The following is a 191,048-nucleotide window of genomic DNA, read 5'->3' on the forward strand; positions in this document are numbered from 1 at the left end:
CGTATGCAGATTGAAGAGGGCTTTAGAGACATGAAAAGCACGAAGTTCGGATTAGGTTACGAACAAAACAAGAGTGTCAAAAAGCAGCGTCTTACGCTATTAGTGCTGCTGACTACACTGGCTTCTCTACTTGCTATACTTCTTGGTATGGTGCTCGTCTCTTCGAATAAACATCGCCGATACCAAGCCAATACCGAGACCAGGAATGTATTATCGTTCCACTACCTTGGGCTCAGAGCCATCGCTTGCCGAATACGGTTTACCATGCGACAGTGGAAAGCTGCACTGGAGTGGTACAGCTCCTTGATAGACAAGGCCTGGGCTGGAAGCGTATGAAATCAAATTCGTGGGGATCCCTCAGACTCTGACCCCTTTTTAAGATAATTAAACTCTGAATTGCGCGATGGTATGCCCTAATCCATGAATTTGCTGTTTAAGGGATTCACTTTCTTTCGCGTTTTGGTCGGCTTTTGCGTTTACTTGCGCAGAAATGTCTCTTATTTTCAGCACGTTTTTATTCACATCTGCGGTAACCTGAGTCTGCTGGCTTATCGCTTCGGCCACCTGCACTGTCATATCTACAATCATCGCAATATCATCGGTCATGGTGGTGAGTGCACCGCTCGCTTCCGCCACTTTCTGTGCACTGCGCGTTCCTTGTTCTTGGCACGTCTTCATCTCAGTGACGATAGTTTTAGTGCGATCTTGCAGCGTAGAAATGATTGACTCTATTTCCTGTGTCGATTCTTGCGTTCGCATTGCTAAGTTCCGAACTTCATCAGCGACCACCGCAAACCCACGTCCCTGTTCGCCTGCTCTGGCGGCCTCTATGGCTGCATTTAAGGCGAGTAAATTTGTCTGCTCAGCGATGCCGCGAATAACATCTAATACAGATCCGATTGTGTGGCTATCGTCCTCTAATTGACCCACTACTTTTCCAACTTCGTCTAGTCGCTCAGACAAGGTAGTGATTTCGCGCGCACTATTATCGATATCTTCTTTGCGCGAGATGGTATCGGCACGCGTAGCTTCCGCTCTTTCAGCCATCATATTAGTATTATTAGACACATCGGAAATGCTGGCTTCCATTTCATTAGCGGCCGTAGCCACCATATCACTCTGCACTTCTTGTTCGTGCATACCTTCGCTCGTGCTGATGACATTATCAGCCAGGTTGCCAATTGTTTTCTCAATCGATTTAATTGTCTTGCTTACTTCTTGCAAAATTGTTTGAAACTGTGAAAGCAGCGCGTCCATAAATGAACTTAGCCCTGCCAATTCAGACCGTCCCTGAACCTCTGTCCGTAAGGTTAAATCGTTGGTGCGACGTATTTGTTGTACCCGGTCGTTAATTTGCGTAAGGGGCTTAATAATGGCCCGCATAATATACCAGTTAGAAGCCAGAATAACCCCGATAATTACAACAACCGCAACAATGGTTAACATGACCGCTTGTTGTTCACTGTCGGCTAAACTGGCTTGAGCGGACGCTTCCAACTTGTCCAAAGAGACTTCAGTTTGGTGTACTGCTTCTCGCATTTCACCCAGCTTACCTTGGTCTGCAGACAATCCCAGCTCCTGCTGTTTATCTACCAAAGTTCGAAACTGAGCCTGATAGTTATTAATGGTTGCAATAAGGTTGGCTTCAACCTGAGGAGTGTAATTGGCGTTGCGCACTTGATTAATAAACTTATCAACATTCTGACTAAACCTATCCAGATACTTCATATCGAGCCGTAGCATAAAGTCTTTTTCGTTACGTCTAAGCTGTAACATGCTAGCGAGAAGCGCATCTTCATTGTTATTTTCCAGAATTTCCTCAACCGCGTGGACGGAAGCGCGCAACCCTCCGTATAATCCGTCTTTCGGGTTTAATCCTATCTGCTGTTGTAATACAACGAGTTCATTAAATGCGGTATGGTAATTTTGCAGATGTTGTTGCAAATTATTAACTGGACCAACGTCTATCTCCTTCTCAGCCAAACGCGTTTTTAAGTTTACTATCTCTTGTTGCAGTTGGTTGTAATTCTGATTGAGCTTCTGTTGATATTTTAAATCTACTCTGGCCAGAAAATCCTTTTCGTTTCGTCTTAAAAGCAAAATCCCTGCTTCAACCGCCTTTAGCTCAGTAAGCGCCTGCGCCGTATCGGCCTGGGATCGCGTATCACGCATAAGCGCTGCCACGAGAATAATCAGGCCTATTGCGGTGATGACCGCATTTAACGTTAGCTTTTGGCGGATGGTAAGATCCCACGAAAACATTTTCACAATACGTATACCTCTGGAAAATAACATTGCGGTTAACTTATATTAGTAAAAGCCTCAATATTTGCCATAATATTCAGGTTTTTGCTTTAGTCAGGGTATGGTAAACCAAGAAACTGATAAACCGGATTAGCTTATCAATAAAGATAATCAGGTATGATAATTTATATCAGAAATTCACTTTCGGTTGCGATACAAAGCATGTCCATGATTTTTAACTGACGAATTGGTGACAAATATTATGACTTGTCACAAAACTGTCACATAGATGTCATATCGTACGCGCCATGTTGAGGCCTTTTTTAGGAAATTTGTATTATGCGTTTTATTAAACCTCTTTCATTCGCTGTATTATCAGCGCTAGGTATGTCTTCTGTTTATGCCGATTCCCTTAGTGTTTACGGTAAAGTAAATGTGAGTGGCCAAATGTCTGATGAAGGCGAAGGCAGCTACACTGAGTTGAAAAGTAATGCCTCACGCTTTGGCGTTAAAGGTGACTATAAACTAACCGAAAACCTAGAAGCCGTTTATTTACTGGAATGGCAGGTTGATGTTGCAGATGCATCTGGCTCGGATAACCTTAAGTCACGTAACCAGTATGTGGGTCTGAAGGGCGACTTCGGAACAGTTTTGGTTGGACGTAGAGACACCGTGCTTAAGGATTTAAGTAAACCGGCTGACATGTTCAACGATTATGAAGGTGACCTTAAGGCGTTGTGGAAGGGTGAAAACCGTATGAGTAACTCTGTTACTTATATCAGCCCGACTTTTTCAGGATTCACAGGCTCTGTGACTTATATTGCCGAAGATGAAGTAGAAGGCTCAGACGGTGTGTCAGCGGCCTTGTCTTTTGGTGATAAAAAGCTCAAAAAATCTAACCTTTACGCTGCCGTAGCAATTGACAGCGAAGTAAAAGGATATGATGCGCAGCGTGCGATTGTGCACGCTAAATTCGACGACTGGACGGTGGGTGGTATCTTACACAACCAGGAAGCGGTAGTTGATGGAAAAAGCGAAAACGGTTTCACCTTAAGTACATCTTACAGCTTCAATGACTGGAAATTTAAAGCTCAACATCAAACTCTTGAAGATGATTCTAGCACGTCGATTGGCGCAGACTACAAACTAGCTAAAAACACGAAAGCTTATGTCTGGTATACCGATGCTGCTCTCGAAAACAGCGAAGATAAAAACTGGTTAGGTGTAGGTTTAGAACATAAGTTCTAATGACCCATTCCCCAATAATAAACAGGCGCTAGAGCGCCTGTTTATTATTTCACTCGCCCGATATACATTCTTTGCAGACTAATTCAGCGCACCTTTCCGATACTGGCTTGGCGTACATCCTTCCAGTGCTTTAAAGGCGCGATTAACGCGAAACCGCTTTCTAAACTGGTTGCTTCGATTGCATGTCTACTAGCACGACTAGTTTTATATTTTGACACCTTCAACTTATTCGCTACATCCCCCATTTTAAAATCGGCCTTTAAAAACAGATCTGCCAGTTGCATGTCATTGTCATTATTATTAACGACTAATGGTGAAGCAGGTTCTGGTTTTACGTCGTGTGACCTAAGTTGGTATTGCCAAAGTATGACAGCAAAGGTTGCCATCAGTATTAGGGTGGCGACACCCACCACATTCAAGAGATAGGCCTGCGAATACATAGCTGGGGGCCGCATACCTTTTCCTATAATTTTACGTGTAAATAGGCTGCCAACAAACGAGGAGGCAGTGATAATGCGTTGGCCACGCTGAGCACCTGAACGGACTGAATAGCGACGCAGCACTTGTCACATCGTTAGCGCCAATGCAGTAGATGACATTAATTGAGTAACTTCACTAAAGCTACCGTCCAACCAAGTTATAGATTGTGCACCAATCGATTTGCATTAAGATAAAAAAATCAAAACTCCGGTCGACAATAACCAATTCAGCAATACACGCCGTGAATACGCAGTGATCGATAGACAAGCTTTCACCACCTTGAAATAACGTTCTGGAAAGTAACCAGATAACATTTCAGGTGGCACAGGTGCTGATTGCGAGAATATACTGATAGGGTCCGCGCATTTTCTGCATAATTACCATATTGAAAACGGCCATACGATGGTTCGGCTCTACCGTCCAATTCAACAACGCGCGCCGTCTAGAAATTGGGCACTAAACGCAACGTCTTTAGCTATACATTCTTGACCACTTAAGGCCTGTGTGGATTCGTCTTACGCTTTAAGCAGTTTCATTTATACGTTTGTTTGTATTTATAATTTTGGTCAGCGTTAGTCCAATAAGGTAAACGCTAATTCAGTTTTTTCTACAAACCTATCGAAGATATATTTTTTATGTTTACTCTCAGGTACAAAAACATAGCAGGGCGGCCGCGGAGCCGTTTCTTGCAATTCATACCATAACGCATCAAGCGCTTCAAAGCCCTCTACAATATACGTTTCGCCCCAAGTAGTGGAATAGGCGACCAACACTTCTTCCACCGTAACTTTTGCGCGCGAAGTAGTAAAATTTAATATCACCATGCACTTTTTAATGTGTTGCGGAGCAAGCAAGTCTTCCCGGGGAAGTGCATTAATTTTGACAGGGGGAAATAAATCCAATGTGTGTTTGATCAGGTTTTGCGCATCAAATTCGGTGATGGGGTCGGTATCATAGTCGAGAAAAATCTGGGTGTCGTTATTTACAATTCGGTTACTCACACCCCACATAAAAAGACGAACAGGACATGAAAATTGAATCATCTTTGTTTCATCTAGCACCTCGCCATGTTGGCCTAACAGGTCGCCAGAATATGCGCTCCACACCTTTTTATTATTTCGTTTTTTAGCCAGCTTAAGGGTTACTTTCGGACAATAAACCCGATTATCAAAGCCACTTCGCAAAAACGCGACTTTGTGTTCCTTTTTTGAATAAAAAGTATCAAGTCTCCTGCCTATAACCGTCATGTCTTCTTTACTTACCAGTTGGTGTTCTTTTGCAAGTTTGCCTGACATCCTGCGATAGCATTGAATAAGAAAACGATGAATTCGTCGTGATAACTGCACCAGTTCTTGAAAAGACCACTCATCCAGATTATCTAAATGCCGTATTTCTGACTTTATCCAGCCCCATTGTTTAGCGTATCCAGCCAGAATCCGTCGCTTAAAGGTGGCCTGTCCCTCTCTTACCGGATAACTAAGCCGGGGGGCACATTTAATATATAAGCACTCTCTTAAGAGTGTAACTACTTCGTACTGCTCTTTCGACTCGTAATGCTGAATAAGTTGATCGAACATGAGGGCATAAGGATCGATGACCGCTACGGATCCTGGAGCATCATCTCCGTTATGCACACGTTTTTTCAATAAATTACATAAAGGCTGCTCGTGCTCGAGGTTTTCTAAAAATACCTCCAGCTTGGCCATCTTTAGCACTGACTTGAAGGGTGAATCCATCGCCTTTCCTAGCTGCCAGATGGCGGCCCCAAATAGTTCGTTAGGGTCTAATTTTTCCAAATGGCCAAGATCCATAAACCAATTAGGATCGGGGGAGCCGCCCTCATTAAGTTGATCCATCAGCGAATAGTATTGCTGCTCGGAAAATGTTTCGGGCACCAGCCACCAAAAAGGAGCCTTTCCCGCCACCACTATGTTGGTAGTATAAAACTCGGCCTTAAGCAAAACAGCTTGCGCAGAACCAGCGCTTTCCCCCTCCGCTACACCAAAATCACACGCTTTGACCCGGTTAATATCAGACAAGAAGAAGTGTATTTCAATTCCATACTCGGCTTCGGCCCATTGCTCTATGGCAGTCAACTTAGTCTGCAATAGCACTTGTGCTTCTGACGACAGCGAATTACCACTAATGCACACCCAATAGTCAAAATCGGAATCGGTAGATTGGGCGATAGTGCCAATACTGCCCATTAACACTAACGCATCTATCGCACGCTTTCGCGGCCATAGCTGCCTAATATCGTCAAACCGTCCATGCAACGTGGGAAAAACTTCACATAATGCGTTTTTTATCTGGTCACGATACGAATAGTTATTGAGACCGAAAGGTGTATTTTCGTTTTCAATATAGCCGGGTAAATCGGGGTGATTAACATGCAACAAGAAAGGTAAAACATGAAAAAGTGGGCGATGTTCTTCGGACAGCAATGATAAAGACCGTTCAATGCGAGCTTTGTTATAACGTAGTACTCTCAGCAGACGTATTGTCAGGTTTTGATTGACAGTGAGAGTTTGTTGCGATGCCATTGCGCTCTGTTTCTAAAAAATTTCCAAAATAAAGAGTAACACGAACACTTCGCTACGCAACTTTTGAATCAATCCATTAGGAAAGAAATTTAATGGCGATCTTTCAAAATGCTCACTATTTATTCACACCTTAGACCTTTGACTGACCTTACGATATTGCGTATGTCGGCTAAGCCGCGCAAGCCTGCTGTTTAAGTAGACGAAGAAAGTTGTCGCTGGGAACGGGGGGTGACCAAAAATAGCCCTGTCCGTAGACACACCCTTGGGCTATCAGTTCTCGGGCTGTTTGCTCATCTTCTACGCCTTCAGCCACATTTTCTAAGTCCATTACGCGACTCATTTTAATGATAGCGTTAACGATGTGTTGTTGTTGGGTGTTTTGCAGCATATTTCGAACGAAAGACATATCTATTTTAAGGGTGGAGGCGTTAAAGTGGCTCAGATAATTCAAATTCGAATACCCCGTGCCAAAGTCATCAATGGCAAAATTAATTCCTTTTTCAGCCATTACATGAATTTGCTGTTTAACATGCTCTGCATTGTCGATAAATAATGATTCCGTTATTTCCAGTTCAAGCATATTAGGATCAAGATTATATTTTTGTAGTGCTCGAAAAACCTGGCTTGGTAAGTTTCCACGCTTAAACTGGACCGGTGATAAATTAACGGCGACGGTGATGCCTTTCATACCAATTTTTTGCCACTTCGCACATTCTTTACACGCACTTTCTATTACCCATTTTCCAATTTCGTTAATTAAACCAGACTCTTCGGCCACAGGGATAAATTCATTTGGGGGGACGATAGTTCCATTTTTATGCCATCTTATAAGCGCCTCTGCGCCCACAATGGTGTTTGTTGCCAAATGGACTTTAGGTTGATAATAGAGCGAAAACTCATTATGTTCGATAGCGTGTTTTAATTCGCGTATCATATCTAATCGCCGGACAATAGAGCTTTCCATTTCACTATCGTAAAAATAATACGAATTGGGCTCATCTTCCTTAGCCTTGTACACTGCAAAACTAGCTTTGCGATGCAAATCGGTATACGTGGTGCCGTCAAAAGGTGCTGCCGCTACGCCTATTGAACAGTTTATTTCATATCCATAATCGGGCATAGATACTGGCATTATCGTCATGCGGATAATTTGGTTACAAAAATCATTAAGACTTTCGTAGTCGGGAACGCGCTTGGTAAACGAAAACTCAATATTAGAAGTGTGATAAACCCTTGTCTTATCATCAACAAGATTTTCAAACCGTTTTGCTAGCAATTCCAATAATTGATTTCCAAAAGAATGCCCTAGCGTAGAATTAATCCAGTTAAAGTTATTTAGGTGCAGGCTAATAAAACCTAACAGGCTCCCATTCTTAGGATTTTTCTGAAAGTACACTTGAATGTCATGTTTGCAACTCACTGCATTCGGTAGCCCCGTCAATTCACTATATAAAATACGTTTCTTTGACTCTTCGTTAGCAAGGCGGTTTTGCTCTTTTTGTTGCGATAATTTCGTAATGAGTGCGCGTATAAATTTACCGATAACGGCAATGCCTAGACCGTAGGTAACCAGTAAAATAGCCATATCATTGGCTTTGGCCCAGGCTGAATAAGCGGTAAGTACGTTATTGTCAATCATCCTGCTTGACACTGCATAAGCAATAAAATAATAACTGGATAGCATAAATCCAACGAGCGGTATTACCATTATGCGACTGCCTAAAAATACGGCAAATATCACGACAAAGGGATACAGTAATAACGCCGTGTCATACAGGCCATCAAAGTAAAAAGCTTTGGATACGGTGAAGATAGTAACCGTCCAGAGCATCATGCCGGCCACTATATTGGTTGTGTCTGTAGTTAAGAACCAATTCAGTCCTATTAGGATAGCCACAATTGCAAGACTTTCGACTATCCATTCGCCTTTTAAATGGATTGCACTACTGAAACTCATCAAAATGAACAGAATGATGAATACAACACTAACTGCCTTAACCTGGGTAACCCGAGACTTGATATCTTCAAGTGTAAGCAACGCACCGAATGCTCGCCACAGACTTGCCGACTCAGACATGCTCCTCCTCCGTTATCAGCGGTTGCGCAAAGCGTAAAAAGTCGTCGGGACAAGTCTCTTTCACTTCTTTGGCTTGGTACATAGCCTGGTCTGCCAAATGCAATAAAGCTTGCAGGTCACTTGAATCTGTGGGGAACGACGCGGCCCCCGCACTGGCACCAATAGTTACATTTTTATCAAACTTACGTAGATAATATGGCTTTGAAATTAAGCGAACTAACCGCTCGACCACTTGTGTTGTGAGTGTCTGATTTGCATTATTTAGAATTAAAACAAATTCATCTCCTCCCCAGCGACCTGCTAGATCGGTAGGGCGAATCGCTTTTTTGATCTTATCTGCCACAAAAATCAAGATTTCATCACCGGATTTATGGCCATAAATATCATTGACCTGTTTAAACCAGTTCAAATCCATCAGCACAAGTGTAAAAGGCTTTTCCTCTTTAATCAGTTGGTGCAAGTGCTTTTCTAACCCTTGCCTGTTATTGAGCTTCGTCAGCTTATCAAAATCCGCCTGATAGGCTAGCACGTCGAGTTCACGCTTCCGCTTTGAGATATCGTGAAGCGTTATTTGGTAATATTCGCGCAAGTCTTCACTGATGATAGACGTGACAATGACTTGTACCCACATCGATTCAGAAGCATCAGTAGTCCGTAAACGAAATTCACCGGTAGCAATCTCATCATTAGCGAATGCTCTTTCTACTGACTCCGACAGTGCTTCGGGTTCCACGAACAACTCTTCCAACAATGGCCCAAAACTCTTGCGAAAAGATAGCCCTAACTTAGATAGGGTTTGGTCAAATGCACTATTATAAAGTAAAATATTTCCGCGCGGTTCAATAAGAATGATGGGAGAAATAGACTTTTCAAATAGCATTCGAAACCGTTTTTCCAGTACTTCTATTTCCTCGCGTAACTTACGTTCCTGGGAGAACTGACTTTCTGTTTTATCCAATAATTTATTCACATCGCGTACTAAAATACCTAATTCACTATTACCGTGAAAATCGGGTACGCTTAAGCGGCTTCTCCCTCCCGGGTTTGTTTTGTGTAAGGCACGTGCAATGGAAATCATGGGGCGGGTAATCAAATAAAATGCAACAAAAATCGCTACAACCGTAACAACCACTGCTTGCATTATCATTGCTTTAGAGTTTTCGCTAGCCAGCTGCTGCGCCCGCGTTTCTATATAGTCAATATTAGGCGCAATCTGTAATTGGCCTATCGCTCGATCTGGCTCAAATAATGAAACAATAGGAAAGGTGACTGCATCGAGTAGTGGTTTATCGTTAGCTTTTACCGAGTTACCTTCAAAAGACATCACTACATTATCGACCACTTCATTGGTGGTCAAGCCGTCCACCACCTCTTGTGCGAGGTCCTGTTCAGCTAAATACGCGGCGGTCGCGGCGGTCGCTTCCACAGTTTTAAACAGACTTTCGATACTCTGTGTTGCTATATCGACTTCCTGATTAAAAGTGAGACGATAGAAAAGCTGGGTCGATAAAAACCCTATCGCCACCGATGCAAATCCGATCACAACAGCTAACCTAACGAGAAGTCCACTCTTATTCATCGAACCGATAAACCACTTTGACGTTATCTGTTAAATTGGATTCGTGGATATACGCGATCGCTCCATTTGAAGACGCTACGTATGCTAACGCGGCGCCCTGATCCTGCTGAGCTATGGGAGGTCTGGCCCGCCCAGAAAACTTCACCCGCGACCAATACGCATTTACCCGACTAAGCGGCATACCAACCAATGCTTCATAGAACTGTTTTTTGGTGGCCTCTTCGCTTTCAATATCTAAAGGCTGTGCTTTGTTTCCATCAGGAAACGCCACGTATTTTCCCATATACAAGTCTATAAGCTGGGATCGGCTAAGCATTGTCGTTGGATTATCTTTATGCACGACCACAACTAAATTCGAGCTGTTTGCCACGCTGGATACGCTGATACTTCCAACCAGTATCATGGTTCTTAAAAGTGATATTCCTACCATTAGAAAGTGATACTCACATTTGAAAAGAACGTATTGACATGTCCTTGCGGAGCCAGAGAGTGATTACTGACAACGGGGGAATGCCTTAAGGCACTCCCCCCATCGACTATTTTAGTATGATCCCATTGGGTTTTTAATGATATATTTTCAGCAAAGTCCCAGCGCCAACCCAGACTGAAGGTGGTCTGGTTAACACTATAGAAATTAAGGAAAAAACGTGAAGTGAGCAACGCTTCAGTCGCCCCGGGAATTTGAAAAAGAGCAGCTTCGTTAATATCGCCAACGGAGAACTTTTCTGCACGGCTTGATGCTACTGTAGCAAACCAGTTATGTTCGCCTGCATGATATATCGCGCTCACATAGCCACTTTTAATATTGTTTACGATCAAACTTTCAGAATCCGTGTACGCTAACTCTGATATTACCGTCATGGCATCCAAACGATATTGACCGCTTAAAGAAGTATATTGCCCTGCCCGATTATTGATATCCAGATTATTAGCAACCGTAGATATCGAAGGCCACAAAGTCGAAAGCATGGGTACATGCTTATTTAACAGGGATAGACCTGTTACCCAAGGGGTGACAAAAGTTGAATCAAATTTTACCCGAGTATGATTGAACGCAATATCCCAATTCATGGTTTGTGCGTCTAACGCCAAACCGACGATATTGTCTAAATTGAGAGAGACAACATCATCCGCATCGTATGCCGACACATCATATTCACTTTCTCCAAAGAATAGCTTGCCTGATAGTGTCATTGAGCCCCACCGTCTACTATGGGTGATATCGCCCCCATCTAAAAAACGGTGAGGAATGACCCCGTAGATTTCGCTAGGTACGTGGGCCCAAGGTAAGGCAAAATCTATATCACGGTATTCAGTCAGCAAGAACAGGTCGAAAGCCGTCCGCCCGACTCGAAACGCCCATTCAGCGTTAGGAGAGTAACGCACAAAGGCTAAGTTAACTAAGTCGCCTACAGTGGGATCGTTCTGGTCTCGATAAATTACTTGAACCACTGCATCCAGGGTTGGAGAAGCAATAACATCTAACTGTGCGCCAATTTTACTGGTTTGTTGAAAATTAATTTCGTCTGATGTTACAACATCAGGTTTGGAAAAATCGCTGCGATAACCGAACTGATCTGAATCGTTAAGGACCAAACCAAGTGAGCCAAAGCCAGAAAAGTTTACTGATGGCTTTGCGTCACTGGCCAGCGAGATGCACACAAATAGAAAACAAAAAACTTTATAAATACGCATTATTATTAGTGATTTACCTAGTAACTATTGTGTGAAAACAATAAGTAATACGCCCGAATCGGCCCTTTTACATCTCAAGGTATCATATTTGGATCAACACTCAAGTCTATTTTTTCACACGAAGGTATGCGTTCTAGATCAAAGGAGGAAATAGTTATAGAAATCGGGGTAAATCTCTTTGCGAAATGCATTCTTTGTTCTATTTATTCGTGAATGGTGCACCTTTTATCTGTAGGCGGTATTAACTAATCATTAAAAAAAAGTCTTTAGCCTTTCAGTCGGTGTACAAGTGTACGCTGAAAAGATAATATTGCTAAAAATATGACTGGAGGACATTTTTGTGAGTAGCATTCAAGTACAAGCTTATTCAGTTGTGGAAGAGCGGTTAAATAGTTTTACCCATGGTGTGGGTTTTATTGCTGCAATAGTAGGCTTAGTATTTATGATGTTTCGCGCTGAGCATCCACTTGCTATTACTGCAGCCGCCATTTATGGTGCCACCCTCATTCTAATGTTCTTAAGCTCGACGCTTTACCATGGAATTTCTCATCACAGAACCAAAGGTTGGCTGAAATTATTCGATCATAGCGCTATCTATCTTTTGATCGCTGGCACTTACACACCTTTGTTACTAGTTGCTATTGGAGGCTGGCTAGGTATTACTATGACCGCAGTGGTATGGACCCTAGCGATGGGCGGCATTGCATTTAAACTGATAGCACAACATCGTTTTCCAAAAGTTTCTCTTATGACTTACCTGCTGATGGGGTGGATAGCGTTAGGTCTAATCTATCCGTTATACATGGCCTTACCTGGTGCGGGTTTATGGCTAATTGTGGCCGGTGGGTTATGTTATAGCTTCGGTGTATTATTTTACGTCGCCAAAAAAACTAAATATACCCATGCAATTTGGCACCTTTTTGTACTTGGAGGTTGCAGTTGTCACTATTTTTCTATTTACTTTTACGTAGTTTAATTTTGCCTAGCAGGATATATGTCTGAAGCGAATGATGGTGTCCAAACCTCCTTTCAAAATTCGGTAGTTTCTATTTTAAATGGTAAAGTTTGTTTAGGCCCCTTGCCCGCTTTAAATGAACTGTCTTTATTAGCTTCCCACGGCATTACTCATTTGGTTACCTTGCAAACTCAACAAGAAATGGAACCGACATTAAAGTCGGCTATGCAACACGCGGAGCTGAAATGGTTATGGATGCCTTTTCACGTTCGTACACCACTAGTTGAAGCAGAACAGGCATATTTACAACAATACCTTATATCATTTAAAAAAGTGCTCAATCAGGCGGGCGCCCTTTATTTACATTGCGATAGTGAGTGCAAACGATCATTGTTGTTTGTGCTGGCATTTAGTCACTATTTAGGTTTATCAGCAGGGGATGGATATCGTCTAATACACCAGCTCGACAACCTGCGTTGTCGCCACCTTTCCCCTTCAGAACGATATTGGGCGCAGCAATTAGGCGAATCTGTCAAATTATCACGTCAACTTTGAATATCTTTCCTATTGATTGCAATCTGCAACACTGTGTATTCACCGCTGAGAGAAATTATTCGGTTCATCAGAACAACATTACGCACGTCGAGCGTGACCTAATTGAACATTTAATTGAACCCTTAATGGAACAGCATAAGCGCAGTTTAAATCCGACAGAATAGTTCTTCCTTTATCTGAACTCACGTAATCGCACAGGGCAAGTGCGTCTTCTTTTGCAATAGAAAGCACAATACTTATCTCTCACTTTTTTATCTTATGCTACTTCAGGTGGTATGGCACTAATGTTGCCTTAAATTTGACTAAGATGTTAATTAAGCAAACCGACAACCAATTTTGCTTTTACATTATCCTAGGTAACCCGATTTGAAAATAAATAGAGTTATGACGTTTCAGCAGCGTTTCGCCGAAATTATGCTATTGGTGATCTGGTTGAGTATACATGGCTGCACTAAAGTGGAATCGGATAAGCCACCCGCCACTTTGCCTATTGCCGGTCAACCTGGTGCCGCGGCTTTAACCAAAATTGAAGAACAAAACCTTGTTTCGGTAGAGGAAATTACAGCTCTGGTAGAGCGGATGGCCGCTACGAAAAAGTATCGCCAGCAGCTAAAGCCGTTACCAGAAAGTGCGTATCAGCCTGCGGCCGAATTGCTTAATGAGTTGCGCCAGCGCACGGCGTTAAGTTATTCTGTTGAAACACTAATCGCCCGTTCGCCTGAGAAAACCAAAGGTTATGTAAAGGCAGGATTAGTCTTATTCCCGGTGGAGCGATACGCGTTATACCGACACTTAAAAACGCTTGCTGACATTAATTTAAGTTCTCTGGATAGTTGGGCCAGTCAAACGGATTTATACATACCTCAAGCAACCACTGCCCCTTCGGCCAGTCATCCCGAGAAAGACATCGCAGTCGTTCCGTTAATTGAGTCGGCCAATATTACCGTATTTAATCAGAATGAGAACGTCAAGGCAGCTGTGGAATATCGTGAAACAAAGGATGACCCGTGTTGGCACTCCGCTCGCCACCTAAGCTGGGAGCCTGTTCAGGGGGTGCTCACCGGGCCCATTGTGTTTCTAAACGCCAATACAGCTTATGATCTAAAAATTACCTTAACGGATGCGAATCAAGCCACCCAGGTCATAGAAAGTCGTTTTACTACTCGTCCCGATAAGCCTCCTATTGATCCGAATAAAATTTATCAGCTAAGTGAGATCTACGCAGGGGGTACCTTAAATCTAGAAGAGCTAAATATTGAAGGAAATGAAGATGGCTGGGCTAAGATTGTAGGCGACCCAACTATTGTCATCGAAGCTGAGGAAGGCAGCAAAAATGCAATTTATATTGGCGACAACAGTTATGTGTATTTTGAAAATATCACTGTGCGGGGGGGGCGTACGCACGCTATTTACGCCGAACATGCCCATCACATCTGGATCAATCAATGTGATATCGCCAAATGGGGCAGACACCCCAATATTATCAAGAATGGAAAGGCTTACGAATTGCCCGATGCTCAGCCTATCAATTATGATTCGGCCCTGTACTTTAAACGTTCAGGGGTGATTACTATAGAAAACTGCCACGTCCACGATCCGAACCCTTTCGCCAACGACTGGTCTGATGGTCACCCAAACGGCGCTAACGCGTTTTTGGCTTATGCTAACCATCCTGATCCCGCTTTCAAAGGTCAAATCATATTACGCAACAATGTATTTACCGGCACTGCAGAACATCGTTTCAATGATGTCATTGAAGGCCGTAAAAATGCCGAATCATTGGGGGGCTTTGTTAGAGATTCCGCCATATATAACAACACCCTCGCCTATGCTAACGATGACGCGATTGAGATTGATGGGGGTCAACATAATGTTCTGGTGTATAACAATGATATTTCTCATACGTATTCGGGCATCAGTGCAGCTCCAGCCCGGATAGGACCCAGCTTTATATTTAATAATTACATTCATGATTTAGGCGATCAGCGAGGTAAACAGTGGGCAGCCATCAAGGTTGGGGGCCTTATCACCAAACCGCTAGGGCAGGTAAACCTCTTTCACAACCTTATTACCATTGCGCGTAACGGTATTACTGCTTCGCGCTTTCAGGAGGACGATACTTTTTGGATACATTCACAAAATAACGTCATTGTGACTGAAAAAAATGCTAATAAAGTGGGTTTTAATGTATACGACCCTAAACAGTTCTCAGGTAATCAGTATATAAACGACTACCTGTATAATCTAAAAATGGGTGGGCCAAAAGTGGAAGGAGATATTACCCTGCCTTATCGTTTTGGGAACAAGCTCAATCAGAATGACGCTATGCAAATATTTGAGAGCAAAAACGCATCTGTCACATTGCCTAAATGTAATAAGTACGAAGTAGATAATTTTACCCAGCTTAGCGATGACAAGGCAGAATTTGTGTATGGCATAATCCCAGTTACCGATAATACCCGCTCGCAATAATGTAAGGCAGTATAATTAAACCCTTATCGATAGTAATCGTAATCATTCTATGGCAGGCTTTTTGCCTGCCCTCGCTTATTGAAGTCTACAAGGAACGTCCGTTTTAATGTCCTTAAAAGCAAAATCTGTCACTGGAGCCTTTTTTAATCTATCGGCCAATGGCTTTGCACAGCTCATAAATTTTGCGGTTTATGCCATTATGGCAAGGTTGCTTGGTGTGGAAGAATTCGGCCTTGTGGCTATTTGTCTAATGGTAGTCGACTTTTGTAATCTGTTTGTTACCGTCGGTATCAGCCAGAACCTTATTCAGCGGGATAAATGGGACGATGACTTTGCCAGCTTATCTTTCTGGATACTAATAGGTGTATCAGCCGCAATAGCCGTTTTAATATTTTTACTCGCGGTCCCTATTGCTTATTACAGTTACTCTGAATTAGCCGCACAACTTATCGCAGCACTGGCTATCATCCCGGTATCTAACGGTTTCCGCTTAGTTCACAAAGCTAAATTAGAGCGGGAATTTGAGAACAAAAAACTGGCGGCCTATGACATGGCCGGTGTCTTGGTAGGTGGTGTTGTTTCAATTGTTACCGCTTTGGTGGGCTTTGGAGCCTGGGCCATTATATTTGGTAAAGTCATACAAAGCGTGGTTTCAACCGCTCTAACTTGTTACAAATCGTCCTTTTCGCCAAGCAAAGTGCACGATAAACGCCACTTGCCGGAAATCATCCGGTTTGCTAAACCGCTTATCGCCATGTCGTTCGTTAATTTTTTCTCCACTCGCACCTCAAATATCATCATTGCTTCCTTTTTAGGGGCTGCGACCTTTGCTTACGCATCTGTCGCTAAACAAGGTTTTTCGGTTATCAACAACTTAACCTTTCAGCCGTTAAATCGCATTGCGCTGGCCAGTCTTGCTCGTGTACAAGAAAATCGACTCCATCTGGCCTTTAAGCGCATTGTCAGCTTGACTGCTTTATTTGTAGTACCGGTTTATTTTGGTATCGGTGCGGTAGCACACCCGTTTATTGACATTGTGTTTGGTGACAAATGGGTGCAAAGTGCTTATCTACTCTCCATACTTGCCCTCATCGCACCGACACAGGTTATGGCATACTATCTACCCAATCTGCTCATTTCCCGCGGATACCCACAACAGGCGTTTACGCTAAATCTCATTAATCTGGTGGTTAATCTGATAGTGCCGCTGATAATGGTTCCATGGGGGCTGGTTGCGGTCATTATTGGTTGGGTTATCGCCAATTATATTACTGTAGTGCTAAAATTCGCGGTGGTAAAAAAGCATATGGGGATCGGTATTATGTCAGGCTTAAAGCCGACGTGGCCATTCTCATTAGTCGGCTTAATAATGTTTGCAAGCGTACTTTCCGTGGAGCGCTTCCGCCTGCTGGGATTAGAGAATGTCTTTATTGAGCTGGCCGCCTTAGTCGCCATCGGTGCAGGGATTTACTCAGGCTTGTTATTGCTGTTTTATAGGAAGCCGACTCTTTCTGCATTAAGCGAACTTAAAGGGGCGCAACTTAAAAGTGCGAAAGTCCCATCCCCTCCCGAAGCCCCTTCACAGCCATAAATCAAATGGAAAGGTAGAATAAAGTTTTTTAGCTATCGGCGTAAAATCGGGAGGTGACATAACGGGCAAGCTTAACCCTTCTGCGATTGTACTCACTTTCGGTACGGTGGTTCTGCCAGTTCCCTGATAGTAATCCTGATACTTAAACATCGACTCACCGCTGTCAGAATCGTAATAAACAGCTGGAATTCCATACGCTTCCGCGATAATAACGCCATGGAGGCTACTCGAGATGACCCGCTCAGCATTAACAATTTGTTCGATAAATGAACCGGGATATTGCATAGGAGAGACAAGATGAGTTTCGTAGCCTTGGTACTTCTTCATATCATCGTTCATATGATTCACCACCACAAAATCGCGTTTAAGTTTGCGGTTGCGCAGCAAAGATTTAGGGTAGAACAAAGGCAATAGAATAGCCGGGTCACCGAAAACTTCAGGTACATTGATCCCCCGCGTCAGCAGGTAATCTCGTGTGAGAGGGCCACGGACAGCACGAACATCCAGATTGTCAAAACGATTGCGGTCGTCTGCCATTTTCTTGTTAAGCCCCGTACCCCACACTGTATCGCCAGTATCGGCAAAGTGCAGCACTGAACCCACCGTCAAAAGTTTATGCTTATTGTCTTTCTTATTTTTGATGAATTGTCCTTTCATCGACAAAATACGCGAAACTAAATCGTATGCGACATAGTCGCCAATATTAGGTCGATGATCTTTAGGCTCCCACCAGAACACACGCGTTTTATTGTGCTTGCGAATGATGTGTTCTGCCCATTGATAAAACATAATTATTCCTTGTAAATAATACGACGCGGCAATTACGCCAGGTAGTTTACGAGAATTTCCGGGAAAGCTTATGAAAAAAACTCTCATTATTCAGGCTAATAAGCTGTGTCCTGCCATCGAATTGTTTTTGAAATTTCTCAATCCATAACTGATTGATGTGTTTACTTTGTTTTTTGGTCACGGGTTTATGGGGTAAGTTGCTGGTGTCTATGTCCACCTGCATAAAATCAGCAATATTACGAATGATGCTTGCCGTATTGTTCTTCACATCAGTAAAGTTCACGTGTAAAAAGTGACTCGCCGATGCATTCAGTGCATATTGCCAGGAGGCATTTTCAAAAATAATTCGGCGTACCCCCTCATCAATTTGTTTCGCATCATAAGTCACATCTTCGTTTTCCACATTTTGTTGTGAAATCCATGCGCCCGTTTGCTTAGCAATAGACAAAGAAACTGCCTGGGCGATTATGTCTTCACGGGTCAACCAAATAAACGATGGGTTAACAAAAAGCTTTTTCAGCCCGTCAAATCCACCCAACTGACGTAAGTGAGAATAGTGTATTTTGATCCCAAAAACACCGTTAGGCGAGGTGCGGTGTTTTTGAATTTGCGCTAACGTATCGTCTAATGCGCGGGTATTAAAAATGCTCTTCCAGCGTTCAAGATTTTTCTCATTGACATATTCCAAAGGGAAACCGAAAGCACCCGTCTGATGTAAAGCATGGCCCAGCATGTGGCTGCCTGACCGTACCGTAGATGCGATGATGAGGGTTTTAGTGACGTTTGTTTCTATCGGGTAGTGAAATTTTTCCTGAAACTGTTCTTCGTAGTAATTCATTCAAATCCTCGGTGTGGTCTTCAGGAAGAAGCCCGCTGACGTATTTTTTTAGTGGTTACCCTTAACAAATGAGAAAGGGTCACTTTGAGCCCGGCCAGATGTACCGACTTAATCACCCACTTTAACTTTTGTTTCTTCAACGGCAGATAAACAAGTAACTGTGCGGCGACTCGTCGACGATAATGTTCGTCCCCCAAAAACTGACGATGTTTGTCGGCAGAACGCAAACGGACTACTGCTTCATCGGGTGTCATCCTGGCCACTTTTGCACCGATGCCATCCATATTCTGAAAGCGATAATAAAAGATGGCTTTGGGAATATTCATCAGCTTATAACCCGCTTGGTGTAACCTCACGTACATGTCCCAATCCTGTCCGTTTGGCAACGCTTCGTCAAAGCGCTCTCTAAGGGCCAATTCGCGCTTCATGCTAAAGCCGCTCATCCCACAATATTGATTACCGGTGCGGAGTACTTGTTCATCGACAATTTCAGTGGGCTGAACATACACCTCATGCTTAGAACCTAAGTTTTGATAACCACTGACTACCGCATCGGCACCCTTTTCATACGCATTAATATGTTCAAGTAAATAATCGGGCATCCAAATATCGTCATCGTCCAAAAATGCAATAATGTCACCTGTTGCTGTGTCGACGCCAAGGTTACGCGCCTTATTCGCGCCTGATGATGAAGGCAGAAATTTATAAACAAATTCAGGTCTGCCTTCGTATTCGCTGATGATATCTTCGTATGGCAAGGAAGATGCATCATTTACAACTATCACCTCTTTAGGTTGTTCAATTTGCGCAAAAACACCATCCAATGCTTCTTTCAATTCAGCCGGACGGTTAAAGGTAGTTATAACAACGCTAACGGTAAAACCCATAGAATCCCTAATTGTTAGCTTAAGATTGCAGTCGACATCGACGCATCATATTGGAAATTATGAAAAAAATGGAGCAAGAATCATGCAAGAATTGTTGAAACGCCAGTCGAAAAATTTTTTGGCTCGATATCCAAGGATTTTCTTTTGCCATGTGCCTAAATGTGCAGGTGTTTCCCTTTCTAAAGCGATTTATAGTTCGACTTATCCCTTGTGGCTTAAAGCTACCCGCTATACTGGTTTCATTGACCTAAAAAGCAGCCAGGTCGCAGCAGATTTACTTAATATTGATATGATGACTGCGCGCGAGACGCAACTTGTTTTTCAACTCAACGATCCGCAAATGCGTTACACCAACGGGCATTGTGTAGCCAATCCGCAGGTGGTCAGTAAATATTGCAATGACTGGCACTTTATCACGATATTACGGGATCCGGCTAAACGCTTTATTTCAGAGTTTGTTTACAACCGATTTAAATCTTCTGAGTGGCAAAAACATAATGATACGCTTGATAGCTACCTTGAGTCTGAAAAAGCAGTATCCTCTGCGCTAACTTATGCCAGATATTTTTCAGGCACAAAAGAGGTGGATGCCATCCTCGCTAATCCCAAACTAGTAGTTGATGCGGCACTTACCAATTTAGGTCAGTTTTCGGTTTGCGGCACCCTGGAAAACATGTCTCAATGGCAGCAAAAATTTAACGAGGTATTTAACACGAAAATTGAGGTTGCCAGTAAAAACGAGAGCCCGAATCAGCAAGCCTACCGCGAAATCACATCGAATAAAGGCGTGATGGAGAAAATCAAAAATTTGTGTGAGATCGATTACGAAATTTTTAATACCATTAACACAAAATAGCTTGGCCCGCTTTACTATGTGCCTTCTTAGGTAAAGCGGGTGTGGGATAGCACAGGCCGCCACGACTCGGCGACCGCTTTTTCATTATAGAGATGATACGCTCTGCTCAATACCTCATTAGATCCTACGTAAGTAACGGCATCTAACTGTGAGGCAAGCTGCTGCCGGTCCACAATTTTCACAAAAGGAAATTCTCGTGCCTTACCTCTGGCAAAGGCAGAATCAAAACAGATAATATTCGCTCCCAGTCCCAGCGCATAATAAAATGTTCCGGAAGAAATCATGGCATTGTCATCATGGGGTAGAATGACAAAACGGCTACAAGCTACTGTATTTTCCAGTTCTTCATCACTTAAAAACGCATTTTCCCAGGTCACTTTCAGGTGGCGCGCGCGAATGAGCTGTCTTAGTTCTGCCGCGTGGTTATGATCGGAGCAATAGCCCGCAATAACCAACGCTTTATCTTCCGGCCAAACTGCCAATAGTGCGTCAAGACGTTTGTAAGGTTTTATTGACCCAAAATATAAGTAGTCTATGGACTTATCGTGTTGCTGAGATGCATGCATGGTAGAAAGTAATTGTGCATCGTCTTTATAGAGTGGATGTTTTACCACCAGTGCTTTAATTTCAGGAGTAGGTTCTAACGTTACTACCTTGTTCGCTATGATTTGAAGCATGCCAGTAACACATTTATATAATATGGATGCTTTAACCACGTTATGCGGTTTGAAGTTATGTCGCACCCACACCACATTATTACTAAATAAACGCATGCCGATTAAAGTGAGAACAAAACTTATTATGAACAAAGGCCGGGTAACGATATTCAGCCCTTTACGGAACGGTTGATCTTCATACCAATTCAATACTACGGCATTGTGGTTTCGGTTAAAGAGGTTACGTAGCGCAAATAGCTTTTTGAACGACTGTGGGTGATAACCCAGTTCGTAAAACGCTTCCTTCGTACGTCTGATAAACGCATTGCTGTGCTCAAAAGGATACAAATACAAACGCTGCTTATGACTCATTCTTTCACCGTTTGTCTTTGAACTTTCTGGCTCGGCAAAGTTTTTTCCATCAGTTGCCTGGTATCAAGTGCGATTTCATCCCAATTAAAACGGGCGAGAAATACGTCTTTGTCTAATTTCAGGTTTTGTCTATCCAAGTGAGATAACTTATCTGCGAGCGCAGCCACGTCACCTACGGGAAAATAACAGTCAGAAGGCAGACCGATATCCGTGTTTGGGTCAATATCGGAAGCCAATACGTCGGTTCCCGCGCTGATTGCTTCTAAAGCAACAATAGGCAAGCCTTCATGATAAGAAGGTAAAACGAAAACTCGGGCGAATTTATACAGCGCCTGAAGCTCATCCCCCTGGCGTCTATCCGCAAAAATCACGTTCGCTGAGCGCTGCGAGATCAAACGCATTGAATACTCATCTTCATGATCAGCATTGCCGACGATAACCAGCTTGTAGCGACTATCGCATTTCCGATACGCATCGATTAAATCATGGAACCCCTTTTCTGGCACGAGTCTTCCGACGGTCAGAATATAGTTTCCCTCTTTTAGTCCCAGCTCTTTGGGGAGCTTGCTTATACCTAACGACGCATCGACACCAGTAAGGGCACCATTGGGAATAAAAAAGATACGCGAAGCATGTTTGCTAAATCGACGTTTTAATTTGTAGGTGAGTGAGCGACCCACCACCAGCGTTTTGTCTGCAAAGCGCACTGCCATTGATTCTCCCAGCTTTAGCATGCCTTTCGCGAAGCTGTTCCATTTTTGACGATCATAGTCTGCACCGTGGTGAGTAACAATGACGGTAAAGCCCAACAGTTTGGCTAAGGGAGTATACAAAGCTGGCCCAATGCCATGAATGTGCAAAATATCAGGCTTAACCACGAAACGCGCATAAAGGATGGCGAGAAAAGTGTGAAGTATTGTTTCTAGAAATTTGTTCTTAATTGCCCATACAGAACGTATTTTCACACCGTGGTACGTACTTTCCCGTTTCGACAAATAGGGCGAACGACCTATTACTGTTATAGCCACGCCTTCGCTAACCATTCTGGGATAAAGTTGCTGGCAATGCGATTCGATTCCGCCCATCACATCCGGAATACCGCGAAGACCGACCGCACACACTTTCATAAAAACTCCACTCGGTATGACCTATGCCTTAAGGGCTTAAATTATTCAAACAATATGTACATCTCTAGCTAATATCACTAGCTAATTCCGGGCCAAGTTTGACGGTTCTCGCGAATTTTTCGCTTGGACTTTCGTGACGTTCCTGACCGGTGAAATGATTACACCAATTAGTAATGCATAAAGTAGTAGCCCTTCAATATTCCAAAGAGGCATTGTGGCTAGGTTCATGATTAAAAAGCCAATCAGCGAGGAAAAGAGTAGCCAGGCATATCTACGATCATTTGTTTTAAAAGTTTGCAGAAGAAAGCTTCCCACAGCGATTAGGAAAGTCACTACTCCTACAATTCCGTATTCGTATAAGTAAGACACGTACGTGTTGTGTGCGTACTTTTTGAAAACCCCATTCCAGGATTCCGGCCCCATACCAAATATCTGATTGATCGGATCAGCTAAAAAATAAGCGTGGATATACAAACTCCAGATATAGACTCTGGCGGAGAAAATATCTTTTTCCGCTTCTGAATAATACTCAGGCGCTTTTAATAGATCGTGCCAGCTACTTAAGAAAATGAAAATATCACCGAATCGATCTTGCATAGTGTAAGACAATGTCAAAAAACCTAAAGCGATACTAAATAGCGACAATACGTAGAATACTGGCTTATGCTTTACCGCCACCTTTGTTTCAAAAAGTGTGAATGCAAACATCGCAGCCATAGGCAATATAGCCAGAATAGAGGTGCGGTAGTTAGCCAATATCACCAGTACACAGCCCACAACAAAGAATAGTGCACGATAACGAAAAGCTTTGGGTGAGGTAAGCCCCACGACCAGGGTAAAGCTGGCGATAATCATCGAAAAAGCGGCTTCGTGATTGTAACCACCGATATAACTGGCAGATCCATCAGCTTCTGTGGCTTTCACTTCACCAAGTAATACCGACATAATTTGTAATGACACCGGCAAGAAAAACGCCACGAGTACGTTACGGAGCGCGATATCCTTACCGGTCCTGCGAATCGCCATGAAAAGCGCGCCAGCAATAGCCAGGAACACGCCCCATTTAACCAAAACGTTAATCAGACCCATTACGCGCATGTTGAGCAACCCACTGATTACGATGCTCGCTAAAAATACATAGAGCCAGAATAGGGAACGAAGTGCTATTATTTTTCTGGGAAGTAAAAGTAAACCAGCGAAGGCAATACCGATAGAGGCTAATGCATTCATGGAAAAACCCGCAAAAACAGGTTCATATGTTACGTTATGAAAAGCAGACAGCGTAAAGCGTAGCCATAATGCAACGACGACAAATGCCAGATATTTGTTGCATTGCTTTGAAATCGTTTTGTATACCAGAAACGCGCTGATAAGCGCAAAAACCACTTTAACCAGCGCGAACATAAGGGCTTGTCTCTTTGGGGTTATGGCCTTCAATAAGATCTATCATCTTACGTTCAAAAATCTCATTACTGAAATCATCTGCGCGGATCCGACTTAACGCACCGAACCGAGCTTGCTGATTTTTGTCGCTTAAAAAATTAATCCCCTGGGTAAAACTGGCTTCATCATTTACCGGACTTAAACAGCCAAATTTTGATGGACTGAAGCCGCTTAAATCTAATGGGTACTGATCCGCAATAATTTCTGCCGGTCCAGACTCGCAATTGGTCGCCAATATTGCTTTGCTAAGGCACATAGCCTCTACAATTGCATTGGGAAAGCCTTCAGCGTTAGAAGTTGATACAAAAAATTGCGCCTGTTTTACGTAAGGATACGGGTTCTTTTTAAACCCTAGAAAATGAACTCGCTTCTCTACACCTAAATCCTTAGCTTGGGTTTTAAGTTTTTCTTCTAATTCACCCTGCCCAAGAATAACCAAATCAAATGGCGTTGATGAACGAGCGAAGGATGTGATTAACATCGAAAAGTTTTTAATTGTAGCGAGTCTCCCGGTGGCAACAATATAAGGATTGGTCGGTAAGTCTGCTACGGGCTCGGCCGCTTTCGTTACTATAGCTTCCATTTCATAGGGATTGTACAAAATCGCGGTCTTGCTCTTTGGCACACCAAAGTTCTTGATTAAATCCGCCTCAACGCCCGCGGAGCAGGCGACAATTCTATCTGCCTTGGGGTAAGTAAATCGAACCAATGCTTTACTGATCATGCTTTTAAGGCCATGGGCAAAATGGCTACTGGTGGCTACGCGTTCAGAGATAAACGCCGCATAACCTATGCGTTTAGAAAGTACGACATTAAGCACGTTAGCGCGGGTTAAAAAGCTAAAACAGAGCGCGGGTTGTATTTTTTTCAAAGTTGACTGTAAAAGCGAAAATCCTTTCAGCAAACTGCCGTTAGAGTTCAATACTACTTTCTCAACATATTCAGGGGCGCCGTATGCTTGCGCAACATCATCCAGCAATACCAAAAACACTTTCGCATGCTGTTCGGTAAAGTATGATTGCATGATGCCAAGAAGTCGACACATAACCCCTTCGGCACCACCGCCTTCCAGCGAATTGATGATGAATACGACGTGCCTGGAAGTGTAAGGCATGAGGACTTTCCCTATCAAACTAGCTACTTCAAGATTGAATACGCCAAGAGTGGCGTGTGTTGACGTGAAGCTGCACTAAAGTGCTATTTCAACAGCTGGCCCCGCAGCGTTATCAATTGTACAACGTTAACTTTTATTCATGTTCTATGCCAACAGAACTGTAACAAAATGGGTCTTCGCGAATAACCGGAGCATATCGATGTCGGAAGATGTTTTGCTATATTATCCTACCTTTCTAATGTGGCCTATTATTGTTGTTAATAGGCGACGAATTTTCAGTCATCAACTTAGTATGGTCATAAGTAAACAAGGTTGAGCGGACCAACGAGATTAACCGATATGGCATTCTTACCGCACAAACAAGACGCCTTGTGGGTTCATTTTTTAAATGAACCTGTTTTGTTTATCTACATGCGCCCCAAGGTTGACGCTATATTTGTATAAGTTTACTCAGCGCACGGGATAGACTGCACCACTTTATTGTTGAAGTATTTAGCGACCTAATTTTTATCTTTTGAATTATATGCACTATGCCTTTGGGTCATGCACCCTTCGGCAGGTATGCTTTGCTGGCTGCTATGTTGATTGAGTCCCTCCCGGCAATAGCATTCTACGGGTTAACGTTCATCTTGGTCCGATCCCGATTGGAACGCTTTAATATCAGCTGTATAAAACAATTTTGGCGGGTGTATCGTTAAACAATCGCTGGGCAATATCCTCACCAATATGCTGACTGACAAGATGTCTCGCTTCTCCCATTTCGTTCGGGCGGCGTTTGGTGTCATGCGTATCGGAAGCCACCAGATCAATTTGATTATTATCTAACATGACAAAAGCCAAATCTTCCACCCTGGTTCCGAAGGTACCCGTAAACGCTCCGGCGGTTACTTGCAACAAGCATCCCAAATTGCGCAACCATTGCACTTTTTCGGGTGATTTTAATATATCGCGGTTCCGTTCAGGATGGGGGATTAATGGTTGGATATCTTCGTTAAGCAGCCATCGAACTAATTGATCTAACCCACTGGGTATGTGGCTGTGGGGCATTTCCAATAATAAAACGTCGCGATCTTTCCATTTACCCATAAACGGTAATTTTTTTTCCTTAGCCCAAATCGGGACCATTTCGTTTACCCTGACTTCTCCCGCATACGAAAGAGTAAGTTCAATACCAGCAGCATTAACTTCCTGTTGCAACTGTTTAAACCCGGATTGGATAATTTCTGTGGTGTTGTCGAAATGTCCCCAGTGGATGTGAGGAGTACAAACTAGATGGTTTACCCCGGCCTGGAGTGTCTGGCGCGCCATCGCGAGTGACGTTTCGATGTTTCTTGCACCATCGTCAATTCCGGGAATGATGTGGCTGTGAACATCTATCACATCCCCTCCCTAAGACTGTCCGTTGTTGTATCCGTATTGATCATAAAATCCACCGTAGCGTTCAGATACATCTGACTTTCGCAAATCCACTTGATTAAGCACGACACCATCTACCCGATGCCCAACTTGCAGAAAACGACCTAATCCGTTGATTATCATCTTTTCACTGGTGCTATCGGCTCGCACCACATAAATAACTGAGTCGCATGCTTTGGACACCACCATAGCATCACTTACCGCTTGTGTTGGCGCGGTATCCACTACTACATATTTATAGTGCTTTTTAAGATAGTTGATCAAGGCGCGGAAGCCATCACCGGCTAGCAGCTCCTGCGGATTAGAAGGGATAGTGCCCGCACATATCAAATCTAGCCCAGATGGTTCATCATGTACCAGACATTCTTTGAACGAATGTGTTTTCATAATCAAATTAGATAATCCAGGTTGATAGTTAGGCACGCCAAATCGTTTGCCTATAGCTGGACGGCGTAAGTCAGCATCTATCAAAATAGCTCTATCAAGCTGCCCTAAGGCAAAAGAGAGATTTACGGAAACCGTCGTTTTGCCCTCCTTGGGTACGCTAGAGGTCACCAATATAGCTTGATTTTGTTTTTCAATATTCATCAGGGATAGACTAGTACGTAACGTTCTGACCGCCTCAGAAAACTGATGGAATTTGTTATCGAAGTATGCACGTAACGGTATGTCCTGCTTGCGTCGACGACTGAGAAGCGGAATAAGCCCAAGCATGCGTTGTCCTAGCTTTTTCTCCACATCTTCCACCGAACGCACACCGCTATTGAGTGCCTCAATTATAAACGCTAAAAGAATCCCAAAACCAAAGCTAATAATAAATGCAGAACTTATCATAAGTTTTTTGTTTGGTTTGGTAGGGTTGGTCGGTGGCACAGCGGGGTCAAGAATACGCGCATTAACCGATTTAAAACCACTTAGTTCGCTGGTTTCTTTTAAGCGTTGAAACATGGAATCATAAAGTTGTTGATTGATATCTACGTCCCGTTGTAAAGCACGACGCCGATTTTCTAAATTTGACAAGCGACGGTACTCAGCCTTAGCTTTAGCCACCTCTTCCTGAAGGTTAGCTACTCTGTCTTGAGAAGCCTGATATTGAGTGGTAATACTAGAAATCAAATCGTGTATTTGCCTTTGCAACGTATCGCGTACCGATTTCAATTCCGCATTGGCAGCCTCCATTTTCGGGTGTTTGGGACCATACACATTATTTAGTTCGGACACCCTTCGCAATGCCTCGGCTTCCTGCTTGCGGACATTTTGAATATTAGCGTGATTTAATACCTCAGGCAGCCTTGCAAGAGCATTATAGTCGGTTCCGTTGCGTTGCGTCTGGTTGTAAATTGTTCGGTTCTTTTTGAGCGTATCCTGTGCACTTATTAACTGACTGCTTAACTCTTCCAATTCCGTAGCTGCCAGTCCCACCACGCCATTTGACAAATTAACCAACTGATTTTTTTCGTAAAAATCTGCCAGTTTTTTCTCAGCAAAGCTTAGCTTGTCGCGTAACCCTTCCATACTTTCATTGAGAAATGATGTGGCTTTGGCTGTCATATCTACTTTAGCCTGAAGATAATTTTCGACGTATACATCACCCATCGTGTTGGCGATTTGTGCGGCTAATCCTGGTGATGAACTTACCGCCCTAATTTCAATCACTTGCGTATTTTCTACTAACGATAAAGAAACTGACTTCATAAGCTTATTTACCGCAGCTTTCTTACGTTTTAGCGCGCGTTCATCATCAGAGAGTTGTGGCTTTTCACGCTGAGAAATAAAGGGAACGTTTTTCTTAACCCATTCTTTTACTTTGTCCACCACGACAAACTTGTCTTTCGTTATAGGCAAAAAATGTGGGTTATTTGCCAGGTCTAATTCTTCAACTGCCCGCTCCGCTACCTGGCGTGATTGGAGAATTTCATATTGCGTCTGCATATACTCTTTACGCGTGGTATCAGTGCGGTAGACTTCTTCAATAGAAGTGACATTAGCCTGTTGTGATTCAATCAAAAGCGACGCCGTGGCGGTGTATTGTGGCGTCATTCTCATTACTATTAAGCCGATCAGAACAGTAAACAAAATTGCCAGCAAAATGATACGCCCAGCATAGCGTTTAAACACTTGCCAATAATGCGCAAAATCGATGGTCTCATCATCAAGGATGGTACCTTGAATCTGATCCCTCATTTTTATTGACATAGCTAGTACATCCTCGTTATTGGGCGAATATATTCGCGGATTCTTTGATTTCGAGTGGGGCTAGAAAAAGCGTTGTTGCACGGTAATGACATCGCCGGGCTGAATAAGCTCACTCACACTTACTTCAAGCGTGATCTGCTGACCATTTTGATGGCGCACAATCTGGATATCTGAACGGGATGCCCGTTCGGTATAGCCACCCGCCAGAGCAGCAGCTTTATTTACGGATAACCCGGGTTGGTATGGATAACCGCCAGGCTGCTTGACTTCCCCGTCAATAAAAAAAGGGCGATATTCAATTATCGTAACTGCCACGGAAGGGTTAATCAGATAGTCTCCTTTTAGCCCTTGGTAAATCAACTTTTCTACTTCAGAAAGTGTGAGCCCCACCAGTTCAAGCTCACCTAAAAATGGATAATTGATTTTCCCAATATCGGGCAGACGCGTTTCTAACGATAAATCTTGCTGCCCAAAAACACTTATTGAGATTTTATCTCCCACACCAAGTCGGTATTGACTCATGTTTAAATTGCCTTGCTGAGCGCAAGCCGTAAATGCGCAAAACATTACGATGCTGAGGAGCAGGCTATTTATTGGTTTTTGCATTAAAGCGTGACCCTTGCACTTATACCATAGACATTTCTATCGAAGGTGACATCTTCACGATCACTATCTCGATTACTAAACTGGTAAAAAATACCGAATAACAACCATCGTCTAAATTGGTAATCCGCTGACAAGTCCACCCGTGTCACGTCGTCGGTTCGTTCAGCGGTTGGGGGACCTACGTATTCATCTTGAAAATAAACGAAGGCAGTCTTGGTTGAAAATCGCTCGACCCATTCATGATTCCAAGTTGCTCGGTAATCTCGGGTTTCAATAAAATCTGCATCAGACGTGGTTTCGCGAGTATCGGTGCTGGTCGCTAATTCGAAGTGAGAGTAGGTTAACGGGCTCCACTTTACACCCACCTCCCATTCGGCGCCGGAAAAGTCTTCACGAAGGGCCGAATCAAAATCTTTTTCTTTATAACCCGCTTTCGCAAATCCTTTAGTTGTAGCGCTCGCCCGCCAGGTCACGCCCGCCATTACACTCTGCTCGACACTGTCTAGCGGGTTAGATGGATCGGCTGCGTTATCGTAAGAAATATCGGTCGTCCCAATTTCGATCACAGCCCGCGCGTGACCACCGATTTTATATGCGAACGCCGCCCCTATGTCGGTATAATCTCTGTCTCTAAACAGATACGTTCCAATGCCTTTGTCGTAATCTAAGGAAGAGTACCCAGCCTTTAAGTCAAGCCTTCCCCGCGCGGACAAAGCGCCGAATGAGTAAACGCCATCGATACCGGAGTTGTTCCAGGTATCAACCTCGGTTAATGAACGGGCATTGCCATTAGAATATCTGCGCCCCCGTTCATCGTGTCCGTCTTCATATGTTGCTATAGCATCAAAGCGATGACGGCTACCAAACTCAAAGTCACCATATAGACGAATAAGATGATCGGTGTAGTTATCAGCATCGCTATCAAAATAATCACCCCGCTCAATGCGATAAGCTAACCCTAATTCATGCGTACTAAAGCGCGTTATAGCATTTAATTCTGGCGCTACAATACTTCTCCAGCTCGATATACTTTCCTCACCGTCGCTGGCATAGGTGACATTGTCTATATATGAAAGCTGGGAATTAAGCTCAGGAATCAGATCAAAATTACCAAGCTGGATACGCCCGTCTTCTTGTGTAAAAACGGGAGGTGAAATTGCAATCGTAAGGGCGATGACGCCGTAAGTCCGTTTTATCATGTTATCTCGCATTATTGGGGTTTTAATCGAAAAACGTTCTAGATCCATAGCCAAAGCGCGTTATTGGTTAGCTGGATAGCACATTTCTCAAATATAGAACATTTATCTAGAAAGATGCATGCGAATAGTATGCCAGTTAACGAATTTACAAATCCGCGTAATTTTCGTACAGCCTTACTACTAAAAATTACCTTCAATTTGATACCAAATCTCAGGCAATGATTATTAAACTTTTGCAATGTGCCGCTAACGCTCGAAAATTAGGAAAAAAATTTAATTGCACTTCGTCACGTTTTAGCGTTTGATCTACGCCTTCTAAAAACTGGAACATTTGTTGCTTTCGTATTGGGTAAGCATGAAATTGGAAGTCTTCGGAAATGATGCTTTTTTCCACCCAGACCTCGTATTATCTGGTTTATCACGCGGAGCACTTGAAAAATGAAATTTAATTTACTTGACAGTCAGACGCTAATTAGCAACACCATGACGAAAAAAGTCGATGATAAGGGTGTTAAGGGTTACTACCAAAGTAGTTTCTCTACTTTGTATCGTTTGATTGACTTATCCCTCATTACGTTCTGCTTTTATCTAGCAATGTTTTATTATGACCTAGGGGTGAGTACCACGGCGCTTATTCTACTATTCGTGAACGTGGTTACCTTTCAACTTACCGCTGAGGGATTTGACTTGTACCGTTCCTGGCGCAGTAGCCACACGACCTCGATGCTTCGCTGTAGCGCAATGACCTGGCTGGTAAGCTGTGTAGCAACGTTAACCATTGGGTATTTTTTGGCCTACAGTTTAACACTTTCACCTGAAATGGTATCTGTGTGGTTCGGAACATCGTTGATTCTTCTACTTACGTGGAGAATCGGTATGCGCCAGATTTTGTTTAAAATTCGCAAAAGTGGCATGAATACACGTACCGCTATTATTATTGGCGCCAACCAAGTGGGTTACAATATGGCGTTGCAAATGGTCGAAAATGACCAGTTAGGTATCAATTTTAAAGGCGTGTTTGATGACCGTATCGAAGATCGCGACGCACAGAACTTTCAAGATCAGATAAAAGGGAATATTGAACAGGCAATTGAGATGGCAAAAAATCACCAGGTTGATTACATCTATATTGCACTACCTACTTCCGCAGAAGACAGAATTAAAGCTATTCTTGAAAAGTGTAGTGATACTACGGCGAACGTGTATCTTATTCCTAATTTCTTTATGTACTCTTTATTGAATTCGCGCTGGCAGACGGTTGGCAATGTTCAGGCGTTAAGTGTTTACGATACGCCTTTCCAAGGTGCTAACGATGTATTTAAGCGGATTGAAGACGTTGTAGTAAGCACAGCCATTCTTGCAGTTCTCGCGATTCCGATGTTACTTATCGCGGCGGCCGTTAAATTGACCTCACCGGGTCCCGCTATCTTTAAGCAAAAACGATACGGATTGGACGGTAAGGAAATTACTGTGTATAAATTTCGTTCCATGTGTACACAGGATAATGGGGCTGTGGTTAAGCAAGCAACGAAGAATGATCCCCGCGTAACGAAGTTAGGTGCCTTTTTACGCCGTACCTCGTTAGATGAACTTCCCCAATTTATAAACGTTTTGCAGGGACGTATGTCCATTGTAGGGCCACGTCCTCATGCCGTCGCGCACAACGAACAATACCGAAAATTAATTACCGGTTATATGCTACGACATAAAGTTCGTCCGGGTATCACTGGCTGGGCTCAGATTAACGGACTTCGTGGCGAAACCGAAACCGTTAACAAAATGGCTAAACGTGTTGAATACGACTTAGATTACATGCACAGATGGTCAGTGTGGTTTGATTTAAAAATCATTCTTAAAACCATTGTGGGCGGCTTTTCTGGCAAGCACGTCTATTAAATTATTTCTATTTGCTCCGTCAAGGCCTCATTCGAGGCCTTTTTTAATGCTATAAGTTCGCTACACTACCCAATAAATAAAGGAAGGAGCAACGTAAATGACGCAGGGCTCATGTAATTGCGGAAGGGTGAAGTTTCATTGCTCAACAAACATACGAGACGTGTATATTTGTCACTGCTCAATTTGTCGCAAGTCAACAGGAAGCGCTGGAATAGCGGTTTCAATTATCCTTAACGACGATTTTAAATGGATACAAGGTAAAGAACTGATAACAACATGGGAAAAACCAGGCCACGATTGGCAAACCAGTTTTTGTAGCCGATGCGGATCTCCACTCCCCGGACAAAATGATGATATACGAACTTATATTCCGGTTAGTTTGCTTGATACAGGCGCTGTAAAATTAAAAATTAAACATTAAACATTAAAAATTAAACAACATCTTTTCACCGAATCAAAAGCGTCGTGGGAAGAGATATAGACAATCTATATCTGTCTATATTCGCACATTATTGACTCAAAGATGGCGAGGCTCATTCCGCCAGCGCAATCGCTATTTAATTTATGTAGTTGCGCTCCCCTTCCCTGCACGTTCACTCGCTCGAACAACGTTGTGCCAATAGACTTAGATTACCTTTGCGCGAGCCGATTGGTGAGAAAGCAGACAAACACGTAGCAATGAATTAACAGGCGATTTGAGGAAAGCATCCTACGCAGGCGAGCGCAAACGAACTATCTTGTGCGATCGTTTCTTTCCCTGGTAACGTTAATCTTTCAGATTTGCAAAGAACTCGCATGCTCGTATAGCTGGTCAATTAAGGCACTGAATTGCGCTTGCTCTTCCTTAGTAAAACATTTTAGCAATGCACGTTCATATTCATAAGAAAGAGGAACAATTTCGTCATAAACTGACTTCCCCGTGGTAGACAAGCGGATGACCGAGCGGCGCTTATCATCTTCTGCCATATCCCTTTCTATAAGCTTTCGCTTAAGCAATTTACTTACTGAACGGCTTAAAATAGACTTTTCGATTTGTGTTTTGGCGCTGATTTCATCGGCAGAAATATCCGGATATTCCCCCAACACCGCCATAATGCGCCATTCCGTGATAGAGATAGCGAATTTATCTTTATATATATCAGCAACCAAGCTACTGACTTTGTTTGACAATATGGACAAACGGTAGGGCAAAAAGCGCTCAAGTTTCAAAATCGAATCGTTGTTCTCACTCGACATACAGTGTCCTATATAGTTTCCACCACTTTAACCCCTGGCACTGAGCATATTTGACAATAGTTGTTGTTGCAACTAAATTGGTTGCCATTGCAACTATTAGCTTTCATCCGCACTTTCTTTTTTTCTGTGGCTGGGGACTATGGTTAATACTTATAACGAGATAGAGGGGAGTAGTATGGCTGATTTATTTGAAAACCCAATGGGATTGGATGGATTTGAGTTTGTTGAATTTTCCGCGCCAGAAAAAGGCATTCTGGAACCCGTATTTGAGTCAATGGGGTTCACTAAGGTTGCTGTACATAAATCTAAGCAAGTAGAATTATGGCGTCAAGGCGACATCAACTTTGTTACCAATTACGAACCTAAAAGTCACGCAGCCTACTATGCTGAAGAGCATGGTGCGGGTGCTTGTGGCATGGCTTTCCGAGTTAAGAACGCGCAATACGCTTATAAAGAAGTACTTAAAAAAGGTGCACAACCTGTTGAGGTACATACTGGCCCCATGGAACTTCGCTTACCTGCAATAAAAGGTATCGGTGGCGCCACCCTTTATCTGATTGACCGTTATAAAGAAGGTGAAAGCATCTACGATATCGATTTTGAATGGATTGAAGGTGTTGACCGTAGGCCTGAAGGTTGTGGATTCCATACCTTAGATCACCTTACACATAACGTATACCGTGGTCGAATGGAGTACTGGGCAAACTATTATACTAAGTTGTTCAATTTCCGTGAAATTCGCTATTTCGATATTAAGGGTGAATATACCGGTTTGCTTTCAAAAGCGATGACAGCGCCAGATGGCAAAATTCGTATTCCTTTAAACGAAGAAGCAGCTGGCGGTGGCGGTCAGATCGAAGAATACTTGATGAAGTATAACGGCGAAGGCATTCAGCACATCGCTTTTTCTTGCGACAATTTGCTTGAATGTTGGGATCGCTTGAAGAAGCAAGGTATGAAGTTCATGACAGCGCCCCCTGAAACCTATTACCAAATGCTGGAAGAACGTTTACCTGGACATGGTGAACCTACCGAAGAGTTAAAATCTCGTGGTATTTTACTTGATGGAACAACCGAAGGTGAGAAGCCTCGTTTATTGCTGCAAATTTTCTCTGAAAACATGCTTGGACCAGTATTTTTTGAGTTTATTCAGCGTAAAGAAGATGAAGGTTTTGGTGAAGGTAACTTTAAAGCCTTATTTGAGTCTATCGAACGTGATCAGTTAAATCGGGGTGTGATTAAGAAAAAAGACGAGGTTGCCTAATGACGATTAAACGTATTCATCACGTTGCATATCGCTGTAAGGATGCCAAAGAGACAGTTACTTTTTATCGTGACTTGTTAGGCATGGATTTTCAGCTTGCTATTGCTGAAAACGAAGTACCTTCAACCAAAGAACCCGATCCCTATATGCACGTTTTCCTTGACGCTGGGATGGGCAATGTCTTGGCGTTTTTTGAAATACCTAACTCCCCAGAGATGGGGCGCGATACCAATACCCCAGCCTGGGTACAACACATTGCGTTTGAAGTAGACAGCATGGATGAACTTTTGGCTGCGAAAGAAAAGTTAGAAAGTAATGGCGTTAGCGTATTGGGTCCGACAGACCACACTATCTTTAAGTCAATTTACTTTTTCGATCCTAACGGCCATCGTATCGAACTGGCGGCCAATACGGCCAAGCCTGGTATGCTGGAAGAATTAAAACGTGTTGCACCCGATATGCTGGAAGAATGGTCTAAAACCAAACAAGCGCCCAAACATGCAGATTGGTTGCATAGCGGCGGCGATATTTCTGGTGCAAAAAGCTAATCATCAGCGCCATAGATAAATCTTAAAGCCACATTTGTGTAAACATATGTGGCTTTTTTTTGCCCCTACATTTAGTTTTAATGAGCTCATCTTCCGATATCTAACATTTTATTATTGGCTCGTACGTAATGAAGGTCTCCGAGTATGAGGATCGCCATTTTCGCGGCGATGACGAAGCTTTATTCCTCGTCACTCCCTTGGCGGTGGCGGAAGTTTTTTCTACCGTCACTCTCCTAGCGATAGCGGAAGTCTTATTTCCCGTCACTCCCGCGAAAGCGGGAGCCTCCCTATTATTCGCTGGTATTCGAAAAAAAGCGCTTTTTTACACGCTCGCCTCGCGCGACGGAGGTCGCCACTTTCGCGGCGATGACGAAGTTTTATTCCTCGTCACTCCCGCGAAAGCGGGAGCCTCCCAATTATTCGTTGGTATTCAAAAAAAGCGCTTTTTTACACGCTCCCCTCGCGCGATGGAGATCGCCACTTTTGTGGCGATGACGAGGTTTTACTCCTCGTCACTCCCCTGGCGGTGGCGGAAGTTTTTTCTACCGTCACTCTCTTAGCTGTGGCGGAAGTCTTATTTCCCGTCACTCCCGCGAAAGCGGGAGCCTCCCAATTATTCGTTGGTATTCAAAAAAAGCGCTTTTTTGCACGCTCCCCTCGCGCGACGGAGGTCGCCACTTTCGTGGCGATGACGACGTTTTACTCCTCGTCACTCCCGCGAAAGCGGGAGCCTCCCAATTATTCGTTGGTATTCAAAAAAAGTGCTTTTAAGCACGCTCCCCTCGCGCGACGGAGGTCGCCACTTTCGTGGCGATGACGAGGTTTTACTCCTCGTCACTCCCTTAGCTGTGGCGGAAGTCTTATTTCCCGTCACTCCCGCGAAAGCGGGAGCCTCCCAATTATTCGTTGGTATTCAAAAAAGCGCTTTTTTGCACGCTCCCCTCGCGCGACGGAGGTCGCCACTTTCGCGGCGATGACGAAGTTTTACTCCTCGTCACTCCCTTATTGATGTCGCACGTTTTGTCGTAGGTAAATTTTGAAGCTCAAAAGTAGCCATGTATCGGAATGGCCAGAATCCACTACAAGGTAATCGAATACTGACCAAATTTATTTCAGAACTCATACACTGCAGCAGATGATAACAACTGCGATGAGTTTATTTTTTCTTTAACGCAGCTTTTAATTTTTTCCTGTGAAAAAACATACACGCGATCCATAGCCTGATCAGCCTCATTGCGGCTGAAATCTTTCAAAACAAAACTCACACTTTCATTCTCAGGCAGCCCGCGCAAGCCACTACCGAAACGACAAAGTGCATCACCAATGCTAGACTCAAAGTTTACTAAGAACTGCTTATAAGCTTTTCGTTGCGCTTCTCTCCGTTGATTAAGTTTATCTTTTTGTTTGCGTTCAATTTCACGTGCATGTTTTAACAATTTCTGCTTACGCGCATCGAACTCAGTCAACTTCTGTTCCACTTCCTTCAGCTCACGTTGCACTTCTTTTTTTCGTGCACCATCAGCCTGCCTTAGTTCAAAAAGTAAATCTCGCTTTCCTCGTTCTAGCTCACGCCGCTCCCAGGCAAGTTCTCTCTCTTCACTGCGTAGCTCACGCATCTCTTCGCGTTGTTCACGAAAAGCTTCTTCAAACCGTTGCACCGTTTCTTCTGCAAAATGCTCCCAGTCCCCATCCATATCAATTTCAATACCATTATCGCCGGCGATAATAACATTAGGTGGCATAGACGCATCCGGAATGCTCACTAACAACTCTTTTAATCCATTTATTATTCCCACGCCTGAGCTACGCGTTGAAACATTGTAAATTACCCCCTGATTAACCAAATATGTGGCTTCTATGGAACGATAGCGAATGCTTTTCTCTCCACGGCTTTGTTTAAGGGCAGTATCTAATACACCTGTCATAATCTGAATTTCTTTCTTCAATTCAGGGTAATTTTTCGCTGCAACTGCTACCGAGCTGGTAAAACCAAAACTGGCAGTAAGCATCAATGCGGCAATTGAATTTAGTTTACGTTTATTCATGGGAAGTCTCCAAAGGTCTGCTCAGGCCAGAATAGGTACTGCCTATTGCCTCAATTTCTTGTTCAAGATCGTTAATTTGACGGGCATAAAAGCGTTGGTCGTCCGTACGTTGCTGGTTTATAAACTTAACCAGCTCTGCGAAGTCTTCCCGTCTTTCTTGTCTACTGGAAGACAGTAGATATTGAGTGAGTTGTGCACCATTTTCCTGCTGCTGTTTCGCCATTGCATCCATATACTGAGTAAGCAATAATTGATTAGATTCCTTGTATTCGTCCAAACGCTTGGCTACCAATTGATTTATTTCCTTCTCATCTGGCCCCCGATCAAATCCTAAGGTCATTTTGCCGTCTGTCATTTGTACCTGAAACCCTGACAATACCATCACCATAGCTACTACAGACATAGCCATTGAGGCCATCGGCATCCATTGGCGTTGCCACCATCGCGGTTGAGCGTTTGTCTCGAAGAATGTCGCTTCTTTATTCCATTCTGGCAAAGGTAACTGTTCAAATTGGTCAGCAGCCAACGTAAATCTACTTGCGTTCGCTACCCGCTGAGCAAATATCTCGTCCTCTAAACAAAGTTGGTCGAAACGTAGGCTTTCCTCAGTCGTTAACTTATTCTCCAGCCACTTACTAATTAAAGATTCGTACTCCGGATTACGCATTTTCCACCTCCAAATCCAGTTTTAATCTACTCAGAGCACTATACAGTCTCGATTTTACGGTATTGGAAGAAAGTCCTAACTGCTGCGCGATCTCTTCGAATGTGAAATGATGAAAAAACTTAAGCTCAACAACCGCTTTTTGCGCTATAGGTAATTTTTGCATCGCACTTAACACCTGTTTACTTGATTCATTGGATAATATTCCGGTCTCTGGAGCTTCCTCCTCAGACTCTTGCTCTGGGCATTCATCTAATGACTGCTGAGGTCGTTTACGCCGATAAAATTCCATGCAACGATAGTGAGCAATTTTAAACAACCAACCTTTAAAGGCCCCTTCATGCCTATAGTTAGCCAGACTTTTAAACACCGATACAAAAATATCCTGCATTAAATCCGCAGCGTCATGCGTATTGCCCGTCATCCTAATCCCGTACTGGTAAATAGGTTGCTCGTAGCGCTTGATTAAAGCGAACCAAGCCTTTCTATCGCCTTTTAATGCTTTACTTACCAGCTGTTCATCCCGCCTCTCGAACACTGCGTGCCCTCTTAATTATTGTTACGCTGATGCTACTTCTTGTTATTTAATGTCGAGCCACTCTACTAAAAAGTTTGGTTTTAATTTAAAAATTTATCGGAGGGTGGGAAGAGGGAGTAAGGGTGCCACAATTTCACCAATGCGCCTGAATAGTTGCATACGCGTGGTCCCTGCACGCCACACCAAGCCAATTTCTCGCCACGCTCCTTGTTCAGCCGGCAATGCCACTAGTTCAGTGTTAGTTATTATTTGTTGGTTTAGTGCCAATTCGGGCAAGAATGTGTAGCCTAACTTACTGTTGGCAAGTTGCACCAATGTATATAGGCTGCTGGCGGCTAAGTTACTAACTTGGTCCTGGTGCTGTAACCCGCAGGCGCTGACCGCGTGGCCGGTCATACAATGCTCTTGTTGAAGTAAGAATATGCTGCGTTTTGGTAGGAGCCGGATATCCAGTGGATCTGGTAACGACCCAGCCAAATCCTTGTGTGCAATAAGATGGAACGGATCGTGTCCTAACACCATTTGTTTACATCCGGGTGTATCGATAGGCAACGCTAAAATAAGTAAATCTAGCTCTCCGTCGGTAAGTTGTAGTAACAGGTTGTCGGTGGTATCTTCCTGCAATTCTACCGTTAACTTGGGCAGAAAAGACTTAAACCCGCCTATCATTCCTTCAAAAAGAAAGGGGGCGATGGTTGGTATTACACCGAGTTTAACCGTACCGCTATCCCAATGCCCGGCATTTTGAGCAAATTCAACTAACTCGCTGGCATCTTGTAGCAATACTTTGCATTTTTCAACCACGTCCAGACCTAAAGAGGTGAACACAAAGGTTTTATGTTCACGCTCCAGAAGCTGTGAGCCGAAATGATCTTCAAGATTTTGGATGGCGGTGCTCAGTGTAGATTGACTGACACTACACCGCTGGGCTGCTTTATGAAAATTTTGTTCCTGATGTAATGTTACCAGATAATGCAGATGCTTAAGGTTCGGCCATTTCATAGTTTGTTCTTATGATTGAAAAAGACCTTTTCAATCTAGCATACCGATTATAATCATCAATAGCATGGGTAAATTTGCTCACCATTTTGTCAATATTGCTTCCAATGTCTCTTTGGTAAGGGGCTTCACATAGTGAGCGGAAAAGCCTGCGGCTTTTGATTCTTCTATATATTTATCCGCTCCCCAACCACTTTGCGAATAAAATTCGACGTCTTTTGCTTCAGGAAGTACTTTTAATAATTTACAAAGTTCATAGCCATCTATCTCAGGCATACCAATGTCGAGGAAAACACAGTCCGGCCGGAAAGATTTAAATGCACGAACAGCATCTTTAGGATCCGCTATACCGATAGTTTCAAAGCCTAATGCTTCACACAGTAAACAATAGGTATCTACCAAATCGGCATTATCATCTACAAACATTACTTTTTTTCTTGCCGTTATTTTTGGCTCTGCCACCGTATAAGTTGTTTGGTCATATGCTGACTGAGATACGGGAAGTCTTATTTCAAACGTACTACCTTTGCCCTCGCCTTCACTTTCGACGGCTATAGTGCCATGGTGTAATGCGACTAGTTTACTGACTAAAGTCAGCCCTATTCCCAGGCCGCCTTTAGTATGCGTTGAATGCGCTTCAATCTGTGTAAACATATTGAATACATCGGGCAAACGTTCTTGCGGGATACCCAATCCGTTATCGGTAATTCGCACGACAACTAAGCTAGCTTCCTGTTCAACACTAATTGATATTTGGCCGTTGCGATCAGTATATTTAGCAGCATTGTGAATAATATTAGAAAAAATTTGGCTTAAACGCGCGCGATCGCCAAATACGGGAACGTCTTCTTTCAGGTACTCCACAGCCACATTATGACTTTTCTCCCGGATATGCTGGTCGACCATTTCTAACGAGTCTGAAATAATATCTTGAATATTTAGCCGTTCAAATTCGAGTTTAACTTTACCCTGAGTAATACGCGAAACATCCATTAGGTCATTTACCAATTTCGACATGTATTCAGCCTGCCGGCTAATAATGGCACCCACCCGCTTTTTAGTCGCCTCGTCATCGGTAGACTCTAAAATACTCGCCCCCGACATAATGGGTCCCAACGGATTTCGCAGCTCGTGAGCCAGTGTCGCCAGGAACTCATTTCGATATTGATCCTGCTTTTCCAGTTCCTGAATACTGATATGCATGCGCTCTTGTACATCCAGCGCGTACACTAAAAACATACGGTTCAAGCGATTCGCTGTATCGATATCGGCACTATCAAAGGGTATGGAACGGTCATTGATCGCTCTTTCATGAATGGAAAATGACGCGCGGGGTTTTAATCGTTGTTCTTTAGGCGCTTCTTCTGATTTTTCATTTTCTGCACCCATCCATTTTTGTATGCGTTTTTCTTCCTTGCGGAACCAAGCCGTGAAATAGCGCTTCTTCTCAAAAAGCGGGATAATCATGACTCCCGCGATACCATACTTTTTCGCTTCAGGCCAAGCGGCTGAAAGATTGTCATTAGTATAGGGAAAGGCTTCGGCTCGACTCGCTTCCGTGAAAATATCTTTAACCATTTCCATCGGAAGCGTGTTACCTAATGTGATAGTTTCATACTGAGAAAAATAGATGAATCCATTACAATTCATCGCATCTAGAAAGGCTTTCTCACCACTTTTGACAACTCGTCCAATAGGGTTTGAGGGGCCTATTTTATCCAGCATTTTATCAACTGAGCGTTCCGTATCGGTCTTTTTGGCGTTTGCAATTTCCTGTTCTTTTGCCAGTAAATGCCATGAAAATAACTGACTCAAATTCTCACACTGTAGGCGAACATCTTGAGGAATATAACAGGGCTGCCGGTGATGACAGGAAATTAAGCCATAAAGCTCACCATCAGTGACCAAAGACACGCTAAACGACGCACGAAGACCTTGGTTTCTAATATATTGTAAATGTATAGGAGAAAAACGACGCAACAGCGAACGTGAGAGATCCAGCGGTTCACGCCCCGACTCTTCAATGGTTGGAATGAGCTTCGAGGCTTCTAGTTCGGTATCTGGGGTTAAACGAACCCAATTGGTTTTATATAATTCCCGTGCCTGCTTTGGAATATCAGTAGCGGGGAAATAAAGGTCCTGATAAGAGTCAATATCATCCGCTTTGGCTTCGGCAATGACTAGACCAGAATGATCTTCATTGAATTTATAAAGTACCACCCTATCCATGTTAGTCAGGTAACGTATGGTGCTTACCATCTCCTGAGCCATATCTCGGAGTGATGTTAATTGCTTAAATCGTGGCGCAATGCTCATCGCATAGAGTTTGATAAACTGCTCGGCGCTATAGGTATTTCTAAACTCAGTTGAAGGTTCGAGTTCTACAACGTAGTAATCGCCACTACTATAAACGACTGCCAGATATTCAACGTCAACATCAGGCTCTAATAAATCCTCGTTAAGCGTTAAGCGAATAGGTAAACGAATTTTGTTTTGTTCAGCGCGTTTAAGGGTGTCTTCTAAAAACGATTTTTCTTCAGTCTCTGGCCGAAGTAAGTCGAGAAAATCCTTCCCTATTACTTCTTTGTCTTTGAAAAGCAATTTAACGTTTTCACTTATTATCGCTATTTGTTTATCACTACTTTTAAATGCGATCAAAAAACCGTAGCTTTGAATGCTCTCTGGGATGTGAATGGGTTCATCTTCACACTGATCAAAAGAGAACGTCGGTTGTTTTTTTTGCATTCAATATATCCTGTTGGATGGGGATGGAATAAGTTAATCGGCTCCCACAAGGGGGAAACTATTCTTTAACGATGAAAAGCGCGAAAAAGACTAACATATCTGACGGATAATACTCATTTTCACGCTAAATATGTTTTGCTATTCCGAGGGAGCATTCCGAGCTAACACCACTTATACCTTACTACTTGAATGCGACATCAGTACTGGAAAAGAGGAAACCATTTTTGAAAGCTGAGCGATGAAGCAATGCTACAGCCTTTGAAAATACTAAAATTAAAAAGAATGTTGAATAGATGTATTTATTAGCTACGTGGTTTGAGCACTCATTATTGCGACCTATTACGGCATTTTCTCGTGGCGATATTATCCCCCTCTCTTTTCATTTCAGTCATCTCAAACTATCTTTGATTAATCACTTATGTTTCTTATTAACAAGGGAAAATTATGCAGTCACTCATTATTACCGTTATTGGCAAAGACAAACCAGGAATAGTGGATTCTATTGCTAAAAACGTCTATCAGCGAAACGGAAATTGGTTATCCAGCAGTTTTGCGCATATGGCAGGCATGTTTACGGGTTTTGTAGAAGTTCAGGTTAGTGAAGACAACGTTGATGAATTGGTTTCTTCGGTGAGCAAAATTCCTGACCTTGATGTGCACTCTATTTCCGTTGCTAGTGAACAAGTAGAGTTAAGTAACACGCTCACCGTAGATGTGATGGGCAATGATAAGCCAGGCATAGTTCAGGAGTTAACCAGCATTTTTAATCAATTCAATTTAAATATCGTTTCTTTTGATTCGCGTTGCGAAAGCGCACCTGCCTGGGGAAGCATGATGTTTAAAGCCCGTGCTGTCATTACCGTACCTGATAGTTTTGACGAAAGTGCACTGCAACGCGCCCTAGAAAACCGCTCTGCCGATTTAGTCGTAGATATTTCCATTGGTAAGTAAAAAAAGCGTTGTCAGTGTTACCTGTATGTCAAACAAACATATCAGTCACGGGCTCGTTAACCTATTGAAACCCGTACCTTTAAGAATACATGGACAACATCGAATTATACTACCCTAAAGAGTTGAGCTGGCTTTCTTTTAACGAGCGTGTGCTACAAGAAGCGGCAGACAGAAACACCCCAGCGGTGGAACGTTTGCGGTTTTTAGGTATCTATTCAAACAATTTGGACGAATTTTTTAGGGTTCGAGCAGCCGATGTAAAACGGCAAATCACTATCGCTCAAAATGATGGGAACGATGAAGAAGCTGAGAAAAAAATTCAGCTAATGGAGCAAATTCAATCCAAGGTGGTTGAACTTTCAGCTAAATTTAATGACATTCACAAAGATGTTTTAAAGTCACTCGCTCGATACCATATCCTTATTTTACGTAAGGACGCGCTTAACGACTATCAGAAAACGTGGGCGCGAAACTTTTTTATTAATAAGGTGTTAAGGCACATTGCTCCCATTTTGATAGATAAAAAAACGGATCTATTAAGTCGTCTTAACGGCACCGCCGTATATCTGTATGTCGCCATCAGACGAAAAGGTAAAAATCCGCGTTTCGCGGCTGTTCAGGTGCCAACCTCTGAAATGTCACGCTTTGTGGTGATACCACCGGAAAAAAGCCGCAAGAAAAAACACATTATTCTACTGGATGACATTATTCAGCTATGCCTTGCCGAAATATTCAGGGGTTTTGTCAAGTTCGACACCCTTGAAGCATTCTCGTTTAAGATGACCCGCGATGCCGAATACTCTATCAATGATGAAATTGATGAAAGCTACGTTGAAAAAATGTCTGAGAGTATGAAGCAACGTTTAATTGCCGAACCCGTGCGCGTGATACATGATCAATCTATGCCTAAAGATATGGTCTCTGACTTGCGCAAGCGGCTTAAAATCACCTCTTTAGATACTATGCATGCCGCCGGGCACTACCGCAATTTTAAAGATTTTATAGGCTTCCCTAACGTGGGGAGAAATTACCTTGAGTATACCCCCATTCGAGCCATAAATAGCCGCAGCTTCTCACGGTTTAATACCGTATTTGATGCGATAACTGCCCATGATGTATTGTTGTATTACCCCTATCATCGTTTCTTACATTTCACCGAATTCGTGCGACAGGCCGCGTTCGATCCCAATGTCAAAATGATCCGCATTAATATTTACCGGGTGGCAACAAATTCCCGTATTATCAACTCACTGATTGATGCCGTCGACAACGGCAAAAAGGTCACTGTTGTGGTAGAACTTCGCGCCCGTTTCGATGAAGAGGCTAACATTGAATGGTCCAAAAGAATGACCGATGCGGGCATCCGCGTTATTTTAGGTGTGCCCACCTTAAAGATTCACAGCAAACTATGTGTGGTTACCCGCGAAGAGCGCAACTCCATGGTTCATTATGCCCATTTTGGTACAGGTAACTTTAATGAAAAGACCGCCAAAATTTACACTGATTTCAGCTTATTTACGCGCAATCAGGATCTCGCACAAGAAGCCGTAGGGGTGTTTGACTTAATTCAATATCCGTATCGACGATACAAATTTCAGCATTTACAAATTTCTCCACTCAATGCTCGAACCAAAATCCAGTCTTTAATTCGGCAAGAAATTCAGTATCTTAAAGAAGGGTCCCAAGCGGGTATTACGATAAAAATTAATAATCTGGTAGATAAAGAACTTATCGACGACTTATACCGAGCCAGCCAGGCAGGGGTAAAAATTCGTGCGTTAATTCGCGGCATGTGTTCGCTGGTGCCAGGTATTGAGGGTATAAGTGAGAATATTGAAATTATTTCTATAGTCGATAGATTTCTAGAGCACCCGAGGGTAATGATTTTCGAAGGGGGCGGCTATAGAAAAGTGTTTATCTCATCCGCCGACTGGATGACACGTAATATGGATAATCGTATTGAAGTAGGCTGTCCTATCTATGATACGCGATTGCAAAAGCAGATTGTTGATGTCATTGAATTACAATTCGAGGATACTTTAAAGGCGCGGATAATTGACAAAAATCAGGTCAATCGTTACGTTGATAGAGGTAACCGTAAAAAAATTCGTTCGCAGGAAGCCATATATGATTACCTGAGAACGCTTGAAGAAGAACTCCCGGATTGAACAAAAAAAGCGTTTCACAACCCCCGGCCTTTAAACATGATGAATTAAAGGACGTCAAAAAGGCGGCTGCGCTCGACATCGGTTCAAATAGCTTTCATTTAGTGGTGGTCCGAATTGTGGCAGGTTCGGTGCAGATTTTACATACCGTAAAAGAGAAAGTGCGTTTAGCCCAAGACCTCGACGAAAACAATGTATTATCACAAGAAGCAATTGACCGAGGTTTAGGTATACTTCGTATCGTTGCAGAAACGCTAAAAGGCTTTGAACCTGATAACGTAAGAATTGTGGCCACGCATACGCTTAGAAAGGCGATTAATGCAAAGCAGTTTATTAAAGCTGCGAAAGCAATCATTCCCTACCCCATCGAGGTCATCCCCGGAACGGAAGAAGCTCGGCTTATATATTCCGGTGTTGCCCACACCACTCATCATGAAGGTAAAAGATTAGTTATTGATATTGGTGGTGGTTCCACAGAATTTGTTATCGGTGAAGAGTTTGAACCCAAGCTCTGCAGAAGTATTCAAATGGGTTGTGTTAGCTATACACAATATTTTTTTATAGATGGAGAGTTAAACGCCTGCGCTTTTAATAAGGCCATAACCAGTGTGGAACAAGCGTTAGAGTTGATCGAAGGTAAATTTATGAAGACGGGCTGGGACATATGTCTAGGTACGTCTGGCACAATAAAGGCGCTTTTCAAGCTTGTTCAGATTGATCGCCCGAATGGACATGATATCCCGATTACCCTTAAAAGTCTTAACACGCTAATGCAGCAGTTCATCGAAGTTGGTCACGTAAACAAGTTATCTTTTCCTGATTTAAGCGATGATAGAAAGCCGGTTATCGCTGCGGGACTGGCGATATTAATAGGTATATTTAAAACACTAAAAATTGACGAGCTTATTTATTCTTCCGCCGCGCTTCGTGAGGGTGTCATCTATGAAATGGAAGCGACCCTTAAACAACAGGATATCCGCGGCAGAACAGCTACCAGCCTGGCCTCTCGCTATGATGTGGATACGGCTCAAGCTAACTTGGTACTAAAAACCACCATGACCCTTTACGACGCCTGCGCTAAGCGTTGGAAGATTAAACAGGCAGAGCATAAAAGTATGCTTGGTTGGGCTGCATTGTTACATGAAGTCGGTTTGCAAGTTAATTCAAGAGGGGTTCAAAGACACTCTGCGTATATTCTTTCCAATTCAGATATGCCAGGTTTTTCTCAGGAACAACAAGAATTATTATCGACCCTTGTGCGTTACCACCGTAAGAAAGTATCCGTTCAGGAAATTGTAGAATTTAATCAATATGACAGTGAAGTAGTTTACAAACTCATTGCACTATTGCGCCTTGCCGTAGTATTGAATATTAAACGGCAAGAAAACTATCTTCCAGATTTCAAAATCGTATCTGATAAAGCCGGTTGTACGATACTGTTCCCTCCCGGATGGCTGGACCAGCGAAGGATAATTGCCGCCGATTTAGCGCGGGAAATGCAATATTGGGAAGCGTTAAATCTCAAATTGTTTATTCAACCTGACCCCATCCTTTAAAATCTTTGTATCAGCCACTAGCACGAAAAAGATATCGTTACATATTAGTGGTTTAACCGTTTTACGAACCTGTTATAGTTTACTCCCCTCACCGATGATAAAACGGAGCTGTAGAATGAAAGTTAGTATCGTGCTTTTTTCATTACTATATTCGTCATTCGCCTTCGCAGATCAAGCTGCTTTTGACAAGATGGTTACCCAAACAAAAGATTTATTTGATCTTCCGTTTGCCACAGCTGTTGCTGTCGTAAGAGATGATGAAGTGATATATGAGGGCTACTTTGGTTTTGAAGATATAGAGAAACAAAAGCCTGTCGATCAAAACACGTCTTTCTATATCGCATCGGTAACGAAACCTTTCTTTGCTTTAACGGTTTTACAAAGCGAATATAACCAACAAATAGATACTTCCAGCTCACTTCTTTCCTTATTTCCGGATATTGATTTTCAGATGGAAGGCGTTAATAAAATAACCATTAAACACCTCCTCTCGCACACCTCCGGAATTAGTGAAGACCCATTTATTTGGCCGTTCGCCTATACTGGTCTTCATAACCCTCAAATTAGAAGAAAACTATTAACCAATATCAAACCAAATAAAAATACCTTTCCCGGTGAGTTTGAATACGCAAACATTGGCTATAATATTTTAGGTATGTGGTATGAAGAATCTCTAAACACCACGTGGCAGCAAGCGATTAGCCATCATACTATCCGCCCGCTGAAACTCATAAATACCTCCACAACCCTCCCCACAAGCGATAAAGGTGTTGCTCCTTACGCATTACCCTACTCGGCCAGTTCAGATACTCCTAACAAACCGCTGTACTTATTTAAACAGCCCCAGACAATGCACTCTGCGGGAGGAATGACGTCAACGGTGAATGACCTGGCAAGCTTTATCAAGGTACAACTCAACGATGGCAAACTAAACGGCGAACAAGTTATACCTTCACAAGTCATTCAAAAGTCACATCAATCCATATCTACGATCCCTAACCCAAACGGTAAAACGAGAACATTTAGCAAAAATGAGTATGGGTGGGGTTGGTTTATCGGCCAATATCACGGTGAAAAAGTGTTTCATCACGGTGGGGGTTATCCAGGCTCGTCAGCGCATGTTTCCTTTATACCGAAGCATAAGCTGGGAGTCGCTATTGTAAATAACGAAGGCAGACTGGGGAACGCAATAAATACGTTACTAGCAGATGCTATTTACCAACATCTGCTAGGTAATAAAATGGCAGAAAAGCATTTACTAGATGAGCTGCACGCGCTTAAAAAAGCGGTAGATGGGTTTATAGAGAGAAACAAACAACGCCGTTCTGACGAGCCAGAAAACTCAAGTTTGACGCTTCCCACTTCAAAATACGTCGGTCTTTATCAGCACAATCTATTGGGCACCGTAGAAGTGGCGTCGCATAGTGGACATTTGCAAATCACCTGGGGGGCCTTAAACGCAACGTCTCGACACGCTAAGGCAACTGATAGCGTTTTAGCTGAGTTGGTTCCTGAACGAATGCAAGAAATATCATTTAACCGTGACCAGCAAGGAAATGTGACAAGTCTCGTTATTGATACAAATCGTTTCCAAAAGACGAATGCAATGTGAAGGGCAACAAAACGGTCAACTATTACGCGTTGACCGTAATGACCTGATTCCGTCCTGCAGACTTCGCCTTATACATAGCCGAATCAGCTGCCTTCAGCCCATGATAAATATCACTATTTGAATGGACTTCGACTACCCCAAACGAAGCGGTTAATGAAATATTCGTATCTGCTACCGTGAGAGGTTTGGCCTCAATTTTAGAGCGCAGACGTTCCGCGAATGCTTCAGCCTGTTTAACGTCGCTTTTTGGCGAAAGAATTAAAAACTCTTCTCCGCCCATGCGGATTAAAGAATCTTCATCCCGCAGTTCTGCAGATACCGTTTTCGCAAATTGCTGTAATGCGCGATCCCCATTCATATGGCCATATTTATCATTAATAGATTTGAAATGGTCAATGTCGCAAATTACTACCGATAGTCGCTCATCGTTGCGTTTAGCATGGGCTAATAGTTTGGGCACGATTTCGTAAAAGAAATGGCGATTTTTGCATCCTGTGAGGGGATCTTGATAAATTTTGTATTTGAGCCGATTAACTAACGAATGCAAAATACTTACAGCAAAACCCAGCATGAAAGTAAGCATCATTACCATATGCAAACCGAAACTAACTAAGCTCTGTTGGAGTCCGTTTTGTTCAAAAAGCATCCAATACAATGGAGCTCCCGCCACAATAACAGATAACGCTGCAAGCACCACCGCCATCAACACCCGGTCACCCGGATTTCGTTCGCCACCCTGCAATTTTATATATCGAAATGCTAATAGCAGTGGGATAGCAACACTGGCCAACAACATCACGTCACATACTAACGAATTTATATCATAGGCGCTGGTGAAACTACTGAGCAAAACGATGATAAGAAGGTGTATTACTATTTTTAATCTGGTTTTACGAAGCAATGCGTGACCATAGCGTTTAACTACTGTTATAAAAAGCAAATAACCACTCAGCGTAATAAAAAACGCGTGTCCTACGGTGCCTGCTATATGGTGGTCGAAGTAAGGGAGTGTGAGGCTAGCTTGACCGGCCCACATTGTAAGTAAAAATAATCTGGCAAAAAAAGCTGAACGAGCTTTATGCTTTTGCGACGGCATAGGAAGCATAAAGGTAAATAGCATCCCAACCATGGTCATTATCCCTAACAGGGAGACCTGAAAGATATGTAAGTGAAAACTGCTCACCGAGTGTACCCCGACCACTACTGCAAATTGCCTGCATGGCCATTCGACTGTAACTACATGTGGCGTGAAGTAAGTAAATAGACCTTTATCCTATAAGATCCGCATGTGTATTATTGGAATTGTGGTGGCAGATTATAATGGAAACTAGCGTACCTAGCAACAGACTGGTCAGACATGTTTAATACCAATAATAAATCATATATGCTTTAGCATTGCTAGTATTTCTCAGTTCGTAATCATCCAGTTTGGTAAACCGTTGGTGGGTCCGAATTACACTAAATAATTGCGACTGTAATGCTGAAAAGCCAGGCAGAAGAACGATGTGCCCAGCTAGTTATTACTTACTGCTTGCATATCAGGGGGGAAGGGTAAAAGGTCGACCTCAACGTGTCGACCTTCTGATGCTTAAATAAATTATGCGATAGAGGCCTGGTAGATGTTTTCGATAGAAGTATCTAACGTGGACTCGAACTCTTCTCGAGATTGCTGAGCAGAAATACCCTCTGTCAATGCACGCGAGAAACTTGCAATCATATCTTTGTTTTGCGCAAGTTTTTCATTAGCCTCGTCGCGACTGTAGCCTCCAGAGAGGGCCACAACCTTAATGACGCGTGGATGATCGATGAGTTCTTTGTAAAAGTTTGCTTGATTCGGCAGGGTTAGCTTAAGCATGACTTCCTGCCCTTCATTTAGCAAATTAAGTTGTGTAAGAATTTCTACTTTCAACAAGGCTTCTGCTTCTGCTTTTTCGGGGCTATTGATATCCACTTCCGGCTCAATGATTGGAACTAACCCTGCAGCTATTATCTGTTTACCTACTTCAAACTGTTGTTCGACAACCGCTTTAATCCCTTCGTGATTAGCCATCTTAACCACCGAACGCATTTTTGTACCAAACACATCCTGGGCATTTGCTTTAACTAGTAAGTCGGCTAACTCTGGCATTGGCTTCATTAATTGAACACCGTTAGCTTCATCCGCCAAGCCTTTATCTACTTTTAAGAAGGGTATTACACGTTTTTTCTGCCATAGGTAATGGGCAGTAGACATGCCTTCGATCTCACGATCCAGCGTATTTTCAAACAAAATAGCACCTAACACTCGCTCGCCACTGAACGCATCGCTGGTAATAATTCTCGTGCGCATTTGATGAACCACATTAAACATTTCTTCATCGCCGCTGTACGCAGATTCGTCAATACCGTACAAACGAAGCGCTTTTGGCGTACTGCCACCACTTTGGTCAAGTGCGGCAATAAAGCCCTTTTGCGTTTTAATCTTATCCAGCATTGCTTGTTGAGCTTGTGAAGCCATTTGCATCACTCCTTTCGATTTTACTATTACTGCTTAATTAGCAGATGTAGGGTTTTAAAATGACGCCAACCCAATTTACTTATTGAGTCGGACGATATTTTTTCGCAGTAACCTTATTTATTTTTTTCTTCTAGTATGGCTACTGCCGGTAAGGTTTTACCTTCCAAAAATTCTAAAAATGCACCACCGCCTGTTGAGATATACGACACTTTATCTGCAATATTATACTTGTCCACCGCAGCTAATGTATCACCGCCACCAGCGATAGAAAAAGCTGAACTTTCGGCGATAGCCTGAGCAACCGCTTTAGTCCCCTTGGCGAATTGATCGAATTCAAATACGCCAACTGGTCCGTTCCAGACAATTGTGCCGGCATTTTTTAATATTTCTACCAATGCCTCTGCAGAGTCTGGTCCAATATCAAATACCATATCATCATTGCCAATATCGTTAACGGGTTTTAACGAAGCTTCTGCATCTTCCGCAAATTTCTGACCTACAACGACGTCAGTGGGCACAGGGATATCTGCGTTATTCGCTGTCGCCTCATCCATAAGCCGTTTCGCTTCGGCTATCAAATCCATTTCTACCAACGATTTGCCAACATTATGCCCCTTGGCGGCGATGAAAGTATTAGCAATACCGCCACCTACAATTAATTGATCAACTTTTGTCGCCAATGATTTCAAAACAGTTAGCTTTGTTGACACTTTCGAACCGCCTACAATGGCAACCATGGGGCGAGCGGGGTTATCTAACGCTTTTGACAGCGCATCAAGCTCGGCGGCCAAAAGCGGCCCAGCACACGCTTTTGGCGCAAACTTCGCCACACCATGCGTGGAAGCTTGGGCACGATGAGCAGTACCGAACGCATCCATTACAAAGATATCGCACAGGGACGCATACTGCTTAGCAAGCGCTTCATCGTCCTTTTTCTCGCCTTTGTTAAAGCGCACGTTTTCAAGTATTACCAATTCACCCGGCGATACAGATACTCCGTTTAAATAATCTTTCACTAATTTAACTGGCACATCCAATGCGTCAGTTAAATAATCTACCACTGGCTGGAGTGAAAATTCATGTTCAGGCTGTCCTTCAGCCGGACGTCCCAGATGTGACATAACCATAACCGCCGCTTTGGCATCTAGGGCGGCTTTAATAGTGGGAATAGACGCTTTGATACGCGCATCTGACGTAACTTTTCCGTTTTTGACAGGCACGTTGAGATCCTGACGGATTAGAACGCGTTGTCCTTCAAGTGAAAGATCATGCATGCTGGGTATTGCCATGAGAATTCCTTATATTTTAAAACTATTTAAGTTGCCTTGTGCATTGCTACGGCAGTGTCAAGCATTCGATTAGCAAAGCCCCATTCATTGTCACACCATACTAATGTCTTCACCAACTGGCGGTGACTAACTCGGGTTTGCGTGCCATCAACGATGCAAGAATGAGGGTTATGATTAAAGTCTACGGATACCAAAGGCTCTTCGGTATAGTCTAAAATGCCAGATAAACTGCCTTTGCATGCCGCTTTTAAAGCGCCGTTTATATCACTTATGGTTACGTCGGTATCCAATGTCACACTCAAATCCATTGCCGTTACATTGATGGTGGGAACACGTACTGCAATTGCTTCAAATTTCCCCGCAAACTTAGGTAAAATGCGCTCTATACCTCTCGCTAAGCGGGTATCAACAGGAATAATAGACTGGCTGGCTGCACGGGTGAGACGTAAATCATCATGATAAGCGTCTATGACCTGCTGATCATGCATTGAGGCGTGAATAGTAGTAATGGTGCCACTTAACACGCCAAATGCATTATCTAACGCCTGAATAACCGGAACAATGCAATTCGTTGTGCAGGAACCGTTAGACACTAACTTTTGTTCAGCCGTTAACGTGTCTTCGTTGCTTCCATAAATAATTGTATTGTCTAAATCGTTGCTGCCGGGTTGGGCATACAGTACTTTTTTCGCCCCCGCAGCTAGATGGGCAAGCCCTGACTGACGATCTTGATAGACGCCCGTACATTCTAATACGATATCTACTGCCAGTTCGCTCCAAGGTAATAAGTCGATATCGGGTTGAGCCAGCAACCTTATAGGCTTGCCGTCAACCAATAAATCCCCATTCGCCAGACAAACGTCAAAACCGAAACGACCATGAGCGGTATCGTATTTCAATAAGTGTGCGATACCTTCTGGTTTAGCAATATCATTGATCGCTACAATTTGAATTTCATGGTTGCGGCCGCTTTCAAATAGCGCCCGCAACACATTCCGCCCAATTCGACCAAAGCCATTAATGGCGATTCTTACCATGAACTGCCTACTATTGAATAATTACAAGCTAAGCGCAGCGTCTACCACCGCTTCAGCCGTAATATTAAAGTGCTTAAATAAGTCGCCAGCCGGAGCTGATTCACCGAAAGTGTCCATGCCAATAATAGCACCGTTCAGCCCTACGTATTTGTACCAACTGTCTTTAGCCAATGCTTCAACAGCTACACGCTTGGTTACAGACGAAGGTAATACAGACTCTTTATACTCTGCATCCTGACGGTCAAATACATCTGTTGAGGGCATCGACACAACACGAACGTTTTTGCCTTTTTCACTTAGCGTGTCAGCCGCCTCGACGGCCAGTGACACTTCAGAACCGGTGGCGAGTAATATGATATCAGGTGTGTTTTCACTGTCTTTAAGAATGTACCCACCACGTTCAATAAGTTTAAGTTGCTGTGCTGTACGCGCTTGCTGTGGTACACCTTGGCGCGTGAAGATTAAAGTGGAAGGGCCATCTTTGCGCTCTAGTGACGCTTTCCAGGCAACTGCTGACTCAACCTGATCGCATGGACGCCAGTTATCCAAATTCGGCGTTGAACGCAATGCTACCAACTGCTCTACGGCTTGGTGCGTTGGGCCATCTTCGCCCAGACCGATTGAATCATGGGTATAGACAAATAATACTGGAATGCGCATGAGTGAAGCCATACGAACTGCATTACGTGCATACTCCATAAACATCAGAAACGTGGCCCCATATGGTCTGAATCCACCGTGCAGCATAATGCCGTTCATGATGGCCGACATCCCAAATTCACGGACACCGTAATAAACATAGTTGCCTGCTGCATTCGTAGCTTCGACACCTTTGCTGTCAGACCAGATGGTCAGGTTAGAGCCAGCCAAATCTGCCGAGCCTCCCAGTAGTTCTGGTAATAGTGGACCAAAGGCATTTAGCGCATTCTGTGAAGCTTTACGGGTAGCAATTTTCTCAGGGTTGTCTTGCAATTTAGCAATAAACGCATCAGCTTTTTCGGTGAAATCTACAGGTAAATCGCCGTTTAAACGACGTTTCAGTTCTTTAGCTAATTCAGGGTGAGCTTTTTCATACGCTGAAAAAGCATTATCCCAATTCTGCTCAACTTGCTGACCTTTTTCTCTAGCACTCCATTCTGCGTAAACATCCTCAGGTACTTCAAACTTACCGTAAGTCCATCCCAGTTCTTCACGCGCAGCTTTAATTTCATCATCACCTAATGGAGCACCATGGCAAGATTCTGTCCCCTGTTTATTGGGCGCACCAAAACCAATGATGGTTTTAGTACAAATTAGAGTAGGCTGCGTGGTGTTCGCGCGCGCTTCTTCGATTGCATTGCGAATTTGTTCTGGATCATGGCCGTCGACATGGCGAATAACCTGCCAGCCATAAGATTCAAAACGTTTAGGTGTATCATCGGTAAACCAGCCTTCTACTTCACCGTCTATAGAAATACCATTATCGTCCCAGAAGGCGACTAACTTGCCCAAACCAAGGGTCCCTGCTAAAGAACAGCTTTCGTGTGAAATACCTTCCATTAAGCAGCCGTCCCCCATAAATGCATAGGTATAATGGTCAATGATGTCATGGCCATCGCGGTTAAATTGTGCTGCTAGCACTTTCTCCGCCAGCGCCATGCCTACTGCATTACTGATACCCTGACCTAGCGGTCCAGTAGTAGTCTCGATACCGGGTGCATAGCCGTATTCAGGATGGCCTGGGGTCTTTGAGTGTAACTGACGAAAGTTTTTCAGTTCTTCAAGCGCCAAGTCGTAACCTGTAAGATGAAGAAGGGAATAAATCAGCATGGAGCCATGGCCATTGGATAATACAAAGCGGTCACGGTTAGCCCATTCAGGATTAGCTGGGTTGTGAGACATATAGTCGCACCATAAAACCTGTGCAATATCTGCCATGCCCATAGGAGCACCGGGATGACCCGAATTAGCTTGTTGGACTGCATCCATACTTAATGCGCGTATAGCGTTGGCAAGTTCACGACGAGTGGGCATGTTTTCTCCTGCGTTTTGTTTAGCGTCAGAGCATCCACTTTGCATATCAAGAAGTAAGCACCTAAGCTTGCTTTGATTGCGGACTCTGGGTGGCATAAAAATTGTGACGGGTATTCTCCCCCATGCGATATATCAGTTCAACGTGTTTTGTGTATTTTAAAAGCGAAAAGAACCCCGAAGACGTTTGTCAATAAATCGAGACAGCCAGACTATAGACGTCCAGACGTAAAGCTGGCTTTTTCTTTTGGATAAAGTACAATGCCGCGTTATTAGCGACAGAATAAAGATTAGTTGGAGAAACTATGGCTACGCATTTATTTACTTCTGAGTCTGTGTCTGAAGGACATCCAGACAAAATAGCCGATCAAATCTCAGATGCGGTGCTTGACGCCATCCTTGAGCAGGATCCTCAAGCGCGCGTTGCGTGCGAAAGCTATGTGAAGACGGGTATGGTTTTAGTAGGCGGTGAAATTACGACTAAAGCCTGGGTTGATATTGAAGAACTCACCCGTCAAACAATCAAAGAAATTGGCTATGTGCACTCCGATATGGGTTTTGATGCAAACTCTTGTGCTGTACTTAATGCTATTGGTAAACAATCGCCCGATATTAACCAAGGTGTGGATCGCGCCATTCCGGAAGAACAGGGTGCGGGCGATCAGGGCCTTATGTTCGGTTATGCCAGCGACGAAACAGATGTCCTTATGCCCGCGCCTGTGACTTATGCCCACCGTTTGGTTCATCGCCAAGCTGAAGTGCGCAAGTCAGGTCAGCTTGCATGGTTGCGTCCAGACGCCAAAAGTCAGGTTACGTTTATATATGAAAATGATAAGCCTGTTGGCATTGACGCTGTGGTTTTGTCCACTCAACATTGCGATAGCGTAAGCACTGATACCGTACGCGAAGCGGTTATGGAAGAAATCATTAAACCCGTTTTACCTGCGGAGTGGATCACCAAGCGCACCCGTATGCACATCAACCCGACAGGCAGATTTGTTATCGGCGGACCTATGGGTGACTGTGGTCTTACTGGGCGTAAAATTATTGTAGATACTTACGGTGGTATGGCTCGTCACGGTGGTGGAGCTTTCTCTGGTAAAGATCCGTCAAAAGTGGATCGTTCTGCCGCTTATGCTGGTCGCTATGTTGCTAAAAACATCGTCGCCGCGGGACTGGCAAAGCGGTGTGAAATTCAAATTTCCTATGCTATTGGTGTAGCAGAACCCACCTCAATTAGTATTGAAACATTCGGCACAGGTACCGTAAAAGAAAGCACGTTAGTTGAGTTAGTTCGTGAGCATTTTGATTTACGTCCTTATGGCCTGATTAAGATGCTCGATCTTGAACGCCCTATTTATAGAGCGACAGCTGCTTATGGGCACTTTGGGCGCGACCACTTCCCATGGGAAAAAACCGATAAAGCAGACGCTTTAAGAAGTGCGCTTTAAATTGCTAAATAGCCAATTTCTCTTCTGAAATTGGCTATTTCTCTTTAGCTCATTATGCCGTCCCCTCGATGTATCCTCACGTCCTCACAATATAAAAAGATTAAAATAAATTCTGAAAAAATTTTTCAACTCTAAAAGTCACGTCTACACTTAAACTTAAACAAAGATATTTATATAAAAAATAGCAGCATAACACTCTCACTCTTGTTTTTTTGGAATGCACCGATGAAGTATTTAATTGCTATAAGCGTCATGATCGGGGTGTCGGTTTATTCCTATACCGTAACCGCCGCAGAGTTTATTAACGTCAACCCACCTATTATCACTGACGATAATCAGTTCAAGTCTGCTTTTTCTTATCAAACAGTGCTGCTGCCAAAGTGGTCATTCAATTTAAAATTTCATCGCCAGTTACTCGGCAATGGCATCTGGCTGGATACTGTAAGTCAAAATACACCTATCGAGTCTGTTCGTGTATCGGCCAGCCGGCTTATCTCGTCAAATTCTTCGCAACGATTATTCGCTGCATTGCAAGGCAGTAACCATTCCGTCATTGAAGAAGCACTATTATATCTTCCTACCAACGCAGGTAACGCAGCGAGTTTTGGCTGGCAGTTAGGCGATCAAAACTCATTAAATATGGCTTTAGAATATGAATACCGAGAAGTGGGAGAAGTGGATATCAATACATTGATGATGGGAGTTAAATACGCGTTTTAGTGAGCCGTTATCGAATTTTCTCTAAAGTACACTTCGCACAGATAATGCGTAGGTAGTTTGAATCATCTGTGCATCGGCACTGGCACGATGTCGAGGTACTTTCATTTTGGTCAAAACGCTTTGCTTAATGAGTGGCCAATCTTCCACTTGTCTTTCATTTAATATCATCTCAATCGGCGAAAGTGAGAACCCCATCGCCAGTCCTGAGGCAGCAAATAACTTTCGCAGCCAGGAATAATCTACTGCCCACCCATCAGAATAAACGGTTTGCCCCATTAGCAAGCGGTTAAGCATCAGGCACACCTCTCTTCCCTGCTGTCCATGGAGTAACAGTTCATCTCTGGATATTCCGTGAACCTCTTCAGCGGCTTCATCCCAATGGTGCCATTCGCTAAAGGGTTTAATAAGACTGCAATATTTTTCACCTTCCCCTGTCACCACCCCTATTTCAATAGGGTAGCTATGCGCACCAAAACCGCTTGCTTCGATATCTAAAATAGTAGGGACCATGATTAATTCATATTCAGCTTACTGAGTATGAGTAAGCTTAGTTGCATAATTGACAAAAATCAGGCAGTAATATAAGTCGAACCATCTTCTTTGCATTTTGCTCCATAAAAATAGGTAAGTATATTCGTGGCCAACTATTTGCTTAATTTGCTTAATACATATTACTCCCTTGCACGTAGATTACGTGTCGACAAGGTTATGCCATTGCGGGTATCGGTCAGGACAAAACGACTACTCTTCATGGTATTATGAACAGTCGATTCTCTCGCCTATATACCCACGTAGGACTGTTCGCTACGCTTCGAGCATTCATCATTTTTTTAGCGGCTTTCCTACTTCTACAGTCTTTTCACTATGGTACCGCCTACTTAGCCAGCCAGCAGTCAGTCCAAAACGTCAACATGTGGTTTACAGAAGGGCAGATTTCCTCTCAAGCGGAGGTGGTAGAAACGTTAGCGGCTTTGCAACAAGCGGATGAGCAGCTGCCTTTTGATGCTCAAATAAAAATTGCCCTCGCAAAACTGTATATACTGCTTTCAGAATCACACAATACGAGTAAATACTTGAGTCTCGCCAGGATCAGAGCGCAGCAGGCAAAGGTTTTGCAACCCACTCATTTCGAAGCCGATAGTTTAATGGTGTTATTAGATGATAAACACCATGCCCCAACTGACCGTTTTATTGCTCATTTGCGTATCGCGTTAAAATCGGGTGGATTAGAGCAAACAGGACAACTTATTCTTGGCCCTGCAGTCGTAGCCCGGTGGGAGCAGTTACCTGAAGACATACGCCAACTGGCTGGTCCCATGATTAAGAGCATGCTGTCGGAGGAAGGTGTGAGAGAAGTATTATTTGCCGCAATGCATGACGCTAAACTCTATCGTCCCTTTGCCAAATTCTCCCCTAACCGTAAAACCTCTGCTCTTTTAAGGAAATTAGATAAGGAAAAGGGATGACAAACGCCATTATTCTTCCTGCTAGCCGATATAGTAAATCTATAAATAATATTGCTTTGGGAGCCTTGATAACGTGTCTATGTATTTTTCCCTGGTTACATGGTATTGAATTGGTATGGCAGCAACTTTTTTTCTGCGGGTCAGTCTTCACGATTTTACTTATCTGCATAGTAAATTGGCAGCCTGTTTTTAAAACCCCTCCCCCGCTCAAGTTCACTTCAATATGTTTTTTCTTGTGGTTAATTTTAATGGCCATGTATCTCGTCCCCCTCCCTGCTGAGTGGGTGAGTAAGTTAGCCCCAGCGACATATCAATGGTATCAAAATTCCACGCCAAGTAAGCTTCAGCCCTTATCACTCTATCCTCAGGTTTCGTTTATCGAAGTTATTAAATATGCGTCTCTGGGCGCACTATTTCTCGCTGTTTATAAAACCTGCGATTCGCTTAGAAAAATCCGTATTCTCTTTTACGGATTGGTATTAGGCGCTACGGTAACGGCACTCTATTCTTTACTGAATTTTGCAACTAATGGCGCATTCGAGCTGGTTCAGGCTATCCCCCCCTGGGATTTAAAATGGAGCGAAGGAGTACGAGGTACGTTTAGCTATAAAAATCAATACGCTATGTATCTAGTAATGAGCTTATCCATTTCATTCGGCCTACTTATCGAATATTGGTTCACCGCCAAGAAACAGCAACCCAACCGGTTTCCCTTTAAAACACCCCCGCTGTTAGTACTCGTGGGATGTACTATGATTTTATTGTTCACGCTTCTCAATACTAGTTCCCGTGGAGCCCTGATTTCGTTGGCGTTGGCGACCGGCTGTGTGATCGGAATGGTTACGCTTGCTAATCCGGGCTTTCGAGCTGTGGTGTTCAAACCCAAATTTGTTGGCTTTGGCGCAATAGTATTTTCATTAATATTGATTATTTTTAGCCAGACGTCCGTCTTTAAACGGTTTACCGAAAGTCAATTTGAAGACAACGGCCGCGTTATGCTGCACCAAACCGCCATAAGCGTAATCGCTGAATTCGCACCAGCGGGGACGGGACCTGGAACCTACCCCTATATACAGCATTATTTCAAAAACGAAAAACTTGGCAACAGCGCCATGTCCAAACGAGCTCACAATGATTATTTAGAAACCATTGCTACGCAGGGTTTTATAGGGGCAGGATTATTACTTTCTATGCTGATGTCGCTAATGTATGGAACGATAAGAAAAACAAAATTCAAGGTAAGCCAATTACGTCATGGCATTTATATAGGGCTGCTCGCCTACATCATTCAGTCTAGCTTTGACGTAAACGTTTCGACCTTTTACTTACCGGCCTTTTTTGTAGTACTGCTGGCTATTGGAAATCGGCTTAGATCTGGTTCTCTGAACAAATTATCTAAACTAAGTTAAAGAGTGGAGTTGGCCGATAAGCCGGGTTCTGTCTGGGGCAATCATTCCTCTAGCCTATTCATCGCTGAATAGTTCAAGCAACCTACCCGATCCCAACGCGGGCCACATATAGCGGGATCCTATTTGGTCTTGCTCCGAGTGGAGTTTACCGTGCCACAAACTGTTACCAGTTGCGCGGTGCGCTCTTACCGCACCCTTTCACCCTTACCGGCATATAAATATGCTTAGGCGGTTTGCTCTCTGCTGCACTTGTCGTCGGCTCACGCCGCCCAGATGTTATCTGGCACTCTGCCCTATGGAGCCCGGACTTTCCTCCCCTCTCTTACGAGAGCAGCGATTGCCTGGCCAACTCCGCGAGGGATTTTACAGCAAACGGCTCATACTGGCGATAAAATAAAAGAAATTTTTATATCACTGTTTCGCAGCTATAACAACTTCCCGCTATAAACTAGCGTTAAAACCGCCTGAATTGGTCTTTGCAGGGTTTCTTAAACCTGGGGATAGTGAACAAACGAAGATTTGTCCCACGGTATGGATGAATGGTGTAGTACCCATAACAGCCTACTCCTTTTGGATAGGAAACCAGATGCAGATGCCAGCATGACCCTGATCGAGAGGTATTCCTCCGGCTAATTAAGACCTAGGCTGGCGAACGTCTCGCAACGCATTTCTCTGCACTCTAGCTTGGTAAAATCGGGCTCAACCTTTTGACTCAAGTAGTTTCACCCAATGGGGTAATACATCAAGATGTTCAAGAATGATCTTAACGCATACGAGAATGGGCACGGCAAGTAATATGCCCATTACGCCCCATAACCAGCCCATTACAGCGAGCCAGAGTATGATAATAAGTGGATTAAGTCTGAAACTTTGACCCAATATAGCCGGCGTAATGAATTGAGATTCCAGGATATTGATACATAAAAACACCGCTGGCGGTAGAAAAGCAGTCGATACCAACCCATATTGTACCACCCCGACCATCAATAGGATTGTGCAACTTATCAGACCTCCTAAATAGGGCACAAAATTGAGCATTCCCACTAACACCCCCCAGAGAATTGCATCTTCGACACCGAGCAAGTAAAAGGCAATCGCCGTACATAGACCCAACAAGCCATTTATTAAGCTAATGGTGATAATATAATTAGAGAGACGTTTTTGGATTTGCCCTACAAGCACTACAGTGCGTCGCTTGTTTACCACTACTGGGAAATCCTTTATAAACACGTTAAATAAGGCGGGGCCGAATATAAGTAGGAAGAGTATCAGTATGATACTACCGAACACCTGTGCAATTAGAAAAGGCGCGGTAGCTAAAACAGACAGTAATACCTCAACACTACCTTGCTTGATTTGGCCAGTGACAACATTTTCCTCCACGGGCTCTTCCTTGACCTCGGGTTCGTCTTCTTTAAACCAATTACCGAAAAAAGAGTCTTCGTTATCCTCTTTGCGTTTTAAATCAGCTTCCGCCTGAGCTTTATTTTGTTCTTTTTCAAACTTATCGCTTATTTCCTGAATGTGATCTGTAAGCTGCGCCGATATTTTGGGTAATGTTTCCATCCAGCGCTCAGCCGGTTTTACCAACTCTACGCCTAAAAATGAGAAAGGCGCTATCAGTAGTCCAATCAGCACAAAAGCAGAAATAGTACGGGGAATATAGAGCTTCCTGCCTACTGTCACTAAAGGGCTAAGCAATAATGCGATAAATGCGGAAAACACGAGAGGTATGAACAGCGTTTTCGCTAAATAAAGCGTATAAATGACGGACAGCACTAAAAACACTTTCAATAGCTTTGTCTGCCTCGCTTCACGAAATGAAATGCCGCTTTGCGCCTCCCATTTATCGTGATGCCCGGCGTCAGCACCGTCTTTATTGTTGTTGTGCGTCAATTGCTTGTCTATCCCTTTTGGTTACATAATATGGCTGGCCGCCACTTTAAATCTATTTACAGTCATTGCTTTTACAAATCTACATGCCTGTATGAGATATTGATTGTACGTTGCGCTATTTGATGTGGACTTGCGGTCGACTAAATTAAGGCCGTTTCCCTCAATGTTACTCGAAGCCACTGTTACCTAAGCAAAAGTAGACTCATCCATTATCCATTGATATTCCCGAGCAGGTAGCAAGCCTGCCAAAACAGCAACGTAAATGATAGCAATGAAGGGTGCGATGAAGGAATGTCCCTGGTGTACGTGGTTGAGTACAGCAAAGTCGAAACACGTATTGAAAGATGGGTAATCACCAGCGTCAAGCTACCGATTACACAATGCGGGAAGAAGGCCTGGCGCAGCACCTGAAAAGTTTATAAGGGGCATCTACCTATGAAAACTTATCGCCCAGTTGACTATCCAGCTTCGTCGAAATCTTGCGGCGAGCCTAACAACTATTCGGACATAGTAATGTTTAAAACGGTAGAAGCATGACAAGAAGGAATGGGGTTCCCATTACTATAATAATGGGGGTGCAAAAACCCTCCGTAATGAGGGCTTTCACTGTCTACTAACTTTTAGCGATCACCCTGGCAAATTCGCATTATGATAAACATCCTGTACGTCATCACAGTCGTTTAACATTTCCATGAACTTTTCAAACATAGGTAAATCGTCTTCACTGATGTCGGTTTCAGTCTGTGGGATCCAACTGATCTCTTCTGCGTCAAAGTTGATATCCGGGTACGCATCCGTCAATGCGGTTTTTACTTTATAAAATTCTGTATTTGGCGCGTAGACAGTAATTTTACCGTCTTCTTGCTCAACTTCCGTTACATCAACGTCAGCTTCCATCAGCACTTCTAATATAGCGTCCTCGTCTTCGCCTTCAAATACGAAAACGGCCTGATGATCAAACATGTGAGAAACTGCACCTGGTGCACCTATTTTTGCCCCTGTTTTAGTGAAACAGTTACGCACATCGGTGATGGTACGATTGTTATTGTCGGTCAAACAGTCAACAATTACCATGCAGTTGCCCGGCCCAAAACCTTCATACCGTGCTGGCACGAAGTCTTCACCGGCGCCACCTGCGGCTTTATCAATAGCTTTGTCAATAACATGACCTGGAACCTGGTCTTTCTTAGCCTTCTCCATAAGACGCTTCAATGACAGATTAGTATCAGGATCGGTCCCGCCGTTTTTGGCACACACGTAAATTTCTTTACCGTATTTCGAATAAACTTTCGTTTTTGCGCCAGCAGTTTTCGCCATTGCCGCTTTTCTTACTTCAAATGCTCTTCCCATCTTAACTTTCTCGCATCATTAACTGTAACTGTTCACACGCTATCCCTGTAAGAGGGATAAAAAATTAGCCCGATTCTACCCGATTATCTGTTAGATAACAGCCCCTAGGGTAAATGCTGTAATGCCAGATACTCATGTGACTGCATTTCTTTTAAACGACTTAAGCAACGTTTAAATTCAAAGGTAAGTTTTCCTTCACTATAGAGCAATTCCAGAGGAACAGCCGCAGACATAATTAACTTTACATTGCGTTCGTAAAATTCATCTACCATAGCAATGAAGCGCCTGGCCGTATCATCGTTGTGTTGTCCCATTGCTTTCACGTTAGCTAACAGAACAGAATGGTAAATCCGACTGATTTCAATGTAATCGCTTTGGCTGCGAGGCCCTTCACAAAGTCCTTTGAAGTCAATCATCATTACACCATCTGCATTACGAGTCGTTTTTATTGGCCGATGATTAATTTCAATGGTTTCATCTTCTGTTCCTACTTCCGGTGCTAATTGTAAAAAGTACTCATGCAGATTTTTTGTGGCCACTTCGTCCAAGGGATAATGATAAATCTCTGCCTGCTCCAATGTACGCAATCGATAATCTATTCCGCTGTCGACATTGATTACCCGAGTATGCTCATTGATTAAACGTATTGCCGGAAGAAAACGGGCGCGCTGTAAACCGTTTTTATATAAGTCATCTGGAATAATGTTCGATGTAGCCACCAACACTATACGATGGGTAAAAAGTGCCTCCATCAAGGTGCCTAAAATCATGGCATCAGTAATGTCAGAAACGAAAAACTCATCAAAACAAATGACGCGCGTTTCTTTTGCAATTTTTGCTGCGATAGCTTGTAGCGGATCAGACACATCTTTCAACTGCTTGAGTTCATCATGAATTCGATACATAAAACGGTGAAAATGCACGCGCATTTTATTATGAAATGGCAGGCACTCATAAAAAGTATCGACTAAATAGGTTTTCCCTCTACCCACTCCCCCATAAAAATAAATACCCTCAACTGCGGCGGGTAAATCCGATTTTCCGAACAATGACTTAAATTTGCTTGACCACGTTTTTTCCACCTGAGCTTCGGTAAGATCGTCATATAATCGTTGTAATTCTTTTACCGCATTTTCCTGTGCTGAGTCATAATGAAAGTCAGGAAGTGCAAGATCTTGCTGATATTTTTGCCAGGGAGTCAAAGGTGACGTTACTGCTGAACTCATGGTAATAAACCGAACATCTTTTAAAGCGCTTGAAAAATGTCATTATGGCCCTAATTTAAGGGGAAATCACGGTGAATAATAAATTTAGCGGAATTCCAATGCACCGGTTGCGGTATATTTACCAACAATTTTCTCGCGCATTGGTAGTGGTTACTTGCTATAGTCAAAATAACAACCGCTCTTAATTTCACAATGAAGCGTATTTATAATTACCAACCCTAATTACCCAAGAAACTGATTGGAGATGTCGATGGATGTATTAATTCCTCTAGCATTACTGGCTACAGGTCTGATTATTGGATTTTTTGTTGCTCGTCATATGTATACTGGGTCGGATAACAGCTATGCCGAAAAACGTGCTGAACAGTCTATTAAAGATATGATGGCGCAGCAGGCTGAACATCATATCCATCAAACACGTCAAACGATTGAAGACATTGAGAATCAATGTTACGCACTCAAGCAGCAAGTGGAAGAATATGAAACCTTGTTGAAACAAGGTGATAATGATGATACGTCGCGTGTTCCATTTTACGGCGAACAGGCGACTACTTATTTAAGAAATAATCTAAAAGGCAAAGAAAAGAGTAAATCATCTAAGGTCGCTGGTGCGCAACCACTTGACTTTGCAAACACGGGTTCTGGGTTATTCGTCGGTTCAGCTGAGCAGTCTACCGAAGAAAAACCCCGCTAAGGGAACTTTTTACCTTCCCTTCAGTCTCTGAGTTAACCACATATGTCGCATAGTATAGTAAGGAGTGTGAGCGAGTATGAATAAGCGTTTTCGCCAGATGTTGATGGTGTCCAGTATTGTTGTTGGCGCCTTTGGTCTTCACATGCAAGCTTCGGCAGCGTTACCCTTTTTCGGCAATGATAAGGATAAAGAGGTACCCACGCTGGCACCGATGCTTGAAAAAGCCACCCCCGCTGTTGTGAGTATTGCGGTAGAAGGGACCCAGACGGCCCGCCAGCAAGTACCGGAAATGTTCCGCTACTTCTTTGGGGCCCCTCAAGAGCAACTTCAAGAGCGACCATTCAGAGGTTTAGGCTCAGGCGTTATCATAGATGCTGAAAAAGGTTATGTTGTTACTAACGCGCACGTAGTACAACACGCAGACGAAATTACAGTTAAGCTTAGAGGTGGCCGAGTTTTTAAAGCTAAAAAGCTTGGCGAAGACGAACAAAGCGATATCGCTTTGCTTAAAATAGACGCAGACGACTTAACAGCCCTCCCCATTGCCAATTCAGACAAAATGCGTGTCGGTGACTTTGTAGTTGCGGTGGGTAACCCCTTTGGTCTTTCCCAAACAGTTACATCCGGCATCGTTAGTGCATTGGGACGTTCTGGACTTAACATTGGCGGTTACGAAGACTATATCCAAACCGATGCGGCTATTAACCGCGGAAATTCTGGTGGCGCGCTAGTTAACCTAAAGGGTGAATTGGTAGGTATAAACACCGCTATCTTTGGTCCAAACGGGGGTAACGTTGGAATTGGCTTCGCTATCCCAAGCAATATGATGAAAAGTCTGGTAGACCAGATTGCTGAGTTTGGTGAAGTACGCCGGGGTTTGCTTGGTATATTAGGTAGTGATGTCGATGCTGGTCTTGCTGAAGCAATGAATGCTAAGGTGAATATTGGAGCATTTGTGAGTGAGGTACAACCAGAATCCGCAGCAGAAAAAGCCGGATTGAAGGCGGGTGATATTATCACCGCGATTAATGGGAGAAACTTAAACAGCTTTGCCGAACTACGGGCTAAAATCGCCAGTATGGGCGCGGGGGCCAAAGTTGAACTCACCATTCTTCGCAAAGGCGATAAAATGAAAGTGGATGTTGTGTTAGACGATGCCACCCAAACGGAAGTGACTGCTGCACAAATTCACCCAGCGCTCGAAGGGGCAACATTAATTAACGGTGACGACGGGGCGGGCAATGCCGGTGTACAGGTTACCGAATTACAGCGCAATAGCCCTGCTGCACGTATCGGTTTACAATCTGATGATGTTATTATCGGCGTGAACCGTAAGCGGATCACTACAGTAGGTGAGTTCCGAGACGCATTGGACTCAGCCTCAGGTGTTATTGCCTTAAATGTCAGACGTGGTAATTCTACCCTGTATTTAGTAATTCGTTAGAATCCTCATTTGGGCAGCGTAACGCTCGCTGCCCTTATTCCACTTTCCATTGGCGATCACTTTCAACAGTGGTATTCTTTGTTTTGATTTAATTTTTCAAGTATTAGAATGATTTTCGAATCAGGCTAAATTTTTAACTGCAGAGAATGTCTAATTGTGTCTGGTACTCGGTTTATCACCTATCTTTTTAAAGCTGCTTTTCTTGGACTGATTGTTGCTGTCCTAATATTGCTTTTGGTACCTGATTTGCGTAAAGGGAGTGGGTTTTCGGAAAATTTATTCGCCGAATCGCCCTTAGCCCCCGTTCGCGATTCTCATTTTAGTTCGTTAAGTCAAGCAGCCCCAGCAGTTGTCAATATTTATAGCGTGAGCATCGAGAACGATACAGGCTTATTTCGCAATCAACCTAGAGAGCGCACCAGTCTCGGCTCTGGTGTAATCATGACTGAGAATGGATACTTGTTAACCTGTCACCATGTGGTAAAGAATGCCGATAGTATCTTCGTCGCAGTTCAAGATGGACGGGTGTTGGAAGCACAGATTATCGGTAATGACCCGTTAACTGACCTTGCGGTATTAAAAGTGAATGCAGATAACTTACACGTTATTCCACAGCTAAAAGAGCCGAATCTTCGTGTTGGTGATGTGGTAATGGCCATCGGTAACCCTTACGACCTAGGCCAAACTATTACTCATGGTATTGTGAGTCGCGCAGGCAGAAATGGCCTATCTAATTACGTAGATTTCATTCAAACTGATGCCGTTTTGAATCAGGGTAATTCAGGTGGCGCCCTCGTTGACAGTAATGGATACCTGGTGGGGATAACGAATGCAAACTTTCAGGTGCGTGATTCCTCTCGGCGAATTAGAAACGTAGACGGTATTAACTTTGCTGTTCCTTACGAACTTGCAAAACGCGTGATGGATGAAATTATCACCGAGGGCAAAGTAACCCGTGGGCAACTTGGTTTTATAGGGCAAGAATATCGAGGCGGGCCGGGTATTGTCGTAACAGCTGTATCTAATAACAGCCCAGTTGGGAAAGCGGGATTAAAAGCGGGCGATATGATTCTCGCTATTGACGGCGTTCGCCTGGAGAGTGCCTCGAAAACGCTAGACATGATTGCAGAGACGTCACCAGGAACGGAATTGGAGCTGGAAATAAGTCGCGGTGACGAGTTAATTACCTTTAAGGTAGTCGTTGCGGAATTAGGCGCTTAGGTTTTTCACCTGTTTACATTCAAGATTATCGACTCTTATTCAGGGCGAAATTCTTCTACCTTTGATAAACCTATGTGTGTAGGTTGAATGAAATGCAATGGCGTCAGATTGGTCCGCTCACCCCGTACAAACGCCCGAAGAGCGAAACAATATCCATGTTTTTTACACTCATTCTACAATCCTACGCTATGTAATTTGCCGAAAAAAACGCCAGACCTACCCTTTGAATGAATAGTGAAAAGTGAAAAATAAAAAGTAAAAAGTAAAAAGTAAAAAGGGGAGCTTAGCTCCCCTTTTTAATCGCGACGCTCGCTAATAATGACATACAGACTTATTGTAATAGGTCATTTTTTCGCGCTTGTACCGTAAGTTCCGTCTGGCCTGCATTCTTATCAATCATAAGTTTCTGGCCGGGATAGATTAAATTAGGATCTTCAATTTTATTGCGATTTTCATCGTGGATAGCGGGCCACTGCCAAGGGTTGCCGTATATTTGTGAACTTGCCGCGATTTCCCACAACGTATCACCATCTTTCACGACATACTCTTCAACGCGATTTTTGAGTTCTTCGTTCAAACTGTGCAATATATTGTAAGATTTGCGTCCCTTGTCCTGATTAAGCGCAGTTTTTCCTTCATTTTTTAACTCTTGCTGATTTTCGCTCAAGTTATCGTACGTTTTAACTTGCTCCCATTCTTTCTCTGCCATTTCAAGATAGCGCTGGTTTTCCTTCTTAGCACGTTCTTGCGCTAAACGCTTCTTCTCTTCCTCTGCTTCTCGTTGCTTGATAGTTGTTACTTCTTTCTCCGCACGAGCGATAAGTGTCGCTGAGGTGTTTGGATCGCAATTGTTAATAGCTTCCTGAAGTTCGGCTTGTAAAGCCTTCGCGCCAGCAGGCGTCCATCTTACTTTTTTCTTATAAATGGCGTCGTTTAATGACGCATTTAATTCTTTCATTTCATTAATTGTTTCAGCATTACAAGTACTCACAAATTTATCATCTGTGTCGCCGTTGCTTGCGCACCCTACAATAGCTGTTAACCCCATCGCTGCTAAAGCCGAAGTTTTCAGAATACCTTTCTTAGCAATAGTCATTAGTGCCTCCATAAAAAATTTATAACTTCAGGAGGTAGCAAGCAATGTACGCGCCATATGAACTGAGAGGGTATGCTAAAGAAATATATTAGTTTTATAATGAACAATGTAATCTATTGCCTATCAACCACTTAAATGAATGGTTATACACAATAACGAGTGATTATTAAAATCATGTAATGATGTAAATCACGTTTTTAAGCGCATAAAAATACGGTAGCAGGGGAATACTATTGTAAAAAGTTTAGGCGGATTGTTACTCTTTCTCGCAATGTTGATCGTTAATGAATGAGCTAAAACAATCTCTATAGCGAATACGGGTGTAGCGTAATAGGGAGGTAATTTAATTCGTGCAGACTAAATACTTGGAGGCATTTCGCCCGCCTACGACATGTTTATCATGTTTACTGTCGTACGTGAGGGCATACAGTTACGTAGCGCTAAACGCGTCGGGAGAGTAAGGCTTGTGCGTTCACAAAGCAACATAAAAAAATGCCGCATAATAGGACGGCATTTTTTATTCAAATAATTACGTATTAACTCGCCTGATATGTGCGCCGAGATTATTTAATTTCTTTTCGATGCTTTCGTACCCTCTATCTAAGTGATAGATACGATTCACATGCGTTTCTCCCTCTGCGATCAAACCAGCAATAACTAAACTGGCAGAGGCACGCAAATCTGTCGCCATTACCGGCGCACCTTTTAGTGTCGAACTTCCTTTAGTAACGGCACTATTAGCCTCTAGCGCTATGTTAGCGCCCATTCTTTGCAGTTCCGGCACATGCATAAAGCGGTTTTCAAAAATGGTTTCGGTTACCACCCCGGTGCCTGTTGCAGCACAGTTTAGCGTAACAAACTGGGCTTGCATGTCTGTAGGGAATGCTGGGTGAGGAGCTGTTTTTACGTTTACTGCTTTGAGCTCACGGTTCTGCATATCCAGCTCTATCCAATCGTCGCCAATGGAAACGTTAGCACCAGCCTGCTCTAGCTTATCCAATACGGCATCCAGCGTGTGTGGTGCGGCATCCAGGCATTTTATCTTGCCGCCTGTTATCGCTGCCGCAACCAAAAACGTACCCGTTTCTATTCGGTCGGGTAAAACAGCGTAATTACACCCATCGAGTGAGTCTACACCTTCAATAGTTATATTATCCGTTCCCGCGCCAGTAATGTTCGCACCCATACTAGTCAAACAAGCGGCCAAATCCACAATTTCGGGCTCTCGAGCAGCGTTCTCCAGTACGGTAGTACCTTGCGCTAATGCTGCTGCCATCATTAAGTTTTCGGTGGCACCGACACTAACCATATCCATAAAAATTCTGGCACCTTTAAGCCTGCCGTTAACTTCAGCTCGAATATAGCCTTCATCAACTTCGATCTTCGCACCCATTTTTTCTAAACCAGCTAAATGCAGATTTACCGGGCGCGCTCCTATAGCACAGCCTCCTGGCAGCGAAACGTTGGCTTTGCCTTGCTTCGCCAATAGTGGCCCTAATACCAAAATAGAAGCTCGCATTGTACGAACCAGATCATAGGAGGCGGTCACGCTGGATAACGAATCCGCACACAAATGTACCTGATTGTCTGCGTATTTATCAACACGCACCCCTAATTCCTTTAGTAATGCTACCGTAGTATTGATGTCACGCAGTACAGGTACATTAGAATAGCGACAAGGTTTTTCGGTTAACAGCGCCGTCATTAGCAACGGTAATGCAGCGTTCTTCGCTCCTGAAATGGTAACCTCACCTCTTAATGGTGGGCTTTTAGTTATTATTAGTTTTTCCACGAAAATTACCTGTTATCTATGAAGGTATATGGAATTGACGTTCACGCTGCCAATCTTTTTCAGAGAAAGTTTTGATAGATATGGCATGCATGGTGCCATCGGCTATTTTATCGGAAAGCGGTGCATAAATTGCCTGTTGACGCTTCACTCTGCTTAACTGGCTGATTTCATCGCTTACCGCGACGATAGTATAGTGTGAGCCATCTTGCTTAACGTGCACTTCGGCAAGGTTAAGCGCTGACAACAACACTGCTTCAATTTCTTTTGCTTCCATTAATAACCTTTAAACTATCGCGTTTTAAATTGTTTGCGTTTCGGACATTGGCAAAAGCTTATCCATCTCACTGATTTTAGCAAGCTTAATTAATTTTGCCGGGGCATCAGTTAACGTAAGGTCAATTGCCTGTTTACGGGCATCTCTTATTGCGTTTATCAGCCACGCCAGTCCTGCGCTATCAACCCGTTCTACACTGCTTAAATCAAATTCGCACTGTCTATTGGAAATGAGCTGTTCACGCTGTGTAGCGCTAAGCATTTCCCACCAATTCTTTTGCAGCACATCGCGATCAAGGTTACCTTTAACCGCGACTTTTCCATCGCTATTTACCTGAAAAATGGGATTCACTTTTTATTCTGCACTTTCTTCGCGTTCTTTAAGTTGAACAGGTCGAGAAATTTTATCATTCATCAATGCTATCACCTGATCAATTCCCTGCTGGCGTAATATAGATTCAAATTCGCTACGCTTGCTATTAAGCATACTGATCCCTTCAGCAACCATATCATACGCTTTCCATTCGTTTGTTCGGCTATCCTTTCTAACTTTAAAAGCGATATTGATTTCGGGCCTTTGGGGATCCTTCACGATAGCGCGAACAGTAACGCTTTTTTTATCTTCAAACGAAGCTTCCGGCTCAAACTCTACAGTTTGATTATCATAGTATCCCATCGCCACCGCATAGGTAGTAATTAAATACTGCCTAAAAACACTAACATATTCAGATAATTTAGCCTTAGGAACGGATTTGAAATGTTTACCTAATACCATAAAGGCAGCAAACTGATAATCAATATGAGGTAGAAGCTCTTCTTCCATAATGGTGCGCAGCACTTCAGGATTTTTTTCAATTTGAGTTTGGTTTGCCTTCATTCGATCAAAGGTTCTCATAGCGACATCCTCGACCAGCTCATAAGGATTCTGCTCATTAATTGCAGAGTCTGCGTTTGCACCAAAAACTGCACATACCCACAGACCAATGACCACCGATAACTTTTTCACGCTTACGCTCCTACCAAAAAAAAATTTCTTTAGTGAGTACTTACTACTCATCTTTGCCTCTATTAAACAAGAACTGACCAATCAAATCTTCGAGCACTAGTGCTGATTTCGTATCCTGTAAATAATCGCCATCTTTCAAATTCTCAATTCCATCGATGGTAAAGCCCGGTTGGAAACCAACGTACTGCTCACCAAGTAGACCTGAAGTCAGGATTGATACCGAACTGGTTTCAGGAAACTCATTGTATTCCTGCAATATGCTCAGCTCAACAACGGGTGTAAAGTCTTCCCTATCAAGTTTGATTGACGCCACTCTACCAATAATCACGCCCCCCACCTTTACCGCCGAGCGCTCTTTTAAGCCCCCGATGTTATCGAACTTGGCAAACAGCGTATAAGTATCCCCCTGATTAGTAATGGTCTGATTAGCCACCTTTAGAGAAAGCAATAAAATCGCACCAATTGTTAACAGGACAAATACGCCCACCATCAGTTCCACTCTGTACTTGTTCATTGTTACTCCTTATTCAATTCCGAACATCAGTGCGGTTAAAACAAAATCTAAGCCCAATACGGCTAATGACGAAAACACTACCGTTTCTGTTGTGGCTTTACTGATCCCTTCAGACGTTGGGATACAATCATAACCTTTAAATATGGCAATCCAGGTTACAACTGTGGCGAAAACAAAACTTTTGATAATGCCATTAAGAACGTCTTTATCAAAATCAACAGTCGATTGCATTATTGACCAGTAGCTACCACTGTCAACACCTAGCCAGTCTACGCCAACCAAATGCCCTCCCAAAATACCAATAGCGCTGAACAACAACGCAAGCATTGGCATCGAAATAAGCCCTGCCCAAAATCTTGGCGCCACCACTCGTCTGAGTGGGTCAACTGCCATCATTTCTAAACTACTTAATTGCTCCGTCGCCTTCATTAAGCCGATTTCTGCAGTCAGCGCGGAGCCAGCTCTACCGGCGAACAATAGTGCCGTTACCACAGGCCCTAACTCTCGTAGCAGCGATAGCGCAACCATTGGCCCAAGGCTAGCCTCAGCCCCATAATCTACCAAAATAGTATAGCCTTGAAGTGCCATCACCATGCCGATGAACAATCCTGACACCAGGATGATTAACAGCGACTGAACACCAACCACATAAACCTGTTTAATTGTCAGTGGAATATTTTTCACTCTGGGCACTGCGAACAGCGCACCAAACAGCATCAACGCAGCCCTTCCTGCTGCGGCAAAACGCGAAATCGTTTTAACGCCTAAGGCGTGGATGGCGTTCATGGGTTAGCTCCAAACATTGCCTCTTCAATATTTTGGGCAGGGTAATGAAAAGGTACGGGTCCATCTGCCTGTCCTTTCAAAAACTGTTGCACTAATTCGGAATCGCTCTCGCGAATTTGCTGAGCAGTGCCCTGCCCTATCACCCGCTTATCGGCCAATATATAAATGTAATCGGCAATAGTCAGTACTTCGGTCACATCGTGCGTTACTACCACACTGGTTAAATTAAGCGCGTCGTTAAGCTCACGAATTAGCTTAACTAACACACCCATCGATATTGGGTCTTGTCCAGCAAAGGGCTCATCGAACATGATTAAATCGGGGTCCAATGCAATCGCGCGAGCAAGTGCGGCCCGTCTTGCCATACCGCCTGATAACTCAGAGGGCATTAGCGATGCGGCACCACGTAAGCCCACTGCTTGAAGCTTTAAAGCAACAATAGTCGCAATAATGTCTTCAGATAGCTTCGTGTGCTCGCGTAATGGAAAAGCGACATTGTCAAATACGGTCATATCTGTAAATAGCGCACCGCTTTGAAAAAGCATACTCATCCGCCTGCGCGTTTCGTACAGTTCTCCACGACTCATTTTAACAATTGAAGCATTGTCGAAGCGAATATCACCATTGTCTGGAAGCAACTGCCCGCCGATTAACCTTAACAGCGTGGTCTTGCCAATTCCGCTTGGGCCCATTACTGCTGTGATTTTACCTTTTGGAACGCCTATGGTGATACCGTCATAAATAAGGCGATCTCCTCGGCTAAAGGTTATGTCATCAATTTCAACCAGGTTATCCATTTGTTCGAATACGATCCTTGATGTCTACAAAAAATAAAAAAATATGCCACGCAGTAAAGTAAATGCTCTACAGCGAGTAGATTTAAAACAACCGCATGGTAAGCAAATGGCAAGCCGAAATTGTGCTACCCTTCAACTGCAAAGGAATGCGATTTGATCAATATGGCTATTGTACGCTTTTTCAAGGGGCCGTGGCAAAAGCAAAAAGTTACAAGTTATGTTCTAATTTTACGAATGTAAAATTCCTGTAAAATTGATGTATTGCGCAATTTGATTAGGCAAAAGCCTTTGTTTTTGCGACAATCTTAACCAGGTCACAGGTTGTATTACGTGAGAAGTGAAATAGAGTGCTTTTACAAATAACTATCTTTGTTTTGGGATTGATTGTTTTAGGCTGGAGCGCAGACCGCTTTGTCTATGGTGCATCTGCCTTAGCCAGAAATATTGGCGTATCTCCGATGATGATTGGTTTAACTATCGTAGCCATGGGTTCATCTGCGCCTGAAATTGTCGTTTCTGCTATTGCCTCTGCTAATGGAAACATGAATACCGCAGTAGGTAACGCGTTGGGTTCAAATATCACCAACATAGCACTCGTCTTGGGTATTACTGCTTTAGTAAAGCCGTTGGTAGTGTCATCAATTACGCTAAAAAGAGAAATGCCCGTTCTTATCCTTATAACATTAATTGCAATGTTTTTTATGTTTGATGGGCAACTGGCTCGACATGAGGGCATGATACTTATTGGTTTATTTGTGTTTGTTTTGGCAGGAATGGCGTGGTTATCTTTACATGTAGATAAAAGCGACCCTCTGATGGCCGAAACGGCTGAGGAAATCCCCAAAGATGTCAACACCGGGGTAGCGGTGCTATGGATTGGCGTGGGCTTAATTCTATTGCCTTTAAGTGCTCAGTTTCTGGTTGATTCAGCCGTTTTCATTGCTAGCCATTTCGGCATTAGTGATCTTGTAATTGGTCTTACTATTATTGCCTTAGGCACCAGCTTACCGGAATTGGCTACGTGCATCGCCGGTGTCAGAAAGGGGGAGGATGATCTTGCATTGGGCAATATAATAGGTTCGAATATTTTTAATTTGTTGGCAGTGCTCGGGATGCCGGGCTTGATTGCACCAGGATTACTAGAGGAAGGTGCATACCAGCGCGATATGTACGTGATGCTTGGTTTGACTCTGATGTTGTTTTTATTCAGCTTTGATCTAAAAGGCCGCCGGCAAATTAATCGTGTAGAAGGTTTTATTTTAGTGTTGAGTTTCCTGTTATATCAGTACTGGTTGTTTGGATAAGTAATGAAAGACTATTCGTTTATTGCATCCGCAAAAAAAGTTATTCAAATTGAGCAAGAAGCAATCAACCAATTGTCTTCACGGTTGGGAGATGAATTCGAAAGTGCGTGTAAATTACTGTTAAACTGCAAAGGTAAAGTGGTTGTATGCGGCATGGGGAAATCTGGACATATCGGCAATAAGATTGCCGCCACGCTCGCCAGTACAGGAACACCGTCTTTTTTTATGCATCCAGGCGAAGCTAATCATGGCGATTTAGGCATGCTTGGCGATGACGATGTGCTATTAGCCATATCAAATAGTGGTGAGACGGGCGAGTTACTAAGTATATTACCGGTAGTTAAACGTCTTGGTGTACCCGTTGTAGCAATGACGAACAACCTGGCAAGCTCGTTGGGAAGTTATGCAGATGTGGTTCTGGATATCTCAGTAAAAAAAGAAGCCTGCTCGCTCGGACTGGCGCCGACGTCCAGCACTACGGTTACCCTCGTTCTTGGCGATGCATTGGCAATCGCCCTGCTTGATGCTAAAGGGTTTACTTCGGACGATTTTGCACTTTCACACCCTGGCGGAAGCCTTGGCCGCAAATTATTGTTAAAAGTGAACGACATAATGTTGCGAGGAGAAGATTTACCTCTTGTCTCGCCTGACGATAAGATCACAGATGCTTTACTGGAAATCTCGAAAAAAGGCTTGGGGATGACCGGAGTCATTGACCAGCAAAATCGACTTATTGGTATCTTCACTGACGGAGATTTGCGACGGATATTGGATGCGCAGGTAGATATTCATCACACCCCAGTGGAAAAAGTGATGACTTCAGGAGGTAGAACAGTCTTCGCGGAGGATTTAGCAGTGGAAGCTCTGAATGTAATGGAAGCCCATAAGATAAGCGCGCTCATGGTAGTGAATGAGTCTCAACAGCCCGTGGGCGCATTTAATATGCATATGCTGCTCCGCGCAGGAGTGCTTTAGTGCCTACTATTAACACACTGTATACCACCATCGAATCTTCCCTATTTGATCAGCTCAAAAACGTTAAATTATTACTGTGTGATGTTGATGGCGTATTTTCAGATGGAAGGATTTACCTAGGCAATCAAGGAGAGGAGCTTAAAGCGTTTCACACACGTGACGGCTATGGAATCAAAGCGCTGGGGAAAATTGGCATAACGGTTGCTGTGATTACGGGGCGTCAGTCGGTCATTGTCCAACAACGAATGCAGGCACTAAAGGTTCCACACATTATTCAGGGGTGTGAAGAAAAAACATCTGCGGCGAAAAATCTTATTTCTCAATTAAATCTTTCACCAAACGAAGTCGCTGCTATGGGTGACGATATGCCAGATTTGGGTATGTTTTCCCACGCAGCTATACAGATAGCCGTATCCGATGCACATCCGATAGTTAAGCAACAAGCTAATTGGGTAACCACTAATCGCGGCGGTTTTGGTGCAGTACGTGAGGTATGTGACACCTTGTTACAAGCCAACGATGAATTAGATGCAATTCATGGTGCAAGCGTATGAGCAGGTTAACCTTAAGCATTTTAGCACTTTTTATATTGGCGGTACTTGTTTATCTTCCTACGTGGATGAGTGAAAAACCACACAGTAGAAATTATAAGGAAGTCAATGCACATAAACCTGCATACCGTGCGAAAAATATTACTACAACGCTTTATGATGATAATGGCAATATTCACCATCGGGTATTTGCTACTACCATGGAGCATTATGATTTACTGGGTTTTGTTTCATTTGGCCAACCGCAATACTCTATCTATGGTGAACAAAACCAGACCCCATGGCAACTTAGAGCCAAGGAAGGTACTCTATACAACGGTAATGTAATCCAACTGGAAAAAGACGTTGTGCTAACAAGCAGCGGTTCAATGGAATTTGTAAAGTCGGTTATAACCGATTTTATTGAGCTGAACTTAGATACAAGACAACTGGTTTCCGACCAACCTGTTACTATTCACGGTGTTGATTATACTATCGAAAGTAATGGTTTGAATGCTAATTTACGTACTAAACAATATGAGTTAATAGATCATGTTCAAACGACTTTTGCTCCAAAAGCTACTGCTATTGATTAGTCTTAGTGTGCTTCCCTGGGTAAGCCTGGCTGGTACGAAAGATTTCAAACAACCTATAAAAGTAGACGCGGCATCACAATTTGTTGATGGCAAAAATAAGATATCTTTATTTAAGGATGATGTCAGCATTACCCAAGGCTCGCTGAAAATTGATGCCAGTGAAGTGGAAGTTAATGCATCAAAAGGTGAAGGGAAAGAAGTCTTTATCGCACGAGGGAATCCCGCCAATTACCAACAAAAAATGGAAGACGGCACCTTAGTAAAAGCTCAAGCAAACGAAATTCGTTACGAAGTCAACAAACGCCTTATTTCATTAAAGGGGAACGCCGAATTGCAGCAGGACTCCAGCTCTGTAAAAGGTGATACGATCAGCTACGATATGAATAAGGAACAACTGCTCGCCACCAGCAGTGATAAGAACTCTAAGGGACGGGTAACTACCGTATTTCGACCCGAAACGGTAAAAAAAATAAATGAACAAAATGAAGTAGAAGCGTCTAAGCAAGATAAGGAAAAACCATAATCTATGGCCACATTAAGAGCGGAACATTTAGCAAAGGCGTATAAATCCAGAAAAGTCGTGTTGGATGTGAGTCTAAGTGTTTCAACCGGGCAGATTGTCGGCTTACTTGGCCCAAATGGCGCAGGAAAAACAACTACTTTTTACATGATTGTCGGACTAGTATCTTCCAATAAAGGAAAAATACTTATCGATGATATGGAACTTACGCATCTGCCCATGCATGAGCGAGCAAGAAGAGGGATAGGGTATCTTCCCCAAGAAGCTTCCATCTTTCGCAAGCTAACGGTGCATGAAAATATTATGGCGATATTGCAGACACGTAAAGATTTATCTACTACACAACAAGAAGAAGAAGCAGATTCACTACTTGATGAATTTAATATTAACCATATACGTAATAGTAATGGAATGAGCCTTTCAGGAGGAGAAAGGCGCAGAGTTGAAATTGCAAGGGCATTGGCGGCTAATCCACAGTTTATTTTGTTAGACGAGCCATTTGCTGGGGTTGATCCAATTTCAGTAAACGATATAAAAAAGATTATTCAACATTTACGAGACCGTGGTATAGGGATTCTTATTACTGACCACAATGTCCGGGAAACGCTTGATGTGTGTGAAAAGGCGTATATCGTCAGCCACGGTGAACTTATAGCTCAGGGCGATGCACAACAAGTATTAAGTAATCAAAAAGTACGCGATGTATACCTAGGTGAACAATTCAGGCTATAGTTAAAGCATGATTATTTTTTCACTAACGCTTCATCTTTGGGTTGCATTGGTACGAGAGCATTTAAAAGACGTAGATGAAACCATCTTTACAACTAAAATTTAGTCAACAGCTAACCATGACGCCACAATTGCAGCAAGCAATTAAATTGCTGCAATTGTCCACGCTTGATCTTCAACAGGAGATACAGGAGGCATTGGACTCTAATCCATTATTGGAAGTAGATGAAGGCGCTGAGCACGACAATGTTGAAAAAAGTAATCTCGACAATGACGATGCTAATCAATCTGCCGCGACAGGAGACAATTTAGACTCCGGTGAAGCCCTAGAAAGCAATGACCTTCCGGACGAGTTACCCATTGATAGTACCTGGGATGAATATTATTCGGCCTCTTCAGCGCCCGCACCAATGTCTTCAACTAATGATGACGAACAAATATTTCAGGGAGAAACAACCGAAAACATTCAGGATCATCTGTTGTGGCAGATGCGATTAACGCCGTTTTCAGACACCGACCGCATGATCGCTACCGCAATTATTGACTCTATCGATGAGTCGGGTTATCTCACTGTTACTGTGGAAGATATACTGCAGTCGGTTAATGATGAGGACATGGAAGAACCCATCGAGGAAGACGAAGTTGAATGCGTACTTAAACGAATTCAACTATTTGATCCTATTGGTTCTGGCTCACGTTCACCGCAAGAATGTTTGATGGTGCAATTAAAGCAGTTTAATCCCGAGACCCCGTATCTCGAAGAAGCCAAAGTAATTATTCAGGAATACGCTGACCTGTTGGGCAGTAAAGACTACCGCACGCTAATGCGTAAATCTCGCTTAAAAGAAGATCAGTTGCGCGAAGCAATGAGGTTATTGCAAACGCTAAATCCTAGACCCGGTAGTGCGTTAATCACTAAAGAGCCGGAATATGTGATTCCTGATGTATCGGTGGCGAAGAAAAATGGGCGCTGGGTAGTAGAACTAAATCCAGATAGTTTGCCAAAATTAAGCCTCAATCAGCAATACGCAGCAATGAGTCGTCGGGCTAAAAATAGCAGCGATTCTCAATTTATTCGTTCTCATATGCAAGAAGCGAAGTGGTTTATTAAAAGCTTAGAGTCACGAAACGATACGTTACTTAAGGTGGCGAATTGTATCGTGCAACAACAAATGGGCTTTTTCGAGCACGGCCCGGAGATGATGAAGCCCATGGTGCTCAACGACGTGGCTGAAATGGTAGATATGCATGAATCAACTATTTCCCGCGTAACCACTCAAAAGTATATGCATACTCCACGCGGTATTTTCGAGTTGAAATACTTCTTTTCCAGCCATGTTGCAACAGATTCGGGTGGCGAGTGCTCATCAACAGCTATTAGAGCCTTAATCAAAAAATTAATCGCTGCAGAAACGCCAGCTAAACCTCTCAGTGATAGCAAAATTGCACAGTTGTTGGCCGAGCAAGGCATACAAGTCGCTCGGCGGACAATAGCAAAATACCGGGAGTCTCTATCGATCCCTCCGTCGAACCAACGCAAAAGCCTTATTTAAGACAAATTACTAAGGCGAAAAACATAAGGAAGACGAAATATGCAAATCAACCTTACTGGTCATCACGTCGAAATTACTGAATCGTTGCGTAATTATGTCGATACTAAGTTTAGTAAATTGGAACGACATTTCGATCATATTTCGAACGTTCACGTAATTCTGAATGTTGAAAAGTTGACTCAAAAGGCAGAGGCGACCGTTCATCTTAGTGGCGCAGATGTTTTTGCCTCCTCTGAAGACACGGATATGTATGCAGCTATCGATAGCATGGTAGATAAATTAGACAGGCAGGTGTTGAAACACAAGGAAAAACTCAAGAGACATTAGTGCCCGTAATGGATATTCAAACCATAATCAGTCTGGACCGCACTAAATGTGCGGTTCAGTGTAATAGTAAAAAGCGAATTCTGGAAATCATCAGTAAAACCGCTGCCGAACAAAACGCAAACATTGAAGTCGATACGGTTCTTACTAGTTTGCTCGCGCGGGAGAAGATGGGTAGTACAGGTATAGGCAATGGCATTGCCTTGCCACATGGCAGGTTACCCGGCCTGGAAAAAGTTATCGCAATTGTCGTAACCAGTGAACCGCCAATAGATTTCGACGCCATAGACAACAAACCCGTTGATATTTTTTTCGCTTTACTCGTCCCAGAAGAACAAACCGACGGTCATCTGCAAACCTTGGCCATGGTTGCCAGCAAGCTTAATGACAAAGAAACTGTAAAAGCCATTCGCAATGCCACCACCAGTGATGATATCTTAACTGCGTTAGCTTAAAATCATTAACGTATTCGCGTATTTGGGAGAAACGCAGTGAAGCTTATTATCATCAGCGGTCGGTCTGGCTCAGGTAAATCGATTGCTTTACGTGCGCTTGAAGATTTGGGATATTATTGTGTCGATAATATCCCCGTTAATCTCCTCCCGACCCTGACCCACACTGTAGTCGACGAATACGACCATGTAGCGGTTAGTATTGATGTTCGGAATCTACCGCGTGATCCATCGGAATTGGTGGAGATATTAGATTATCTGCCATCTTCATGGTCTATGACCATTGTTTATATAGATGCCAGCGACGATATGTTGGTAAAGCGGTTTAGCGAAACGCGGCGCTTACATCCCCTGACAAAACTCAATAAATCACTTTCTGAAGCAATCCGAGCAGAATCAGATTTATTAGCGCCAATTGCTGAACGAGCGGACTTATATATTGATACAGATTCTTTATCGGTTCATCAACTTGCAGAACTTATACGCGAAAGAATTCTTGGCAAGAAAAGCTCTCGATTGGTATTGGTGTTTGAGTCGTTTGGCTTCAAACATGGTATTCCCAAAGACGCTGATTATGTATTCGACGCCCGCTTTCTTCCTAACCCCCACTGGGAACCTGATTTAAAACATCTAACCGGTTTGGATACACCAGTTGAGATTTTTTTGGGCTCGCAACCTATTGTGACCAAATTTATCTGGCAGATTCAAAATTTAATCACCACTTGGTTACCCCACCTTGAACGTAATAATCGCAGCTATGTTACCATCGCGATTGGCTGTACTGGCGGCCAACATCGCTCCGTTTATGTTTCCGAAGCGCTGGCCAAAGTATTCAGTGACACCCATCCTGACGTACAAATACGCCATCGGGAGTTGAACCAGTGAGCAATCGCGCAGTAAAAACAGTGACTATTGAAAATAAGCTGGGGCTTCACGCACGTGCAGCAACACAGCTAGTGCAATTGGCTAATAATTTCAATGCTACTATCACTTTACATAAAAGCGATAAAGAAGCTAACGCTAACAGCGTACTGGGATTAATGATGTTAGAGAGCCACAAAGGTGAACAAGTAGAGGTAGTAGGTGAAGGTGAGGATGCACAGCAAGCCGTAGAAGCCATCGCCGCGCTTATCGCTGAACGGTTTAATGAAGCTGAATAGCGTGGAGAACTACAATTGCTAACCAACATTAACTATTGATCTTCATAGAAATGTTATTAGCTCTTACTAGTATCAATATGCGATAATTAACGGTATATACCCATACTAAAAAATAAGATAACTCCTCCGTGGCCGAAGCACTCGAAAGCAAATACGCTCAAAGTCAGTTAAGACAACTGAATGCTGCGTTAGCAGATGGCCGCTTTGTATCTGTGCGCAAGTTGCTTCACGAACTTCCGCCTAGTGACACGGCACTTATCCTCGAATCGAGCCCTGTAAAAACCCGGGATGATTTATGGGAACTGCTAGACGCGGATTTCCATGGTGATGTGCTGGAGGAACTTTCAGAGGATGTCCGTAACGGTATCATTGGAAAAATGATGCCTGCCAACGTTGTCGATGCCTTGGAGGAAATGGATACCGATAACTTGGCCGAAACCCTCAGCAGCCTGCCTGATCAAGTCTTACAAGATATTTTACAATCAATGGATGCTCAGGATAGGTTGCGAGCTGAACAAGCGCTATCCTATGGCGAAGAAACCGCCGGATTCATTATGAATACCGACACTATCACGTTACGTCCAGACGTAACGGTGGATGTAGTTCTTCGTTATCTTCGCTTAAAAGGCGACCTGCCGCAAAATACTGATACGTTTTACGTCGTTAACAGAACGGATAATTTAGTGGGCGTGGTACCCGTTGCTCGACTTCTGACTACTGCTCCTGAAGATAGAGTTTCCGACGTAATGGATGAAGAATCAGAAGCCATTCCTGTTAACATGCCTGATGATGAAGTAGCTAGCCTTTTTGAACGTTATAACTGGTTGTCTGCTCCTGTGGTGGATGAAAAACACCGCCTCGTCGGACGTATTACTATTGATGATGTGGTGGATATCATCCGTGAAGACGCAGAACACTCAATGATGAGTATGGCGGGTTTGGACGACGAGGAAGACACCTTCGCGCCAGTCTTAAAAAGTACAAAGAGACGCTCAATTTGGCTGGGTGTAAATTTGTTTACCGCCTTAATGGCTGCTGCCGTAAGTGATTTATTTGAAGCCACGCTCAGTCAATTGGCTGTGCTAGCAATTCTTAATACGATTGTACCGAGCATGGGCGGTGTTGCTGGTAACCAAACACTCACACTGGTTATTCGTGGTATGGCACTGGGCCACGTTAACCCAAGTAATTCACGCTGGTTAGTCAGTAAAGAGCTTGCAATAGGTTTTCTAAATGGTGTCATCTGGGCCGTGCTTATCGCTTCGGTCATCGCTTTATGGAAACAAGATTTCATGCTCGGTATCATCATAGCTTTTGCAATGCTGGTCAATATGATTGCTGCGGCCCTTTCCGGTGCAACTCTCCCTATTGTAATGAAGAAGCTTAAAATAGATCCTGCGCTGGCTGGCAGCGTCATACTAACGACTATCACCGATGTGGTTGGGATTTTTGCGTTTTTAGGGACTGCTACCTTGTTTCTGCTTTAAAGTAATACGCCTATTCAGCTGATAGGCGTAAAGAAGTTCATAGATTAAAAAGAATAACGTCCATTCAACATAAACGTATCTTGTTTTTCCAGAAGCGTATAGCTCACACCCACGGCCACGTTAGCATTGAAATAATAGTTAGCCGCTAACTTTACAATTGTGTCGCTATCATCTTCAACATCCTGGTATGATAGCTTGCCATCAAGCTCTAAAGACTCTGTAACATTTGTGCGAATGCCGGCAGACAGAGAAAATCCGTTACCGTCTACGTCTTCAAAATTACCACTGTATTCGAATTCTTTGGCTTCATGTGCCAATTCTGTGTAGGCAACGGTGCTGTTGGTGAGCATAAATCGCGCACCTAAACCAAGTGTGGTTTCGTTGTAGTCAAGATCTATACTGCCAATATCATCTGAAGTAGATTTATATTGAACAACCCCGTACAACATGTCTGTAAAAACCGCACTACCACTGATAGAGAAACCAATGGGAGAAAAAGCAGTATCTTCCACATCACTTTTAACGATACCACCTTCTACATAGCTAAAATCAGGCTCAACGTTAGCCGTAGAGTGGGTACTAAAACCCGCAATAGCCGCAAGGACCGCTAAAAATCGTTTTCTAAACATTGTTATCCTTAATAATTAATACTCCCGCGAAATGCTAGGGCATACAATTTTATCGCTACTTATAACACCAACCGACCACAATAGGTGGTCAGCTCAAGGAAAGCGTATTGTATCTAATGAAGGCATAATGATGAAGGGATACGAGGGTCTTTCAACGTTACATAGCGCTGAATGAGTAGGATCTGGTTTCTTATTTAGGACGTAGCCTATTTAACTTTTTGAGTTTGTGCGTTTTGTTCAATGTAGTCCGTCACCCTTTGCCTAATTGGCTATTCGAATACGATTAAAATCCTGCCAAAGTGGGAATTTATATACATAAAGAAGCGGTGTTATGGAAAGATTTGAATGAGAATACGTTAGAAAACAAAACCCGCTTTAAGCGGGTTTTCACTATTTAATTACTTTTAACGTAGGCTTCCCTTTTTTGGGAGGCTTCTGTTGAGTCTCTACAGACGCTTCTTCAGCATCCTGAATCTGAGGTTTCTCTTCAGGCTCTGCGGGTGAGGACAATTCCTCCTCAGACGCAAAGACTGTTCCAGCACCATTTTCACGCGCATAAATAGCCAGTATTGCATGACACGGGATAGAGAGCCTTCTTGGCTGCCCTCCAAAACGTGCTTGGAATGCTAACAACTCATTATCTAGCGAAAAGTTGACACAAGCCGAAGGAGAAACGTTAAGAACGATCTGGCCGTCTTTAACAAATTCCTGCGGAACCTCCACATGCTGGCGAGTCGCATCAACCACTATATAAGGGGTTAAATTGTTATCCACTATCCAGTCAAAAAACGCTCTGAGTAAATATGGCTGATTGGAAGTCATCACATGATTCATAATGGGTTATGAATTTCGCGTTCCTGATCAGTCAATGAGGCTTTAAATGATGGGCGGGAGAACATGCGCTTCATATAAGCATTGACTTCTTTACTACCTGTGCCATTTAATTCAATACCGAGAGCTGGTAAACGCCATAGCAGAGGCGCTAGATAGCAATCGACTAAACTAAATTCTTCACTCATGAAATACGGCATTTCCGAGAAGACCGGCGCTAACGCCAATAATGCTTCTTTTAACTCCTGACGAGCAGCATCAACATCACCCTCACCACGAAAAATTTTCGCTGCCAGTGAATACCAATCTTGTTCTACGCGATGCATCATCAAGCGACTTTGGCCGCGCGATACTGGGTAGACAGGCATCAATGGTGGATGAGGAAAACGCTCATCCAAGTATTCCATAATGATATGAGAATGATAAAGAACCAGTTCGCGATCAACTAGTGTGGGAACTGTGCCATAGGGATTCAGATCAATCAGATCCTCAGGTAAATTTTGAGGGTCAGTATAGCTGATCTCCACACCTACCCCTTTTTCAGCCAGAACTATACGTACCTGGTGACTATATATATCAATTGTATCTGAGAACAACGTCATGATAGAGCGCTTATTCGCGGCTACGGCCATTAAATTTCCTCCGTCGAGCGACTGACAATCATATTAGAAATTACAAATCGGGAATTTCATTGCTAAAAAAGGGGGCGAGACGCCCCCTTGGAGTATTATACATAAATCTGTTCGATTAGTGCACTTCTCGCCAATAATCTTTCTTCAATAAGTAAACAAAGATAAACAGAACGATAATAAACACTAATACCCACTTACCAATCTTTTCAGATTCTAAACGAGCGGGCTCGCCTGTATACTCAAGAAAGTTAACCAAATCAAGCACTGCCTGGTCATATTCTTCAGGTGATAACTTACCATCCCCGTCAGTGCGAATACCTACGTAACGTTCGGTCATTTCACCATCAACCATAACACGCTCGTAGGTTTCACGCGGCGTGCCCTGTAGTGGCTGTAATACGTGCGGCATGCCAACATCAGGGAAAACTTTGTTGTTTACACCAAATGGACGGCTTTCATCGACGTAAAAACTTCTTAAGTACGTATATAACCAATCGGCTCCGCGAACACGCGCGACTAAAGTGAGATCAGGTGGCGCGGCACCAAACCAAGTAGCTGCAGATTCTTCTGGCATAGATCCAGTTATGTAATCGGTAACTTTTTCTCCAGTAAACTGCAAGTACTCTTCACCTAGGTCGTCAGGAATACCTAAGTCGGCGAACGTACGTTGGTAGCGCTGATATTTCATTGAATGACAGCCTAGGCAGTAATTCATGAAAATTTGTGCACCACGCTGAAGCGACGCCTTATCAGTTAAATCGTATTCAGCCTTATCCAAATGAACGTTGCCACCCGCTGCGAAAACCGTCCCCGGTAGCAATAATGCTAATAAACAAAACAGTTTTCTCATTTCGGGATCCTCGCTGGCACAGGTTTTGTAGTTTCGTTTTTACTGTACAAGAACATGGCTACAAAGAATGCAAAATACATCACTGTAGCAATTTGAGATGCCACTATTTTCCAGTTCTCCTGAGGTGTACCACCTAAGTATCCTAAAAAGATGAACACGATTGCAAAAATGATCAAATTCCATTTATGCAAACCACTGCGATAGCGCCATGACTTCACCCGTCCGCGATCAATCCATGGCAATGCAAATAGCGCTGCTATTGCACCAAACATAGCGATAACGCCAAATAGCTTATCAGGGACTGCTTTAAGAATCGCGTAGAAAGGCGTGAAGTACCACACCGGGAAAATATGCTCAGGCGTCTTTAGCGGGTTAGCAATTTCGAAGTTTGGATGCTCTAAGAACTTACCGCCCATCTCAGGTGCGAAGAACATAATGTAACAGAAAGCGAATAAGAAAATGCAAAATGCTACCAAATCTTTCAACACAATATGGGGGAAGAAAGGTACTACGTCGTCAGCGATGTCATACTTGCTGGTGTAATATTCATGAATTTCGTAAGGTGTTTTTTCTGACTCAGGTAGTGAGCCTTTTTTGTGCTTGATAGCCACGCCATCTGGATTGTTAGAACCTACTTCGTGTAAAGCAACTATATGCAAAAACACTAAGATCACAATGACCAGTGGCAATGCGATGACATGCAATGCGAAGAAACGGTTTAGTGTCGCTCCGGAAATGACGTAATCACCTTGAATCCAAATAACCAAATCCGGACCAATTACAGGGATCGCGCCGAATAGCGATACAATAACTTGTGCACCCCAGTAAGACATTTGTCCCCAAGGAAGTACATAACCCATAAAGGCTTCTGCCATAAGGGCTAGATAAATAAACATACCAAATACCCACAACAATTCGCGAGGCTTTTGATATGACCCATAAATCATACCCCGGAACATGTGCAGATACACAACCACGAAAAAGGCCGAAGCCCCGGTACTATGCATGTAACGGATTACCCAACCATAATCTATTTCACGCATGATAAACTCGACTGAGGCGAATGCGCGTTCAGCGGAGGGTTCAAAGTTCATAGTTAACCAGATACCGGTAACGATTTGGTTAACTAACACGATGGTGGCTAGAAAACCAAACACATACCAGAAGTTCATATTTCTGGGAGCGGGATACTGGATGGCGTGCATATTTGCCACCCGCATCATGGGGATACGTTCTTCTATCCAAGCTAAAAAGCTTTGCATTATGCTGCCTCCCCTTCTGAGCCAATGATAACCGTATTATCATCAACAAACTGGTAAGGGGGCACAACCAGATTCAACGGTGCAGGCACGTTTTCAAATACGCGCCCCGCCATATCAAATTTTGAACCGTGGCAGGGACAAAAGAAACCATCTGGAACGCCTTCTACTATTTCTTCAAAAGCGCCGTCTTTCAAATGTTGTGGAGAGCAACCCAAATGAGTACAGATTCCAACCAGAATCAAATACTCTTCTTTTAACGAGCGATAGCGATTTTGGGCAAAACCTGGTTGTTGTTCTGCTTCGGAATTAGGATCTTTAAGCTTGTCTTCGTGCTTAGCTAATGCCTCAAGCGTTTCCGGCGTTCTACGAACTATCCACACCGGCTTACTGCGCCACATGACACGGATTAATTGTCCGGGTTGCACACCACTGATATCAACTTCGACATCTGCGCCGGCTGCCTTAGCCTTAGCGCTGGGATTCCACGACGCAATAAAGGGTACCGCTGCGCCAACTACACCCACACCACCTACTACAGAAGTCGCAACAGTTAAAAAGCGACGTCGAGTATTATCTTGCGGCTGATTGTCATTTGGTGCAGATCGGTTTGCATCTACTGATACATTGCTCATCCACATTTCTCCAGGTTTGGATAATGATGGTAACGGACAAAAATTAATCGTTATGTTTGTTTTAACCCGTAACCACAATCGTATTTTCTGAATTTCCGCCACCAACTCACGGTCTTTTGACGCAATTCACGATTCTTATGTTTTTCGACCAGAAATGATAAGGGAAAAGCCCTTAAAAACACAAGGTTTTACTCGAATTAATCATGAATTATTCAATTAGATAGTTAAATTGTGAAGAAATTAAAATACTAACGTGTACGTGAAGCAAAATTCAGGCAAAAAAAACCCGGCGATGTGCCGGGTTTTTGAAACATATAGCGAAAAATTAACGCTTTGAAAATTGTGGACGCTTACGTGCTTTATGAAGACCCACTTTCTTACGTTCAACGCGACGCGCATCACGAGTAACAAAGCCAGCTTTACGTAGCGAAGAACGCAACGCTTCATCATATTCCATCAAGGCACGAGTTAAGCCGTGACGGATTGCACCAGCTTGACCATTTGAACCGCCACCTTTAACAGTAACGTACAAGTCAAACTTTTCAGTCATTTCTACTAGTTCTAGCGGCTGACGCACTACCATGCACTCAGTTTCACGACCAAAGTACTCGTCAAGAGGACGTTGGTTTACTGTGATTTTACCTGAGCCTGGACGCAGGAACACGCGAGCAGTAGAACTTTTGCGACGGCCAGTGCCGTAATATTGAGTATCTGCCATGTCAATTGCTCCTTAAATGTCCAAAACTTGTGGTTGTTGCGCAGCATGCTTGTGCTCTGTACCCGCATATACTTTCATTTTGCGGAACATAGCGCGGCCCAAAGGACCTTTTGGCAACATGCCTTTAACAGCTTTTTCAATCACCATTTCTGGCTTATGCGCAATCAGCTTCTCGAAGTTAGTCTCTTTAAGACCACCTGGATAACCAGTGTGAGCATAGTACATTTTGTCTTTCGACTTGTTACCCGTTACTGCAACTTTCTCAGCATTGATAACAACAATGTAATCACCTGTGTCAACGTGAGGCGTATACTCTGGCTTATGCTTACCACGTAAGCGTCTTGCGATTTCAACAGCCAAACGGCCAAGTGTTTTGTTTGTGGCGTCTACCACGTACCAGTCACGTTGTACCGTTTCTGGCTTTGCAACAAAAGTTTTCATTTAATATCACCCGAAATAATTCGTCGTTACTTGCCTTCAGAAACCTGAAAGCCTGTTAAAATCAATTTCTTAACCCCTTCGAGTTAATTGATTCTTCCACCTTCCCACAGGTGGGCGTAACTGGGCAGGGCGCGAATTATACAGCATTTGCGCAAAAAGCGAACCTTTTTATTTGTCCCGCTCAGCACTTTTCACCTGCTGCCACAGTTTTTCCATTTCTACCAACGTCATATCGGTAATTTTTTGTTTTTTAGATTGCGCCAGATGCTCAATTTGTTTAAAACGTGTCACAAATTTATTATTTGCGCGACGAAGTGCCGTGTCGGCATCGACATTACAGTGACGACTTAAGTTAACTAAAGCAAAAAACGCATCGCCAATTTCTTCCTCCACGGCCAATTGATCTATTTCGTCAGCATTTAGTTCGTCTTTTATTTCGCTAATTTCTTCCTGAACCTTATTTAAAACATCCAGTGGCTTCTCCCAATCAAAGCCCACACGGGTACAGTGCTGCTGGACTTTCTGTGCATACATCAAAGCAGGCAGACCGTTGGGTATATCATCCAGTATACTGTTCGAATCCCCTTTTGCATGTGCCCTTTCTTCTTGTTTTATTTGGTTCCACTGGGCTTCCAGTTCGGTTTCAGAAATACGCTTGCCGTTAAACACATGGGGGTGGCGGCGGATTATTTTGTCACAAATTGACTCCACTACAGCGTCAAATGTAAATGCGTCCTGTTCTTTCGCGATCTGGGAGTAGAAAATTATTTGGAATAGTAAATCACCTAATTCATCACGGATATCATTTAAATCGTGCTTTTCTATTGCATCAGCCACTTCATAGGCTTCTTCAATTGTATAAGGGACTAGCGACCGCATGGTTTGCCGTAAATCCCAGGGACAACCACTTTTTGGATCGCGCAGGCGCGTCATTATGCTCAGAAGCCTGTCTATGTTACCCGGCCTTTCGTTTGGCATCGACCACCCCGTTTAATTGCCTAAGCTTAGCTATTACTTTAGAAAGCGAGTTAAGATCCGATACTTCCACCGAAATGGCGATAACAGCCGTTTGTTTTGCTTTGTCACTATTACTGTTCACACTTAGCAACGACACATTTTCATTTGCTAATACCGTAGTGATATCTCTTACAATACCGGAACGGTCTGAACAAAACAGATCAATGGCGGCTTCAAAACCGACATTCAATTTATTCGCCCAATTGACTTCGATTTCTCGTTCAGGATGTTGGGTAAGCAAATGGTGAAGCTGTTCACACTCTTCTTTATGCACACTCACCCCGCGGCCTTGGGTGATGTAACCCACGATAGGCTCGCCAGGCACAGGTTTACAACAATTAGCCAGTTGACTTAACAAATGCCCTACGCCTTCAACGACTACAGCATCCTGTTTACCCTTTGCTGTGGATTTTCTTGGTCTGACTAAGGACGATATATCCGGCTCAGGCTCCACCGATGTTTTACCAGGGGCATGTGCTTGCTGGTGGGTAAGAAAATTAACGACCTGCATTACACGAACGTCGCCAGCACCGATCGCGGCATATAAATCTTCAACCTGGTTAAGGTTAAACTTGTCACAAGCTTTAGTAGCAGATTTGAGGGGTAAATCAGCTCGTTCAAGTTCGCGGTCTAAGAGTTCTTTACCAGCTTGTAAGTTTTTTTCGCGGTCCTGCCTTTTAAAAAACGAGTGAATCGTCGCGCGAGCACGCGAGGAATGTACATATCCCAGACCGGGGTGCATCCAGTCACGGCTTGGATTAGGTTCACGTCCAGTATTCACTTCCACTTGGTCGCCATTTTGCAACTGATAGGTAAATGGTACTATGCGGCCATTTACTTTTGCACCTATGCAGGAATGCCCCACGTTACTGTGAATGTAGTAGGCGAAATCTAAAGGCGTTGCTCCTTGGGGTAAATCAATTACATCTCCTTTGGGTGTAAACACATATACCCTGTCATCAAATACCTGACTGCGCAGTTCTTCGACCAAATCGCCAGATTCTGCTACTTCCTCCTGCCACAACAGAATCTTTCGTAGCCAGTTAATTCGATCGTCATAGCTAGATTGTTTGCCGCTGGCTCCTTCTTTATATTTCCAATGAGCAGCGATACCTAACTCTGCATCCTGATGCATTTGCTGGGTGCGAATCTGAATTTCTACAGGTTTCCCTTGAGGTCCAATAATGACAGTATGAATGGATTGATAGCCATTAGGTTTAGGCGTGGCAATATAATCATCAAACTCATTCGGAATATGTTTAAAGTGGGCGTGTACAGTGCCCAATGCGGCGTAACAATCTTGCAGTCGATCCGCGATGATTCTTAACGCTCGAATATCAAATAACTGCTCAAATGTAAGGCCCTTTTTCTGCATCTTCTTCCAGATACTGAAAATATGTTTAGGTCGACCATACACTTCAGCCCGGATGTTTTCTTCATCTAGCTTAGCCTGTAAAGAGCTGACCAAGTCATCTATGTATTGCGCGCGCTCTTTTCTTTTTCCATCGAGCTGTTTAGCAATCTGTTTGTAGGTTGAAGGATGTAAATAGCGGAAAGCCAGATCTTCAAGCTCCCACTTTAACTGACCAATGCCCAACCGATTGGCCAGCGGCGCGTAAATAGATGAACATTCGCGGGCCACCATTACGCGGGTTTCTTCATCCGCCTCTTTTACTTTTTGCAGGGCGATAATACGCTCAGCCATCTTAATCACTACCGCACGCACATCTTCCACCATGGAAAGCATCATCCGTCGGATACTGTCCACTTGACTTTCACTCGGTTGGGCAGCGCCTTGTGCACTTCTTCTTCTGTGTAGCACTTTAATCGCATCCATTCGCCGCACCCCGGTAATCAAACGCGCAACCTCATCGCCAAAGGCGGATTTAATATCGTCATTGGCCAATTCGTGCAGCTGGCAGTAGGGAAATACCAGCGCAGCCTGTAGCGTAGCATCGTCCATATTAAGTTGATGAAGGATCTCAACCATTTCCTGGCCTACCAACAGCTTTTCAGGTTGGGCCGCTACGTGCTTTAGCTTATTTTTTGTTTCCTTACCCAAAGCAAGACTTTCCAGCCAATGATCAAATGCAGGACGCTCAGGTTCATGGACTTTTCGGGTAGATACCATGTACTTACCTTATTTGCTTTTTTGGAGAGTAAACAAAGACATTATTTCCAGATGTTTAGTAAAAGGGAACATTTCAATCAAGCTGATTTTGTCCATTCGATAACCTTGCTGTAAAAATAATGCTGCGTCTCGCGCAAATGTTGTCGGGTTGCAAGAAACATACAAAATCTTTTGAATGGTCGATTGACTGATAATGCTGCACACTTCTCTCGCTCCTTCGCGCGAGGGATCTAGCACTACTGCATCGAATTTCTTATCCAACGCGGATACAATTAATGATGTTTCAGTAAGATCGCCATGCTGCCATTGAATATTATTTATGCCTTGATTTCGCGCATTCAACTGACCGCGTTGCACCATTTCAGCCACGCCTTCAATAGCTAACACATGCTTAACCCTCTTAGCCAAGGGCAACGTAAAGTTACCCAACCCACAAAATAAGTCAGCTACGGCGTCAGTAGGATTTAAGTCTAGCCAATCTATCGCTTGATCGATCATTTTTCGGTTAACTGAGTCGTTAACTTGTACAAAGTCATTTGCACCTGGTGTCAGGTAAAGGCTTCCATCTAGTTGACAATATAAGGGTTCGTGTTCAACCAAAGTCTCAACGTTACCCTGTGAATATTCCAACGATACATTCACTTTATGATCGTTAGCAAAGGCAATTAACGCGCCTTTGAAATGGTTGGATAGTTGGCGAATAAGTTTAATTTGTACTAGCGCAATATTTTCGCCAGCCAACAGCGTGATATGGCCAACATTAGCGCGCGAAGGATGAGTACTGAGTAAGTTCGTAAGGGGTTTTATCAATGCCGATAGCGAATCAAGTAGTACCGGGCAGTGGTCAATTTCTACAATTTTCTTACTCCCCTGCTGTCGAAAGCCAAGTTTAAATTTTTCTGGATTTCTTGCATCGACCGCCAAGCGTGTTTTTCGTCGATAGGCGGGTTTACTTCCCGTAATAGGCGCTTGCCAGGGTATATCTGATAGCGCTAGGTGCTTACGCCAATAATCGCCAATCGCTTGTTGACGCCACTTTAGTGCAGCAGACGATTCGACGTGCTGCAATTGACATCCCCCACAATGTTCGTATACCGGACAAAAAGGCTCAGTACGCGCTTTAACAGGTTGCATAACGCTTTTGAGCGTCGCCTGCGCATAATTTTTTTGCGAAGAGGTAATCTGGACTTTACACTCTTCGCCAGGGAGCGCCCCTTCCACAAAAACTACCGGTTGATGGCGTTTGCACACCCCCTGCCCGTGAGCGTCCAGTGCATCTATAGTAAGTGTCTTTATCTCTTGAACGGGACGGTTTTTAGATTGCTTTGGCGAATAAAATTTAACCATGACCTACTCTAATCAGAGGATAAAATAACAGTAGCAACGGCATAGTTGGCTTCATCTGAAATGGACAGGTGAATACTGGCCACGCCTTTCTGTCTACTGATTTGAAGGGCCTCTCCGGTAAACGTAAGTTCAGGCCCTCCAAGAGAGTTATTGCTCACCACTATCTGTTGCCAACCCACGCCACGACCAATACCTGTGCCTAACGCTTTGACAGCCGCTTCTTTCGCTGCAAAGCGCTTGGCAAGATAACGCTCGGGTTGCGAATGTTGGTTAAAAATAGCTAATTCAGTTTCGGTCAACACCCGCTGCGCCAACTTTTCAGTGCGTTTGCCACTTCCTACCAGACGCGCTATTTCGATGATATCTGTGCCTAAGCCTAAAATAGCCATGTTATATTTAACTTAACCCATTGTATTTACGTTACGAGCTTCAAGCATTAATGTACGCATATCTTTTACCGCTTTATCTAAACCATCGAAGGCAGCTCTGGCAATGATAGCGTGGCCAATATTCAGCTCGATTAGGTGAGGAATGGCTGCGATGGGTTTCACATTATGATAATGCAATCCATGACCCGCATTTACCTTTAATCCTGATTGATGCGCATAGGCTATCCCATGCTTAAGTTTGTCTAATTCTTCGTGTTGTTCCTGTTCAGTCGTCACTTCAGCGTATTGCCCTGTATGAATTTCAATATAGGGAGCGTTACAGCGTACCGCAGCGTCGATCTGTTCAACCTTTGCGTCAATAAACAGCGAAACAAGAATTCCTGCATTTGCTAACCGCTGACATGCATCTTTAATACTCGTTTCATTAGCGACGACATCTAAGCCACCTTCAGTAGTTAGTTCTTGGCGTTTTTCAGGAACAAGGCAACAGAAAGCCGGTTTCACTTTTTCCGCAATACTCAGCATTTCTTCTGTAACTGCCATTTCCAGATTCATTCTGGTGGTTAAGGTTTGCGCTAATAAAAACACATCGCGATCAGTAATATGCCTGCGATCTTCACGCAAATGCACCGTGATGCCGTCCGCCCCGGCACGCTCAGCAATCGCTGCGGCATGAACGGGATCCGGGTAACTAGTACCTCGCGCATTTCTTAAGGTGGCGATATGATCGATATTTACACCTAAATAAAGTTCACTCATAAACATGATATCAATACGAAATAATAGGAAAAGTTTATCAGAAATTTAGTGCTGGCCCTAATTCAATCGTTTCGGTTGGGCCGTTAGGATAAAGTAAAAAGCTCACGACTTTTCAGAGGTTTATCGCCCAGTAATGGACGTAACGCTAGGCGATTAACAAACTTTGCGATACGCAAAGCTTCAATAGACCAATTTTTGTGCACTACGGCTAGAATATGACTACCAGGTAATTTTTGTGGATAGTTAGGAGAAGCCAACGTTAACCCTTGTTCCGCATCGAACATGTAATATTCTGAAGGATCGACCTTACAGCCCAAATCAGTGGTAACACTTAGGTCTACCAGTACACCCATTTCTGCCAACAGTGCAAACTCAAACTCTCGAAGCACGATTTGCGCGTCTTGCGTTCCGCCGTGAGATAGATTTGCCAGTGCAATAAGTGAGCGCTGATAAACAGCAAATAAATCACTAACCGGTAAATCAGGTTGTAGTATTCTATTTATTAATTCGTTCAGATACATTGCACAGAATAAGTTGAAGCCCGTTAAGGGGTACGCATTGGATGTGCCTTCCATTAGCGTCAGATTTTTTAACTCGCCTTTACCCGATAGCTGAATACGTAATGGTTGGAAAGGTTGCAGTAGGCTCTTACGTTCACTGCGCGAGTTCCTCACCCCTTTAGCCACAGCCGATACTTTACCTGATTCTAACGTAAAAAAGTCTACCAAATAACTGGTTTCCCGATAAGGACGTCTATGTAAAACGCAGGCATTAAGCCATTCTGATACTGGCATTTTGGTTTTCCGCGTTAGCTTCGTTTGATTCGTACCACTTTCATCGTTTCAAACTCTAGTCCGGCTACATCTTCTACCTGCCTATAATACGTGAGATTAACTCTTGCTCCTTTAAGGCTGGTATAGGGTTGTTTGCGCTTAAAAATGAAAGGTACATCATAACCTTCTAACATTAAGGTATGGCGAAACCACTCCCCTTCTTCTCTTTGCATATGAGAACTGACTTTAGCATCTTGAAGATGATTTAAATCTTGATGTTTGGCTAACAACTTTTCAGCAGGATCACGCATACGGGGTAATGTGCTCTGCTAATAACTGTACTGTTTCCTGATTTCTAAATACATTAATATCGAGCTGGTAAACTAATTGTACTTTCTTTACTGAAGTATCCGGCCACACTTGGGGATCGATATTAAATGCAATACCATCCACTTCTTTTCCGGACGCTAAACGGCAAGTAAATTTAAGATGTTTTTGACCGACTATTCGCTGGGCGACGAGGGTAAAAACACCGTCAAATCGCGGCGCGTCAAACCCTTGTCCAAAAGGTCCGGCATTATTAAGTTCATGGGCAAACAGTAAGTCAAAGTCCTTATCATCAAGTTCGCCATCAGATAGTATACTATCTTGTTGGGGTAACGCCTCCAAATAAGGTCGAGATACCTGTTGAAATGCTTCGGTAAATGCTGACAAATGTTGTAAAGGTATGCTTAGTCCCGCCGCCATAGCATGCCCGCCAAACTTTGTAATCAAATGTGGATGACGGGAGTTGACTTCTTCTAATACATCCCGAATATGGAAGCCATTAATAGAACGAGCAGATCCTTTTAAGGTTTCTTCGTCCTGTAAGGCAAACGCAATTGTAGGCACTAAAAACTGTTCTTTTATGCGACCGGCAACAATTCCTATAACACCTTGATGGAAATCTTTCTGGTAAATAACGAGGGCGTCTTTATTAATTTGCTCGTTGATATTAAATGACGCGACTATCTTCTCTGCGTCCTGACGCATCGAGTGTTCAATTTCCTTGCGTTCCTGATTTAGTTCGTCCAACCGTGCCGCCATCGTGCGAGCTGAGGAAATATCTTCGCTGAGGAGACACTCAATCCCTAACCCCATATCATCTAACCGACCCGCCGCATTCAATCTGGGCGCGACCACAAAGCCTAAATCAGATGCACTGAGTATTCGTAGTTGGCGATTAGCTATCTCTACTAAAGATTTTATTCCGGGTCGACAATATCCACTTCGAATCCGTTGCAATCCTTGATGAACTAGTATCCGGTTATTGCTATCTAAATTCACCACATCAGCAACGGTACCGACTGCCACAATATCGAGTAATTCCGCCAAATTAGGTGGGGTAATATGATTGGTAGAAAACCAGTTGACCTGGGTTAGTTTTGCTCGCAGAGCCAGCATAAGATAAAAAGCCACCCCCACTCCTGCCAACGATTTTGATGGAAATGCGCAGTCGGGTTGATTGGGATTCACAATAGCTTTTGCTGCTGGTAAGAATTCACCTGGCAGATGGTGATCGGTAATGATGACCTCAATGTCTAGTTCATTTGCTCTATTCACCCCTGCGTGACAGGCAATTCCGCTATCCACAGTGAGAATCACCTGTGCTCCTTGTTGTGCCGCTAGTTCCACCAATGGTTCACTGAGTCCATATCCGAAATCAAAACGATTAGGAACCAGGTAGCTGACATTTTGCAGTCCCATATCGCGTAAGGCGAGCATACAAATAGCAGTACTGGTGGCCCCATCTGCGTCGAAATCGCCGACAATGACTAACTTTTTCTGTCGTCTAAACGCATCCACCATTACAGAGCAAGCATCATCGATTCCCTTCAATAAATTGAAATGCGCCAATGCTTTTAAGCCCACTTCAAGTTCATCCATTGACGTCACATTCCGGTTACGATACACCCTGTCAATGACAGGGTGAAGTGATGTACTTAGTGGCATACTACTGCTAAGGCGACGAACAACAGACAAACTCATACGGGCTCTTTTTTTACTTTTTACTTTTTACTTTTTACTTTTTACTTTTTACTTTTTACTTTTTACTTTTTACTTTTTTAGTTTTAAATATTTTGATTCGTTAAGACTAACGGCTCCGGTTAAGCGCTTCCGCTAGAATATTTGCCGGCTGATATCCTGGAACTAACATTCCCGAAGGCAAAATTATAGCGGGTGTGCCTGTTACACCTAGCTTCTGACCTAGTTGATAATGTTCAGCTACTTGGTTATCACAGGTCTTAGTCTGAACAGAATCACCAGACTTCGCATCGGTCATTGCCTTTTGCGGATTGTTTGCGCACCACACAGACACTAATTCCTGGTGATTATCAGTATTCAATCCGGCCCGAGGAAAAGCCAGATAGCGAACCGTAATACCTTCATCGTTGTACTGACCAATCTCGTTGTGTAACTTTCTGCAATATCCGCACGTTGTATCGGTAAACACATGAACTACATGTTTTTCGTTTTTAGCTTTAAATTCGATTACTGAGTCAGATAACTCTTCGACGCCTTCTAAACGTAATTTTCCAAGCGCGAGCTCCGTTTCGTTGCGCATACCTTCTTCTACGTTGAAAATACGCGCTTGAAGTAAGTACTTACCATCTTCGCTGATATAGAAAAGTCCACGTTCAGTGGTCACCTGGAGCAGGCCTTCCACAGGCGCATCTGCTATAGCTTCCACACCAAGACCAATACTTTCAATCTTTTTTCTTACCATGCTAAATTCATCGTCTTGGGCGAACGACGCGAAGTTTATTAATGTTAGCATTCCTGCCAATACGCTAATTACTTTTTTCAAGCACTGTCTCCTGGGAACGATTACGTTCGATTTTGATTCGTATAAACCTTACCTAATTACCGAATAGTAGCACAGGAACTATTCGCACAAAAAGCGGTTCATCCTCTGGGGTGATGCTGATGAATAAGATTCTGTAACCGTTCCTTGGCAACATGCGTGTAGATTTGGGTTGTCGACAGATCACTGTGTCCTAACAACATTTGTACGACCCGCAAGTCTGCGCCGTGATTAAGTAAATGAGTTGCGAAGGCGTGCCTTAACGTATGGGGTGAAAGACTCGATTTAATACCAGCTTTTACTGCGTAATACTTCACGCGGTGCCAAAATGTTTGCCTGGTCATTTGCCCCCCGCGTTTACTTACAAATAACAGGTCTGTGGCGTGTTTGATGAGCTCTGGCCGCGCAGTCTTACAATAGGTTTCCAACCAATCTATTGCATCTTCCCCCAACGGTACCAAACGCTCTTTGTTCCCCTTACCCGTCACCCTTATTACGCCTTGCTGTAAACCAACCTGTCCCATACGCAGCCCGATCAGTTCACTTACCCGAAGCCCGGTTGCGTAAAGTACTTCCAGCATACAGCGATCACGACATTCTATTGGTTCTTGGGTATCAGGCGCATCGAGTAGCGATTCTACTTCTTGTTCACTCAGCGTTTTAGGTAACGATTGCGGAAGTTTGGGGCCTCGGGTTTTACTAAGCGGGTTATCCCCGCGTTTATGCACTGCCACCAAATATACAAAGAATGCGCGCATGGCACTTAATCCGCGTTGCCTACTTCTTGCAGAAATACCTTGTTGTTCTCTAAAATGCAGAAAATCCTGTATGTGCTGCTGACTAAGCACAGTAATATCATCTATTCCTTTATGCTGGCAATATAGGGCTAACTTTGTCAGATCGGTACGGTAGCTTTGCTGAGTATGATCGCTAAGTCCCTTTTCGAGCCACAACATATCAATAAATTCATTAATATGGGTTTCATTTGATTGAGAGAGGGTGATGAGTTCAGACACTTAATCAAAACCCACGCTTTTGCTTAATTAATTCGTAAGCCTGTTGAATGTCCTGAGTTTTTTGTTTGGCTATATCCAGTGCTTGTTGCGGCAAACCTTTGGAGACCAGTTTATCTGGATGATGTTCTGCCATACGTTTGCGATACGCTCGCTTGATCATTTTTTCGTCATCGTTTGGACCCACGCCCAATATTTTGTATGCGTCACTAACGGACTGTTGCTCCGTATAATTTCTTCGTTGTTGATCGCCTCGGTGTCTGAATCTTACCTCGGCTTCAAACATAGAAACCAAATAGTCAAGATCGCTGCGTTTAAAGCCAAGGGGTTTGGCTACTTTTTCCAAAACCTTATATTCTGGCGGTGACAAATTTCCATCTGCAAATGCAGACTGGATCAAAATTTCAAGAAAAACCTGCAAAATGTCCCGTCGTCCATGACAATTGTCATACAAACTTTTTAATGTATCCACGATAGGGTAATCTGCGGATTTACCCTCTCTAAAAGCCTGCTGAGCTTCTTGCCTAGCGTCACCAGAGAGCTGCATTTCATCCATCAATGCCGTAGCGACCTTAATTTCATGGTCGGTCACCTTGCCATCTGCTTTAGCCAAGTGCCCAAGGGCCGCAAATAAACTATGGAAAAAAATAGCTTGTTGTTTTAGTGAGTTTTGATCAGTAAAGAAACGCCCGAACCCACCAAGTTGACTGAAATCCTGGCTATAAGCGCGGTCAAAAAAATGGCCGATAATTAGCCCAAGGATTGCACCGGGAATTTTTAAAAACATAAGTCCAAATATAAATCCCAGGATTTTTCCCCAAATTGGCATTCGACTACGCTCCTATTTTCAACACGTGTACACAGTTTGATGTTATAAGGTTGGAGCATTCTATTAGCAAGTCAAATTCAGATATTTACAATTCCGTCAGGGCAATATTTGTCGATAAGCACTTTTTTTGTGCTTTTTAAAGTATATTTGTTCAAAGGTGGTTGGTAATTACAGCAGAAGTGCTTAGAATTGGCAGATACTTTCGTTTAATAAATAAATATATTGTAACTTGGTACTCAGGTTACGGCGCAAAAAAGCAGGCCACTCACCTTTTCATGAATATTTTTCGTTTACATGTATTGTTTGCCTTCTTTAGTTCGGCACCAGTTTTTGCTCAACAGGATGCGTCTATAGACAGAAATGAGGATAAGTTTGCACTTTGCCCTGTGTATACAGTGTCGCCTTCTGAACTAAGTCTCCAACCCCAAGGGCATGTAAAAGTTAAATCTGATCAAGCCCAAATCGTCAGCAAACAGTTAGCCGAATTTAAGGGCGATGTCAGTATTTATTCCGATCGTGCGACTATACGCGCTGAAGAAGCGAAGGTAAGTGAAAATGGCCGAAAACTTCAAGCTACAGGCAATGTCCGCTATTTGGATACAGATTTAAGCGTCACTAGTGATGCCATATCGGTAGATTCGATAAATCACTCTCTGAATATAGAAAACAGTCAATATCAACTTAATGGTCAACCAGGTCATGGTGCTGCCCAACAAATCCAACTTGACCGCGCCAGAGGGCTAATATTATCTGATGTGAGCTTTACTACCTGCCCATTAGATAGCCCGGATTGGCATATCGAAGCATCAGAAATTAGTATTGAAAAGGGTACAGCATGGGGCCAGGCCAAAAGTACGCGTTTTTATGTAGGTGATGTGCCAATTTTCTATTTGCCTTATTTTGCATTTCCTGTGAGTAACCAACGTCAGACCGGTTTATTATTTCCCAAAATAAGCAGTTCGTCGATGACGGGATTTGACTATGAACAACCTTTTTATTGGAACATCGCCCCTAATTACGACTTTACTATTTCGCCACGCATCATGACGCGGCGGGGTATCCAGTTAAAAAATGAATACCGTTATTTAACCGAAATGAGTTACGGTCAAATAAACCTGGAATATCTGCCGGACGACCGAGAGTTTGCAAATAATACTGACCGCTGGTTTTACCGATTTTATCACCAAGGTAAATTGACAGGAAACTGGTTCATTAATGCGGATATTAACGGGGTAAGTGATGATAACTACATTATTGACCTCGGCTCTGATTTTTATAATCGGGCAGACACCCATTTATACCGTTCCGCAAGCATGGATTATTTTTCAGAGAATTTGATCATGGACTTCCGCGTTTTGGACTTTGTTACTTTAGGTGAAAGTGAAGATAGCTACCGCGCTTTACCTGAGTTTCGTCTGGCTTATTTTAGTGAGCTCGGAAGCCTATTTGAGTTTTCACTTAATTCAGAGTTAGCCTACTTTGATAGTACAGCTTTGGATACACCTGAGGCATTAAGATGGCACCTAGCCCCTACCCTGACCTTGCCCTATCGCAAGGTGTGGGGAGAGTTTAGCGCTGAAGCCTCATTGCTGAATACGTATTATCAACAGAAAAATATTGAACAAACCGATCTAGCAGAAGAGGTTACTCGAACTTTAGGCCAATTCAGGCTGTTTGGTGCGCTTTATTTTGAGCGAGAACAACAGTGGTTAGATAAAAGCAGCACCATGACTCTCGAACCAAAGTTGCAATATCTATATACCTCATATGAGGATCAAACGATGATTGGTCGATATGACACAACACCGCTCCTTGTAGACGTAGATGGTTTATTTAGAGGGCAGGAATTCACTGGTCTAGACAGAATAAGTGATAATAACCAGTTTACCCTAGGACTCACCTCGAGAATACTTGATGAGTCAGATAGGGAACAATTTGTTATCAGCGTGGGTCAGATATTCTACCTTGAAGAAAATAAGGTGCTGGCCGCGGTTAAAGATCAAAACCGTTCTGCGCTTGCCGCAGAGTTAGATTGGAAGTTAGGTTCACGATGGTATACACACACCGATGTTCAGATAGCCACCAAGACCGATAAAGTTGATCGTAGCAGTACCAGTATTGAATATCGCAAAGATGAAAAAAGTCTCATACAACTTAGTCATCGTTACATTCGGCAACTATCCGGTGAAAAAATCGATCAGATTGGTATGCTTATAAGTTGGCCCATTACCGAGACATTGCACTGGGTAGGTCGAACTTATCGAGATCGGTCGTTGGAAAGAAGCGTTGAAAGTTATTTTGGCCTTCAATATGAGTCATGTTGTTGGGCAGTCAGACTGGTGGGCCAACGGCATTTAAGCAACCGTGTTACAGCCGATGGTGTGAGAACAACTGAAGAGTTTGATTCGGGTATTTCTTTACAATTTATCTTCAAAGGTATGGGATCATCAAAATCCTCACGAAGCATGCTTGAAGAAGGCATGTTTGGCTATCGTCAGCCATATAGTTTAAATTAGTTTACGCGTAGCTTCCGCTCAGGTTAGGACGCTGTATAGTTAACCAATAAAAAGAGAAAATATGAAGTTCATTAGTAAAGTGCTCTTAGCGGGCGTATTTTTAATTAATCTCGCCTTTGCCCAAGAAACTGTTTTGGACAAAGTTGCCGTTATCGTTGACAAAGGTGTGATTCTGGAAAGCGAAATTACCGCATTGATAAATGAAGTAAAACGAAACGCAGAGGCTAATAATCAAACCCTTCCTTCAGATATGGCCTTACGCACCCAGGTCACAGAACGGTTAATTATGAAGAGCTTGCAAATGCAAATGGCTGAAAGAATGGGGATTCAGATCAGTGACCCTCAGTTAGAGCAAACTATACAAAATATTGCGCAGAATCAAAATGTTTCTATCGAAGAACTTCGCAATCAACTAAAGCAAGACGGAATCAGTTACGACACTTATAGAGAAAATGTTCGCGAAGAACTGATTATGGGTGAGGTGCGCAGAGCGAATGTGCGTCGCCGTGTTTATATTACCCCGCAAGAAATAGGTACACTGACAAAGCTAATTGACCAACAAGGTGCAGAACAGGCTGAATACGAGCTAGGACATATTTTAATAGGTTTCCCCTCCCAGCCAAGTGATGAAGACATTTCGGCGGCCAGAGATCGCGCCGATAAAGTGTTAGCGCTTCTCAAGAAAGATTCTGATTTTGCTAAAATAGCCATAGCCTCTTCTTCGGGCAGAAATGCCCTTGAAGGAGGTAACATGGGCTGGATGAATATCAACGCCATGCCAACATTGTTTGCTGAAGCCGTACAAGGCAAATCGAAAGATGAATTAATCGGCCCCATTCGAAGTGGAGCAGGCTTTCATATTTTAAAAATTTTGGATACCCGAGGTATCGAAACCATTACGGTAGAAGAAGTTAACGCCCGTCATATCCTCATTAAACCATCTATTATATTAAGCGAAGATAAAGCCAAAGAAATGCTAGTTGACTTCAAACAACAAATTAAGGCTGAAGAGGCCACTTTTGCCGAGTTAGCAAAGGAATATTCGGAGGATCCTGGCTCCGCTCTCAAAGGTGGAGCGCTAGGATGGAGAGATCCGAGCGAATACGAGCCGGCCTTTCGAGATGCGCTGGCTAACTTGCAGCCAAACGAACTCAGCGAACCTATCCGCTCGGTATACGGCTGGCACCTGATTGAATTACTCGACCGTCGTGTAGACGATGCCACGGAAAAACGAAAAGAAGATAAAGCTTATCAGCTATTGTATAACCGAAAGTTTCAGGAGGAGACTGAGGCATGGTTAAGAGAAATGCGCGACCAAGCCTACATTGAAGTAGTTGAGTAGGGTCTGAAGCTTTTATGAAAACATTAAGAATTGCGGTCACTCCCGGCGAACCTGCTGGGATTGGTCCGGATCTTATCATCGCACTCGGGCAGCGCGCATGGCCTGCTCAGCTAGTCGTATTTGCGAATGCGGAATTGATCGCTGAGCGGGCTGAACTATTAGGTTTATCGTTAAACATAATTCCTTTCAACGCTGATGATATCGCACCAGCGCCTCCCGGCTCGCTTATTGTTTATGATGTTCCTTTAAATGCAACGGTGCAGCCAGGAAAGCTTGACCATAATAACGGCCATTATGTTGTAGAAACATTACGTTTAGCTTGTGAGGCTAATATACAAGGTCACTTTGATGCCGTCGTAACAGGGCCAGTACATAAAGGCATAATCAACCAATCCGGCATCTCTTTTAGCGGGCATACTGAATTCTTTGCCCACCAATCTCAGACCGCTGATGTAGTGATGATGCTCGCCACTGAAGGGCTCAATGTTGCTTTAGCGACGACACACATTCCGCTTGCTTACGTATCCAAGGCCATCACGCGTGATCGCCTACACAAAGTGATCAGAATAATCGATAACGACTTCAAAACGAAGTTTGGCGTTTCGCGTCCTCATTTATACGTATGTGGCTTGAATCCGCACGCGGGGGAGGACGGTCATCTTGGAAGAGAAGAAATTGAAACAATTACGCCTGCGCTTGAAGAGTTGCGGGCGGAAGGCATACTAATTACGGGGCCGTTGCCAGCAGATACAATATTCCAGCCTAAGTATCTTGAGCAGGCAGATGTCGTATTAGCGATGTATCATGACCAAGGTTTGCCTGTACTTAAGTATAAAGGGTTTGGCGCATCGGTGAATATTACTCTAGGCTTACCCTTTATTCGCACTTCGGTCGATCACGGCACAGCTCTAGACTTGGCTGGCAGTGGGTTGGCAGATACCGGCAGTTTTCAACAAGCGCTAACTCAAGCCATTAATTTAGCTAAACAGAAAAATGAATAAAACGCATTTAGGGCACACAGCCCGCAAACGATTTGGTCAGAACTTTCTAAATGATGACTATGTAATTGGCCAAATTGTCGCTACGATTGCTCCCCGTGAGGGAGAAAACCTGGTGGAGATAGGTCCCGGTTTAGGTGCACTGACAGAACCTGTGTGTGAGGAAGTGTCAGCGTTAACTGTCATTGAACTTGACCGTGACTTGGCAAAGCGTCTTCGTCATCACCCCTTTCATGCTGACAAATTGAATGTGGTCGAACAGGATGCACTAACGCTAGATTTTGAAGCGCTCCTTACAAATTTACCTAATTCAGGCACGCCTTTAAGAGTGTTTGGAAACCTGCCTTACAATATATCAACACCATTGATGTTCCATCTGTTCGACTTTGCGCATTGCATTGCTGATATGCATTTTATGTTGCAGAAGGAAGTGGTGAATCGTTTGGCGGCAGGGCCAGGTTCAAAAAACTACGGCAGACTTTCGGTAATGGCACAATATTATTGCCAAGTCATGCCTGTGTTAGAGGTGCCGCCTCATGCATTTGTGCCTCCACCGAAGGTTGATTCGGCCATCGTCAGGTTAATACCTCATAAAACTCCGCCAGTAACTGTGAGTTCTGTTAATATTCTGGAAAGGATATGCGCACAAGCATTTAACCAACGCAGGAAAACCATCCGCAATAGCTTAAAAGACTCTGTTACCGAAGATGAAATTATTTCATTGGGGCTCGCACCCACCGCCAGAGCGGAAACGCTTTCTTTGGATGATTTTGCACAACTAGCCAATTTAGTTTTTAAAAAGGAAATGTAATGGACGAAATTTCCGATCCGCCAGTCAGAGTAGAGGTGAGTGCCCGTTACTTACCGGATCACCCTGCTTCGACTGAACAAAAATATGCCTTCGCTTATCATGTCACTATTACTAACTTAAGCAATGAAATAGTTAAGTTGATAAACCGATATTGGCTCATTTGCGATGCAGATGGTAAATCGATGGAAGTGGAAGGTGCTGGTGTGGTCGGTAAACAGCCCACGCTAAAACCGAAAGAACAGTTTGAGTACACCAGTGGGGCGATTATCGATTGCCCGGTGGGTAGTATGCAGGGCTACTACGAGATGCAACGCGAGGATGAGTCTATTTTTCGCGTTCCGATCGACGTGTTCAGCCTTGCCGTGCCTAACATTGTAAACTGAACAAAAAAACAAACAAAAAGTAAAAAGTAAAAAGTAAAAATATGGCGAGACAGAGCTTAGTGGTGGGGGATATTCAGGGATGCTTAGCTGGTTTGTTGAAGCTACTTCAAAAAGCTGATTTTGACCCTCAACAAGACCGCTTATATGCGGTAGGCGATCTCATCGGCCGGGGCAGTGACTCCCTTGGCACAGCAGAATACCTGATGAGTTTGGGCGATAACTTTCAAGCTGTGTTAGGTAACCACGACCTTAACTTTCTTGCAGTCTCCCAAGGGTTTAAACAGGCTCGGAAGAGCGATAGGCTTGAGCCACTGCTGAATAGCATAAAACTGCCTGATATTGTCCATTGGTTACGGCAATTTCCCCTAGCACAGAAAATAAATAACAGTTTCGTGATGGTTCACGCTGGGCTTTACCCATTTTGGTCGGTAGACGAATTAATGGGCTTTAGTAGCGAAATAAGCGAGATTTTACGTGGTAAACAGTGGCAATCGCTGCTAAATAATATGTACGGTCATGAACCTCGGATATGGTCAGCTAACCTAGAGGACATGCCGCGAAATAGATTCATTATCAATGCGTGCACGCGCATGCGATATTTGAACAGTGAAAATCAGCTGGATTTTGAGAACAGTGGTCATCCTGACGATGCACCTGATTACCTGACGCCTTGGTTCGAGGTAGAAAAGCAGAGAACGCTTACGCATAAGGTAATATTTGGTCATTGGGCTTCGCTAAACGGATTAAGCTCCTCTAAGCATTTTATCGGCCTGGACACAGGGTATGTTTGGGGCCAAAAAATGACCGCGCTGCGAGTGGAAACATTGGACTATATTTCAGTTAGTGCTGATTAATTTACAACGCGGACTCTAAATATAACTTTTTTATGCTGAAGAATGTAAAGTATGCTGTTGTAATGTCGATAAAAATTTGTGGAAGCTTTCAAATTCCATACCTAATGCGCAAATCCAGTACGGAGAGATAGTGAATTTTTCGTAATTTTTTGTCAAAATTGCAAATAATTTTAATCGCCAGTTCATGAAAATAAAAACGGGCCATAGAGGGGTGTAGATGAAAGTTACAATTGCGATGCGAATAATCGGTGGTTTTATCATCATGTGTTTGCTGTTGATTATTATCAGCATATCTTCATTGTATAACCTCAACTCTGTGGGTTCCGCTACAGAAGAGGTAAACACTCTTGCCATTCCAACTTTAGATGGCAGTAATTCTTTAAAGGCCAGTTTTTTAAATATGGGCAGGATTACGTTTGAAGCCTATATAGAAGAAAGTCTTGATAGCCTCGAGGAAAAGTACCAGGCGTATAGTCGAGGGAAGGAAGAATTCGAGCAGGAATATTCCCAATTAGCTACTGCCGTCGCCAACGATGAAGCGTTAAAATCAACTCTCTCTAATGTAAAGGCTACTTACGATAACTACGTTACCAATGTAGAAAAAATGTATGACAACCGCCGCACGTTCATGCGGCTTCGCAATACCATAGCCGACAAGATTGGCGACGCCGAAGACGGTGCCGATGATGCGGCTACCTACATCTTGGATTTCAGCGATTTAGATGCCGTACAAAACAGTGAAAACTTAACCGCTGCAGCAGAAATTGGTAGTACCCTCGAAACCTCTTTACTTACCCTTCTGACGGCAACATCTGAGTACATTAAAACAGAAACGCTGGTTAGAGCGCAAACGTTAGGTAATGAAGTAACCCTGGTGGTAGATAACGTACGCGAACGTTTAAACAATATGAATAATGCCGCTAACGGGGAAGAAGCTGACGGCTCCTTAGAAGAAATAAATGATTTAGTTAATAACGCTCTCGATGCGATAACAGGCAATGGTGGGGTGTTGCAGCTACATGTGGAACGTCTTGAAAACAGAAATGCTTCAGAAGTTGCGCTAAACAATTCTGATAAAAATATTCAACAAGCCATTATTGAATTGAGAAAGCTCCTTACCTTGGCTGAAGACAAGGCGGCTGAAATCGAAGAGCAGGTTTCTTCACGGGTTGCTAACGGAAACATTATCGTTATTGTTGTGGTATTAATCTCATTAGCAATCGGCGCGGCAATTGGCTATTTCACGGTGGTGGCGATTACTCGTCCGCTCAATCGCGTAAATCATTTACTTAATATTGCTTCCTCTGGCGATCTTACCCAAACCCTAGACATAAAATCCAAAGACGAATTTGGTCAGCTCGCACGCAACATTAATACGCTTATTAGTAGCCTTAAGAATCTGATTACTGGCATTAATACCCGTGCTGAACAGCTTGCGGCAGCCTCTGAACAGACTTCAGCAGTTACCGCACAAACCACACATTCAATTCAGGACCAGAAGTCTCAGATTGCACAAGTTGCTACCGCGACAACGGAAATGCATTCGACGTCGCAACTGGTAATGAATAATGCAGAAGATACCTTAAACCAGATTCGTCATGCTGATGCCGAAGCCGAAAATGTTCGTAATATCTCAATTGAAAACCGCAATACCATTGAAGTGTTAGCCAAAGACGTAGAAGAGGCGGCAAGCGTTATTAATAAGTTACATCAAGATAGCGCAAGTATTGGTGGTATCTTGGATGTTATCAGAGGCGTTGCCGACCAGACGAATTTGTTAGCACTTAATGCGGCAATTGAAGCTGCACGGGCGGGCGAACAAGGTCGAGGCTTTGCTGTCGTCGCGGACGAGGTAAGAACACTGGCTAGCCGCACGCAAGAGTCGACCCAAGAAATCAACTCTATGATCGAAGTATTGCAAGCTGGAGCAGAAAAAGCCGTTGCTGTAATGAACCAAGGCAAAGAACAAACCGCCGTTTGTGTAGAGCAAACTGAACGGGCTACCAAGGCGCTCGATGTGATATCCGACGCGGTACACAAAGCACACGATGTAAGTTCTCAAATTGAACAGTCGGCACGCGAGCAAAATACCGTTTCTCAGGAAATTAGTGAAAAACTTGAGACTATCGTTGGTATAGCGGAAGAAACCACCGCTGGTGCCCAGCAGACTTCTGATTCTAGCCATGAAGTCGCGCGATTGGCAGAAGAGCTGCAACAGTCAATTCGCCAGTTCAAAGTTTAATTAAAACGCGCACTTCAATTAATCTTCCCATAGCGGTACGAATACCGTATGCCGCTATGGGAATGAAGATTTTAATAATACCTCTCGAGTAACCGATTAAAGGTACTGTATTACCTGCAGAGTACCTTTGTGCTGTAGTTCAACAACCCCACTTTCAGTATGAAGTGAATATGGCGCCCCTGCAGTGATGTATTTATCCTATCTATTAGTGCAGCTCATACCTCATTTTAGAAGTAGCAAAGACAAAATCATTATTTATTCATGCTGCTAAAATGCAGTATTAAGCTTAAAGCTAAGATCGTCCCGAGTGGCGAGCACGTCGTGCTTCTGAGTTGGGGTTTCGTGCTGATTTAACCGCATGGCACCCAGTCGTAGATGAGCGAAGTGACAGATTTATTATTTGAAGCTTTTCCCGCGCAGGATTAGGTTACTTGGCCCGACACACCACAAGAGCAGCAGCATCGAACAACATAGTAACTGTTTACAATGACCTTTGATTCTAAGGTTATTTTTGGTCGTTCACGCCAGTGGTGGTAAGTCGTGAGGGCGTTTACTAGAAATCAAACTGATAGAGTGAAAGGACTAGCGCTTATTGACCCTGCAACATTCGCCCAACTTAGCACTTTAAAATGAAAAAAGACGCTATGATGCTGTCGCATATGCCCGTCCAAGCTGCGAAGCACTATAGACGCTTAATAGAATAACTAGTAAGGTCAAATTGCCCCATCGCTCCTATCACAGGTCACATCGGTGCCACTATTATAACCACGCCTTTTAGCCCGCCGGAGTTGTTTGTACTTGTGGTAACCAATAAGGAAAAGAGGTCTGGCTATCCTAACATACTGTATTAGTAGAAAGTGTGAAAATAAAAAGCCCATTTCGCGGTCTGATAGTGGTCACAATATTCATACAATTCGACCACAGCTGAACGCTCATCATATTTTAAAATGTAAATAAGACCACGTGAATTGGCAGGAGTGATTTCCTGCCAGATAAGGTTAACTACGCAGTAGGTTACGACTTGCTACAATAGAGCGTCTAACTAACTTCAAACAACGCTTGGTGTAAGACCCTGACAATTTCAGAACTATCTTTCTCATTGACTAAGAATGAAATATTGTGGGGGTTTGCTCCGAAACAAATCATTCTTAAATTGTACTCAGCGATGGCAGCAAAAATACGACTGGATACACCTTTTGCTGAATGCATATGATTCCCTACCACGGTAACCAAATCAAAGCCATCCTCAACCTTTACTTCACAAATAGTCTCAAGTTCAGCGATGGTTTCTTTATTTAGTCGATGAGCAACAGAATTGGCGGGATTATCCAGTGTAAACGAAACCGCAATTTCTGATGTGGTAACTAGATCGACACTTAAACGATGCTTCGCAATAATGCTGAAAACCTGCTGTAAGAAGCCTTGCGCATACATCATTTTTGGGGTTTTTACCGTTACCATTACTTGCTCTTTACGGCGTGTGATGGCTCTGAATGGTGGTTCGTGTTTGCAGTCTCTTACTAACCATGTGCCCCCTTTCTCTGGTTCTGTACTGGAGCCGACAAAAACGCGAACATTTTTGCGTAAAGCTGGCTCCATTGTTGCTGGATGCAGCACTTTAGCGCCAAAGGTTGCCATTTCAGCAGCTTCCTCAAAGCTAAGTTCGGGCAAGGGTTTTGCCGCAGCTGTAATACGAGGGTCGGTAGTAAAGACGCCGTTTACATCGGTCCAAATTTCGCACACCTGCGCGTCCAGCCCTTCCGCGAGCAAAGCGGCCGTAAAGTCCGACCCTCCGCGGCCCAGCGTAGTCGTTCTTCCTTGTTCGTCAGAACCGATAAAACCTTGCGTTACTATAATGGCTTTTGCTAGTTCGGGTCGGAGGTAGGCGTCTGCCTGTTCAGCAATTTTTTCAATATTCGGTGTGGCTTCTCCAAACTCGCTATCTGTCCTAAGTACCTTTCGAACATCAAAATTTAACGCGTGCTCACCTTGCTCCAATAACACTTCGGTAAATAACAGGGATGACATGCGTTCACCCAAAGACAACAATTGATCTTTTAAATCAGCACGCTTCAGTATCTCTTCGTGAAACGCAAGAGAACGAAGTTCTGATAACAAGTCATCTAATTTCGGCTGCACCGAAAGGGCATTTGGTAGTTTGTCTAATATCGCCAACTCAATTTTTGTCACCGCCGCGCAAATCTCTTCAATTTGTTGTTGCGTAAGTGGCGTATGAGCTAGCTGGACCAGGTGATTAGTTACGCCGGCGGCCGCACTCACTACGACAATCCGTGTTGAGGTATTGCTGATAACGATACGAGCACAATTTTGCATGACTTCGTAATTGGCAACACTGGTCCCCCCAAACTTCGCAATTGTTAACGCTTTCGACACCACGTTCTCCTATATGCAATCAAGCTATTTTACGCCTGACATATCAATATTAATTGTATCGCCTTCTTTAACGGCGTGCTCTTTGAACCATCCCTGGTTCATTTCCAACGCATACGCTACTTTTCCTGATGACATAGTTGTATTCAAATCGTGTGGCTGCATTGTTTTGATATCCGATATGACGCCTTCGCTGCTAATAAATGCAATATCAAGCGGAAGATAGGTGTTTTTCATCCACATACCGACCTGTCTGATTGGCGAGAAATGGAATAACATGCCACAGTCTTCGCACAATGTTTTTCTAAACATCAACCCCTGCGCACGCTGTTCTGGCGATTGCGCTAACTCAACTTGGTAACGTTTTCCTGCGATAATAACGGTAGCGGTATCAAATTTGATGTTTTGCGCATTAACTTGGCTCAGTCCAACGCCAAACACCAGCACAAACACAATAGCGAAAAATGCATGCTTTTCCATATTACTCTTTCTCATTAGATATAAAAAAGCCGGCACCTCTCGGCCCCGGCTTTTTTTTAGGGCTATTGCCCTAGTTTATACGGCTATTTATGCAACATTCAATGTTGGAATGATGTTCGCTTTAGCATCGTCTTCCGCTTTTTTGAAGCTTTCGATTTTGTCAAAGTTTAAATAACGATATACATCGCTCGCCATTGAGTCTATTTTACTTGCATATTCCAAGTATTCTTCAGCTGTCGGTATACGGCCAACAATCGCTCCTACTGCGGCAAGCTCAGCTGATGTCAGGTAGACATTAGCGCCGTCGCCTAAACGATTAGGGAAGTTACGAGTAGAGGTAGATAGTACCGTCGCACCTGCATCTACACGTGCTTGGTTACCCATACAAAGTGAACATCCTGGCATTTCAGTACGTACACCCACGCGGCCATAGATATTGTAATACCCTTCTTCCATCAACTGGGCTTTGTCCATCTTCGTGGGGGGAGAAATCCATAGACGTGTAGGTAACGTTTTGTTGAATTGTTCAAGCAACTTACCGGCCGCACGGAAGTGGCCGATGTTGGTCATACAAGAACCGATGAACACTTCATCTACGTGGTCACCGGCAACATCAGACAATGTTTTAGCGTCATCCGGGTCGTTCGGGCAACAAACGATAGGCTCTTTAATATCCGCTAAGTCAATCTCTATCACTTCAGCATATTCTGCATCTGCATCTGCGCGCATTAACTCAGGCTTAGCAAGCCACTCTTCCATCTTCTGTGCACGACGCTCAAGGGTACGTGGATCACCGTAACCTTCGTTTATCATCCAACGAAGCATAGTGATGTTTGATCTCAAGTACTCCGCAATAGACTCTTCTGAAAGGTTGATGGTACAACCCGCGGCAGAGCGCTCGGCCGAGGCATCAGATAATTCAAATGCCTGCTCCACCGTTAAGTGCTCAAGACCTTCGATTTCAAGTACTCGACCAGAAAACGCGTTAATTTTACCTTTTTTCTCTACAGTTAACAGGCCTTGCTTGATACCGTATAAAGGGATTGCGTGAACTAAATCACGCAGCGTAATTCCAGGCTGCATTTTACCTTTAAAGCGCACTAGGATTGACTCTGGCATATCCAGTGGCATAACCCCTGTCGCGGCAGCGAATGCAACCAAACCTGAACCCGCTGGGAACGAAATCCCTAATGGAAAACGGGTATGTGAGTCCCCACCTGTACCCACGGTATCAGGCAATAACATACGGTTTAACCAACTGTGAATGATACCGTCCCCAGGACGCAATGAAACACCACCACGATTCATGATGAAATCAGGTAATGTGTGCTGAGTTTCGATATCAACTGGCTTGGGATACGCTGCGGTATGACAGAAAGACTGCATAGTTAAATCAGCGGTGAATCCTAAGCATGCCAAGTCTTTTAACTCATCGCGAGTCATAGGGCCAGTGGTGTCCTGCGAACCAACCGTAGTCATCTTAGGTTCACAATATGTACCTGGGCGAATACCTTCTACGCCACACGCTTTACCAACCATCTTCTGAGCAAGGGTATAACCTTTCCCTGTGTCTTTTGGCTGTTCTGGCGTACGGAATAAATCAGAAGGGCCTAACCCTAGCGTTTCACGAGCTTTGTCAGTTAGGCCACGACCAATAATTAAATTGATACGCCCGCCGGCACGAACTTCATCTAAAATTACTTTAGATTTGTAATCGTACTCAGCCAATACTTCCCCGGTTTCGTGATTAGTAATCTTCCCTTCAAACGGATAGATATCAATTACATCACCCATTTCCATTTTTTCGACATCAGCTTCAAATACTAATGCCCCGGCGTCTTCCATTGTATTGAAGAAAATAGGCGCCACTTTGCTACCAATACATACACCGCCGCCACGTTTATTTGGTACACCAGGCAGGTCTTCGCCGAAGAACCATAATACAGAGTTAGTCGCCGATTTCCGTGACGAACCTGTGCCCACTACGTCACCGACGAATGCAACTGGATGGCCTTTGGATTTGATGGCTTCGATTTGCTTCATTGGGCCTTTGACGCCATGTTCTTCTGGCTCCAGTCCTTCACGCGTCATTTTGTACGCAGCTAACGCGTGCAGAGGAATATCTGGGCGTGACCATGCATCAGGGGCCGGTGACAAGTCATCAGTATTGGTTTCACCGGTCACTTTGAACACGGTGTAAGTCATTTTGTCGTCCATCTTCTTGCGCGCAGTAAACCACTCACCTTCTGCCCATGACTTAATCACATCTGTGGCGTATTCATTACCTGCTTTATGCTTTTCTTCTACATCGTGATACGCATCAAACATTAGCAGAGTGTGCTTAAGTTCTTTAGCGACAAGCGGTGCAAGCTCTTCATCGTCGAGCAATTCAACCATAGTGGCAATATTGTAACCACCGTGCATGTTACCTAACAATTCAATTGCTTTTTCTTTGCTGATTAGTGAACAGCTGTCCTCGCCTTTTGCGATTGCGCTTAAAAAGCCAGCCTTAACATAAGCTGCTTCATCCACACCTGGAGGAACACGCTCGGAAAGAAGCGTCAGTAAATTGTCTTCTTCCCCGGCAGGAGGGTTCTTCAATAGCTCAACTAAACCAGCAACCTGTTCTGCATTTAATGGTTTAGGAGGGATACCCTCAGCAGCACGTTCTTCAACGTGTTTGCGATAATCTTCTAACACGATTTCTTCCTCATGGTTAATCCTGTCTTTGAGTCGGTCTTGATACAGGAATTCAATAAAACGGCGGAATTATAACGGGTTATCCGCCAAATTTAAATTTCAATCAGGTCAACGCCTGTTATAACCGCTATTCAGCGCATGTATCGGCTAATTATCAATCATTTTTGATGTTGTTGCTGCTAATCTTTAGTAATTTTGCGTTGGCTCCATCGGTCAATATTACAATGGAACCATCCTGGCTTACTGTCACATCTCTTAATCGCTGATTTAGCTGTGGAAATATTCTCTTCGATGTTGGGGGGGCAGCACCTAAATCAACAGCATAAAGTGCCTTTTCTTTAAGTGCGGTAACTAACAGCTTTCCCTCAAGATCAGGAAATTGGTTGCCGCGATAAAGTGCCATCCCAGAAGGTGCAATCGATGGTGTCCAGTTAACGACGGGCTGTTCCATCCCTGGGTACGCCTGAAACGGTGATATGCTCGCCCCTGAATAATCTTCGCCTAACGTTATTACTGGCCAACCATAGTTTTTCCCCTTGCTAAGAATATTTATTTCATCCCCACCATCGGGGCCATGTTCGTGTGCGATAACTTGCTTGGTTTGTTCATCATAAATTAGACCTTGCGGATTACGATGTCCCAACGTGTAGACGAAGGGTGAAGTGGGAAATGGTGGCTCTTGAGGATGAGAACCGTCTTCTCTGAAATGTAAAATTTTGCCTAACAAACTTTCTTTAACTTGTGCTTGCTCACGATAGTCGAAGCCTTCACCAGATGTCACTAACCAGGTCCCATCAGGTAAAGTGAGCAATCTGCCCCCATGATGGACAGGTGTATCTTTATCTGGCGTCACTTTTAAAATCACCTTCAGGTCTGATAAAACATTGTTTTCGAATTTACCGGAAGCAACGACTAACCGATTTGCTTCTTCATTGCCTTGACTAAAGGAGAGAAGCACGGTTCCTGACAGTGCAAAGTCTTGTGCCAATGCAAAATCAAGTAATCCTCCCTGGCTTTCAACATACAAATCCGGCAAATTGAGTTCGATTTTATCTTTAGTACCGTCTGCCTTTGCTCTAATGAGTTGTCCCCCTCTAAGGGTAATCAGCCAATCCCCATTCGGCAGCTCTGCCATGGTCCAGGGGCGGTGAAGTTTATCCGCAAGTGGAGTTATCTGGATAGGGGAGGCGGCGGCTGCACTAAACCCGCTCGCCAAACTGCAAATGAGTAATGATATACGGGCTACACCGGTTATGGCCTCTTTGAATGTCATTCGTACCCTCTTAAAAACTTGTGATAGCGTTAACACCGTGAAATGATAGGACGATTATCGCTTGGTTTAATTAAACTTGATATGGCCAATACTATTCAATTTCTTAAAGCGTGGATTGTCGCATCGCTAGTTGCGTTTGTACTCGCAGCAGTTATGCATACGCAAATGGTGCTGATTGGCTTAGTCAACATCGATATAAATATCAACGTGTCTGACTGGCTGCTCACTACTTTTCAAGACATCTGGGGTTTATTGCCTACTTACGCTCCAGTTATTGGCCTTGCGCTTTTTATCGCGATGATTGTGGTAGTAATTTTTGCTAAATTTATCGCAGCCCCCGCATTACTTTCTTTTATTGGCGGTGGAATGGCAATTTTTACCGTTCTAGTTACCATGCAACCCATTATGCACATAACCCTAATCGCCGGTGCAAGAGAGCCTGTAGGATTTGCGCTACAATGTTTATCAGGGGCCGTGGGCGGATTAGTGTTCGCTAAACTCTATTATCGTTAGAACGATAATTCAGAAGCGAATCGATCCTGCGGATCATTGACGGCCTGATTTGACGTTCAACCACTGATACTTCATCGATAGCAGCATTGAGAGCAGACATTTCCTGCTTCTGGCTATTCAACTGCTTTTTTAACTGGGTGTTGTATACCTCAAACCCTTCAACCTCTTTGTTCAAAATTTTGAACTGCTGAAGCTTGTTGTCTATTTAATTGGCGATGGTATCAATCTTGTCCTCCGAAATTGCAGCTTACTGATTAATTTGGCCAGCTTCGTCCCCTACTGGGTTTAAATTGTCGTTGTTTTGCGCTAACGCAGTCGAAGTGACCAACGCCCCCGCCACCACTAGCGAACTGAAACGCTTCATATTTTCATACCTTCTTGCGGAAAAATCAGTATGTCCGACTATTTAATTTCCGCGCGTAGAATAGGAGGTTTGTATGAGATTGTTATGGCGATGGTGTTGCAATTTATATGACGAATTTACATAGAAAAACGGGGCTGAAAAGCCCCGTTTGATTCAGTTAGCACAGATAATACTAGAACTTGTAAGAAGCCTTCACATACATGAAGCGCCCTTGACCACTGTGTACTGAGTTTACATAACCAAAAAAGTCATGGTGGCTGTATGGTGGTTCTTCATTAAACAGGTTGGTCGCACCTAATGTTAAAGTGGTATTCTCAATGCCTGTAAAATTAACCGTGGCATCCACTGTCATAAATGAATCAACAGTTTTGTCTCCAAATCCAGCATCGACGCTACCATCAAACTCACCGATATAGTTGAGCGCTACAGCGGCGGACCATACATCCAACATCCAATCTGCTGACAATGTATAGCGGACTTCAGGCTGTTCAAATTCACCTTCCTGCAAGAACAAACGTTTACCGCCTGAAGCATCTGGTCGATATTCTTCGTACTTAAGTACGTAGTTCATCACGTAGCCAAAACGGAAATCACCTGTTCCCGTTTTCAACATGTAACCTAGGTCTAAATCTAGACCAGAAGTCTCCAAGTCGCCTAAGTTCTGGAATGAATCAAAGATACGAACAACTTCACCCGGATCGCCACTTACACCTGTGGGAATACGCTGAACCACGGAAGGATCGGTTCCAAAGTTACTGAAGACGAATTGCGTGTCTGAAGTAATGATATTTTCGATGTCATAGGAATAGTAATCCAATGAAAAGTCCAGATCATCGGTAATTTCATATATAAAACCGAAGTTATAACTAGTTGACTCTTCTGGCCCCAAGTCTGGGTTACCCTCAAACACCGCCGTATATTCCATCGGGTCACAGGCCAAACCCACCGCGCTACAACGGACTGTATCAACCAGGTTAGGAGACTCATCTGTACGACCTAAGCCAATTTGATGTAATGACGGCGCGCGGAATGCCGTTCCGTACGAACCGCGCACGGATAGATTGTCTAACGGGGTCCACAAGAAAGACACTTTCGGATCAGTGGTGGTACCAAAGTCACTGTAGTCTTCGTGTCTGACAGCTAACTGAACTTCCAACTCATCAAGCACTGGAATTGCTAACTCTGCAAATACCGACGTAGAGTCACGCTTACCATTGGCCTGAGTCGCCTCTGTTCCAAATACTTCACCACGTAAAAACTGGTCATCTGGGTTGTCTGAGATACTTTCTTCCCGGTACTCGCCACCGACCGCCAGCATTAGATCACTGCTACCCATTTGCATAAGGGGACCAGAAAAAACGACATCAAACGATTTATTAGTCGATTTACCGACGCGCGTGGTCTGAGTTTCGATAAAATCTAACGCAGCTTGCGAATTAGACGAGGGCTCGAAGGGGTTCCATAAGCCCGAATCAATTGCTTCTTGGGTGCGACGTGAGTTCGGGAAACCATTAACACCGCGCTCTACCGATTCGCTTTTAATATAGCTATAAGCGGCTTCCCAGTTCCAAGCACCTAGCTCGCCGTCCAAGCCAAAGATGGTGCGGTAGTAATCTGTATCGACCCGTTTTTCTCGATTACCGATATCCACAGTTCGACGACGCATCGTAAGATCTTGTTGATAAAAGGGATGGCTTGGCATATCAGCAAATGGGTGGTTAACATTATCGCCATCCATAAACAACTCATCAAAGCTCGGGCTACCTGCACCACGAATAATTGATTTAGCGTTTTGGCCATTTAACTCGACAAATGCATTTACATCGTGAGAAATTTCATACTTACCCATGTAATTGAAGCTGAACCGTTCAGAATCGGGATACATTGTCATAACAGGAGCATAGTCATAGCGACAAAAATCACCTTTCCGGTCTGCCGGCGCACAAACGTCGCTTCCAAATGTATCGATAAGCCTATTAGTTGGATCTGCCTTTAGAGCAATTGTGCCAGGGATACCTGATGAACTACGAAAATCTACTGCATCGGGGTCGTTGGGTCGCAATGCCGCTTGATTAGCTGAGCGCGAATAATCGCGATCACCATATAAAATTTCTTCACGATCAAAGTAGTCCAGTATAAATGTATGGCTCGCTTTATCTGACTGAGAGCCCCACACCAGGCTTACATTTTGTTCTTCGCCACCGCCATCCGCGGTATCTCCGTATTTCGCCGATACTTCTACGCCTTCAAAATCGTCCTTAAGAATAACGTTAATTACACCCGCTATGGCATCAGAACCGTAGGTTGCTGAGGCGCCATCCTTCAAGATTTCGACCCGTTTGATCGCCGATAATGGGATATTGTTTATGTCAACGAAAGCCGTATCAATACCTTTAGCAAAAGGAGACACCGACACCCGACGTCCATTAACTAAAATTAGTGTTGAGTCTGCCCCCAGGCCGCGAAGTGATACACTGGAACCCCCGTTGGCAGTGTCATCGCTGCTATTCCCCTGAGTCGAGAATGTCCCCTGCCCAGAGATGGGCATTTTAGCAAATAGTCCAATCAAATCTGTTACACCCGTGTTGGCTATTTGACTGGCATCTATAGAGGTAATGGGTGAAGGGCCTTCCATGTCGGTTCGTTTAATCATTGAACCTGTTACACGGATTTTTTCGATGTTATCTTCTTCCTGAGCTACGACTGAAGAAGTGCCCAAAGCAAGATTAACCGCTACTGCGCATAATCCTAACTGCAAATATTTATTCTTTTTCATATGGTTTCCCTATGATTTCCCTAACTTAATTGTTAGTTGTTTCTAGATTTTTAGAACCACTGGCACTACGTGGCTAAATTTCTTATATCATACAAAAGTTTAACAATCTCGTTTCTGAAGTTGAATTTTTGCAAAAACCTGTATAAATAAATCTATACAGAATAGAGTGACTTAACTTTAAAGTGTGTAAATGCAGAGTACGGAGAGGATAATTAGGCAGCAAGCGGCCAATTGTTACAAAGCATGTTAATGAAAAAGCCCAGCGAACTGGTCTCGGCAGGAATTAAAATTGATGTTCGTAACTCAGCTTGACCATATGCCTATAGTACGGCTTCGCACTGTCACGTCGCTCTGCGTTACTTTTTGATCGTCACCGAGTAAGTTGCGAACACGCAATGTAATAGTGCTATTAAAGTCTGGATAATAGGTATAAATTTAATCCAGCAAATGGAAGGGTTGTGCAAACGCGTCCTCACGACCGTTAATACCAGAGGCAAGATTGCGCTCACCTGACACGTTACACACTAGAGATGTGGTGTGCTCGCCGTTAGCAGAATCATAATTTAATTGGAAGTTGACTACGTATTGCGAATGCCCATTTAAACGCTTTTCGCTACAAAGTTTAGCTACATCTGCCAGTTAGTATGTGGCGTAAGAAGATCACCACGCATGGGCTATTATAACGAGCGGCCCATGTTTTTGTGTCCCAGCGAACGCAGTGAGTGCCAACAGATACTTGATACTTATTATGCCTTGTCCTTCAGTTTAGACTTCAAAGGCAAACTGAAGGACAAGGCTCAAATGTGTTAGGCTTTCTTAATCGCCGAACATGAGCGTCCTTGCAAGTAATCGCGAACCAATAGATTAATTTTGTCTTTTAACCACTTAGGACCGAAATCAGACATGTCATTATGCCGTGACTCAGGAATTTTAACTACACATGAGTTGTTTTGCTCTGATGCTGACGGCAAAACACCTTTATCGGCAGGAAAATCGCTAGCCCGAATAGACAATGCCTTTATATTGGTATCTCTAGGCAAGGGAACGCGCCTATGGTCTAAAGTAATTAGTGATTTAACATAAGGTTTGCTTTCATTTCCTAGCCATGAAGAAATATCACCACCGTTTGAGTGCCCAACTAGAAGCAAATTATCGAAGTCATAATTTTCCAGACGTTCACTTAAATTTGATTTAACAAAATGAAGAGTTTTGGCACCTCTGCGCCAATTTTCACTGCGAGTTTCAAATAAGTTCCCAATCGTTGATAGTGGAGGGTCATTGGGAAGCTCATGCCCAATAGCTATAACAAGATAACCTAAGTTATTAAGCTGATTAGCTAAAAATGTATACTTTAAATGAGACACACCGTAGCCTGCGCTCAATAGAGCAACCGGACATTTGGATTTCTTTCTACAGCCTTCGTTTTCTTGCGGATATGTGATTTCTATAGGGATATTTCTATCTCTAGATTCATCGTAAATTGTATCTGCGTTTGATACGCCAACTGAGGTGGCAATTAAAAATACTAACCCTTGCAGATACTTCATAATTCTCCTGAAAGCCTAACTTTTAAATAAGGGACGCAGATGCGTGGGCTAAAATCCGAGCGGCGCGAGTCAGCCCACTTATTTGCATCCTAGCCCGCAAAGCGGGCGAACTTAATTTATTTGTTATACATCAAAGCTTCTACGATGTAAGTAGTCAATTTCCACTTCCATTTCGTACAGTGTTTTAGTTGATTCTAAATTTAGGCTCTCACGCATCAATTGGCGCTGTTTTTCATATTCAGTACTCATTTCGATTTCAGATGCATGGCGATACGTTTCTTCATCTGGCCATTGAGCGTAGGCGATAAAACTACCGTTTTTATCTCGGTGTAATCGTGAGCCTAAGCTTCCTTTAAAAAGAAAGATACCTTGCGTCGTTTTAGGCCAAGCAGATAGAAATTGCTCTTCACATCCAGCCTTTACCACAAATTCAAACATTACAACGAACATTGCTAATCCTCCCTGATGTATTACATCTTAGTATTTTAACGGCATGATTTTAAATGCCAGTAAAATACCTTATTGGACGGTGCTTCAGCACTGTCCGTTAATTTGGTATAAATAATGCTAATGGAATTTGTATTATTTGGGAAGTGGCGTTTTGTTTCTGCTCATTGCTGTTGTAGAAAGCATTGTCGTTTTTTTCATATTAATCTCTGCTTAAATTGCTAGCTGAAAGCGTGAAATCATTGATTTCGGTGTGGCTCCTTGCTCTAGGCTAAGTTTGCCTGTCTGGGTCAGGCCCAGTGTTGTAAAACCTATGCGCCTGACTAGTTTCTTAGCCAGTCCATTTCGTATTGGCTCTATTTCTTAACGAGAAGTCTGGAAGTGCGAGAGAATTCATCTTCAGTTCTTCGTTCTAAGGAGACCACCGCTTTCGCGCTGGCGACGGCCTGGATATCGATCTTTTCAGCCAGTGGTAAAGGTTTATTTTTACCAAATGCACCTAAGAAGAATCGTCACCCCGTTGTAAAACGAGCCCTTTGTGACTGATATCGTAAACTTACAATAGTGGATTTTTAAGCCTCACGATAACAGGCCTCGGAGGTCCCAGATAATGCTGCGCATTTTTGGAAGGATGGCGTCATTTCTTTGAAAACTGAAGGATAAATTGGTACGTATTAATCTTTTTCATTCTCAACTACCAACTCATCGGCAAGTTTGAATGAAAATTCACTCCCCTCACCTACCTTGCTTTTAATTTCGAGCTTAGCGTTATGATGACTAAGAACGTGTTTAACAATGGATAATCCAAGACCGGAGCCACCGGTGCTCCTTGAACGCGCTTTATCTACACGATAAAAACGTTCTGTAAGACGAGATAGGTGGGCCTGTTCGATACCTTCACCATTATCGACAACCGAAAATTTTACGCCGCTTTGCACACGCTCCCAATAAACATCTATCACTCCTTTTTCAGGGGTATAATTAATCGCATTGAAGATTAAGTTAGAGCAAGCGCTTCTCAGCTCGGTTTCAATGCCATATACATTCAGGTTGGACTCGATGTGGAAGTTGATACTGTGCGCTTTATTCTTATTTAACGTCTGCGCCTCTACCTCAATTTGCTTTAACATTGTTGGCATGTGGACAATTCGGTCGTGAATTCTTTCTGCACTAGCCTCAATCCGAGAAAGCACCAGGAGGTCTTCAATCAAATTTTTCATCCGCCTCGACTGCGCTTCCATTTCGCTGATGGCTTTACTCATCATTGGGTTATCATTGCCACCGTTATCCATAAGCTCGAGGTAACCGGTTATAACGGTAAGTGGCGTGCGCAATTCATGAGACACATTGGCGACAAAGTCTTTCCGCATTTCTTCTAGTTGTGAAAGCCGGGTAACATCCCTGGCAATCAACAACAAATGATCTTCACCATAAGGCATAATGCGATATTCTAGAATTTTGTTTGGATTGACTGGCGATGCAACTTCAATAGGAAATGTAAAATCTCCTTCATGAAAATAGTTGATAAATTTGGGGTTCCGGATGAGGTTGTTTAGCCGTTGTCCCGCATCAGCTGGCCATTTAAAACCAAGTTCAATTCTTGCCAGTCGATTGCACCAGGTAATAGTACCTCTTACATCAATTACCACCGCAGCGTCCGGAAGCGCCTCTGCGCCATCGCGAAAACGGGTCACCAGCGTACCCAGCTCTTTACGTTTATTTCTGTTTCTACGCTGTAAAAAATAGACGCCTTCGTAAACATGTTCCCACATGCCTTTCACCGAAGGAGGGCTCATTTTTCGGCTATGCCACAACCAACGATTTAAGCGATACAATTGCCAATAATTATTTAACAGTAACGCGAGGATACCCAGGCATAGGGTCAGTGCCATCTCATCCAGTATTAGGCCCACTATAGCAAATAAGACTAGATATGCTGTCAGACTAAACGCAATGCGCAGCCAGGAAAAAGGGTGATACATAGAAAATTACAGCGCGGTTGCTAGATTTCAGTGGGGGTATGCTAGCGCGTCAGAGCGTGCTAGCAAAGCACCAATTCAGATTTTTGTAGAAAAGCGATAACCAGCACCCCGTACAGTTTGAATCATTTTGTCGTGGTTATATTTGGCTATGGCTTTACGAAGCCGACGGATATGGACATCGACCGTTCGGTCCTCCACATACACGTTTGTCCCCCAGACATTGTCCAGTAACAACTCGCGGCTGTACACCCGCTCAGGATGTGCCATGAAAAAGTGTAATAATTTAAATTCAGTTGGTCCTATCTCTACGGGCTCATCATGCGCAGTGACGCGATGGGAAACAGGCTCCAACTTTAACCCATTAAAAGCAATTGGCTCTTCGTTCGCAGTAGGGGTGACCCTGCGCATAACAGCCTTGATTCGGGCGACCAATTCTTTAGGGGAGAAGGGTTTGGTCACGTAATCATCTGCCCCGGCCTCCAGCCCACGAACTTTGTCTTCTTCTTCACCTTTTGCGGTGAGCATAATAATCGGAATATCACGGGTATACTCATGTTGTTTTAAGCTTTTAGCCAATTGCACCCCGCTACCGCCAGGCAACATCCAATCTAATAAAATAAGATCAGGATAAGGCTCGCAAATATTTTGTTGCGCAACATCAACATCTTCCGCTTCAATCGTATTAAATCCTGACTGTTCTAAAACAAGTTTCAGCATTTCCCGGATCGGCGCTTCATCTTCCACTAATAAAACCGTTCGAGACATTGGGGGCTCCTGCTCATAATCGAATCGCCGTTATTATTAACTTAGACTATGACACTTTTATTAAGATGATGACACAATTGTGTCAAGTTACCTGTCTGCCATCTCATTCAAACCACCTAAAAATCATAGGACCACGTCATAAAAGCTTGATTTTACAACTTAAATTTAAGTAACGAATCATCCTTGGGATGTGTCTGTTTTCGCTATATATGAAGCTATTTAATCAAAAAAAGTGCTCAATTCTTTCCCTAACTTGTGTCTTCGCTAAATTACGCATATTCTTGGCGTAATAATATGGAATCATGGTGATATAAGGTTAAGTATAGATGACGACCGTGAAGACAGGTTTGTCGAGAAAGTTATTAACTCGCGTTCTTTCGGTGTATTTTGTACTGACGCTTATCGTCACGATTGGTCAGATTTTCACAGAATATTTGAGCACCAAGAGCCATATAGAAGGCGAACTTCGAACCCTGAAGAATACCTTCTCCACATCACTCACCCGTGCCATATGGGAGTTAAATACACCGCAAGCCATCTCAATTGCAGAAGGGTTAATGGAACTTCCTATTGTTGAAGGTGTTCAAATCCGCGATGAAAATGGCGACTATATTGCAGATTTAGGTCTCACAATAGAGCAACCCCGAGAACCTGTAGAGACAGGTGTAATGAAAGATCATAGCGGCGGCGTGTTTGGCTATAGTTTCCCTCTTATCTTCGAATTTTCCGGAAGAGCTTCTAATGTAGGCGATGTTACGCTCTACTCAAGTTTTGACATTATATTTGGCCGAATCGAAGTCGGCGTATTTTTTCTGATAGGTAACGCCATTGTAAAAACTGCATTTCTGGTTTTTTTATTTATGACCGCGTTCAGACGCCTACTGTCGGAGCCTTTGTCTGAAATTACGGATCAAATGAGTGCGTTTAATCCAGAACATCCACAAGATTCAAAAATTGATGTCGCGTTAGAAGAAGACAATGAATTGCTTCAACTTCAGCAGTCGTATAATCAAGTTATTGACGATCTCATTGCCTCACAAAATAGATTGCACAACGCGCAAAAAGAGTTAACTTACGCCAATAAAAAGTTAGACGACCAGAATTTAATTCTTGAACAGGAAGTGGCGAAAAAGACCGCTTCACTCTCGCAAATCATGCTTGATCTTGAGCAACAGAAAGACGAGCTTATTGCCAATCAGCGTGAGTTGAGACAGGAAAACGAGAACAGACGATACATCGAAGACGAATTACGCAAACGAAATGAGGAACTTGGGCAAACCAACAATTCGCTAAAGTTGGCCAAAGACCAGCTAGTAGAATCGGAGCGTATGGCTTCTCTTGGGGGGTTAGTCGCTGGTATAGCTCATGACGTGAATACACCGTTGGGCGTTAGTGTGACTGCGGCCAGCTTTCTCACAGAACGCTTGCAAGTAGTAAAAACCGCTTATGAAGATAAAAGTCTAACCAATAAAACGATGGAGACGTTTGTCGAAGAAGCTGAACAAACGACAAAGTTGCTACTTACAAATTTAAATAGAGCGTCAGAACTGATCGCCAGCTTTAAACAAGTAGCCGTTGACCAGACCAGTGAAGCCGAGCGTGTATTTAACCTGAACAACTATTTACACGAAATTTTACATTCGCTGCGACCGACCTTTAAAAAAGGTGACTATCAAGTTGATATAAAGTGTCCTGATAACCTACATATTCGCTGCGCGCCTGGGGTTATCGCACAGATCACCACTAATATGATTATGAATTCGATTGTGCATGGATTTGAAGATCGGGACAGTGGCCATATTGTGCTAACGGTAAAAGAAGAAGGTGACGATATAGTCTTCAATTACGCCGATAACGGCCGCGGCATGGACGCTGATAGTCTTGATAAACTATTCGATGCCTTCTTTACCACTAAACAAGGCAAAGGGGGCAGTGGACTAGGTACGCACATAATGTACAACCTGGTGACGCAAACACTTAAAGGTCAGATCGAAGCGGAAAGTGAGCCTGGTAAAGGCTTGCACTATACCATTCGTTTTCCAGTGAATCTTAACGACTAAAAGGGATCATCTCTCAAATTAACATTCCGAGATTGCTTGAAACGGTAGAGGTTGGTACGCTTGCCGGCCTCACAGATTTAGGTAACAAGAGTTATGTGGTTTAAAAATATCAAGGCCTATCAAATTACCCAACCCATGTCGTTAAACGATGACGACATCCAGCGGGTACTTACTGAAAACGCATTTCGTCCGTGTGGTAATCAGGAAACGGCCACAATGGGATTTTCTTCCCCTTTCGCCCAAACTGGTCAGGGCTCAATGATGTTCCACAATGTGGGGCAACGGTATTGGATAACGATTAAGAAGCAGGAGAAACTGCTTCCTTCTTCCGTAGTTAATGATGAGCTGGCACAAAAAGTCGCGCAAATTGAACAGGAAACGGGCGCGCCGGTGGGTAAAAAAGCCCAACAGGATATTAAACAAGAAATTATCCATAAGCTTTTGCCCCAAGCGTTCACTAAGAACAGCTTTATCCACGGATTTATTTCATTACCTGAAAACCTGGTTATTATTGATGCGTCGGCCGACGGTAAAGCAGAAGGCTACCTAGCGCTAATTAGAAAAGCGCTAGGCTCACTACCGGTAGTTCCCCTTGCACGAAGCAGCTTACAGTCGGAGCTCACGCATTGGTTAACGGATGGGACACCTGAAGGAATATCGTTACTTGAAGAAGCCGAGTTTAAATCAACTGATGAACTGGAAAGCGTCATTCGTTGCAAAAACCAGCCGCTTGATAGTGATGAGATTAAAATGCATCTTGATGCAGGAAAGCTGGTTCAGAAAGTAGGCTTTGAATATCAAGATACATTGACAGCTGTTATTGCTGAAGACGGTTCATTCAAACGTTTGAAGTTTACTGATCGTATCAAAGAAGAAACCGATGACATTCCGAAGGATCAGGTGGCTGCAAGATTAGACGCTGAATTTGCGCTAATGTCTGCTGAACTTGCACAGTTTGTTTCGTATATGCGGGACAAACTCAACTTACAAGCTGATTAAGTTATCTAATAGGTCGGTGATGACCGCACATCACCGACCTGTTTTTTATTGCACTTACTGACACATTCCTTGGCTGGCGGCCGTATCCAGCGGCAATGAGCCATTAACGTCCATCACACAAAAATTCGCACTCACATTACCAGAGAGTGCTGTACTTGTTTCAAACGTTACGACACCATTTTCACCTGTGGCAGCACTGACAGTCTCAGACCAGTCACCACCAAATTGCCCGGAAACCACTGCATTCATCTCGGGCGCTCCTGTATCATCTACAATAGTGACTGTCGCTTGCGCTTGTTTAGTACCTTTACCGGCGCTCACTAACGTAGTCGAAACATCCGTAACAACTAACGCGGTAGGGTTTGTTTCAGGGCTCGACTGAGGTGTGTATAGGCTAAAATTATCCAGATAATAAGTGCTACCATCGTTTGAATTCGGCGCAATCAGTATCACGATTTCTGTTACATCCGTATCGCGCGTTCCGCCATCAATTCTATCTTCAAGTGTAAATTTTAACCGTTGCCATCCAGCCACAGGCTGTGTGTGAGCAATATACTTCGAATGTCTTCCGGTTGGATAATTGTCTGGCGTAGCCTGAGATCCATCTTCCAATTGAACTAAAATTTCCTGAGCAGAAGGGCTTGGCATGTAGACATCTAAATAAAATGCATGTGATCCGGCAATGAGCTCAGCGGCATTGGCAATTGCCATAGTATTCCCGGCAATGACATCGTAAAGCGTAGCGTTATTTCTTACATACTCGAGTACTGTGGGCGAATTGTTTACAGCATCGCTAGCAGGATTAGGCACCTCGTTATATTGACCATCCCAATAGGAAAAGGTTAATTCGCCGTTTCCTTCGAAGTTATCCAATATGGTGGTTTCTGATAAAACAGGCAATACATGAACATTCATCTCGACCGTACTTTGACCGCAACTATTGCTAATAGCAGCGCTTACAACCCCCCCCTGTTCTTGCCAGTTTACCGTTAAAATATCGCTATTGGAGATATCTCCCGTTGGAGAAGTCCAGCTATAACTACTATTGGTCCCCACTTTATCAATAACGCGGTAAGATGCAGTGGTATTGGCATCGACTATGTGGGGGCCCGATAATGAAGGCTGGGCAAAATCATATACGCGTACATAGTCCACTTCCATCGTTTGAGGGAGTTGACTATCATCTACCACACCCCCAATACTGCCTCCCACCGCCATATTTAATAGAAAGTGATAGGAATAATTTTCAAATGTCCAAAATGAAGGATCGCTGAGATCATCAGGGGTTTTAACTGAATAAAGAATGTCATCCACGTACCAGCGGATCTCGTTTGGTTCCCATTCTACAGCATACTCATGAAAACCATCGGACCAACGATCAGGTTGTTTGATAATACGGCCACTTGTCCATTCATTGTCAGGATAGGGTTGACCATAATGGATGGTACCGAAAGCAATCATGTCAGCTTGACCCGTCGCTTCTAGAATATCGATTTCGCCACTCACCGGCCACCCTACCGCGGGATCGGTAGGTAACATCCAAAATGCAGGCCACATACCCGTACCATTGGGCAGTTTTATGCTCGCTTCAAAGCGACCGTGTGTCCATTCCCCCCCATTAGGCATATTTGCAGTTCGAATACGTCCAGAAGTATATTGACTCCCTTTTACTCTCTCTTTTTTAGCCGTAATGGTTAATTTACCATTGGCTACTGCCAGGTTTTCCGCCTTGTAACTCTGTAATTCGTTATTTCCCCAGCCACAAATGCCGTAGCTACAACCATCTCCTAGCATAATTTCCCACTTACTGGTATCAAGTGCGCTACCGTTAAACTCATCTTGCCATATTGGGGTCGGGTTCTGGCAGTTAGCTCCAATCGCCGCGGTTGATGGTAAGCCTCCAACGAGGCCTATTATTGCTATCCCTGCACGCTTATAGGTGTGCTTCATAGTATTACCTTTATTGTTGAACAAACATTCAAACGGATAAACGTTTGATAAAAACGCTAAATTAAATGTAAGCGCTTCCAACTCGTTTGTAAACAACAAGGATACTTATTGTAAATTAAATGTTGTCATTTTAGGTTCGGTAAATAAATAGTTGGTTTCGTCATACGAAAAAGCCGACCTGTGAGCCGGCTTGAAGGGAAAGGTTTTACTATCTCAATGCAAATTTATGCAAATATCTGTTTTGCTGCATCCCGCATTTCAATGAATTCGTCGGAACTGAGTTCATGAACATCTTCAATAACCCCACGCTGTATTGCCAGATTCAATATGGCGTCTTTTTGGTTCGCCACTTTACCCGTTAGTGCAGCGCCTACTCGGACAAAGTCGATATAAGCAACATTCTCTGGCAATACGGACAAATCACGCCAATATTCAGCTATTTCCACAAACGGTTGGCCAAACCCCCACACCCGGGTAATACTGCCTCCAATTCTACCTGACAGCTTTCCTATCGCTACTTCTAGAAAAGTAGGGCTGGCAAATACTTCCTCGTGGCGTTCTGCTTCGGTTAATATTGGAAGTACGCCAATATTGTGTACCAATGCAGCCAGGGTGATAGTGTCCAGATTCATTTCACGCTTTTTAGTGCGTTTAATGTAAAGCTGTAATGCCGCCATTGCATTTGCCACAACTGCAACAGTGTTATCCCACTCTCTTTTCATCAAATCTGCGACCACATCATTTCTAGAAACGAAAAGCTGCTCCATCGCTAACGCCGTAGCTATGTTCTTTATTTGCACCAACCCTATACGTGTAACCGCTTGGTTTATCGAGTTGACCTTTACAGCTCTACCCATATATGCGCTATTCGCGATTTTAATCATGCGAGCGCTTAGTGAGGGATCTTTTCCTATTACGTCGGCCATTTGATTTAAATTGATATCAGGATTATCTGCTGCTTTTCTTACTTTTAGGGCAATAGCTGGCAGCGTAGGCAGTACCAATGTATCGTTATTAATTTTCTCATTCAAAATAGTTAATAGCGCGTTCTGTGTAGACATATACCTGCTTCCTACTCCCTACTTCCTAATTCCTAATTCGTTTTCACATTGCTGCTATGAGCAATACCTTTGATGGCCAAAATTCAAATTTACACGGTGTAGCTTGAGAAATTCTTTGCTTTGGCGTTAAGTACCTGATCACCAAACTGCCTTCATAGCCAAAATATACCAGCGTATTTTGTGCATCGCATTAAACTTCATTGCTTTCTGCAAATAGTAGTTTCTAACGTAAGTATTGCGCAAGCAACCTGCCGATTTTTAGCTTAAATTCCAGAAAAACGATCAATGAGAATGCTAATAAATCTAAAACAGTAACTATAGAAGTTGGCTTATTCCTTCGTTATGCTAAACAATAGCGATCCACATTGATGTGTGATCAGCTCAGAGATAGAGGAATTCATCTAATCGTGTCAGTGCGGTACTGAGTACTAATTAGGTGGATTCCTCTATTTCTCTCTGAGCGCGTTTTTTCAGATTTTGAGCTGCGCCAATTGTGTTCGATTTGACACCAACAGATCTACCCCAAATTGGTTTTTCAAAAAAAGAAAACCACGCGCTGAGTGAGCACCATCATTGCGAATTGAAATGAAAAATAATCACAGTGACGACAGAGAGCATGAGAATGAATAAACCTATTAAGCAACTGACGCTGGCTGCGTTAGTTGCATCTACATTATTAGCTGGATGTACTGAAAATACGTCTTCACAACCAGAGCAAACCAGTAAAGCTCAACCCGAACAAGTCGAAAAAGCTGATGCACATGAATTATTGGTCGATAGAGCAAGGCTTAAAATATATCACCCGGTCAGGTTAGAAGCGGATCTGTCGAAGCTTAGCGAGAATCAGAAAAGAATGGTGTCTTTGCTCATTGATGCATCGATAATCATGGACGATTTATTCTGGAAACAGGCGTTCTACCAAGATAAAAATGAATTTCTTTCGTCAATTCAAGACGAAGATGTACGTCATTTTGCCACCATTAATTACGGCCCCTGGGATAGATTAAATGGTGATGCCCCTTTCTTATCAGGTTATAAAGATAAGCCTGCCGGTGCGGAATTCTACCCTCACGATATGAAAAAAGAGGCGTTAGAGACCGCCTCAATTGAGAACGCAAAAGGTCTGTATTCAATTATTCGAAAAGATGCCGAGGGAAATCTTAAGGCTATCCCCTATTCCGAAGCGTATAAAGCGCAGTTATCCAAAGCGGCCGAACTTCTTCGACATGCTTCTGAATTAGCTGAGAATCGTGAATTTGGCAATTATTTGATGATGCGTGCCGAAGCATTACTTTCAGATGATTACCAAAAATCCGACATGGCCTGGATGGACATGAAGTCCAATCCTGTTGAAGTTGTAATCGGCCCGATCGAGACTTACGAAGATCAGTTATTTGGTTATCGCGCTGCGTTCGAATCTTACGTTCTGTTAAAAGACATGGAATGGAGTGAGAAGCTTGCTAAGTACGCGCAATTTCTCCCTGAATTGCAAAAGGGCTTGCCTGTCGCGGCAGAATATAAGGCAGAGATGCCTGGCTCAAACGCTGATTTAAACGCCTATGACGTAATTTATTATGCCGGCCACTCCAATGCAGGTAGCAAAACTATCGCAATTAACTTGCCTAATGATGAACAAGTTCAGTTAGAAAAAGGCACGCGGCGTTTGCAGCTTAAAAATGCGATGCAAGCCAAATTTGAGCATATTCTTCAACCTATCGCTGATGAACTGATAGCCAAAGAGCAACGTGAACACGTGACCTTTGATGCATTTTTTGCTAACACCATGTTTCATGAAGTCGCACATGGTTTGGGAATTAAAAACACGTTGACAGGCAGTGGTACGGTTAGATCTGCACTTAAAGAACATGCTTCTGCGCTGGAAGAAGGTAAGGCAGATATCCTAGGTCTTTACATGGTACAAAGTTTACTTGAAAAAGGTGAAATCACTGAAGGCACGTTAGAAGACTACTATGTCACCTTTATGGCGGGCATTTTCCGTTCTGTCCGTTTTGGAGCTTCAAGTGCCCACGGAAAAGCCAACATGATCCGCTTTAATGTATTTGCAGAAATGGGGGCATTCGAAAAAGATAAGGACGGCATGTACAGTGTCAATATGGAAAAAATGGATGAAGCGGTAAAAGCGTTATCTGAGACTATTTTAACCTTGCAAGGGGATGGGGACTACGAAGGAGTCGCCACGTTAGTTGAAGAAAAAGGTGTAATTAAACCTCAGTTAGCAAAAGATTTAGCTAAGTTAGAAAAAGCAAATATTCCAGTGGATATTCACTTTGAGCAGGGTAAAGACGTATTAGGTCTCGAGTAAATAACAATAGGGCAGTTTATACTGCCCTTTCCACCTTCATTATTCTAAACTCTTGGGTTTATCAGTAAATGGAGGCCACCCCATCAATCTACCGCCAAGTACATGCAAATGGATATGGTAAACGGACTGTCCTCCAAACTGGTTGCAATTCATCACCGTACGATAGCCTTCTTCTGCAATACCGAGCTCATCTGCTATTTTTGCGGCTATCAACATTAAGTGTCCGACAATCTCTCTATCTTCTTCTTCAATATCATTGATAGTGGGTATGGCTTTTTTAGGAATAACCAAAAAATGAATAGGTGCTTGTGGGTTTACATCTTTAAATGCCAGACATTTATCATCTTCATATAAAATGTCAGCAGGAATTTCCCGATTGATTATCTTAGTAAAAATGGTTTCAGACATAACCTTTCCTTAATCAGTCTTATATGCGGTTCTGAATATAGAATTAATAGAATACAAATACTAGAAGCACTGCACCTAACAATAAACGATAAATAACGAACGGCAACATACCTATTCGAGCAATCCAATTCAGAAATAAGTAGATACATAGGTAAGCACTAACGAACGAAAACGCAGCGCCATATAGCAAGGCTTGCCAATCGACAGCTTCTTGCAACGCTAAAAGATCAAATGTCGCTAGCGCGCCTGCACCAAGAATAACGGGAATGGATAATAAAAATGAAAAGCGGGCGGCGCTTTCTCTATCTAGCCCTAAAAACAACCCTGCTGTCATTGTAATACCCGAACGAGAGGTGCCGGGAATGAGCGCTAAAACTTGCGCTAAACCGATAATCAGGGCCTGGTATCCGGACAAAGAGTTTAAGTGTTTATGTCGACTTGCTGATATGTCGGCTACCCACAGTAGCAGACCAAAAAAAATTGTGGTTATGGCTATTATGGTCGCGCTTCTGGCGTAAATTTCAATAAAGTCTTTTGTAAAAAAACCCACTATAACCGCCGGAAGGGTTGCCAATATCACCCACCAGGCTAACCGACTTTGTGGAGATTGTTGGGATGTAAAGCCCCTGGTAACCCATGCTTTTGTCATCTCAACGATATCTTCTCGAAAATAAATAATGACTGCTAACAAGCTGCCTACATGAACGGCCACATCAAATGCCAGCCCTTGATTTTCCCAGCCTAATAATGCAGAAGGCAAAATAAGGTGCGCAGAACTACTAATCGGTAGGAACTCAGTAATCCCTTGAATAATAGCAAGAATTATAATTTCAAAAAGCGTCATCCTTTACTACGGACTCCAATTAAAGTTAATCGGCTTAAGTTGTTGGCTGGATTGGTCAAATGCCTGCCACAACGCTTGGTAAGATTGTTTCTTTTGCGGATGGTGCCAGTCAGGAACCAAATTTGCCAGAGGTAATAATACAAAGGCGTTAAAAAGGATCTCTTCTCTGGGTAAAACAGTAGGTTTTTCCGTGCACACATCATCATAAGTTAGTAAGTCCAGATCCAACGTACGTGAGCAGAATTTTTTCTCATTGTGCTTGCGACCATTAGCAGACTCAATTTTTTTTAATACAGTGCATACCGAATATAAATCCAGGGTGGTCTTTGCAGATGCTACCAGATTATAAAACGCCTCCCCATCAAACCCCACTGCCTCGCTTTCGTAAACATCTGAAACCTTAACATCTTCAAAAACTGCTTCTAACGCTTTTCTCGCAGCGCGGACATGAAAAGCACGATTAATGTTAGTACCAATACTAATGAGAAGGGTGTGTGTCATCGTGTCTGTGACCTGCTCATACGCACTATGACCTGTTTTGCCGCTGGCAATATATTAGGTTTGGTAATCGCGAGCCGAATAGACAGCGCAGGATAATTAGCCAATACAGATTCCATTATTTTATTACCCAGTGCTTCTAAAAGTTCAAACTCACACGTTGCCGCTGTATGTTGAATGAACTCGGCAACGTTTGCATAGTCAATGGTATCTTTCACGTCATCTGAAGACATTGCCCGAGTAAGGTCAGCATCCAATTCAATATCAAATAACAAACTGGTATTTTGGGTGCGTTCCCAGTCATACACTCCGATTAGAGTATTTACCTGTAAACCCTGTATACAAATTGTTTCCATTAAATAGAACCTTGGCGCCACATCAGACCAGTACGCAATTCTATAAGAAGTGCTAGCGAACTATGGCGCATGTTGCGAGATTTTAGTAGTGTGCACAGAAGTTTAACGTGAAGCGTGTCAGTAATACATGGTTGCAGAAATAATTCTTATGGTTTGTGTGGCATATATGTGCGGTTCACTTTCCAGTGCGATCATAATTTGCCGCTTGTTTGGCCTTCCGGATCCCAGAACCACCGGTTCAAAAAATCCTGGCGCAACTAATGTCTATCGTTTAGGTGGTCGCTTTCCCGCTGTATTGGTATTAGTGGGTGATATCTTAAAAGGAACCCTCCCCGTTTATAGCAGTTATTTTATGGATATAGAACCTTTGTGGTTAGGTTTTATCGCCATTGCAGCCTGCTTAGGCCACATCTTTCCACTTTATTTTGGTTTCAAAGGCGGAAAAGCGGTGGCCACCGCTTTTGGGGCTATGCTACCTATCGGATTGGATTTAGCGGGATTACTTATTCTAACATGGGGAGCCATCATCTTTTTCTGGGGGTATTCCTCACTAGGTGCGATTATCGCTGTGGGATTGGCGCCCCTATTTACCTGGTTTATTAAGCCTCTTTATACCATTCCAGTTGCTATGCTTTCATTGCTGATTATCATTCGTCATCGGGCGAACATAATAAGGTTACTTAAAGGGGAAGAAAGCAAAGTATGGAAAAAAGGCAAACTCAAACAATAAGCAGGTTTGACTCTACTATACAGGCTCTAGTGAATCCAAAGGCCAGCGAGGTTTTGCCTGCGCTGTTAATTCACACGTATGGCCGGCTTTTAACCGCTGTAAACCCGCATAGGCAATCATTGCACCATTATCGGTACAAAAAGCTAAGTCGGGGTAAAAAACTTCCCCATTAAGTGATTGCATCAATACTTTTAATTTTTCCCGCAGCATCGTATTCGCGCTGACCCCTCCAGCAATAACTAAGCGCTTTAAACGCGTTTGCTTTAGCGCCCTTCGGCATTTGATAAGTAACGTATCCACCACTGCCTCTTGGAAAGCATAAGCAATATTGGCGTGGGTTTGTGGTTCGTTATCACAATCACGGATAGTATTGGCAGCGAAGGTTTTTAACCCACTAAAACTGAAATCCAGGCCCGGACGGTCTGTCATTGGTCGTGGAAACTTATAGTGCCCAGGCTCGCCTCCTTCCGCTAACTTGGCAAGCAAGGGCCCACCTGGGTAGTCTAAACCTAATAACTTTGCTGTTTTGTCAAACGCTTCACCAGCAGCATCATCGATTGATTCACCCAAAACGGTGTATTGCCCTATGCCTTTCACTTCTACCAGCATAGAATGGCCACCGGAAACGAGTAGCGCGACGAACGGAAATGCAGGGGCATTGTCTTCCAGCATAGGAGCAAGTAAATGTCCTTCCATGTGGTGTACGCCTACAGCGGGCACATTCCAGGCATAGGCTAATGAACGCCCAACTGAAGAGCCCACTAATAATGCGCCAACAAGACCTGGACCTTGAGTAAACGCCACCCCATCTAACTGTGCAGGTGCGGTATTCGCATCTACGAGTGCCTTTTCGATTAATGGAATGAGTTTGCGAACATGATCTCTTGACGCTAGTTCGGGCACGACCCCTCCGTAATCTGCATGCAACTTTACCTGACTGTAAAGTTCATGAGAAAGCAAACCATGGGTATCATCGTATACCGCCACGCCAGTTTCATCACACGATGTTTCAATTCCTAATACACGCACTGTTACAAATCACCGAAATTACGTTGAATGATCGCAAGTTTACCTTTTAAGGGATCAAACTGGAATTCAAACTGGCGAATTTAACACGAACTGGTTAATTTTTATCAATTCTGACTTTACATTCGCTACGGATATGATTAGAATTTCGCACCATTTTTAACCCGGGGCCACTTTTGCAGGCAATCTTAGCCCGGAAAGACAGTAAAATTTTGAGGTGAGAATTTAATGCCTATCGTTAAAGTAAGAGAAAACGAGCCGTTTGATGTCGCTCTTCGTCGCTTTAAGCGTTCTTGTGAAAAAGCAGGTGTACTTTCAGAAGTTCGTCGTCGTGAATTTTTTGAAAAGCCTACTTGGGAACGCAAGCGCAAGAAAGCTGCAGCGAAGAAGCGTCATCTTAAAAAGCTTGCTCGTGAAAACGCGCGTCGCGTAAAACTCTACTAAGATTGACGTGGCAAAAGGTGTCCTTGAGACACCTTTGTTGTTTCTGGGTACAAGTAACTAATTAGTATTTTGTATTTTAGTGTGGGACTGACTATGCCGTTGACTGAAACGTTAAAAGAAGCGCAAAAAGACGCAATGCGAGCTAAAAATAAAACTCGCCTGGGTACCATTCGCATGGCGCTTGCTGCAATTAAACAACGTGAAATCGACGAACAAATTACCCTGGACGACACCGCGGTACTGGCTATTTTGACCAAAATGGTTAAACAACGCCAGGACGCCGCCAGTCAGTTCGAAGCGGCAGGTCGTAACGACCTTGCCAGCAATGAACGCGCTGAAATTGTAGAACTGGAAACATTCTTACCTAAGCCTCTTAGCGATGCAGAAATTAACGACTTAATTGACGATGCAATTGCTCAGTCACAAGCCCAGTCTATGCAAGATATGGGAAAAGTGATGGCTATCCTTAAGCCAGTAATTCAAGGCCGAGCTGATATGGGTGCGGTAAGTGGATCAGTAAAAGCCAAGCTGGCTAATTAAATACGAAATCGTCGCTGCTAGCAGTATATCCTGATACAGTAATAACAAATTAATAGTTCGTTTTTTTTGTTGAGTTAAATGGCTGGAAAAATCCCTCGCGATTTCATCGATGACCTCTTGTCTCGTACCGACGTGGTAGACATTGTTGATAGCCGTGTTCAGCTGAAAAAGGCAGGTAAAAACTATCAGGCCTGTTGTCCGTTTCATAACGAAAAGACCCCTTCTTTCACAGTAAGCCAAGAAAAACAGTTTTATCACTGCTTTGGATGTGGCGCTCATGGCAACGCCATTTCTTTTTTGATGGAATTCGATCGCATGGAATTCGTTGAAGCGATTGAAGAGCTTGCGAAAATAAACGGTGTCGAAGTCCCACGAGAAAAGTCCTCGGGTCCTATTGTCAGCGAACAAGCTAAGCAACAAAAGCATGATGATTTTGCGTTAATGGAACAGGTGACTCGTTTTTTCCAACATCAGTTAAAGCATCATAAAAATAGTAACAACGCCATCGAATATCTAAAGCAACGTGGGTTATCCGGTGAAATTGTTAAACAATGGGAAATTGGCTTTGCACCATCTGAATGGGATGGCGTACTGAGTAAATTCGGCACCTCCAGTGATCGTATCCAACAGCTTCTAGATTTAAAGCTCGTCACCCAGAATGACAAGGGCAAACGTTACGACTTTTTTCGCGACCGTATCATGTTTCCCATCCGGGATCGCCGTGGGCGGGTGGTTGGCTTTGGGGGCCGTGTCCTTGCCGACGGAGGCCCAAAATACTTAAACTCGCCGGAAACTCGCATATTCCATAAAGGGCAGGAGCTGTTTGGTTTTTATCAGGCTAAAAGTAAGCTCCGCCAACTTGATTATGTGATGGTTGTCGAAGGCTATATGGACGTAGTGGCATTAAGTCAGTTTGACATTAACAATGCAACGGCTGCATTGGGGACAGCTACTACACCGGAACACCTCTCGTTACTGATGCGCAGCACATCAACCATAGTTTGTTGTTACGACGGAGATCGCGCAGGACGAGACGCAGCATGGCGCGCTTTAGAAAATGCGCTGCCGGTTCTAAAAGATGGTGTCAGTATGAAATTCCTGTTTCTACCGGATGGCGAAGATCCCGATACTATGGTTCGAAAAGTCGGCAAAGACGCACTGGAATCTATGATTCAGAAGGCCCAGCCCCTTTCACATTTTTTTTATGAGAGCATGTTAAAGCAGTATCAGGTAGGTTCACCAGAAGGAAAACTTGCGCTGAAGACTGCGGTTAAACCTTTAATCGAAAAGGTTCTGGGCGACAACCAACGCGCATTACTGGAAGAGGAATTAGCTAAACATACGGGCGAGTATGACCGATTTCGCTTACAACAGGATATTAAACTTGCAAACAGCAAGTCGACAGCGGCCTCTCAAGGGAGTCGTTTTCAAAGTGTCGCAAAGACAGAGCAATCTCCCACACGAATGCTGTTAAGACTATTATTGGAAAACCCGCACTTTGCCCGAGAATGTGAAGATGTAAATCCTACTGTTCTTACAGGAAGTGGACTATCAGGCATTGATTTACTGATTGAAGTTTACCGTTATTGCAATCAACAACAGGTTCAAAGTACTGCTCAAATCATTGAATATTTCCGCGACCATCCCCATGCTTCAGTTATCCGTAAACTTTTAATTAAGGAACAGCTGGTCAGCGATGAGGATGCTAAAAAAGTGTATCAAGGTAGCTTTGCTAAGTTATTAGACTGGCATTTCGATAGTCGAATTGAAACTTTGTTGTCCAGAGCACGTATTCAAAAATTGAGCGAAGAAGAAAAAGCAGAACTCACGTTATTGATGAAAGAACGCAAGAATTAATGCTAAAGCATAATGTACTTGTTTGCTGATAACTCATCGATAATAAAGGGTACAATTAAATTTGACCAAAATGTGAACCGCTTAACTGGTCAAAACAGTACCTTTAATGCTATACTGGCTAATTCGCTAAAAATACAATAAAGCTCAGATATAAAGAAGCAATAGCGGCGCATTATTCATGCTGGTAAGAAAAACATAATAGCCAGGTGAGAATAGTAATAAATCATAGCAAGTATGTCATAGCAAGTTAATCCTTCGCCTGACGTGCTTTTTTTTGCTAAATAATTGAATGTGAGAAGTGTAGGGTATATGGCGCAAAGCAAGCAGTCTCAGATTAAACTCCTGATTGCAAAAGGTAAAGAGCAAGGTTATCTAACTTTTTCAGAGGTAAATGACCACCTGCCGCAAGATATTGTCGATTCTGATCAAATCGAAGATATCATCCGCATGATTAATGACATGGGTATTCAGGTTGGCGAATCGGCCCCCGACGCCGACGAATTACTTATGCAAGAAGCAACCGCTGATGAAGATGCAGCAGAAGCTGCTGCACAAGCACTGGCTACGGTAGAAAGCGAAATTGGACGCACCACTGATCCTGTCCGCATGTATATGCGTGAAATGGGTACGGTGGAGTTGCTTACCCGCGAAGGCGAAATTGAAATTGCCAAGCGTATTGAAGATGGTATAAATCAGGTTCAATGTTCGGTCGCTGAATATCCAGAAGCCATTACTTACTTACTTGAGCAATGGGATTTGTATGAAGCGGAAGAGATCCGCTTGGGCGATATTATTTCCGGATTTGTTAATCCAGATGATGAGCAGGACTTAGCACCTACCGCTACTCACATCGGTTCTGAGCTGTCGGAAGAGCAGCTGGAAGAGGAAGACGAAGACGATGAAGACGACGATTCCAGTGATGAAGATGATAGCGGCGTTGATCCGGAAGAGGCACGCGAGAAATTTGCCAAGCTTCGTGAACAGTATGCCATTACGCGTTCAGTAATAGAGAAAAAAGGCCGCGCTCACAAAGATTCTCGCAAACAGATTGAAGCTTTGAGCGAAGTTTTTAAAGAGTTCCGATTAGTACCCAAACAGTTTGACCGTTTGGTGAGAAACATGCGTGACATGATGGACAAAGTACGCATACAGGAACGTTTGGTAATGAAAAACTGCGTCATGAACGCAAAAATGCCAAAGAAAGACTTCATTAAAGCATTTGCAGGTAATGAAACATCTACGCAATGGTTGTTTGATATTTTAGCTTCCGACGCAGCTTACGCCGAACCGCTGAAGACTTATCAGGAAGATATCGAGCGTAGCGTGAGTAAAATGAATCAGGTCGAGCAGGAAACGGGCCTTGTCATTTCTGATATAAAAGATATCAACCGTCGTATGTCAATTGGTGAGGCCAAAGCCCGCCGAGCGAAAAAAGAAATGGTAGAAGCCAACTTGAGGTTGGTTATTTCAATCGCGAAAAAATATACTAACCGTGGCTTGCAATTCCTTGATTTAATTCAGGAAGGTAACATCGGGTTGATGAAAGCGGTAGATAAGTTCGAATATCGTCGTGGTTATAAGTTTTCAACTTATGCAACCTGGTGGATCCGTCAGGCAATTACTCGCTCGATCGCCGATCAGGCACGTACTATCCGTATTCCTGTTCACATGATAGAAACTATCAATAAACTGAACCGCATTTCTCGACAAATGCTTCAGGAGATGGGCCGCGAACCGACACCAGAAGAATTGTCCGAACGCATGTTAATGCCAGAAGATAAGATCCGCAAAGTTCTCAAGATTGCTAAAGAACCGATCTCAATGGAAACCCCCATCGGTGATGATGAAGATTCACATCTTGGTGATTTTATTGAAGACAGCACTATTATACAGCCTCTTGATTCAGCTACTGGCGGTAGCTTAAAAGATGCTACACAAGAAGTATTAGCTGGCTTAACTGCTCGTGAGGCGAAAGTGTTGCGTATGCGTTTTGGTATCGACATGAATACCGATCATACTTTGGAAGAAGTGGGTAAACAGTTTGACGTTACCCGTGAACGTATTCGTCAGATTGAGGCAAAAGCGCTACGTAAACTGCGTCATCCAAGCCGCTCAGAACAACTGAAAAGTTTCTTAGACGAGTAAGTTTATACATCAAAGCTAAAACCGGCTGTATGGCCGGTTTTTTTATGTCAATTTGCAAGTTTAAGTACGGTGATTGGTGGGAAACATTTATTAAAGTTGAGGTAAATTAACCCCAACATATACGCCCCGATGATAGCTAGAACATCATATACATCAAATTGCTGAGCGGTGAATATTTGTTGTAATTCATATACCACGCTGCCGATGCACACCAGCCACCACTCTTTCATTTTAAGCCTTCGGTTTGAAAGCGTACTTATCAACTCTGACAAAAAAGCATACCAAGGGTATAAAAAAAAGACGGCGCACTTCCCAATACGATTTCAAAACCGTGTTCAGGGTCCAGCACCTGCCATCGGTACGTTTGTATAGCTAGTGAAGTCGTCACGCAGGCTAGCGCCCCGACGTACGTTGATAATCGATACATACATTTTTGCACGGCAGTGTCCCCCACCGTGCCCCCTCTTTATAGCTTGTTTAATGGCGACGCCATATTGTGTCTCGACATTAATTGAAAACTAGCGTTATTCGCTGCGTGCCATAACCCTTCCATCGCCAGACTAAAGCCCCACCCGCGCAAAACACCTCCCCAACCGCCGACAACTTGCTCTACCTCTGCTGCATTCAATACCATTGGTATATTTTCTGCTTTCATAAAATTCCTTTTCAGCGTAGTTAGTAAAGTGAGGTTTACCTTCGAACATATCGTATCAGCTGTGTTTGCAGTAGAACCTGAACAATAGTTGGGTTTTAGCGATGTAGAATTCTTCAAACGCTGATGAGCTATAGGAATATAAAGCGCTTTCTTTTACCGTGAATACTCGTCAAACTACTTACCTTTCATTGCGAAGTACTGGAATTAAATTGCCTATGAACCTCGGGCTAGTTTCATTGCTCTTCGCACGAGTTAAATACAATGGGGTAGTAAAGGAGTGTATACCACTAATAAGTGCCGACTGTTTACAAGTTACTATGTATGTAAAGTGTTATCAGGTTTCCTCTATCCCTGTGCAAGACTTAAAGACATTTAACTGACTACCAGCCGAAAGTAGTGGGAAAGGAGTGGCGACTTCTGTAGCATCAAACTACTTTTGCCATGTTAACTAATGCTGTAAATTCGTGAAGTTAAATTTAAGAATTATTATTCCTCTAAGATTAGTTGTGCCTTTTATCGCGGTGATTATTTCGCTTCCTGCAAAAGTTTTCGCAGAAAGCTACCGCTTACCAGATAATATCTCAGTGACGAAGCAGTCTGTGTATCTGACGATCACACCCGGAGAATCCACTTTCACAGGGAGAACGAGCTTGGAGCTGTTAATGGATAGCCCCCGAGATACCATTGTTTATCATAGTCACGGTTGAGCTATTAGTTCAGCCGAACTGGAATATGAAAAAGAGCGTTATCCTTTAAGCATCGGGTATGCGGATAAGTTTGAAACCATAACTCACTTGCTGTCGAAAAACATCACGGGAAAGGCTACATTAAATATAACTTTTTCAGGCTAAATTAATGGCGCTAACGATATTAAAGGCCTGTTTCTTCTCAGTGAAAGCTGGCATAAGCCCTATATTTTTTCACAATTTCAGGAGATGGAAGCTCGTCGCGTCTTTCCCTCGCTTGATGATCCAAGCAAGAAAACATCTTTCACTTTCACCTTAAATATCCCTGATAGCATGGAGGCTTTGCATACTACACGCCCAGTTTCTGTCGTTAGAAAAGGCACGCGAAAAATAGTCCAGTTTGCTTCCACAGCAAAGATAAATACAGATGTTCTGGCCCTTGCTGTAGGTAATTTCAATTCACAAACATTAACAGAAACCAGCCTGAAGTCTCAAATATACTCACCGGTTGGTTTAGAAGTAGAGGTCCCCGAAAGTCTAGGACTACTAGTAAAGCAATCTGTTAGCTATATGAGAGATTATCTCGGCACCCCATTTCCCTATGACAAGCTGGATTTTTTACTCACCCCTTTAGGCACGTTGGCTGCAATGGAAAACGTCGGTTTAATTGCGTTAAATACCAACCAACTACCCCATGCCGATTTCAGCAATTATGACACTTGTAACTTTCGTAAGCTCGTCGCCCATGAAATCGCTCATATGTGGTTTGGAAATCATATTACGATGGCCTGGTATGACGACATGTGGCTCAATGAATCTTTTTCTGAGTTTTTTGCGGCTAAAATCGTCCACCATTATTACCCAGACAATAAGTCGTGTACTTTTGCCCCCCAGGCCGAAGCGTTCAGAGATGATAGTGTAAGTGCCAGACCAATAAAGAGAGTTGTAAAAAATCGTGCAGATAACGAAGGCGCTGGACAACTCTTCTATACAAAAGGCAGAGCTCTACTGGACATGATTGAAGGCCACGTGGGCCAGGCTTTATTTCGTCAAAAAATACGCGAGTATGTTCTGGCGCATTCCGGCGACAATGTTACCACTGCCGACTTTACCGACCTGTTCCCGCCAAAGTATTTCGTTTCAGATATCGTCGCATCGTTCACTGAGCAGTCTGGTTATCCGCTGGTTTTACTTTTAGAAGAAAAAGGAGAATTTTTCTTCTCTCAGCAAAGCTATCATGGTGAGAAAAATAAACGATGGGTTATACCTATAACTTTAAAAGTGTTGGCAGGAAAGAATATTTCGGTTCACCAGCTATTACTTAGTAAAGAAATACAGCCCATTGAAGGGATTGTATTAAATCAGCCACTCTTTATTGATGGGAATGGTATTGGATATTTCAGATGGGAAAGAAAATCAGATAATCCTGCTTTTCCACTAAACAATCTAACAATATCAGAACGTTTAGCTAGCATGAATAACAATAACGCTTTGGCTAACTCAGGCCGATTGAATTATAAAGCCTATGTGGATGAGTTAATTCGTGTACTCAACGATTTACCCTTTAACAGTCTCGAAGTAGTAACAGCACTGGATGTATTAAACAACTCTTTCATTGAATTAGTCCCCGCACCCTTACAAAAAACCTATGTTGACTATATCAGAAGCAAACTATCTCTCGATGTACCTTGGGAGACCCTCATTAGATATGATACAGGGAGTCAATGGCTGGAATTATATGGTGTCCACTTTAAATCTGAAGAAGCGATACAGTTTGCTAATGATTATTTTTCACAGACGCCTATAACTGAACTTAAGAGTAGGGTTTCAGTTCTTCGAGTTTTAGCTTCGAATTCAACTAACGAAGAATACAACTCCCTATTAAAATTGTTCAATGTTGATAACCTGAATGTCAAAGAAGATGTGCTGGATTCACTGGGTTATGTTGCCAATACACAGCAGTTGACGCGCTTTTATGATTTCCTACTTAGTAATGAGACCAAAGGTTTTGTTATCGATTATCGATTTCAGTTCCCAATATTCCAGCCCAAGTTACGAGAGGCGGCAGCAAGGTATATTCAGAAACATAGCTTGAATATCCGTGAACGCATTCCAGAAGATCAACTTCAGTGGTTTCCCTATAATTTTTTGACATCCTGCTCTTTCAGCGAAAGCAAATTAGTAAGCGATACATTTTCCGAATGGTCAGATGTTTTAGGCCTTAATGAAAAGTTAGAGATTGTTCTGGAAGGGATTCATACCTGTCAAAACAATTCGAGAGTGACAATAAAGCAACTCGCGGATTTCTAATTGATTTGCAGACTATACCACGTCACTAAATTACGAACTCTTATACGTATAGTACAGACATTAGTGCACTATAAAACGGGAGAAGCGCAACGTTATCTTACCATTTCAAATTGGTACCTGATTGAAAGTGGCTGCCTGCTTGAGCCATTTGCGGTCAGAAATTTCCATCGCACCATAACTGCAAAGCGTGATCATTGCGGCGGAAGCCGTAACCTCCCTAACAGGCTGACTAGTTAGGACAATACTTTTACTCTTTCGAGTGAAACTTTAAATTATAGAGAAGTAGGTTCCATATTGAGGCAGAAAAGATTAGCTACGTTGCATCGCTTGTGGAAAAACAGGTTGATCTCACAATTGAATCCCAATTTACGCGATCAATACCCAGAGATTCTTTAGTTGCGGTGTAACAGCCCCTATAAAACCATAAAGAAGGTTGCAGCCTTCGTCGCAATGACGAAAGATTTTTAACTACCTGGACGACGACAACCAGCTTATAGCAAATTTGTCAGTTTAGGTCGAAAATTTCATCAAAAAAGAGAAAGGCAGGATAAAACCTTAGGCGACTCCTAAGGAACAGAGACAATTGGATATACAATACGAGAGCCTAACTTCGACAACTGCGCTGAAAGATTAACACCGTCGCCCCACAAAGTAACGGCACATTAGTTCTGTATGTCAGGCCGCTTGACTGCTACGTCTATGCATCACTAATGGCAGCCTAATCTTTATTATATAAATAATAAGCACCGCCAAAGGAAAGAAACCGAAAGCGACGGGTAAGATACTGGTTTCAAACCAGGTGGGAAACACCTGTGTTTGTCCAAAAAACAATGAACCTGATGCGATAAAAAATGACATACACAGTCGCCATAGGTGACGACTGATTCTGGCCTTCGCAGTAAGTGTTTTCCTTACTAGTACATTTATTTCACCTATGAGCGCTAGCCCACCAGCCACAATGAATAGAACGTAAGCCTGTGGGGGAGAACCGTCGAAAGAACCATTAGGACTTTGCTGTGCTAAATACATAAACAGCCCTCCCATTGTAGTAATGATAGCCGCTACGCCCAGCCCGATTTTTTCCCCATAACCCGCGACAAAGTGTTTGCGCCGTGCAGCTGTAACGCCCGTGATAAGAAGATAAAGTGCCAATACACTGGCTACAAAATTGGTACTTTGCTGTGAATCTAAAAAGGGTGCGACAAACGCCGCTATTAGGTAACAAACGGCCATGGAAACAACAAATACTCGCCCTGCTAAACGATGAAAATGTCCTCCCTTGACAGCAAGACTGGCTACCAATCCCGATAAAATCCCCAAAACCCCACCGCCTATGTGACCATATAACATGACTGAGGCCCCAAAATGAAAAAGCCAGTGAGAATTTGGATCCGCGACAAGGTTGTTTGCATTGGCCTCTGTCGGTAGCAATAATGTAAGGAAAATAGAGGCAATCAGCGAATAGCGTGACGAAGTGACATTCATGGGAAGATACCTCAATAAAGGTTGTTAAGAGGAGATTATATTCCCTTAGTGGCTCGGTAAAGCCGTAAACTGTTGCCAAATATGTCGTTATTCGAAAAACTTACCAATATCTGCTATTTCTAAATACGTGCAACCCGCACTTTGATCGTATATCACATTTGCATTCTTGGAATCACGGTCATGCCAGATTCAACTAATTTTAATCAATAGAAGAGCGTTTAATGTCTATACTCGACTACGTAATTGTTTCAAGTTACTTAATTGGCCTTCTGTTACTCGGGTTTTTCTTACGCCATCAACATAACAAACAAGATTACTTTTTAGGCAGTCGCAGTCTTAGTTGGCCCGCGCTCACGCTTTCCGTAATGGCAACCCAACTCTCCGCTGTAAGTTTCATCTCTGCTCCTGCTTTTGTTGGATTACGTGACGGGGGCGGCTTAATCTGGCTTTCTTATGAGTTAGCACTGCCTATTGCTGTTGCGCTTCTGCTTTGGAAGCTTATGCCCACGCTACATCGCATAGGTGTGGTTAGCGTTTATGATTTTCTGGAGCAACGATTTTCCCGTTTCACCCGCTTGCTGATCAGTGCCGTGTTCCAATTTAGCCGTTCGTTTGCGACCGCCATTATGATTTATGCGGTATCTATTCTGCTGCAAAGTACCATGGGGATTGGACAGTATTTTTCTCTACTGGCTATCGGCATCATTACTTTAATCTACTCTGCTATGGGCGGGATGAAAGCGGTGGTGTATGGCGATGCTATCCAGATGGTACTAATAGTCGCGGGGGCATGCGTATGTCTATGGGTAGGCCTTGGTGCAGTCGGCGGGTGGAACGTCGTTTTCGACACGATTTCAGCTGCACGACTTCAAGCGGTGAATGTATCGACATTTGGTATGCATGGGAATGATTTTGGTCTGCTTCCTATGTTGTTTGGTGGCGTTATTTTGTATGCATCATATTATGGCTGCGACCAATCTGAGGCTCAACGCTCGCTTTCTAACAAGTCAGTGGGTGACCTAAGAAAGATGTTATTCGCGGTGGCAGTCCTGCGTTTCCCCATTGTCCTTATTTACTGCTTAGCGGGCCTGGTGGTGGGATCATTGGTCATGACCAATGCCGACTTACGCCAGCAAATTCCCATCGATAACCCTGACTGGATGATGCCTATTTTTATTGTCCAATATTTACCTAATGGTGTTCTTGGCTTGTTGGTTGTTGCTATTATGGCGGCTGCTATGTCTTCCCTTAGTTCTGCCATAAACAGTCTAGCCGCCGTTACCACAGAAGATATTCAACGTGTTCGCAAGAAACGTTTAAACGATAATCAATACCTCAACCTCGCGCGATTTGCGGGTATTTGCTGGGGGGGTATTACACTTACACTTTCGCTGTATGCAGGGGATATCGCACCCACAATAATAGAAGCTATCAACAAAATCGGTTCGGTATTTTATGGGCCCGTCCTGGCAACATTCTTACTCGGTGTACACAGTAGACGGGTGAATGCCAAAGGAGTAAATACCGGTTTATTGGTCGGTGTCGCCGTTAATTTGAGCTTGTGGCTGAGTGAGAGCGACGTTTTCTGGTTCTGGTGGAATGTTACGGGCTTTGCAGTATGTGTTGTCACCGCGCTGTCGATTTCTCAGCTTTCGCAATCTGAACGAGTAAATGTTGTAACAACAAAAGGTTTGTCAGCTTTGGAAGGACTTTTGTTGGTAAGCTGGACAGCGATATTGATTGCTTTCTGTTTATCACTGCCCACTTTGTTTACTTTCCTACCCTAACTGCTAATGCATTTCACCCTTTTTGTATGGGATTTCGTCATTTAGCTTTGCAACCCGCTTCGTTCGCTCTAACGGTGAGCCGGTCTTCCTCGCCAACCACGCATACGCTGTTGGGATAACGTATAGTGTCATAAAAGCTGACACTAACACGCCCGCAAAAATCACGATACCGATAACCATACGGCTTTCTGACCCGGGGCCTGAAGCTAAAACCAACGGCAGTGCACTAAATACTGTAGTAAAGCCCGTCATCACGATAGGGCGTAAACGCTGGGTTGCAGCCCGCTTGAGGGCTTCTTCAAATTCGAAGCCTGAGTCACGTAACTGATTGGCAAACTCAACAATCAATATCCCATTTTTAGCCGCCAGTCCGATTAACATAACCAGCCCTATTTGACTGTAAATATTGATCGTCATTCCAGCAATATCTAATCCAATAAACGCACCTAACAATGCTAATGGTACGGTTAACATGATCACCAACGGATGAATCCAACTTTCGAATTGAGCCGCCAGCACCAAATATGTAACCGCTAATGCCAAAATAAATACGAAAATAAAAGAGTTGCCAGCTTCCTGATAAAGCTGCGACTCGCCTTTATAATCTATAGAGACAGCATCAGGTAATTCCGTCTCAACAATATTTTCTAAATAAGCTAGCGCTTCACCTACTGTGTATCCCGGAGCCAGATTTGCATCTATGGTGATGGCCCGCATCCGATTGTATCGGTTTAATTGCGCCGACGTAGCTTGTTCAGTAAAGGACACGAGATTATCCATTGCAATTAATTCACCGGTTCTTTGCGAGCGTACGTACAAATTGTCGATACTTTGCGGACTACGATAATCTTCTTCGATGCCTTCCATGATCACATAATATTCTTCTCCGCGATCCAGATAAGTCGACACCCTCCGCTGGCCCAACATAACTTCAAGAGTACGACCAATATCACTCACCGACACACCTAAATCTGCGGCGCGGTCCCGATTAATTTTAACTAAAAGCTGGGGCGACGTTTCTTTATAGTCAGAATCCATACGCACCAGATTAGGATTTTCGCTGGCTTTTTCCATTACCGTATCACGCCAGCTAACCAGATTTTCGTAAGTATCCCCTTGAAGTACAAACTGCACAGGTCTCCCAAATCCCCTACCGCCTAGAGAACTACGCATAATGGCAAAAGCGCGCACATCCGGAAGCTCGTTAAGCTTTGCACTAATTTCCTCCATCAATTCAAACGTGCTGTAATCGCGTTCATCCCAGGGGGCTGCGCCGACAATAGCAATACCTGCACTTCCCCCAAAACCTGGCGTGCGAACTAATAGCCGGCTGATTTTCCCCTCGTCCCGGTAAGGCATGAGGATCGCTTCCAATTGCCGTAAATTTTCAGCATTACTTTCAAAACTGGCGCCTTCCTGTGATTGCATGAGAATGAAAAAATTACCCCTATCTTCCTTCGGTACAAACTCCTCAGGGATACGCTCAGATAGCTTCAAGATTGTAAGCACTGCCCCAATTAGTAATAACGTCATGATGATAGGTTGGTGAAGTGTTTTCTTTAAACTATTGAAATAACTACGCTCAATACCAGCGAACCGCTTGTCTACCCACGCGCCAAAGCCGCCCGTTCGCGTGCGCTTGGTCAATAGCTTTGATGCCAACATAGGCGCGAGCGTAAGTGCCGTAAAACTGGAGAATACCACTGCTCCGGCAATCGCTAAGGCGAATTCGGTAAACAAACGTCCAATGTTACCTTCCAAAAATACCAATGGTACAAACACCGACACCAATACTAGAGTGGTAGCGATGACGGCAAAGCCGACTTCTTTCGCCCCCCGATACGCTGCTAATATAGGGGGTTCCCCCATCTCAATTCGACGATAAATGTTTTCCAGCACCACTATCGCATCATCCACAACTAATCCAATTGCCAATACCATCGCCAGCAAAGTAAGTAAATTTATGGAAAACCCTAATGCGAACATTACGGTAAACGCAGAAATCAACGAAATGGGCACTGTTAAAGCCGGGATAAGTGTGGCTCTGACATTCCCCAGAAATAAATAAATTACGATGACCACCATCGTGATAGCAATGCCAAGGGTGTTGTATACTTCATCGATTGACTCTTCGATAAATACTGAAGAATCGTAACTGGGTACAATAAATATATTATCAGGTAGCGTTGCTTCGATGAGCTCCATTTTCTCTCGTGCGGCCTTAGCTACGTCGAGGGTATTGGCTTTCGATTGTTTGACAATGCCTAGCCCTATCATATTGACGCCATCGCCTCGGAACTCTGTTTCATCATCTTCAGAGGTGAGTCGAACATCGGCTACTTCGCCTAACCTCACCAAATAACCATCACTGCCTACCGCCACCGTAATTTTAGCGAAATCATCGGGGGTCAAGTAGGTGCGCGCTACCCGCACTTCAAGATTTCTATCCAGGGATTCAATTTGACCTGCGGGCAATTCAATATTTTCAGAGCGAATGACCTGCTCGATATCGGTTACTGTTACGCCCCGCGCCGCCATTGCATTACGATCTAGTAACACTTTCATAGCATAGGTACGTCCCCCGCCGATGCGTACACGGGCAACGCCGTCGACAACCGATAAGCGGTCAACCAAGAAACGTTCGGCGTAATCTGTGAGTTCCATTACATCTAAGTTATCACTGCGAAGGTTGTACCACACGATAACGTCTTCATCTGAACTGGCTTTTGCGACTTCTGGCGGATCCGCTTGGTCGGGTAGATTATTCAGCGCTCGGCTTACTCTCTCTCGTACATCGTTTGCTGCGGCGTCTATATCACGTGAGAGTTTGAATTCGATCGTGATATCAGAACGGCCATTTCGGCTGGTTGATGTTACGTTTTTAATGCCTTCGATGCCACTGATACGATCTTCCAATAGCTGGGTGATACGGGTTTCGACTATATTAGCGGAGGCTCCTGCATAATTAGTGTTAATGGAAACAATTGGAGGGTCGATATCTGGATACTCGCGAAGCGACAATGAGGTAAAAGCGACAACTCCAAATATGACCAACAATAAATTGATAACCGAAGCGAAGACCGGGCGTTTCACTGATACATCAGAGAGCAACATAATTATTCTCCTGCCGTATCATTCAATATTCTTACTGCTGACTTATCGCGTACGCGAAGTGTGCCTTCTGTGACCACCCTTTCGCCAGCGCTCAGCCCTTTGATAATTTGTACTAGGCCTGGCCGTCTAACCCCAATCTTAACTTCCTGCTGGCGTACCTTTTCGCCGTCTACCACAAACACATATTGTTTGTCTTCAACAGGTACAAGGGCTTTTTCGGGTAGTACTAACGTATTTAGTACACGTTTTTGCAGCGTGATCTTAAGCAGCATTCCTGGCCGTAGTTTCCTATCCGCATTATCGACTAATGCTCTTACCTGAACTGAACGAGAGACAGGATCGACCCGCGTTCCTACGGTGCTGATTTCCCCCTCAAAAGTTTCGCTCGGATACGCCGAAGAAAGTGCTACCACTGTCTGCCCTTTTGCTAACGACGCTAAATGGGCTTCAGCCACACTAAAATCGACTTTGATGATACTGGTATCGTCTAGGGTAGTGATTACGTCACCCGGTTGGACCAACGCCCCGTTGCTAACTTGCCGTAAACCCAATAATCCTGAAAATGGGGCTTTAATTGCCAGTTCATTTAACTGCGCGTTCGCTACGTCCAGTTGCGCTTGTAGTGTCTGTACCTTCGCTTTTTGCTCACCTAATAATTGTTCTGAAGCCGAACTGGATTTGGCCAAATTTTTTACCCTCACCAATTGGCGTTCTGCTTCAGCAATATTTGCTTCTAGCTCCTTAATTCGAGCAAGTTCTTCGCTATTATTAAGCTGAACTAAAAGTTGGCCTGCTTCAATAACGTCGCCATCCTCGAAGTTAATATTCTGAATAACTTCGGTTCTAGGCGAAGTAATGGTGATCGATTCTCTTGCTTTTGCTGTGCCCAATGCTTCTACTGTTATTGGGAACGCTTGTTCCTGAACGACCGCGACTTTAACAGGCGTGGCCGAGGCTGATTTTCTTTGTTGTTCGCCTGTGGTAGGAAGATATAAATATGCCAACAGTCCCGCTAGAAGCACAACAGCAATAACAAGTGGGGAGAACACCAAACGGGACATGACCAATTCCTAATTAGATTAAATGAGTGAAAATAGCGAAGGCTCAACATTTTACGTTAGTAAGAGCGCTTACAGTTTACACTTATCGCTATTTTTATCCGTTTTACCGTAACCTGTCGGGCGATTTCAATGAGTGGAAGCACTATTACTCTGCACAATTTTTTCGCTCTCCTATACTCCTGAGTAACGATTTATGGCTATAATACGAAAAATTTAAACGGTCGTTTGAAAATAGGAGTTTTCCATGCCTTCATATCATGCCCCCCTCGCTGACTTCCAGTTTCTTTTGCGAGACTGGCTGAAATTAGACAAGCATTATCAGGAAACCGGTTTGTCGGATTTTGATTTTGAGCTTGCCAACGAAATTGTCGCCCAAGGCGCTAAATTTGCCACTGATGTCGTCGCTCCGCTTAATCGCCCCGGCGATGAGGAAGGGTGTAAGCTAAAAGACGGCATGGTCACGACCCCTCAAGGCTTTGCCTCAGCTTATAAGGAATATGTAGCCAACGGGTGGAATGCCATGTTAGGCCCAGAAGAATTTGAAGGGCAGGCACTGCCTTATACTATCGCAGTACCCGTGCATGAAATGCTTAATTCAGCTAACCTGAGTTGGCGGTTAACCACCATGCTCACTGAAAGTACTGTGCTTGCAATGTGTAAACATGCGTCAGAAGAACTTCAGCAGCAATACTTAGCCAAGCTGGTAACCGGAGAATGGACCGGCACCATGAACCTTACCGAACCCCATGCAGGAACTGACTTAGCTCTACTTAACACCAAAGCAGAACCCCAAGACGATGGCTCCTACTCCATAACGGGTAATAAGATTTTTATCACCGGCGGCGATCACGACTGGACAGATAACGTTATTCATATGGTGCTTGCCCGTTTGCCTGATGCACCTAAGGGTGTAAAAGGGATAAGTTTATTCCTCGTACCTAAATTTCTATTGGATGATCACGGTAACCCAGCAACCGCCAACTCACTTTCAGTGGGGAGTATTGAGCATAAGATGGGTATCAAAGCCAGCCCGACGTGTGTAATGAACTACGACGGCGCAAAGGGCTTTTTGGTGGGCGAACCACATCAGGGTTTAGCTTGTATGTTTACAATGATGAACGATGCTCGCTTTCAGGTAGGCCTTCAGGGATTGGGGGCTGCCGAAGCTTCATATCAAGGCGCGTTGGCGTACGCGCGTGAACGCCTTCAGTCTCGAGCTCCACAGGGGATTCAGCAACCCAATGAAAAAGCCGACCCGATAATTTTCCAGCCCGATGTGGCGCGCATGTTGTTAACCCAAAAGTCGTTGACAGAAGGTTGTCGAGCACTGTCTTTATTCTACGCAAAGTATATGGACAGAGAACGAGCTAATCATGAAGATCAGCAAGCAGCAGACGTATTACAGTTTCTAACCCCTATCTGTAAGGCATTTATGACCGATATGGGTCTTGAAGTTTCGAGTCTGGGTATTCAGGTACTGGGCGGCCACGGCTATATCCGTGAGTGGGGTATGGAACAATTGATGCGTGATGTGCGGATTGCAATGTTATATGAAGGCACAAATGGTATACAGGCGCTGGATTTGATCGGGCGCAAACTTACCCGTGATGGCGGCAAAATGCTGCAATCAACCTACTCTGCATTCGCAGAGCTGGTGAACGATATACACGACGGTGAGCACCAATCAAGAGCGCAGGCATTGCTTGATGACTGGCGAGCAAGTTCAGCGGACTGCTTGGGAATGGACGCAAAGGATGTTGCTGCCGCCGCATGTGATTATCTGGCGTTCTCAGCGTATTCACTACTAGGCGTATTATGGTATAGCATAGCTGATTCGGCTAATCGTACGGATAATAAAGTAATGGCTGAGTCGAAACGTAAAACGTGTGCTTTCTATGAAGCTCGCATATTACCCCGGCGCGATGCACACCGTATCGCATTTAAAGCTGGAGCAGATGCGATTTTAGCCGTTGCTGGTAGCGAGTTTGACTATCTATAAATAAAAAAACCCTGCTTAAGAGCAGGGTATATTAAACAACAGATATGGGGCGTATGCCCCATTTTTTATGGTCTGCGGCAACGTCTCAGTGTGCAGAGACTACGTAGCAAGTTGATGTCTCTAAGATCGAGTTTTCCGTCCATATTCAAGTCGTATTCAGGTTGAACATTCCGGCGGAAGACAACTGCAAGCACTAATTTGCGCAAGTCATCGAAATCAACATCACCATCCATATCAAAATCGCCTGTCATTACTGCTTCAGGCAAACTGAACGTGGCGATTACTGGATCATGGTCTGACGCGCGATAAACCAGCGTATTTAGCCAATCAACCGGTTTCCTCTCTTCATTGTAATCAAACGCTACAGATTCGTCAGTATTGATGTGCCACTCAGTAGCATCAAGTAGCCATGCCTGCGCTTCGTTGTTAGCCATAAGATAATCTAACGTACCAGCTTCACCAAAGAATGTGTAGCTATACGCTGTATCACCAATGATCAAGCGAGCCGCATCAACGTAACCGGAATCTGCAAGGAAGCGAATAGGATCTTCCATTCCATAGCTATTTAGATCACCCATTAACATCACTGGAGTATGTGGGAACTCTTCTGCTAGCCACATACTGACGCCTTGAGCAGCACGAGTACGTGTCAGGTTACAGTTGCCCTGGCCCGTTGCATTATCGTCATCACCTGCTCCACAGCGTGAGCCTTTAGACTTGAAGTGGTTCACATCTACCACAAATTCCTGACCACTTTCGGTGTGTTTGAACAACTGTGCCACTGAAGGACGATTGCGCGATGTATCAAATAACACGCCGTTTTCATCGGTTGGGCTATTGGCTTGTGTGAGCACCTTCGCGGCTTCGACTGGTTCAACTTCAGCCGGCTTATAGATAATCCCTACGGTAATCTGGTCGGTACCCACAGGGCCGCCTAAATCAACAAAGTCATACACGCTTGCACCGTAATCAGCGTTGAGTGCATCCACTAACTGAGCAATGGCACTGTTAGGACCAAAACCGTCATTTTCGATTTCCATTAAGCCTACAATGTCGGCATCAATACGAACAATTGCATTAACAATTTTACTCAACTGACGCTGATATTCACTGATTGAGTCGGCACCACGAGAAGTAGGGAAACCTGAACCTTCACCATCACCATTAAACAGGTTCAATACGTTAAAGCTAGCCAGCTTAAGGTTCCCTTCTGCAATTACCGGATTAGCTTCGCGTGGATTGGTGTCAATCAAGTCAGGATTTTGCGAAACCCGAATACGATAAGCACCAAAGTCATGGTCAACTATCCCCGTTACCCGTGTAATTGTTTGTCCAGCTCGAACCGGGTTAGTTGGACCGAATCCACCAGCGGGCAAATACAGGTCAGCATTTGAGCCGTTGGCCAAATCATCAACTAAAATTTGGTTTAGCTGGTTAGCATTTGCTTGGGCGATGGCGGCCTCGCTGCCGGGTAAATGATTTTGTGTTGGATTATATAGACGCTCTGGGGAAGCCACTAACTCACCAAAACGGTTGTAATTATAATTGCTGGAGATAATCCATTCCTGCTCAGAAGTGACTAACATTCCTTCAAACGCTTCAAAGCTAGTGGCAGATGCCTTCGGTAAGCTAACGTGTGTGGGCATAATAGCGGCATCACCACAAATTGTATGAGCGATTACATTGGTTAACTGCGTTTTATCGTAAAACTCTTCAGCGGTTGCTGCTAGGCGAATAACCTCACCTTCACTGACGCTATCAACTAATGTGGGCGCATGGACAAAAATGCCTTCTGATGTAGCTGCATTATTATCGTCATCAGTACTTTCTTCCTGAATAAAAAAGCCGCTCATGTTAGGAGCACGCACCGTTATCACTGCTTCTGCAACCACGTCGCTATTTGGCATTGTGGTAGCCAATCCATTACCTTGAATAGCACTTATCAATGTTGCAGGCGTACCACACTGTCCTAATTCGACGGGGGTATCCCCCCCATTGTCGTTGCCACCACACTCTGTTTCGTCGATGGCTGAAAAGATTTGACCATTATTAATTAAGCCAGCACTTTCCGCCGCAGGTTCTTGCCTAGTAAATGAGCAGCGCTTATTACCTTGGCCAGTACGTTGTAATGAAAAACCAACAGGAGTGCTACTAGACTCACTCACTATCACGTCTTCGCTAGTCATCCCCGCTGCGGGGCCCGATTCTGCCGTCATTGTGCCCTCATAACTGATGAACTCAATAACGTCTTCACCAGCAACAAGCGCAATGCCATCAGGGGCGCCATTTTGTATACCTGGGTGAGTAACCACCACAGTACCGAAACCATTTTGTTGTTCAGGAATGCTTCCTGACAAGCTAAGCGTCTGATAAGGCGCGTTGTTATTGCCGTTGTATAGCACTATTGTGATAGTCGAAAGATCGGTACCCGCCGGGCCAGCTATTTCGATCATCTCGCCAACATCAGTGTTTACATTGTCGTAATGAAACTCATTGATAAAAAGAGCACTAAAATCAGCGTCATTGCCGCCTGCTCCACCATCACCACCGTCATTTCCATTACCAAAAATCTGGTTTACGTTCACCGCATTGGCTGTGGACGCGTTGCTGGTTTGCCAGGTAAATTCCGCATAACTGGTTCCCTGCCCCCCTAATTGAAGCGAATAACCTACAGGGGAGCTGTATGCTTCTGATACCAGAATATCGGTACTTTCAATACCTGCAGCTGTCCCGTCTGAAGCCGTAAACTGGCCTTCATAACTTAAAAACTGCACTATCTCACCTTCGGGCGAAATAAGCGCCACCCCATCAGGACTGCCATTTTGTATACCGCTTTTCTCGAAGGCAATGGTTCCCATTCCACCTTGTTGGTCGGTGATAACGCCTGTTAACGGTTCCGTTGCATAAAGGCTCCCGCCGTTACCGTTGTAAAATTCAAGGCTATAACCACTTAAGTCGGTCCCAGCGCGCGCGGCAATTTCAACAAACTCATCCACATCACTACCAGCATTGTCGTAATGAAGCTCATTAATAAATGGTACCGAATCCGTTAAGAAGGTCTGGTCAGTATTCGTGGCATCTTGTGTGTTACTGTCTGTAATTTGCCAAGTGAAGTCAGCATAAACTTTCCCTCCTCCACTAAGCTGAAGTGAGCTACCTACGGCGGTAGACGATTCTTGCGCCACCCCAATATTTTCACTGGCTAACCCAGCAGCAGGCCCGTCGTTAGCCGTAAACTCGCCTTCATAACTTAAAAACTGAATTACCCTGCCAGTGCCGTCCACCAAAGCAATCCCATCGGGGGAACCGTTTTGAATGCCGTTAGTGGGATAAGTTACCGAATAGCTACCGTAGCCATTGCCGAGGTTCGCGACCGGCCCTAGGGTGGTGGTATTGTAAGTAAGCCCATTTGAACCATTGTAGAGTACAAGTGAGTAGTTACTTAGGTCAGTGTTCTCGGGTGCAACCACTTCGATAAATTCACCTGTATCGGTGTCGAGGTTATCGTAATGGAGCTCATTTATGAAGATATCGGTTGCGAGTGTTGGCGCGCTTGCCATTGCCAATAGCAATGCAGGATATTTAATTTTCATTGTAATTAACCTGTTTTCCCAATTCTGCTGATGGGTGAGTGTAGAGGATGTACAAAGGTACCTGTACTTTGTGACAGTTTTTTTATCTTAGGTCAAATGATATACAACAATAGATTTTTGCAGAAAACGAGCTATAAAAAGGAGAAATACACGGCCAAAAGCAAGGCAAATTCAACGCGTTGTAAAATATCCTGACATCAATATTACGGCGTAGATTAAGTAAGCAATCAGAAATTAAGGGGGAAAGCTATATAGCTGTCCAATGCCAGTGTTAAAAAATCTGACATTCGACGGTTGATTTTGTAAAAAGGAGTTTACAGACTAGCCGAAAGTTCTGGCTTAAATTCGTTGTTAAACCACTCCTTTAGCATATGTTTTTCGTAACCTAGGGGTTTGTCTTTTATTATCGACGAGACGCCGTCCATAAAACTCATGTCTTTGAGTTTGACCTCGGCTTCTTTCACTAATGCGCCTGTTTCATCTATAAGGGAATAACTGAACGTCATACGAGGAATGTATACCCGTTTAACTAACCTGACATCGGCTCCAGTATTGCCAAATCCAACAAAACTTGCCGGCCATACTTCTCCGGCTAAATCTAAATCAGTTACGGTTACCGCCAATTTTTGTTGGGGGGGCAGTTCTGAAGCTAGCTGCGTCAGAAAATCTTCGAGCGCCGTTGATGTGCGCTCTCTAAAGCGGTTTAGATTCTCATTAACTGGCTTAACATCTGTGAAATCCTCAGGGGCAACCCAGTTAACATTTAGTTCTGCAGCATAAACCGGCGAAATTCCCAGTATGGCAATTACTGGAATGGATCTCAAAAGAAGATTACGCATATTCAGGCCCCTGATAGTGAGATTGGTCTCTACCTTATAGTATAGATTTCACAGATGAATAAAACCTGAATGTTTAATTAGGAGTGCACATCTAAAAGCGTAGATTGTTGAATGACCGAACAGAACTGACTTAAATTTTGCCCATTTATGTACGGATTTATCTCTTTCCCCTTACAGTATTGGTGGTGAAAATAGCTGACAGAAGAACGACTTGCGGTAACCTCATTTAAATAATTCTGCTGGAAAGGACGTAGTGACCCCATCTTTTTATTGGCATCCTCGCGAATAACTGATAACTGTCTTTTCTCTGGAATTTCAGACACCGTTATAAACCACTGGGTGACAGTGTTTTGTACATCTTTGAATAAGTACTGCGCAAATGGGGTCTGTAGCACTGTTACCAACAGCGCAATTTCTAGCAAAACAACTAAAGCGCGAAACATATTAAAGCCTCCAACATGTTTCCAAAAGATTTTTCCGATACTGAGGATAGGCGCTTTAATACAGTTATTAAATCATGCTATTCATACGTAAATATTAGCTTTAATATCATGCTCACTTTCGTAAAGAGCTATTATTCAAATAAAGCATTACAAATTAGATGCTTATTGAAGCAAATAAAAAGACGGCTTTTTTCTTACGATTCAATTTTCCCCTCAATGTTATCAGCTGGTATACTCTCGGGGCATTTTCCAGTTCGTCGAGGGCGTTTGAATGAGCGAAAGAATTCCGGTAAAAGATGTTACCCCGGTGAAGGTTCACCAGCCTGACTCATCTAATGAAGCTATTCGCTATTCGTCCAACAACCGTATTTATGTTAGATCTGTATCCGGCCCCCTGGAAACATTCCGACGTTATTTTGGATTTATTTTTCTTGGTTTATTCGCCGTACTGCCCTGGATTACTTACGAAGGTCAACAAGCAGTATTATTTGATTTGGCTGAACAACGTTTTAATTTGTTTTCGCTGACGCTATGGCCGCAGGATTTAACCTTACTTGCTTACCTATTTATTGTTGCAGCCTTTGCGCTTTTCTTTGTGACGACGTTTGCTGGGAGAGTCTGGTGTGGTTTTATGTGCCCACAAACTACCTGGACCTATATCTTCATCTGGCTTGAAGAAAAAACCGAAGGTACCCGTAACCAGCGAATAAAGCTGGATCAACGTCCCATGGATGCAGACAAATTTGTCCGTAAGTCAGTAAAACATCTCGCTTGGCTAACCGTGGCGCTGCTAACAGCGTTAACGTTTGTCGGCTACTTCACCCCAATTAACACGTTATTTTTAGAATTTTTCACTTTCAATACTGGTGTCTGGACCACCCTCTGGGTAATTTTCTTTGCCGCCTGTACATATGGTAATGCTGGTTGGATGAGAGAAATCATGTGTACGCACATTTGCCCTTATGCGCGTTTTCAATCGGTTATGTTCGACAAAGATACTCTTACCGTAGCCTATGACGTAGCGCGCGGTGAGCGAAGAGGTCCTCGACCTCGAAAAATTCCGTACAGTGAATTACCTAGCAAAGGCCTGGGTGATTGCATTGATTGCAATTTATGTGTGCAAGTATGTCCTACGGGTATAGATATCCGAAATGGGCTGCAATATGAATGCATCAACTGCGGAGCGTGCATCGATGCGTGTAACGGTGTAATGGAGAAAATGAACTATCCTAAAGGCTTAATTCGTTTTTCCTCAGAAGCACAATTACAGGGCGGAACAACCAAAGTATTACGCCCCAAACTAGTTGGATATGCATTTGTTCTATTGGTAATGATTGGTATTTTAATAACGAACTTTTTGCTTCGTTCATCCCTTGAAGTGGATATTAGACGTGATCGAAACTCCCTATATCGGGAGACCAATGATGGTCTGATCGAAAACGTGTATACACTTAAAATACTGAATAAGTCTCAACAGCACAGACAATATCAGATAGAGGTCGAGGGCCTGCCCGACTACCGCTTCACCGGCGACCAACGTGTTAGCGTCAAAGGAGGCGAAGTGTTTAGTATACCTGTATCAATCGCGACAGATGCTTACAACTTACTTGAGCCAGTTACTGAAATTCACTTTAAAGTTTCAACCGAGACTGAAGAAGGTGAGTCTGTGTCAGTGCTGGAACCCACTAAATTTTTGTACCGATAGGCCCTATTCATGGCAGATTTTGACTTCAGCGGCCTTGACCCTGACACCATCCTTAACGCAATGGAAGGTATTGGAATTTTTCCCCGTACCGGATTATTAGCCCTAAACAGCTACGAGAACCGTGTGTATCAGTTTCAAGATGATGATGGGCGCCGCCTGGTAACTAAATTTTACCGTCCACAACGGTGGAGTGATCAGGCTATTCAGGAAGAGCATACTTTTGCTTATGAACTTGCTAATGATGATATCCCCGTTGTCGCCCCCTTAACCTTCGACGGAAAAACCCTGCTAAAACACGAACAGTTTCGTTTTAGCGTATTTCCGTCTGTAGGCGGAAGACAGTTCGAAGCTGACAACCTCGACCAGCTTGAGTGGATGGGGCGCTTCATTGGTCGTATTCACCAGGTGTCACGGGCTAAAGATTTTTCACACCGTCCCACTATATCTGTGGAGGATTATTTAGATACGCCCCGCAAGGTACTGTCTAAGAGCCAGTTAGTCCCACAAAATCTACATACCGCTTTGTTTGCCATTCTTGATCCGGTCATTGACGCGGTAAAAACACAATATGTTACCGAAACTTTGATTCGTCTGCATGGTGATTGTCACGCTGGTAACATACTATGGCGGGACGGTCCCACCTTCGTGGATTTAGATGACTGTCGAAGGGGCCCTGCCATTCAGGATTTATGGATGATGCTAAGTGGCGATCGCTATCAACAGCAACTGCAATTAGAAACCCTTATCGAAGCATACGAAGAATTTTGCGAATTCAATCCAGCTGAGCTTAAACTTATTGAACCGTTGCGCGCCATGCGGATGGTTCACTACATGGCCTGGTTATCTAATCGCTGGCAAGATCCAGCCTTTCCACGTGCGTTTCCCTGGTTTGCTGAGCAAAAGTACTGGGAAGGACAGGTACTTGCACTAAAAGAGCAACTTGCAGCGCTAAACGAGCCCCCCCTCAAACTTACCCCTTACTGAGTTACGCTTACCTTGTATCACTTTGTTCTATAAGGGCTCTTTTTAGTCTCTGCGCAAATAGGTATACTCGTGTGCGATTTGGTGCCTGCTTTGACAGGTTAAACGGGAAGTCAGTAAGAAGCTGACGCTGCCCCCGCAACGGTAAACTCAACTTTAGCGCCCCCGGCGTCAAGGTTTCATTGATCTGCTCAATACTGAGCAGCCACTGTCAGTTACTTCTTTAGAGTAAAGATGGGAAGGAAAATGGTATTGCTATCGCAGTACGAGTAAGCCCGGATACCGGCCCAATCTCCGCTGTCAGCTATACGCTGATACTTAACAGTAGTCACGCTCGGTGGGAGCGTTGGATTGGAACCTCAAAATGTATTTATTTACTCATAAGCCTTCTCTGCTCATTGGTGGCCTGATTACCGCCACGCAGTTCATTTCCTATTTATCACACGCCGCTGAAGATGTTGAAACCATTACTATCAAGGGAAGTCGACTCCCACTTCACGTGCGCGAGGCCCCCACTTCCCTTACCGTCATAGGTGAAGAGGAAATTCAACAATCCGGCGCCTCTCAGCTAACTGACATTTTACGCGGCTTACCGGGTATCGCTATATCCACTTCTGGGACCATGGGGGCTTTAACCGAAATTCGCGTTAGAGGCAGTGAAAGTAACCACTTACTACTTGTTGTCGACGGGGTTGTTCTTAATGATGATAGTCAGGGCGGTCTTATTGATTTAGCGCATATAAGTGTGAAAGACGTGAAGAAGATTGAGCTCTTGCGTGGTCCTCAAGCCGCGGCGTGGGGAAGTGGTGCAGTAGGGGGTGTATTACATATTACAACGTTTGGAAAGCATAATGATATAGATCCATTTTATGTTTCAGTCGGTGTAGGCAATAAAAACACCCATCAGGTAGTGACACGTGTTTCCGATAAAACAAACTTCACTAGGTATTCAATTGCGCTGCAACATGTAGAAAGCAATGGCGACAATATCTCGCGTGCGGGTAGCGAAGACGATGGCTATAAACGAAGTATAGTAAATGCTCACTATCAGTATCAGAAAAACGAATGGACTACGAACACCTCTATTAGATTGACTGATCTCAGAACCGAGTATGATAGCGTGGATTACGCACAAACGGGTCTTCCGGTTGATGCCGATAATTTTACAGAAGGAAAAAAAGCATCGGCTAACGTTAGCGTTACCTACTCGCCTCATAAAGCTAGCTACGCTACCACGCTTATGGGAATGTATTCCAAACATACAAATGAGAATGTGGAAAGCGGTGAATTTATTAGTTCAGCTATGTCTGAGCGTTTTCAGCTAACCAATACGCATTCTCTTACCTGGAATAATATTCACGCTATTGTCGGCGCAGAGTATTTGCAACGTCTCTATACCCAACAGGGAATTGTGGCGTATTCCGACCCCAATCAAAGGCAAGATGACCAAACGTTAAGTGCATTTTTTGAAACTCAAACTGAATTGACTAACAGTGTTAATTTTACCTTAGGTACACGTTTTGATGATAACAGTGAGTTTGACAATGCAGTGAGTTATCGCAGTGGCTTCAGTTGGCACATCGATCGGCACTATACAGCCTTCATCAGCCTCGGTAAAGCTATCAAGAACCCTACCTTCACCGAGCGTTTTGGCTATTATCCCGCCACTTTTATTGGAAATCCACACTTGCAGCCTGAACATAGCCAAGAGTGGGAGCTTGGACTACGCGCACATTTTTCATCGTCGCTATACGGACAGGTTAGTGTTTATGAGGCCGAATTAAAAGACGAGATATTAGGATTTGTATTTGATTCAACCTCTGGTCTCATGACCGCAGAAAATGCTGTTTCAATGAGCAACAGAAGTGGTCTGGATAGTGAGCTATCCTGGTTCTGGGGGGGCCTAAAGTGGCGCGCTTCATACAGCTACCTGAATGCTACGGAAGATCCCGACGTTCAAGATAAAGTGGAATTTCGCCGGCCTCGCCATTCGGGTGGACTTTCTATTTCCGGCGCTTTAACCGACAAATTATCTGCTTATTTAAAGTGGACTTATACGGGTAGCCAAACCGATGCCTATTTTCACCCTCCTCTATTTGCCCCTGACATTGTTTCGTTAAGGCCATATTCATTATTGTCGGTTAACATGGGTTACGATTTAACCCCCTCCTGGCGAACGTCGGTTAGGGTACAAAATGCATTAAATCAAGATTATGAGGACATAGTTGGCTTTGCAGGTGAAACCTTAAGTGTGCTTTTAACACTATCTTATAACATTGCCGAATAGGCCATCTACGTTTTCAAAATAAATGGCAGAGCACAACGTAATTAGTGGAACGGTGCTTTGCCTGTTAAATTCGCTGTGATAGTCTTTAGCGGTTTTTGTATCAATCTAAAGAGTAAATACAATATGAAAAAGTTTGCACTATTAATATTTATGGCATTGTTGATTCCATTACAAGCTTGCGCGCAGGAATCGAAGTGGCAAGAAGATAAACATTATGTGGTACTTGATGAAGAAGCGACTGCTTCTCCTGAGATTAAAGAGTTTTTCTCTTTCTGGTGCCCGGCGTGTTACAGCTTTGAGCCTCTGGTAGACCAAATCAAACAAAAACTTCCAGAAGATGTTAAGTTTACTAAGGTACACGTAAACTTTATGGGTTTCACGAGCTCAGATATTCAGGATGATGCCACGCGTGCAATGATGATTGCGCAGGCAGTAAAGCAAGAAGAGAAACTTAACGCAGCGATTTTCGCTTATATTCATAAACAGCGTGCGACTGTTTCAGGTTTGAAAGACTTAAAAAACATTTTCGTTGTTAACGGCGTGGATAAAGCAGAGTTTGATAAACTGGCCAATAGTTTTGGCGTAAACAGCATGCTAAAGAAGAACAATCAGCAAGTTGATGTATATAGAGAATATTTGAAAGGCGTTCCGACTTTTATCATCAATGGCAAATATAGACCGGTATTTACCCGCGATATGACAGCCGACGACATAGTAGATTTAATTGTTTGGTTAAGCTCTAAAAAATAAGTTTACCCTCTACGAAAAAAGGCGCGATTTATCGCGCCTTTTTTTCTGCTAACCTAGTTCATCAGACATAATCCGATATCGAGGATCTTCTTTCACGTTAATCTCAACAAATTTATCCGCATTATTTAACAGACCACGGCATTCTGAACTAATATGCCTGATATGTAACTTTTTACCTTTCGCCTCATATTTATCTGCTAAATTATCCAAGGCGTCAATACCTGAAGAATCCCAGATACGGCTTTCATTAAAGTCGATGACTACGTGTTCTGGGTCGTCATCCACATCGAATAGATCACGAAAGTGCGATACCGAGCCGAAGAAAAGCGGGCCATTTAGCTCGTAGACCTTCCAACCATCATCATCGATATGGGCTTCTACCACAATGTGACGAGCATGTTTCCACGCGAATACGAGCGCAGAAACAATAACCCCCACTACCACGGCAATAGCAAGATCGGCAATGACAGTAACGAACGTTACTAAAAACAGCACAAACGCATCTTCCTTGTTTACGCCACGGATAATTCGGAAAGAGGCCCATTCAAAAGTAGCGATAACCACAACGAACATTACCCCGACCAATGCCGCAAGGGGGATCATTTCAATTAAAGGTGCAGCAAACAGAATAAAGCCAAGTAAAACCAAGGCAGCGGTAATTCCTGATAGTCGGCCGCGTCCACCTGAATTTATATTGATCATGCTTTGGCCAATCATGGCACAACCGCCCATACCACCGAAGAAACCATTTACTGTATTCGCTACGCCCTGCCCAACACATTCTTTGTTGCCGCGTCCCCGCGTATCGGTCATATCATCTATTAAAGATAGTGTTAACAGTGATTCAATCAGGCCCACCAAACACAAAATTACGGAAGTGGGGAGCACAATCATAAATGTTTCCCACGTAAGGGGGACCATAGGAATAGCAAAACTAGGCAGTTCTCCTGCCAGGGTCGCGCTATCGCGCTGTTCAGCTGGGAGTAAGTCGCGAACAAAGTCAATTACTGTTCGTGCTTCAAGGTCCAGGCCGTGAACTAAAAGTGTAACCGTTACAATGGCAACTAATGAAGCAGGGATAGCGGTAGTGAATTTGGGTAAAACGTAAATAATTGCCATAGTTAGCGCCACCAGCCCTACCATCCATGCCAGCATACTACCTTGCATCCACTCAACGGTTCCAGCTGGACTAAGTACCTGAAATTGACCTAGCTGAGCAAGAAAAATAACAATCGCCAAACCGTTAACAAACCCAAGCATCACCGGGTAGGGCACCAAACGAATAAATTTGCCCAAACGAAATACACCACACATAATTTGTAGCACACCTGCCAGTACGACTGCTGCAAACAAATATTGCACGCCATGCTCGGCTACTAGCGCCACCATAACGACAGCCATAGCTCCCGTGGCACCAGAAATCATTCCAGGTCTTCCGCCAATTGCAGAGGTAATGAGGCCCATCATAAAGGCTGCATATAACCCAATCATAGGTTCTACACCGGCAACAAAAGCAAAGGCTACTGCTTCAGGCACTAATGCCAAGGCAACTGTGATGCCTGACAACACATCATTTTTGACGTTGCTGTCACGGCGGGTAATGATATCAAACATGTTTTTCCACTTGATTATTCTCGAAATTTTGGCGGCTGCTATACTACCACGTGATAGCCGCAAAATCCTTTAACAGAATGTTAAGAGCGCGGCAAAATTTATCGCCAGTTCGATTCTTCAGCTTTAACCTTAGCGTATTTTCTCCACTACGCCCGTTGGAAGCATGTTTAGATATCTTCCGGGTAGTTTGAACCCTTTTCATAAAATACAAAGTATTAGTTAAAGCCTTACATGGTTTTACAGCTAAGTGGCAAGATATCGGCTTTCTATCGAAGTCTTTCGGGTAAATCTTGACAGGCAACGTTCTTGCTGAAAAATAACTAATATAATCAATTACATGAACACTTTACTCGCGAATCAGGTCAAATGCCCGTTAGACAGTTAGATATCAAACCAGGAAAGAAGCAGTTTGTTAGTATTGCTATTGTAAGCTTCATTCTACTGATCGGCAGTGGTTGGGCTATCGTTAACGGTGCAGAAGAAGGCGTAAGCTCCCCCTCTTTTTTAGGCTCTTACGGTACCGCGGTAATTATATTTGAAATGATTACGGCCCTGCTTCTACTGGCACAATTCTTACGTACCGGTCGATTCACTTACGCATTTCTTTCGATGGCTTATCTATGGGTTGCACTGATCTCACCGGTGCAGATAATTCTATTAACCGAAAGCATATCGGTAGTTTCCGCATTTCATGCTGGCGGTACCGAAGCCTCATGGCTTTGGACATTCTGGCACATAGGGTTTCCAATAATTATTGCGGTCGCTCTGAGCTTGAACGGTTCAGAACCCGTGGTAACCCATCGACCTGTATTTTGGGCCTGGTATTTATACTCCGCCGAAATAGTTATCGTGGCGCTTGTACTTTGGCTGACGTTATCGGGGTGGGTAGCATTCCCGCAGGTTGTCAGCAACGATAATCACTATAGCCATGTCCTGACAGAGGTTATCGGGCCATTAGTAGCCTTCGCGTGCGCGCTTGCTTTACTTATGGTAGTTTTCAAGGGGCGGTTTAAGACAGATATTTATGCCTGGTTAGCGGTGGCAATGCTTGCTGCGCTATGCGAAAGCATCGTGGCGGTGTATTCGGGTTCACGCTTCAGTGTGGGCTGGTATGTAGCAAGAATATTAAGTCTTATATCTTCATCGTCTGTTTTCATAGCGCTTCTTTTGAATACCATGACGTTATACCTACGGGTGATAGAACAAAATAGGGAGCTTCGTGAAATTGCGTCAATAGACAAACTTTCTCAATTAGCTAACCGACGCGAGTTTGATGAACGTTTAAAGGATGAAGTTAAACGTGCTATTCGTGAACGAAAAGAAACCAGCCTGATTATGCTTGATATCGACTTTTTCAAAACGTTTAATGATTCCTACGGACACCCTGCTGGCGATAGATGCATTACGCAAGTGGCCGCCAGTATTCGTAAATTTATTAGCCGTCCTGCTGATCTGGCCGCACGCTATGGCGGCGAGGAATTTGCAGTATTATTACCCAATACCTCAGAGCAAGCAGCTTTTGAGCTGGCGGAAGTAATCCGCACCAACATTGCTAGTACGCCCTTTCAGCTTGACGATGGCGATCACGTCACTGTAACAGCCAGCTTTGGCGTGGCCAGCTTAAATCCGACTTCTACAGCTGATGGCAGCGAGTTAATTAAAAGTGCGGATGCTGCACTTTATTTGGCTAAGCGCTCGGGTAGAAACCGTGTCCAACGCCCGACCCAAAGCTGGCACTTTGAACGGCAATGCCAGGAGTCGAAAGTTGAAGGACATCCAGAATTATTACGAAAACACTAGTCAGCTCGTCGCAAGCGAAAATATTTCGCTATATGAAAGCACATCATTGCCCAAAACGCGCCAGCACACCAACCGGCAACCACATCACTTGGCCAATGTACTCCAAGATAAACGCGTGATGCGCCAACTAATACCATAGTAAATAAAGCGACAAAAAAGACCAATGCTTTAATCGCACGCCGCTTCTGAACTTGAGCCAGCAATCCTGCTAGCGTTAAATAGGTCACCGCCGACATCATGGCGTGCCCAGATGGGAAGCTACTGGTGTAAATTCGGGTATGATGAGGCACTAACTCTGGACGAGGACGAGAAAAACCAAATTTTAATGCAAAGCTGACCAAAATACCGGAAATGATGGCAACCAATAAAAACAAAGCCATGCGTTTGCGATCGATTAGTAACAGGTAGCACGCAACCACAAATGTAATCACTACCAAAAGCCAGTTACTTCCTAGAGCCGTCGAGTCACGCATGATTTCTTCCAACCAAGTGGGCCCCACGGGGTCAGATAAGTCTGCGCTGCTACGTAAGGCGTACATAATAGTGGAGTCAATCTCGAACGTCTCCCCTGCTGTTATCACCATAGCTAGCTTTAGAAAAACCCAGCATAATCCGCTGAGCAACCAAACAATAAGTAAAGTTCGTGGCGCGAATAAAGTCGACTTGTTTGTCACCATAGCATTGTTCTGATTAGGTATTTTATTGTTAATACCGCTTTTTATGGCAAAGTGATCAGCAAGCACCAAATAGCGCAGCGGGAACGCTAATTTTTGTCACCCCCCATACAGTTGGGTGACGGCACGACGCTTTTACCGCGCTTCTCCCATTCGTTTGGAGTATAAGTATGCAACGACAACGCATGAACCGGGCCTGCTAGCGCTTCACTTAACAGTTCGTTCACTTTACGATGGCGTTGAATTAATTTAAGACCAGTAAAAGATTCGCTGACAATAGTGACTTTCCAGTGACTTTGTGCGCCACTTGGCACATTGTGCATATGGCTTTCATCCAATACATTCAATGTGACGGGGGAAAGGTGCGCGTTAAGCGTTGATTCAATAAATGATTTCACCTGCATTGATCATTCCTGTGGATAAATATAGCGAAATGTTAGGTTGATTCTATCACCTACTGGCTTTGCGGTCTTGCTTATACCGTGCAGATAATACTGCTGGGTGCGACCCGCCATTATAAGCAAGCTTCCATGTTCTAGTGTCAGACTATGCCGTTGCGAGGTTGTTCGATGTTTAAAGATGAATGGCCGTTCAGCACCTAGCGTGACTGAAGCAATGACAGGTTGGTTACCCAGCTCTGGTTCATTATCTGCGTGCAGGCCCATGCTGTCTTGTCCATGCCGATACCAATTGAGCAGTACACTATTATATCGACTACCTGTTACAGACTCACAGCGTTGTTTTAACGAAAGTAATGGGAATACCCAGGGTTCAGGCTTCAATGTGAGGCCTGAATATCGATAAATACAATCAGGATCGCCGTGCCACGCTTGTAGCCGAGGAACCCAATGTTGCTTACCGTATAATTGGACTTTTTCTTGTTGCCAGGCTATTTCTTTGCGCAATACATCTAAAAGTTGGTCGGCTTCTGCGTGAGCAAGCCAGTTAGCATAATAAGTTACATTCGCATCAGGAAGAGGTAAACTCTCGCCCTCATTAGTTGAATTTTCAAACAAACCTGGCTGTTTCAACGTTGCACCTCAAATGAACAATAGAAAATTGAATACAACATTTTTGTTTCGCGATCGCGAATTGCACTTAATTCGTTATCCTGCTCAATCGCAACATGTTAGCTTGCAAGCATGGGATAGCGCAGATGAATTACTCATTGACTATATCATGGAATCCACTGAGCCTGAACGACTGCATAACATGTTAATTCTTAACGATGAGTTCGGCGCATTGGGTTGCTGGTTTGCTGATCTTACCCCCTCGTGGGTGTCTGATTCGTGGATCGCCCACCGATCGCTGCATGATAATTTATGCGCGAACCACTATGAGGTAGAAGTTTGCGACAACAAGCTTGTTCAGCAACCAGTGAAGACGAATACCAGTATCAATCCGTTACCAGACAGCCCCAATATTGTTCTAATTAAAATACCACGAACGCTTAACCTACTGGAGCATCAATTAATCGAGCTGATGAAAGTTGCTACCCCAGAAACGAAAATAGTCGCGGCGGGGAAAGTCAAAAGTATAACGCGGAACGTACTTCAACTTTTTGAAAAATACGTTGGGCACCCTACTACATCGTTAGCAAAAAAGAAGTCTCGGTTAGTTTTCGCTTCGCCAACGCAAGCGAAGTTACACAAACCTTTAACCTCACCCTTCCCCATTGTCTGGCAACATAGGCTTTACACTGGCTTAAATATTACCTTAAGTAACCACGCAAACGTATTTTCCAGTCAATCGATAGACATTGGCGCAAGAATAATGCTTGAACACATGCAGGTGGAGGAAACTGACCACCTAATTGATTTGGGGTGTGGTAACGGTGTACTCGGCTTAAACGCTTTAGCTTTAATGCCTGGAATTCGCGTCTGTTTTATTGATGAATCCTATATGGCTTTAGCCTCTGCGGAGCAAAACGTGCGAGATAATTTTCCGGCACAGCTTCCAAACTGCCAATTCATCGCCAGCAATTGTTTGGAAGAAGTAGTGAATAGCGCTGGCGCTCCGACGGTTACAAAGATTGTTTGTAATCCCCCTTTTCATCAACAAAACTCAATCACGGATCATATTGCCTGGCAGATGTTTCAAGATTCTAAACGCGTATTGAAAAAGGGGGGACAGTTAAGTGTGGTAGGAAATCGGCATCTTGATTATCACAGTAAGTTGAAGCGAATATTCGGTGGCGTTAAGCTTGTCGCCAGTAATCAAAAATTTGTCATATTGCGCGCCGTAAAGCGATAACGTTGAGGAAAGTCACGATGATTAGAAAATTATTCGCCAGTTGTTTAATCACCCTGTATGTATTGGTATCTACGATGGTAAATGCCAAACCTATAGACGATGGGGCAAAGGTGCAGCCTGATAATTATTATCCGCGAGTAAAGCTAGAGACCTCAATGGGCGATATCGTGGTCGAGTTAGATCGTCGCCGCGCGCCCATCACCGTTAATAATTTCCTTCGCTACGCTGCCAATGGCCTCTACAACAACACCATTTTCCATCGTACGGTACCTGGTTTCGTAGTGCAGGGGGGGGGCTATTCGCCAGAGTTAGACGAGAAAGTCACTTATGATCCTATTTTCAATGAATCAGGCAGTGGACTAACGAATGACCTGCATACTATCGCTATGGCGCGTCAGAACAATCCTCACTCAGCCACCAGACAGTTCTTTTTTAACATCAATGATAATGATAGCCTCAACCCTGGTAGAAACTGGGGCTATTCTGTGTTTGGTATGATTGTCGAAGGTTCTGAAATCGTAGACAAAATGGCTGAAGTAGAAACAGAGTATAAGGTGGCACTGGGAGAACACAATGCTCCAAAAGAAATGATTATTCTTAAAAAAATGACGGTGCTGCCGCCGCTTTAACGGACGCTTTCATTTACTCTTCTTGCTTCGTTTGGCGGAGAAATGTCATTTTTCCGCCACTCACATCGTCCGCTTGACTCCGGCTCATACCACGTTTCTGGTAATGCGTTAATAACGTCCCTGACCTCTGTAATAAGTGGATGAGAGAGCAATAAACGCGTTTCATCACTAATATCAGAATCTAATTCAAAAACCTGTTTTCTATAAATCAAGGCGGCAAAATCCCTGAAAAATGGTTGGGCGATAAGTCTATGTAATATAATTCCCTCAGCATAGGCTTTTTCTAATCCTTCTTTCAGGCGTTTAGCCAACTGGGCCCTATCCTTGTGGATATAAAAACGAATAACGTTCGGATAATAAAGGGCAACATACGGATAAATCACCATATTTGGGTGACTATTTAATTCTTCGCAGACTTCTATAACTGAGCGGGGAAAATAATCAACGAATCTAGTTTCCAGCAACCTGTAGGTCATATCGTGGTCTGCGCCAGCAACGTTAAAGCCATTCGAGTCTAAAACACTAAAATCTCGCCAGTCTCGTCCTTGTACAGCGGTCATACTTTTGATCTTCGCTTCTGACATAGGTTGGCTAAATCGTTTATCACTCTGATTAACAACCAATATGCGATAACTAAATAGATCAGCCGATAAGGGGAAAGAAACCGTTAAGAAATTCTCCTCTTTAACCTGCGTGTTTATGCCCCAGATCACGTCAGTTAGGGCCCTTTCTAAGCCCAACTGTTGTCGTTTTTGCAGTGTAGGTATATTTTCTATCTCGACTATCGCCTTTCCGTACGTCTCTTCCGTTAATTCTAGTGCCATTACCAGAAGCCCATGGTAATACTCGAACAATTCGCTTCCGATTTGTCCCTGAGGAATGCGGATAACTTGCACGTCTTCGTCACGGTTGGCGAACGCAAAGTCAGTCGTTCCCATTACTATCGTAAGGTAAAATAATAAAAACTTGAAATTCGTCCTGAAGCTGCGGCATCGATTGATCATTTGACTCTCCGCGACCGCACAATATTCATGTTTTACGCCTTATATTGCTATAGCCAACTGTTTAAGTAAGCTTGGGTGTTTGGCGGCTGACACGCTACAGCCCGAATTATTGCAAATTATATACTCAGCGATGATGAGTAAATGATAGTTCAAAAAAACAACAGTGTGAAGAAGCGACTGCGCCCAGTTAGGTTGAAAGTGAGTAATAAGGGATCGTTCGTGACAGGCTATTGTTAAGCTTAACAATAGTCTATTCCCACATGGGATAAGTCGATAAAAGGGGTTAGGCTGTCGAGCAACTGCTATGCTGACCACGATACTATACAACTTTATGCTTTAAGGAATAAATAATCTATTCGTTTACCCTCTCCTCCCCACGCAAAATCAGCCTACCGTAAGATAGCTCACACCACGTCTTACCTCAATCAAACGCAGTAGTAATTATATTGCTGCTTTATCAAGACAGTTACCACTTTTAAGTGTACTAAGCCTTTCTACCCGGGAGGCGATGATAATAAGGGAGATAAATCTATGCATTAGGCTAGCTTCGATTATAGGCAGAAAAAGCGCTTAGCTAAGATTAAGCCAAAGTAAATTACTGGCTTTACGCGAATTGGGAAAAAAGTATTGCCCATACATTACGAATCCATGATTCTTTAGAAGCGCAATAGAACGCGTATTACCCGGGTCGCAAAGTGCTGTTAAAAAGGTCAAACCAAACTCGTTTTTTGCCTTCTCAATAATTTCTGTAACCGCTGCCGAAGCAATTCCTTTTCCCCTGCCCTTAGGTAGAAAAGCAAACCCCAAATCAGGACACTTAAAAACATTCCGATTGAGCAAGCCACATAGTCCAACAGCGTCACTTAGGTATGCCTCAACAACCCATAAGCCATAACCATGCTCGTCAAAATGCTGAAGATTTTGCCTAATGTAACATTTCGCGTCAGCTTCACTATAGACCCCCCGATCCCCTATAAATTGCAAGCATTGAGGGTCGTTTAACAGCGCAATGACAAACGGTGTATCGTCCGCATGTAGTTTTCGGAATCTAATCGCCGTATTCACGAATTAGGCACGCGAAACGGGAAAACTAATCACCTGATCAATATGATTAGCTCCAGTCTTAAGCATAAGCAAACGGTCTACTCCCAAGGCCACCCCCGCGCACGGCGGTAAGCCGCATTCCAGTGCAGCTAAAAAACGTTCATCCGATTCAACTACGGGCAGTCCTAACGACTTTCTTTGTTCTATATCATTATCGAAGCGACGACGTTGCTCCTGTGCATCGCCTAACTCATTAAAGCCATTCGCCAGTTCGATACCTTTAAAGTAAACTTCAAAGCGATCTGCCACCCGCCTGTCATTTTGACTTAATTTAGCGAGTGCAGCCTGACTAGCGGGAAAACCATACACAAAACACGGTTCTTCCTGACCTATAATGGGCTCAATTTTGTAGCTAAACAGTAATTGCAACATCGCGTCTTTGTCTAAAACGTCATTTCCATGTACGTCTATATGCTGTTCACATAATGTTTGCTGCAACGATTCAATAGAAACGGTAAGCGGATCAATGCCGAGAGTTTCTGCAAATACTTGTTGATAACTTTTGCGCTGTGCCTGACTTACCCCCAAGATTAGCGTAAGCAAGTCATCCATCTCATCCATAAGCCGATGATGATCAAACCCGGGTCGGTACCACTCCAACATTGTAAATTCTGGATTATGCCAGCGTCCTTCTCCCTCGTGTCGAAACGCCTTACCTATTTGGTAGCACGGTCCAACCTCAGCACAAAGCAAACGCTTCATAGCATATTCAGGTGATGTTTGTAGATATAGGGTCTTATCAGTACCGTCTTTCGCATAGTTGAATTGGGTCGAAAACGCTGCCAGATGGACATCAGTGACGGTACCATTTGAAAGCAGAGGAGTCTCCACTTCGATAACCTCTCGGTCAGCGAAAAATTGGCGAATAGAGTGTAGCAGCTCAGCGCGTGCGTGAATGTTGGCGAGCGTTGCTGTAGGTTTCCAAGATTGATTCATAAGGTGAGATATGCGTCAGATTAACACTGACGCATTCTAATATAGCGTTTATTTTTGTGCGCGAGAAACGTATTCACCCGAGCGAGTATCCACTTTAATTACTTCGCCGGTTTGTACGAATAAAGGAACACGTACAACTGCACCAGTACTCAAGGTCGCTGGTTTTCCACCTGTTCCGGCGGTATCCCCTTTTAAACCAGGATCGGTTTCGGTGATTTCCAGCTCTACGAAATTAGGCGGAGTGACTGTAATAGGCGTGCCGTTCCATAATGTAATAGTGCAAACATCATTTTCTTTCAGCCACTTAACATTTTCACCTACAGCTTTTTCGTCCGCCGCAATTTGTTCGAATGTTTCGTTATTCATAAAGTGGTAGAATTCGCCATCTGAGTACAGGTAAGCAAGTTCGGTGTCCAATACATCAGCACCTTCTACCGTTTCGCCAGAGCGAAATGTTTTTTCCAGCACTTTGCCGGAAATCAGCTTGCGAATTTTAACGCGATTGAACGCCTGACCTTTACCGGGTTTAACATATTCATTTTCAAGGATGTTACAAGGTTCGCCGTCTAACATGATTTTGAGACCGCCCTTGAACTCGTTTGTACTGTAATTAGCCATAATTCCTCTGACAGAATAAAAGGTGTAAAAATTTAGTGGCGCAAATAATACCTAAAAATAGTGCTAGTGTAGAGCATAACTGGCAAAAAGAGTTAGCTGACAGCTTTACTGATCCTTCCCAGTTGCTTCGCTATTTAAATTTACCCGTTGAAGAATACGCCCACCATATCGAAGCACGTCGACTTTTTCCAATGCGTGTTCCCCAGCACTTTGCTTCATTGATGAAAGCGGAAGACCCAAGCGATCCTTTATTAAACCAGGTATTTCCGCTAGCTAATGAATTTCACGTAAGCGAAGGTTTCAGTGACGATCCGTTACTTGAACATGATACCGCCGGGCAAGGCGTACTACATAAATATAAAAGCCGCGTTTTATTGATTGTACGGGGCGGCTGTGCGGTTAACTGCCGATATTGTTTCAGACGACATTTTCCGTACAGTGACAACGCTATCAATAAGCAGGAATTTGAACGTGTTATAGCGTATATAAAAAACCAAAAAGAAATTAATGAAGTTATATTTTCCGGCGGCGATCCGTTAATGGCCAAAGACGCTCAGCTTGCAGAAATGGCCCAGCAGATTGCGACGCTTTCGCATATTAAGCGATTACGTATTCACAGCCGTCTTCCCGTGGTTATTCCCAACCGGCTCAATCACGATTTCCTTAACTGGTTTACAGCATTACCTTTACAAAAAATTTTAGTCATCCACGCTAACCACAAAAACGAAATAAGCGAAGAGCTTAAAAATAAACTGCTAAAACTTAAGCAAGCTGGCATTACTTTGCTCAATCAAGCAGTGTTGCTAAAAGGAATAAATGATAATCCAGATACGCTGGAGGAGCTTCACGAGGCGTTATTTGATGCGGGTGTACTGCCTTACTATTTACATGCTTTAGATAAGGTTCAAGGCGCAGCTCATTTTGCGGTAAGCGATGGCAAAGCAAGAGAAATAATGGCTGAATTGATAAAGCGCCAGCCAGGTTTTCTGGTTCCAAAACTCGTTAGAGAGATTGGCGGCCAGCCTGGCAAAACGCCTATAGACTTACATTTACATCCGTAATCTCTGGTTTTTCACCAGTTTCAAATCACGCGTAGGTATTAATGTTGGCCCCTACGGCTGGATTTGCGGATGAAGATTTAGGTACGTCAACTGCTGACGACTCTAACAGTTGAAGCGTCGCTTGACCCTCTTGTTTTTGCTGGCTTTTAGCCATCTTAAGAGATGCCAACTCAAGCGCCGCACCGGTTCCCGAGGCACTTACACCTTGTAGATCCATACCACTTCCTCTTTGCTTAAGCATTACAAAAACGGGCATTATTACCCGCTACGTTTTGTATCGGCTCGATTGCTAATATCTTTAATTTGAAGCACAAAAAACATATAGCTATAGAGGGTTCTGCTTATTTGCGATACTATTCGGCGAATTTTCAAGATAGTCAGAAAACAAACCATTAGTTATGCAAAACATTAGTCTCGCCCTTCAGGAAACACTTCAGGTTCTATATCGTAAAGCAATTGATGCCGATACTGCGCTGGACGCGTTGCAAAAAGAACAAAAGGGGAAGTTTCAAGCAATTTTTCCTCAGCAAAGTGGGTTTTCTTCACAAGCTAAACGATTCGGTCCATACGTTGAAGAAGTCGCCACCGAATGGAACGCTTTACAAGATAAAGATGAAGATACCATTAAACAGCAACTACCTGCTTTAGTGCAAAAAATCGAACAACTATTAACCACCATCGGTCAGTTTCAGGCGTCATTGCGCAAATAATAAAGAATTCGCACCCGCACAAGTGAGACCTTACGTCATGCCTGCGTTATTCTTGTCTAGACACGCTGGTAGAGTGAAAAGTGAAGGATTGAGGGCCACATCCTAAACAGCTGTCTGTGTCTAAGATATGAAAAGGCCCGAGTGGCTGTGGTAAAGAGAAACGCTTGGTGATTTTTGAACAGTTCTCGCTTGAAAGTAGAGTGGTATACCACCAATTCGCAATCATATGTGCGTAATGTTATTGCGAATTAACACTGAATTCTAATTGATATAAGGGTAACTCGGCCAGCCGACGCTCAATTTCATTGACCCGTTTGCGATATGCGGTGCTATCGACCCGATCATAATCTGCTTCGAACTGGCTCTTATTTAACCCTTCAGGTAACCCCTCATAGGACGGTAATAGCATCTTTTCGTCAAACGTCTCACCGATGATCTCCTGTAGTCGCGTAGCTGTAGTCGGATGAGTCGCGATATTCGCGAACTTCACACCCGCAATGTCGGCCATCAAGTCCACGAAACTGTATCCGCTTCCACCCATGGCGCGGTCCATAAGTTCTTTAAACTCACCAATCGCGAGGGATACCCCTTGTTCACTTAGCACTTTTAACGCTGCGGAGATAATAAAGTGACGGGCCAGATCATTGCGTCCGCCTAATAAAGCGGGCGATGCAGGCTTAAGTGCTCGTTGCGCATCAGGATGGACATCACCCACGAAATTAGCAATACGGTGATGGCCAATAAAAATTGCTAACCCTAAAATAGCTGCCTTATTGTGTAACACAGCTGTTTTCGGTGTACTCCTTTCCTGAGCTCGTTTAATCGTCGCTCGTAAGTAATCCACAAAAGGCTGGGGGTCTTTCGATAGTGCAATTTCCTGCCAAGAAGCATACCGAAGGTAATATGCTGTCAAATCGCGAAGTTCGTCGTCTTGTTTGACATTGATACCATTGCGAATTTCATTCAGTTTATTTAGAAAAGCGTCAAGCGGCTTCAATTTAACGATAACGTCGTCGTCTGTCATAGAAATTTGCGTTATTTGCTGTTTCGCTTGAGTCGCTATGTCACTGTCTGTCCAGGCATTCGCTAGCTTTTCCACTAATAGCACAGCTAAATCTCCAGACAGTGACAAACTACCTACACGCACATAACTTACGTTTAATTTATCATCCGGCAAAACGGTAATTTCAAGATTGACGAACAGAGGGGTGAGTTCGGTCGGTAAAGCGATACTTGCATAAAGTGATGCACTCCGGTCACCGACTAAAGCGTTACCTTTAAATCGTGGCGTCGCCCGCTGAATAAAACCAACGATACTAAGGAGTTGGTCTTCGGAAACGATTATCTCTTGTTCAGTGGTACGTTCATTTAAACTCTGACTGATTTGGGACAACAACTGCTTTACCGTTTCCGCATTTTGCATTTGCTCAGGCGCTGTGGCTTTCACATTGGGCTGGCTATCTACCGCCAGAAATATAAGCACGGCTAAAAGCATAAAAACGATAAAAAAAGCGAACAACAACCCTCGAATGATCGTCACAATAATACTGCCATTAGGTAGGTTATTGAGCGGTGCACATGATTGTTTCTATTGAACACTTATTCTATATCCTTTCGTTAGTATTCATTCTTCAGACACGTTGCCAGTGAATTATACTGGGCTGATGCTTTCGAAAAGTTTTGTTTGCTTGAAAGCGCTGTGGGGATCACTATGCAGCGAAGATTCGCGTCTAACGCCGATTGCATACCATGCTCTGTATCTTCCACTGCTACTGCCTCATTAGCGGTAACACCGAGCAATGAAAGCGCCTTCTTATAACAGTCGGGGGCGGGTTTACTTTCTTTTACATCTTCGACAGTTACTGTCACCGAAAATGCGCGCTGCCAGCCGTATTCGCTAAGGGTCTTGTCGGTCGCTATTCTGCTTCCTCCGGTAACAATAGCTAGTTGTTGTCCTCTTTGCAGGCAACGCTCTACAGCCATGCGCGCATCTGGCATAAGTGGAAACGCGTTATTGCTAAGAAAATCCTTAAGCCGTTGCTGTTTTTTCTTAATCAAAACCTTTGCATCGACCCTTAACGAAAAAGCGTCCACCGCATCATACGCATTCTTTACTAACGGGATACCCGCCATCACTTCACTATAAAAGTGTCGCGATAATGTGACGCCATGTTCCTTAAGTATTTCACACCATAGCGTAAAATGAATTTCTTCAGAATCGACAAGCGTACCGTCGTGATCGAAAAGTACTGCTTTGGCGTCTTTTAATAATGGCGTTGCTGCTGACATTGAAATAACCGTTTAGCTGAAAATTTTGAGTCGGAAAATACCCTGACGTACAGCGCAGTATTAACAACTTTCACTTTATATAAGGATAAATTGAACATAAATAATGTGCCCACCCTTCCTTCTTATAATTTCTTATCATTGTCCGCTACATTTAGGTTCGCAGTAATAATATGTATTTACGTTATTACTGCAGGGCTATCTTTCCTCAAGAAAACTCATCATAGACTATTGCTTACACCACGACTTCGGCCATATTTCCTTTACTTTCCAACCATACTTTACGGTCGCCAGAGCGTTTCTTGGCTAATAACATATCCATCAACTCAAGCATGCTTTCAGCGTCATTAATAGTAAGTTGCACAAGCCTGCGCGTATTCGGGTCCATCGTGGTTTCTCGCAGCTGCATCGGGTTCATTTCGCCCAGTCCCTTGAAGCGTTGTACGTTAACTTTGCCTCGTTTTTTCTCGGCTTCTATGCGATCAAGAATTCCCTGTTTCTCCCCCTCATCCAGCGCGTAGTAAACCTCTTTCCCTATATCGACTCTAAATAAGGGCGGCATCGCGACATACACATGTCCTTTTTCCACCAGCGTTCTGAAATGTTTTACAAATAAGGCGCATAGCAAGGTCGCGATATGTAATCCGTCTGAATCGGCATCAGCCAGGATACAAATTTTACCGTAGCGCAGACCACTCAGATCTTCAGAGTCTGGGTCAATGCCCAGGGCCACTGAAATATCATGAATTTCCTGAGAAGCTAAAACTTGTGATGAGTCCACTTCCCAACTGTTCAGAATCTTTCCACGTAATGGCATAATTGCTTGAAATTCGCGATCACGCGCTTGTTTTGCAGAGCCCCCTGCTGAATCCCCTTCCACCAAAAACAGCTCTGAATAATTGAGATCTTGAGATGAACAGTCTGTAAGTTTACCCGGCAATGCGGGACCCTGAGTGACCTTTTTACGCGCAACTTTTTTAGTTTGCCGCAATCGGCGCTGGGCGTTACTAATACACATTTCGGCTAAAGACTCAGCGATATCAGTATGCTGGTTTAACCATAAACTGAACGCATCTTTCACCACCCCCGATACAAACGCCGATGCCTGTCGAGAAGAAAGCCTTTCTTTTGTTTGTCCTGCAAATTGTGGGTCCTGCATTTTAGTAGAAAGGATATAGGCACACCGATCCCAGATATCATCTGGCGTTAGCTTTATCCCGCGGGGTAGCAGGTTCCTAAACTCACAAAACTCGCGCATAGATTCAAGTAAGCCTTGGCGCAACCCGTTGACATGAGTACCGCCCTGGGGTGTTGGGATAAGGTTTACATAACTTTCGCTCGTGAGCTCGCCTCCCTCTGGCAACCACATTACCGCCCAATCCGCAGCCTCTTTATTACCACTGAAAGCACCTACAAATGGCGTATCCTGGGGTAGTGTTTCGTATTGCTGCACAGCTTGATAAAGGTAGTCTTTCAGTCCATCTTCATAAAACCATTCTTCGCTTTGTTTTGCCACTTTATCATCAAACTTTATGCGCAATCCGGGGCATAGCACGGCTTTAGCTCGTAAATTGTGCATAAGTTTAGACGCAGAAAACTTGGCCGTATCAAAATACTGGGGATCTGGCCAAAATCGAACCCGAGTTCCTGTATTTCTGCGACCACAACTGTCGATAACCCGTAAGTCTTGAGTTCTGTCACCATTGGCAAAATCAATTTGGTAAACTTGGCTGTCACGACGAATAACCACTTCTACCTTGGTGGAAAGTGCATTAACGACAGAAATACCCACCCCATGCAAACCACCAGAGAATTCGTAGTTTTTGTTCGAAAACTTACCACCGGCGTGCAGCTTGGTCATGATCAGCTCCACGCCAGAGATTCGTTCTTCTGGGTGAATATCCACTGGCATGCCCCGACCATCGTCTATCACTTCTAGTGACTGATCGTCGTGTAAAATTACTTTGATATTTGAAGCATGACCGGCTAAAGCTTCGTCTACACTGTTATCGATAACTTCCTGCCCCAAATGGTTCGGGCGGGTGGTATCGGTATACATTCCAGGCCTGCGTTGAACTGGCTCAAGCCCGTTCAACACTTCAATTGCATCGGCGTTATACTGATCTGACATTTTATTATGTGCCTTATGCTAGGTAACCTGATACGTCAGGCTCAACCTTACTACAAATGGTTTAACTAATTGGATGATGTTATCAGGGGTGCAAGTTTCCAGCAATTCCTTAACACTATAAGTGGGTAATGGTTATTACTTTTTACTTTTCACCTTTTTTGTTCGCAACCTGCTTCACTACGTTATGGGTTGCCATTTAGGTAAATAGCCATGCGACACAGTTTTCACATCTGCCTCTTTTTGGCGTGCCCGGCATTTAAACCGAGATACTTATTCCGAACTGGCGAGTAAAAATCGTGCTATTTCATCAAGGTGGTTTTCAAAACCTTGGAAACTATGGTCGCCACCCTCCTCAATCACCAATAAGCTGTGCTGATATTTTGATTCAGCATCTTTATAATTTAGCGTTTCATCCCCTGTTTGCAGCATCACTCGATAACGCGAGGGTTGGGTAACGGCAGGCGTATCCAGCTGCCTCAAGAAAGTAATATCTTCTTCGTCCAGTGTGAAGCTTTCCTTGCTATAGGGATTAATATGTGACCCAAGATAGTCTTGTAACAGTTCAAAAGGTTTAACGGCTGGGTTAATTAATACCGCTTTTCCTCCAAATTTTTCTACCAACCAGGTGGCTAGGAAGCCTCCCATTGAGCTGCCGATAACGCGCAGTCCGTTTTCTACACCTTTAAGATTTTTTTCAACATACCCAAGTAATTGCTCACTTACTTTAGAAGGAACGTCGGGAAGGTGGGGGAAATGGACCTTCACCTCTGGATGGAATTCCGCAAAGTATTCTCTGGCTTGCATTGCTTTTTGTGATTCCGGTGAACTTAAAAAACCGTGTAAGTATAAAATTTCCTGCATTACAGTCTCCTTATTTGGGTGGTCCAAGAACCATCGTTATGTAGATCAATGATGCGTAACCCAGGTTTTTCAGTAGAAACGTTAAACTCTTTTGTCATCTTCCACTGCCAACACGTAGAGGGAACCCCCAATACAGGTTTTTTATCTATCGTTCGCTTCAAGGGGAAATGAACATGTCCATGGATAAGGAGTTTAACTTGAGCGGCTTTTTTTACAAAATCAATAAGTCCTTCCCGATTATATAAAGCATGTGTATCCATCCAACTGTTGGCGGCGACGGGGTGGTGATGGAGCGCCACCATGTGATGCTTGTCAGGGCTGCGAAGTACATTAGCTTTAACCTGTTCTAATTGTACGTCCTTAACTTTGCCTAATGTAGTCTTATAGCGTGTATCGAAGCCATGTACTTCCCACCCCCCAATTTCAATAGGAAAAGCGGAGTGAAGTAAATACTCACCAACTACGTTTATAAAGAATTCATTGTTATCGTGATTACCCGGTACAAGCGAAACTTCGGTGGTGCTAAGGTGGGCCTGAACGAGCGCTAAAAAGTGGCGATAACTTTGTTCACTGTTATCCCCGCTGATATCTCCCGTTACGACCACGAGGTCCGGTCGCAATGAAGCAGACAATTTAAGAACCTGCTTAAGACTTTCATAGGGATTGACTGAGGCATACCCTACCGCATGTTTGTCGGCAAACAAATGGCAGTCTGACAATTGGATGAGGCGCATTACACCTCGTTTAATACTTGGGGGCGTAGCTTAATACAGAATTGCAACCATTCCGCCAGAAATACGTTCACCATCTGCTTTTCATTCTTGGCATGCATGTTTGCATTCGGATAATCGTAAGATGCAGCAATCGCACCCGTATTTTGACTGCTTACGACTTCGGCCATTTTTGCATCATGATAAAGTCGTACTACCATACAGGGCTTCATGAATGACGGCACCCGTTGGTTGATCTGTTCCACCGAAACCGTACTGGTGTAACGTGCTGAATCCAGAATAGTAATGCAATACGCCAAACCGTCTGCGACCGTGAAACGGTAACACAATTCTTCGGTATCACAATCTGGTAGCATGCGTAAAAACCGACTGTAATTATGCTCACACACCGCTTGCATGCTCGCCAGAGGAGGGACGTATTTGCGACTTTTATTTCTCACCTTGGCGCCATTTCTCTAGTAAACGTTGTTTGTTCATAAAGAACCATTGTAGCGCAATCAGGGCGGCAGCGTTGTCGATAACTCCGTTCTCTAGCCATTCTTTTGCTAGAGAGACTTTAACCCGATGCACTCTTATATCTTCAGCTTCATGCTCAAGTCCATGAATGCCTTCAGCAAAAGTAGAGTCACACTGGGCGACATAAATATGAACTCGCTCTGTGGTTCCCCCAGGGCTGACAAGGTAGCTGAGAGCTTTCGTTAAATTGGTAAGGGATATGCCCGCTTCCTCTTGCGCTTCACGATGACAAACGTCTTCTTGTGTTTCACCTTCATCAATTATACCGGCAATAACTTCCATCAGCCACGGGGTATTAGACGTTGCTTGCGCACCAATCCTAACTTGCTCTATCAAAACAAACTCTTCCGTAGCAGGATCAAAGGGCAAAATCGCAACGGCGTGCCCTCGTTCAAAGATTTCTCGACGAACAACCTCACTCCAGCCACCCTCAAATAGCCTATGCCTAAAATCATATCGCACCATCTTAAAAAAGCCGTCATAAACCCGTTTCTTTTCAAGAATGTCGACGTCTTTTGAGGTGAATGTTAAAATTTCGTTGCTCATTTGCAGCCACTTCCATTGATAAAGCCATTATCATCGTTATATAGAATACTAACACGACCACTAGAAAAGTTTGGCGTATCCAAAGATAGTAAATTTAACGCAAAAAACATATTCTGTTACAGATAAACACGGACTGTTACTACAAGTTACTGTTTACAACCAAAATAATTTCATACACTTGGCACAATAATAGGTCAAAATGGCCGAATTTTAATATTGGAAGGCGCATTCATGAAAAAAACCTTACTCTCGCTAATCATTGGGATGGGGCTGACTACGTCCGCTTTAGCAGATGATTTAATGCAAGTTTACCACCAAGCCATGGCGAATGATGCTCAAGTTAATCGTGCCAAAGCACAACGTGACGCAGCTTTTGAGGGAATATCTATAAACCGTGCAGATCTACTCCCGCAACTATCGGGCTATGTTTCTTACACTATGTCAGGTGGAGAGCGCACGCAGCCAATTAGCGAAGACGATTTATTTACCTTGGATTCAGATACCGATACCACTGCGTATGGGTTGGATCTGTCTATGTCCTTATATGACCATGCTAATTGGGTAGGATTAGATCGCGCTGAAAAACTGGCAGAACAAAGTGATGCTCAATACGCAGCCAGCTTACAGGAACTTATTGTACGGGTTGTTACGGTTTACTTCGATGTACTCCGGGCCCGCGACAGCGTAACGTTTGTCCGTGCTGAAAAGCGGGCGATTGAGCGCCAGTTAGAACAAACAAGGCAACGTTTCGAGGTCGGCTTAACAGCCATTACTGATGTGCACGAAGCACAAGCTAACTTTGATAATACCGTGGCTCAGGAAATACAAGCGGAGAATCAGCTGGAATTTGCTTTAGAATCCCTGCGTGTTATCACTGGAAAATATCATGACAAACTATACGGTTTAGATACAGAGAGTTTCTCAGCAGAGCCACCCGCACCGCAAAATGTAAACGAATGGTTAGAAATTGCAGAAAATAAGAATCTTACGTTGCTAGCAAACCGTTTAGCGGTTGATGTTGCGAAAGAAGATATCGCGATTGCGCGATCGGGCCACTTACCAACGTTAGGGTTAACCGCAACCGCAAATAAGTCGAAAGATGACGTTTCCTCCAATAACGCTATTGCTTATGAGACCCCATGGCAAGACAGCTATCGCGCGACTGTGCAGCTTTCTGTACCTATTTTTTCTGGTTTCAGAACGTCCGCTTTAGCAGATCAGGCTCGTCATCTTTACGTCTCCGCCAGTGAAGACTTAGAGTATAGTTATCGTCAAACGGTACAGTCTGTACGTAGCTCTTACAACGATGTCAAAGCTTCTATTTCCACCATCCGTGCTTTAGAACAAGCGGTTGTATCGGCGCGCAGTGCCCTGCAGGCAACGGAAGCTGGCTTCGATGTGGGAACGCGAACAATTGTTGACGTGTTAAATAGCACGCGAAATCTGTTCGATGCTCGTCGTAACCTTTCTGGTGCTCGCTACGACTTTATTCAGGCGGTAGTTAACCTTAAACAAGCGGCCGGTAATTTAACCGAAACCGATGTAAAAATGATTAACAAAGGCTTAGAACCCGTTACTGAAGAATAAAAGGACATCGCCAAACGCCCACTACAGGCGTTTGGCTACCTTTGGATATTGCGTCTATTTAGCCGAATAACTGTCTAACTGCTCAAGTATTTCCAAAAAACCTGCCAGCTTTTCTTTAAGTTCTGACACATTTCCTTTTACTACCTGATAGTTTTCCAACTCTTTGGATAATTGACTACATTTACCCTGTATCATTTGGATTTTCTCTTCCATGAACCCGCCGTTTATCAAGAGAGAGTGTTACTCGATCATATTAGCTAACAGTTAACAACTATGGCAAGGGTTTTGTCTATCACTGCATCAGTATTGCAGCTTTTATGTTAACTAGCCGCAACTGCCTATCCGTATCTATAACAGATAATGACGTGCCCCTGTTGCAATCTTTTGGGTACTACGCGTTTACATCTGCCTCAGGAGGTAAGTTACTAATCTTGATAGCATTAAGATTTACTACCTCTTATCAATACGGATTTTTTAAGTGCGCGTGTGAAGAGCCCGGTGGGTGTGTAAGGCGGATCTGCCTAAAGAAATATGCAATATAGGCGTTAAAGCCAGATCGGGCGGATCAGCATGCCAATTTAAACGAATGATGGAAAACGCTATTACCCTCGTTCGCAATCGATATATTATGGAAACAATTTTCACCCTCATTAGCAAAACCCTTTTTCTAATTTCGGCTGGCATTGCTATAATCCGGGCCCCAGTAGTAACTACCCATTAGCAATGAACGTCACACAATTACACGAAAAATTTGAGTCAATTCGCGCGAACAAGCTATTTGAAAGCTTTGTGATTGCGGTCATCGTTATTTCTGCATTACTAGTTGGGGCAAAAACCTATGATATGCCACCTTCGTTTGGCAGTGTAACGCTTATTCTGGATTGGTTTATCAGCTTATTCTTCTTGACAGAAATCACTATTCGTTTTCTCGCTGAGCCCAACAAACGCTCTTTTTTCAAAAGTTTCTGGAACTGGTTCGATACGTTGATTGTTTTGATCAGTCTCATTCCTGCGGATGACGCCGAACTTGCTGTAGTGGCGCGTCTAGTACGGGTATTCAGAGTGCTTCGGATGATCTCTATTATCCCAGAATTACGTGTATTACTGGTTTCGCTGGTAAAAGCACTCCCCCAGCTTGGTTATGTAATGCTGCTGATGTTTATTATCTTTTACATATACGCAGCAATAGGTTCGACCCTATTTGAACAGATAAACCCTGTATTGTGGGGCGATATCACTATTTCCTTGCTAACGCTGTTCAGAATAATGACGTTTGAGGATTGGACTGACGTTATGTACGAAACGCAGGAAGTCTATGGCCTGAGCTGGATTTTCTATCTGACTTTCATATTCTTTACCGCGTTCGCGTTTCTTAACATGGTGATTGGAATTGTCGTGAACGTAATGGAGCAGGAAAGTATAAAGGCACGCAAGCTTGAAGAGGAGGCGAGTGATGAACCCACAATGCGAGACCTCATGGAAGAAATAGTACGTTTGCGCGAGAAAGTAGAATCCCAGGCAAATCCCCCTCGTTGATATAATATATCAGAAAGGGGAGCGTGCTCCCCTTTCAAAATCCTACATATAGTAAAACTGTAAATGCTAAGAAAATAAAAGATTAACGAGTGGGTTCTTGTCCAGAAGGTTTGTTTTTGGATGGACTACGCTGAGAGTCTTTGTAAGAATCCTTCGGCTGTTGCTGCTGTTTCTTTTTATCTTGGTTAGTCGCCATAATAATTTCCTCAAAAATGAAAAAAATAGATAACTAAATACAACTTACATTGCCAACACCTGCACTATAAATACGGCTGGTATTAAACAATAGTCAGAGTATAGGGTAAGAAATTAGCTTCGCTAGTGTTGCGTAAGACAGTTATATTATTGGCGGATGGGTATAAAGAATATTTAGAAATATAGAAAATTCTGGCGCTTTTATTGACTCACTTAGCCATTAAAAAAGACGTGGGAGATGGGAGAAATATCCGTCTAAATTCAGCCAATTGCGTTCAGCGTTAGTCATTGCCACCTTCTGAACAAAAGTATGCACACTAAAATGAATAGGTGAAATCTTAAATTCTAAATTATATTTAACTGCGAAAAGAAACGCATAACTGCGAAAAGAAACGCAGATCCCCAAAACACTCGTCATCTCGATGGAAATCGGGATCTCTTGCCATGTTAACCTAAACGTCAATAGACCTTATTTCTCGGCTAGGGGGGAATTCCAATCATAGGTGGGTGGTTACGGAGATCGTGATATTCATCACGATGACGATGTTTTTGAAAGTTAAAACCACTGGTCATCCCGATAGAAATCGGGATCTCTTGCCGTGTAAACCTAAACGTCAATAGACCTTATTTCTCGGCTATGGGGGAATTCCAATCATAGGTAAGTGATTACGGAGATCGTGATGTTCATCACGATGACGATGTTTTTGAAAGTTACAACCACTCGTCATCCCGATGGAAATCGGGATCTCTCGCCATGTTAACCTAAACACCAATAGACCTTATTCCTCGGCTATGGTGGTCTGGTGGAATTCCAATCATAGGTGGATGATTACGGAGATCGTGATATTCATTACGATGACGATGTTTTTGGAGACTGTAGAAAAGCGGCTCGTAATTTTCATCATGAGGACGATGTTTTTGAAAGTTACAACCACTCGTCATCCCGATGGAAAACGGGATCTCTTGAGATGTTAACCTAAACACCAATAGACCTTATTCCTCGGCTATGGGGGAATTCCAATCATAGGTAAGTGATTACGGAGATCGTGATGTTCATCACGATGACGATGTTTTCAG

At 43.6% G+C, this 191,048-nt stretch carries 167 protein-coding genes, 1 other RNA gene, 2 pseudogenes and 1 riboswitch; of the genes and pseudogenes, 66 read left to right on the forward strand and 104 right to left on the reverse strand.

Annotation, left to right across the window (positions count from 1 at the left end):
- A pseudogene (locus OPS28_RS00965) lies at window positions 1-336 on the forward strand (IS4 family transposase); the annotation flags it as partial.
- A 48-nt stretch (window positions 337-384) separates the two neighbouring features.
- Here the strand turns inward: OPS28_RS00965 and OPS28_RS00970 are convergent.
- Complete coding sequence (locus tag OPS28_RS00970; RefSeq protein WP_265607738.1) at window positions 385-2,262, reverse strand: methyl-accepting chemotaxis protein; 1,878 nt, start codon at window positions 2,260-2,262, stop codon at window positions 385-387.
- A gap of 321 nt (window positions 2,263-2,583) precedes the next feature.
- Here OPS28_RS00970 and OPS28_RS00975 point away from each other — a divergent pair, with 321 nt between their 5' ends.
- Complete coding sequence (locus OPS28_RS00975) at window positions 2,584-3,492, forward strand: porin (RefSeq protein WP_265607542.1); 909 nt, start codon at window positions 2,584-2,586, stop codon at window positions 3,490-3,492.
- 83 nt (window positions 3,493-3,575) lie between these two features.
- Here OPS28_RS00975 and OPS28_RS00980 read toward each other — a convergent pair whose 3' ends face one another.
- The 6 genes from OPS28_RS00980 to OPS28_RS01005 form a co-directional block, all read right to left on the reverse strand.
- The gene (locus OPS28_RS00980) at window positions 3,576-3,947 is read right to left on the reverse strand and encodes a hypothetical protein (RefSeq protein WP_265607543.1); all 372 of its coding nucleotides are present in this window, start codon (window positions 3,945-3,947) and stop codon (window positions 3,576-3,578) included.
- A gap of 597 nt (window positions 3,948-4,544) precedes the next feature.
- Window positions 4,545-6,515, reverse strand: a complete 1,971-nt coding sequence (locus tag OPS28_RS00985) for a class I adenylate cyclase (protein ID WP_265607545.1) — start codon at window positions 6,513-6,515, stop codon at window positions 4,545-4,547.
- A 169-nt stretch (window positions 6,516-6,684) separates the two neighbouring features.
- Window positions 6,685-8,592: a putative bifunctional diguanylate cyclase/phosphodiesterase gene (locus OPS28_RS00990; RefSeq protein ID WP_265607547.1), complete on the reverse strand. Its 1,908-nt coding sequence runs from the start codon at window positions 8,590-8,592 to the stop codon at window positions 6,685-6,687.
- Window positions 8,585-10,135: a GGDEF domain-containing protein gene (locus tag OPS28_RS00995; RefSeq protein WP_265607549.1), complete on the reverse strand. Its 1,551-nt coding sequence runs from the start codon at window positions 10,133-10,135 to the stop codon at window positions 8,585-8,587. The genes OPS28_RS00990 and OPS28_RS00995 overlap by 8 nt, the downstream gene beginning before the upstream one ends.
- Before the next feature lie 28 nt (window positions 10,136-10,163).
- Window positions 10,164-10,601, reverse strand: coding sequence for a hypothetical protein (locus tag OPS28_RS01000; protein WP_265607551.1), 438 nt, complete (start codon window positions 10,599-10,601; stop codon window positions 10,164-10,166).
- The gene (locus OPS28_RS01005; protein ID WP_265607552.1) at window positions 10,601-11,866 is read right to left on the reverse strand and encodes a hypothetical protein; all 1,266 of its coding nucleotides are present in this window, start codon (window positions 11,864-11,866) and stop codon (window positions 10,601-10,603) included. The genes OPS28_RS01000 and OPS28_RS01005 overlap by 1 nt, the downstream gene beginning before the upstream one ends.
- 334 nt (window positions 11,867-12,200) lie before the next feature.
- Here OPS28_RS01005 and trhA point away from each other — a divergent pair, with 334 nt between their 5' ends.
- From trhA to OPS28_RS01025, 4 genes are all read left to right on the forward strand, one after another.
- Window positions 12,201-12,842 carry a PAQR family membrane homeostasis protein TrhA gene (trhA, locus tag OPS28_RS01010; protein WP_442863962.1) on the forward strand — a complete coding sequence of 214 codons (642 nt, stop codon included), beginning with the start codon at window positions 12,201-12,203 and terminating at the stop codon, window positions 12,840-12,842.
- An 18-nt stretch (window positions 12,843-12,860) separates the two neighbouring features.
- Complete coding sequence (locus OPS28_RS01015; protein WP_265607556.1) at window positions 12,861-13,376, forward strand: hypothetical protein; 516 nt, start codon at window positions 12,861-12,863, stop codon at window positions 13,374-13,376.
- A 366-nt stretch (window positions 13,377-13,742) separates the two neighbouring features.
- Entirely contained in the window at window positions 13,743-15,848 is a 2,106-nt protein-coding gene (locus tag OPS28_RS01020; RefSeq protein WP_265607557.1) for a right-handed parallel beta-helix repeat-containing protein, read from the forward strand.
- A 106-nt stretch (window positions 15,849-15,954) separates the two neighbouring features.
- On the forward strand, window positions 15,955-17,439 hold the full coding sequence (locus OPS28_RS01025; RefSeq protein WP_265607559.1) for a lipopolysaccharide biosynthesis protein: 1,485 nt from the start codon (window positions 15,955-15,957) through the stop codon (window positions 17,437-17,439).
- Here OPS28_RS01025 and OPS28_RS01030 read toward each other — a convergent pair.
- Genes OPS28_RS01030 through OPS28_RS01040 form a run of 3 tightly spaced genes read right to left on the reverse strand, consistent with a single transcriptional unit; the run spans window position 17,428 to window position 19,953 of the window.
- A complete protein-coding gene (locus OPS28_RS01030) occupies window positions 17,428-18,228 on the reverse strand; it encodes a polysaccharide pyruvyl transferase family protein (protein WP_265607561.1) in 801 nt (266 codons plus the stop codon). The two genes, OPS28_RS01025 and OPS28_RS01030, sit on opposite strands and share 12 nt — an antisense overlap.
- Before the next feature lie 46 nt (window positions 18,229-18,274).
- Entirely contained in the window at window positions 18,275-19,066 is a 792-nt protein-coding gene (locus OPS28_RS01035) for a Stf0 family sulfotransferase (RefSeq protein WP_265607563.1), read from the reverse strand.
- 20 nt (window positions 19,067-19,086) lie between these two features.
- On the reverse strand, window positions 19,087-19,953 hold the full coding sequence (locus tag OPS28_RS01040; protein WP_265607565.1) for a glycosyltransferase family 2 protein: 867 nt from the start codon (window positions 19,951-19,953) through the stop codon (window positions 19,087-19,089).
- Between the two features lie 82 nt (window positions 19,954-20,035).
- Between OPS28_RS01040 and OPS28_RS01045 the strand changes: the two genes are divergently transcribed.
- Entirely contained in the window at window positions 20,036-20,809 is a 774-nt protein-coding gene (locus OPS28_RS01045) for a sulfotransferase family 2 domain-containing protein (RefSeq protein WP_265607568.1), read from the forward strand.
- 26 nt (window positions 20,810-20,835) lie between these two features.
- Here OPS28_RS01045 and OPS28_RS01050 read toward each other — a convergent pair whose 3' ends face one another.
- The 8 genes from OPS28_RS01050 to OPS28_RS01085 all read right to left on the reverse strand — a co-directional run bounded on the left by OPS28_RS01050 (window position 20,836) and on the right by OPS28_RS01085 (window position 30,938).
- A complete protein-coding gene (locus OPS28_RS01050; protein ID WP_265607569.1) occupies window positions 20,836-21,837 on the reverse strand; it encodes a hypothetical protein in 1,002 nt (333 codons plus the stop codon).
- Complete coding sequence (locus tag OPS28_RS01055; RefSeq protein ID WP_265607570.1) at window positions 21,834-22,964, reverse strand: glycosyltransferase family 4 protein; 1,131 nt, start codon at window positions 22,962-22,964, stop codon at window positions 21,834-21,836. Before OPS28_RS01055 ends, OPS28_RS01050 begins: the two co-directional genes overlap by 4 nt.
- Before the next feature lie 81 nt (window positions 22,965-23,045).
- Entirely contained in the window at window positions 23,046-24,368 is a 1,323-nt protein-coding gene (locus OPS28_RS01060) for an O-antigen ligase family protein (protein WP_265607571.1), read from the reverse strand.
- Window positions 24,352-25,521 (reverse strand): glycosyltransferase, encoded by a 1,170-nt coding sequence (locus OPS28_RS01065; RefSeq protein WP_265607572.1) that lies wholly within the window; start codon window positions 25,519-25,521, stop codon window positions 24,352-24,354. The genes OPS28_RS01060 and OPS28_RS01065 overlap by 17 nt, the downstream gene beginning before the upstream one ends.
- A gap of 660 nt (window positions 25,522-26,181) precedes the next feature.
- Window positions 26,182-26,901, reverse strand: coding sequence for a tyrosine-protein phosphatase (locus OPS28_RS01070; protein ID WP_265607573.1), 720 nt, complete (start codon window positions 26,899-26,901; stop codon window positions 26,182-26,184).
- 9 nt (window positions 26,902-26,910) lie between these two features.
- Complete coding sequence (locus OPS28_RS01075; protein WP_265607574.1) at window positions 26,911-29,133, reverse strand: GumC family protein; 2,223 nt, start codon at window positions 29,131-29,133, stop codon at window positions 26,911-26,913.
- Between the two features lie 60 nt (window positions 29,134-29,193).
- Window positions 29,194-29,655: a polysaccharide biosynthesis/export family protein gene (locus tag OPS28_RS01080; RefSeq protein ID WP_442863959.1), complete on the reverse strand. Its 462-nt coding sequence runs from the start codon at window positions 29,653-29,655 to the stop codon at window positions 29,194-29,196.
- Window positions 29,656-29,738: 83 nt separating this feature from the next.
- Window positions 29,739-30,938 carry an outer membrane beta-barrel protein gene (locus tag OPS28_RS01085; RefSeq protein WP_265607576.1) on the reverse strand — a complete coding sequence of 400 codons (1,200 nt, stop codon included), beginning with the start codon at window positions 30,936-30,938 and terminating at the stop codon, window positions 29,739-29,741.
- Window positions 30,939-31,421: 483 nt separating this feature from the next.
- Between OPS28_RS01085 and OPS28_RS01090 the strand changes: the two genes are divergently transcribed.
- Window positions 31,422-32,834 carry an undecaprenyl-phosphate glucose phosphotransferase gene (locus OPS28_RS01090; protein WP_332017547.1) on the forward strand — a complete coding sequence of 471 codons (1,413 nt, stop codon included), beginning with the start codon at window positions 31,422-31,424 and terminating at the stop codon, window positions 32,832-32,834.
- A 97-nt stretch (window positions 32,835-32,931) separates the two neighbouring features.
- A complete protein-coding gene (locus OPS28_RS01095) occupies window positions 32,932-33,255 on the forward strand; it encodes a GFA family protein (protein ID WP_265607578.1) in 324 nt (107 codons plus the stop codon).
- 353 nt (window positions 33,256-33,608) lie between these two features.
- On the opposite strand, the gene OPS28_RS01100 is transcribed toward OPS28_RS01095, so the two are convergent.
- Window positions 33,609-34,070 (reverse strand): MarR family winged helix-turn-helix transcriptional regulator, encoded by a 462-nt coding sequence (locus OPS28_RS01100; RefSeq protein ID WP_265607579.1) that lies wholly within the window; start codon window positions 34,068-34,070, stop codon window positions 33,609-33,611.
- Between the two features lie 175 nt (window positions 34,071-34,245).
- Here OPS28_RS01100 and hppD point away from each other — a divergent pair, with 175 nt between their 5' ends.
- From hppD to OPS28_RS01115, 3 genes are all read left to right on the forward strand, one after another.
- Window positions 34,246-35,334, forward strand: a complete 1,089-nt coding sequence (gene hppD, locus OPS28_RS01105) for a 4-hydroxyphenylpyruvate dioxygenase (RefSeq protein WP_265607580.1) — start codon at window positions 34,246-34,248, stop codon at window positions 35,332-35,334.
- A complete protein-coding gene (locus tag OPS28_RS01110; RefSeq protein ID WP_265607581.1) occupies window positions 35,334-35,882 on the forward strand; it encodes a VOC family protein in 549 nt (182 codons plus the stop codon). Before hppD ends, OPS28_RS01110 begins: the two co-directional genes overlap by 1 nt.
- Window positions 35,883-36,010: 128 nt before the next feature.
- A complete protein-coding gene (locus tag OPS28_RS01115) occupies window positions 36,011-36,442 on the forward strand; it encodes a hypothetical protein (protein WP_265607582.1) in 432 nt (143 codons plus the stop codon).
- Between the two features lie 552 nt (window positions 36,443-36,994).
- On the opposite strand, the gene OPS28_RS01120 is transcribed toward OPS28_RS01115, so the two are convergent.
- The 5 genes from OPS28_RS01120 to OPS28_RS01140 all read right to left on the reverse strand — a co-directional run bounded on the left by OPS28_RS01120 (window position 36,995) and on the right by OPS28_RS01140 (window position 42,873).
- Window positions 36,995-37,927: a hypothetical protein gene (locus OPS28_RS01120; RefSeq protein ID WP_265607583.1), complete on the reverse strand. Its 933-nt coding sequence runs from the start codon at window positions 37,925-37,927 to the stop codon at window positions 36,995-36,997.
- Window positions 37,920-38,594 carry a hypothetical protein gene (locus OPS28_RS01125; RefSeq protein WP_265607584.1) on the reverse strand — a complete coding sequence of 225 codons (675 nt, stop codon included), beginning with the start codon at window positions 38,592-38,594 and terminating at the stop codon, window positions 37,920-37,922. Before OPS28_RS01125 ends, OPS28_RS01120 begins: the two co-directional genes overlap by 8 nt.
- Window positions 38,587-39,129 (reverse strand): RNA polymerase sigma factor, encoded by a 543-nt coding sequence (locus OPS28_RS01130; protein WP_265607585.1) that lies wholly within the window; start codon window positions 39,127-39,129, stop codon window positions 38,587-38,589. Before OPS28_RS01130 ends, OPS28_RS01125 begins: the two co-directional genes overlap by 8 nt.
- Window positions 39,130-39,222: 93 nt before the next feature.
- On the reverse strand, window positions 39,223-40,131 hold the full coding sequence (locus tag OPS28_RS01135; protein WP_265607586.1) for a hydrogen peroxide-inducible genes activator: 909 nt from the start codon (window positions 40,129-40,131) through the stop codon (window positions 39,223-39,225).
- A gap of 78 nt (window positions 40,132-40,209) precedes the next feature.
- The gene (locus OPS28_RS01140; RefSeq protein ID WP_265607587.1) at window positions 40,210-42,873 is read right to left on the reverse strand and encodes an ATP-binding protein; all 2,664 of its coding nucleotides are present in this window, start codon (window positions 42,871-42,873) and stop codon (window positions 40,210-40,212) included.
- Between the two features lie 444 nt (window positions 42,874-43,317).
- Here OPS28_RS01140 and OPS28_RS01145 point away from each other — a divergent pair, with 444 nt between their 5' ends.
- The 4 genes from OPS28_RS01145 (at window position 43,318) to OPS28_RS01160 (ending at window position 49,157) form a co-directional block, all read left to right on the forward strand.
- Window positions 43,318-43,824, forward strand: coding sequence for a glycine cleavage system protein R (locus OPS28_RS01145; protein ID WP_265607588.1), 507 nt, complete (start codon window positions 43,318-43,320; stop codon window positions 43,822-43,824).
- 89 nt (window positions 43,825-43,913) lie between these two features.
- Window positions 43,914-45,992 (forward strand): polyphosphate kinase 1, encoded by a 2,079-nt coding sequence (gene ppk1, locus OPS28_RS01150; protein WP_265607589.1) that lies wholly within the window; start codon window positions 43,914-43,916, stop codon window positions 45,990-45,992.
- Window positions 45,989-47,545 carry an exopolyphosphatase gene (gene ppx, locus OPS28_RS01155; protein WP_265607590.1) on the forward strand — a complete coding sequence of 519 codons (1,557 nt, stop codon included), beginning with the start codon at window positions 45,989-45,991 and terminating at the stop codon, window positions 47,543-47,545. The genes ppk1 and ppx overlap by 4 nt, the downstream gene beginning before the upstream one ends.
- A gap of 115 nt (window positions 47,546-47,660) precedes the next feature.
- Window positions 47,661-49,157 carry a serine hydrolase domain-containing protein gene (locus OPS28_RS01160; RefSeq protein ID WP_265607591.1) on the forward strand — a complete coding sequence of 499 codons (1,497 nt, stop codon included), beginning with the start codon at window positions 47,661-47,663 and terminating at the stop codon, window positions 49,155-49,157.
- A 22-nt stretch (window positions 49,158-49,179) separates the two neighbouring features.
- Here the strand turns inward: OPS28_RS01160 and OPS28_RS17045 are convergent, their stop codons facing one another.
- From OPS28_RS17045 to tkt, 5 genes are all read right to left on the reverse strand, one after another.
- Window positions 49,180-50,340 carry a GGDEF domain-containing protein gene (locus OPS28_RS17045; RefSeq protein WP_265607592.1) on the reverse strand — a complete coding sequence of 387 codons (1,161 nt, stop codon included), beginning with the start codon at window positions 50,338-50,340 and terminating at the stop codon, window positions 49,180-49,182.
- Between the two features lie 414 nt (window positions 50,341-50,754).
- Window positions 50,755-51,654 carry a fructose bisphosphate aldolase gene (locus tag OPS28_RS01170; RefSeq protein ID WP_265607593.1) on the reverse strand — a complete coding sequence of 300 codons (900 nt, stop codon included), beginning with the start codon at window positions 51,652-51,654 and terminating at the stop codon, window positions 50,755-50,757.
- Between the two features lie 113 nt (window positions 51,655-51,767).
- Entirely contained in the window at window positions 51,768-52,943 is a 1,176-nt protein-coding gene (locus OPS28_RS01175; RefSeq protein ID WP_265607594.1) for a phosphoglycerate kinase, read from the reverse strand.
- Between the two features lie 26 nt (window positions 52,944-52,969).
- Window positions 52,970-53,980: an erythrose-4-phosphate dehydrogenase gene (epd, locus tag OPS28_RS01180; RefSeq protein WP_265607595.1), complete on the reverse strand. Its 1,011-nt coding sequence runs from the start codon at window positions 53,978-53,980 to the stop codon at window positions 52,970-52,972.
- Between the two features lie 21 nt (window positions 53,981-54,001).
- Window positions 54,002-55,993, reverse strand: a complete 1,992-nt coding sequence (gene tkt, locus OPS28_RS01185) for a transketolase (RefSeq protein WP_265607596.1) — start codon at window positions 55,991-55,993, stop codon at window positions 54,002-54,004.
- 302 nt (window positions 55,994-56,295) lie between these two features.
- On the opposite strand from tkt, the gene metK reads away from it, so the two are divergent.
- Both metK and OPS28_RS01195 read left to right on the forward strand, forming a co-directional pair.
- Window positions 56,296-57,441, forward strand: coding sequence for a methionine adenosyltransferase (gene metK / locus OPS28_RS01190; protein ID WP_265607597.1), 1,146 nt, complete (start codon window positions 56,296-56,298; stop codon window positions 57,439-57,441).
- Window positions 57,442-57,666: 225 nt separating this feature from the next.
- Window positions 57,667-58,161: a hypothetical protein gene (locus OPS28_RS01195; protein ID WP_265607598.1), complete on the forward strand. Its 495-nt coding sequence runs from the start codon at window positions 57,667-57,669 to the stop codon at window positions 58,159-58,161.
- Window positions 58,162-58,182: 21 nt separating this feature from the next.
- Here the strand turns inward: OPS28_RS01195 and OPS28_RS01200 are convergent, their stop codons facing one another.
- Window positions 58,183-58,671, reverse strand: coding sequence for a 3'-5' exonuclease (locus tag OPS28_RS01200; RefSeq protein ID WP_265607599.1), 489 nt, complete (start codon window positions 58,669-58,671; stop codon window positions 58,183-58,185).
- Window positions 58,672-58,919: 248 nt separating this feature from the next.
- Between OPS28_RS01200 and OPS28_RS01205 the strand changes: the two genes are divergently transcribed.
- Entirely contained in the window at window positions 58,920-59,627 is a 708-nt protein-coding gene (locus OPS28_RS01205; RefSeq protein WP_265607600.1) for a hypothetical protein, read from the forward strand.
- Window positions 59,624-61,036, forward strand: a complete 1,413-nt coding sequence (locus tag OPS28_RS01210) for an O-antigen ligase family protein (protein WP_265607601.1) — start codon at window positions 59,624-59,626, stop codon at window positions 61,034-61,036. The genes OPS28_RS01205 and OPS28_RS01210 overlap by 4 nt, the downstream gene beginning before the upstream one ends.
- A 1-nt stretch (window position 61,037) precedes the next feature.
- Here OPS28_RS01210 and rnpB read toward each other — a convergent pair.
- The 4 genes from rnpB to zapE form a co-directional block, all read right to left on the reverse strand.
- Window positions 61,038-61,389, reverse strand: an RNA gene (gene rnpB / locus OPS28_RS01215) — RNase P RNA component class A.
- Window positions 61,390-61,735: 346 nt separating this feature from the next.
- Window positions 61,736-62,932, reverse strand: coding sequence for an AI-2E family transporter (locus OPS28_RS01220; RefSeq protein WP_332017546.1), 1,197 nt, complete (start codon window positions 62,930-62,932; stop codon window positions 61,736-61,738).
- A 627-nt stretch (window positions 62,933-63,559) separates the two neighbouring features.
- Complete coding sequence (locus tag OPS28_RS01225; protein WP_265607602.1) at window positions 63,560-64,282, reverse strand: YebC/PmpR family DNA-binding transcriptional regulator; 723 nt, start codon at window positions 64,280-64,282, stop codon at window positions 63,560-63,562.
- A gap of 104 nt (window positions 64,283-64,386) precedes the next feature.
- The gene (gene zapE / locus OPS28_RS01230; protein WP_265607740.1) at window positions 64,387-65,484 is read right to left on the reverse strand and encodes a cell division protein ZapE; all 1,098 of its coding nucleotides are present in this window, start codon (window positions 65,482-65,484) and stop codon (window positions 64,387-64,389) included.
- A 274-nt stretch (window positions 65,485-65,758) separates the two neighbouring features.
- Here zapE and OPS28_RS01235 point away from each other — a divergent pair, with 274 nt between their 5' ends.
- From OPS28_RS01235 to OPS28_RS01245, 3 genes are all read left to right on the forward strand, one after another.
- Window positions 65,759-66,202 carry a ZapG family protein gene (locus OPS28_RS01235; RefSeq protein ID WP_265607603.1) on the forward strand — a complete coding sequence of 148 codons (444 nt, stop codon included), beginning with the start codon at window positions 65,759-65,761 and terminating at the stop codon, window positions 66,200-66,202.
- A 76-nt stretch (window positions 66,203-66,278) separates the two neighbouring features.
- Window positions 66,279-67,646: a DegQ family serine endoprotease gene (locus OPS28_RS01240; RefSeq protein ID WP_442863960.1), complete on the forward strand. Its 1,368-nt coding sequence runs from the start codon at window positions 66,279-66,281 to the stop codon at window positions 67,644-67,646.
- 156 nt (window positions 67,647-67,802) lie between these two features.
- A complete protein-coding gene (locus tag OPS28_RS01245; RefSeq protein ID WP_265607604.1) occupies window positions 67,803-68,867 on the forward strand; it encodes a trypsin-like peptidase domain-containing protein in 1,065 nt (354 codons plus the stop codon).
- Between the two features lie 331 nt (window positions 68,868-69,198).
- Here OPS28_RS01245 and OPS28_RS01250 read toward each other — a convergent pair whose 3' ends face one another.
- The 8 genes from OPS28_RS01250 to mlaF all read right to left on the reverse strand — a co-directional run bounded on the left by OPS28_RS01250 (window position 69,199) and on the right by mlaF (window position 75,131).
- Window positions 69,199-69,963 (reverse strand): LysM peptidoglycan-binding domain-containing protein, encoded by a 765-nt coding sequence (locus OPS28_RS01250; protein WP_265607605.1) that lies wholly within the window; start codon window positions 69,961-69,963, stop codon window positions 69,199-69,201.
- A 529-nt stretch (window positions 69,964-70,492) separates the two neighbouring features.
- Complete coding sequence (gene murA / locus OPS28_RS01255; RefSeq protein WP_265607606.1) at window positions 70,493-71,755, reverse strand: UDP-N-acetylglucosamine 1-carboxyvinyltransferase; 1,263 nt, start codon at window positions 71,753-71,755, stop codon at window positions 70,493-70,495.
- A 16-nt stretch (window positions 71,756-71,771) separates the two neighbouring features.
- The gene (locus tag OPS28_RS01260; protein ID WP_265607607.1) at window positions 71,772-72,029 is read right to left on the reverse strand and encodes a BolA family protein; all 258 of its coding nucleotides are present in this window, start codon (window positions 72,027-72,029) and stop codon (window positions 71,772-71,774) included.
- Window positions 72,030-72,053: 24 nt separating this feature from the next.
- Complete coding sequence (locus OPS28_RS01265) at window positions 72,054-72,380, reverse strand: STAS domain-containing protein (protein ID WP_265607608.1); 327 nt, start codon at window positions 72,378-72,380, stop codon at window positions 72,054-72,056.
- A gap of 3 nt (window positions 72,381-72,383) precedes the next feature.
- Window positions 72,384-73,034, reverse strand: a complete 651-nt coding sequence (locus OPS28_RS01270; protein ID WP_265607609.1) for an MlaC/ttg2D family ABC transporter substrate-binding protein — start codon at window positions 73,032-73,034, stop codon at window positions 72,384-72,386.
- Window positions 73,035-73,077: 43 nt separating this feature from the next.
- Entirely contained in the window at window positions 73,078-73,548 is a 471-nt protein-coding gene (gene mlaD, locus OPS28_RS01275; RefSeq protein WP_265607610.1) for an outer membrane lipid asymmetry maintenance protein MlaD, read from the reverse strand.
- A gap of 9 nt (window positions 73,549-73,557) precedes the next feature.
- Window positions 73,558-74,334 (reverse strand): lipid asymmetry maintenance ABC transporter permease subunit MlaE, encoded by a 777-nt coding sequence (gene mlaE / locus OPS28_RS01280; protein WP_265607611.1) that lies wholly within the window; start codon window positions 74,332-74,334, stop codon window positions 73,558-73,560.
- Window positions 74,331-75,131, reverse strand: a complete 801-nt coding sequence (mlaF, locus tag OPS28_RS01285; protein ID WP_265607612.1) for a phospholipid ABC transporter ATP-binding protein MlaF — start codon at window positions 75,129-75,131, stop codon at window positions 74,331-74,333. The genes mlaE and mlaF overlap by 4 nt, the downstream gene beginning before the upstream one ends.
- Window positions 75,132-75,478: 347 nt before the next feature.
- Here mlaF and OPS28_RS01290 point away from each other — a divergent pair, with 347 nt between their 5' ends.
- From OPS28_RS01290 to mgtE, 12 genes are all read left to right on the forward strand, one after another.
- Window positions 75,479-76,435 (forward strand): calcium/sodium antiporter, encoded by a 957-nt coding sequence (locus OPS28_RS01290; RefSeq protein WP_265607613.1) that lies wholly within the window; start codon window positions 75,479-75,481, stop codon window positions 76,433-76,435.
- A gap of 3 nt (window positions 76,436-76,438) precedes the next feature.
- Window positions 76,439-77,410 carry a KpsF/GutQ family sugar-phosphate isomerase gene (locus tag OPS28_RS01295; protein ID WP_265607614.1) on the forward strand — a complete coding sequence of 324 codons (972 nt, stop codon included), beginning with the start codon at window positions 76,439-76,441 and terminating at the stop codon, window positions 77,408-77,410.
- Window positions 77,410-77,964: a 3-deoxy-manno-octulosonate-8-phosphatase KdsC gene (kdsC, locus tag OPS28_RS01300; protein ID WP_265607615.1), complete on the forward strand. Its 555-nt coding sequence runs from the start codon at window positions 77,410-77,412 to the stop codon at window positions 77,962-77,964. The genes OPS28_RS01295 and kdsC overlap by 1 nt, the downstream gene beginning before the upstream one ends.
- Window positions 77,961-78,536 carry an LPS export ABC transporter periplasmic protein LptC gene (gene lptC / locus OPS28_RS01305; protein WP_265607616.1) on the forward strand — a complete coding sequence of 192 codons (576 nt, stop codon included), beginning with the start codon at window positions 77,961-77,963 and terminating at the stop codon, window positions 78,534-78,536. The genes kdsC and lptC overlap by 4 nt, the downstream gene beginning before the upstream one ends.
- Entirely contained in the window at window positions 78,529-79,059 is a 531-nt protein-coding gene (gene lptA / locus OPS28_RS01310) for a lipopolysaccharide transport periplasmic protein LptA (RefSeq protein WP_265607617.1), read from the forward strand. Before lptC ends, lptA begins: the two co-directional genes overlap by 8 nt.
- Window positions 79,060-79,062: 3 nt before the next feature.
- Window positions 79,063-79,788, forward strand: coding sequence for an LPS export ABC transporter ATP-binding protein (gene lptB / locus OPS28_RS01315; protein ID WP_265607618.1), 726 nt, complete (start codon window positions 79,063-79,065; stop codon window positions 79,786-79,788).
- A gap of 74 nt (window positions 79,789-79,862) precedes the next feature.
- Entirely contained in the window at window positions 79,863-81,338 is a 1,476-nt protein-coding gene (locus OPS28_RS01320; protein ID WP_265607619.1) for an RNA polymerase factor sigma-54, read from the forward strand.
- A 39-nt stretch (window positions 81,339-81,377) separates the two neighbouring features.
- The gene (hpf, locus tag OPS28_RS01325; RefSeq protein ID WP_265607620.1) at window positions 81,378-81,665 is read left to right on the forward strand and encodes a ribosome hibernation promoting factor; all 288 of its coding nucleotides are present in this window, start codon (window positions 81,378-81,380) and stop codon (window positions 81,663-81,665) included.
- Window positions 81,666-81,673: 8 nt separating this feature from the next.
- The gene (gene ptsN, locus OPS28_RS01330; RefSeq protein ID WP_265607621.1) at window positions 81,674-82,117 is read left to right on the forward strand and encodes a PTS IIA-like nitrogen regulatory protein PtsN; all 444 of its coding nucleotides are present in this window, start codon (window positions 81,674-81,676) and stop codon (window positions 82,115-82,117) included.
- Between the two features lie 36 nt (window positions 82,118-82,153).
- Entirely contained in the window at window positions 82,154-82,999 is an 846-nt protein-coding gene (rapZ, locus tag OPS28_RS01335) for an RNase adapter RapZ (RefSeq protein WP_265607622.1), read from the forward strand.
- On the forward strand, window positions 82,996-83,274 hold the full coding sequence (locus OPS28_RS01340; RefSeq protein WP_265607623.1) for an HPr family phosphocarrier protein: 279 nt from the start codon (window positions 82,996-82,998) through the stop codon (window positions 83,272-83,274). Before rapZ ends, OPS28_RS01340 begins: the two co-directional genes overlap by 4 nt.
- 128 nt (window positions 83,275-83,402) lie before the next feature.
- A complete protein-coding gene (mgtE, locus tag OPS28_RS01345) occupies window positions 83,403-84,761 on the forward strand; it encodes a magnesium transporter (protein ID WP_265607624.1) in 1,359 nt (452 codons plus the stop codon).
- Between the two features lie 44 nt (window positions 84,762-84,805).
- Here the strand turns inward: mgtE and OPS28_RS01350 are convergent, their stop codons facing one another.
- The 19 genes from OPS28_RS01350 to djlA all read right to left on the reverse strand — a co-directional run bounded on the left by OPS28_RS01350 (window position 84,806) and on the right by djlA (window position 101,859).
- On the reverse strand, window positions 84,806-85,390 hold the full coding sequence (locus OPS28_RS01350; RefSeq protein ID WP_265607625.1) for an outer membrane beta-barrel protein: 585 nt from the start codon (window positions 85,388-85,390) through the stop codon (window positions 84,806-84,808).
- Between the two features lie 390 nt (window positions 85,391-85,780).
- Complete coding sequence (locus tag OPS28_RS01355; protein WP_265607626.1) at window positions 85,781-86,212, reverse strand: ClpXP protease specificity-enhancing factor; 432 nt, start codon at window positions 86,210-86,212, stop codon at window positions 85,781-85,783.
- Between the two features lie 8 nt (window positions 86,213-86,220).
- Entirely contained in the window at window positions 86,221-86,853 is a 633-nt protein-coding gene (sspA, locus tag OPS28_RS01360) for a stringent starvation protein SspA (protein ID WP_265607627.1), read from the reverse strand.
- A gap of 115 nt (window positions 86,854-86,968) precedes the next feature.
- The gene (locus OPS28_RS01365; protein ID WP_265607628.1) at window positions 86,969-87,703 is read right to left on the reverse strand and encodes a cytochrome c1; all 735 of its coding nucleotides are present in this window, start codon (window positions 87,701-87,703) and stop codon (window positions 86,969-86,971) included.
- Entirely contained in the window at window positions 87,700-88,965 is a 1,266-nt protein-coding gene (locus OPS28_RS01370) for a cytochrome b (RefSeq protein WP_265607629.1), read from the reverse strand. The genes OPS28_RS01365 and OPS28_RS01370 overlap by 4 nt, the downstream gene beginning before the upstream one ends.
- Complete coding sequence (gene petA / locus OPS28_RS01375; RefSeq protein WP_265607630.1) at window positions 88,965-89,597, reverse strand: ubiquinol-cytochrome c reductase iron-sulfur subunit; 633 nt, start codon at window positions 89,595-89,597, stop codon at window positions 88,965-88,967. The genes OPS28_RS01370 and petA overlap by 1 nt, the downstream gene beginning before the upstream one ends.
- Before the next feature lie 325 nt (window positions 89,598-89,922).
- Window positions 89,923-90,315, reverse strand: coding sequence for a 30S ribosomal protein S9 (gene rpsI / locus OPS28_RS01380; RefSeq protein ID WP_169210995.1), 393 nt, complete (start codon window positions 90,313-90,315; stop codon window positions 89,923-89,925).
- A 12-nt stretch (window positions 90,316-90,327) separates the two neighbouring features.
- The gene (gene rplM, locus OPS28_RS01385) at window positions 90,328-90,756 is read right to left on the reverse strand and encodes a 50S ribosomal protein L13 (RefSeq protein WP_265607631.1); all 429 of its coding nucleotides are present in this window, start codon (window positions 90,754-90,756) and stop codon (window positions 90,328-90,330) included.
- A 168-nt stretch (window positions 90,757-90,924) separates the two neighbouring features.
- Window positions 90,925-91,734, reverse strand: coding sequence for a nucleoside triphosphate pyrophosphohydrolase (mazG, locus tag OPS28_RS01390; protein ID WP_265607632.1), 810 nt, complete (start codon window positions 91,732-91,734; stop codon window positions 90,925-90,927).
- Window positions 91,712-93,904, reverse strand: coding sequence for a GTP diphosphokinase (relA, locus tag OPS28_RS01395; protein ID WP_265607633.1), 2,193 nt, complete (start codon window positions 93,902-93,904; stop codon window positions 91,712-91,714). The genes mazG and relA overlap by 23 nt, the downstream gene beginning before the upstream one ends.
- Window positions 93,905-93,913: 9 nt before the next feature.
- Window positions 93,914-95,251: a 23S rRNA (uracil(1939)-C(5))-methyltransferase RlmD gene (gene rlmD, locus OPS28_RS01400; protein WP_265607634.1), complete on the reverse strand. Its 1,338-nt coding sequence runs from the start codon at window positions 95,249-95,251 to the stop codon at window positions 93,914-93,916.
- An 8-nt stretch (window positions 95,252-95,259) separates the two neighbouring features.
- Window positions 95,260-95,640 carry a holo-ACP synthase gene (gene acpS / locus OPS28_RS01405; protein ID WP_265607635.1) on the reverse strand — a complete coding sequence of 127 codons (381 nt, stop codon included), beginning with the start codon at window positions 95,638-95,640 and terminating at the stop codon, window positions 95,260-95,262.
- Window positions 95,641-95,652: 12 nt separating this feature from the next.
- The gene (gene pdxJ, locus OPS28_RS01410; RefSeq protein WP_265607636.1) at window positions 95,653-96,399 is read right to left on the reverse strand and encodes a pyridoxine 5'-phosphate synthase; all 747 of its coding nucleotides are present in this window, start codon (window positions 96,397-96,399) and stop codon (window positions 95,653-95,655) included.
- A gap of 83 nt (window positions 96,400-96,482) precedes the next feature.
- Window positions 96,483-97,193: a DNA repair protein RecO gene (gene recO / locus OPS28_RS01415; protein WP_265607637.1), complete on the reverse strand. Its 711-nt coding sequence runs from the start codon at window positions 97,191-97,193 to the stop codon at window positions 96,483-96,485.
- Between the two features lie 14 nt (window positions 97,194-97,207).
- Window positions 97,208-97,483, reverse strand: coding sequence for a hypothetical protein (locus tag OPS28_RS01420; protein ID WP_265607638.1), 276 nt, complete (start codon window positions 97,481-97,483; stop codon window positions 97,208-97,210).
- A complete protein-coding gene (gene recJ / locus OPS28_RS01425) occupies window positions 97,476-99,200 on the reverse strand; it encodes a single-stranded-DNA-specific exonuclease RecJ (protein ID WP_265607639.1) in 1,725 nt (574 codons plus the stop codon). Before recJ ends, OPS28_RS01420 begins: the two co-directional genes overlap by 8 nt.
- A gap of 106 nt (window positions 99,201-99,306) precedes the next feature.
- Entirely contained in the window at window positions 99,307-99,990 is a 684-nt protein-coding gene (gene dsbC / locus OPS28_RS01430; protein WP_265607742.1) for a bifunctional protein-disulfide isomerase/oxidoreductase DsbC, read from the reverse strand.
- A gap of 128 nt (window positions 99,991-100,118) precedes the next feature.
- On the reverse strand, window positions 100,119-101,033 hold the full coding sequence (gene xerD / locus OPS28_RS01435) for a site-specific tyrosine recombinase XerD (protein ID WP_265607640.1): 915 nt from the start codon (window positions 101,031-101,033) through the stop codon (window positions 100,119-100,121).
- 4 nt (window positions 101,034-101,037) lie between these two features.
- Complete coding sequence (djlA, locus tag OPS28_RS01440; protein ID WP_265607641.1) at window positions 101,038-101,859, reverse strand: co-chaperone DjlA; 822 nt, start codon at window positions 101,857-101,859, stop codon at window positions 101,038-101,040.
- Window positions 101,860-102,134: 275 nt separating this feature from the next.
- On the opposite strand from djlA, the gene OPS28_RS01445 reads away from it, so the two are divergent.
- From OPS28_RS01445 to OPS28_RS01475, 7 genes are all read left to right on the forward strand, one after another.
- Window positions 102,135-104,375 (forward strand): LPS-assembly protein LptD, encoded by a 2,241-nt coding sequence (locus OPS28_RS01445; protein WP_265607642.1) that lies wholly within the window; start codon window positions 102,135-102,137, stop codon window positions 104,373-104,375.
- Window positions 104,376-104,436: 61 nt separating this feature from the next.
- Window positions 104,437-105,717 (forward strand): peptidylprolyl isomerase SurA, encoded by a 1,281-nt coding sequence (surA, locus tag OPS28_RS01450; RefSeq protein WP_265607643.1) that lies wholly within the window; start codon window positions 104,437-104,439, stop codon window positions 105,715-105,717.
- Window positions 105,718-105,731: 14 nt separating this feature from the next.
- Window positions 105,732-106,718 (forward strand): 4-hydroxythreonine-4-phosphate dehydrogenase PdxA, encoded by a 987-nt coding sequence (gene pdxA / locus OPS28_RS01455; RefSeq protein WP_265607644.1) that lies wholly within the window; start codon window positions 105,732-105,734, stop codon window positions 106,716-106,718.
- Window positions 106,711-107,526 carry a 16S rRNA (adenine(1518)-N(6)/adenine(1519)-N(6))-dimethyltransferase RsmA gene (gene rsmA, locus OPS28_RS01460; protein WP_265607645.1) on the forward strand — a complete coding sequence of 272 codons (816 nt, stop codon included), beginning with the start codon at window positions 106,711-106,713 and terminating at the stop codon, window positions 107,524-107,526. Before pdxA ends, rsmA begins: the two co-directional genes overlap by 8 nt.
- On the forward strand, window positions 107,526-107,909 hold the full coding sequence (gene apaG, locus OPS28_RS01465) for a Co2+/Mg2+ efflux protein ApaG (protein ID WP_265607646.1): 384 nt from the start codon (window positions 107,526-107,528) through the stop codon (window positions 107,907-107,909). The genes rsmA and apaG overlap by 1 nt, the downstream gene beginning before the upstream one ends.
- A 41-nt stretch (window positions 107,910-107,950) precedes the next feature.
- Complete coding sequence (locus OPS28_RS01470; RefSeq protein ID WP_265607647.1) at window positions 107,951-108,763, forward strand: symmetrical bis(5'-nucleosyl)-tetraphosphatase; 813 nt, start codon at window positions 107,951-107,953, stop codon at window positions 108,761-108,763.
- A 217-nt stretch (window positions 108,764-108,980) separates the two neighbouring features.
- Window positions 108,981-111,005 (forward strand): methyl-accepting chemotaxis protein, encoded by a 2,025-nt coding sequence (locus OPS28_RS01475; RefSeq protein ID WP_265607648.1) that lies wholly within the window; start codon window positions 108,981-108,983, stop codon window positions 111,003-111,005.
- A gap of 1,038 nt (window positions 111,006-112,043) precedes the next feature.
- Here the strand turns inward: OPS28_RS01475 and lysC are convergent.
- The 4 genes from lysC to OPS28_RS01495 form a co-directional block, all read right to left on the reverse strand.
- Window positions 112,044-113,399 carry a lysine-sensitive aspartokinase 3 gene (gene lysC, locus OPS28_RS01480; RefSeq protein WP_265607649.1) on the reverse strand — a complete coding sequence of 452 codons (1,356 nt, stop codon included), beginning with the start codon at window positions 113,397-113,399 and terminating at the stop codon, window positions 112,044-112,046.
- A gap of 24 nt (window positions 113,400-113,423) precedes the next feature.
- On the reverse strand, window positions 113,424-113,876 hold the full coding sequence (locus OPS28_RS01485) for a DUF192 domain-containing protein (protein ID WP_265607650.1): 453 nt from the start codon (window positions 113,874-113,876) through the stop codon (window positions 113,424-113,426).
- Between the two features lie 87 nt (window positions 113,877-113,963).
- The gene (acnB, locus tag OPS28_RS01490) at window positions 113,964-116,576 is read right to left on the reverse strand and encodes a bifunctional aconitate hydratase 2/2-methylisocitrate dehydratase (RefSeq protein WP_265607651.1); all 2,613 of its coding nucleotides are present in this window, start codon (window positions 116,574-116,576) and stop codon (window positions 113,964-113,966) included.
- A 154-nt stretch (window positions 116,577-116,730) separates the two neighbouring features.
- Window positions 116,731-117,849, reverse strand: a complete 1,119-nt coding sequence (locus OPS28_RS01495; RefSeq protein WP_265607652.1) for a PQQ-dependent sugar dehydrogenase — start codon at window positions 117,847-117,849, stop codon at window positions 116,731-116,733.
- Between the two features lie 42 nt (window positions 117,850-117,891).
- Here OPS28_RS01495 and OPS28_RS01500 point away from each other — a divergent pair, with 42 nt between their 5' ends.
- Window positions 117,892-118,362 (forward strand): hypothetical protein, encoded by a 471-nt coding sequence (locus OPS28_RS01500; protein ID WP_265607653.1) that lies wholly within the window; start codon window positions 117,892-117,894, stop codon window positions 118,360-118,362.
- Here the strand turns inward: OPS28_RS01500 and OPS28_RS01505 are convergent.
- From OPS28_RS01505 to phoB, 7 genes and pseudogenes are all read right to left on the reverse strand, one after another.
- Entirely contained in the window at window positions 118,343-118,567 is a 225-nt protein-coding gene (locus OPS28_RS01505; protein ID WP_265607743.1) for a DUF3450 family protein, read from the reverse strand. The two genes, OPS28_RS01500 and OPS28_RS01505, sit on opposite strands and share 20 nt — an antisense overlap.
- A gap of 331 nt (window positions 118,568-118,898) precedes the next feature.
- Window positions 118,899-121,502 (reverse strand): TonB-dependent receptor plug domain-containing protein, encoded by a 2,604-nt coding sequence (locus OPS28_RS01510; RefSeq protein WP_265607654.1) that lies wholly within the window; start codon window positions 121,500-121,502, stop codon window positions 118,899-118,901.
- 283 nt (window positions 121,503-121,785) lie between these two features.
- Window positions 121,786-122,114 (reverse strand): annotated as a pseudogene (locus OPS28_RS01515) (TonB-dependent receptor); the annotation flags it as partial.
- Window positions 122,115-122,308: 194 nt separating this feature from the next.
- Window positions 122,309-123,049: an alpha/beta hydrolase gene (locus tag OPS28_RS01520; RefSeq protein WP_265607655.1), complete on the reverse strand. Its 741-nt coding sequence runs from the start codon at window positions 123,047-123,049 to the stop codon at window positions 122,309-122,311.
- Between the two features lie 123 nt (window positions 123,050-123,172).
- On the reverse strand, window positions 123,173-123,499 hold the full coding sequence (locus OPS28_RS01525; protein ID WP_265607656.1) for an antibiotic biosynthesis monooxygenase family protein: 327 nt from the start codon (window positions 123,497-123,499) through the stop codon (window positions 123,173-123,175).
- Between the two features lie 671 nt (window positions 123,500-124,170).
- Window positions 124,171-125,478 carry a phosphate regulon sensor histidine kinase PhoR gene (gene phoR, locus OPS28_RS01530; RefSeq protein WP_265607657.1) on the reverse strand — a complete coding sequence of 436 codons (1,308 nt, stop codon included), beginning with the start codon at window positions 125,476-125,478 and terminating at the stop codon, window positions 124,171-124,173.
- Window positions 125,479-125,553: 75 nt separating this feature from the next.
- On the reverse strand, window positions 125,554-126,243 hold the full coding sequence (gene phoB, locus OPS28_RS01535) for a phosphate regulon transcriptional regulator PhoB (RefSeq protein ID WP_265607658.1): 690 nt from the start codon (window positions 126,241-126,243) through the stop codon (window positions 125,554-125,556).
- 326 nt (window positions 126,244-126,569) lie between these two features.
- Between phoB and OPS28_RS01540 the strand changes: the two genes are divergently transcribed.
- Complete coding sequence (locus OPS28_RS01540; protein ID WP_265607659.1) at window positions 126,570-128,303, forward strand: sensor histidine kinase; 1,734 nt, start codon at window positions 126,570-126,572, stop codon at window positions 128,301-128,303.
- A 93-nt stretch (window positions 128,304-128,396) separates the two neighbouring features.
- A complete protein-coding gene (gene rdgC, locus OPS28_RS01545; RefSeq protein ID WP_265607660.1) occupies window positions 128,397-129,302 on the forward strand; it encodes a recombination-associated protein RdgC in 906 nt (301 codons plus the stop codon).
- 54 nt (window positions 129,303-129,356) lie between these two features.
- On the opposite strand, the gene OPS28_RS01550 is transcribed toward rdgC, so the two are convergent.
- Together OPS28_RS01550 and OPS28_RS01555 are read right to left on the reverse strand one after the other, a co-directional pair.
- Entirely contained in the window at window positions 129,357-131,252 is a 1,896-nt protein-coding gene (locus tag OPS28_RS01550) for a family 16 glycosylhydrolase (RefSeq protein ID WP_265607661.1), read from the reverse strand.
- Between the two features lie 224 nt (window positions 131,253-131,476).
- A complete protein-coding gene (locus tag OPS28_RS01555; RefSeq protein ID WP_265607662.1) occupies window positions 131,477-132,313 on the reverse strand; it encodes an HDOD domain-containing protein in 837 nt (278 codons plus the stop codon).
- 616 nt (window positions 132,314-132,929) lie between these two features.
- Between OPS28_RS01555 and OPS28_RS01560 the strand changes: the two genes are divergently transcribed.
- Window positions 132,930-134,636: a dipeptidyl-peptidase 3 family protein gene (locus OPS28_RS01560; RefSeq protein ID WP_265607663.1), complete on the forward strand. Its 1,707-nt coding sequence runs from the start codon at window positions 132,930-132,932 to the stop codon at window positions 134,634-134,636.
- A 39-nt stretch (window positions 134,637-134,675) separates the two neighbouring features.
- Here the strand turns inward: OPS28_RS01560 and OPS28_RS01565 are convergent, their stop codons facing one another.
- From OPS28_RS01565 to folB, 4 genes are read right to left on the reverse strand one after another with little or no spacing between them, the layout of a single operon-like run.
- Window positions 134,676-135,044: a histidine triad nucleotide-binding protein gene (locus OPS28_RS01565; RefSeq protein ID WP_265607664.1), complete on the reverse strand. Its 369-nt coding sequence runs from the start codon at window positions 135,042-135,044 to the stop codon at window positions 134,676-134,678.
- Window positions 135,045-135,087: 43 nt separating this feature from the next.
- Window positions 135,088-135,888, reverse strand: a complete 801-nt coding sequence (locus OPS28_RS01570) for an undecaprenyl-diphosphate phosphatase (RefSeq protein WP_265607665.1) — start codon at window positions 135,886-135,888, stop codon at window positions 135,088-135,090.
- A 6-nt stretch (window positions 135,889-135,894) separates the two neighbouring features.
- Entirely contained in the window at window positions 135,895-136,389 is a 495-nt protein-coding gene (gene folK / locus OPS28_RS01575; RefSeq protein WP_265607666.1) for a 2-amino-4-hydroxy-6-hydroxymethyldihydropteridine diphosphokinase, read from the reverse strand.
- Window positions 136,386-136,742 (reverse strand): dihydroneopterin aldolase, encoded by a 357-nt coding sequence (gene folB, locus OPS28_RS01580; protein ID WP_265607667.1) that lies wholly within the window; start codon window positions 136,740-136,742, stop codon window positions 136,386-136,388. The genes folK and folB overlap by 4 nt, the downstream gene beginning before the upstream one ends.
- 127 nt (window positions 136,743-136,869) lie before the next feature.
- On the opposite strand from folB, the gene plsY reads away from it, so the two are divergent.
- Window positions 136,870-137,472: a glycerol-3-phosphate 1-O-acyltransferase PlsY gene (gene plsY, locus OPS28_RS01585; RefSeq protein WP_265607668.1), complete on the forward strand. Its 603-nt coding sequence runs from the start codon at window positions 136,870-136,872 to the stop codon at window positions 137,470-137,472.
- Window positions 137,473-137,487: 15 nt separating this feature from the next.
- Here plsY and tsaD read toward each other — a convergent pair whose 3' ends face one another.
- A complete protein-coding gene (gene tsaD, locus OPS28_RS01590) occupies window positions 137,488-138,501 on the reverse strand; it encodes a tRNA (adenosine(37)-N6)-threonylcarbamoyltransferase complex transferase subunit TsaD (protein WP_265607669.1) in 1,014 nt (337 codons plus the stop codon).
- Window positions 138,502-138,726: 225 nt separating this feature from the next.
- On the opposite strand from tsaD, the gene rpsU reads away from it, so the two are divergent.
- The 4 genes from rpsU (at window position 138,727) to rpoD (ending at window position 143,484) form a co-directional block, all read left to right on the forward strand.
- Complete coding sequence (gene rpsU, locus OPS28_RS01595) at window positions 138,727-138,942, forward strand: 30S ribosomal protein S21 (RefSeq protein ID WP_012517258.1); 216 nt, start codon at window positions 138,727-138,729, stop codon at window positions 138,940-138,942.
- A gap of 93 nt (window positions 138,943-139,035) precedes the next feature.
- Window positions 139,036-139,482: a GatB/YqeY domain-containing protein gene (locus tag OPS28_RS01600; RefSeq protein WP_265607670.1), complete on the forward strand. Its 447-nt coding sequence runs from the start codon at window positions 139,036-139,038 to the stop codon at window positions 139,480-139,482.
- 78 nt (window positions 139,483-139,560) lie between these two features.
- On the forward strand, window positions 139,561-141,339 hold the full coding sequence (dnaG, locus tag OPS28_RS01605) for a DNA primase (RefSeq protein WP_265607671.1): 1,779 nt from the start codon (window positions 139,561-139,563) through the stop codon (window positions 141,337-141,339).
- Window positions 141,340-141,648: 309 nt separating this feature from the next.
- A complete protein-coding gene (gene rpoD, locus OPS28_RS01610) occupies window positions 141,649-143,484 on the forward strand; it encodes an RNA polymerase sigma factor RpoD (RefSeq protein ID WP_265607672.1) in 1,836 nt (611 codons plus the stop codon).
- A gap of 47 nt (window positions 143,485-143,531) precedes the next feature.
- Here rpoD and OPS28_RS01615 read toward each other — a convergent pair whose 3' ends face one another.
- Both OPS28_RS01615 and OPS28_RS01620 read right to left on the reverse strand, forming a co-directional pair.
- Window positions 143,532-143,714: a hypothetical protein gene (locus tag OPS28_RS01615; RefSeq protein WP_265607673.1), complete on the reverse strand. Its 183-nt coding sequence runs from the start codon at window positions 143,712-143,714 to the stop codon at window positions 143,532-143,534.
- A 236-nt stretch (window positions 143,715-143,950) separates the two neighbouring features.
- On the reverse strand, window positions 143,951-144,139 hold the full coding sequence (locus tag OPS28_RS01620) for a hypothetical protein (protein WP_265607674.1): 189 nt from the start codon (window positions 144,137-144,139) through the stop codon (window positions 143,951-143,953).
- Window positions 144,140-144,603: 464 nt separating this feature from the next.
- On the opposite strand from OPS28_RS01620, the gene OPS28_RS01625 reads away from it, so the two are divergent.
- Window positions 144,604-144,846: a hypothetical protein gene (locus tag OPS28_RS01625; RefSeq protein ID WP_265607675.1), complete on the forward strand. Its 243-nt coding sequence runs from the start codon at window positions 144,604-144,606 to the stop codon at window positions 144,844-144,846.
- Window positions 144,847-145,017: 171 nt separating this feature from the next.
- Window positions 145,018-147,135 carry a M1 family aminopeptidase gene (locus OPS28_RS01630; protein WP_269468560.1) on the forward strand — a complete coding sequence of 706 codons (2,118 nt, stop codon included), beginning with the start codon at window positions 145,018-145,020 and terminating at the stop codon, window positions 147,133-147,135.
- A gap of 675 nt (window positions 147,136-147,810) precedes the next feature.
- On the opposite strand, the gene OPS28_RS01635 is transcribed toward OPS28_RS01630, so the two are convergent.
- Window positions 147,811-148,620, reverse strand: coding sequence for a hypothetical protein (locus OPS28_RS01635; protein ID WP_265607676.1), 810 nt, complete (start codon window positions 148,618-148,620; stop codon window positions 147,811-147,813).
- A gap of 221 nt (window positions 148,621-148,841) precedes the next feature.
- Here OPS28_RS01635 and OPS28_RS01640 point away from each other — a divergent pair, with 221 nt between their 5' ends.
- Complete coding sequence (locus OPS28_RS01640; protein ID WP_265607677.1) at window positions 148,842-150,407, forward strand: sodium:solute symporter family transporter; 1,566 nt, start codon at window positions 148,842-148,844, stop codon at window positions 150,405-150,407.
- A 3-nt stretch (window positions 150,408-150,410) separates the two neighbouring features.
- Here the strand turns inward: OPS28_RS01640 and OPS28_RS01645 are convergent, their stop codons facing one another.
- Window positions 150,411-153,521 (reverse strand): efflux RND transporter permease subunit, encoded by a 3,111-nt coding sequence (locus OPS28_RS01645; protein ID WP_265607678.1) that lies wholly within the window; start codon window positions 153,519-153,521, stop codon window positions 150,411-150,413.
- A gap of 2 nt (window positions 153,522-153,523) precedes the next feature.
- Window positions 153,524-154,582, reverse strand: coding sequence for an efflux RND transporter periplasmic adaptor subunit (locus OPS28_RS01650; RefSeq protein WP_265607679.1), 1,059 nt, complete (start codon window positions 154,580-154,582; stop codon window positions 153,524-153,526).
- A 244-nt stretch (window positions 154,583-154,826) separates the two neighbouring features.
- On the opposite strand from OPS28_RS01650, the gene OPS28_RS01655 reads away from it, so the two are divergent.
- Window positions 154,827-156,581 carry an acyl-CoA dehydrogenase family protein gene (locus OPS28_RS01655; protein WP_265607680.1) on the forward strand — a complete coding sequence of 585 codons (1,755 nt, stop codon included), beginning with the start codon at window positions 154,827-154,829 and terminating at the stop codon, window positions 156,579-156,581.
- Window positions 156,582-156,646: 65 nt separating this feature from the next.
- Here the strand turns inward: OPS28_RS01655 and OPS28_RS01660 are convergent, their stop codons facing one another.
- The 3 genes from OPS28_RS01660 to OPS28_RS01670 form a co-directional block, all read right to left on the reverse strand.
- Window positions 156,647-160,174, reverse strand: a complete 3,528-nt coding sequence (locus tag OPS28_RS01660) for an ExeM/NucH family extracellular endonuclease (RefSeq protein ID WP_265607681.1) — start codon at window positions 160,172-160,174, stop codon at window positions 156,647-156,649.
- A gap of 314 nt (window positions 160,175-160,488) precedes the next feature.
- The gene (locus OPS28_RS01665; protein WP_265607682.1) at window positions 160,489-161,013 is read right to left on the reverse strand and encodes a DUF3016 domain-containing protein; all 525 of its coding nucleotides are present in this window, start codon (window positions 161,011-161,013) and stop codon (window positions 160,489-160,491) included.
- A gap of 77 nt (window positions 161,014-161,090) precedes the next feature.
- Complete coding sequence (locus tag OPS28_RS01670; RefSeq protein ID WP_265607683.1) at window positions 161,091-161,456, reverse strand: hypothetical protein; 366 nt, start codon at window positions 161,454-161,456, stop codon at window positions 161,091-161,093.
- 271 nt (window positions 161,457-161,727) lie between these two features.
- Here OPS28_RS01670 and ccoG point away from each other — a divergent pair, with 271 nt between their 5' ends.
- The 4 genes from ccoG (at window position 161,728) to OPS28_RS01690 (ending at window position 167,179) form a co-directional block, all read left to right on the forward strand.
- Window positions 161,728-163,161, forward strand: a complete 1,434-nt coding sequence (gene ccoG, locus OPS28_RS01675; RefSeq protein WP_265607684.1) for a cytochrome c oxidase accessory protein CcoG — start codon at window positions 161,728-161,730, stop codon at window positions 163,159-163,161.
- 9 nt (window positions 163,162-163,170) lie between these two features.
- Window positions 163,171-164,145 carry a serine/threonine protein kinase gene (locus OPS28_RS01680; RefSeq protein ID WP_265607685.1) on the forward strand — a complete coding sequence of 325 codons (975 nt, stop codon included), beginning with the start codon at window positions 163,171-163,173 and terminating at the stop codon, window positions 164,143-164,145.
- Between the two features lie 62 nt (window positions 164,146-164,207).
- A riboswitch (cobalamin riboswitch) is annotated at window positions 164,208-164,447 on the forward strand.
- Between the two features lie 59 nt (window positions 164,448-164,506).
- The gene (locus tag OPS28_RS01685; protein ID WP_265607686.1) at window positions 164,507-166,429 is read left to right on the forward strand and encodes a TonB-dependent receptor plug domain-containing protein; all 1,923 of its coding nucleotides are present in this window, start codon (window positions 164,507-164,509) and stop codon (window positions 166,427-166,429) included.
- A 123-nt stretch (window positions 166,430-166,552) separates the two neighbouring features.
- On the forward strand, window positions 166,553-167,179 hold the full coding sequence (locus OPS28_RS01690; protein WP_265607687.1) for a thiol:disulfide interchange protein DsbA/DsbL: 627 nt from the start codon (window positions 166,553-166,555) through the stop codon (window positions 167,177-167,179).
- Window positions 167,180-167,227: 48 nt separating this feature from the next.
- Here the strand turns inward: OPS28_RS01690 and OPS28_RS01695 are convergent, their stop codons facing one another.
- A complete protein-coding gene (locus OPS28_RS01695) occupies window positions 167,228-168,793 on the reverse strand; it encodes a SulP family inorganic anion transporter (RefSeq protein ID WP_265607688.1) in 1,566 nt (521 codons plus the stop codon).
- A 366-nt stretch (window positions 168,794-169,159) separates the two neighbouring features.
- On the opposite strand from OPS28_RS01695, the gene OPS28_RS01700 reads away from it, so the two are divergent.
- Window positions 169,160-170,593 carry a sensor domain-containing diguanylate cyclase gene (locus OPS28_RS01700; RefSeq protein ID WP_265607689.1) on the forward strand — a complete coding sequence of 478 codons (1,434 nt, stop codon included), beginning with the start codon at window positions 169,160-169,162 and terminating at the stop codon, window positions 170,591-170,593.
- On the opposite strand, the gene OPS28_RS01705 is transcribed toward OPS28_RS01700, so the two are convergent.
- The 3 genes from OPS28_RS01705 to OPS28_RS01715 form a co-directional block, all read right to left on the reverse strand.
- The gene (locus OPS28_RS01705) at window positions 170,590-171,177 is read right to left on the reverse strand and encodes a phosphatase PAP2 family protein (protein ID WP_265607690.1); all 588 of its coding nucleotides are present in this window, start codon (window positions 171,175-171,177) and stop codon (window positions 170,590-170,592) included. The two genes, OPS28_RS01700 and OPS28_RS01705, sit on opposite strands and share 4 nt — an antisense overlap.
- A 179-nt stretch (window positions 171,178-171,356) precedes the next feature.
- The gene (locus OPS28_RS01710) at window positions 171,357-171,671 is read right to left on the reverse strand and encodes a BolA family protein (RefSeq protein ID WP_265607691.1); all 315 of its coding nucleotides are present in this window, start codon (window positions 171,669-171,671) and stop codon (window positions 171,357-171,359) included.
- A gap of 3 nt (window positions 171,672-171,674) precedes the next feature.
- On the reverse strand, window positions 171,675-172,298 hold the full coding sequence (locus OPS28_RS01715; protein ID WP_265607692.1) for an alpha-ketoglutarate-dependent dioxygenase AlkB family protein: 624 nt from the start codon (window positions 172,296-172,298) through the stop codon (window positions 171,675-171,677).
- 28 nt (window positions 172,299-172,326) lie between these two features.
- Here OPS28_RS01715 and OPS28_RS01720 point away from each other — a divergent pair, with 28 nt between their 5' ends.
- Both OPS28_RS01720 and OPS28_RS01725 read left to right on the forward strand, forming a co-directional pair.
- The gene (locus tag OPS28_RS01720; RefSeq protein ID WP_265607745.1) at window positions 172,327-173,520 is read left to right on the forward strand and encodes a methyltransferase; all 1,194 of its coding nucleotides are present in this window, start codon (window positions 172,327-172,329) and stop codon (window positions 173,518-173,520) included.
- Between the two features lie 74 nt (window positions 173,521-173,594).
- Window positions 173,595-174,149 (forward strand): peptidylprolyl isomerase, encoded by a 555-nt coding sequence (locus OPS28_RS01725; RefSeq protein WP_265607746.1) that lies wholly within the window; start codon window positions 173,595-173,597, stop codon window positions 174,147-174,149.
- Here the strand turns inward: OPS28_RS01725 and OPS28_RS01730 are convergent.
- The 4 genes from OPS28_RS01730 to efp all read right to left on the reverse strand — a co-directional run bounded on the left by OPS28_RS01730 (window position 174,146) and on the right by efp (window position 177,811).
- Window positions 174,146-175,087: a hypothetical protein gene (locus OPS28_RS01730; protein ID WP_265607693.1), complete on the reverse strand. Its 942-nt coding sequence runs from the start codon at window positions 175,085-175,087 to the stop codon at window positions 174,146-174,148. The two genes, OPS28_RS01725 and OPS28_RS01730, sit on opposite strands and share 4 nt — an antisense overlap.
- A gap of 636 nt (window positions 175,088-175,723) precedes the next feature.
- Window positions 175,724-176,218, reverse strand: coding sequence for a GNAT family N-acetyltransferase (locus tag OPS28_RS01735; protein ID WP_265607694.1), 495 nt, complete (start codon window positions 176,216-176,218; stop codon window positions 175,724-175,726).
- A 3-nt stretch (window positions 176,219-176,221) separates the two neighbouring features.
- Window positions 176,222-177,193 (reverse strand): elongation factor P--(R)-beta-lysine ligase, encoded by a 972-nt coding sequence (gene epmA, locus OPS28_RS01740; RefSeq protein WP_265607695.1) that lies wholly within the window; start codon window positions 177,191-177,193, stop codon window positions 176,222-176,224.
- A 48-nt stretch (window positions 177,194-177,241) separates the two neighbouring features.
- The gene (efp, locus tag OPS28_RS01745; RefSeq protein WP_265607696.1) at window positions 177,242-177,811 is read right to left on the reverse strand and encodes an elongation factor P; all 570 of its coding nucleotides are present in this window, start codon (window positions 177,809-177,811) and stop codon (window positions 177,242-177,244) included.
- A gap of 35 nt (window positions 177,812-177,846) precedes the next feature.
- On the opposite strand from efp, the gene epmB reads away from it, so the two are divergent.
- On the forward strand, window positions 177,847-178,872 hold the full coding sequence (epmB, locus tag OPS28_RS01750; RefSeq protein ID WP_265607697.1) for an EF-P beta-lysylation protein EpmB: 1,026 nt from the start codon (window positions 177,847-177,849) through the stop codon (window positions 178,870-178,872).
- A gap of 25 nt (window positions 178,873-178,897) precedes the next feature.
- On the opposite strand, the gene OPS28_RS01755 is transcribed toward epmB, so the two are convergent.
- Window positions 178,898-179,089: a hypothetical protein gene (locus OPS28_RS01755; RefSeq protein WP_265607747.1), complete on the reverse strand. Its 192-nt coding sequence runs from the start codon at window positions 179,087-179,089 to the stop codon at window positions 178,898-178,900.
- A 181-nt stretch (window positions 179,090-179,270) separates the two neighbouring features.
- On the opposite strand from OPS28_RS01755, the gene OPS28_RS01760 reads away from it, so the two are divergent.
- A complete protein-coding gene (locus OPS28_RS01760; RefSeq protein WP_265607698.1) occupies window positions 179,271-179,582 on the forward strand; it encodes a hypothetical protein in 312 nt (103 codons plus the stop codon).
- A gap of 238 nt (window positions 179,583-179,820) precedes the next feature.
- Here the strand turns inward: OPS28_RS01760 and OPS28_RS01765 are convergent, their stop codons facing one another.
- From OPS28_RS01765 to nudF, 7 genes are all read right to left on the reverse strand, one after another.
- Window positions 179,821-181,122 (reverse strand): hypothetical protein, encoded by a 1,302-nt coding sequence (locus OPS28_RS01765; RefSeq protein WP_265607699.1) that lies wholly within the window; start codon window positions 181,120-181,122, stop codon window positions 179,821-179,823.
- Window positions 181,123-181,199: 77 nt separating this feature from the next.
- Window positions 181,200-181,871: an HAD family hydrolase gene (locus tag OPS28_RS01770; RefSeq protein WP_265607700.1), complete on the reverse strand. Its 672-nt coding sequence runs from the start codon at window positions 181,869-181,871 to the stop codon at window positions 181,200-181,202.
- Between the two features lie 232 nt (window positions 181,872-182,103).
- A complete protein-coding gene (gene parE / locus OPS28_RS01775; RefSeq protein WP_265607701.1) occupies window positions 182,104-183,999 on the reverse strand; it encodes a DNA topoisomerase IV subunit B in 1,896 nt (631 codons plus the stop codon).
- A gap of 270 nt (window positions 184,000-184,269) precedes the next feature.
- A complete protein-coding gene (locus tag OPS28_RS01780) occupies window positions 184,270-184,860 on the reverse strand; it encodes a YqiA/YcfP family alpha/beta fold hydrolase (RefSeq protein WP_265607702.1) in 591 nt (196 codons plus the stop codon).
- The gene (locus OPS28_RS01785; RefSeq protein WP_265607703.1) at window positions 184,860-185,594 is read right to left on the reverse strand and encodes a metallophosphoesterase family protein; all 735 of its coding nucleotides are present in this window, start codon (window positions 185,592-185,594) and stop codon (window positions 184,860-184,862) included. The genes OPS28_RS01780 and OPS28_RS01785 overlap by 1 nt, the downstream gene beginning before the upstream one ends.
- Window positions 185,594-185,989, reverse strand: a complete 396-nt coding sequence (locus tag OPS28_RS01790) for a DUF1249 domain-containing protein (protein WP_265607748.1) — start codon at window positions 185,987-185,989, stop codon at window positions 185,594-185,596. The genes OPS28_RS01785 and OPS28_RS01790 overlap by 1 nt, the downstream gene beginning before the upstream one ends.
- 31 nt (window positions 185,990-186,020) lie before the next feature.
- Entirely contained in the window at window positions 186,021-186,653 is a 633-nt protein-coding gene (nudF, locus tag OPS28_RS01795) for an ADP-ribose diphosphatase (protein ID WP_265607704.1), read from the reverse strand.
- 231 nt (window positions 186,654-186,884) lie between these two features.
- Between nudF and tolC the strand changes: the two genes are divergently transcribed.
- Window positions 186,885-188,240 (forward strand): outer membrane channel protein TolC, encoded by a 1,356-nt coding sequence (gene tolC, locus OPS28_RS01800; RefSeq protein WP_265607705.1) that lies wholly within the window; start codon window positions 186,885-186,887, stop codon window positions 188,238-188,240.
- A gap of 54 nt (window positions 188,241-188,294) precedes the next feature.
- Here tolC and OPS28_RS01805 read toward each other — a convergent pair whose 3' ends face one another.
- A complete protein-coding gene (locus OPS28_RS01805) occupies window positions 188,295-188,453 on the reverse strand; it encodes a hypothetical protein (RefSeq protein WP_265607706.1) in 159 nt (52 codons plus the stop codon).
- 510 nt (window positions 188,454-188,963) lie between these two features.
- Between OPS28_RS01805 and OPS28_RS01810 the strand changes: the two genes are divergently transcribed.
- Window positions 188,964-189,776 (forward strand): ion transporter, encoded by an 813-nt coding sequence (locus OPS28_RS01810; RefSeq protein WP_265607707.1) that lies wholly within the window; start codon window positions 188,964-188,966, stop codon window positions 189,774-189,776.
- The last annotated feature ends 1,272 nt before the right edge of the window (window positions 189,777-191,048 follow it).

It is taken from the genome of Alteromonas sp. ASW11-130 (genome assembly GCF_026183735.1).
Taxonomy (GTDB): domain Bacteria; phylum Pseudomonadota; class Gammaproteobacteria; order Enterobacterales; family Alteromonadaceae; genus Alteromonas.

Coding starts and splice junctions, on each gene's coding strand:
- OPS28_RS00970 (WP_265607738.1), bottom strand. CDS start 2,262: ATGTTTTCGTGGGATCTTACCATCCGCCAAAAGCTAACGTTAAATGCG.
- OPS28_RS00975 (WP_265607542.1), top strand. CDS start 2,584: ATGCGTTTTATTAAACCTCTTTCATTCGCTGTATTATCAGCGCTAGGT.
- OPS28_RS00980 (WP_265607543.1), bottom strand. CDS start 3,947: ATGCGGCCCCCAGCTATGTATTCGCAGGCCTATCTCTTGAATGTGGTG.
- OPS28_RS00985 (WP_265607545.1), bottom strand. CDS start 6,515: ATGGCATCGCAACAAACTCTCACTGTCAATCAAAACCTGACAATACGT.
- OPS28_RS00990 (WP_265607547.1), bottom strand. CDS start 8,592: ATGTCTGAGTCGGCAAGTCTGTGGCGAGCATTCGGTGCGTTGCTTACA.
- OPS28_RS01000 (WP_265607551.1), bottom strand. CDS start 10,601: ATGGTAGGAATATCACTTTTAAGAACCATGATACTGGTTGGAAGTATC.
- OPS28_RS01005 (WP_265607552.1), bottom strand. CDS start 11,866: ATGCGTATTTATAAAGTTTTTTGTTTTCTATTTGTGTGCATCTCGCTG.
- OPS28_RS01015 (WP_265607556.1), top strand. CDS start 12,861: ATGTCTGAAGCGAATGATGGTGTCCAAACCTCCTTTCAAAATTCGGTA.
- OPS28_RS01025 (WP_265607559.1), top strand. CDS start 15,955: ATGTCCTTAAAAGCAAAATCTGTCACTGGAGCCTTTTTTAATCTATCG.
- OPS28_RS01030 (WP_265607561.1), bottom strand. CDS start 18,228: ATGTTTTATCAATGGGCAGAACACATCATTCGCAAGCACAATAAAACG.
- OPS28_RS01035 (WP_265607563.1), bottom strand. CDS start 19,066: ATGAATTACTACGAAGAACAGTTTCAGGAAAAATTTCACTACCCGATA.
- OPS28_RS01040 (WP_265607565.1), bottom strand. CDS start 19,953: ATGGGTTTTACCGTTAGCGTTGTTATAACTACCTTTAACCGTCCGGCT.
- OPS28_RS01045 (WP_265607568.1), top strand. CDS start 20,036: ATGCAAGAATTGTTGAAACGCCAGTCGAAAAATTTTTTGGCTCGATAT.
- OPS28_RS01050 (WP_265607569.1), bottom strand. CDS start 21,837: ATGAGTCATAAGCAGCGTTTGTATTTGTATCCTTTTGAGCACAGCAAT.
- OPS28_RS01055 (WP_265607570.1), bottom strand. CDS start 22,964: ATGAAAGTGTGTGCGGTCGGTCTTCGCGGTATTCCGGATGTGATGGGC.
- OPS28_RS01060 (WP_265607571.1), bottom strand. CDS start 24,368: ATGTTCGCGCTGGTTAAAGTGGTTTTTGCGCTTATCAGCGCGTTTCTG.
- OPS28_RS01065 (WP_265607572.1), bottom strand. CDS start 25,521: ATGCCTTACACTTCCAGGCACGTCGTATTCATCATCAATTCGCTGGAA.
- OPS28_RS01075 (WP_265607574.1), bottom strand. CDS start 29,133: ATGTCAATAAAAATGAGGGATCAGATTCAAGGTACCATCCTTGATGAT.
- OPS28_RS01080 (WP_442863959.1), bottom strand. CDS start 29,655: ATGAGTCAATACCGACTTGGTGTGGGAGATAAAATCTCAATAAGTGTT.
- OPS28_RS01085 (WP_265607576.1), bottom strand. CDS start 30,938: ATGATAAAACGGACTTACGGCGTCATCGCCCTTACGATTGCAATTTCA.
- OPS28_RS01090 (WP_332017547.1), top strand. CDS start 31,422: ATGACGAAAAAAGTCGATGATAAGGGTGTTAAGGGTTACTACCAAAGT.
- OPS28_RS01095 (WP_265607578.1), top strand. CDS start 32,932: ATGACGCAGGGCTCATGTAATTGCGGAAGGGTGAAGTTTCATTGCTCA.
- OPS28_RS01100 (WP_265607579.1), bottom strand. CDS start 34,070: ATGTCGAGTGAGAACAACGATTCGATTTTGAAACTTGAGCGCTTTTTG.
- hppD (WP_265607580.1), top strand. CDS start 34,246: ATGGCTGATTTATTTGAAAACCCAATGGGATTGGATGGATTTGAGTTT.
- OPS28_RS01110 (WP_265607581.1), top strand. CDS start 35,334: ATGACGATTAAACGTATTCATCACGTTGCATATCGCTGTAAGGATGCC.
- OPS28_RS01115 (WP_265607582.1), top strand. CDS start 36,011: ATGAAGGTCTCCGAGTATGAGGATCGCCATTTTCGCGGCGATGACGAA.
- OPS28_RS01120 (WP_265607583.1), bottom strand. CDS start 37,927: ATGAATAAACGTAAACTAAATTCAATTGCCGCATTGATGCTTACTGCC.
- OPS28_RS01125 (WP_265607584.1), bottom strand. CDS start 38,594: ATGCGTAATCCGGAGTACGAATCTTTAATTAGTAAGTGGCTGGAGAAT.
- OPS28_RS01135 (WP_265607586.1), bottom strand. CDS start 40,131: ATGAAATGGCCGAACCTTAAGCATCTGCATTATCTGGTAACATTACAT.
- OPS28_RS01140 (WP_265607587.1), bottom strand. CDS start 42,873: ATGCAAAAAAAACAACCGACGTTCTCTTTTGATCAGTGTGAAGATGAA.
- OPS28_RS01145 (WP_265607588.1), top strand. CDS start 43,318: ATGCAGTCACTCATTATTACCGTTATTGGCAAAGACAAACCAGGAATA.
- ppk1 (WP_265607589.1), top strand. CDS start 43,914: ATGGACAACATCGAATTATACTACCCTAAAGAGTTGAGCTGGCTTTCT.
- OPS28_RS01160 (WP_265607591.1), top strand. CDS start 47,661: ATGAAAGTTAGTATCGTGCTTTTTTCATTACTATATTCGTCATTCGCC.
- OPS28_RS01170 (WP_265607593.1), bottom strand. CDS start 51,654: ATGGCTTCACAAGCTCAACAAGCAATGCTGGATAAGATTAAAACGCAA.
- OPS28_RS01175 (WP_265607594.1), bottom strand. CDS start 52,943: ATGGCAATACCCAGCATGCATGATCTTTCACTTGAAGGACAACGCGTT.
- epd (WP_265607595.1), bottom strand. CDS start 53,980: ATGGTAAGAATCGCCATTAATGGCTTTGGTCGAATTGGGCGGAATGTG.
- tkt (WP_265607596.1), bottom strand. CDS start 55,993: ATGCCCACTCGTCGTGAACTTGCCAACGCTATACGCGCATTAAGTATG.
- metK (WP_265607597.1), top strand. CDS start 56,296: ATGGCTACGCATTTATTTACTTCTGAGTCTGTGTCTGAAGGACATCCA.
- OPS28_RS01195 (WP_265607598.1), top strand. CDS start 57,667: ATGAAGTATTTAATTGCTATAAGCGTCATGATCGGGGTGTCGGTTTAT.
- OPS28_RS01200 (WP_265607599.1), bottom strand. CDS start 58,671: ATGGTCCCTACTATTTTAGATATCGAAGCAAGCGGTTTTGGTGCGCAT.
- OPS28_RS01205 (WP_265607600.1), top strand. CDS start 58,920: ATGAACAGTCGATTCTCTCGCCTATATACCCACGTAGGACTGTTCGCT.
- OPS28_RS01210 (WP_265607601.1), top strand. CDS start 59,624: ATGACAAACGCCATTATTCTTCCTGCTAGCCGATATAGTAAATCTATA.
- OPS28_RS01225 (WP_265607602.1), bottom strand. CDS start 64,282: ATGGGAAGAGCATTTGAAGTAAGAAAAGCGGCAATGGCGAAAACTGCT.
- OPS28_RS01235 (WP_265607603.1), top strand. CDS start 65,759: ATGGATGTATTAATTCCTCTAGCATTACTGGCTACAGGTCTGATTATT.
- OPS28_RS01240 (WP_442863960.1), top strand. CDS start 66,279: ATGAATAAGCGTTTTCGCCAGATGTTGATGGTGTCCAGTATTGTTGTT.
- OPS28_RS01250 (WP_265607605.1), bottom strand. CDS start 69,963: ATGACTATTGCTAAGAAAGGTATTCTGAAAACTTCGGCTTTAGCAGCG.
- OPS28_RS01260 (WP_265607607.1), bottom strand. CDS start 72,029: ATGGAAGCAAAAGAAATTGAAGCAGTGTTGTTGTCAGCGCTTAACCTT.
- mlaD (WP_265607610.1), bottom strand. CDS start 73,548: ATGAACAAGTACAGAGTGGAACTGATGGTGGGCGTATTTGTCCTGTTA.
- mlaE (WP_265607611.1), bottom strand. CDS start 74,334: ATGAACGCCATCCACGCCTTAGGCGTTAAAACGATTTCGCGTTTTGCC.
- mlaF (WP_265607612.1), bottom strand. CDS start 75,131: ATGGATAACCTGGTTGAAATTGATGACATAACCTTTAGCCGAGGAGAT.
- OPS28_RS01295 (WP_265607614.1), top strand. CDS start 76,439: ATGAAAGACTATTCGTTTATTGCATCCGCAAAAAAAGTTATTCAAATT.
- lptC (WP_265607616.1), top strand. CDS start 77,961: ATGAGCAGGTTAACCTTAAGCATTTTAGCACTTTTTATATTGGCGGTA.
- lptB (WP_265607618.1), top strand. CDS start 79,063: ATGGCCACATTAAGAGCGGAACATTTAGCAAAGGCGTATAAATCCAGA.
- OPS28_RS01320 (WP_265607619.1), top strand. CDS start 79,863: ATGAAACCATCTTTACAACTAAAATTTAGTCAACAGCTAACCATGACG.
- hpf (WP_265607620.1), top strand. CDS start 81,378: ATGCAAATCAACCTTACTGGTCATCACGTCGAAATTACTGAATCGTTG.
- ptsN (WP_265607621.1), top strand. CDS start 81,674: ATGGATATTCAAACCATAATCAGTCTGGACCGCACTAAATGTGCGGTT.
- OPS28_RS01350 (WP_265607625.1), bottom strand. CDS start 85,390: ATGTTTAGAAAACGATTTTTAGCGGTCCTTGCGGCTATTGCGGGTTTT.
- OPS28_RS01355 (WP_265607626.1), bottom strand. CDS start 86,212: ATGACTTCCAATCAGCCATATTTACTCAGAGCGTTTTTTGACTGGATA.
- sspA (WP_265607627.1), bottom strand. CDS start 86,853: ATGGCCGTAGCCGCGAATAAGCGCTCTATCATGACGTTGTTCTCAGAT.
- OPS28_RS01365 (WP_265607628.1), bottom strand. CDS start 87,703: ATGAGAAAACTGTTTTGTTTATTAGCATTATTGCTACCGGGGACGGTT.
- OPS28_RS01370 (WP_265607629.1), bottom strand. CDS start 88,965: ATGCAAAGCTTTTTAGCTTGGATAGAAGAACGTATCCCCATGATGCGG.
- petA (WP_265607630.1), bottom strand. CDS start 89,597: ATGAGCAATGTATCAGTAGATGCAAACCGATCTGCACCAAATGACAAT.
- rpsI (WP_169210995.1), bottom strand. CDS start 90,315: ATGGCAGATACTCAATATTACGGCACTGGCCGTCGCAAAAGTTCTACT.
- rplM (WP_265607631.1), bottom strand. CDS start 90,756: ATGAAAACTTTTGTTGCAAAGCCAGAAACGGTACAACGTGACTGGTAC.
- mazG (WP_265607632.1), bottom strand. CDS start 91,734: ATGCCAAACGAAAGGCCGGGTAACATAGACAGGCTTCTGAGCATAATG.
- relA (WP_265607633.1), bottom strand. CDS start 93,904: ATGGTATCTACCCGAAAAGTCCATGAACCTGAGCGTCCTGCATTTGAT.
- rlmD (WP_265607634.1), bottom strand. CDS start 95,251: ATGGTTAAATTTTATTCGCCAAAGCAATCTAAAAACCGTCCCGTTCAA.
- acpS (WP_265607635.1), bottom strand. CDS start 95,640: ATGGCTATTTTAGGCTTAGGCACAGATATCATCGAAATAGCGCGTCTG.
- pdxJ (WP_265607636.1), bottom strand. CDS start 96,399: ATGAGTGAACTTTATTTAGGTGTAAATATCGATCATATCGCCACCTTA.
- recO (WP_265607637.1), bottom strand. CDS start 97,193: ATGCCAGTATCAGAATGGCTTAATGCCTGCGTTTTACATAGACGTCCT.
- OPS28_RS01420 (WP_265607638.1), bottom strand. CDS start 97,483: ATGCGTGATCCTGCTGAAAAGTTGTTAGCCAAACATCAAGATTTAAAT.
- recJ (WP_265607639.1), bottom strand. CDS start 99,200: ATGAGTTTGTCTGTTGTTCGTCGCCTTAGCAGTAGTATGCCACTAAGT.
- dsbC (WP_265607742.1), bottom strand. CDS start 99,990: ATGCTAACATTAATAAACTTCGCGTCGTTCGCCCAAGACGATGAATTT.
- djlA (WP_265607641.1), bottom strand. CDS start 101,859: ATGCCAATTTGGGGAAAAATCCTGGGATTTATATTTGGACTTATGTTT.
- OPS28_RS01445 (WP_265607642.1), top strand. CDS start 102,135: ATGAATATTTTTCGTTTACATGTATTGTTTGCCTTCTTTAGTTCGGCA.
- surA (WP_265607643.1), top strand. CDS start 104,437: ATGAAGTTCATTAGTAAAGTGCTCTTAGCGGGCGTATTTTTAATTAAT.
- pdxA (WP_265607644.1), top strand. CDS start 105,732: ATGAAAACATTAAGAATTGCGGTCACTCCCGGCGAACCTGCTGGGATT.
- rsmA (WP_265607645.1), top strand. CDS start 106,711: ATGAATAAAACGCATTTAGGGCACACAGCCCGCAAACGATTTGGTCAG.
- apaG (WP_265607646.1), top strand. CDS start 107,526: ATGGACGAAATTTCCGATCCGCCAGTCAGAGTAGAGGTGAGTGCCCGT.
- OPS28_RS01470 (WP_265607647.1), top strand. CDS start 107,951: ATGGCGAGACAGAGCTTAGTGGTGGGGGATATTCAGGGATGCTTAGCT.
- OPS28_RS01475 (WP_265607648.1), top strand. CDS start 108,981: ATGAAAGTTACAATTGCGATGCGAATAATCGGTGGTTTTATCATCATG.
- OPS28_RS01485 (WP_265607650.1), bottom strand. CDS start 113,876: ATGGAAAAGCATGCATTTTTCGCTATTGTGTTTGTGCTGGTGTTTGGC.
- OPS28_RS01495 (WP_265607652.1), bottom strand. CDS start 117,849: ATGACATTCAAAGAGGCCATAACCGGTGTAGCCCGTATATCATTACTC.
- OPS28_RS01500 (WP_265607653.1), top strand. CDS start 117,892: ATGATAGGACGATTATCGCTTGGTTTAATTAAACTTGATATGGCCAAT.
- OPS28_RS01510 (WP_265607654.1), bottom strand. CDS start 121,502: ATGAAAAAGAATAAATATTTGCAGTTAGGATTATGCGCAGTAGCGGTT.
- OPS28_RS01520 (WP_265607655.1), bottom strand. CDS start 123,049: ATGAAGTATCTGCAAGGGTTAGTATTTTTAATTGCCACCTCAGTTGGC.
- OPS28_RS01525 (WP_265607656.1), bottom strand. CDS start 123,499: ATGTTCGTTGTAATGTTTGAATTTGTGGTAAAGGCTGGATGTGAAGAG.
- phoR (WP_265607657.1), bottom strand. CDS start 125,478: ATGTATCACCCTTTTTCCTGGCTGCGCATTGCGTTTAGTCTGACAGCA.
- phoB (WP_265607658.1), bottom strand. CDS start 126,243: ATGTCTCGAACGGTTTTATTAGTGGAAGATGAAGCGCCGATCCGGGAA.
- OPS28_RS01540 (WP_265607659.1), top strand. CDS start 126,570: ATGACGACCGTGAAGACAGGTTTGTCGAGAAAGTTATTAACTCGCGTT.
- rdgC (WP_265607660.1), top strand. CDS start 128,397: ATGTGGTTTAAAAATATCAAGGCCTATCAAATTACCCAACCCATGTCG.
- OPS28_RS01550 (WP_265607661.1), bottom strand. CDS start 131,252: ATGAAGCACACCTATAAGCGTGCAGGGATAGCAATAATAGGCCTCGTT.
- OPS28_RS01555 (WP_265607662.1), bottom strand. CDS start 132,313: ATGTCTACACAGAACGCGCTATTAACTATTTTGAATGAGAAAATTAAT.
- OPS28_RS01560 (WP_265607663.1), top strand. CDS start 132,930: ATGAGAATGAATAAACCTATTAAGCAACTGACGCTGGCTGCGTTAGTT.
- OPS28_RS01565 (WP_265607664.1), bottom strand. CDS start 135,044: ATGTCTGAAACCATTTTTACTAAGATAATCAATCGGGAAATTCCTGCT.
- OPS28_RS01570 (WP_265607665.1), bottom strand. CDS start 135,888: ATGACGCTTTTTGAAATTATAATTCTTGCTATTATTCAAGGGATTACT.
- folK (WP_265607666.1), bottom strand. CDS start 136,389: ATGACACACACCCTTCTCATTAGTATTGGTACTAACATTAATCGTGCT.
- folB (WP_265607667.1), bottom strand. CDS start 136,742: ATGGAAACAATTTGTATACAGGGTTTACAGGTAAATACTCTAATCGGA.
- plsY (WP_265607668.1), top strand. CDS start 136,870: ATGGTTGCAGAAATAATTCTTATGGTTTGTGTGGCATATATGTGCGGT.
- rpsU (WP_012517258.1), top strand. CDS start 138,727: ATGCCTATCGTTAAAGTAAGAGAAAACGAGCCGTTTGATGTCGCTCTT.
- OPS28_RS01600 (WP_265607670.1), top strand. CDS start 139,036: ATGCCGTTGACTGAAACGTTAAAAGAAGCGCAAAAAGACGCAATGCGA.
- dnaG (WP_265607671.1), top strand. CDS start 139,561: ATGGCTGGAAAAATCCCTCGCGATTTCATCGATGACCTCTTGTCTCGT.
- rpoD (WP_265607672.1), top strand. CDS start 141,649: ATGGCGCAAAGCAAGCAGTCTCAGATTAAACTCCTGATTGCAAAAGGT.
- OPS28_RS01615 (WP_265607673.1), bottom strand. CDS start 143,714: ATGAAAGAGTGGTGGCTGGTGTGCATCGGCAGCGTGGTATATGAATTA.
- OPS28_RS01620 (WP_265607674.1), bottom strand. CDS start 144,139: ATGAAAGCAGAAAATATACCAATGGTATTGAATGCAGCAGAGGTAGAG.
- OPS28_RS01635 (WP_265607676.1), bottom strand. CDS start 148,620: ATGAATGTCACTTCGTCACGCTATTCGCTGATTGCCTCTATTTTCCTT.
- OPS28_RS01640 (WP_265607677.1), top strand. CDS start 148,842: ATGTCTATACTCGACTACGTAATTGTTTCAAGTTACTTAATTGGCCTT.
- OPS28_RS01645 (WP_265607678.1), bottom strand. CDS start 153,521: ATGTTGCTCTCTGATGTATCAGTGAAACGCCCGGTCTTCGCTTCGGTT.
- OPS28_RS01650 (WP_265607679.1), bottom strand. CDS start 154,582: ATGTCCCGTTTGGTGTTCTCCCCACTTGTTATTGCTGTTGTGCTTCTA.
- OPS28_RS01655 (WP_265607680.1), top strand. CDS start 154,827: ATGCCTTCATATCATGCCCCCCTCGCTGACTTCCAGTTTCTTTTGCGA.
- OPS28_RS01660 (WP_265607681.1), bottom strand. CDS start 160,174: ATGAAAATTAAATATCCTGCATTGCTATTGGCAATGGCAAGCGCGCCA.
- OPS28_RS01665 (WP_265607682.1), bottom strand. CDS start 161,013: ATGCGTAATCTTCTTTTGAGATCCATTCCAGTAATTGCCATACTGGGA.
- OPS28_RS01670 (WP_265607683.1), bottom strand. CDS start 161,456: ATGTTTCGCGCTTTAGTTGTTTTGCTAGAAATTGCGCTGTTGGTAACA.
- ccoG (WP_265607684.1), top strand. CDS start 161,728: ATGAGCGAAAGAATTCCGGTAAAAGATGTTACCCCGGTGAAGGTTCAC.
- OPS28_RS01680 (WP_265607685.1), top strand. CDS start 163,171: ATGGCAGATTTTGACTTCAGCGGCCTTGACCCTGACACCATCCTTAAC.
- OPS28_RS01685 (WP_265607686.1), top strand. CDS start 164,507: ATGTATTTATTTACTCATAAGCCTTCTCTGCTCATTGGTGGCCTGATT.
- OPS28_RS01690 (WP_265607687.1), top strand. CDS start 166,553: ATGAAAAAGTTTGCACTATTAATATTTATGGCATTGTTGATTCCATTA.
- OPS28_RS01695 (WP_265607688.1), bottom strand. CDS start 168,793: ATGTTTGATATCATTACCCGCCGTGACAGCAACGTCAAAAATGATGTG.
- OPS28_RS01700 (WP_265607689.1), top strand. CDS start 169,160: ATGCCCGTTAGACAGTTAGATATCAAACCAGGAAAGAAGCAGTTTGTT.
- OPS28_RS01705 (WP_265607690.1), bottom strand. CDS start 171,177: ATGGTGATAACAGCAGGGGAGACGTTCGAGATTGACTCCACTATTATG.
- OPS28_RS01710 (WP_265607691.1), bottom strand. CDS start 171,671: ATGCAGGTGAAATCATTTATTGAATCAACGCTTAACGCGCACCTTTCC.
- OPS28_RS01725 (WP_265607746.1), top strand. CDS start 173,595: ATGGTAAATGCCAAACCTATAGACGATGGGGCAAAGGTGCAGCCTGAT.
- OPS28_RS01730 (WP_265607693.1), bottom strand. CDS start 175,087: ATGGGAACGACTGACTTTGCGTTCGCCAACCGTGACGAAGACGTGCAA.
- epmA (WP_265607695.1), bottom strand. CDS start 177,193: ATGAATCAATCTTGGAAACCTACAGCAACGCTCGCCAACATTCACGCA.
- efp (WP_265607696.1), bottom strand. CDS start 177,811: ATGGCTAATTACAGTACAAACGAGTTCAAGGGCGGTCTCAAAATCATG.
- OPS28_RS01755 (WP_265607747.1), bottom strand. CDS start 179,089: ATGGATCTACAAGGTGTAAGTGCCTCGGGAACCGGTGCGGCGCTTGAG.
- OPS28_RS01760 (WP_265607698.1), top strand. CDS start 179,271: ATGCAAAACATTAGTCTCGCCCTTCAGGAAACACTTCAGGTTCTATAT.
- OPS28_RS01770 (WP_265607700.1), bottom strand. CDS start 181,871: ATGTCAGCAGCAACGCCATTATTAAAAGACGCCAAAGCAGTACTTTTC.
- parE (WP_265607701.1), bottom strand. CDS start 183,999: ATGTCAGATCAGTATAACGCCGATGCAATTGAAGTGTTGAACGGGCTT.
- OPS28_RS01780 (WP_265607702.1), bottom strand. CDS start 184,860: ATGCAGGAAATTTTATACTTACACGGTTTTTTAAGTTCACCGGAATCA.
- OPS28_RS01785 (WP_265607703.1), bottom strand. CDS start 185,594: ATGCGCCTCATCCAATTGTCAGACTGCCATTTGTTTGCCGACAAACAT.
- OPS28_RS01790 (WP_265607748.1), bottom strand. CDS start 185,989: ATGCAAGCGGTGTGTGAGCATAATTACAGTCGGTTTTTACGCATGCTA.
- nudF (WP_265607704.1), bottom strand. CDS start 186,653: ATGAGCAACGAAATTTTAACATTCACCTCAAAAGACGTCGACATTCTT.
- tolC (WP_265607705.1), top strand. CDS start 186,885: ATGAAAAAAACCTTACTCTCGCTAATCATTGGGATGGGGCTGACTACG.
- OPS28_RS01805 (WP_265607706.1), bottom strand. CDS start 188,453: ATGGAAGAGAAAATCCAAATGATACAGGGTAAATGTAGTCAATTATCC.
- OPS28_RS01810 (WP_265607707.1), top strand. CDS start 188,964: ATGAACGTCACACAATTACACGAAAAATTTGAGTCAATTCGCGCGAAC.